The 230,686-nt window shown below is 49.0% G+C and carries 181 protein-coding genes and 2 pseudogenes (2 of these 183 only partly in view); 32 read left to right on the top strand and 151 right to left on the bottom strand.

Annotation, left to right across the window (positions count from 1 at the left end; genetic code table 11):
• The 8 genes from GRF59_RS01155 to GRF59_RS01120 all read right to left on the bottom strand — a co-directional run.
• On the bottom strand, nt 1–1,132 hold the beginning of the coding sequence (locus GRF59_RS01155; protein ID WP_160495844.1) for a penicillin-binding protein 1A. Its footprint begins 1,544 nt before the window's first position; only the first 1,132 of its 2,676 coding nucleotides appear in the window; its start codon is at nt 1,130–1,132; its stop codon lies off the left edge, out of view.
• A 183-nt stretch (nt 1,133–1,315) separates the two neighbouring features.
• Nucleotides 1,316–1,555 carry an RNA chaperone Hfq gene (hfq, locus tag GRF59_RS01150; protein ID WP_160495843.1) on the bottom strand — a complete coding sequence of 80 codons (240 nt, stop codon included), beginning with the start codon at nt 1,553–1,555 and terminating at the stop codon, nt 1,316–1,318.
• 20 nt (nt 1,556–1,575) lie between these two features.
• Nucleotides 1,576–2,559, bottom strand: coding sequence for a tRNA (adenosine(37)-N6)-dimethylallyltransferase MiaA (miaA, locus tag GRF59_RS01145; protein ID WP_160498062.1), 984 nt, complete (start codon nt 2,557–2,559; stop codon nt 1,576–1,578).
• Nucleotides 2,546–3,337, bottom strand: coding sequence for a class I SAM-dependent methyltransferase (locus GRF59_RS01140; protein ID WP_160495842.1), 792 nt, complete (start codon nt 3,335–3,337; stop codon nt 2,546–2,548). Before GRF59_RS01140 ends, miaA begins: the two co-directional genes overlap by 14 nt.
• A 51-nt stretch (nt 3,338–3,388) precedes the next feature.
• Nucleotides 3,389–5,389, bottom strand: a complete 2,001-nt coding sequence (gene mutL, locus GRF59_RS01135) for a DNA mismatch repair endonuclease MutL (protein ID WP_160495841.1) — start codon at nt 5,387–5,389, stop codon at nt 3,389–3,391.
• 49 nt (nt 5,390–5,438) lie between these two features.
• A complete protein-coding gene (gene mutS / locus GRF59_RS01130) occupies nt 5,439–8,153 on the bottom strand; it encodes a DNA mismatch repair protein MutS (protein ID WP_160495840.1) in 2,715 nt (904 codons plus the stop codon).
• 64 nt (nt 8,154–8,217) lie between these two features.
• Nucleotides 8,218–9,477: a putative amidoligase domain-containing protein gene (locus GRF59_RS01125; protein WP_160495839.1), complete on the bottom strand. Its 1,260-nt coding sequence runs from the start codon at nt 9,475–9,477 to the stop codon at nt 8,218–8,220.
• A 141-nt stretch (nt 9,478–9,618) separates the two neighbouring features.
• Complete coding sequence (locus GRF59_RS01120; protein ID WP_160495838.1) at nt 9,619–10,176, bottom strand: outer spore coat protein CotE; 558 nt, start codon at nt 10,174–10,176, stop codon at nt 9,619–9,621.
• A gap of 208 nt (nt 10,177–10,384) precedes the next feature.
• On the opposite strand from GRF59_RS01120, the gene GRF59_RS01115 reads away from it, so the two are divergent.
• Nucleotides 10,385–10,807, top strand: a complete 423-nt coding sequence (locus tag GRF59_RS01115) for a hypothetical protein (RefSeq protein ID WP_160495837.1) — start codon at nt 10,385–10,387, stop codon at nt 10,805–10,807.
• Nucleotides 10,808–10,883: 76 nt separating this feature from the next.
• Here the strand turns inward: GRF59_RS01115 and GRF59_RS01110 are convergent, their stop codons facing one another.
• The 5 genes from GRF59_RS01110 to GRF59_RS01090 form a co-directional block, all read right to left on the bottom strand.
• On the bottom strand, nt 10,884–11,867 hold the full coding sequence (locus tag GRF59_RS01110) for an aromatic acid exporter family protein (RefSeq protein WP_160495836.1): 984 nt from the start codon (nt 11,865–11,867) through the stop codon (nt 10,884–10,886).
• A 130-nt stretch (nt 11,868–11,997) separates the two neighbouring features.
• Nucleotides 11,998–12,846, bottom strand: coding sequence for an ABC transporter permease (locus GRF59_RS01105; protein WP_423802915.1), 849 nt, complete (start codon nt 12,844–12,846; stop codon nt 11,998–12,000).
• Between the two features lie 6 nt (nt 12,847–12,852).
• Nucleotides 12,853–13,629 (bottom strand): ABC transporter ATP-binding protein, encoded by a 777-nt coding sequence (locus GRF59_RS01100; RefSeq protein ID WP_160495835.1) that lies wholly within the window; start codon nt 13,627–13,629, stop codon nt 12,853–12,855.
• Nucleotides 13,630–13,658: 29 nt separating this feature from the next.
• A complete protein-coding gene (locus GRF59_RS01095) occupies nt 13,659–14,669 on the bottom strand; it encodes an ABC transporter substrate-binding protein (RefSeq protein ID WP_160495834.1) in 1,011 nt (336 codons plus the stop codon).
• 220 nt (nt 14,670–14,889) lie between these two features.
• On the bottom strand, nt 14,890–16,407 hold the full coding sequence (locus tag GRF59_RS01090) for a carboxypeptidase M32 (protein ID WP_160495833.1): 1,518 nt from the start codon (nt 16,405–16,407) through the stop codon (nt 14,890–14,892).
• 130 nt (nt 16,408–16,537) lie between these two features.
• Between GRF59_RS01090 and GRF59_RS01085 the strand changes: the two genes are divergently transcribed.
• The 5 genes from GRF59_RS01085 (at nt 16,538) to GRF59_RS01065 (ending at nt 19,095) form a co-directional block, all read left to right on the top strand.
• Nucleotides 16,538–16,867, top strand: coding sequence for an iron-sulfur cluster biosynthesis family protein (locus GRF59_RS01085; protein WP_160495832.1), 330 nt, complete (start codon nt 16,538–16,540; stop codon nt 16,865–16,867).
• A gap of 34 nt (nt 16,868–16,901) precedes the next feature.
• Nucleotides 16,902–17,477, top strand: coding sequence for a beta-class carbonic anhydrase (locus GRF59_RS01080; protein WP_160495831.1), 576 nt, complete (start codon nt 16,902–16,904; stop codon nt 17,475–17,477).
• A gap of 130 nt (nt 17,478–17,607) precedes the next feature.
• Complete coding sequence (locus GRF59_RS01075) at nt 17,608–18,165, top strand: PadR family transcriptional regulator (protein WP_160495830.1); 558 nt, start codon at nt 17,608–17,610, stop codon at nt 18,163–18,165.
• Nucleotides 18,166–18,339: 174 nt separating this feature from the next.
• On the top strand, nt 18,340–18,792 hold the full coding sequence (locus GRF59_RS01070) for a hypothetical protein (RefSeq protein WP_423802913.1): 453 nt from the start codon (nt 18,340–18,342) through the stop codon (nt 18,790–18,792).
• Between the two features lie 6 nt (nt 18,793–18,798).
• Entirely contained in the window at nt 18,799–19,095 is a 297-nt protein-coding gene (locus tag GRF59_RS01065) for a YxcD family protein (RefSeq protein WP_160498059.1), read from the top strand.
• A 243-nt stretch (nt 19,096–19,338) separates the two neighbouring features.
• Here the strand turns inward: GRF59_RS01065 and GRF59_RS01060 are convergent, their stop codons facing one another.
• The 6 genes from GRF59_RS01060 to GRF59_RS01035 form a co-directional block, all read right to left on the bottom strand.
• Nucleotides 19,339–20,214, bottom strand: a complete 876-nt coding sequence (locus tag GRF59_RS01060; protein WP_160495829.1) for an amidohydrolase family protein — start codon at nt 20,212–20,214, stop codon at nt 19,339–19,341.
• Complete coding sequence (locus GRF59_RS01055) at nt 20,201–23,371, bottom strand: GNAT family N-acetyltransferase (RefSeq protein ID WP_160495828.1); 3,171 nt, start codon at nt 23,369–23,371, stop codon at nt 20,201–20,203. The genes GRF59_RS01060 and GRF59_RS01055 overlap by 14 nt, the downstream gene beginning before the upstream one ends.
• Before the next feature lie 600 nt (nt 23,372–23,971).
• Nucleotides 23,972–25,705, bottom strand: a complete 1,734-nt coding sequence (locus GRF59_RS01050; RefSeq protein WP_237391578.1) for a DUF2326 domain-containing protein — start codon at nt 25,703–25,705, stop codon at nt 23,972–23,974.
• Complete coding sequence (locus GRF59_RS01045; RefSeq protein ID WP_036651942.1) at nt 25,684–25,911, bottom strand: ABC-three component system middle component 6; 228 nt, start codon at nt 25,909–25,911, stop codon at nt 25,684–25,686. The genes GRF59_RS01050 and GRF59_RS01045 overlap by 22 nt, the downstream gene beginning before the upstream one ends.
• Nucleotides 25,895–26,869: an ABC-three component system protein gene (locus GRF59_RS01040; RefSeq protein ID WP_160495826.1), complete on the bottom strand. Its 975-nt coding sequence runs from the start codon at nt 26,867–26,869 to the stop codon at nt 25,895–25,897. Before GRF59_RS01040 ends, GRF59_RS01045 begins: the two co-directional genes overlap by 17 nt.
• A 501-nt stretch (nt 26,870–27,370) precedes the next feature.
• Nucleotides 27,371–28,000, bottom strand: coding sequence for a hypothetical protein (locus GRF59_RS01035; RefSeq protein WP_160495825.1), 630 nt, complete (start codon nt 27,998–28,000; stop codon nt 27,371–27,373).
• Nucleotides 28,001–28,367: 367 nt separating this feature from the next.
• Between GRF59_RS01035 and GRF59_RS01030 the strand changes: the two are divergent.
• Nucleotides 28,368–28,567: pseudogene (locus tag GRF59_RS01030) on the top strand (IS5/IS1182 family transposase); the annotation flags it as partial.
• Between the two features lie 248 nt (nt 28,568–28,815).
• Here GRF59_RS01030 and GRF59_RS01025 read toward each other — a convergent pair.
• From GRF59_RS01025 to GRF59_RS00990, 8 genes are all read right to left on the bottom strand, one after another.
• Entirely contained in the window at nt 28,816–29,715 is a 900-nt protein-coding gene (locus tag GRF59_RS01025; protein WP_160495824.1) for a recombinase family protein, read from the bottom strand.
• A gap of 38 nt (nt 29,716–29,753) precedes the next feature.
• On the bottom strand, nt 29,754–30,542 hold the full coding sequence (locus tag GRF59_RS01020) for a recombinase family protein (protein ID WP_160495823.1): 789 nt from the start codon (nt 30,540–30,542) through the stop codon (nt 29,754–29,756).
• Between the two features lie 385 nt (nt 30,543–30,927).
• Entirely contained in the window at nt 30,928–32,016 is a 1,089-nt protein-coding gene (locus tag GRF59_RS01015) for a DUF1648 domain-containing protein (RefSeq protein WP_160495822.1), read from the bottom strand.
• A 721-nt stretch (nt 32,017–32,737) separates the two neighbouring features.
• Nucleotides 32,738–33,622 (bottom strand): helix-turn-helix domain-containing protein, encoded by an 885-nt coding sequence (locus GRF59_RS01010; RefSeq protein ID WP_160495821.1) that lies wholly within the window; start codon nt 33,620–33,622, stop codon nt 32,738–32,740.
• Nucleotides 33,623–33,667: 45 nt separating this feature from the next.
• On the bottom strand, nt 33,668–34,507 hold the full coding sequence (locus tag GRF59_RS01005) for a sugar phosphate isomerase/epimerase family protein (protein WP_160495820.1): 840 nt from the start codon (nt 34,505–34,507) through the stop codon (nt 33,668–33,670).
• Between the two features lie 35 nt (nt 34,508–34,542).
• Nucleotides 34,543–35,376: a sugar phosphate isomerase/epimerase family protein gene (locus GRF59_RS01000; RefSeq protein ID WP_160495819.1), complete on the bottom strand. Its 834-nt coding sequence runs from the start codon at nt 35,374–35,376 to the stop codon at nt 34,543–34,545.
• 15 nt (nt 35,377–35,391) lie between these two features.
• Nucleotides 35,392–36,405, bottom strand: coding sequence for a zinc-dependent alcohol dehydrogenase (locus tag GRF59_RS00995; RefSeq protein WP_237391576.1), 1,014 nt, complete (start codon nt 36,403–36,405; stop codon nt 35,392–35,394).
• Between the two features lie 575 nt (nt 36,406–36,980).
• Nucleotides 36,981–37,508, bottom strand: a complete 528-nt coding sequence (locus GRF59_RS00990) for a pyrophosphohydrolase domain-containing protein (protein ID WP_160495818.1) — start codon at nt 37,506–37,508, stop codon at nt 36,981–36,983.
• A gap of 232 nt (nt 37,509–37,740) precedes the next feature.
• Between GRF59_RS00990 and GRF59_RS00985 the strand changes: the two genes are divergently transcribed.
• Together GRF59_RS00985 and GRF59_RS00980 are read left to right on the top strand one after the other, a co-directional pair.
• On the top strand, nt 37,741–38,592 hold the full coding sequence (locus tag GRF59_RS00985; RefSeq protein ID WP_160495817.1) for a hypothetical protein: 852 nt from the start codon (nt 37,741–37,743) through the stop codon (nt 38,590–38,592).
• Between the two features lie 414 nt (nt 38,593–39,006).
• A complete protein-coding gene (locus tag GRF59_RS00980) occupies nt 39,007–39,852 on the top strand; it encodes a hypothetical protein (RefSeq protein WP_160495816.1) in 846 nt (281 codons plus the stop codon).
• A 369-nt stretch (nt 39,853–40,221) separates the two neighbouring features.
• On the opposite strand, the gene GRF59_RS00975 is transcribed toward GRF59_RS00980, so the two are convergent.
• The 4 genes from GRF59_RS00975 to GRF59_RS00960 form a co-directional block, all read right to left on the bottom strand.
• Nucleotides 40,222–40,596 carry a hypothetical protein gene (locus tag GRF59_RS00975; protein WP_160495815.1) on the bottom strand — a complete coding sequence of 125 codons (375 nt, stop codon included), beginning with the start codon at nt 40,594–40,596 and terminating at the stop codon, nt 40,222–40,224.
• Between the two features lie 574 nt (nt 40,597–41,170).
• Complete coding sequence (locus GRF59_RS00970) at nt 41,171–41,572, bottom strand: CBS domain-containing protein (RefSeq protein ID WP_160495814.1); 402 nt, start codon at nt 41,570–41,572, stop codon at nt 41,171–41,173.
• Nucleotides 41,573–41,939: 367 nt separating this feature from the next.
• On the bottom strand, nt 41,940–42,959 hold the full coding sequence (locus tag GRF59_RS00965) for a Gfo/Idh/MocA family protein (protein ID WP_160495813.1): 1,020 nt from the start codon (nt 42,957–42,959) through the stop codon (nt 41,940–41,942).
• A 26-nt stretch (nt 42,960–42,985) separates the two neighbouring features.
• Nucleotides 42,986–43,762 (bottom strand): sugar phosphate isomerase/epimerase family protein, encoded by a 777-nt coding sequence (locus tag GRF59_RS00960; protein ID WP_160495812.1) that lies wholly within the window; start codon nt 43,760–43,762, stop codon nt 42,986–42,988.
• Nucleotides 43,763–43,900: 138 nt separating this feature from the next.
• Here GRF59_RS00960 and GRF59_RS00955 point away from each other — a divergent pair, with 138 nt between their 5' ends.
• Complete coding sequence (locus GRF59_RS00955; RefSeq protein WP_160495811.1) at nt 43,901–44,698, top strand: helix-turn-helix transcriptional regulator; 798 nt, start codon at nt 43,901–43,903, stop codon at nt 44,696–44,698.
• Nucleotides 44,699–44,799: 101 nt separating this feature from the next.
• Here the strand turns inward: GRF59_RS00955 and GRF59_RS00950 are convergent, their stop codons facing one another.
• The 6 genes from GRF59_RS00950 to GRF59_RS00920 all read right to left on the bottom strand — a co-directional run bounded on the left by GRF59_RS00950 (nt 44,800) and on the right by GRF59_RS00920 (nt 53,679).
• Nucleotides 44,800–45,678 (bottom strand): carbohydrate ABC transporter permease, encoded by an 879-nt coding sequence (locus tag GRF59_RS00950; protein WP_160495810.1) that lies wholly within the window; start codon nt 45,676–45,678, stop codon nt 44,800–44,802.
• Between the two features lie 14 nt (nt 45,679–45,692).
• Nucleotides 45,693–46,589, bottom strand: coding sequence for an ABC transporter permease (locus tag GRF59_RS00945; RefSeq protein ID WP_160495809.1), 897 nt, complete (start codon nt 46,587–46,589; stop codon nt 45,693–45,695).
• 69 nt (nt 46,590–46,658) lie between these two features.
• Nucleotides 46,659–48,302: a type 2 periplasmic-binding domain-containing protein gene (locus tag GRF59_RS00940; RefSeq protein WP_160495808.1), complete on the bottom strand. Its 1,644-nt coding sequence runs from the start codon at nt 48,300–48,302 to the stop codon at nt 46,659–46,661.
• 48 nt (nt 48,303–48,350) lie between these two features.
• Complete coding sequence (locus GRF59_RS00935) at nt 48,351–49,982, bottom strand: glycoside hydrolase family 13 protein (RefSeq protein ID WP_160498057.1); 1,632 nt, start codon at nt 49,980–49,982, stop codon at nt 48,351–48,353.
• A gap of 226 nt (nt 49,983–50,208) precedes the next feature.
• Entirely contained in the window at nt 50,209–51,216 is a 1,008-nt protein-coding gene (locus GRF59_RS00930) for a LacI family DNA-binding transcriptional regulator (RefSeq protein ID WP_160495807.1), read from the bottom strand.
• Between the two features lie 714 nt (nt 51,217–51,930).
• Nucleotides 51,931–53,679 (bottom strand): glycoside hydrolase family 2 protein, encoded by a 1,749-nt coding sequence (locus tag GRF59_RS00920; protein WP_160495805.1) that lies wholly within the window; start codon nt 53,677–53,679, stop codon nt 51,931–51,933.
• Between the two features lie 273 nt (nt 53,680–53,952).
• Between GRF59_RS00920 and GRF59_RS00915 the strand changes: the two genes are divergently transcribed.
• Nucleotides 53,953–54,870, top strand: coding sequence for an ArsR/SmtB family transcription factor (locus GRF59_RS00915; protein WP_160495804.1), 918 nt, complete (start codon nt 53,953–53,955; stop codon nt 54,868–54,870).
• 198 nt (nt 54,871–55,068) lie between these two features.
• Here GRF59_RS00915 and lpdA read toward each other — a convergent pair whose 3' ends face one another.
• Complete coding sequence (gene lpdA, locus GRF59_RS00910) at nt 55,069–56,469, bottom strand: dihydrolipoyl dehydrogenase (RefSeq protein ID WP_160495803.1); 1,401 nt, start codon at nt 56,467–56,469, stop codon at nt 55,069–55,071.
• A gap of 193 nt (nt 56,470–56,662) precedes the next feature.
• Here lpdA and GRF59_RS00905 point away from each other — a divergent pair, with 193 nt between their 5' ends.
• Nucleotides 56,663–57,235 carry a TetR/AcrR family transcriptional regulator gene (locus GRF59_RS00905; RefSeq protein ID WP_160495802.1) on the top strand — a complete coding sequence of 191 codons (573 nt, stop codon included), beginning with the start codon at nt 56,663–56,665 and terminating at the stop codon, nt 57,233–57,235.
• A 146-nt stretch (nt 57,236–57,381) separates the two neighbouring features.
• Here the strand turns inward: GRF59_RS00905 and GRF59_RS00900 are convergent, their stop codons facing one another.
• From GRF59_RS00900 to GRF59_RS00880, 5 genes are all read right to left on the bottom strand, one after another.
• A complete protein-coding gene (locus GRF59_RS00900) occupies nt 57,382–60,201 on the bottom strand; it encodes a glycoside hydrolase family 2 TIM barrel-domain containing protein (protein WP_160495801.1) in 2,820 nt (939 codons plus the stop codon).
• 69 nt (nt 60,202–60,270) lie between these two features.
• Nucleotides 60,271–61,617 (bottom strand): glycoside hydrolase family 5 protein, encoded by a 1,347-nt coding sequence (locus tag GRF59_RS00895; protein WP_160495800.1) that lies wholly within the window; start codon nt 61,615–61,617, stop codon nt 60,271–60,273.
• A 25-nt stretch (nt 61,618–61,642) separates the two neighbouring features.
• Nucleotides 61,643–62,488, bottom strand: coding sequence for a carbohydrate ABC transporter permease (locus GRF59_RS00890; protein WP_160495799.1), 846 nt, complete (start codon nt 62,486–62,488; stop codon nt 61,643–61,645).
• 18 nt (nt 62,489–62,506) lie between these two features.
• The gene (locus tag GRF59_RS00885) at nt 62,507–63,397 is read right to left on the bottom strand and encodes a carbohydrate ABC transporter permease (RefSeq protein WP_160495798.1); all 891 of its coding nucleotides are present in this window, start codon (nt 63,395–63,397) and stop codon (nt 62,507–62,509) included.
• 90 nt (nt 63,398–63,487) lie between these two features.
• Complete coding sequence (locus GRF59_RS00880) at nt 63,488–64,780, bottom strand: ABC transporter substrate-binding protein (RefSeq protein WP_160495797.1); 1,293 nt, start codon at nt 64,778–64,780, stop codon at nt 63,488–63,490.
• A 253-nt stretch (nt 64,781–65,033) separates the two neighbouring features.
• Here GRF59_RS00880 and GRF59_RS00875 point away from each other — a divergent pair, with 253 nt between their 5' ends.
• Both GRF59_RS00875 and GRF59_RS00870 read left to right on the top strand, forming a co-directional pair.
• Complete coding sequence (locus GRF59_RS00875) at nt 65,034–66,560, top strand: sensor histidine kinase (RefSeq protein ID WP_160495796.1); 1,527 nt, start codon at nt 65,034–65,036, stop codon at nt 66,558–66,560.
• Nucleotides 66,561–66,572: 12 nt separating this feature from the next.
• The gene (locus GRF59_RS00870; RefSeq protein WP_160495795.1) at nt 66,573–67,286 is read left to right on the top strand and encodes a response regulator transcription factor; all 714 of its coding nucleotides are present in this window, start codon (nt 66,573–66,575) and stop codon (nt 67,284–67,286) included.
• Between the two features lie 264 nt (nt 67,287–67,550).
• Here the strand turns inward: GRF59_RS00870 and GRF59_RS00865 are convergent, their stop codons facing one another.
• The 5 genes from GRF59_RS00865 to GRF59_RS00845 form a co-directional block, all read right to left on the bottom strand.
• Complete coding sequence (locus GRF59_RS00865; protein WP_237391575.1) at nt 67,551–68,048, bottom strand: PH domain-containing protein; 498 nt, start codon at nt 68,046–68,048, stop codon at nt 67,551–67,553.
• Nucleotides 68,049–68,215: 167 nt separating this feature from the next.
• Nucleotides 68,216–68,812 (bottom strand): hydrolase, encoded by a 597-nt coding sequence (locus GRF59_RS00860; RefSeq protein ID WP_160495793.1) that lies wholly within the window; start codon nt 68,810–68,812, stop codon nt 68,216–68,218.
• Nucleotides 68,813–68,833: 21 nt separating this feature from the next.
• Nucleotides 68,834–70,045: a multidrug efflux MFS transporter gene (locus GRF59_RS00855; RefSeq protein WP_160495792.1), complete on the bottom strand. Its 1,212-nt coding sequence runs from the start codon at nt 70,043–70,045 to the stop codon at nt 68,834–68,836.
• 106 nt (nt 70,046–70,151) lie between these two features.
• Entirely contained in the window at nt 70,152–70,982 is an 831-nt protein-coding gene (locus GRF59_RS00850) for an AraC family transcriptional regulator (RefSeq protein WP_160495791.1), read from the bottom strand.
• 159 nt (nt 70,983–71,141) lie between these two features.
• Nucleotides 71,142–73,124: an elongation factor G gene (locus GRF59_RS00845; RefSeq protein WP_160495790.1), complete on the bottom strand. Its 1,983-nt coding sequence runs from the start codon at nt 73,122–73,124 to the stop codon at nt 71,142–71,144.
• 341 nt (nt 73,125–73,465) lie between these two features.
• Between GRF59_RS00845 and GRF59_RS00840 the strand changes: the two genes are divergently transcribed.
• Nucleotides 73,466–74,614, top strand: a complete 1,149-nt coding sequence (locus tag GRF59_RS00840) for a lyase family protein (protein ID WP_160495789.1) — start codon at nt 73,466–73,468, stop codon at nt 74,612–74,614.
• Between the two features lie 91 nt (nt 74,615–74,705).
• Here the strand turns inward: GRF59_RS00840 and rpoN are convergent, their stop codons facing one another.
• Complete coding sequence (gene rpoN / locus GRF59_RS00835; RefSeq protein WP_160495788.1) at nt 74,706–76,013, bottom strand: RNA polymerase factor sigma-54; 1,308 nt, start codon at nt 76,011–76,013, stop codon at nt 74,706–74,708.
• A gap of 101 nt (nt 76,014–76,114) precedes the next feature.
• Entirely contained in the window at nt 76,115–77,662 is a 1,548-nt protein-coding gene (gene pruA / locus GRF59_RS00830; protein WP_160495787.1) for an L-glutamate gamma-semialdehyde dehydrogenase, read from the bottom strand.
• Nucleotides 77,663–77,841: 179 nt separating this feature from the next.
• Here pruA and GRF59_RS00825 point away from each other — a divergent pair, with 179 nt between their 5' ends.
• From GRF59_RS00825 to GRF59_RS00815, 3 genes are all read left to right on the top strand, one after another.
• Complete coding sequence (locus GRF59_RS00825; RefSeq protein ID WP_160495786.1) at nt 77,842–78,762, top strand: proline dehydrogenase family protein; 921 nt, start codon at nt 77,842–77,844, stop codon at nt 78,760–78,762.
• Between the two features lie 116 nt (nt 78,763–78,878).
• Nucleotides 78,879–80,624, top strand: coding sequence for a sigma-54 interaction domain-containing protein (locus GRF59_RS00820; protein WP_160495785.1), 1,746 nt, complete (start codon nt 78,879–78,881; stop codon nt 80,622–80,624).
• A gap of 220 nt (nt 80,625–80,844) precedes the next feature.
• On the top strand, nt 80,845–82,041 hold the full coding sequence (locus tag GRF59_RS00815) for an MFS transporter (RefSeq protein ID WP_237391574.1): 1,197 nt from the start codon (nt 80,845–80,847) through the stop codon (nt 82,039–82,041).
• 140 nt (nt 82,042–82,181) lie between these two features.
• Here GRF59_RS00815 and GRF59_RS00810 read toward each other — a convergent pair whose 3' ends face one another.
• The 4 genes from GRF59_RS00810 to GRF59_RS00795 all read right to left on the bottom strand — a co-directional run bounded on the left by GRF59_RS00810 (nt 82,182) and on the right by GRF59_RS00795 (nt 86,752).
• Complete coding sequence (locus GRF59_RS00810; RefSeq protein WP_160495784.1) at nt 82,182–83,546, bottom strand: DUF4822 domain-containing protein; 1,365 nt, start codon at nt 83,544–83,546, stop codon at nt 82,182–82,184.
• 134 nt (nt 83,547–83,680) lie between these two features.
• Nucleotides 83,681–84,376, bottom strand: coding sequence for a response regulator transcription factor (locus GRF59_RS00805; RefSeq protein WP_160495783.1), 696 nt, complete (start codon nt 84,374–84,376; stop codon nt 83,681–83,683).
• The gene (locus GRF59_RS00800) at nt 84,373–85,854 is read right to left on the bottom strand and encodes an ATP-binding protein (protein ID WP_160495782.1); all 1,482 of its coding nucleotides are present in this window, start codon (nt 85,852–85,854) and stop codon (nt 84,373–84,375) included. Before GRF59_RS00800 ends, GRF59_RS00805 begins: the two co-directional genes overlap by 4 nt.
• Before the next feature lie 10 nt (nt 85,855–85,864).
• Nucleotides 85,865–86,752 carry a LysR family transcriptional regulator gene (locus tag GRF59_RS00795; RefSeq protein WP_341479984.1) on the bottom strand — a complete coding sequence of 296 codons (888 nt, stop codon included), beginning with the start codon at nt 86,750–86,752 and terminating at the stop codon, nt 85,865–85,867.
• Between the two features lie 127 nt (nt 86,753–86,879).
• Between GRF59_RS00795 and GRF59_RS00790 the strand changes: the two genes are divergently transcribed.
• Nucleotides 86,880–88,088, top strand: a complete 1,209-nt coding sequence (locus GRF59_RS00790; RefSeq protein ID WP_160495781.1) for an MFS transporter — start codon at nt 86,880–86,882, stop codon at nt 88,086–88,088.
• Nucleotides 88,089–88,217: 129 nt separating this feature from the next.
• Here GRF59_RS00790 and GRF59_RS00785 read toward each other — a convergent pair whose 3' ends face one another.
• The 3 genes from GRF59_RS00785 to GRF59_RS00775 form a co-directional block, all read right to left on the bottom strand.
• The gene (locus GRF59_RS00785) at nt 88,218–88,925 is read right to left on the bottom strand and encodes an ankyrin repeat domain-containing protein (RefSeq protein ID WP_202128461.1); all 708 of its coding nucleotides are present in this window, start codon (nt 88,923–88,925) and stop codon (nt 88,218–88,220) included.
• 128 nt (nt 88,926–89,053) lie between these two features.
• On the bottom strand, nt 89,054–90,265 hold the full coding sequence (locus tag GRF59_RS00780; RefSeq protein WP_160495780.1) for an MFS transporter: 1,212 nt from the start codon (nt 90,263–90,265) through the stop codon (nt 89,054–89,056).
• Between the two features lie 339 nt (nt 90,266–90,604).
• On the bottom strand, nt 90,605–91,132 hold the full coding sequence (locus GRF59_RS00775; protein WP_160495779.1) for a DinB family protein: 528 nt from the start codon (nt 91,130–91,132) through the stop codon (nt 90,605–90,607).
• A 265-nt stretch (nt 91,133–91,397) separates the two neighbouring features.
• Here GRF59_RS00775 and GRF59_RS00770 point away from each other — a divergent pair, with 265 nt between their 5' ends.
• The gene (locus GRF59_RS00770; RefSeq protein ID WP_160495778.1) at nt 91,398–92,201 is read left to right on the top strand and encodes a lipase family protein; all 804 of its coding nucleotides are present in this window, start codon (nt 91,398–91,400) and stop codon (nt 92,199–92,201) included.
• A gap of 5 nt (nt 92,202–92,206) precedes the next feature.
• Here the strand turns inward: GRF59_RS00770 and GRF59_RS29585 are convergent, their stop codons facing one another.
• Both GRF59_RS29585 and GRF59_RS29580 read right to left on the bottom strand, forming a co-directional pair.
• Nucleotides 92,207–92,878: a vWA domain-containing protein gene (locus GRF59_RS29585; RefSeq protein WP_341480050.1), complete on the bottom strand. Its 672-nt coding sequence runs from the start codon at nt 92,876–92,878 to the stop codon at nt 92,207–92,209.
• 81 nt (nt 92,879–92,959) lie between these two features.
• A pseudogene (locus GRF59_RS29580) lies at nt 92,960–93,475 on the bottom strand (TerD family protein); the annotation flags it as partial.
• A gap of 263 nt (nt 93,476–93,738) precedes the next feature.
• On the opposite strand from GRF59_RS29580, the gene GRF59_RS00760 reads away from it, so the two are divergent.
• Both GRF59_RS00760 and GRF59_RS00755 read left to right on the top strand, forming a co-directional pair.
• Nucleotides 93,739–94,335: a YjgB family protein gene (locus tag GRF59_RS00760; RefSeq protein ID WP_160495776.1), complete on the top strand. Its 597-nt coding sequence runs from the start codon at nt 93,739–93,741 to the stop codon at nt 94,333–94,335.
• A gap of 202 nt (nt 94,336–94,537) precedes the next feature.
• A complete protein-coding gene (locus tag GRF59_RS00755) occupies nt 94,538–95,251 on the top strand; it encodes a DUF6199 family natural product biosynthesis protein (RefSeq protein WP_160495775.1) in 714 nt (237 codons plus the stop codon).
• Between the two features lie 87 nt (nt 95,252–95,338).
• Here GRF59_RS00755 and GRF59_RS00750 read toward each other — a convergent pair whose 3' ends face one another.
• Nucleotides 95,339–96,799, bottom strand: coding sequence for a sulfatase family protein (locus GRF59_RS00750; protein ID WP_160495774.1), 1,461 nt, complete (start codon nt 96,797–96,799; stop codon nt 95,339–95,341).
• Between the two features lie 271 nt (nt 96,800–97,070).
• On the opposite strand from GRF59_RS00750, the gene GRF59_RS00745 reads away from it, so the two are divergent.
• Complete coding sequence (locus tag GRF59_RS00745) at nt 97,071–97,859, top strand: helix-turn-helix domain-containing protein (RefSeq protein ID WP_237391573.1); 789 nt, start codon at nt 97,071–97,073, stop codon at nt 97,857–97,859.
• Between the two features lie 129 nt (nt 97,860–97,988).
• Nucleotides 97,989–98,645, top strand: a complete 657-nt coding sequence (locus tag GRF59_RS00740; RefSeq protein WP_160495772.1) for an NADPH-dependent F420 reductase — start codon at nt 97,989–97,991, stop codon at nt 98,643–98,645.
• A 204-nt stretch (nt 98,646–98,849) separates the two neighbouring features.
• Here GRF59_RS00740 and GRF59_RS00735 read toward each other — a convergent pair whose 3' ends face one another.
• From GRF59_RS00735 to GRF59_RS00670, 14 genes are all read right to left on the bottom strand, one after another.
• Nucleotides 98,850–99,218: a helix-turn-helix domain-containing protein gene (locus GRF59_RS00735; protein WP_237391572.1), complete on the bottom strand. Its 369-nt coding sequence runs from the start codon at nt 99,216–99,218 to the stop codon at nt 98,850–98,852.
• A 184-nt stretch (nt 99,219–99,402) separates the two neighbouring features.
• Nucleotides 99,403–100,479, bottom strand: coding sequence for an ankyrin repeat domain-containing protein (locus GRF59_RS00730; RefSeq protein ID WP_160495770.1), 1,077 nt, complete (start codon nt 100,477–100,479; stop codon nt 99,403–99,405).
• The gene (locus GRF59_RS00725; RefSeq protein ID WP_160495769.1) at nt 100,466–101,620 is read right to left on the bottom strand and encodes a GIY-YIG nuclease family protein; all 1,155 of its coding nucleotides are present in this window, start codon (nt 101,618–101,620) and stop codon (nt 100,466–100,468) included. Before GRF59_RS00725 ends, GRF59_RS00730 begins: the two co-directional genes overlap by 14 nt.
• Nucleotides 101,617–102,423 carry a hypothetical protein gene (locus GRF59_RS00720; protein WP_160495768.1) on the bottom strand — a complete coding sequence of 269 codons (807 nt, stop codon included), beginning with the start codon at nt 102,421–102,423 and terminating at the stop codon, nt 101,617–101,619. The genes GRF59_RS00725 and GRF59_RS00720 overlap by 4 nt, the downstream gene beginning before the upstream one ends.
• A 232-nt stretch (nt 102,424–102,655) precedes the next feature.
• Nucleotides 102,656–103,321 (bottom strand): spermine/spermidine synthase domain-containing protein, encoded by a 666-nt coding sequence (locus GRF59_RS00715; protein ID WP_160495767.1) that lies wholly within the window; start codon nt 103,319–103,321, stop codon nt 102,656–102,658.
• Between the two features lie 200 nt (nt 103,322–103,521).
• Nucleotides 103,522–104,049: an HAD-IIIA family hydrolase gene (locus GRF59_RS00710; protein ID WP_160498053.1), complete on the bottom strand. Its 528-nt coding sequence runs from the start codon at nt 104,047–104,049 to the stop codon at nt 103,522–103,524.
• A 207-nt stretch (nt 104,050–104,256) separates the two neighbouring features.
• Nucleotides 104,257–107,874 (bottom strand): discoidin domain-containing protein, encoded by a 3,618-nt coding sequence (locus tag GRF59_RS00705; protein WP_160495766.1) that lies wholly within the window; start codon nt 107,872–107,874, stop codon nt 104,257–104,259.
• Nucleotides 107,875–108,488: 614 nt separating this feature from the next.
• A complete protein-coding gene (locus GRF59_RS00700) occupies nt 108,489–109,712 on the bottom strand; it encodes a VWA domain-containing protein (RefSeq protein ID WP_160495765.1) in 1,224 nt (407 codons plus the stop codon).
• Nucleotides 109,713–109,714: 2 nt separating this feature from the next.
• Entirely contained in the window at nt 109,715–112,120 is a 2,406-nt protein-coding gene (locus tag GRF59_RS00695; RefSeq protein ID WP_160495764.1) for a DUF5682 family protein, read from the bottom strand.
• A complete protein-coding gene (locus GRF59_RS00690; protein ID WP_160495763.1) occupies nt 112,117–113,217 on the bottom strand; it encodes an ATP-binding protein in 1,101 nt (366 codons plus the stop codon). Before GRF59_RS00690 ends, GRF59_RS00695 begins: the two co-directional genes overlap by 4 nt.
• Nucleotides 113,218–113,232: 15 nt before the next feature.
• Nucleotides 113,233–115,098, bottom strand: coding sequence for a HEAT repeat domain-containing protein (locus GRF59_RS00685; RefSeq protein ID WP_160495762.1), 1,866 nt, complete (start codon nt 115,096–115,098; stop codon nt 113,233–113,235).
• Between the two features lie 27 nt (nt 115,099–115,125).
• On the bottom strand, nt 115,126–116,559 hold the full coding sequence (locus GRF59_RS00680; protein ID WP_160495761.1) for an SWIM zinc finger family protein: 1,434 nt from the start codon (nt 116,557–116,559) through the stop codon (nt 115,126–115,128).
• 289 nt (nt 116,560–116,848) lie between these two features.
• Nucleotides 116,849–117,598, bottom strand: a complete 750-nt coding sequence (locus GRF59_RS00675; RefSeq protein ID WP_160495760.1) for a sulfite exporter TauE/SafE family protein — start codon at nt 117,596–117,598, stop codon at nt 116,849–116,851.
• Between the two features lie 323 nt (nt 117,599–117,921).
• Nucleotides 117,922–118,329, bottom strand: coding sequence for a hypothetical protein (locus tag GRF59_RS00670; RefSeq protein WP_160495759.1), 408 nt, complete (start codon nt 118,327–118,329; stop codon nt 117,922–117,924).
• 88 nt (nt 118,330–118,417) lie between these two features.
• Between GRF59_RS00670 and GRF59_RS00665 the strand changes: the two genes are divergently transcribed.
• The gene (locus GRF59_RS00665) at nt 118,418–119,041 is read left to right on the top strand and encodes a DUF1796 family putative cysteine peptidase (protein WP_341479983.1); all 624 of its coding nucleotides are present in this window, start codon (nt 118,418–118,420) and stop codon (nt 119,039–119,041) included.
• 56 nt (nt 119,042–119,097) lie between these two features.
• Here GRF59_RS00665 and GRF59_RS00660 read toward each other — a convergent pair whose 3' ends face one another.
• On the bottom strand, nt 119,098–120,135 hold the full coding sequence (locus GRF59_RS00660) for a hypothetical protein (RefSeq protein WP_160495758.1): 1,038 nt from the start codon (nt 120,133–120,135) through the stop codon (nt 119,098–119,100).
• A gap of 222 nt (nt 120,136–120,357) precedes the next feature.
• On the opposite strand from GRF59_RS00660, the gene GRF59_RS00655 reads away from it, so the two are divergent.
• Nucleotides 120,358–120,858, top strand: coding sequence for a stalk domain-containing protein (locus GRF59_RS00655; RefSeq protein WP_160495757.1), 501 nt, complete (start codon nt 120,358–120,360; stop codon nt 120,856–120,858).
• Between the two features lie 103 nt (nt 120,859–120,961).
• Here the strand turns inward: GRF59_RS00655 and GRF59_RS00650 are convergent, their stop codons facing one another.
• Complete coding sequence (locus tag GRF59_RS00650) at nt 120,962–122,092, bottom strand: Gfo/Idh/MocA family protein (protein ID WP_160495756.1); 1,131 nt, start codon at nt 122,090–122,092, stop codon at nt 120,962–120,964.
• A gap of 16 nt (nt 122,093–122,108) precedes the next feature.
• Nucleotides 122,109–122,795, bottom strand: coding sequence for a sugar phosphate isomerase/epimerase family protein (locus GRF59_RS00645; protein ID WP_237391570.1), 687 nt, complete (start codon nt 122,793–122,795; stop codon nt 122,109–122,111).
• 226 nt (nt 122,796–123,021) lie between these two features.
• Between GRF59_RS00645 and GRF59_RS00640 the strand changes: the two genes are divergently transcribed.
• Nucleotides 123,022–123,852, top strand: a complete 831-nt coding sequence (locus GRF59_RS00640; protein ID WP_160495754.1) for a helix-turn-helix domain-containing protein — start codon at nt 123,022–123,024, stop codon at nt 123,850–123,852.
• Nucleotides 123,853–123,997: 145 nt separating this feature from the next.
• Nucleotides 123,998–125,113 carry a substrate-binding domain-containing protein gene (locus GRF59_RS00635; protein WP_160495753.1) on the top strand — a complete coding sequence of 372 codons (1,116 nt, stop codon included), beginning with the start codon at nt 123,998–124,000 and terminating at the stop codon, nt 125,111–125,113.
• A gap of 139 nt (nt 125,114–125,252) precedes the next feature.
• Here the strand turns inward: GRF59_RS00635 and GRF59_RS00630 are convergent, their stop codons facing one another.
• From GRF59_RS00630 to GRF59_RS00525, 22 genes are all read right to left on the bottom strand, one after another.
• Nucleotides 125,253–126,572: a family 43 glycosylhydrolase gene (locus GRF59_RS00630; RefSeq protein ID WP_202128460.1), complete on the bottom strand. Its 1,320-nt coding sequence runs from the start codon at nt 126,570–126,572 to the stop codon at nt 125,253–125,255.
• 101 nt (nt 126,573–126,673) lie between these two features.
• Entirely contained in the window at nt 126,674–129,013 is a 2,340-nt protein-coding gene (locus tag GRF59_RS00625; RefSeq protein ID WP_160495752.1) for a glycoside hydrolase family 95 protein, read from the bottom strand.
• A 56-nt stretch (nt 129,014–129,069) separates the two neighbouring features.
• A complete protein-coding gene (locus GRF59_RS00620) occupies nt 129,070–130,932 on the bottom strand; it encodes a cache domain-containing sensor histidine kinase (protein ID WP_160495751.1) in 1,863 nt (620 codons plus the stop codon).
• Nucleotides 130,925–132,562, bottom strand: coding sequence for a response regulator transcription factor (locus tag GRF59_RS00615; protein ID WP_160495750.1), 1,638 nt, complete (start codon nt 132,560–132,562; stop codon nt 130,925–130,927). Before GRF59_RS00615 ends, GRF59_RS00620 begins: the two co-directional genes overlap by 8 nt.
• Nucleotides 132,563–132,576: 14 nt before the next feature.
• Nucleotides 132,577–134,151, bottom strand: a complete 1,575-nt coding sequence (locus GRF59_RS00610; RefSeq protein ID WP_237391569.1) for an extracellular solute-binding protein — start codon at nt 134,149–134,151, stop codon at nt 132,577–132,579.
• Between the two features lie 202 nt (nt 134,152–134,353).
• On the bottom strand, nt 134,354–135,715 hold the full coding sequence (locus tag GRF59_RS00605; protein ID WP_160495748.1) for an ABC transporter substrate-binding protein: 1,362 nt from the start codon (nt 135,713–135,715) through the stop codon (nt 134,354–134,356).
• A gap of 127 nt (nt 135,716–135,842) precedes the next feature.
• A complete protein-coding gene (locus GRF59_RS00600; RefSeq protein ID WP_160495747.1) occupies nt 135,843–136,820 on the bottom strand; it encodes a carbohydrate ABC transporter permease in 978 nt (325 codons plus the stop codon).
• Complete coding sequence (locus tag GRF59_RS00595; protein ID WP_160495746.1) at nt 136,817–137,713, bottom strand: ABC transporter permease subunit; 897 nt, start codon at nt 137,711–137,713, stop codon at nt 136,817–136,819. Before GRF59_RS00595 ends, GRF59_RS00600 begins: the two co-directional genes overlap by 4 nt.
• On the bottom strand, nt 137,710–139,902 hold the full coding sequence (locus GRF59_RS00590) for a DUF5696 domain-containing protein (RefSeq protein ID WP_160495745.1): 2,193 nt from the start codon (nt 139,900–139,902) through the stop codon (nt 137,710–137,712). Before GRF59_RS00590 ends, GRF59_RS00595 begins: the two co-directional genes overlap by 4 nt.
• Before the next feature lie 25 nt (nt 139,903–139,927).
• Nucleotides 139,928–141,940, bottom strand: coding sequence for a YIP1 family protein (locus GRF59_RS00585; RefSeq protein WP_160495744.1), 2,013 nt, complete (start codon nt 141,938–141,940; stop codon nt 139,928–139,930).
• 25 nt (nt 141,941–141,965) lie between these two features.
• The gene (locus GRF59_RS00580) at nt 141,966–142,832 is read right to left on the bottom strand and encodes a carbohydrate ABC transporter permease (RefSeq protein WP_237391568.1); all 867 of its coding nucleotides are present in this window, start codon (nt 142,830–142,832) and stop codon (nt 141,966–141,968) included.
• Between the two features lie 3 nt (nt 142,833–142,835).
• On the bottom strand, nt 142,836–143,807 hold the full coding sequence (locus tag GRF59_RS00575) for a carbohydrate ABC transporter permease (protein WP_341479982.1): 972 nt from the start codon (nt 143,805–143,807) through the stop codon (nt 142,836–142,838).
• Nucleotides 143,804–146,758 carry an extracellular solute-binding protein gene (locus GRF59_RS00570; RefSeq protein ID WP_160495743.1) on the bottom strand — a complete coding sequence of 985 codons (2,955 nt, stop codon included), beginning with the start codon at nt 146,756–146,758 and terminating at the stop codon, nt 143,804–143,806. The genes GRF59_RS00575 and GRF59_RS00570 overlap by 4 nt, the downstream gene beginning before the upstream one ends.
• Nucleotides 146,755–147,873 (bottom strand): ABC transporter ATP-binding protein, encoded by a 1,119-nt coding sequence (locus GRF59_RS00565; RefSeq protein WP_341479981.1) that lies wholly within the window; start codon nt 147,871–147,873, stop codon nt 146,755–146,757. The genes GRF59_RS00570 and GRF59_RS00565 overlap by 4 nt, the downstream gene beginning before the upstream one ends.
• A 248-nt stretch (nt 147,874–148,121) precedes the next feature.
• Nucleotides 148,122–149,804, bottom strand: a complete 1,683-nt coding sequence (locus tag GRF59_RS00560) for a carbohydrate-binding protein (RefSeq protein ID WP_160495741.1) — start codon at nt 149,802–149,804, stop codon at nt 148,122–148,124.
• A 367-nt stretch (nt 149,805–150,171) separates the two neighbouring features.
• Complete coding sequence (locus GRF59_RS00555) at nt 150,172–155,748, bottom strand: glycosyl hydrolase family 28-related protein (protein ID WP_160495740.1); 5,577 nt, start codon at nt 155,746–155,748, stop codon at nt 150,172–150,174.
• Nucleotides 155,749–156,207: 459 nt separating this feature from the next.
• The gene (locus tag GRF59_RS00550) at nt 156,208–157,068 is read right to left on the bottom strand and encodes an NAD-dependent epimerase/dehydratase family protein (protein ID WP_160495739.1); all 861 of its coding nucleotides are present in this window, start codon (nt 157,066–157,068) and stop codon (nt 156,208–156,210) included.
• Between the two features lie 26 nt (nt 157,069–157,094).
• A complete protein-coding gene (locus tag GRF59_RS00545; RefSeq protein ID WP_160495738.1) occupies nt 157,095–158,306 on the bottom strand; it encodes an enolase C-terminal domain-like protein in 1,212 nt (403 codons plus the stop codon).
• A gap of 33 nt (nt 158,307–158,339) precedes the next feature.
• Nucleotides 158,340–161,093 (bottom strand): alpha-mannosidase, encoded by a 2,754-nt coding sequence (locus GRF59_RS00540; RefSeq protein ID WP_160495737.1) that lies wholly within the window; start codon nt 161,091–161,093, stop codon nt 158,340–158,342.
• A gap of 69 nt (nt 161,094–161,162) precedes the next feature.
• On the bottom strand, nt 161,163–161,981 hold the full coding sequence (locus GRF59_RS00535; protein ID WP_160495736.1) for a carbohydrate ABC transporter permease: 819 nt from the start codon (nt 161,979–161,981) through the stop codon (nt 161,163–161,165).
• A gap of 16 nt (nt 161,982–161,997) precedes the next feature.
• Nucleotides 161,998–162,891 (bottom strand): carbohydrate ABC transporter permease, encoded by an 894-nt coding sequence (locus tag GRF59_RS00530; RefSeq protein WP_160495735.1) that lies wholly within the window; start codon nt 162,889–162,891, stop codon nt 161,998–162,000.
• A gap of 88 nt (nt 162,892–162,979) precedes the next feature.
• Nucleotides 162,980–164,362, bottom strand: a complete 1,383-nt coding sequence (locus GRF59_RS00525) for an ABC transporter substrate-binding protein (RefSeq protein WP_160495734.1) — start codon at nt 164,360–164,362, stop codon at nt 162,980–162,982.
• A 427-nt stretch (nt 164,363–164,789) separates the two neighbouring features.
• Between GRF59_RS00525 and GRF59_RS00520 the strand changes: the two genes are divergently transcribed.
• Complete coding sequence (locus GRF59_RS00520) at nt 164,790–165,932, top strand: GntR family transcriptional regulator (RefSeq protein WP_160495733.1); 1,143 nt, start codon at nt 164,790–164,792, stop codon at nt 165,930–165,932.
• A 173-nt stretch (nt 165,933–166,105) separates the two neighbouring features.
• Here GRF59_RS00520 and GRF59_RS00515 read toward each other — a convergent pair whose 3' ends face one another.
• From GRF59_RS00515 to GRF59_RS00420, 20 genes are all read right to left on the bottom strand, one after another.
• Nucleotides 166,106–166,774 carry a tetratricopeptide repeat protein gene (locus GRF59_RS00515; RefSeq protein WP_160495732.1) on the bottom strand — a complete coding sequence of 223 codons (669 nt, stop codon included), beginning with the start codon at nt 166,772–166,774 and terminating at the stop codon, nt 166,106–166,108.
• Nucleotides 166,775–166,851: 77 nt separating this feature from the next.
• Nucleotides 166,852–168,003 carry a winged helix DNA-binding domain-containing protein gene (locus GRF59_RS00510; RefSeq protein ID WP_237391567.1) on the bottom strand — a complete coding sequence of 384 codons (1,152 nt, stop codon included), beginning with the start codon at nt 168,001–168,003 and terminating at the stop codon, nt 166,852–166,854.
• A 174-nt stretch (nt 168,004–168,177) separates the two neighbouring features.
• Nucleotides 168,178–169,080, bottom strand: coding sequence for a dihydrodipicolinate synthase family protein (locus GRF59_RS00505; protein WP_341479980.1), 903 nt, complete (start codon nt 169,078–169,080; stop codon nt 168,178–168,180).
• 166 nt (nt 169,081–169,246) lie between these two features.
• Nucleotides 169,247–169,732: a NanQ anomerase/TabA/YiaL family protein gene (locus tag GRF59_RS00500; RefSeq protein ID WP_341479979.1), complete on the bottom strand. Its 486-nt coding sequence runs from the start codon at nt 169,730–169,732 to the stop codon at nt 169,247–169,249.
• Nucleotides 169,707–170,822 carry a Gfo/Idh/MocA family protein gene (locus tag GRF59_RS00495; protein ID WP_160495729.1) on the bottom strand — a complete coding sequence of 372 codons (1,116 nt, stop codon included), beginning with the start codon at nt 170,820–170,822 and terminating at the stop codon, nt 169,707–169,709. The genes GRF59_RS00500 and GRF59_RS00495 overlap by 26 nt, the downstream gene beginning before the upstream one ends.
• Before the next feature lie 28 nt (nt 170,823–170,850).
• On the bottom strand, nt 170,851–171,687 hold the full coding sequence (locus tag GRF59_RS00490; protein WP_160495728.1) for a carbohydrate ABC transporter permease: 837 nt from the start codon (nt 171,685–171,687) through the stop codon (nt 170,851–170,853).
• Nucleotides 171,687–172,586, bottom strand: a complete 900-nt coding sequence (locus GRF59_RS00485) for a carbohydrate ABC transporter permease (RefSeq protein WP_160495727.1) — start codon at nt 172,584–172,586, stop codon at nt 171,687–171,689. The genes GRF59_RS00490 and GRF59_RS00485 overlap by 1 nt, the downstream gene beginning before the upstream one ends.
• 58 nt (nt 172,587–172,644) lie before the next feature.
• Nucleotides 172,645–173,979, bottom strand: coding sequence for an ABC transporter substrate-binding protein (locus GRF59_RS00480; RefSeq protein ID WP_160495726.1), 1,335 nt, complete (start codon nt 173,977–173,979; stop codon nt 172,645–172,647).
• A gap of 239 nt (nt 173,980–174,218) precedes the next feature.
• Entirely contained in the window at nt 174,219–175,055 is an 837-nt protein-coding gene (locus tag GRF59_RS00475; RefSeq protein WP_160495725.1) for an AraC family transcriptional regulator, read from the bottom strand.
• A 279-nt stretch (nt 175,056–175,334) separates the two neighbouring features.
• Entirely contained in the window at nt 175,335–176,252 is a 918-nt protein-coding gene (locus tag GRF59_RS00470) for an N-acetylglucosamine kinase (protein WP_160495724.1), read from the bottom strand.
• A 45-nt stretch (nt 176,253–176,297) separates the two neighbouring features.
• A complete protein-coding gene (locus GRF59_RS00465) occupies nt 176,298–177,851 on the bottom strand; it encodes a glycoside hydrolase family 3 protein (RefSeq protein WP_160495723.1) in 1,554 nt (517 codons plus the stop codon).
• Nucleotides 177,852–177,883: 32 nt separating this feature from the next.
• Nucleotides 177,884–179,023, bottom strand: a complete 1,140-nt coding sequence (locus GRF59_RS00460) for an exo-beta-N-acetylmuramidase NamZ family protein (protein WP_160495722.1) — start codon at nt 179,021–179,023, stop codon at nt 177,884–177,886.
• Between the two features lie 161 nt (nt 179,024–179,184).
• Nucleotides 179,185–179,892 (bottom strand): PIG-L deacetylase family protein, encoded by a 708-nt coding sequence (locus GRF59_RS00455; protein ID WP_160495721.1) that lies wholly within the window; start codon nt 179,890–179,892, stop codon nt 179,185–179,187.
• Nucleotides 179,889–180,860 carry a GNAT family N-acetyltransferase gene (locus GRF59_RS00450; protein WP_160495720.1) on the bottom strand — a complete coding sequence of 324 codons (972 nt, stop codon included), beginning with the start codon at nt 180,858–180,860 and terminating at the stop codon, nt 179,889–179,891. Before GRF59_RS00450 ends, GRF59_RS00455 begins: the two co-directional genes overlap by 4 nt.
• A gap of 30 nt (nt 180,861–180,890) precedes the next feature.
• Nucleotides 180,891–182,087, bottom strand: a complete 1,197-nt coding sequence (locus GRF59_RS00445) for an anhydro-N-acetylmuramic acid kinase (RefSeq protein ID WP_160495719.1) — start codon at nt 182,085–182,087, stop codon at nt 180,891–180,893.
• Nucleotide 182,088: 1 nt separating this feature from the next.
• A complete protein-coding gene (locus GRF59_RS00440) occupies nt 182,089–182,949 on the bottom strand; it encodes a carbohydrate ABC transporter permease (protein ID WP_160495718.1) in 861 nt (286 codons plus the stop codon).
• A gap of 20 nt (nt 182,950–182,969) precedes the next feature.
• Entirely contained in the window at nt 182,970–183,872 is a 903-nt protein-coding gene (locus tag GRF59_RS00435) for a carbohydrate ABC transporter permease (RefSeq protein WP_160495717.1), read from the bottom strand.
• Nucleotides 183,873–183,958: 86 nt separating this feature from the next.
• Complete coding sequence (locus GRF59_RS00430; protein ID WP_160495716.1) at nt 183,959–185,377, bottom strand: ABC transporter substrate-binding protein; 1,419 nt, start codon at nt 185,375–185,377, stop codon at nt 183,959–183,961.
• A 34-nt stretch (nt 185,378–185,411) separates the two neighbouring features.
• Nucleotides 185,412–186,326 carry an N-acetylmuramic acid 6-phosphate etherase gene (gene murQ / locus GRF59_RS00425; RefSeq protein ID WP_160495715.1) on the bottom strand — a complete coding sequence of 305 codons (915 nt, stop codon included), beginning with the start codon at nt 186,324–186,326 and terminating at the stop codon, nt 185,412–185,414.
• 299 nt (nt 186,327–186,625) lie between these two features.
• The gene (locus GRF59_RS00420) at nt 186,626–187,483 is read right to left on the bottom strand and encodes a MurR/RpiR family transcriptional regulator (protein ID WP_160495714.1); all 858 of its coding nucleotides are present in this window, start codon (nt 187,481–187,483) and stop codon (nt 186,626–186,628) included.
• A gap of 519 nt (nt 187,484–188,002) precedes the next feature.
• Between GRF59_RS00420 and GRF59_RS00415 the strand changes: the two genes are divergently transcribed.
• Nucleotides 188,003–188,239, top strand: a complete 237-nt coding sequence (locus GRF59_RS00415) for a hypothetical protein (RefSeq protein ID WP_160498047.1) — start codon at nt 188,003–188,005, stop codon at nt 188,237–188,239.
• A gap of 93 nt (nt 188,240–188,332) precedes the next feature.
• Here the strand turns inward: GRF59_RS00415 and GRF59_RS00410 are convergent, their stop codons facing one another.
• The 8 genes from GRF59_RS00410 to GRF59_RS00375 form a co-directional block, all read right to left on the bottom strand.
• The gene (locus tag GRF59_RS00410; protein ID WP_160495713.1) at nt 188,333–189,466 is read right to left on the bottom strand and encodes a 5-methyltetrahydropteroyltriglutamate--homocysteine S-methyltransferase; all 1,134 of its coding nucleotides are present in this window, start codon (nt 189,464–189,466) and stop codon (nt 188,333–188,335) included.
• 223 nt (nt 189,467–189,689) lie between these two features.
• The gene (locus tag GRF59_RS00405; protein WP_160495712.1) at nt 189,690–190,652 is read right to left on the bottom strand and encodes a Gfo/Idh/MocA family protein; all 963 of its coding nucleotides are present in this window, start codon (nt 190,650–190,652) and stop codon (nt 189,690–189,692) included.
• 26 nt (nt 190,653–190,678) lie between these two features.
• Nucleotides 190,679–191,509, bottom strand: coding sequence for a sugar phosphate isomerase/epimerase family protein (locus GRF59_RS00400; RefSeq protein WP_160495711.1), 831 nt, complete (start codon nt 191,507–191,509; stop codon nt 190,679–190,681).
• Nucleotides 191,510–191,590: 81 nt separating this feature from the next.
• Nucleotides 191,591–192,970: an ABC transporter substrate-binding protein gene (locus tag GRF59_RS00395; RefSeq protein ID WP_160495710.1), complete on the bottom strand. Its 1,380-nt coding sequence runs from the start codon at nt 192,968–192,970 to the stop codon at nt 191,591–191,593.
• Nucleotides 192,971–193,063: 93 nt separating this feature from the next.
• Nucleotides 193,064–193,930, bottom strand: a complete 867-nt coding sequence (locus GRF59_RS00390) for a carbohydrate ABC transporter permease (RefSeq protein WP_237391566.1) — start codon at nt 193,928–193,930, stop codon at nt 193,064–193,066.
• 56 nt (nt 193,931–193,986) lie between these two features.
• On the bottom strand, nt 193,987–194,919 hold the full coding sequence (locus tag GRF59_RS00385) for a carbohydrate ABC transporter permease (protein WP_160495708.1): 933 nt from the start codon (nt 194,917–194,919) through the stop codon (nt 193,987–193,989).
• A 390-nt stretch (nt 194,920–195,309) separates the two neighbouring features.
• Nucleotides 195,310–196,773, bottom strand: coding sequence for a 4-hydroxyphenylacetate 3-monooxygenase, oxygenase component (hpaB, locus tag GRF59_RS00380; protein ID WP_160495707.1), 1,464 nt, complete (start codon nt 196,771–196,773; stop codon nt 195,310–195,312).
• A gap of 85 nt (nt 196,774–196,858) precedes the next feature.
• Entirely contained in the window at nt 196,859–197,269 is a 411-nt protein-coding gene (locus GRF59_RS00375; RefSeq protein ID WP_160495706.1) for a hypothetical protein, read from the bottom strand.
• Between the two features lie 135 nt (nt 197,270–197,404).
• Here GRF59_RS00375 and GRF59_RS00370 point away from each other — a divergent pair, with 135 nt between their 5' ends.
• On the top strand, nt 197,405–198,268 hold the full coding sequence (locus GRF59_RS00370; RefSeq protein ID WP_160495705.1) for a class I SAM-dependent methyltransferase: 864 nt from the start codon (nt 197,405–197,407) through the stop codon (nt 198,266–198,268).
• A 7-nt stretch (nt 198,269–198,275) separates the two neighbouring features.
• The gene (locus tag GRF59_RS00365; protein WP_160495704.1) at nt 198,276–198,995 is read left to right on the top strand and encodes an RluA family pseudouridine synthase; all 720 of its coding nucleotides are present in this window, start codon (nt 198,276–198,278) and stop codon (nt 198,993–198,995) included.
• A gap of 139 nt (nt 198,996–199,134) precedes the next feature.
• Here the strand turns inward: GRF59_RS00365 and GRF59_RS00360 are convergent, their stop codons facing one another.
• From GRF59_RS00360 to nth, 24 genes are all read right to left on the bottom strand, one after another.
• Nucleotides 199,135–199,893, bottom strand: coding sequence for an SAM-dependent methyltransferase (locus tag GRF59_RS00360; protein ID WP_423802909.1), 759 nt, complete (start codon nt 199,891–199,893; stop codon nt 199,135–199,137).
• Between the two features lie 63 nt (nt 199,894–199,956).
• A complete protein-coding gene (bshB2, locus tag GRF59_RS00355) occupies nt 199,957–200,613 on the bottom strand; it encodes a bacillithiol biosynthesis deacetylase BshB2 (RefSeq protein WP_160495703.1) in 657 nt (218 codons plus the stop codon).
• A 45-nt stretch (nt 200,614–200,658) separates the two neighbouring features.
• Entirely contained in the window at nt 200,659–201,003 is a 345-nt protein-coding gene (locus tag GRF59_RS00350) for a YojF family protein (protein WP_160495702.1), read from the bottom strand.
• Between the two features lie 196 nt (nt 201,004–201,199).
• Entirely contained in the window at nt 201,200–202,420 is a 1,221-nt protein-coding gene (locus GRF59_RS00345; protein WP_160495701.1) for an MFS transporter, read from the bottom strand.
• A 43-nt stretch (nt 202,421–202,463) separates the two neighbouring features.
• A complete protein-coding gene (locus tag GRF59_RS00340) occupies nt 202,464–202,874 on the bottom strand; it encodes a MarR family transcriptional regulator (RefSeq protein ID WP_160495700.1) in 411 nt (136 codons plus the stop codon).
• A gap of 164 nt (nt 202,875–203,038) precedes the next feature.
• Nucleotides 203,039–205,483 carry a DNA gyrase subunit A gene (gene gyrA / locus GRF59_RS00335; protein ID WP_160495699.1) on the bottom strand — a complete coding sequence of 815 codons (2,445 nt, stop codon included), beginning with the start codon at nt 205,481–205,483 and terminating at the stop codon, nt 203,039–203,041.
• A gap of 11 nt (nt 205,484–205,494) precedes the next feature.
• Nucleotides 205,495–207,480 (bottom strand): DNA topoisomerase IV subunit B, encoded by a 1,986-nt coding sequence (parE, locus tag GRF59_RS00330; protein ID WP_160495698.1) that lies wholly within the window; start codon nt 207,478–207,480, stop codon nt 205,495–205,497.
• Between the two features lie 79 nt (nt 207,481–207,559).
• Nucleotides 207,560–208,549 carry an ABC transporter permease gene (locus GRF59_RS00325; protein ID WP_160495697.1) on the bottom strand — a complete coding sequence of 330 codons (990 nt, stop codon included), beginning with the start codon at nt 208,547–208,549 and terminating at the stop codon, nt 207,560–207,562.
• Entirely contained in the window at nt 208,542–209,525 is a 984-nt protein-coding gene (locus tag GRF59_RS00320; RefSeq protein WP_160495696.1) for an ABC transporter ATP-binding protein, read from the bottom strand. The genes GRF59_RS00325 and GRF59_RS00320 overlap by 8 nt, the downstream gene beginning before the upstream one ends.
• 28 nt (nt 209,526–209,553) lie before the next feature.
• Nucleotides 209,554–210,393, bottom strand: a complete 840-nt coding sequence (locus GRF59_RS00315; RefSeq protein WP_160495695.1) for a GDSL-type esterase/lipase family protein — start codon at nt 210,391–210,393, stop codon at nt 209,554–209,556.
• Between the two features lie 294 nt (nt 210,394–210,687).
• Nucleotides 210,688–211,485, bottom strand: a complete 798-nt coding sequence (locus tag GRF59_RS00310; protein WP_160495694.1) for a CAP domain-containing protein — start codon at nt 211,483–211,485, stop codon at nt 210,688–210,690.
• Nucleotides 211,486–211,684: 199 nt separating this feature from the next.
• Nucleotides 211,685–212,713, bottom strand: coding sequence for a galactose/methyl galactoside ABC transporter permease MglC (mglC, locus tag GRF59_RS00305; RefSeq protein WP_160495693.1), 1,029 nt, complete (start codon nt 212,711–212,713; stop codon nt 211,685–211,687).
• Between the two features lie 22 nt (nt 212,714–212,735).
• Complete coding sequence (locus GRF59_RS00300; protein WP_160495692.1) at nt 212,736–214,247, bottom strand: sugar ABC transporter ATP-binding protein; 1,512 nt, start codon at nt 214,245–214,247, stop codon at nt 212,736–212,738.
• A 111-nt stretch (nt 214,248–214,358) separates the two neighbouring features.
• Nucleotides 214,359–215,414 carry a galactose ABC transporter substrate-binding protein gene (locus GRF59_RS00295; protein WP_160495691.1) on the bottom strand — a complete coding sequence of 352 codons (1,056 nt, stop codon included), beginning with the start codon at nt 215,412–215,414 and terminating at the stop codon, nt 214,359–214,361.
• A gap of 152 nt (nt 215,415–215,566) precedes the next feature.
• Entirely contained in the window at nt 215,567–216,553 is a 987-nt protein-coding gene (locus tag GRF59_RS00290; protein WP_160495690.1) for a substrate-binding domain-containing protein, read from the bottom strand.
• Nucleotides 216,550–218,316 carry a histidine kinase gene (locus GRF59_RS00285; RefSeq protein ID WP_160498045.1) on the bottom strand — a complete coding sequence of 589 codons (1,767 nt, stop codon included), beginning with the start codon at nt 218,314–218,316 and terminating at the stop codon, nt 216,550–216,552. Before GRF59_RS00285 ends, GRF59_RS00290 begins: the two co-directional genes overlap by 4 nt.
• 37 nt (nt 218,317–218,353) lie before the next feature.
• Nucleotides 218,354–220,012 (bottom strand): response regulator, encoded by a 1,659-nt coding sequence (locus GRF59_RS00280; protein ID WP_160495689.1) that lies wholly within the window; start codon nt 220,010–220,012, stop codon nt 218,354–218,356.
• Nucleotides 220,013–220,245: 233 nt separating this feature from the next.
• Nucleotides 220,246–220,707 (bottom strand): GNAT family N-acetyltransferase, encoded by a 462-nt coding sequence (locus GRF59_RS00275; protein WP_237391564.1) that lies wholly within the window; start codon nt 220,705–220,707, stop codon nt 220,246–220,248.
• A complete protein-coding gene (purT, locus tag GRF59_RS00270) occupies nt 220,697–221,887 on the bottom strand; it encodes a formate-dependent phosphoribosylglycinamide formyltransferase (protein WP_160498044.1) in 1,191 nt (396 codons plus the stop codon). Before purT ends, GRF59_RS00275 begins: the two co-directional genes overlap by 11 nt.
• 212 nt (nt 221,888–222,099) lie before the next feature.
• Nucleotides 222,100–223,968 carry an ABC transporter ATP-binding protein gene (locus GRF59_RS00265; protein ID WP_160495687.1) on the bottom strand — a complete coding sequence of 623 codons (1,869 nt, stop codon included), beginning with the start codon at nt 223,966–223,968 and terminating at the stop codon, nt 222,100–222,102.
• Nucleotides 223,965–225,737, bottom strand: coding sequence for an ABC transporter ATP-binding protein (locus GRF59_RS00260; RefSeq protein ID WP_160495686.1), 1,773 nt, complete (start codon nt 225,735–225,737; stop codon nt 223,965–223,967). Before GRF59_RS00260 ends, GRF59_RS00265 begins: the two co-directional genes overlap by 4 nt.
• Nucleotides 225,738–226,174: 437 nt before the next feature.
• Nucleotides 226,175–229,822, bottom strand: coding sequence for a dynamin family protein (locus tag GRF59_RS00255; protein WP_160495685.1), 3,648 nt, complete (start codon nt 229,820–229,822; stop codon nt 226,175–226,177).
• A 321-nt stretch (nt 229,823–230,143) separates the two neighbouring features.
• Nucleotides 230,144–230,416 (bottom strand): NAD/NADP transhydrogenase alpha subunit, encoded by a 273-nt coding sequence (locus tag GRF59_RS00250; protein WP_160495684.1) that lies wholly within the window; start codon nt 230,414–230,416, stop codon nt 230,144–230,146.
• Nucleotides 230,417–230,551: 135 nt separating this feature from the next.
• Nucleotides 230,552–230,686 carry the 3' portion of an endonuclease III gene (gene nth / locus GRF59_RS00245; protein ID WP_160495683.1) on the bottom strand. It continues 528 nt past the right edge of the window, so 135 of the gene's 663 nt are visible here — the last part of the coding sequence; its start codon lies off the right edge, out of view — the gene reads right to left on this strand; the stop codon is at nt 230,552–230,554.

The raw sequence follows: 230,686 nt of genomic DNA, 5'->3' as shown, positions 1-230,686 counted from the left end.
GACTGTATCCCTTGCGTTCATAGTCACGGCCGCCCAGAAGCGCCACCAGTGAGCCATTCTCCTGGTTCATGATAACCATCGATCCTTGCACGGGCTGATCATCCGGGCTCTTCTCAAAGTTGGATGCATCAGCAAATTCTTTTTCCAGCACCTTTTGGGCGTTGGCGTCCATGGTCGTGTAGATTTTGTATCCGCCGATGTTCAGATCGTCTTCGCTGAGACCGGTCACGTCTTCGGCTTCATTCATGACGTAGTCCATAAAGTTCTGATAGTTTTGCTTCTTCTTCGGCGGCTCATAGTCGTATACGACCTTCTTAGCATCTTCCGCCTGGGCCTGAGTGATGTAACCCTGTTCGGCCATCAGGTTCAGGACGACCGAGCGGCGCTGCATCGAAAGCTCAGGATTGCGAAGCGGGTTATACTTGGACGGTCCCTTAGGCATCGCCGCAAGTGTGGCCATTTCCCACAGATCCAATTCCTTCAAGTCGCTTTTACCGAAATAATATTTGGAAGCTTCTTTAATGCCGTATATTTGACCGCCAAAGGGAATGCGGTTCAAGTACAACGTTATGATTTCATCTTTAGTCAAGTTACGGTCAAGCGCCAGCGCGATGGATACCTCCGTCGCTTTACGGAAGAATGTCTTATCCCGGGTCAGGAAGATATTTTTGGCAAGCTGCTGGGTAATCGTACTGCCGCCTTCCACCTTGGAACGGGCTATGATATCTTTTACCGCCGCCCGCCCGATCGACCATAGATCGACGCCGCTATGCTCCTTAAACCGCTTATCCTCAGTTGCGATGAATGCATTTTTGAGGAGGTCAGGAATGTCTTCGCTATTCACCGGATCGCTCTTCTGGAGAGAAAGCTCGCCCATTAGGACATTGTTGCGGTCGAAAACCTTAGAAGTTTCGTTAACCGTAATTTTATCCTTGTTGGCTTGGTACAATCGTTCTCCGTTCACCGAAATATACAAGTAACCGGCTATAGCGCAGAATACGGCAAAAGCGCAAGTAAAAAACAAAGTCCAGAATATTCGTTTTCCAGATATTTTTTTCTTTTTCTTTTTTGGCGTCTTGGAGGGCTGCTCTTTATTTCTATTTCCCGTCCTAGACAGTTTATTGTTATCCATGGTGCCTCCTGACTCCCTTTCGGATCATTCTGGTTTGGAATGAAAAGAACAACCTCGACAAGGTTGCTCCGCTCCTGTTCCTATGTCTACAGACATTAGCAAACGCAGCAATTATTTTCGGCCGGCTTCCTAAGTCTATATACTTAAACGAAAATCATCCAAAAAAGTTTCAAATTACGTCTGTTAGCTCTCATTTTGCGGTTCTTGCATCAATGAAACATTGCGTTGAGGCGTAACCGTGGAGATAGCGTGCTTGAACAGCATCTGCTGCTTGCCATCTGAATCGACAACGACAGTAAAGTTATCGAATGCTTTGATGGTGCCGCGAATCTGAAATCCGTTTACGAGAAAAATGGTCACAGGGATATTTTCCTTGCGCAGCTGGTTTAAAAATGTATCCTGGATATTAATGGATTTGTTCATTTACCCGTACCCCCAACGTTTCATTTAGATTGTTTTGAAGTATATTCAAGATTTGAGAGAAACTTTCCTGCTATTATATCACGGATTTCCGCCAATTTAGCAGAAAAATTTACGGGCTCCGTGACGTCCACCCATGAGATATCCTTCATGTGACGGAACCAGGACAACTGGCGTTTGGCGAACCGGCGTGTGTCTCTCTTCAGGATCGTGACCGCCTCATCCAAAGACTCGCGGCCTTGAAGATAGGATATGATTTGCTTATAACCCAGCCCTTGCATAGAGACCAGGTCTGTTCCGTAGCCCTTGTCCAGCAGCGAAGACACTTCTTCTACCAAACCCTGCTTCAGCATCTCGTCGATGCGGGCTTCAATACGTTTATATAGCATTTGCCTATCCATTGTCAAACCGACGAGGCACAATTGATACGGAGATTCCCGTCTTTGCCCAGCCGACTGGGCCGAAAGTGGGATACCGGTCAAATGGTAGATTTCCAAAGCCCTAATAATTCTTCTCTGGTCATTGGGATGAAGTTTGTCCGCGCTGAAAGGATCCACGGCAGATAGCTTGGCATGCAGTGCTTCTGCTCCATGCTCCTCTGCGAAAGCAGCCTGTTCGTCGCGAAACCCTTTATCTTCCCCGACCTGCGCAAATTGATAATCGTAGCACACCGATTCCACATAAAGGCCTGTCCCGCCGACAATAAAGGGCAACTTCCCGCGCGTGTGGATTTCCTGTATGAGCCGATGGCTTTGCTCCTGAAACTCCGCTACGGAATACGCCTCATCCGGTGAATGAATATCAATCAGATGATGGGGGATTCCCTGCATTTCTTCCTGGGATATTTTAGCTGTACCAATATCCATTTCCCGGTAAACTTGCATCGAATCTCCGGAAATAATCTCGCAGTTCAGCTCTTTAGCCAGCTCGATGCTAAGCTTGGTTTTACCAACGGCGGTTGGGCCGACAAGCACCAGCAGTGGTTTTTTTTTCTCAGTTGCATTCATTCCTGTCAACGGTGATCACTCCATATGAAATTTTAGAATGGGCGCGCCCATGCTCCGAAAAACCGAGACGGGCAAATTCGCCGCTGCCCCATTTTTCCTTAAGCACCACCGTTTTCCGGGCAACCCTGACGGCTTCTCTGATGCTTTCTTCGCTCAGCGGTTCGTTGTTGGCAAACCAACGGAGCGGGCGGATTGCCGAGGAATCCATCAGCGGCTCGCGGAACATCGGATCGAAATAGACGATGTCCATACTCCCGTCCGGCAAAGAACGCAGTACATCCAAATGATGCCGATTCAGAACATTGACGCGTCTCATGGCGGCATTGATCTCTTCAACGCCTGATGTATAATGCGCCAGCCCCTCTGACAGAAGCGCAGCCAATGATGGGGAACTCTCCACAGCTGTTATCTTCGCATTCAAGCCGCCCTTCACCGCAAACACGAGTGCATCCGTCCCAAGTCCAGCCGTGCAATCCAATACGCTATTACCCTCGCTCATGAGCGCCGAATCCAGCATGGGATCGCACTCGCCCTTGAGGATTCTCTTAGCTCTGACAAATCCCATGCTGGGGTGAAATTCCATCGAATCCTCACCAGCCTTGATTAGTCTGGCACCATTGTCTAACACAACGATGATGTCAGCTTGCCCATGTTGATCCGCCATCTTGGGTAGAGATGTATGCCGCCTTGGCACATATAAACTCCCTGTACGGGATGCCAGGGCTTCGGCGCGGCTTATGATCTCTGTTCCGGCCTTGTTCCCTGTTGTAATAATCATGTCTGTCTCCAATCATCTATCATAATTAGTTATTCACTAATTTCCTTCTTTTTACATGACCCGCTTAAACAGCTTTTCCAAATCATAGGTTGTAAAGGAAATCACAATCGGCCGACCATGTGGACATGTATAAGGCTGTCTGCATGCCCCAAGCCGGTCAAGCAAGGTACCTGCTTCCTGCTCCGTCAGCTTTTGATTCGCTTTTATCGACGCCTTGCAGGAGCAGAGGATGGATGATTTCTCCCTGAGCTTCGCCAGATCGATCATGCGCTCTCCAAGGACCCATTCAGCCATTTCCTCAATCAGCTCCTTTTCCTCCCCTTTAGGAAACCAATAAGGATGAGATCGGACGCGGAACGTTTGCCCTCCGAAATGCTCCAAATATACGCCTACCTGCTCAAACCACTGGAGTTTATCCTTCAGTTGTGCGGCTTCGGAAGGTGTGAATTCAAGCGTAATCGGCAGGAGAAGCTCCTGCGATGCATCCGCAGGCTGACCGAATTTTTCATAAAAAAATTCATAATTGACACGTTCATGCGCCGCATGCTGGTCAATCAGATAGAGCCCCTGATCATTCTGAGCAATCAGGTACGTGCCATGATGCTGACCAATCAGCGTGAGCTCGGGAAACGCCGGGATTTCCGCGTGACTGTCAGCAGATGTAGCCAGCAGCCTGCTGGCCAGCTCAGGATTTGAACTCTGACTGTTCCGCTGCTGCTGAGGTGCTGTATTCCCCCTGTAAGCAGCTGAACGCTCTTCTCTGACCGCGCTATTGCCAGCAAGCCATTGACCTTGACCCTGGTTCATATAACCGTTAGAGTTCCCGGAATTGAGCTGCCCCTGAGGCGTGGACGGGAAAGACTCTTTGGGGCTTAATACATGGCTCGTCTGAGTATGCTCGGAGCTCATCACAGGTAACGCTGCATCGCTTGAAGCCGCGGTCTCTCCTTTGCTTATATCCGCGCCGGCTTGGGAGCTCCGGTTCGGAAAATGAAACTGTTCCTGCACAAAGGAGCTGCTGTTCTTGCCGCCGATATTTTGCTTAACGGCCTGGGGAATCAAGACCTCTTGACGCAGGACGCGGTGAATACTCTCTTCGACGAAAGGATACAGTTCTTGTTCCTTGCTGAATCGCACTTCCAGTTTGGCAGGATGGACGTTCACATCGACAAGAGACGGATGCATCTTGATCTCAAGGACCGCAAGCGGAAATCTATTGATTGGAAGCAGCGTATGATAGGCTCGTTGTATCGCCTGGTTAAGTCCGTAATTCCGGATGTATCTTCCATTAACAATGGTGGAAATGCCATTTCGGTTCGATCTGGTCCATTCCGGCAGACTCACAAAACCTCTGAGCTCGAAGTCTAGATTCTCAGCCTGAATTGGCAGCATTGCTTTGGCCGCCTGCGTACCGTATACCGCTGCGATAACCTGGAGCAGATCACCATTCCCCAGCGTTTTAATCAGCTGATTCTCATTATGTCGGAGCGTGATGGCAATTTCCGGATGGGAAAGAGCGATTCTGTACATATAATCCGAGATGTGGCCAAGCTCCGTCTGAATCGTCTTCATATATTTCAGTCTTGCCGGCGTATTAAAAAACAGCTCTCTTACGTGTATGTCGGTTCCTCTTGGAGCGGGGGTCTCCTCCTCCACCAGCAGCTTACCGCCTTCCATCCGGATACGTCGGCCCATGCCGTCGTCCCGATGTGAAGTCACCAGTTCGACTTTCGCTACTGCCGCGATACTGGGAAGAGCCTCGCCGCGAAAACCCAAGCTGGTAATATGAAAAAGATCCCGGCTGTTTTCGATTTTACTTGTCGCGTGGCGGTAAAAAGCTGTGCCGCAGTCATCCGGCTCGATCCCGGAGCCGTTATCGGTTACACGGATACCTTCCAGTCCACCCTCTTCCACATGAACCTCGATGCGGGTCGCGCCAGCGTCAATAGAGTTTTCCACAAGCTCCTTCACAACGGAAGCCGGACGCTCCACCACTTCACCGGCAGCAATCTGGTTGGCAATATGCTCGTCCAATATATGAATTTTTGCCATATCCGACACCCCCCTATTTCTTATCCTTATATATCAAAGCCAAAGTATCTTACAAATTCCTGGCTTTCATTTTCAACTCATTCAGCAGCTGCATCGCCTGTAGCGGCGTCATGTTCATGACATCGATGCTTTTAATCGTTTCCACGATCTGGTTCAGGGATGGATCAGCCTTCTCCGCAGGAGCCGCAGCTTTGGCAGAAGGCTTCATTTCCTCTTCGCCAAAGATAGACAACTGTACAACCTCGCCTACCTTTACTACAGGCTCCTGAGCTGCTTCTATGCCTTCAGAAGCTTCCAACTCCGCGACTGCGGGTACCTCAATAGAAGGCGTCAGCGGCTGCTGAGGGATCTCCTGGCTAACCGCCACCTGCGCGGCTCCTTGTTCCACTCCCTGCAACAACGAGTAGGCACGTCCAATGATTGAGGAAGGCAACCCTGCCAAACGCGCACAGTATATCCCATAGCTGCTGCCCGCGGGTCCTGGAACGAGTTTACGCAGAAAATGGACATTCTCTCCGCTTTCCTGCACGGCCATAGAATAGTTTCGCAGCCCTTTCAAACTGTCCTCCAGATGGGCAAGCTCATGGAAATGTGTGGATACCAGTGATTTACAGCCGATCGTATCATGCACGTACTCAATGACCGCCTGGGCTATGGCCATCCCCTCACTTGTCGAGGTTCCCCGTCCCAATTCGTCAATGATGATCAAGCTTCTTGGCGTTGCCTTTTCGGTCATCACCTGAATGTCCGCCATTTCCACCATGAATGTGCTTTGTCCGCCAATGAGGTCATCCGCAGCACCGATTCGCGTAAAGATGCGGTCAATCATCGGAACCTCAGCCTTGCCTGCCGGCACGAAGCAACCGATTTGCGCCATGATGGATATCAATGCGACCTGACGCATATACGTGCTCTTGCCCGCCATGTTCGGACCTGTGATCAGCAGAATCCCTGCTTCGTTTCGGGTCAATTGCGTGGCGTTGGCAATGAAAGAGGACTCCTTCATAACCGCCTCTACGACTGGATGGCGACCGGCTTCAACGACCAAATCATAACCATCCGTGAGAATTGGCTTCACAAAGCCCTGCTCGGCGCTGACGGCAGCCAAGGATTGATACACATCCAGCTCAGCCACCTTTTCAGCCAGAAGCTGCAGCCTGGATATTTCGGAAGCCAGCCTTTCTCTTAGTTCCGTGAAAAGAACATACTCGAGGTCGACCATTTTTTCCTGGGCTTCCAGAATCAGGCCTTCCTTCTCCTTCAGCTCCGGCGTGACATAACGTTCCGCGTTGGTCAGCGTCTGTTTGCGCTCGTACCTGCCATCTGGCAGTGAGCCGACATTAGCCTTGGTTACTTCTATATAATAGCCGAACACTTTATTGAAACCGATCTTCAATGACCGGATGCCCGTAACTTCTCGTTCCTTGGCTTCAAGCTCCGCGATCCATCGTTTCCCGTTCACGCTCGCTTCCCTAAGTTCATCCAGATGTTCATGGCAACCCGGTTTAATAAGTCCACCATCCCGTACGGAAACCGGAGGGTCCTCAACGATCGTCCGTTCAATTGCTTCGCTCAGATCCTTGCATTCATCCATTTCTCCCGCAATTCGCCGCAGCGTGGAAGATGATGAGGATGCGCAGAGCTCCTTAAGAGCAGGAATCTGCTGCAGCGATACCTTTAAGGCGTTTAAATCGCGTCCGTTGGCATTACCGAATGCGATCCGTGCCACAAGACGCTCCAAGTCATAGATTTCATTCAAAGAGCCCTTCAGGTCCTCACGCAAGATAAACTGGTTATAAAGATGATCCACTGCCTCCAACCGTTCTTCAATCGGCTTGAGATTCAGCAGCGGTTTATCAATCCATCTCCGCAAGAGCCTTGCCCCCATCGATGTCTGGGATCGATCGAGCAGCCACAGGAGCGATCCTTTCTTCGAACGGTCGCGAACCGTTTCTACAAGCTCCAGATTACGCCGCGTGAACGGGTCCAAAATCATGTAATGCCCAGGCTCATAAGGCGAGAACTGCGTCAACTGGCCCAAAGAGCGCCGCTGAGTTTCACTCAGATAAGATATGAGGACCGCCACGCAGTGTTGGCGTTCAGGGTCCAATCTGGCCCAGGCTGCCTCTCCAAATTGACTCCTAACCAGCCTTTCATCTTGCTTCTCCCAAGGCGTATATACGACGGGACGGCTCCACTGGATTTGCTCCGCCTGAATCAGCTCCAGCATGCTGCTGTCCCCGATCATTTCCGACGGTTCGTAAATGCCTATCTCATCCCGCAGCCATTCGACAGAAGAAGGAACCGAAGTCACGTACAGCTCACCCGTTGAAATATCACATGCGGCAAGCGACATCATCCGGTCACTTTCGGTTACGCATACCAAATAATTATTGGATTTGTCGGCGATGGTTTTCCCTTCCATAATCGTACCCGGGGTCACCACGCGGACAATTTCTCTTCGTACCATACCTTTTGTGACGGTGGGATCTTCCATCTGTTCGCAAATCGCCACTTTATAGCCCTTCTCGATCAAACGCTGAATGTAGCCTTCGGCAGAATGGTAAGGCACACCGCACATCGGTATACGCTCTTCACCCCCGCCTTCACGGCCAGTCAGCGTGATCTCAAGCTCTCTGGATGCCTTAATGGCATCTTCAAAAAACATTTCATAAAAGTCACCTAAACGAAAAAAAAGGAAAGCATCTTGGGCTTGTTCCTTAACTGTTAAATATTGTTCAATCATTGGCGTGTATTTTGCCATGACTTACCTCCAAACCTCGACTTTGCACATGCTCTATTATAGCAGAAAACCTAGAATATCATCATCAAGGCTGAAAGGGAAGTTTCCACAGCGGCCGGATATCGCGAAATTCATTCCACATGCCCCCCTCACGGATTTCACGAAAGAGAGGATCAATATACGTTTTGACTTCCTTGTATTGTCCGAGCGCCTGAAGATCAGAAATGATGGGCTCTATACATTCGCGGAGCTGTTCCCGCTCTCCCTTGTAATAAGCCCGGTGTATTCGGTCATCATCTTCAAGGGGCCGACGCATCAATGACCGGTAATTAGTAACAATCAAATAAGCTAAATAGACAACGCCCTTAGTCAGCAGCGGCGAGACAAGGAAGCTGGGGAGCGTCCTGTACTCGAAGCCTCCGTGGGGTTGTCTGCGGAAGTCGCCAAGATGACCGTACCGCGGACGCCTTGACTGGCTGCTTGGTGCCTCCAGTACCGAAACCGGAAGGGTGAGATAATTATCCAGCGCCCTTAAGAGATCGGCATTCAACTCAATACCGCTAAAATGAAGATGTCCGCCAAGCGGCAAACCTGCCTTCGGCATGCCACCAGCCATCCAAAGCAAAGAAGGGTCGGTTATCATCTCGCCTGCCATTCGCAAGGTTCGCATCAATCCGATCAAAAGGCCGCGGGGGCTCGAACTCGGCCGCGGCCTCAGCTCCGCGATCGGATACGTTGTCTCGCCATCTGCTCCGTGGACGGCATCACATCCCACCTCACCCTCCCGGTCCAGGAATCGGGACGCCGGAACGACACCGCTTTGTACAGGATCGATGATCAGAAACTCCGGATCCATGCCAAGCAGTAGCTGAACACCCGTTTCCTCTTCGCCCTGTCGTCTCTGCTCCAATTCCGTTTCCGCCCGCTGATACAGCTTCATCAGCCTTGGGCTTTCCAGCCGCGATGAAGGCGTTACCTTTTCAACCGCATATTTCCGCTCACCGCCTCCGGAAACGATCAGGACCTCGCCAGAGCTTAATCCGAGCGTATAAAGAGTGCGCACCGCCATTTTTTCGAGCTGGCGAAACAGGGAAGAGGAAACGGCCGTCTGCTCCGTACTTAGCACCAAGGGGACTTGGAAGGGATGAGCCGATCCTTCCACGCGAGCCATCCCAATGGCCTGCATGCCGGAAATATGAACAGCGTAGCGGGTGCGGTACACTCCATCTGCATTTGGGTTGCCCGCTTGTTTCAAGTTAGAAACGATCCCGGATCGGGTCAAACGGGCGTGCCTGAGGGCGACAGACCAGTTTCCGAATCGTTCAGCTTCATCCTGACTGTTCATTCGGTCCTCTCCCTTCATTTCGCGTCGTAAAATGTGCAGATATTTTTTTGAAATTAAAAATAAAAAAGGAGGGCATCCGCCCTCTACGCCGCCGCCCTCGCGTCATATATTAAATCATACCTCTTTTCCAGCCCCGCAGACCTACAATTCATCATCCAGTGAATCAGGATCCAAATCGTCATAGTCTACGTCATCGCTGAAGTCGAATTCCTTGTCTTCGTAGTCCCCATGGCCTCTTCCGCACACCAGAACACGTACCTTGGTCTCGGCCACAAGCTCAACGCAGAACTCGCGTTCTACCCGGATGATGACATTGCCTCCCCCGGAAGAAACACTGGCTTCAACGCAGCTAGGTTCCTGCGTGGCCTCCGCAGATACCTCCACGGTTGAAGCCCGGTGTTTCGGATCCAGGTACGAGAGCGGAACCAGCTCTACATAGGATACCGTTTCTTTCGCAACGTCGGTTTGAGAGTTTTTGTCATAGGAATACCAGATGTTGATATCGTAAGTACCAATAACTTCAATTCCGTCGCCTGCGGCAACCGCTTCATACTGATGGTTTATAATCCATGCCCCCAAGATGCTGGTTGGACTATGAGGCGGAGTCACGGTATGTGTTACGGTAGAGAACTTACGACCTTTGCCGCAGATCGCTTTCGTGATGATCTCTCTACATTGATGTTTATCGCTTAATGACATCTTTCGAACCTCCTCCATACAATCATTCACTTAAGTGTATGCAGGACATAGGCATTTGTTGATTAAACGAGCATAAATGAATGAAATATTATTCTTCCTATCCGGTGAAAATGCTTGCGTGCAGCGATAATCCGCAACTTCCTGCGATCTTTCCCCGTTTAGTAACTAATCATATCAGAGCTTCATGCGGGTAAATGAGGGGGATAATATGAAGATCAAATCTTGGATGGTTGTGTTTTTGCTATCTTCCATTATGATGGGGGGTTGTGAGAACATAAGCACTCAAAAGCCTCATGAAATTTTTTCGGCCGATCAAGCCATTGCCTTGGTCGTACAGACAGAAAACAAGGATGACTTTCCAGCCAAAACAGGAACCAACGCCGGAGTCATAAAAGGAGGCGGTCCCCAGCCAGGGATTCGCGTGCCGGGAACCTTCACATCATCAGCTACCAAACAAAGCGGCGACGTATATCTTGTAACCCTGAAGGAAAGCTGGAGCGCAAAAGATTTTCGCACTGAAAACAAGCCGGAGAAAGCGATCTTAAGCTATTTCTGGACGTACGAGGTCACACCTACGACTGTCAAACCGCTAAATCAAGGGGGAGATTTCCCACCGGATCACGTCGAATAACTACCTTAATGTACAAATAATCCCCTGCTAATGAACCAGGTTCCAGAAGAAGCCTGCGGCAGAGGATTGTTTGTGTTTATTCGTTTGAATCGATAACCGCTTTCCGTGCGGCGACCGAAGTTGGCGCTTTGTTTTTCTTCGCCAGTTTAAGATAAAGCGACAGCTCCCGGATCAACTGCAAAATCGCAGAACGGATCTCAAATTCCTCCCGGGTGGTGGGAAGCTCCATGGTTTTGAATTCCTTCTCGAGCCGGTTCAATAAAATCTCGGTTCGGCCCGTATATACTTCTTCCGTCACATCGCTGCTGAGCTGTTCGAACAGTTCAGCTACATCATCCGCCTGCGGCAGCTTCTGATACACATGCGAAATGAGCTGAATCATATTCTGTATGGACTCGAGCTGTTCCTTTCTCATGTAAAAATAAATGCTCCAGACCTCGTCCGGATGCAGCATTTGATTTTCCATTGCCCGGTGCGATGCCGCTTTACCTACAGCAATCTCCTTGCCGGCCACAATGATTTCTTTTCCGTCCCACACATATTCAGGATCCCGTAGCGTCTCTGCAATCCGGTCGAAAATGATAGAAAACTGCTTATCCACCCTTTTGCGAATCGCCACCATCTGATCGGCTGCCTGCGGCATATAGGCCAAATTGACAATCAAGGCAGAACCCAAGCCAATGACCAGCAGCTCAATCTGAGTGAGAAGCGATGCCAGCGTAATACTGCCGCTTCCATATATCCGAAAGACCACTACGGAGCTCGTCACGATTCCCTCTTTGAAGTTCGCACGGGCTATTGCCGGAAATGCGACCAGAATATAAATCGCCAGCACCCAATAGTGATAGCCTAAAATCTCGAATAACACGCAGGCAAAAGCAAGACCTAACAGCGAAGCAAAAAAGCGTGCAGATATCGTTCTAATGCTTCTTTTGCGGGTGACATCCACTCCCAGTACAGCCAGCAAGCCCGCTGATAACGGCCCGGTTACACCAAGCGCGTCCGCTACCAGGATCGCCATCAGTGTTGCAATCGCTGTTTTAATGACACGAAAGCCCATGAAACCGCCTCTTTCTCACACATTTGACGTATTCCATGGTAGCGGATTTCGCCTCCGGACACAATGTCACACGGGCCTGTCAAGGATCTAAGCACAGCAATTGTCCTTTTTCCGCAACAAATGGTACCGTTTACCGCCTGTGGTTCAGCAGCTTACGCTCCACATATACGACGAGCTGATACATGCCTGTCGCGACAACGGCAATAATGAGCAAGCTGGACATGACCAGAGTAAAGTTAAAAACCTGAAAACCGTAGATAATCAAATATCCAAGGCCTGATTTTGCCACTAAAAACTCGCCTACGATTACACCCACCCACGCCATCCCGACATTCACCTTGAGCGTGGAAATAATGGTGGGAAAAGAAGCCGGAAGAATCACCTTGCGGAATACCTGCGCCCTCGTCCCCCCAAAGACGCGCACCACCTTGATCAGGTTGGTATCCACCTCGCAGAAACTGTTATAAACGACCAGCGTTGTCACAATCACCGTGATGGATAGCGTCGTAACGGTAATAGATAAAAATCCCGCACCGAACATGACGATAAAAATCGGCCCCAAGGCGACCTTAGGCATACTGTTGAAGACCACCATATAGGGATCGAGCACTTTGGATAAAAACGGCGACCACCAGATCAGCACCGCAAGCAGCGTGCCAAACAGCGTCCCGAGCACAAATCCTGCTGCCGTCTCCCCGACGGTGATGCCAAGATGTCCCCATAGTTCCCCGCTGACCGCATCCTTGCCAATTTGCGCAAAGACTTTGGATGGGTAACTGAATAACAGCACATCAATCCATTTCAGCCTGCCCGCCAGTTCCCAGAACGCAAAAAACAACAGCAATAAAGCCATTTGTACCGAGAATACCTGGATTCGCTGTTTCTTCTGGCGCTTCAGATGTGACCTGTGCAGATCCAGCAAGCCATCTTCCGGAAGAGCGGGCGTACTCGTGTTCATCCGGCCGTTAAGCACTGACATTTCCCCTCACTCCTTCTCACCGGCGTTCTCCATTTCGCGCCATATCTCGTGAAACAGTTCATTAAAGCCATCTTGCTCTCTGGCCATAAGTGGCCTGGCAAGCCGGATATGCTCCGGAACCTCGAACGTTCTCCGTATTTTGCCGGGGTGGCTTTCCAGCAGAATGACCCGGTCGCTGACCGCCACGGCTTCCGATAAATCATGCGTGACCAATATGGCCGTCTTGTTCCTCTCCCGCAGTGTCTCGGATATGAGATCCTCCAGCTGTAATTTCGTCTGGTAATCGAGGGCCGAGAAAGGCTCATCCAACAACAGCAAACCGGGATCGGTAGACAATGTACGCACAAGCGCCACGCGCTGCCGCATTCCTCCGGACAACTGCTGAGGATACAGATTTCTGGCTCCCTCAAGCCCCATTTCCTCCAGCAGGGAGGAGGTTCTTGATAGATGCTTCTCATCCAATCGTCCGGTCAGTTCCAGTCCGATCGATGCATTTTCAAAAATGGTACGCCAAGGAAACAAATAATCCTGCTGCAGCATATAACCTACCTCGGGAGTCGTTCCTTCCACTTTTCGTCCGTAGACGAAAGCTCCACCTCTGGTAGGCTGAAGCAATCCTGCTATGATCGAGAGAAGCGTCGTCTTGCCGCACCCGCTTGGTCCGACAAGACTGACAAACTCCCCCGGGTACACCTTCAAATCCAATCCGTCCAGGGCCAGCGAGGCTTCGCGGTCACTGACGTATACATGCGTGATATGCTGTAATTCGACTACCGGCTCCATGCTTCCATTCTCCTTTCGGCTCTGGAATGCTATTTCACGGAAGATTTGGCTTTTTCGGCAAAGCTGTTGTCCACGATCGCTTTTGCCTGCACTTTCTCCTTCAATTCTCCTGCTTGGCTCATGACATCCAGCAGATTATTCCATTCCGCATCGTCTACGATCGGGTCTGTCGCGTATGTCCCTTGATCCTTATAACGCTGAACGGAAGAGACAATGATGTCTTTATCCGCATCTTTAAAATACGGTAAGATGGCATCCGCGATTTCTGCTGGACTGTGCTGCTGAACCCAATTTTGCGCCTTTTGCAGCGCGTTCGTGAATTTTTGCACGGTATCGCTGTTTTTCTTGATATAGCTCTGTTTGCTCATGAATACCGTATATGGCAGATGACCGCTTTCTTCCCCGAAGGATGCCACGACATGGCCTTTACCCTCTTTTTCGAAAATGGAGGCTTGCGGTTCAAACAACTGCACATAGTCACCCGTTCCGGACAGATATGCCGATGCGATATTCGCGAAATCGATGTTTTGAATCAGCTTCAAATCCTTCTGGGGATCGATGTCGTGCTTGCGCAGCGTGAATTCGCCTGCCATCTGGGGCATTCCCCCTTTTCTTTGTCCGAGGAACGTGCTCCCTTTCACTTGGTTCCAATCCACCTTGCCTTCTCCGTTTCTTGCCATCAAGAACGTACCGTCGGTTTGCGTCACTTGGCCGAAGTTGATGACCGGATCATCCGATCCTTGCTGATAGACATAAATGGATGTCTCCGAGCCGACCAGTGCCACATCAATAGCTCCCGATAATAAAGCCGTCATCGTTTTATCGCCGCCAGGGATCGTCTGCAGCTCGACATCCAGCCCTTCTTCCTTGAAGAATCCCTTTGACAGAGCCACATACTCCGGTGCATAGAAAACGGAACGTGTGACTTCTCCTACCTTCACCTTCACTTCGGACTTGCTGCCCGAACAACCTGAAAAGATCATTCCGCACAGGACCAGGGAGAAAAGTCCAATCCATAGCCTGCGTGTGTTCTTCCGCATATGCCTTCCTCCATCCTCATTAAAGCCATATGCCATCATATGCATCCGCCTAGGAAAGGGTTAATGAAACTGTTATCGAAAAAATTGCGGGGATTAGAGGATGTCTTAGGGATGAAACAAGCTCTGAAAACAATAAAAAAGCCCCCAAGCATTCCGCAACGTAATCGTTACCGAAAATACTCAGGAGCTTTCCTATTTTGCTTATATTGATGTCAGCGGATTAAAGCTTGTAAATTTCTTTGTACTTCTCTTCGAGATAATCTGCCAGATAATCCGGATTCAATTCCTCGCCGGTCACATGCATAATGATCTCCGCAGGCGTCAAGCTCTTTCCGAAACGGTAGATTTTCTCAGTCAGCCATTCCTTAATCGGGATCAGATTGCCCTCACGGATGTATTGATCCAGCTCTGGCAGCTCTTTTCTCATGGTGTTCATGATTTGGGCTGCATACATATTCCCGAGCGAATAGGAAGCAAAGTATCCAAAGTCGCCCCCGGACCAGTGAACGTCCTGCAGCACGCCCAGACTGTCGTTTGGAGGCGTAACGCCAAGGTATTGCTGATATTTTTCATTCCAGACTTTCGGCAGGTCTTTGACTTCCAATCCTTCATTAAAGATCATCTTCTCGATTTCATAACGGATAATGATGTGAAGGTTATAGGTCAACTCGTCCGATTCAATACGAATGAGAGAGTTTTCCACCCGGTTGACGCCTCGGTAGAAATCTTCCAAAGCAACATTCTGAAGCTGCTGAGGGAAATGCTTTTGCAGATCTCCGTAATAGCGTTCCCAGAATGCGCGGCTGCGGCCGATAATGTTCTCCCACAAGCGGGACTGGGATTCATGAATACCCATTGATGTTCCCGACGCCAAAGGCGTGCCTGCCAGATCCTTGCTGATGTTCTGCTCATACAAAGCATGTCCGCCTTCATGAAGGGAACTGAACAACGCGCTGGTCACATCATCCTGGAGGTAGTGCGTCGTAATCCGGACATCGCCGGAATTCAGCCCAATCGCAAACGGATGAACGCTCTCATCCAAACGGCCGGCATCAAAGTCATACCCCATCTGCCCTAGAATGAAGAGTCCCATTTTCTCCTGTTGTTCTTTTTCGAAGATTTGGTCCAGGAAGGTGGTATCCGGTTTGTTCGGGGATTCCTGAATCGCTGCGACCAATGGCACCAAGCGATCACGCAATCGCCCGAATACCTCATCAAGCTTACCTACCGTCAAATCCGGTTCGAATTTATCCAGGAGCGTGTCATACGAAGTACCTTTCACACCCCAATATTGAATCAGTTCTTTCAGCAATGCTACGATTTTAGTCAAATTCGGTTCGAAGGAAGCAAAATCATTATTCGCTTTCGCTTCTTCCCAAATGGTCTGTGTATGCGCGGAAAGTACCGAGAACTCCTCGATTTTTTTCGCAGGAATCAATTTATTTTCGTCATAATTCTTTTTGCATTCCTTCACCACGCGGCGGGTTGTTTCATCGAGCTGGCTGTCGACCTCAGGGTTTGTAAAAAAGGATATGTACTCGCCCATTTCGTCCGACACTTGCAGCTTGAACTGTTCCGAAGACAGCGTACCGATCACGCCGGAACGAAGCTCCACACCCTTGCGCGGTGCCCCGGTACGCAGATCCCAATGCATCAGGGAAATGGCTTCGTTATATGCTCCAATTTTGCGAACGAGTTCCATAAATGATTCCAATTTTGCTTTCACTTCATTATTCATTCCAAGATTCACCTCGCCACGTATTTTCGTCCTACCTCTTGATGATACTTTTTGATGAAAGTATAATCAATATTTAATACGAATCGTTCGTCTTCAAACCACATTTTTGAGCAAAGGAGCCGAAATCAGCATGAATATTCAAATAACCGACCGGGCAGAGCGCTTTTTGCAGCAAAAAATGGGTGAAAAGTCTTCGCCTGTCAGGCTTGTCTTTGATTCCGAGGGCTGTGGCTGCGGAGTCAATGGCATACCGGCTTTGTGGATACTGCCGGAGCTGGACGAATATGATATGAGCATACATAGCAATGGGGTTCCTTTTGTGATTAACCGGATCCATGCAGTATACTTTGAAGAGAATCTGTATTTAGATTCGGAGGAAGGTTATCCTTCCTTCCGTCTCTCGGGTGACAGTCAGCTGTACGGTAAGAATATAAGACTGCTGGACAAGCGCGAAGACTAATTTTACTTAATTAAAGAAAGGTTGTGGATGCATTATGAGCCATCTATCAGAAATTATGGAGTACAACAGACAATTCGTTGATGAAAAACAATACGAACAATACTTGACCGGAAAATTTCCGGACAAAAAGCTGGTGATCATCACCTGCATGGATACGCGTCTGGTCGAATTGCTGCCCAAAGCCATGAACCTCAAGAACGGTGACGTCAAAATCATTAAAATCGCCGGCGCCATCGTATCGCACCCTTTCGGAAGCGTGATGCGCAGCATCCTTGTCGCTTTGTACGAGCTTAGCGCCGATGAAGTCATCGTCGTAGGGCACCTTGACTGCGGGATGGCCGCGCTGAACGCAGACCATATGATTCAGGAAATCAGAAACCGCGGTGTGTCCGAGGAAGTGCTGTCGACTCTGGACAACTCAGGTATTAAGCTGGACTCTTGGCTGCAAGGATTCAGCAACATCAAGGAAGGCGTAACAGGAACCGTTAATCTCATTAAAAAGCATCCGCTGCTGCCTGCAGATGTTCCTGTACACGGCATGATCATCGATCCGAACAGCGGCCAACTCGAAATTGTGGTCGACGGATACGAAAAAATTTCACAAAAATAACTCTTTACAAATACAAGCAAAAACACGGATACCTGTATCCGTGTTTTTTTGCTGCTCAGGTTGCAAAACCATACAGTTTAAGTGTACACTTTTTGATGAAAGAACATATCACGTATGGGAGACATTGCAAATGAATACGTTATCCTACGGATTGTTGGCTTTTTTGGCCAGAGAACCTGGTTCCGGCTATGATGTGATGCTGAAAATCCAGCCGTTCTGGCAGGCCAAACACAGCCAAATTTATCCTCTCCTAGCTCAAATGGAGGAGAATGAACTACTTACTTCTTTATGGATCAAGCAGTCGGAAAAGCCCGACAAGAAAATTTACTCCATTACGGACAGCGGTATTCGAAAATTGAAGGAATGGATGTACATGCCCCTTCCGGACCCCGTGACGCGGGACGAGCTGTCGATGAAAACGTTTTGCATGTGGATGACCGATCGAGATAATGCGATTGAAATCGTTGAATCGAGAAAGGCCTATTTTTCGCGCAGACTCGAATCCTTCCACAAAATGCTGCAAAACATTCCCGAGGAAAAGCGCGGTTTCGGCAATCGCGAGTTCTATGATTACATTCTCATCCAAAAGGGAATATTTAATGCAACTGCCGGACAGGATTGGTGTAAATGGGTACTTGGCATGTTGAGAGAACAGCAGGCCAAAGAGTCTCCCGTACAGTCGGTGTAACCAGATTAATGAGTACTTAAAAAATTCATATGGGCAACTATATGCGGCGCAGCAAAAAATATTTAAACTATTTTATATTTTTTTATTAAAAAATGAAACTTTAAGATACTAAGCACGTAAAGCATAGTAGGCACTTCAATATGCCAGCAAAATACTCGGGAGGTATTCTACTTCATGATGAACAAATCGTTGAAGAAATGGATCATGATTATCATGGCATTTACGTTCTTCTTCGCCATCTCCGTACCGGCGGATAATGCAGACGCCAGACGCGGCGGAGGCAGCAGCTTCAGATCCGGTACCAAAGGCTTCACCAATACGCCGAAAAAATCGACGACAACCGATAACGTCAAAAAGTCGACGAACACTAACACGAACAAATCTACAGCCGGCACAACAGCCAAACGTGGATTTTTCAGCGGCGGAAGCTTTATGAAAGGTTTGATGATCGGCGGATTGGCAGGCATGCTGTTCGGCGGTATGTTTGGAGGCATGGGAGCATTCGGCAACATTTTGGGCTTGATTATCAACCTTCTTGCCGTGTATGTCGTGATATCCCTCGTTATCGCAGCCATCAGGGCGTATAAGAACCGTCGCAAACCGGATCCGCGGGACGGACGGTACTAAGCGATGTTGATACTCAGCATGGATGAAATTATCAATGCGATTTGTCTCCATATGGCGGAACGCAAACGGATTCGTCCTCAGGATGTTCAAGTCGAACTTTTTTGGGACGAAGATACAGGCTACTCCGCAGAAGTCGTAGCCGAAGGCCGAAACCAATATCTGGTCGAATCCAATATGATTGAAGCCATCATGCGCTATCTGCAGAGCGAATATGACATCCGCGCATACCGCGAGCAGATTACCCTCGATCTGGATGAAGAAATAACAGCCCAGATCGATGTGGAAGTACAGCAGACGTATTAAAAATAAAAGGTAGACATCGATGAGATGTCTACCTTTTTTGCGTTATGAAGCTTAGTTACGTAGCTGATGCGAAAGCTTCATGTAACACTACAAATACGGTCACCGGTTCCTTGCAGTTAAAGTGCTCGCAGATGTATGCCGCGGGTCTGTCATTAACCGGTTTCATATCGGAGACATGAGCAAACCCACCTTACTTTCTTATTGTCATGCGCATCGCGCACTGGCTGTGCTCTCCCCGCTCTCTCAGAGCGCCGCAATCCGCTGCTGGATGCGCGGAAAGAGTCCAAAGGCATTCTCGTAAAATACTTTCTCATGATGCTGTTCAGGCACAAGTCTGCGGACGAATTCCGCATACAGGTCAATTGGCGCGAGCGGCCAATCCGTTCCGAACAACATTTTCTCGTAATGATCGGAATACACCAGCGCCCGGCGAAAATGGTCCATGAATAGGGGTTCGTTCATGAACCTCTCAAAATGGGGCCGATCGCCGACGACGAGACCGGACAAATCGGCATAGACGTTCGGATTCTTGGCCACCACTTCGGCAGCATCCATCACCCAAGGATCGCCCAGATGACAGATCATAAAGTTTACACCGCGCTGCTGGTAGGCTAATTCATCCACGGTGAGAGGATGCGCATACTTGAGCAATCCATTCATCGAATACGTATCGCCGGTATGAATGACCACGGGAACATTGTACTTGGCAGCCAACTCATAGATCGGTGTATAGATTTTGTCATAGACGTAATGATGATAGTAACCGGCATATAACTTAATTCCCGCTACCTCGGGTGCTTGCAGCCTCGCTTCGATTCGGTCTAATTCCTCCAAGGCGTGCTTCCCGTCGAGCCTGTTCGGATTGATGCCTACGCATTCCATTAAGAACGGCGGAACACGGTCTTCCAAGTTCAGTCCCATCGGATTGGGAGAGGTAGAGTCGGGAAAGGCTCCCTTCGTCTGCTCTGTGACCCCCATTCCAATGCCGAGAACAACATCGTTCTTGTCAAACTCCGCTTGAAGGCCAGCGGCCGTGTAATCGACTTTGGACAGATCCACCGCTGTTTGATGAAAGCTGTCGATATCCGACAGATGAATGTGAATATCAATGATCGGCATTTGTGCTCTCCTTTTCGTCTGTAGAACTATCAAAAGTCAGCTTCAGAAGGCCACGGACATCCTCTGGATCCAGAGCGATTTCTCCCAATATGAGAAAGGTCGGCTGTGTCCAAGCGGTTTCTCCATTCAGAAGTGGAAGATGGTGATTCACGCCGTAAGAGAACACCTTATTGTTCACATAAGCCGAAGCCTTCTGATTGGGATAACGATTCACGATATGCAGCATGTCCTTACGCGAAGCCGCACCGATTCGTATAAGCCCTTTGGAATCAAGATGAGCTTCGACCTTACCCATAGGGAACTTGCCTTCCTCGGGGAACTCCATCCACCCTTCGGAAAAGACTGGTGATGGCTTGAAGTAACTATTCTCCGATAGCGAATACTGCGGCAGAACCATTCCACTTTCGTTGGTCACCGAATGCAGCACACTGAGCACAGGGACGCCAGGCAGCATAAGGTAGTGCTGGTTAATGGTGAGCCCCCGGTTTGCTTCCTGCTTCTCGATGGAAGTGGTTATTCGCAGTCCCTTCCAGACGTTGCCGTGAATATCAATCCGCTCCGCCCAAGTCACTGCTCTCGGCTCCTGCTGCCGACTAAATCCACCCAGGCCGGTAATTCCCACGCCAAGTCCACCGTGCCAGGGATTCCACCAGGAACGGGGAACCGCTTCCGGATAGGAGCTGTCCAGCCATTCCTCTCCTTGGTGCTTCAGCGAATGCACGAAGCTCCCGAACTCAGGGGCAGCCGCTATCGAGAGTACTCCGTTACTCACCGTGTATATTGAACCAACGGGTCCTTCTTCCATTCCGCAAACGACGGTTGTTTCATTCTGAGGGAACCAGAGCCCCGATCGCTCCTGAACGCGATCCTCCCCGTGATAAACGACCCGGATCTTCTTACCGGATTCGCTGTGTCCCTCCGATCCCATTTCCTCAGGAGAGAGCTCAAATCCCGCGGATCTCAAATCCTGCTCCCTCTGCAGCTCGATATCTGCCGCTGCACGCTCCGCTCCTCCATCGTTTTGCACATACAGTTCAAGTCTCCCAGCAAGCGGAATCATCTTTCTTTCGATTAATTCTGCATGAAGTGCCCCCGCCACGAACGGATTTCCGCCGCCGAGCGTTAATTCAAGATGATCATCCAGCAACGGTACGACCGGATTCCTCTCCTTTCGGGCGAAGGAATGGAAATCCGACCACTTGGCGAAGGTGTTCAAAGCAAACACAGTCGCCTTTGTCCGCACGACATCTCCGGCGGGTATTCGGCCAAGATTATGCTCCAGCCCGAGCGGGTATTCCGGCCGAATCAGCTTCAGAGAAGGGTCCCAACATATTCCGCATGTGACGTTCTCTTCTTTGCAGAACAGCCAGTTCTCCGTGATCTGGGCGCTGTCCCAGCGACTCGGATCGCCGGAGTATGCGTCGCCCATGTCCACATAATGGCCTTGATATGGCAGGATGAGCCGCTTACCGAAGAAACCGAAATTCGTCAGCACATACACGTTCTCATCCAGTGCTTTGCTGCTGGTATTACAGATCTCATGATGAAACTCAGTGATTCCGTTTGCGAATAGCTTAGCCACCGTTTTGATCTCCAAGCCCGGGAAGTCTTCCGACTCGTAGAGGGCTTCGAGAACCTGGCTCTCCTCTTCCGAATAGATCTTGATTTCTTTCGCTTGTTTCTTGGAGAATTCTTCTGCGAACGGCTTGCCTAACTTGGGATAAGTCCACCAGAAGTTGTGGCTGGAGCCGGGATAATCAATCCATATTGAATTGTCGAGCTTGCCCAAATGGAGGGAGAATGCGCCGTTCACGATGACCCACTGCTCCCCGGCTTCCCCGCCAAAACGGCCCTGTGTTCCTTTCATTAGGGCAGAAAGCTTGCTTGTAAAGGAGACCGCCTTCTTTCCAGCCGGAACGGCCGTCACTTCAACTTCCCGCGAGTAGAGTCCATAAGACCGTAAGGTGAAGGGTACCCGAACTGAGGCTTTGCTCTTAGCCGGAACCGTGAAGCGTACCGCATGATCCGCCCATTCCATGAATTCATCCTCAGGCAAGTCAAAAGAGAACTCCGCTTCCGAGGCAAAATTATTCTCCACGTTCAGATACAGTTCGGCCGGAAGTCCCGGATACAGCTCCCGGGTTGGCAGCACTGCCTTCATCTTGAGCGGAAATTTAGGGGCGACGCCAATGCGGAACTCAGCCCGCTTGCCACCGATGATCCATTGGCTCATGACAACCGGATGGGTCTTCTTATCGTTCTGCTCCTCCTGAACAGGATCAAGCTCGAAATCGCCCTCCACGATGATCGTTTCTCCCGGAGCAAGCGTTAGTGCAGCAGCCAAGCCAAAACGGATATTCTTGTCGTTCTGGCCTTTGATCTCAATCGTCAAGTCGGTCGCAGAGCGATTCTTGATATGATAACGGATCTTGTAGGTGAAACCGAACACAAGATCGTGGTCGTCCATTTCAGTGGAAATTTCATAGTCAGGTGTGTCAAGAGCAGTCAGACCGCGCCCGGTTTTCTCGAATTCCGCCCGCAAGGAGAGATCTCCCTTTTGCCAAGTGTAATCCAAGAAATCAAAGCCGCGCTCCCTGCGACCATCCGGCTGGATGGGAAGTTCGCGGGTGCTGTCTGCGTACCAATCCAGCTCCTCGAAATAAGGAGCAAGCGCTTCCGTTTGCAGAACGGTTGGAATAAAGTTCATCAGATGGACGTAATCTTCATTTTTTTCCCAGAAGAAACCACATTTCTTATACATCGGCACAGCCTTGGTGTTGCCTGCCCAGGTAAACAGATCGAGACGTGGCCAGCCTGCTTCTACTGTTTTGCGGACGGCGTTCAAAATCAGATTGCGGCCTACCTTGTATCCGTGATAATCCGGTCGCACATTCAAAAGTGGTACGTATAAAGCTCCTTCGTCATGACGGTAGTGGGCGAAACTACAGAACCCAACCACCTCCTTGCCATCAACAGCGAGAAACACATGAAGATTGGACGAAATCTCCATCTCCCGGCGGACGCCGTCCTCTGTTCTTTGGTTGGTGCCGCCGCCCCAGCTTTCATTGCTGCGATTCCACATCTCTGCGACCGCTCCAGCGTAGGAAGGATCGTATTCAATAATGCGGATCTGCTCCGCGGTGCTATTTGCTGGCATGAACTCATCTCCTTGTTTTTCAAATATGAGTATGTAATCGTAATAAAGTTATTCTGGATGGCGTCTCTTTAGATACGTAGAGATGATATAGGAGTTTCGTGAAATGATAGATTATGATCTAAAATGGCACACAACAAAATATATTGAAATCCCCTATAAGTTCTTATTATACTATTCATTGGAAGATGATGACGATAACTAAAACTCTTTCTCTCCAACAAAAAAACTCCCGCCAGCACTAGCTGCGGAAGTTTGTATTAAAATGATTTACGCGAACATCTCATCAATGACAGGTATGTGTGGGTCAATAATTAGCTATATTTAATAGATATGACCAGGTTGTGGGATTGTTTTCAAGAGTTGCTTCTGACCAAGGGATCAGTTCACCGGTTTATGTGCCTTTTGCACAGATACATTAACTTCTCCTTTTTACAATGGAGCAAGGGCGACTACCTTTTTCATTCGTTTTCCTCCCTTCAACGAAAAAAAGCCGATTTCGCTATAATTCAGGCAATCGGCTCTTGCAGGATATCTATATAAAAAAAGAGCGGCCAATATTTCAGCGCTCTCTTGGTTCTATCAAATTGAATTTCAGATTAATTATTCTTCTATTTTAAATAATTTATTTTCTTGAGATAATTCAACAACAATATGGGCTTTATCAAGTAGGCTTACAGGCAACTTATCCTTCAGAATAGAAACCACCAATTGAATATTTTCTTTACCTGCATAATCTGCAACTTTAATCAATTGATTATCATGCATTAATTCTTTTTTGTCATTTAGAAGGAAGTGCAAACTCGGTATTTTTTCCTCATCAGCAAATAATATAGCTGCAAGATCAAAACATAAAATTTCACCTTGTTTTTTGCCTGAGCTTAAATTAGCATTGAATGCGCTGAATTTATATATTTGCTGCTGGCTCTTTTTATGAATAACTTTATCGTACTTCAATGCATACTTCTCACCATACAATTCAAAAGAAATTTCAGAAAAATGTTTATTAAACTTATGAATTTGGCCTTTTAACTTTTCTTCAAAACTTCCTGAAAATAAAACATCATCAATTACTTTAATTTGAGCATCAATTTCACTAATATTTTTCTCTACTTCATCTAATTGCGAGATAATACTTTCATATTCACCCTTAATTCTATACTTATCATTCAACTCAGTTATAATCTTTTCTAACTCCTCAAAGGAGTCACCTTTAGATATAGTCATTGCCAGCTCTTTCTCCTGAGATAACAATGTATTTAAGTTCTTTTCTTCAGTCTCAATTTTTACAGTTAAAGAAGGTAAATCAGCAGCTATAAACTTGATTTTTTCTACAACCATATTGTTGTGGTACGCTACTAACTCTTCAAAGGTTTTTTGTAAGTTAGAGATATTTGCATTAGCCTCAGCATACAGTACTTCCAATTGCTTCAAGTCAATATTAGCTTTGCTATTTTCAATCTCTTTTTTGGCCTCTTCTATGAGATTCTTTCTAATTTTCATTTTACTTATGTTTGAACTACTTTTATTTATTTGAAATTTTACGAAGTTAAGTTGATCTAACTGATTTTCAAAATTTTCGTTTAAATTGAAATTTGATTTTTTCTCATTTAATTGAGCTATTTCAGCTTCAATCATTTCTAAAGCAATTTCATAAGCTGTTTTTGTTTGCTTTTTTTCCAGTCTTTCCTTGAAGGCTTCTTCTTGTTTTATTTTTGCCACTAATGCTTGCTTCTTTGCCCCTTCATCAAAGTCACAACCTAATAAGAACAAATATAAAGTCTCATATTCCACATCAGAAGTATACTTGTCCAAAGTCTTAAGTGTATTACTTATATTCTCATCCTTGTATCTAATATTGTGAGAGATGATTTGTCTGAAAGTGGGTTTCTCAGCCTTATGGTCGGGAAAAAGAAGCCTCTGTAACTCGTCTTCAAAATCCTTATCAAGTATTGACTCCCCATTAATTTTCCTAATGTTCTTTTTTCTTGGCAGAAAATTGCGTTCAATTATTACTTCATCTGATGCCTCATCTGATAAATCCTCAACAAGAATAAGAGTAATCAAGACTTCTTCGGTTATAAGAAAATCTTTAACCAACTCATAGACTTCCTTTTTATTCTCTGTATCAGAATATATTATTGAAGCGTTAGACCCTAAACAAAAGTCAATTAGCTTTAATACTGTTGTTTTCCCCACATTATTCCCAGTAGATTTATCATCATTGGATGGTGTTTCGTCAATGATTAGGTTCAAACCGGATTGAAAAGTCAGCTCCCTTATTGTCCCTGTGCGACTCGTTATTTTCAGTGTTTTTATGAACATAATTCCACCCATCCATCATCATCTATCTTTGCAGAATCAATTAGATAAAGCCAATCTAAACAAAGCATGAAAGTGGGAAAAGACATGTTATATTGGCTTTTAATCCTTTGATACAGATCAAATACTTGTTGTTTGGCATGTTGTTTAAGTTCTTTCAAAACTAAAGATCCATTATAGTAAATGCTAAGCTGTGGATGTATATTATCCGGCAATAACATGGCTATATCCCTCCGGATTCTTAAAAATTTTGCATCGTATAAAAGCATCAACGACTAAAATACAGACGCAGAGCTCCAATTCTTCATACGGGATTTCAATATAATTTTTGCTCTCGATAATTATCTTGGTTATGTTATCAATTATACTGTAGAAAAGTTCTTTAGAGTTAGCTTTTTCATGTTGATGCATTGTATACTGCTTTTTGATAATTTGAAAAACGGAAAAACTTTTATTCGAGCCTTCCCTATCAAACTCAGCATATTTTTCATCTAACTTTTGGTAAAATATCTTGTAATCATCAATTGTGTCTTTGACATCCGATAAATCATTGAAAGTTATTTTCTTATCAATCTCAAAGGAATTAATCTCTGGCGATTCAATACAGTTAGCAAGATTCTCATTTGCAAGTATGTTTATGATGTTCGCAAGATTCGTATCTACTTTAAGTAGATCAACATCATTTCCAAGTTCCTTTTTCACAAACTCAAATACCTCACGTTGTTTGTCGATTTCCATACTCAGTATAACATTTAATAATGTGTTTATATCCACAATGTCATCCGTGGGAGAAAAAGCAGCATTATGTGGATTAATAAAACTCATATCCCGAAGTTTGGTTGCATCCTTAGCAATTGAAACAAAAATGAAACGATAACCTGAATACCTACGGAATATATCCTTATTTAACGAGCCTTCAATTTTTTGTTTTGTACAGGTTGAAGATACTTGAGCAACAACTTTGTGGTTTACATCCACCAAATCAATACCTTCAACATTCTGTTTAAGTATATTCATATTAACCAACGTAAGTCCAAACAATAAATTCATTAATTCGGCAAAAAACGTCTCTGAATATATATTCAAATCCAATAAATTGATCTTTCCTCGTTTTTCAATTCGTCTTGCCAAAACTTCCAGCTTTTCTTCTATATAATTGAAATATTTACTTCGATTCATTAGCCATACATACCCCTATTCAAAATTGATTTAAACCACGATCATTAGACTATTCGACAAATCATTGGAAATTCCTCTCCCATTGAAGTCCATTAAAAAAAGCGTCTAATTAAAGACGCTCCATACACTTTACTACATGTCTACACACTCGACGTCAAACCAAGGTTCAGCACGACCGAAACATTAATCATTTCCTCAAGAACCTTATTTTTGAATTATTGTAATACTTCGTAAAAGTCGTAAACGACGCAAAGTGTTGAAAACAAAGGATTTCTAGGTATCTATTCGTTGCATTCCTATTACGACCTCCACATGTGTGGAAACAAGATATACGATTCCTCGTTACCTTAGTTTACAACAGCATGAAGCTCATCGTAGATCGTGTTAGCAAATAACAAGACATGCAAACAGCATAAAAATAAAAATGCAATACGATGACATTGGCGTCGTCTGTAATTTTTCAAGTCAATGCATTTTGAAATTGATTCACTTAACGAAAAACTATAATAACATATCTTCGGCAGGGTCAACTCTATAACAATGCTCTGAATTTCGCTTACACTCTAATGCAGGAACCCTTTTTGTAGTTTCACGCTTTCTTCTGCCATCACTGTACTGTACCTCTCTCCATTCCACTGGTTTATTATAATATTTCATCTTTCCCCCACATTGAGGACATTTATCAATATGTATTTTCTCTAATGTCAATCTTTTGCCATAACCACTGATTGCAAAATTAAAAAATAGAGGGTACCTCGTTTGACTTTTGGCAATTCTCCTAAGACTAAGAAAAACCACAAATAAGATAATCAGTATTACATATATTAGATAAATCTGGCTTTCAAAACCTACTGATGCCTTCAGAGTTCCATTAAAAACATTCAGACCACTTTTTACTATTTTAATGCTAATAGGGAGCAACCCTCCAATTGCAATGGCAAAACTAATCCACGTTAAAACAGCCATAGTAAATGGGCTTCGCCATGTTGGTTCAGGCGTGTATTTTGCCTCTTGATGATTAGTGTTTAGTATGTTGTTAATGATATCTCCTGCAGCAATTTGTGTTGGTCCATTAAAATTTGTCTTTTCATTGAAATTATTTTGATTAATATATTTTTGGATTTTCGCCATACTTCCCTCACTTAGTTTTATTTATTTATTCTTTGAACTGTATTTCTTTGTTTTATATTTTATAACCTACTAATTTTGGAAAAACCATCAGCCCTCCCAAGAGACTTATGCAGGTCTTTGGTTAATCTGTTCAATAATCCTAGGATGGATGTAGGAGTAACCTGTAGCCCCATCTTCACTCTATTCGATGAGATAGCTGTTCACCAAGCGTCCCGGCCGTCCTTCTGTTTATTCAATTATTTATTTAGAATGATAAAACACCCATGACACTAGAATTACTTCTATAGACCCAGTACAAAGTCCTGCAAAATATTACAAATTAATTTTTCAATTGCAAACGACAACAGGTTCAAATTCGACCAACCACGAGCAAATGACTTTTCAAGAAACGGAGTATTTCAAGGAGAAGGTACGGAACGTTACAAAATCGAAGCGAAGAACTGCGAACTCAGGCATCGGCACCGGTACGACGTAGCGTCGTCCTCGGGTCTAATAGGGATGCAAATACAAGGGATAATGACGATATTCGCGGTGAACTTGAAACGAATAATGAAACTGGCAGACTAAGAATAAGGAAAAAACGCCTTGAAAAAAGCGGCACCTTCCGGAAAATCTGGATCAGGTGCCGCTTTTGCTTTTTAATTCGCTTGATTCTTGGCCTCACCGAAAAATTGCTAGTTCTTCAGCGGCCTCTCACAAAGGATAGGGCTTTTAATATAGGTAAATGTGGCTCAGAGATATTACTTTTTAATAAGCAACACACAGCACTCCACATGTGCAGAGACAGTGGAAATGACCTTCAAAAGTACTTGATCTTATTTATAACAAACCGTCAACTCCACCCGATTTCCTTCCCGATCATACACAATCCGCTCCACTAGCTTCTTCAACGCCCGATTCTTCTCTTCACTCGTCACTGCAATGCTCCACAACTCCCTAAACTCACCTATCCGCTCATATATCTGCTCCACAGTCGGATAATTCCCTTCATCTACTACAACCTTCCGCAAATCCTTTAACTCTTCCTCTAGCTTCTGTATCTGCCTCGACCGAACAGCTTTTCGCTCTAAAAACACTTGTTTCGTTATCATGTCCTCTTCATACGATTCATGCAGCTTGTCCAATGCCCGCTTCTGCTTCTTCAACTCCTGCTCTTTGACCTCGATAATAACCTGTGTATCATTGTACCTACTTCCATGCAATTCTATCTCCCGTAAAATGTTCGGGTCTACATGAATAATCCGATCATACAGAGCATTAAAAAAATCAGCATCCATTACCTTCCCGCGCTGATCGCATTTGCTGCCATCTTTGTACTGGTGATAGCACAATGCACTCCAGTGCTGTCCCTGCTTCTTGTTCTCACCTACTCTAAATCTCATCCGAGAACCGCATTTCTCACAATACAGCAAACCTGACAAAGGAAAAATGTTACGCCTTGAATTGGGGTTTAGCATGCGATTCTTAAGCAGCCGCTCCATAATTGCTTCATGTTCTTCTGGCGTTTTCAGCTTTTCATGTGTTCCCATGATTTTAATCCGCTCTTCTTCGGGGACAAGCTCCACCTGACCACGCTTGGAACGGGTTTTACCATAAGTGATATAACCCAAATGGATCTCACTTGCCAGCAATCTTTGAACCGTAATATTTGACCATCCCTTGTTCTTTCCATCAGGCATAATGTTGTATGGCGTGGTTATCTTATTATCCGTCAACCAAATGGCACAATATGACCAAGGTTTGTTCCATTAAGTTATTTCTCTACAATCGCTCGGTAAATCGGACGCTTCGTCTCATCCAGTGCCGACCTAGTGTACTTATCGTAGTAGTAAGGAAACGGTTGCTTTCCATTTGTCCACATGCCTTTCTTCGCCCCGGCCTCTTTGCCTTGCTTCATTCTTCGTTTAATCGTTTTGTATTCTATTCTGGCAAAAATAGACATGAAGTCAAAGGATACATCGTCATTGTCTATTTCCAAATCGTATATCTTGTTTGGTGTGATAATGACCGTTTCTGAATTTAAGAATGTATCTTTAATGAGTGCCCAATCCTTGTTTTCTCCACGCCCTAAACGGTCAATATCCATGACCACTACCCCATCATAGAGCAGGTCTTCAACATGCCGAAGTAACTTCTGAATTTCCTTACGGGACTCGATCTTTTCCCCAGAGGCCACTTCTTCATATAGCCTATAGGTCCAATTTCGATTCTCGACCAAAGTCAGAAGGGTATCTCTATGCTTCGAGAGAACGTCTTCAAATTCACCATCGTCCCTTGATTTTCTTAAATAAACGGCTACGTGCTTAATTGTTTTGCTTTCCATAAATTCCTCTACTCCAAACGTGTTAATATTTTGCCGCCTTCCAAATAGAATGTTGAGCATTTTTGATGACACATCATCGAATATGAAAACTGTTAAATTTTGGAGGCATAGTTCATGAAGAAATGTGAATATGTAATCAAAGAAGTTAATCAGCCATCTGGCAAAGCGTAGCGGCAATTTCATGAGCATGTGATCGAGATATTGAGCCAAACTGTCCAAGCCGAGGCCGAGATAGACATTCCTCTCTCCAAAGTGCATCATTCTACGCAAGACAGTCAGAAAAATTAACAAAATAAAAACAAGCCGGAGCACATGACCAATCCATGCTCCGGCTTGTTCTATTTCAGGTTATTTTGAATGAATTCTCGCTCCGACTTTTTCAGATACCTTAGTGAGTTCTCGAAGGAATAGAAATGCTTGGAGCGCAGCATCCTCAGCTTTTCTACTGAGCCATCCGCAATCACTTGCTTAATGGACGGGATCATTTTGCTGTTCGTTACTCCGAATTTTCCCGGCTTTACAATATATATACAAAAAGAATTCAACGAGCTAAGAAGAAAATGAAAGGCTATATACAGAATCTGCTTGTCTTATGTGGATGGCGTTACCGCACCACAACTAACAGTACAATAATTCCGAGCCCAATCAGCCAGCTTACTGGGTGACCGAAATTTAATCCCCAGCCGACTCCGAACCTTTTCTCGACGATTAGGTTTGGATCTTTGCGATTGAAATAAATCATACCTAATCGCCATTTATCATCATCATGGACAGGTCTGATATTGGAGCGATCCGCAGATCGCTCCAAGCGGCTTCCGCCCTGACCAGCCCAGAACGATAAGGCGAAGGCGTATAGAATGATAAGGGCTATTATGATTAGGATAATAGGGATAGCGAAATTCATGTTAAGCAGAGATATCATGTTTAGTTGCACGACGGAAAACAGGATAACTATTAAGAAGCTTGCTGTAAGCATAAAATATGACCAAGCACGGCGGAAAGTTACGTCTTGTCTGATGGAACGGTTCGGATCAGTGGGTCGAACCTGCTGCTTCACTCTGCGAATACTCCAATTCTCAAATATGAACAAAAGTGTTATGAACACTTGGATTATCGTAGGCATAAACACAGAACTATAAGATTTAGCTGCATAGCGGTCTGCGTTCAAACTGCTGTTGTAATGGATCGGAATCTGATCAGGAATCTGATCGTAGTTGCGTAGCACAGTTACAATACTAACAACAGTAATTAAACCATGAATGAGGAACCAATTACTAGACAAGCCAATGTTTCTTTTCCGAAATCCAGTGTCCACTGCCATGATCGATGGTTCCGGAGCAATAGGCAGCATAGGTAGTAAACTTTTCATTTTGAAATGATAGCTAATGTTTATGACTAGGGAGATCACGACCATGGCGAGTGAATAAGTGACAATGATCCAATTTTGTTGCTTGGAATGTTCATCACCGTATATTAGGCAGATGATACAGACAATGAATAGGATGGTATGCAAGGTAGCACTAATCCTAGCATATGACTTCCGCATCTGGCGCAGAGGCTCACTGTGGAATTGTACAGCGCTGACGGTGACCCCAAAACTAATCGTCTCTCTGGTTAAATAAGGCATGCTTACCATGAGTACAATGGTAGGGACAAATACAAAGATCATTACTATAACAGGCATTATCGTCATATCATTCGCCTCCTCTTATACATAAGTGTGTATTCGAAAACTCTATAACCCTTATAGCATAGGCGATTCATCGCTCTGCCTTTTTGCATATGATTATCCTATTAACTTAGGATAGGTAATCGACTTGAACATAAATTTAATTATAATCGATTTTAGTAACTATAAGGGTGAAAATAACAATTTATCCAGACTTTTTCGCTACGCGAGCTACTCATCTGACAACCGAATTATGGCAAGTACATCTGTTTGAAATTCTGTGTAGGCAGCTCTTAACCATTTTCTGGATTAGTGAACTGCGCATAGAGCATTTCCCATCTTAGATGAGAACTCGCATGAAATGAAAAAATGTGAATATGTAATCAAGGAAAGTAATCAGCCATCCGGCAAAGCGTTACGGCAATTTCATGAGCATGTGGCCCGGATATTGAGCCCAACTGTCCAAGCCGAGGCCGAGATCGACATACCTCTCCCCAAAGTGCATTATTCTACGCAAGACAGTCAGAAAACTTAACAAAATAAAAACAAGCCGGAGCATATGATCATGCTCTAGCTTGTTCTATTTCAGGTTATTTTGAAGGAAATCCCTTTCCGACTTCTTCAGATACCTTAGTGAATTTTCAAAGAAATACAGGTACATAGAACGAAGCATCCTCAGTTTTCGACTGAACCATCCGCAATCCACTGGCTTCTCCTATAGAACAAATGGTCGATTCCTGAATCGCTACTTGTTGATTAACGCAGATTGCATCGCGGCGAACTTACTAGGCATGATACCAACATTCCTTTTGAACGTCCGGCTGAACAAATGAATGCTAGAGAACCCCACATCTTCGGCAATCTCCGTCAAATTTTTCTTTCCCTGAATGATTTTCAATTTGGCCTGCTCGATACGAACATGTTTCAAATAATTATGAATGGTAACCCCCAGCTGGGTCTTGAACACATATGACAAATGATTAGCAGTCACACCAACATGCCTACTGATGGATTCATTGCTTAACTCCGGATCTGTATAATATTGATGCATGTAATGAATAGCGCCTTCAATTAAAGGCCATCCTTTGGTTCTCTTACCTTCCGTAGCTTTGGACAGGTTCTGATTCCTAAAGAACAAAAACAACATTTCCAAGCATATAGACTTGTTAACTAATGTCCCACCGAACGTTGGATCTAACAGTTCTTTATGCATTTGCATGAATCTTCTCTTCAATTCGATTCTGTCCGGGAGCTGCAGATGAGATAGTGGATGTATATCGGCAAGCACCATTTCTCTGGGGACGATATCCTGTATCCCATGTCTAAGTCCACTCCCTTGATTCGGTGACATTCTGTTCTCGTCATCATACAAGTCAAAGTGAAAGATATACTGCACTAAAGGTAAATCCGAGGTGGAACGAATGATATGCGGCATACATGGATGCATAAGCAGCACATCCCCTTCTCGAACCAGGAACTTCACACCATTCAAGAAAAACTCCGCTTCTCCCTGATCTATATAGGTATACACATGATCTTGATCCAGCCATTCACCTGCTAGTAAGGAGGATTCCATGACTCTTGCTGCTCGAACATAGGGGGAAATGCCTTTCATCCATGACTCATTCACCTCGAATCTTCTCCTTTTTCCGTCATTTAAAAATGGGTCCTATTTTTATATCCTAACTGGAATCTTTAATTGTTCTTCTACAAAATCTCGACAGATTTCCATGGTATGATATGGGGTAATCGCCGACTCGTCCACTTCGAGTGTTACCCAACCAGAATAATCAATTTCATTCAGCACTTCAATGGTTCCATGCAGATCAACAGAACCTTTACCCAGCTCGCAAAAATAAGGAAGATGTATATCACCTGTAATCTCAGGCTTGACTGTAAGGTCCTTCAAATGAACATAAGCCACCCTGTCCTGATATGTTCGGATCATGGATGCCGGGTCCATACCTGCTCCGAGCAAATGTGCTGAATCCGGTGCAAGATATACAACCTTCGGATCTGTCAGACTCATCAATATCTCCAACTCGTTTTCGTCTTGCAATTCCGTCCACAAATGCGGATGAACACAAGCCTTCACCCCTAATGCATCGGTTCTTTTAGCCACTTCATTCATTGTTGCTGCGGCAACCTTCAATTCTTCCAACGTTGATGGCTGATCCCGAATGCCGCCTGGCCCTAGTACAAGGATATCTGCTCCACATTTCGCTATCATTTTAGCTAGACGAACATTGTATTCAATGATACTCGAACGGTTCGCGGAATTGCCGAATCTTTGATGCTGTCCCCCAGCAGTGCCACCATACAATGCAGTCATCTCCAGCCCATACCCGGCCAAGATCTCTTGTAATTGTTCCGGCTTATCTTCATATTGAAGTGCAAAAGACGCCCACGGCTCAATCCCTTTGTAACCCAGCATGGAGACTTCCTCCAACGCCTTGATATGATTTTGACCCCAAGTGATGGTATGCGCGGCGATTCTACCTTTGAACGCACTCATCCTTAACTCTCCTTCCAGTGTGAGATTCGATGTGATTAAATTTCCAGCGATGAGAAGACTTTATCGAAACCTGCTTTGGAACGAGAAAATAATTCATATGAACTTAGTGCGGAAGCTGGCGCTAGAACTTCTTGAGCGATAACGCCGGTATAGCCGATCTTTTTCAGGCTTCCCAGGAATCCTGTGAGATCAATAGATCCTTCCCCTGGATACAATCGATCGGAATCTAGCAATTCCTCTATCGGCAGAGGTTTAGCATCATTAATATGGACATATGCGATTTGATGGGGTTGTAATTTCAGCAGATCCTCACTCGTTAATCCATTCGTATGCCAATGGTAGGAGTCCAGTAACAAACCGATATTTCTCACTTGAATCGTTTCCATCCAGTCCAAGGTATCTTGCATCGTCCAGATCATCGGATTTGCCCATTGCGTACGTAAATGATGAGGACCAACAAACTCTAAGGCTAACGAAATTCCATAAGCACCTAGTATTTCTGCACATAGTCTTAAACGTCTAGTGGCTGCAATCATGAAAGGTCCGACCGGAAGATCTGTCGAAGGTAAAATATATGTACAGCATGTGGTGCAATTTAATGCAGCTGCTGCCTCAGCCATCTGGCCAAGTGATTTCAGACCCTCCTTGAAGTTTTCCTCTGTCGTGCGCCAATCTACTTCTAAACCAAAAGATCCTAGAATAACCCCATTTTCTTCCAGCAATTGAACAGCTCCATCCTTGCCATACTGCTGCACTAACTCCAATGGATTCGCGTCTACGGACTGGAAGCCGAATTGGCTCGCTAGTCTGATATATTCTTCATTAGAACTAATCTCACCCAAGCCTGCTGTTGTTAATCCTCTTATCATCGTCATTCTCCCCTTTTATGACCAGTCAAATAGTACGCCATTGTACTGGTCTTTGTTGGTTCTTAATCCCTCATACGCTTCACTAGCCTGCTCCGGCTTGATGACATGGCTAATCAATGGTTCGATGTGCAACTTCTGTTGCTGCATAAGCTCGAATACAATGCCAGAATTACGTACCAAGGAATGCTTAACGAACGAATTAGGCTCAGTTGGATAACGCCATTCGTGGGCTCCTTTAAATGTAATACATCCCCGGTTATAGAGATGACAGTAATTAAGCACATCCGTAATATCTGTATTGTATTCCCCACGCGGACTGCCCAAGAAGATGATCTCCCCCTGTGAGCCAATATATTGAAGACTTTCAACCCCAACCTTGGAGACACCTGTTGCTTCAATATGAGTGGAGACGCCTTTACCATTTGTTAACGTCATAATCTGCTCTTTTACCGATCCTTCGCTGCTATCCAAGGTATAATCCACACCGCATTGACGCGCAGTCCGCAGCCGTTCTTTGGACAAATCCATACCTATCACCGAAGCCCCCTGTAAACGCGCCAATTGAGCAGCAAGATTACCCACCAATCCAAGACCTGTCACACTTACTTTGTCTCCCAGTTCAATATCCGACACACGTATCGATGTAAAAGCTACCGTAGCCATCCGGGTAAATGGTACCCATTTCAAATCTAGCGCATCCGGCACGTGAATAAAAACATCCCTAGCCTCTACAACTTGATATTCGCAATGATTGCCGTAATGGAAAATTACATCGCCAGCTTGAAAATCCTTTACGCCTTTACCACATTCTATGATCCGACTGACGCTTGCATAGCCTGGACACAGCGGGAGCTTCGCCCAATCCTCTTTGCCGGATAACATTGCCATCTCCGTACCCGGACTAATCAGCGAATAAATCAATTTTACGAGTACCTCATGGTCACCTAAAGTCTTCGGCACATACTCCTCTTCAACCGTTTCCACATGGTATGGGCTCATAAACATAATCTTTCGATTTTTCATCTTCATTACACTCCCCCTTGATCATACTACATTCTATTTAAATGTATGCGTTTTTACACATCATGTCTTTGACTGGGAAATTGTTTTTTTGTCTAAAAGTAAGATAGGAGTTGTATGCTTATGTGGGGAGACGACAAAGAAACCAACGAGAAATTCCAGGTTGGTTTTGGGGTCTATTTTATATTTCGCAAGACTTAAAACAATAAACAAAAGCTAATGCATTCATCTTTACATAAAAATCTCATCAGGTTATACGCCATTCCTCCGTTCACCCCGTCCCGCTGCACGGAGATCAACATACAACAGGGAAAAGAAGAGCTACTGCTCATCCTTTCCCTGTTTCTATTCCGTCTTGCCCTACTTGTGATACGATCCAGCATAACGGATCTAACGCCGAACAATACGAAAGGATCATGTTGTCGTGAGCGAATTCTCCTGTGCAAGGATGATTTCGAGTGGCCCTCGTCGCTCGCTTGAATGACGAGAACATTTCTACCGCCGTTTAGCAGAACGTGTGATCCATAGTCCGTATAAATGAACGCCTCTTTAGAGATCAGAACATGATCCAAACATCTGAGCCCTTATGAAATATTGGGATGTACATTAGCCCCAGATTCAATCTGCCGATTGATTTCAGCGGTTATTTTAGGCTCCGGAGCATGATCTTTCTCCCAGTTATCCGGCTTAATCACCTTCCCTACTTCGTTATAATGCGGTTTACCATCCGGGAAAATCTTTCCCATATTTGCTTCGTGAACGATGGAAAAGATGCGATCCGGCTCGATTCCCATTTCCACAAAACCGCCATTGGCAAAATATAAAATGTCGGTAAAGGAATCCACTTGTCCAGTAAGTTGATCTTTGGGATATGGTTTTTGACCTTGTTTGATATAAGTCTCTTTTGCGCGATCCATCAATTCATTGAAAAATAACTCAAACCTTTCATCATTTCCTGCGGTAGCATGGAGGAGTTCGATGACTTCTTCTAGCATAAAAGCCGCGCGATTATTAGCCAACTTATCAGACAATGGTGTTGGCACCTCGGGTGCAGCACAATTGAATGCCTGATGAAACTCTCTAACCTGTTCGAATTTCGTCTTATTTGCCATGATGTAATAGGATTCTCCTTTTAAAGTTAGTCTTTTCAATTCATCTAATTAGGACGTTCGTACCGCGATGCTATTCTATTTTAGCCATTCAGAATTCGTTCAGAATACACTTCATTCCTTACGTTGTCAAAAACCAACTGCACATTTTTTGTCTTTTTAATATTGACCGTATGTTAAATCTCCTCCTATAATATAATTTGTTAATATTTGTTACAAAAAGGAGGTTCTTCCTTTGAATGATAGACTAACAGCATTATCTCAAATAAAGATTGACACTCTGGTTAATATGATTAAAATGGCCTACGCTTTTGAGAACTGGGAAGAGGTAATATCTTTGTCCGAGAGCTTACTCGAAATCGCCAATCTGACCAAGTATAGTGAAAGACAGATGCAATGTAGTGATTCGATGGAAAAGCCTGTCGTTTACTATTTCGGTTATAGTTATCTGATGAAGGGTTTAGCCCTGCAAAAACTAAGAGCTTACACTGAATCAATAGATTGTGTGATCCGGTATTCAGATTTAAGTTGGGTAGAAGATACGAACCAAGAAAACAAATATTACACCGACAGCTTCAAAGTTTTTGCCAAAGCAAATCTATTAACACTTGAGATCTTATTGGGCAACAAAGATAAGCTTCCCGATTATATTGAGGTGTTGCACGAGAACGAAGATGAAATATTGCCTGGATTAATTACTGTTGTCGAATCAGCATTAGTTCATGACTTTAATGCAGATCTACAAATCACCCAACTGGTTCCCTATATTTCAAACTATCATCATTATAATAGGCCTGTACGCATAGCCTACTATTTAACAGTTCATTATCTCCTAGCATTATATCATTATAAAAATAAAAAATATTCAGATGCTATTAATTTTACTTTACATAATCTGACAATATCTGATAGACTTGGTAATGATAAGTACTTCAAAAAATCTGTCGCATTATTTGAACTACTTAAAACTCACGCTACAGTCCCTCAAATAACTGAGTATTCTAGTATCCTCAATTCTATTTTAAAGGGAGAGATTGAAAATGAAGAAAGCTTTGATCTCAATAGTATTATTGGGAGCGCTGAGTAGTTTTTCGTTCGCGTTAGTAGTTCCAGATCATCCGCCTGTCATCTCACAATACAATCACGGTGCAGACTTTTAGTTATGTTAAAGCGAATTATCTCTTTTGAGATAATTCGCTTTTCTCATGCATTAAGCATTTTTATACTACTATTCTCTGACCCATCCAATGACTCGGATATCCCAGCCAGACACACTTCCATATGATACCAGATTACTCTTCTTCCCATCTCCTCCAGAAAAGAGAGATTTCTCACTTACCGGCTTCTGCGAGTATTTTATGTTGACTGGTTTCATTGTGCATGAAGCTCATTAAACGTGCTGTTATCTTTGTTTTGATATCTTTCACATTTTTAATTGACCCCCCCTCAATTTCAATATAGACTCAACGTAAAGAAAACTTGCTTAGGGGAGGAGAAAAGCTTGGAAACAGAGTTAGCACATATTAAAAATAACGTAGATTCTTTAGTAACCATGCTTCGTATGGCTCATTCTCTAGAAAGTTGGGATAACTTAATTGTTCTGGCAGATGAATTGCTAGATAAGGTTTATGCCCCATTTCAGGACAATACGGAAGTACAAATGCCTCTTATGAAAAAACCATTGGTTTATTATTTAGGCTATGGGAATTTGATGAAGGGCATTGCTCATCAGAAAAAAAAACAATTTAATGAAGCAAAAATATGTATTGAGAATTACAAACATCTTCATTTATTCTCAGACGGAAGCGAAAGCAATCAAAAATTAGTAGATGACTTCAAATTTTTCGCCAAAGCGAATAGTTATACTGTCGATATCCTCTCCGGAAACACAAAAATATTAGAGGAATATGCTACATTTATTCAACAATATCCTTCTGAAACACTGCCTGGGCTGGTCGCTATTCTGGAATGTGCGAATTCTAGCAATATTGATGTGGATACGATCATTAAACCTCTGGCAGATGTGACTAGCATCAAATATGAAGATTTGAGTCCCACTGAAAGAACCTATTATTTGACGATTCTTCATTTGCTTTCAATTTATTATTATAAAAGAAATCAAATAGAGCATGCTTTAAATTCTACTATACAGGCTTTGATTTTTTCTGATAAAATTGGTGATGATAAGCAGTTCAAAAAATCAACTGCTCTCTTTGAAATCTGTAGACCGCGCGCTTTGCCGGAACAGTTATCAAAGTATTACAATGTTCTACAAGACTATCTTTTGGGGGTGATGGAAAATGAAGAAAGCATTTCTCTCGACATTGTTGGTGCTAGGGATCATTAGCTCGGGACTAGCTACTCTGCCTACGACTTCTCCTGGTATTCAGCCATTCAATCATGGCGTTGATTATGACGGCTAGTATCATTGAACCGAATTAAGTTCTCTTATGGTCTGATTCGTTACTACTGAACATCTAGACATACCTTACATAACAATTACGAATCAGATCATGAGTGAGCATCCCCATCCCACCCTTCCATTACGTTACATAACTTCTCATTTTCAAAGGATTCGGATACGAAGAGACGAAACGAATCGTGGCCCGGGCGACAAGAAACTTGAAAAGATCAAAGGAGCACCTGCGTTATGCTGAAGAAGAAAAAACCTCCATCACCACTATAAGGAGCAAAGTGGCTGTGGAGGTTTTAATGTTTAATTGTAGCCCAGATAGGCAACGACGGTGAAATCACCCGGCGAGTCTAAGACAAGTCTATACTGACCATCGGGTTGATTCGAAGCCAAAGGAATCTTGAGACGTGCAGATTGACCGGCTACAATGGTATTCGTCCAATTACTCCCTACCAGCACATCTCCGGTCGAGGTAACCCGGTACAGCTTAAAATTAACCCCGAGACTGATCTGTCCGTCATTTATGAAGTTGCCTTCGATATAAATATTGCCATGGGCTTGGACCGGCGCCCAAGTATTGTTGCCTGTACCCGGCCCACTAGCGGCCGCGAAAGCAGAGGAAGCAAGACTGAACATCAGGACAAGCACGAAAACGATAGACGCGATTTTTCTTTTCATACCATCTCAAGCTCCTTTTTTCATAGAGTGAACTCGACAAGCACTTTCTTTGTACCAGGCTGATGGTCTTTTACGTTTAGAATTCGCGTTCAGTTTGAATTTCGTCGGTTTGCCGAACACCTCCCAATAGCAGAGTCATTGGGAAATTCTGGGCTGTTAGTTATAAATATACATTAAATTTAATACTGATGTCTATAAAAATGCATCTTAATTCTATATGAGCTTTTCATGAATACTTTTGCTAATGGGCTATTCCTGAAAGGAGATGATCATATGGTAAAGTACATTCTTTTTTTCGTAATCAACCTTATAGCAGCCTATTTTATTTTTGATCAATCCAGCTTTGTTAAGCCTTTACTTCAATCTTTTGTTTTATTGATCCTGCTCTTAGGTTTAGATTGGCTCATGATCAAAAGGAAAGGTTGATATCATGATTCACTCTCCAAAGCTGAAAAAACACTAAAAAAACTAGCGCGACTCCATACCTTTGGAGGCTGCTAGTTTTTTTGTTATCTTTCGGTTGCGGTTTACTTCGGCTGGAAGAGCAGAACAACTGGCTAAAATTCCAACCCTTTTAATCGCTGATGCTACTCGTATAGTATTCTATAATGTCTTTTCGACGAATAATGCCAACGAATATTTGGTCGTCCACCACCGGAACAAAGTTCTGGTCGGCAGCGAGTTCGAGCATATCCTCCAGATTCGCTTGAATCGGAACGCATTCGTTTTTGATGCGGCGTTTTATTTCATGGACTTTGACGATGTCCAAGTTCTGAAAACTTAATCCGGAGGTATTCTTCATCTTCCACAATAAATCTCCTTCAGAGAGCGTACCGACATATTTCCCCTGCTCATCTATTACAGGAATAGCTGCGTACTGGCTTCGCTCTAACTTTTCCATAGCCTCCTGCATATTGGCATATGAGTGAATATAGGCCACTTTGTCTTTTGGGAACAGAAAATCGGATATTTCCATCGATCAGAACTCCCTTCCTCCGAATGATGCCTTTCGCTGTTTATCATCGACTCAGGAATCGATTCCCCGCTTATGATTAGGCGTTATGTTCAGCAGGTTCTCAATTGTCTATGTTATGTATTAATTTTATCATACTCAGAATAAAGAGAAAACCTACTGTAGGATCTGGAAATCCGAACATGGAATACCCTCAAACCACGTTCAATAAACGGGAAAAGCAAAAAGTTAACCAAACCATGATCAAAGGGGTTTGATTAACTTTTATGCCAATCTTATTGGCTGTGTACCCCTAACTCATCGCAGTCAGGGCTGTATTCCAACCACAAATATCCTCACATGAACTATCTGCTCACTTTTACAAAAGCCGTTATAGCTTCACAATTTGACCTGTCTTTTCGGATTCGAATGCGGCCAAAATGACCTGCAGGGAACTCAGCCCTTCTTCACCAGAGATCGCTGGAGGTGTGTTCGTTACAAGGGATTCGACAAAGGCATCAATAACGCCACTTGGCACTTGCTTTTCATTCGTTGCCATAGCACCCACTTTATAGGTTTCGACTGTGCCGTTGGTAAGCTCCACGATCACTTCGTCCCCATCTACTGTACCGATTTTCATGACCCCGTTCTCACACCATAGCACGGTACTGTTGTCACCGCCTCTGTATTGGGTCCAGCTTGCCACCAGTGTTCCAATCGCGCCGCTTTTCATGCGGAGGATGCAAGTCGCATTATCGTCAACTTTTGTGCCTTCTTTGTGCAAAGTACCGATAAAAGCGGCTACTTCAGAGACTTCATCGTTCAGCAAATAACGGATAAAGTCTGATTTATGTACGCCTAGATCGCCCATAGCACCCATGATGGCTTCTTCTTTGCGGAAAAACCAGCTGCCCGCACCGTCTACGCTCCAGCCTTCCGGTCCTGGATGACCAAAGGAAGTACGGAAATTCAGCACTTTACCAAGCTTGCCGGAATCCAGAATTTCTTTTGCCTTCACATGCGGAGGCATCAGACGCTGATTGTGCCCAACCATCAGGTACACGCCGTTTTTGCGCGCAGCCGCAATCATTTGCTCGCCTTCTTCGGTTGTGCAAGCCATAGGTTTTTCCACCAGGACATGTTTACCCGCATTAGCTGCTGCAATCGTCATAGGGGCATGCAGGTAGTTCGGCGTACATACGCTGACGGCATCCACTTCTTCATGTTTCAGTAGTTCTTCGTAGCTGGCATAGGCTTTACCGCCATACGTTTCGGCCATTTGTTCCGCACGCTCCAGTTTCGGATCGGCAAAAGCCACCAGTTCTACGTGTTCATTCGCTGCATACTCCGGAATATGTCTGCGCTGGGCAATGGCACCACAGCCAAATACAGCAATTTTAATTTTACTCATGTCATTAGTCTCCTCTGATCGTTGGATTAAAATTGGTTTAAATAATTCTCTTTTAGCCAGTTATAGCTGTTCGAAATACTCTCTAGCGGCGGATTCTGGCATACGTCTTGTTCCACGATCAGCCACTCCACGCCCGCTTCCGCAGAAGCTTCGATAACCGCAGGTATATCCACTGAGCCTTGTCCCAATTCAAGCGTCTTCATCTGGCCCTGTTCGTCTTTGCTGAAATCCTTGAGATGGAGAAGCGGTAAACGGCCTGCATAGCGGTGAATATATTCGATTGGATTTTTTCCGGCGAATTGTACCCAACATACATCCATTTCTACCTGAACTGCTTCCGGCGTTGTTTCGGCAAACATGCCGTCAAATGCGTTCTGATCCCCGGCTTGGCCATGAAATTCAAAATCATGGTTGTGATAACCAAAAATCAATCCTTGTTTCCGTACTTCATTCCCTATTTCCTCCAGTTCGGAGAATAAACGGTTCCATCCCTCACTAGTCTGAGGACGATCCTCCGGCATGAGATAAGGGCATATCATATACTTGGCACCGATGGTTTTCAGGTAATCGATTTCTTTTTGAAGATTATCTCTCATGGCTTGAAGAGAAACATGGCTGCTGAATCCCTTCAGACCCAACTCATTCAAGAGCGTTTTCATTTCATCTGCAGGAATATTGCCGTAGCCGGCAAATTCAACGCCTTCATAACCAAGTTCAGCCACTTTCCGGAGCGTTCCTTCGAAATCGGATGATGTTTCATCGCGGAGGGTGAACAGCTGTAATCCAATATTAATCTTTTTCATGATCATATGCACCTCTGAACTCATGATATATTGTGCTGCCATATTTCATTCTACGGTAATACAGGCTAAAATGAACATATACAATATCATCAGAACATGAATTATTTGCTCAAAATTTAGTAAGGGGGCTATAGCTCTTTGGATACTTCTCTGTTAATCTGTGATCACTCATATCATGATAAAGCGTTTACCCACAATCTGAAGAGCGGATTACAGCACTATCTCTTTAGACTGCAAACAGAGGGCTCCTGCAAGGTCTACTCATCTGGCAAGGAGTTCATCCTGACGGGTGGTGATTTACTCCTGCTTCAGCCTGGTGACGATTACCATCTTGTCGTGGACGAACCCCATACAAAGGAACGTTTTTCTAGCGGAGATTATTATCTGTTCTGCCAAGGTTCCTGGATTGATGACTGGTGGAAGCGGAGGACTCGTCCGGTTGTGAACCGGATTGGAATCGACGATAAGCTGATTGGATTATGGCGTAACCTACTGCTGGAGAAACGGCGCGGCTCTTTGGAGGAAGATGCGGAGCTGAAGGACGTGCTGTTACGCAGCCTTTGTCTGTATATGGATAGAGCCATAACCGATAATATACAGACTGACCGGAGAGGGGCCGCTACGCAAAAGCTCAAGCGATTCATTGAAGAGCATGCCACCCTCACCTTCAAACTCGAAGAAGCCGCAAGCTACGCGGGTCTTAGCTTATCGCGTGCAGTGCGGCTGTTCAAGGAACATTACGACAAAACGATGATCCAATATGCGATTGAGATCCGTCTTCGAGCTGCAGAGGAGCAGATCAGATACAGTGAAATGACATTAGAACATATTGCCGAAACTTGCGGCTTCGCCAGCTATTCCTATTTTCACCGGGTGTTCCGGGCGCACTTTGGTGTCTCTCCTATGGAGTATCGGACCCTGAAGTACCTATCGTAGATCCTAGCAAGAACTGCTACCGTAAGCTCCTTAAACAAAGGCAGGGTTAGTTCTTGTTGTTGAGAATCAACCACTGCTTGAGCCTGCATATATCGCTTCGTCTACTCTTTCACGGACCCGATGACTAATCCGGATACAAAATATCTTTGCAAAAACGGATACACCAATAGCACCGGGATAATGGACACCACGATTTTGGCCGCGTTCAGTGTTTTATTAGAAACCGAGGCCAAAGACTTTAATTGTGAAGGGTCCGTGATTTTCGTAATATCGACAGATAATTGTTGAATATACGTCTGCAACGGATAATTGGAAGAACTGTTCATATACAGCAAGCCGCTAAAGTAATCATTCCAATGCCCAACCATAGAGAAAAGGCCGATAGTGGCCAAAGCCGGAAGAGATATCGGCAAGAAAATTCCGAATAAAACTCTCATTTTTGACGCGCCATCTATAATCGCAGCTTCTTCTAGCGCTTCTGGAACGCTTTTAAAAAAGTTCATCAACAAAATGACATTAAAGATGGGTACTGCTCCTGGTAATACAAGTGCCCAAATGGAATCAATCAAGCCCAAATTTTTCACAACCATAAATATGGGAATCATTCCACCGGAGAAGAGCATCGCAAAAATCATCAAATTCATATAAATATTACGCGCACGAAAGTCATTTTTATTTTTAGACAATGGGAACGCCATCAAGACTGTTATCATTAGATTAATAGCCGTTCCAATCGCAACTCTTTCTATAGAAATTAAAAATGAACGCCAAAACTGCGTGTCTTTCAATAACAATTGATACGCATTCGTATTAAAATGAACGGGCAGCAAGCCAACCAGATTCGCTTGGGCTGCCGATTTATCACTAAATGAGATTGATACCATATTAAGTAATGGTAAAAAACAGAGCGCGGTAAGAAGCAATAACACCATCCAAATACATATATCCGCAAACCGGCTTCCAAACGTTTTTGATTTCATCCTTTACTCCCCTTTTAAAAGATCCGCATTTTCACAAGTTTGATGGACAACTGATTAGCCGATAAAAGCAATGTAAGGGATACCACCGATTTTAATAAGCCAACTGCTGTAGCAAAGCTATACTGTTGTCCGAGCAGACCCACGCGGTATACATAGGTATCAATAACATCCCCAGTCTCATACACAATCGGATTGTATAGGGCAAAGATCTGGTCAAAACCGGCATTGAGAATGTTACCCAGATTAAGTGCTGAAATCAGCATGATGGTTGGTAAAATACCTGGAAGCGTGATATGTATTAACTGTTTAAACCGACTGGCGCCGTCAATCGAAGAGGCTTCATACAGACCGGGATCAATTCCTGTTAAGGCTGCTAAATACACAATCGCACCATATCCGAAACCTTTCCATACATCTGTTCCGATAATAATTTGTCTAAACCAGTTATTACTCGCCAAGAACAAGGTAGGATCTTTCCCCATGAACTGCAAGAACTGATTCACAGGCCCATGGTAATCAAATATGTTAATCACAACGGCTGCGACAACGGCCCAAGATAAGAAATTAGGCAAATAAACAATTGTTTGGATGGATTTCTTGGCCCATTTCAATCTGATTTCATTTAACAAAAGGGCAAATATAATAGGCACAATCGTTCCAAAAATAATCTTACCGAGAGCGATGACGACCGTATTCCTTAAAATCTTCATACTGTCGGGAATTTCCAACATATACTTAAAGTTGTCTAACCCAACCCATGCCGAACCAAAAATACCTTTGGCCGGAACATAATCCTGGAACGCCATCAGGATCCCGAACATAGGCACGAAACTGAAGACTATCAAAAAGATGATCCCTGGTGACATCATGAGATGGTATTCCAGCTGCCCCGCCTTATTTTTCCTTTTCATATTTATGCTCTTCCCCTCTTAAAAAGCAAAATCTGAAATGGGTACTATTGATTTGTACCCATTTCGGTATTATTTTTGTTTAATAGCCTCCGCTACTTCTTTCGTAATATCATTGCCTCCTGTTTTATTCCATGTGCTTACGAATGTATCGAAATAATCCAGTGATTCTTGACCTGTTACAATCTTCAGGAAAGTTTCGTCCTCCAACTTGACAAGATTAGCCCATTTTAGTTTCATGCTTTTGGTTTGGCCGAAAAATACAGGGTTTACTTCATTCACCTTCGTCTCAGCCATTAATTTTGCCCCAATCATTCTGGATGTATAGCCGCTCCATTGATTGGCATCTGCTTTCTCAGGATCTTTTAAATATTCCATTATTTTATTGTAAGAAGTCCGGTCATCAAGCGTTAAAGTATCCACTTTTTTCTCACCGTCAACGGCTGCTTTCAAATCCTTATACATTTGTCCTGTTGCATCATTAAAATTGATCCCTATGCCAAGCGGTTTTCCGCCATCAAATCCTCCAGTGATAAAATCAACAACCGGCTGATAGTTGAGATCCTCACGAACGAGCTTGTCGTTTAGCGCGCTGGCGATTTTCGGCAGAAGTTCCGGATGCTCAAATCCCTTCCTGACAACGTAGAATTCGGCGGCAGGATTTTGAGTATAAGCCGTAATTTCACCGCTGCCATCTTCCGAAATTATGTAGGGCTTCCAATCGGCACTGTTATTCTGACGTCTTGCATCATTCAGAGGATAATCTGCGGACCACCACGGTCCAAAAAAGGCGCCTGCTTCGCCACTTATAATCAAAGATTCAATGCTGTCTCGAACAGCCATTTGTGGATCAATTAGACCTTTTTTATACCAATCTGCCAGCAAACCTAACCCTTGCTTGGTTTCATCGGTAAGCGATCCATAAACCACCTGTCCATCCTGCTCAATCCATTGACGTGGGAAGGAATGATAGGTTGCGAAGATATTATCTGCTTGGAATAAAGATCCATATAAACCGCCAATCGATTTAGATAGTGCCAAGCCAACCGTTTTGCCCTTACCGTTTCCGCCAGGATCTTTTTGAATAAATGCTGTTAAAATCTGCTCCAGATCAGCAACAGTCTTTGGTTCAGCTAAGCCGAGCTTATCAAGCCAATCTTTACGCACCCACAGCATGGTAGGTATATTTGCATTCGAAGTCGAAGGCATAGCCATTAATTTGCCATCAAAAGTAGCTGCTTCCAGCGCTCGCCCATTGTAAGAGTCGTATTTTTCTTTCACAAGATCTGACGCGCTTGATTTATAGACTTCAGTCAAGTCAGCGATCATATCATTGTCTACCAATTGACGTAAAGTATCCGCACCGACAGACATCATGTCCGGTAAATCTCCAGAAGCAACCGCCATAGAAACCTTCTGATCATAGTTATCACCTGACTTGGCTTCAAACAAATCCTTACTTTGAACATTCAGCGTTTCTTTTAAGTACTGTGTATATGCATTATTCTCATAAGATTGACCTTCAGGTAATTTTGGAATACCTGGCGTGGACTTCCCTATGGTGTATGTAACGGTTTCAGCATATTTTCCGTAAGGAGTTAGTTCATCGCTTGTTGCCGTTGTCTTGGGTTCCGAGGAGCCTGCGCTTTTGGTGCACCCTGTAAAAACACTTACGGACATCATTAATACGAGAGCTGTTAACAAAAACTTTTTCATAAAAGTTATCTCCCATTCTTTATTTTTTGATAATGAGTACTCCAATCGTTACCGCCTGGGACAGATTTTCACAGCAAAAGCTTCATAGGGATGCAACATGAGTCGGTCAAAGTCAGCCGATGCTCTTTCATAATTGCTGATAATGACATCATCGCTGCTTCCAAGGTCAGACAACTGTAGAGATGCCTTCTCTTCCCCGAAGTTCGCTACAACCGCCCAAGTTTGGCCTTCATAATGCCTTAAATACATGAAAACTTGCTCCGGAACATCAGTTATTAATTCAAATTCTCCCCATACCACTATCGGATGATCTTTTCGCAACTGGATTAATTTCCGATAACAGGAAAGGATAGAATCCGGATTATCCAAGTTCGCTGCCACATTAATATCACTGAAGTTAGGATTTATGTGCAGCCATGGGGTCCCCGTTGTAAAACCCGCATTGGGCGTGTCGTTCCATTGCATCGGAGTTCTGGCGTTGTCACGTCCTTTGGAGTTGATGGAAGCCATTATTTCTTCTTTCTTATAACCGTTCGCTAGACGCTCATGGTACATGTTCACGCTTTCAATATCATTAATTTCACTAATGTCGCTGACGGGGTAATTGGTCATTCCAATTTCTTCGCCTTGATAGATGTAGGGAGTACCTTTCATGAAGTGAAGTATGATGGCAAACATTTTTGCGCTTTCTGTATGATAGGTTGTATCATTCCCCCACCGGGATACAATTCTTGGAAGATCATGATTATTCCAGAACAAACTATTCCAGCCCTCATCACCCAATGTGGTTTGCCACTTATTCAGGATCTGTTTCAATTCACTGACCCGTAGTGGCTTTAGATCCCATTTTTCTTTACCCTCCTGCTGATCCAAACCAATATGCTCGAATTGGAATACCATGGACAACTCTTTGCGTTTAGGATCCGAATACAATTTTGCAATTTCCGGCGTAGCCCCCCAGGTCTCTCCCACGGTCAAAACATCATGCTTTCCAAACGTCTCCTGGTTCATTTCTTGTAAATAATCATGCAGTTTCGGACCATTGCCCGTTATTTCCTGATCCGGAATTTTCCCAACCAAGTCAATCACGTCCATACGGAATCCACCCACGCCTTTGTCGAGCCAAAAGTTCATCATGTTCCATATTTCCTGTCTGACCTTTTCGTTCTCCCAGTTCAGGTCAGGCTGTTTTTTACTGAAGAGGTGCAAGAAATATTGACCGCTTGCTTCGTCAAATTCCCACGCAGAACCGCTAAACGTTGACCTTAGTGAATTAGGGACTTCACCATTTACCGGGTCTCGCCAAACATAATAATCGCGATATGGGTTATCCTTGCTTTTGCGGGATTCGATGAACCACTTGTGCTCATCCGATGTATGATTTACAACCAGATCCATAATGATTTTGATATTTCGTTCCTCTGCCTGCCTGATCAGTTCATCCATATCATCCATTGTGCCGAACTCTGTCATAATCGCTTGATAATCGCTAATATCATAGCCATTGTCATCGTTAGGTGATTGATATACCGGGCTAAGCCAGATCGCCGTAATGCCCAAATGCTCCAAATAATCCAACCGTTGAATAATACCTTTCAAGTCGCCTATGCCATCGCCATCGCTGTCTTGAAAACTGCGCGGATAAATCTGATAAATCACCGCAGTTTGCCACCACTTCATCTTCACTAGCTCCACTCCTGATTTTTTATTTAGGTAAACGTTTACGTAAAACTTAAAACAAATTGACTCTCTTTTCATATTCATCAACTCTTACCAAAATGGTAATCGATGACTTCATATCGAGATGATGAAACAGAACCACCACCTTTCCAAAGTTTGCTAGTTAATGAAATTTAACAACGAACGTAAACGTTTACTTAATAGTGAAAAAGAGAGGTTTATCTCTTTAACCCTTCGATCGAACCGTCTGTCTTTCCACGATATGATGGCTCACGATACTGCTGGAAACATTCTGTGAATCCTCAATTAATGCGATCAATTTATCTGAAGCAAGACATCCTATCTGAGCAAGAGGCTGATGTATCGTCGTTAACGGAGGAAAGACTGATTTGGACAAGGTTAAATCATCATAACCTATGATGGATAGATCATCAGGAATCCTCATCCCCTTCTCAAAAACAGCCCCCATGGCTCCAATAGCCATCTCGTCGCTAGCTGCAAACAAAGCCGTGAAGGATGGTGCTTCCGCCAGCAACGACTCCATCGCTCTGCGACCGCTTTCCCAATGGAAATCTCCGTAAGCTACCCTGGATTCCAAGAACTCGATTCCATGATCCTCCAAGGCCTGACGATACCCTTCCATGCGCGGAGCCCCTGCAATCGGGTCCCACAAGTGCCCGCTAATCATAGCAATTTCGCGATGACCCTTCTCAATTAAATAAGCGGTTGCTTGATAAGCTGCTTGCCGATCATCTACCTTAACGTAGGGAATCATATGTTTGTGGGATTGAGTATTGACCAGGACCACTGGTATGCTCATTTCTTTTAGTGCCTGATAATACTCATCCTTAAGAACTTCACTTGTAAATACGATTCCGTCCACCTGTTTTTCACGAAGGACTTGCAAATATTTCATCGTTCTTTTGCCATCTTCGGCTGTGTTGCAAACAATAACACTGAATCCTTTCTCGTGGGCGACTTCCTCAATACCGTGCAGAATTTCCGATGAGAAACCGCTAGAGACATTGGGAAACAGAACACCTATCGTTTGCGTTCGTTTGTTGATGAGTCCTCGAGCGATTGCATTAGGATGATATCCGAGCTCTTCAATGGCTTGAAGTACCTTTTGTTTGGTTTTATCGGAGTAACCTGAAAGATTATGAAGGACCCGGGAAACGGTAGCCACCGATACATTCGCTGCTTTTGCTACATCTTTGATTGTTGGAACATACATAAATTATCCTCATCATTCTATTTTGAATTCAATTCAGTAAACGTTTAACTGAAGTATAATAACTCCATTTTATTTTGTCAACGTTTTCAATAAATACGGTAAGAAAGTCGTAAAAATACAATACACTCTAAAAAACACAAGAAATAGCGGTATCCGCATCTTGCGTTTTTTTATCTCTACTGTTACATCCTAATCGTCTAGGTAAATGAAGTATTAACTTTCGGGATTGAATTCTTATTAAATGAAACAATGCAATCGCGTCCTTTCTATCACATGATAATCATCAAGGACGAGAATGAATGGGTCCGGCATGGCGGTCATTTCATCGAGCAATGTTGCCTTAACCGTGTCCATCGGCAGGGAATGCGTAGCTTGGAGCATATTCAGCATGCCGTCTCCAACATTCATCCCGATGCCTTGTAATGCAGCGATAAGATATGTTACAAATCGAGCGGGATCCTGATCCGCCTCGTCCAATGACAGCCAAGCTGCAGCGGGATATATAATTTAGTGGGCAAGATATGCTCTGGCATGACAACCACCATTCCGTGCCGTTCCATGCGGCGAATTGATATGTATGTGTATGTTCGACGATCGTACGGATTTTCCTTTAACAGCAAAAAGCTGTCCTACATCTGACCGGTCATCAGAATGCTGGACAGCTTGATTATGCAGAGCCTTCTTACCTCAGCAGCAAAATTCGGGCAAGCCGCTCTAGTCTTCGATCGCAGCCTTACGCGAATTGATCCGGCGAATCATTTCGGGATCGAATTTTGCTCGTCTGTCATACGTATACAGCCCGTTCACTTCCTGCTCCACGTCGTATAACTGGGTATAGCAAAATCCGAACATCATCGGATGATCCAGCAGGGCACTCGTCAACCCCTCATAACGTTCGATAAACGCTTCCTCGGATAGCGGTCTGTCGCCGTAACCCCAAGCTTTATCGTCCTTCTGATCCGGATTCCACCAAATTCCGCCGTACTCGCTGATGAAATAAGGCTGTCCTTCATACTTCTGTCGGTCCGGAAACGTATTGTAGACTTCTCCGCCGTCTTTCATCGCTTCGTATCTAGCCCGGAACGTTTGCGGATTCTGATCATAATCATGGAGATCGAAAATATCCGTCACGACATGAAAATTGCCGCTGGTGTCGATCACAGGACGCGTAGGATCCATTCGTTTGGTTACCTCGTACACGATGCGCAGTACATCGTTATGCTGTTTGGCACCGTCCATATCCCATGTCTCGTTAAAAGGGCACCAGCCGATGAGCGCAGGATGATTGAAATCGCGTTCGATTCCTTCCAGCCATTCCGGCAAAAACGAAGCCAGGCTTTCCGCCCCGGTAATGTCCAGCCCCCAATTCGCATGCTCTCCCCAAACCAGATATCCGAGGCGATCCGCCCAGTACAAAAAGCGTGGCTCAAACATCTTTTCGTGAAGTCTGGCGCCGTTAAAGCCCAGCCCCATCGATATCTCGATATCTTTACGGAGATCCTCATCGCTTGGTGCGGTATAGACGCCATCAGGGTAAAATCCTTGATCCAGCACCAAACGCTGAAATACCGATTTTCCATTGATTCGAAAAGCCATTCCATCTAGCCTTACGGTTCTTAGGCCAAAATACGATTGTACGTCATCCCCCACTTGCCCCTGATGCTGCAGGGATAATTCCAGATCATATAATTGGGCGTTGCCGACCTCCCAGAGGTGAATGTCTGACAACGGGATCGTCAGTTTAACGGAAGGTCCGGATACGATCGCGCCGGCATTCCCGACAAGCTTCCCATTAAAATTGGCGGAAGCGGTAAGCTGTTCTCCTGCAGCGTTTCCGTTGATCTTCACGTCCAGATGCACGCAGCCGTTGTCCGGATCAGGCACCACTTGCATATCAGATAAGTAGGCCTCCGGCACTTGCTCCAGCCATACGGTTTGCCAAATTCCCGTCGTGCGCGTGTAGTCGCAGCCATGCGAGTAGAATCTTCCGCTTTGTTTCCCGCGGGGCTGACGTCCGGAGCGGGCATCATCTTCCGCATACACCGTAATGACATTCGTGCCCGACGATACGGCTGAAGTAATATCAAAGGAAAAGGAGCTATATCCTCCCCGGTGTTTACCGACGGATATCCCGTTCACCCATACTTCGGACTCGTAATCGACTGCACCAAAGTGAAGCAAGATTCTGCCGTTCAGCCAATTTTCCGGTACCGAAACTTCCCTTTTATACCAGACTGCCGCCATAAAATCTTTATGTTCCACGCCGGACAGCTTGCTTTCCGGACAGAACGGAACCGTAATCTTTCCGGACAAATCATGCCCGGATTCCTGATATCCGCGTTCTTTCCCGCTTTTGCCGTGATCGATTTCAAATTGCCAAGAACCATTCAAATTGATCCATTCTTGTCTCACCCATTGTGGACGGGGATATTCTGGACGCGGAAGTGTTGACGTATCAGACATTTCAGACAACTCCTTTTGCGGATGTATTGTAATTAGCGAACCAAATCCAAAGTTACAACGATCAATAAAAGCTTATATGATGATGCCACGCACTGCTGGGGTATCCCATTATCTCCTTTCTTTTAGTTAACTAATACATTAATTATTAATCTATAAATATTCAAATAGATATTAAAATATAGGTTATAATTAGTCAATGGTAATCTTGTTTGGTTAATTGATTAGTTATACAATGGTTGATATTCGCTGCAATGATAAAGGTGGAAAACACAAATGGAAATCAAGGTAGCTCAAGAAAATCTTAATTTATTCGTCGCATTGGCATCGGAAACCCGGATCCGAATGATCGAAATGCTCCGAAAGGAAAACCTCAACATTAGAGAGATGGCCCAGCGGTTGAACATGTCTTCCGCTATCGTGACCAAGCATGTCCAGCAGCTGGAAGAGGCCGGGATCATACATACAGAGATCATCGCGGGTAAACGCGGCATGCAAAAGCTGTGCTCCCTTCGGATGGATCAGGCGACATTAATTTTTAAACCGGAGGGCACGTTTGAAGAACAAACAGCGGATCGGGATTCGTATTCCGTGAACGTTCCCGTCGGACAATACAGCGATTATCAAGTCAAACCCACATGCGGTCTCGTATCGGAAACAAAACTGATCGGGATGGTCGATGACCCGCGGTATTTTGCCGAGCCAGAGCATGTAAAGGCCCAGCACATTTGGTTCGCCAGCGGCTATGTCGAGTACCGCATACCGAATTACGTGTCCGGCAGAAACAGCATCACCAGTCTTCGCGTCTCGCTGGAAATTTGTTCGGAAGCGCCAGGATATGCGGAGGATTGGGCATCGGACATCACGTTTTCGGTCAACGAAGTTCCCGTCTGCGTATGGACGTCTCCGGGCGACTTCGGCAAAATGAGGGGCAAACTAACTCCGTCGTGGTGGGAGGAGGGCAGCACCCAGCATGGTCTGCTGAAGACACTGCTCGTAACATCTTCTGGTACCTATATGGATGGAGTCCTAATGTCCGATGTGTCCGTACAGAATCTGCCGATCCAGCCCGGAGAGGAAATCAGATTACGCATCAGTTCCCTGGAGGATGCCAGAAATCCGGGCGGAGTCAGCCTGTTCGGCAGGTATTTCGGCAATTACGAGCAGGATATTCAAGTGAAAATCAGTTATTAATCGCTATAACATCAAGCATCAAAAACACAAAAAAAACGGATGCTGTTCAGCAATCGTTTTTTTGTGTGTGAGGCCATATTCAATTTCAGACGCTGCTCCGTTTCGAGGTCGATCCCATGCCACTGAATTTTCAGAGATCAACAGGAAGGCCTGGTCTTCTATGCTTCACAGACCTCTCTCCTCTACGCCCATATGATTCTAGACTTTTTGCTCTTTTTTACGGTGAACCGTGATGGTTCTAACGGCGTTCTCGGCTGCCTCCATAATGATCTCTCCCAATGTAGGATGCGGGTGTATGGTCAAAGCCAAATCCTCCACAGTGGCTCCCATCTCAATCGCCAATGCAAGCTCTGAAATGAGCGTTGAGGCTTCTGCGCCAACGATTTGAGCCCCCTTTACGATGCCCGAGGCCTGATCCGCAATAATTTTGACGAACCCTTCGGTCTCTTTCAGTGCCAATGCTCTGCCGTTAATGGAAAATGAGGATTTGCCTGTAATGACCGGAATCCCCGCGGCCTTACTCTCTGTTTCCGTTAAACCGACACTGGCCAGCTCCGGTTCGGAGAATACGACAAGAGGCATCGCTTTGTAATCCACCACAGCGGGTTTACCCGCTATAGCTTCTGCCGCAACCTTGGCTTCATAGGAAGCTTTATGGGCAAGTGCTGGCCCTCCCGTAATATCGCCGATAGCGAAAATATGCGGAATGGCCGTTTGGCACTGTTGATCCGTTTCGATGAGTCCTCTTGCCGTTACCTGCAATCCGATTTGCTCCAAGCCTAAACTTCCGTCCGTATTCGGTTTTCTTCCAACGGTCACTAGCGCAAACTCCGCTCTTATCAAATGCGGCTCTTCGTTTTTTAAATAATGGATTGTGAGTCCGTCCGCATCCTGTTCCGCTTTAACGGCTATCGCCTCCGTAACGATCGTTATACCGTCAGCGTTCAGTTGGCGGATAACAGGAGCCGCAAGGTCTGCCTCAAACCCGGGCAGCACTTGTTCTCCTCCCTCCAGAATCGTTACCTTCGTGCCGAATTTGGCATACATCTGTCCCAGTTCAACGCCGATATAACCGCCACCGATCACGACAAGGCTGGTTGGAACTTGAGAAAGAGACAAAGCTTCCGTGGAAGATAAGATCCGTTCGCCGAACGGCAGTGCCTTCAGTTCAATCGGACGAGACCCTGTCGCCAATATCGCGTTTACAAAAGAAACCTTTTGTTCCGTTCCCGATTGCGTCACCGCAGCCGTATGGTCATCGAGAAAACGGGCCTCTCCTTCGAGAATCGTCACTCCAGCGTTCTTAAGCAGATAGCGGACTCCTCCGGCTTGCTTGTTCACGACGGCTTGTTTGAAAGCCTGGGCATCTTCAAAGAAAACTGAAGCAACCTCGCAATTCCGTTGCTCGCGCCATTTATAGCGATGCGCTTCCCCGATCAATGCTTTCGAAGGAATGCAGCCCACATGAGTGCAAACTCCACCAATCTGTTCTCTTTCGACAATTGCCGTTTTCATTCCAAGCTGCGCCGACCGCAGCGCCGCAACGTAACCTCCGGGACCCGACCCAATCACTAAAGTGTCAATCGTTAGATGGCTCATATTCTTATGCCTCCCAAGTTAAAATATGATGAACATAATATATTATAGTCATCATATTTTGGAACGGTCAATAGTTCTTCTTCTTTTGCACTTTTGCAGCTAAAGGTTATGAAGAAGCAAATTGACATGCTTTATTATGATATCTATAATATTTTGAAGCTGGATTGATGAATTAAGGGAGTGAATGATACCCATGCCTTATCCCGAAGGCCACAAAATGAAAGTTCGAAGCCGTATCATCGAAAGTGCTGCCAAAGCTTTTCGCACGAACGGAATCAAGGACATCAGCGTACCCTACATCATGAAAGGAGCCGGCCTGACTCACGGAGGATTCTATGCTCACTTCGACAACAAAGAACAGCTGGTTTCCGAAACCTGCCGATTCGCCATAAGCGACACGATTACACTTTTGCAGAAAGCGGCTGACCAGGAGAAGCAGGAACCCAAGATCCATGCGGTCATTAACCTATATCTAAGCCCGTCTCATCGCGATCAAAAGGAGATAGGCTGCATTTTGCCTGCTCTTTCCGGTGAAGTATCCCGCGCATCCGAAGAAGTGCGTCAGGTCTTCACTCACGAATTGCAACGAATGATCGATTTTATCTCCGATTTGGCAGAAATCGATCAATCCATTGGCAGTGCTGTACTCAGCACCATGGTCGGAACCATTGTACTGGCGAGATCCGTGAATGATTCGGAGCTGAGTGACAGCCTCCTATCGTCAGGAAGGCAGCATGCCAAAGAAATCATAAAGCTTAGCCGATGACTCTTCGCTGCCAAGATGAAACGGGGGTTATATTGCGTCCTTGTTAGAGAACGCCATACAAATACAAACCCACGCCAATTGGCGTGGGTTTGATAATTCCATTTTCCAAAACTAACTTATATTCAGACCTGTAACGCAAGTAAATCTTACGTATTGTAATGCAGCATTCCCTGCAGGACATCCAGCGGAATGCTGACTTCGGGATGAAACGCATCCGATTTCATATAGTTGACCATGCTATACAGGAGCTGTCGCCCTTCCGGTACGGCTATCATTTTGTCGTAATCGAGTGCGCTAAACATGACGCGCCCGTTCAGCACCCGGAACTCGAATATGAGGCCCAGCTTGTGATTGCGTTCAAAGTTATCTATTGTTTGAACGATAGGCTGCAGTTGCCCGGGCAGGTCGTCCATAATTATCGAGCCGGAATGCATCACGATGTTCCACCAAGGATAGGTAGAGTATTCCTCGCTGGGAAAATCCTTGAGCATGGGATGTTCCTTGTCGATGAGCAGGCCCATCGTACCGACAGGTACCGGTTTGTTCATGCTCTCCGAAATGGACCTGAACATGGGGTAACACCAGAAATCGGTGGAGTATAACCCTTCGATAGCATTCGATAATCCTCCCGGAGGTGGCATCAGCACTACATCCTCCCCGTTCTCCAATAGTGTGATAACGTCCTGGGATAGCTCCTTAACCAGTTGAATTCCGGTGAAATCAACGACTTGGCACTCCGGATAAATCCAGAGATCATACGTTTTATGAATATCCGTGCCTAAGATCATAAGCGACAGCTTCGCTTTCGTCATCTTCGCAACCCGAGGCATCATGAAATCGATTCGGCATAAAGAAAGATAATTCCCTTCTTCGCTTCCTGCCGGTACCTCTGCTTCCCCAGTTGAAAACGATGCCTGTTCCCCGCGCAGCTCCCACCGCAGCTTCCGCCCGGCAAGGGACTCCTCGCGGTAATAGCTGAGCTCAACCTCCGCCGCAAAAGCTTCCCCGGAACCATAATTGAACTTCTCGAACCGCGCCAGCAGCACGGCATCCGAGCAGAAGCTCCGCCATTCTTCCGGAGTTATCATTCCTTTGCTGTCCATGAAGGCATCCAGGATGCCGACCAATGCAGTCCCTTGACCGCTGAAATCCTGAAGGTCCAGCAGTTGAAAACCCGCCAGACGCTTGGAACGGAATGCGGCCTCCAGCTCTTCTTTGTAGCAGGCCACTGCCAGCTGTCCGGAGCACTCGAAGTACTTATCCGCCAGGTGTCCCAGACCTTTGGCTTCCAGCCGCTCGCGGAATACTTCGAAGTTTTTGGCTTTTAAGGGGCCCGCGTACTTCTCGATCTCCCCGAAATTCGGGAAGGTCGCGTACTGCCCGATCTCATGGGAGATCACCGGCACATGGGGAACCAGTTCCTTCGCCCCGGCGGATGCTTTCACGGTCTTTGTTCCAGTCCCGTATTGGATTTGAATTGATCCTTCGTCTTGAGTATCCTCCCGCTCGCCGGACGATGCTTCAGGGAAAATCTGCTCATCGTAGTCCTTCAGCGTATTCGGCTTGTCCGTCTGCACATGCCCTAGCGGTGCGTCGCACATGGCATACGAGCCTCTGAACAAGCGCTCCCTGGAAAAGCGGACCCCGCAAAAGAAATCATCCTCTTCCAGAATGACAGGCACGAACTGAAAATTGTTGGAGCCTTGCGTGTACAAATGGCGTTTATCATATGCCTTATACGCTTTGAGAATTCCGTTCAGTCTCTCCTTACTCCCCCACAGCTCGTTTCCGAGCGACATCATGACGAAAGACGGATGATTGCCGAAAGCTTTCAGCATGGCAAAGCCTTCGCTGACCAAATAATCCTGCTCCGCCTGGTTATGCTGCTCGTCGGACTCGTCCGTGATCGTTCCCCAGAACGGCAGCTCGGGCTCCATATAGATGCCGAGCATGTCCGCGGCGATAAAAGCCGCTTCAGGCGGGCAGCAGGTATGAAAGCGGTAATGATTGATGCCGTAGGATTGCGATATGCGTAAAATCCGAATCCATTCCTGTACATCCGTCGGGGCGTAACCGGTCAGCGGGAAGATGAGCCCGTCATGCTTGCCGCGCAAAAACGTCCGACGGCCGTTAATCGTGAACTTGTCTCCCTCGGCCTTGAAATCGCGCAATCCGATGACCAGCTCGTTGGAATCCAGCATTTCGCCGTCTTTTGCCAACAGTTGGATTCGGAGCTTATACAGATAGGGATGAGACTCGCTCCACAGCAGCGCATCCGCTCCCATAACGTATGCGATTTCAACCTTCTTCGATTGCAGTGTATATGCCTGCTGTTCTACGACATGGATACAATCGCCGTTAAAGCTCTCCGCCGAGACCGCGACGGATGTTCCTTCGTAAGCTCCGATCACATCTGCAACGAGCGTCACTGCCCGATTTTTCACATCCGTAAATGCCTGGATGTCTTCGAGATAAGCATCGCCGAAAAACTGCAGCTCCATCCGGCCGGTAATGCCGTTCCAGTTCGTCTGCGTATCAGCGGAGGTCAAATGTCCGCCTTTGGTCGGGTAATCGGTGTTGTCCACCCGTATGGTCAGAATATGCTTACCGGCGCTTAATCCGCTGATAAGATCGTAGCAATGCGGCGTGCTCAGGCTATTTTGCGTTCCGATCATGATGTCATCGATCCAGACCGTCGTCACGCGGGTCCGTTCCAGAAACAGTTTGCAAGGTCGTCCAGACCAACGAGCCGGAACTTCGATTTCCTTGGCGAACCAGGCAAAGCCTTCAAATGCGTATTCGTCCGTCAAGGCGCCGATCTGAACTTCTTCGTTCTGCTCCCCCTTACGAGCATGCGATGTCGTGTCCGGCAGATGCATGGAATCCTTATAGGGCTGCTTGAGGCCATGCTTTTGCGCGTCCAGCTGCAGGTTCCAGAGGCCTGCCAGGTTGATGCTGTCCAGCATATCTTATCTTCTCCTCCTCTCCGTTCATACAAATCTATTCAGGCTATTCCTCGTGATTACTCTATGATTCTATGCTTTTGTGTACTTCCGGATCAAGGTTGCCAGTTCGTCCCATTGCTCGCATTGATCCCAGTGGAATGATGCCGGCAGTTCATAGATCTCTTCCCAAGAGCGCTCCTGTAGGTACGGCTTCAAGTTCTGTTCGACGCAGATCACCTGCATGATGGTTCTCATGCGGAACTGCAGCGGATAACGCTCTTCCTTGGAAATCGGCTTGAAGTAAGTTTCAGCCATGAAATCCACCAGCGCTTCGCCCTTCTCCTGCTCCTGATGCTGATTCCATACCTGCTTGATCTGCTCGGTCAGCTGCCGCCACGGCGTATCCGCGCGCGGATAGACGATTCCCATCGTCGCGGCATCCTTGTAAGTCCACAGCGCCCAGGAAACATCGTTTTCCTCGCAGAGATCCAGCATGTCTTCGATGATGGCGACCTGAAAATCGATGTCTTCTTTCTCGAACACGAGCCCAAGCTCGCCGCACCAGATCGGACGCTTGTATTTTTCGCGAATCGTAATCAGCCGGTGGAACGCATCCGCGAATATTTCCTTCCGGCGCGCCCGTTCCATGTCATGCGTCAGCACGGCCGGCTCATCGACGAACGGATAGAAATGAAACTCGTAAGCCACCTGCGGATCATCGATCGGATCGATCATCGTAAAGTCGGTCGTAAAGGCATTGCCTTCGATGAAAATGATATGCCGGCTGTCCACTTTGCGGATTTCTGCGATGATTTTACGGTAAAACTCATTGAACACTTCTGCATTCGTTACCATGGAAGGCTCGTTTACGATATCATACGCGGCGACCCATGGCTGATCCTTGTAATGCTCCGCGATATGACCCCATAATCCGATGACGGTATCGCGTAGCGCTCCGTACTCCCAGAACAGCGGAAGACCGGAATAAGTGTCGCAGTGCCAATCCGGGTTTTGCCCGCCGGGCACCGAATGGAGGTCCAGAATCGCATAAATCTCGTACTTCTCGCACAGGGAAACGACATGGTCAAGATAGGTGAAGCCCTCGTTTTTATACGTTCCGGGATGCTGGTCATCGATAAAATATTTATAGTTGAACGGAAGCCGGATATGGTTCACGCCGATTTTTTTCAAAAATTCAAAATCTCTTTCATCGACGAACTCGAGCAAGAAACGGTCAAAAAACTTCTCGCTGCGCTCCTTTCCATACACATCGGCAAACGCCTTTTTAATCATCGTATCGGTACCCGGGAGTCCAATCATAAAATGCTCCAGGTTCATCCATGAGCCGAGACCGAAGCCCCGGAACACGATTTTTTCGCCGTTCACCGTGAAATCTTGCCCTGTTACCTGTACAAAATGGTTCGATAGAGTCGTCATGTAATAGCACCTCGAAATGAATTTGTTAGTTTTTCATGCCTGTCGTTGCCACGCTTTGAATAAAGAATCGTTCGCCGATCAGGAACACGATCACCATCGGAATGGTTGCGAACACGGTACCAGCCATCAGCAGGCCGTAATCTGTCGTATGCTCGGTTTGGAATGCTTTAAGCCCGAGCTGCAGCGTTTTGAGCGCATCGTCATTCAAATAAATCAACGGAGCAAGATAATCGTTCCACATGAAGGTGAACGTAAAAATACCCAGCGTAGAAAGACCCGGCGCGGATAATGGCATCATGATCTTCCAGAAAATTTTCCATTCGCTATAGCCGTCCACCCGTGCAGCTTCATTCAGCTCATTTGGCAGGCCCATAAAAAATTGACGCATCATGAAAATGCCAAATCCGCTAAACAACTGGATCAAAATGTAGCCGGTATGCGTGTTATACAAGCCCAGGCTGCTGACGACCGAAAATTGCGGTACCATAATCGAATGCCACGGCATCATCAGGTTGGTCATGAACAAAATGAAAATTACATTTTTAAACGGAATTTTCAGCTTCGCGAAAGCGTACGCGGACATGGAGCATATAATCACCTGCAATACGGTAATGATGACGGAAAGCTTGAAGGTGTTGAAGAAATATTTCGCGAACGGAATGGCGGTCCACACTTCCTTGTAGTTATCCAAATACAGCGTGTGCGGAATCCAGTTCATCGGGTTTTTGAACAGATCGACGTCCGTTCGCAGCGATGACGAAATCATCCATAAAAACGGAAAAAGAGTTACGATCGAAAAGATCACCAGTACGATTAGGAGTAATCCATAGAAAAGTTTGGACCTTTTTGATTTATTGATAACGTCCAGCATAGGTGCCTCTCCCTCCTCCTAGTAAGTAACCCATTTTTTCTCAAGCTTAAATTGAATCAAGGATATGATCATTATGATCAGGAAGAGAACGGTGGACATGGCTGCCGCGTATCCCATCCGGTAATTCATGAAGGCTTCCTGATAGATTCTGAATACCAGCACGTTGGTCGAGCGTCCCGGACCGCCGTTGGTCATGACGGAAACCAGATCGAACACCTGGAAAGAGTTGATAATGGTCAGGATCAGCACCATGAACAAGGTCGGCGACAAGCTCGGCAGCGTAATGTAGAGAAACTGCTGGAACTTGCTTGCACCGTCAAGCTTGGCCGATTCGTATAAATGTGTCGGAATGCCCTGAATGCCGGCCAGCAGGATGATCATGTAATAGCCGAAGCTTTTCCATACAGCGACCAAAACAATAGCCAGCAGTGCCCATGAAGAGGACATCAGCCATTCCGGAGGATTGGAAATCCCGATCGCCTTCAACATTTGATTGATCGGTCCGGAAATAGGGTTCAGCAGCAGACCCCAAACGATCGCAATCGATACCATCGACGTAATTTGCGGAAAGTAAAACGCCATACGCAAATATTTGCGAAGATGCAGCACATTGTTTAATGCAATCGCCGCTAGCAGAGCGAGCAGCATCGTCAACGGAACGAACAGCAACGTATAAATGAAGTTGTTTTTGAGCGAAATCAGAAAATAATCATCATGAAAGAGCTTCGAATAATTGTCGAAGCCGATGAAATTGGACTTCATGTTAAAGCCGCCGTAATCAGTAAAGCTCATAACAAAGCCGTAAATGAGTGGTATGAAAATAAAGACCGCGAACAAGACAAAGGCCGGAAGGATGAACATCGTCCCCGGAACGTATGACTTGAAGTTGTGCAGACGTTTACTTGCCATCGGAGTAACCTCCCTAAGATGTATTGCCTGATAAAACAACTTCGGCCTCCGTCATGTATAGAAGCGGAAGGCCGAAATGTTGATCTATCCCTACGGTTTAATGACGGATTCGCGCTGCTTCAGAAAATTTTGAATCGAGGCTTTGGAGTCCTGCTCCTGGAACAAGAACAAATCCCGCTGCTCGTTGAATACGCGGCCCACCTCATCGATGTGTTCCACAGGCTGATTCTCGACAACGGTGTTGGCTTCGAAGAAGTAACCGCTCCCCTCGATACCTGTCGCCTGAATAAAGGCTTCCTTCGTTTTATCGCTGGAGTATGCCGGAAGCACGCTGGATTCGGCGATGATCGACTCTCCTTCTTCACCGCTTACGAATTGCGCGAATTTATATGCCGCTTCGGCCTGTTTACTTTTCGGATTCACACCAATGAAGGTGCTCACGCCGCCGACCGTAATTGGATCTTTGGTACCTTCCGGCAATGGAAGGGGTGCCATATCGAACTTCATATCCGTTTTGCCAGCCGCGATATCCGCCTTCAGCATATTCAGCGTCCACTCACCGTTCACCAGCATGGCCACGTTGCCGCTCTCAAACTGCTTGATCCAATCGGTGCTTTCCGCTTTCATTTGCTTGTAGCTCATATGGGAAGCATCCTTATAGTACAAGCGGTCCAAGTAATCGAGCCACTCGGCTACGGGATCCAGGCTGTCATCCAGAATGGTTGCCCCTTTTTGAAGAGCTCCGAGCGGCGCTGTCAGCCAGTCGGCAAAATATCCGCCCCACTGCTTGTCCGCACCGTCACCTTTCGTCAAGCTTTTTGCCAGCTCGGCGTATTCCTCCCAAGTCATTTGCGAAGGATATGGAATACCTGCTTGATCGAAAAGGTCTTTGTTGTAGAACAATGCATATTCCGATGTGCGGTACGGAAGTGCGTAGTATTTGCCTTTGGTCAGCACGCCGGTAATATCCTGGAAGCTGGGGCCGTACGCCCCGACGTCCAGATTCCCCTCTTTGATCCGGTCCGTCAGGTCGAGCAGCTGACCTTTGGAGGAATACAAGCCCAAGCTGGAGGTTCCGTTGATGCTGTAAACATCCATTTTCGAGCCGCCGGACAGATTGTTCATGATTTTCGTGTTGTACTCGTCGGCATCGTTGCTGATCGTGGTCATATGCACTTCAACGTCGCTGTTCTTCGCGTTAAACGCATCAACGACCTTTTTCATATAGTCCTCTTCATCCGTCCAAGTGTAATATTCCAAGACCGCTTTATTGCTTCCGCCCTGATCGCTGGCGCCGTCGCTGCTGCCGGAGCCGCATCCGGTCAAGGCTGCGGTAAGGGCAGCTACCAATAGCAAGCTGATTGAACTTTTCTTTTTATTCATCTGAGCCCTCCTGTTTCTGTGTTATGCTTCTAGTTTAGACCTGTCGGTTGGAGGCTGTAAGGTTGAATTTTTATCCCCTTGAAAACGGAAGAAAACGGACATTGGGGGGCATATTTGGGGGTTATCGGGCCTACTTCACGGTGTACAGGGTTGATAAAACATCAACCTTTACATGAGAGGACAGGTTTTTATAAAATGACTGTATTTATGTATTTGATTCATATTTAGATCATTTTGGGAGAGGGTTGCTTCCATGTTTATTTTCTTGGTGTTTATCCTGTTCATATCTATATCCGTATTTTTCTTGATGCAGAAGAAGTATACGATCGCCACGCTGTTCATGCTGCTGATGGGCTTTTCCTATCTGATCGTGGTGTCATGCATTATTATTTACATGTCCAAAGACGGGTATTATTACAACCGACTGGGACAGTATTTCGGTATTAAGCAAGGTTTACAAAATCAACTGCTGTTTCTGCCGATTTCCCGGATGAACTTGATTCGCATTTTGAACCTGTTCACAATGTTGTTTCTGTACGCCGGGCTGTGTTCATCCATTTATTTCGCCTTTCACGTACAGCTTAAACGTAAACTGGCCCTTCTGGCCGCGCTGGCGGTTCCATGCGTCATGCAGGTGATCGTGTATGATCCGGCTTTTTATACACATATGTATTACTGGTTGTATCCTGACTATATGAGCTCGAAGGCTTTTACCTCAGCTTACGAGACGCTGCATCAGGTTACTTTTGTCGTGAATACCGTGTACATTGCGGCTGGAACGCTGCTCTTGATTTATGCCCTGTACGATGCGCCGAAAGTTCGCCAGATCCGGAGCAATATTTTTATCATACTGATCTCGTATGTGTCCGTGCAGGTAACGTATTACTACATGAATTATTGGGCGCCTGACGTGCTGATCAAGGTCTCTAAAGCCGCACATTTCGTGCGTTATAAGCCTTTGAATCTCGTAGGAAACCCTTCTATTTACACGCTGCTGCCTTATATCGCAGGACTTTGCTTATTGGTCAGCCTGTACAGCATCTATAACTACACGCGCATCCAAAACAGCATAAAAAATCAGGAATCGGTCATTTCCAAAAATATCGACTCCGCCCTCTTGACCTCCCGGGTGTTCAGCCATTATTTGAAGAACGAGCTGCTGGGTATCATGGCGCAGACGGAGATTCTCGAAATGATGTGCGAAAAGTCTCCGGAGGTGCTGGAGGAGATCCGTGTCATAGACCAGCGATGCCATAAGGTGTATGATCGTTTAGATGCGGTGCATCAAAAAACTCTAAAGTCTAAAATCGAGCTGGAACCCGTGATTGTAAACCAGCTGCTGGATAAACTATTGGAGGATATGCAGTCCGAACTGAAGCAAATCGAAGTTCAATACGCGCCGCCAAGCCGGCAGCTTGTGATTATGGCTGACCCTTATTATTTCTCACAAGCCGCCCAGAACATTCTGTCAAATAGCGTGGACGCGCTGGAATTCGTGCCTGACAAGTCCCGAAAGCTATCGATCGAGATCAACGTCAAAAACAAATGGGTCGAGCTGATTATTTCGGACAACGGGGCCGGGATCGCGGAGGAAAACCTGAAGAACATCTTCCAGCCCTTCTATTCCTCCAAGCCTACAGCCACAAATTGGGGCATGGGATTATCCATCTGCCATACCATTATTTCGGCGCATGGTGGTAAAATAAATGCAGAGAGTACACTCGGCGAGGGCAGCTCGTTTCATATCATTATGCCATTGCTGTCGATTGTGAAGAGTTAAAGGAGGTTCAGCATGAGTGCAGATCGGATCAAAGTACTTATCGTGGAGGACGATCCTTTAATTGGTAAGCGCTATCAAATGATACTGTCGAAAGATGAGGATATTGAATGCGTAGGCGTTGCCGCCAGCGGCTATGAAGGAACGATGCTCGCCGCGCTGAACAAGCCGGATATTATCCTGATGGACGTGGAGCTCGAGGATAAGCAGGCCGGGCTCCGGGCGACCGCCGAAATTTTGAATTATATGCCCGAGGTGAAGGTTGTCATGCTGACGGTATGCGAAACCGACGACACCGTCTTTCGCGCATTTGAACTGGGGGCGACGAATTATTTATTAAAAAACATGCCCGCAGGCGCCGTACTGGATGCCGTGAAGGATGCATATTATGATCGGTCCTCCTTACATGCCAACATCGCAGGCAAAATCACGCGCGAATTCAAGAGGATCAAAACGACGGAGGACAGCCTGCTGCATAACTTTACGATCCTCACACAACTGACGCCGACGGAGCTTGAGGTGTTGGAACTGCTGATGAAGGATTACACCCGCCAGGAAATTTGTAAAATGAGACATGTGGAGCAATCCACGCTCAAGACGCAGATCAACAGCATTTTGAGAAAATTCAATAAAAGCAGCGTCCAGGAAATCGTTCCTGTCCTGCGTGAGCTGCATATTCCGCAGATTCTCGCGCAAAGGAAAGGAACGTTACCCGTAGGCTCGAAATAATTCATATTAGGTTCAAATGTTTTTTAAGATCCTGTTTGTATTCTTCGTTCAGTCGCTCGATCAGGTGTGGGAAAAGAAAACTTTGACTCATGGCAGGGAAATATATATCCCTTTTACCTCCACTTTCAGTTTGCTGCTGAGAAAATGTGATCATCAAGAGAAGCCCACGTCCTAAGGACGTGGGCTCAAGCCGTAAATCAGGAAAAAACTGACTTCTCTCTCTTGGAAGCAACTTATCAAATAACATAACGAAGTATACGATTTCTAATTCAAAAACTCCCCTTGGTTAACGGAACCCAAAATACTAGCCGCTGTACGCAAAGAATTAGTCCCTGCCAGACTTGTAACGATGTTATCAATCTGGTCGTACACCTCTCGCGGATTTTTGATCGACTCCAGTATTTTAATCGGTGTATCGACATCGGCAACATTCAAATGGATCGAACCACAACCAAATACACGCTGCCAAAATGGCAGTGCCATGCTCTTATCAAGCACTTTATAAAAATCCAACTCGTCTTCAACCAAATTGAAGAATCCTCGTCTGGTTACCAGTCGTTTTTCGTATACAAAATACTTCGTGAATGAAATGGGCAAGCCGAAAATGGTACATTTTCTTCCTGACCAGATTAAAGCTCCCCGCGTTGCAGATCCTTGATTCGACACTAATCCTGCCTCCCATGTGGTACAAAAGAATATTTTAATTTCTATTACGCAAAAGATTCGATTATGTTTCAGATCACCGGCTCCATGATTCTCCATTCAGAGGAAATCACGGGTTTCCAGTATAAATATTACGTTATTTATGCTTATTGTCAAAGGGGAATGATGCAGGCTCTAAAAACAGAATAAGCCGGCGCCTGTTGAATCTTGGCGACAGCTTATTCCCTGGAACTTTTTCAAATGCAGATGTATCTTATACAGTTTTTTTACTTTAACATCTCTGCCACTTCTTCACTCTTGCGAACCTTGCCAAGCCGAGGAAAGATCGTTTTGCACACATAATCATGCTCTTCCTGCGTGGACGCGGTCATGGCATCTTCCGCAAAAATTTGATGATACCCATGATGGAATGCTTCTCTGGCTGTCGTGTCCACGCCGATGGAAGTCGAGATACCGCATAGCACAATCGTATCGATGCCGCGGCGGCGCAGCTGCAGATCCAGGTCCGTGCCGAAGAATGCTCCCCATTGACGTTTGGTAACGATATGGGCATTGGGAGTGTCGGCTAATTCAGGCACGAGTTGATCCCAACCTTCCGGCAATTGCATCTGACCCATTTTTAAATCCGTATGGGGTTGAAGCGCATCCTTTCCGTCAAGGAATGATACTTTCACCAATACGACGAAAGCGCCCTTCTCCGTAAATGCATCCGCTAATTTGCTTGCATTCCGTACGACCTCATCACTCGTATAAGGAGCGCTCTGACGACCACCTGCTGCGATTCCCTGCTGTAAGTCGATGACCACCAGCGCCGTCTTTTCCGGGTTTAACCGTTCCATTTCATGCGACTTTACCTGTTCCATGTTCATTTCTCCTTCTCATTCCTATTTTTGGCCCAAAGCCTGTTGTTGGTTGTTCAGCTTTTTATACACTTTAAAATAGACCCAAACGGCATTTAACAGCAGCAAAGCACTTGTAATAAAAAACACATCCCGGATGCTGAACCATGCTGCCACCTGTCCGCCCAAGACTGCCCCTCCAAATACGCCTAAATACCCCGCCGACATGTTAAAACCGAACACCCTGCCTGTTAGAGCATTGGGCGTGATCTTTTTGATCAGGATATTGACGGAGGGAACCAGACCAGCTGCAGTTAAACCGAACAAAAATCGCAAGACCATCAGCTGCCACGGATTCTGTACAAAGGCTTGGGGGATGAAAAGGATTCCCGCGGCGATCAAAGCTGCAAAAATCACTTTATGTGCTCCTATCCTATCCGAAAGCTTGCCGAGCCTTGGAGCAGCAATAATGTTCGCCAAGCCTGAAGCCGAGAAGGCCAATCCGGCCAACAAAGCAATATGTCCGCTATGACTGGACAGCTTCGTAATATAGACGGTGATGATCGGCTCTACCGAATATAAGGCGACCGTTAACACAAAAAAAGTCACGAATAGCGTGATCGTCAAGCTTTTTTCGGGTACGGTATGCCATATTTCCTTGATGCTCAGCGTTTTTTTGTTCTCGCGAACGAAGTTTTCCTTTACAAACAACAAGGTCGTGACAAAGGCGATCATCATGAGCAGACCGGTGATAAAAAATGAATTTTGCAAGCCGAAATTTTCCGCTATGAAACCGCCGATCGTCGGTCCAAGCAGCGAACCGGCAATATTCGCCGTTGACAGCGTGCCTAAAGCATAACCCGCATGCTCCTGATCCGTCTGGGTCGCGATCAAAGTCGTACAAGCCGTGCTGTAACCCGTAATCGCGCCTTGCAGCAACCGGAGTCCGATCAACACATATACATTGTGCGCAAAACCCATGCAGCCTACCACAACCGCCATGCCCAGGCTAGCCCTTAACAGCATCGGCTTACGCCCGAACTTATCGGCTGCCTTCCCCCAAATGGGAGAAAATATGGCGGATATGATAAAGGTAATGCCAAAGGCAATACCGGAGAATTGCGCCACGGATTCGGCATTGTTCACACCTAACTGCTGGACATACAGCGGCAAAATCGGAGCAATCTGACTCATGCCCACGCCAGTGACGAACATGCCAAACCAGCACACAATTAAATTTCTTTTCCACATCGGCATTAAAAAAAGACCTCCCTTCTGCTGTATGCAAGAGTCGTTGTACAATAATCATGAACAATAACATCCTCATATTAGCTTGAAGATTGGCCTTATTCCATGCACGATCTTAAATTCCATGGACATTTTTGCTGTAATATTCCGATGGACTGATGCCTTCGTATTTTTTGAAGATCCTGCTGAAATAAAATTCATCCGTAAAACCCAAAGCTTGTGCCACTTCCTTTACTTTCTTATCCCCTTCGATCAGCAGCTCTTTCGATTTATCGATTTTGATCTTATTAAAAAACTCGATGACCGAGTAACCCGTCGTCTCTTTAAACGTTCTGGATAAATACGTCGGAGCCAACTGGACCAAGTCCGATAACTCCGTCAAAGTGATTTTGCCGCTGATATGCAGGTGCATATACTCAATGATTTTCTCTACCTTCAAAGATGTCGCGTCGCTCTGATGCTGCTTTTTTACATACTGAAATATCGCGATCAACAATTGCTGCAGCAAGGTCTTGGACATGAATTCATATGCCGGAAGTTTGACATTCCAGCAATCCACCAGTTTATGAAACAGGTCCAACGCAGGATAAGCATCCTTTAAGGATTGGGCCGGTTGCAAGCCGAGCGAAGGCACTTCGTCTAATACCCCCCATTCCCCTTCCTGCAAGATCACGCGCGCATAACTGAAGTGAACGGTCAAGAAGCTGGCAGGTTGTGCGGGATTCGGTTCGAATGAATGAAACACGCCCGGTCCGATGTAATACAGCATTCCTTCTTGCACCGGATACTTTTTGGAGCCCAGCGTAATGCTGCCGGCCCCGCCGGTCACCAAAATCAGTTCATGATGCGAAAGGGTTCTGGAGAATTTACGCGGGTGCCTTACCGGTTCTTTCATATTCCTGCCGTTGCAATAATGAATGTAGAAAAAAAGTTGGTTGCTGTTCATAAATCCTCCAGGGTTAAGACCAATTTGTTCGAACGAAAAGTACTATCCAAATTATACCCAAATGGCTGTGGAAGCACTGCTATATCACGCAAAACCCGATTGGAGACTCACGCTCCAACCGGGCTGTTTTCAATCTTTTATGGCGATCACGGAAACCTCTTAAAAAGCCCGCGATACATGCAGCAAGTATTCATTCCGGTTGAGCGGATTATCATCGGTTCGCTCTCTTACCGGTACCTTGCCAACGATAGAAGTATAACCGTCCGGTTCAACGACCATGAACCCTTCGCCTTGGGTAAATGCATGCAGGCTTCGTTTGAACCGATCCGTTTCAGCCACGGGAAGGGTACCTGAAATCAAAAATATGTCGTTTTTCAACACGGTATCATGCACCACTGCAGCAATCGCGGACAATTTGAACATCGCAGTACTTATCCATGCTGCCGGAACGGAAAGCTCAAACTGATATATCGGCTCATAAACTGCCGTGCCCGCCAGTGAAAGTGCCTTCATGAGAACAAGCGGAACCAGTTTTCGAAAATCGCCTGCTGTCGTTACTGGACTGCTATAACCTGAATGCGTCAGGGTCACGATGAGATCCGTCACTTCCCATCCGTTCATGCCCTGCTTCAAGGTGTGATATACCGTCTCCTCAATCGCTTTATGAAAGGCAAGCGGCAGCGACCCCAGTTCGACCTCCATGCAGTATGAGACTCCACTCCCGGTCGGGCCGGGCTCGATTCTGAAGCCTACTGTCGCATAAAAAGGATTCTCGGATTCCCAAATGAACTCCACTCCATGACCCGTACCGACCGGCTTTTCCAAACATACCGTTCGGGTCTCCGAGAAACGGACATTCACTCCATACTTCTCGTTCAAGGACGTTTCAATCACTTCTTTTTGAACCTCTCCGAAAATACGGATGTATAGATCCTGATGAAAATCATCTTTCACCACTTGAATTAATGGGTCCTCCTCCGAGAGGCTGATGAGCGATTGGTACAGTAGATGTCCTTTGCCTGTTTCTACGGCTTCAATTCGCGTCTCCATTTGCGGAACCGCAAAATGGAAGTCCTTGATCAAGGGAGATTGTTCTCCCACCACATCTCCGATTCGGGCATCTTCCAGCCCCCATACTTTACACAAATCCCCAGAGATGATTTTCGCAGCAGAAACAGACTTCCCATCCCATAAGGCATGGAGTTTTTTAATTTTGCAAACGCGGGTTTCGAACTCACCCTGGTTGTTTTTCCGCTGCAGCTTCACTTGCTCCCGCATGTTTAAGCTTCCCGAGAACAATCGGACATAAGCGGTCTTTTCGCCTGGCGATTCTTTTTCGATTTTGAATACGACTCCCGATAACCCTTCAGCCTCTGGATGATCATTCACCGGGAGCCATTCAGCCAAGCCTTCGAGCAGACTCGAAACGCCGACTCCCGTTACAGCCGATCCGAAATACATCGGGTACACGTTCCCTTGCTTCACTTGATGCCGGAGGGAAGATTTTACTTGTTCTACCGTTATACGATCTCCGTTGACGTAAGATTCAAGCAATGGATCGTCATGTTCCGCTACGATTTCGATGCATCGTTCCAGAAAGGCGGGATGTGTATTCCAATCAAAGCGATTTTCGGCTACCCTTGCTTGCTTCGTACCTGCATCTGCGACTGAATTCATGGAAAACACGTTTGATGTTAGCTTTTCATGGATTCGCTGCTCCATGACTTGATCGGAAGGCGCGCCGCTGCGATCCATTTTATTCACGAACAAAATCGTCGGAATCCCCATTTTTTTCAGGACGAAAAATAGTATTTTGGTCTGAGCCTGAACACCTTCCACAGCAGACACGACCAGTATGACCCCATCCAATACGCTCAAGGACCGCTGCACTTCTGCGATAAAATCCGCATGGCCCGGCGTATCGATCAGATTCACCTTCAATCCATGGACATGAAAAGATACCACCGAAGCTTTAATCGTGATGCCTCTTTTCCGCTCCAACTCCATCGCATCCATTTGCGTGTTTCCTTGATCCACTCTTCCAAGCTCATCTATGACATTCGTGTCAAACAAGATCCGTTCAGCCAGACTTGTCTTTCCAGCGTCTACATGCGCCAAAATCCCGATATTTATCATTTGCATTCGTTAAAATCCTCTTTTCTCCGTTCATGTTTTTCTCCTTTTGAATGTGTTTGAATTGCCGCATTCCCATCACGCTCCTCATTTTTATTACTCACAGTATATATGGCATTGAAGCTCGGTTTCAATGATCCAGGCAATATAACTTTAAGGATGTTACGTAGAAGGAAGTCTTTTGAATATGAGATTTCTGATTGAAATTCACACAAACAAATCTTTTTTTGAAAATGACCTTCCATGGGAACAGAAATTGCTAGTTAACTATTAGATGGCGCCGAAAACATTACACGGCAAAACTTAAATCCGTTTACAAAGAAAAATACACTTTTATGGAGGGAAAATAGATGACCAGAATCGAACAAGATCGTTTAGGGACACGGAGAGTCCCCTCCCATGCTTACTATGGTATTCAGACGCTGCGAGCCGCAGAGAGATTTCCGATGGCAGCCATGCCTGTTCATGAAGAATGGATTATGGCGATGGCGTGCATCAAAAGAGCTGTTATTCAAGCCCATCTTGATCTGGGCACTCTGCCCCGGACGATCGGAAGATGCATGATCAAAGCGGCGGATGAAATTAAGGATGGAAAGCACTTAGAGGATTTCATTCTGGACTCTATTCAGGCAGGTATCCATGATGCATTAAATACGAATATGAATGAGGTCATAGCCAATCGGGCACTGGAGTTAATGCTGGAGGATAAAGGGAATTACGCATGCATCAATCCGGATCATCATGTAAATTCAGATCAAGACTCGAATGGACTACTAGGGGTATCGTTCCGAATCGCAGCACACCAACTGTCTCATGTCCTGATCAAATCCACCGATCAAATGATAACCAGCCTGCTGGTCAAAGAAAAAGCAATCGATGAATTGCATACATCAGAAAGCGTGTCTTTAAGGCCAGGAACACTCGCTTGGCTCGGGCGCCAATTCGGAAATTCCGCGCGTAATCTGCTGCGGGATATGAAGCATCTCGTCTTGGCAGCCTCTCAGCTGCAAACGGTCTATCTGGGTCTCGCGCTTACCGGCTCTCAGTCAAACGGAAATATTGAATTCGTCGAAAGAACCGCAGACTATTTAAGGGAAACCACCCGCCTTGATATTCTGGTGACTGAAGAAGGTTCCGATATCCCCGGAAGCTTCGAAACCTTAATGGCCCTCTCTTCAGCGATTCTGCAATGCACGAGGGATATCTCGAAATTATGCGGCGATATTCGCCTTGCAGCTGCCGACATCAATGACGAGCTGAATATGCACAGCGGAAGATTGAATGAATGGGGCGAAGTTCTTGCTCAAATCGCTTTTCAGGTCGCCGGTTTGAATCATAGCATACGTCTTGCCGCAGAATCCGGAATACAGGATCATAGAGCAGTGCCGCCCATAATGGCCTATAATGTCATGGAATCCATGCAACTCCTATCCAAGGGTATGGATTCATTTACTCTCATCTTGATAGAAGATAATGAACAACGGATCGTAAACCGTTAAAAAGCGGCTGGGGTACAGATGACTAAATATCGAGAACAAAAGCAAAAGGGACTGCCTTCAGACATCTACGATCTGAAAGCAGTCCCTTGTTTTATATGGTCCGTCTTCGGCTCGAAGAGGATAAAATCTTTAATTCTTCGCGATATTTGGTGACCGTTCGGCGCGAAAGCCGAACTCCTTCCGTAAATAACAGATTCACGATCTTCTGGTCGGAGTATGGACTGGTCTTGTTTTCCGAATCGATCAGTTCTTTAATTCTCGCTTTCACTTTCCGGGAGGATGCGCTGCCTCCATCCGAAGTCGATAGTCCTGCCGAAAAGAAATACTTAAGCGGAAATACGCCGTGTGGGGTCAGGAGAAACTTGTCGTGAACCGCCCGGCTGACAGTCGATTCATGCATATCCAGCCTGGAGGAAATTGTACTCAGCGTCATAGGTATGAGACCTTTAACTCCACCCGTTAGAAACCCCCGCTGCTCCTCCATCATGGCATATATCACCTTCAACAAGGTCATCTTACGCATTTCAATGCTTCGGGAAATCCATAAAGCTGATTTGAGGCAATGATCCACATATGAAACCGCTTCTGCAGATTGTTCCAGCTTAACCCATTCCCGATATTCGTTATTAATCGAAATCCGGGGCGCGCTTGATGGGTGTAAGGAAACCATGAAGTGATCTCCCTGCCCTTCAATGACGGCATCCGGGACAATATATTGCTCTTCGAAAGCACCAATAGCCAATCCGGGGCGTGGATTCAGGCTTCGGATATAACGGGTTGCCGTCATCGCCTGATCCTTGGAGATCTTGAGGTCCGCAACGATTCGTCCCACATTATCATTCCCCAATTCGGACAGATATCTGTTGACAATCTCGTAGGCGAAAGGATCAGCCTCCGGATCTCGCGTGATCTGCAGCAGCAGGCATTCTCGCAAATTCCTGCCACCTATGCCTGCCGGTTCCAGTGATTGCAGTTGATCAAGCGCTTTCAATACAACGGCGTCGGAGACATTCAGTTGAGATCCGATGTCCGCTAAAACGATGTCCAGATAACCGTCATCGCTTAAATTCCCAGCCATGAATGAAGCCGTTTGGTACACCTCCGAAGGGAGCGATAGAAGGCGGAGCTGGCTTTCCAGCTTCGCCTCCATCGTATCCTGCGCCTGCTTCACGTTCCAAAACGGATCTTGAACGACAAGGTTCCCCCGAGCTTTTCTTCTGCGGGAGACTTCAAACTCCATGGTGCTCGCCAGTTCAAGCACAGGATTCTCCAGTGCCTGTTCCTGCAAATACTGCATCAGCTCATAGCCGGATAAAGATAATATATGGATAGACTGCTTCAGTTCAGGAGTGATATTCAGTTTCAAGCGTTGGTCTTGCACCAATTGATAGCCTATCAACGGAAACTCCCCCTTAACATGGGTGTATCAGCCACTATATCGATTACTCTCACTATACTCAATAATCCCCGGAATGAACATCGATCCGACTGTCTAAAAACTTAGAATCGATCGGAAACCAGCTTCGCCTGGGTGAACAGCAGCAGATAATCCCGGCCTCCTGCTTTCGAATCCGTACCCGACATATTGAATCCGCCGAACGGATGCGTACCGACCAAAGCGCCTGTACATTTACGGTTAAAGTACAGGTTGCCTACGAAGAATTCCCTTCTGGCTTTCTCCAAGTTGGCTCCATTACGCGAGATCACCGCGCCGGTTAAGCCGTAATCGGTATTATTGGCGAACTCCAATGCTTCATCGAAAGATCGAGCTTTCGTGAACGCAACGACCGGACCGAATATTTCCTCTTGAGAGATCCGTGCCGTGGAAGGCACATCTGCAAAAATCGTTGGTTCGATGAAAAATCCGTTCGGGTCTCCTGTTCCACCCCCGAGCACCAGGCGACCTTCTTGTTTGCCGATTTCGATGTATTCCTGAATCTTCGCATAGGCTTTCTCGTCAATCACGGGCCCTAAGTTTGCAGACACCTCTGCCGGATTGGTCATGAGCAATCGGCTTGAACGCTCCACAACCTTCTCCAGAACGATGTCGTAAACTTCCTCATGAACAATAACGCGGGAACAAGCCGAGCACTTTTGTCCGGAGAAGCCGAACGCAGATAGCGTAATCGTGTCTGCAGCCATATCCAGATCAGCTTCATTATCAACTACGATCGCATCTTTGCCGCCCATTTCCGCGATGACGCGTTTAATCCACTTTTGACCCGGATTCGTTTTTGCCGCCCGCTCGTTAATCCGCAAACCCACATCGCGCGAGCCCGTAAAGCTGATGAAACGCGTTAGCGGATGATCCACAAGATAATCGCCGACTTGACCCCCTGGACCGGGCAGGTAGTTAACCACACCTGGCGGAAGTCCTACCTCTTCCAGTAAAGCCATGAATTTGGCAGCAATAACAGGAGTTGTACTCGCCGGTTTCAGAACGACCGTATTCCCGGTTACGAGAGCCGCCGTGGTCATGCCGGCCATGATCGCAAGCGGGAAGTTCCACGGCGGAATAACCACTCCTACGCCAAGTGGAATATAATACAGTTCATTCTCTTCCTCCTGACTTACCGTCAAAGGGTGAGGCTGACTGAGCCGCTGCATCTCACGTCCGTAGAATTCGAGGAAATCGATGGCTTCGGCCGTTTCGACGTCTGCTTCTATGCGGGTCTTTCCAGCCTCAAAGGTCATCAATGCAGAGAATTCATGTTTGCGGCGGCGCAGAATCGCTGCGGCTCGGAACAAATATCGTGCGCGTTCGCTCGGATCGGTCCGTTTCCAGGTTTCGAATGTCGCTGCCGCCGTTTGAATCGCCTTTTCAGCAAGCTTCGTGTCAGCTTGCGACACGATCCCGATCGTCTGGGATTGATTCGCCGGATTGATGGAAGCGATCTTCTGGTCCGTCACGATTCTTTCGCCGCCGATGATAAGCGGGTACTCCTTACCGAGTTCAGCCTCTATCTTCTGAAGTGCCGCATCGTACTCCGCATTGTTACGCTCTACCTTAAAGTCAACAAAAACCTCGTTCTTGAATTCTGATCTCATAAATCGAAAACCATCCTCTCTCTCATGATTTGCGTCATTCCACCTGCTTTGTAGTGCTCTTTAGGTAATAAAGCAAAAACCATGCCAACTCCATCGAAGCAAGCGTTGGTACAGATTTTGCTTGAGTAAACAGGGAGCGCGATTTACGACACATTTAACATCTGAAAGGGGAACGACCCATGGACAGTACCGAATTATACCGGAAGGTGCTGCTCTCGATTTCCGGCAATAGGCTGGTCGAGAAGCTGTCGCTTAAATACGGAAAGAAACTGGCAGGCAAATTCATAGCAGGCGATACGCTCGCCGAAGCATTGGCCGAAATCGAAGTTCTGAACGGTAAAGGCATCTTGGTTACCTTGGATCATTTGGGGGAAGGGATCAAACAATTATCGGAAGCCACTGGCTACAAGGAAGAATATATTCGTCTGATGGATGGTATCGCTGAACGAAATGTACGATCGAATGTCTCTTTGAAGCCTACGCAAATGGGTCTTGCGCTCGATCCTGCAGCTTGCTACAGCAACATTCGAGCTGTGGTCAGTCAAGCCAAAAAGCATGGCAACTTCGTACGGATCGATATGGAAGATACTCCTTTCACCCAAGCGACGATCGAAATCGTCCTAAAACTTCATGAGGAAGGGCTCACCAATGTCGGCACGGTCATTCAAGCCTATTTGTTCCGTACGGAAGAAGACGTGAAGCGATTAATGGAAGCAAAAGTAAATCTCCGTTTGGTCAAGGGTGCATACAAAGAGTCAGGAACGGTCGCTTACCAGCAAGTGAGCGAGGTGATCGATAACTACAAAAAAATCATCCGCATGCATTTGGATAGCGGTGTATACACCGCTATCGCTTCCCATGATGACCGCGTGATTCATTGGGTTAAGGATTACGCTGCCAAGAACGGCATCGGCAAAGACGCTTTTGAATTCCAAATGCTGTATGGTTTGCGGATGACCGATCAAGAGAAGTTAGCCAAGGAAGGTTACAACATCCGCTGCTATATGCCCTACGGAACCATGTGGTATCCCTACTATACGCGGCGACTGGCCGAAAAACCCGCGAATTTATGGATGGTCGTCAAAAATATGTTCAAATAGTAGCCATCGGCGGCCGAGAATTATGTCTAAAAAGATTTACACTGAAAATCTGGCTGGTTATAATGACCCTATTAATACATTGTAATCATACTTTGGCATATATAGGGGGCAGCCGAATGAAACATGTATTGCCCAGACTGGAAAATCTGATTCGAACGGATTACAGGATCATCGATCGGGCGGACCTGGAAGCACTCCAAGACAGGCGTTCTCCCGCTGAGGACTTCCCCATATTTTTCGAAAAAGATGCCTGTCGATATGGACTTCTGCTGCGGTCTTCAGACGTTACCAAACCCTTAGATTCTTCACACATGCCGGATGTTCAAACCGTCCAAGCAGAAGATCCGTTGACCGGTATCGCATCGGCCTTTCCCTCCTGTTCATTGGCACTTGTCTTCCGAAACGGCAAGCCGCTTGGATACGTCACGGCGCAGGATATAATAGCGGCAACCGTACAGGCTCACATGTATCTGGAAGCTTATTTCTCAACTGCTTTGGAAGCGCTTAATCCTGATGTCGCAATTACGCTTATTAATGAGGAAGGTCATGTCGCCTTCTGGACGTCCGGTGCTGAGCATATTTTTTCGATTCAAAAAGACGAGATTATCGGGAAACCCGCTTCGGATTTTTTCGCCGTTGACCGGCTGCAATCGCTTAAAACGCTTGAAACCGGCGAGTCCGTTCACAGAATGCAGCACCGGCCGCGTCAGGACATGTTCGTGCTCATTAACTCAAGTCCCGTCATATTAGACGACCGGATCATCGGAGCCGTCGCTGCGGAATCGGATTTAAGCACCCAGATGAGATTGCATCAGGAATTGCTGCAAATGACAAACAAGGTGCATCATCTGCAAAAGGAAGTTGCGATGCTCAGTCCTTCAATCGATCCATTTCAACATATTAAAGGAACAAGTAAGGCAATCAAAAAGAGCATCGACACCATCAAAAAAATCAGCACGACGAAAGCCACGGTTCTCATTCAAGGGGAGAGCGGTACCGGAAAAGAGCTTTTTGCCCAGGCGATTCACAATTCACGCGAACAGAGCAGCTCCCCGTTTCTCGCGATCAATTGCGGTGCAATCCCTGCTGCACTCTTCGAGAGTGAATTGTTCGGCTACGAAAGAGGCGCCTTCTCAGGAGCCGATCCGAAAGGTAAAAAGGGGAAAATCGAACTCGCCAACGGGGGCACGCTTTTTTTGGATGAAATCGGGGAAATGCCTCTGGACATGCAGGTGAAAATGCTGAGGGTTCTTCAAGAGAAAACTTTTTTCTCGGTCGGCGGTACGCAGCTGAAAAAAGCCGATTGCCGAATCATAGCTGCCACCAACCGCGATCTGAAGAAAATGATCGCCGAAGGCATGTTTCGCGAGGATCTTTATTATCGGTTGAACGTCGTATCCATGGATATTCCGCCCTTACGGGAACGCAAAGAAGATATATACGAGCTTACGCAAACCTTTCTGCATGAATTTTCGCTTATTTACGGCCGCCATATCCAGTCCTTCACTCCTGATGTATTCGAGGATCTGCTCCGGTATGATTGGCCCGGCAACATCCGGGAGCTTAGAAATATCATGGAGAGGCTCGTTATCTTCTCCACTGACGGGGAGATTAAGCGCGAATATTTGCCCGCAAACATCTATACAGGGGATCAGACGCCACCAGCTGCCGACAAGGCAGTCCATGATCTGGACATGACAGAAATGGACGGTATGTCATTTCAAACCAAACTCGACGAATTCGAACGAAAGCTTCTGCTGCAAGCATTGGATTCGGCAAAAGGAAATAAGCTCGCGATTGCAAAACAGCTCGGCATTTCCAGGGCAACGTTATATAATAAACTGAAGAGGTTAAATTTGTAAAACCGGACCGAGTGTCTGCTTTATTAGACACTATAAATTAAGAGTCTAAAATTTTATACATTTCTGGCAGAACCCGATGAAGCATATGGTCTTCTGCTTATCCATACACTCGTATATATGTCAGATAGCAAATAAAAAGCTTGGTTGCTTGTTGTAACCATTCTTGAGTCTAAATTGGTTTGGTTTTAAAATTGAAAGTCCATTAGGAGATGGAGCAGGGATGAAGATGCGGTTTACTACGGATATGAAACGTTTCTTGCAAGTTGAAGGTGCAGCCAGAATGCTGTTCACGTTAATTTGCTATGGAATCGGCATGGGAATTTTAGCTCCGATGAACGCCCTTTATATGAGTGAAAGCATTGGACTGTCGAAGGGCGAAGTCGTATCCATCTTCGTTGTCTCCCTGCTGCTCAATATGGGTACGACGATTACGGTCGGGTTGTTAAGCGACAAGCTTCGCAGCAGGAAGAAGCTTGCAATTGCAGCAGCGTCGCTATGCCTGATCGGTTTATTGATTTATATGCGTGCGGAAGGCTATACCCAAGCTCTGATCGGAATGTGTATCGTGAGTGCCCCGTCCGGACTGATTATGGGACAGTTATTCGCATTATCGCGGAATCATTTTTCCAGACTGGCCGGTGATATTGTTGAGATGGCGCAAATTTGGCTGCGGGCAGGATACAGCGTTGGATTTTTTTGCGGTTTGCTGGCTGGAGCTAATTTATACTTGATCGCTACGTTTCAAGGCGTGTTATGGGGCAATTTTGCCGGATATGCCATGCTTGTTATCCTGCTTCTTTTCTATAAGGAACGTTCGGAAGAAAAAAATCAGGCCAGTACCGGAGCAGGTGAGCCCTTCTCCCTTATTATGCTGATTGCGCTGCTGCTGCTTGCATGCGCCGATGCTATACGCGGATTGTACCTGCCTCTTGTCGTCAAGTCGTTATTCGGGAAAGCGGAATACATGTCTTATATTTGGAGTGCCCAGGCCGTATTCGAACTGTTGTTCATGACGATTGCCGGCTATTGGGCGGCCAAATACGGCAGCAGAAAAATCATTCTGCTCGGCGGAGTCGGCGCGTTGATTACCTATTCGGTTTATGCCTTGCATTCGCCTCTGCTCATTTTCTTTCTCATTCAACCGGTCTATTCGTTCTTCGTTTCCATATTGTACGGCGTGGCTATGGGGTACGTTCAACGCATGTTCGTAGGCCGTACCGGATTCGGGTCGAGTTTATATGTATTCATTTCGCTGACGGCATCATTGATCGGATACTTGTTGCCGCTATTCATTGAAGGGTATACACCATCCATCTTTATCATTCCAATGACGCTGGTGCTCATTTCCGTTATGATTATTTCTACGGTCCTGATCCGGGAACGCCGTTCCTCGAAGTCGCTTCAACCCTTGCAATAATCTCCGTTATCCACCGGATCGAGATCTGTTTTCCAGGTTTACTCAAAAATGTTACATACAATGAAAAGGCGACACCGGGATCACACCCTAGTGCCGCCTTTTTTCAATTTCACGCATTGACTTGGACAAGCGGACCTGTCCTAAAAAGTGAATTTGGGATCAAAATCACCTTGGTAAGGCTCATGTTCAACGAATACGGTTATGTCTTTGCCGTCTTTGTCTTTCCCTGTTCTCTTGTACGTAAATTTATGATTATTGAGCTCTGTAATTTCCACGGCGATGCCATACTTGTTCTTTCCAATGGAAGCATGAGCTCTTATTTTATTTTCATGCGTTACATCAAAGTACCCGTAATCACCACGACTTTCGCCCGTTTCAACATTGAAAAACTCATATTTATTCGTCTCGTCATCGAATTTGGCCAGGCTAATAAAGTTGGAATTGTACTCTGTTACATCTTTTCCGTTTTCATCCAATACTTTGGTACCGTGCCAACGGGTGCTGCCTAAGATTTGATCACCATCAACGTCTTTAACGATAGATCCTGTAGTAGACTCCAGTTTCTTGTCCGGATCGGTAAAAGAAAGCTCTTTTTCTTTATATGGAACATGCTCAACGAATACCTCTACATCATTGCCCTTAGCATCTTTTCCCATTCTTTGATACGTAAAAACATCTTTATTTATTTCCGTCATGTCAACTACAGCTTGATAATTCATGGATTCTGAAATCAATATTCTCTTTTTCCCGTCATTCGTAATAAAGAATGTTCCTTTGTCGCCACGGCTTTGACCTGTCTTCGCATCAAAGAATTCATATCTTCCTGATTTCGCATCATATTTAGCTAGACCAATGAAGTTTGAATTCTCTTTTGTTAAGTCGTTATGGTCTTTGTCGTATACTCTTGTACCTTGCCAATCTGTGCTGCTAAGAATATTAGCCATTTCCTGACCCGTCGTGATCTTGGCATTTGGCGAAATAATCGCTTCATATACCGTGTTCAGCAAATAAGCCACTTGACCGCGCGTTACTTTGCCTCCTTCGGCAAAGAACCCTTCCACCCAGGAGCTCACGTCGCGATTCAACGCTTTGGATACGATTTGCACAAGCTCGGCGTCCGATACGGTTCCGCGCGGATCAAACCGCCCGTCTTTGGCTTGCATGATGTCTTGTCCCACTAGTTCGGCAGCGTATTGATAATACCATGCCTGCGGGTTCGCATCCGTCAAGCTTACAGGCACATTCGCTTTGCCCTGAAGATTGAAGGTCTCGACAACCATTTTCGCCAATTCCGCGCGGGTAATTTGATTTTGAATTTCCATAGAACCATCTTCGTAACCTTGCAACACATGTAAATTGACAAGTCCGTTCACTGCCTGTTGGATGTCTTCCGCAGAGAGTTTCGATGCTGCCGCGTCAGCGTGAAGAACATTAAATGGAAGAGCTGCTGCTCCCAGAGATGCGGCCAACATGAGGGCGGCGAGTTTATTAGAGTATTTGTTCATTGTTAGGTCCTCCTTCGATCATTTGCGCATGACCGTGATTTTGTCATACCTTCATGATAAAGGAGACTCCTAAACTCCCAAGAAACCGGGCATTAACAGTTTCGAAACATTTTATTAAAATTTTCTAAATTTCATTATACGGAGAAACGATACCCGGCACCCCAAACCGTTTCAATATACTGAGGATTGGAAGGATCGACTTCCATTTTCTCCCGCAGTTTGCGTACATGCACGGTTACGGTGGCGATATCGCCGCTGGAATCCATGCCCCAGATTCGTTCAAACAGCTCGCTTTTGCTGAACACCCGGTTCGGATGGCTTGCCAAAAACTCCAACAGGCTGAATTCCCGGGTCGTGAAGACTACTTCCTGATTGCGTACATAGACTCTGCGTGCCGCCAAATCGATGACCAAGCCGCGAATATGAATTTCGGACTTTGGCGCAGGCTCATGCTTGCCCAGAAGCCTTTCGTATCTCGTCAAATGTGCTTTGGCTCTGGCGACCAACTCGCTGGGGCTGAAAGGCTTGGTAATGTAATCATCGGCACCCAGGTTAAAGGCGCGGATTTTATCAATTTCCTCATTTTTAGCGGAGACGATCAGAATCGGTACCTCCTTCGCCTGCCTGATCTGGCTGCACAACTCAAATCCGCTCATTCCGGGCAGCTGCAGATCGACAATAATAAGGCCGTAGTCCACATGAAGGGCGAGCTCGAGTCCTTCATTCCCCGTATGGCATAAATCTACGTGAAAACCGTTCAGCTCAAAATAATCCCGCTCCAGCTGGGCAATCGTCGTTTCGTCTTCGATGATGAGAATTCTCGTTGTCATGGATTTGTCGTACCTCCTTGATTCGTTGTCCGTTTCAGGGTGAAGAACATCCTGGTACCCGCACCAAGTTCGCTTTCCACCCAAATGGTTCCACCATGTCCTTCGATGATCTGGCTCGCGATGGCAAGTCCGAGTCCGCTGCCGCCCGTTGAAGAGTTACGCGACTCTTCGGCACGGTAAAACCGTTCGAAAATATGCGGAATTGCATCCGGAGGGATGCCTCGCCCGTTATCCTTGATTTCGATCGTAGCCCATTCCGGCGAAGCCTGAACGGAAACTCGAATGATTTGTTCGTGTTTGTCCATAAAATTCTGGGCGTTTCCGATGATGTTGAGTACGTTGCGCTTTATTTTTTCCCGGTCGGCGATGACCTCGATTCCACGATCCGGACGCTCCCCCCACTCGAGCGAAATGCCCTTCTCCTCCAGAACATCATGCAGTTCGTCAATGCAGTCGTCTAGAAAGCCAATGATATCCACTGGCTCGAACATGAACGGCACTTCCTTCAAATCGAGCTTGGAGTAAAGGAACAGCTCCTCCACAAGTTTCTCCAGATCTACGGCCTTTGAATAAATAATGTTCACGTACTTATCCATTTTCTCCGGCGTATCGGCCACACCGTCACGAATCCCTTCAATGTAGCCTTTGATATTCGTAATGGGCGTGCGCAAATCGTGGGAGATATTCGAGATGAGTTCCTTACGGTTCTCTTCATCCTGCAACCGAAGCTGGACCGATTCATGCAGCCGCATCCGCATGTTTTCGAACGCCTCGTTCAGCTGCCCGATCTCGTCCTTGGAATTCAGATCCAGCGAGAACTGGAGATTCCCCTGCTGGATGTATTCGGCCGAATTTCTCAGCTTGTCCAGCGGTTTGACGACGCTTCGCGTAATCCATCGGAACAGGAGCACGTTCGCAATCACGATAACGCCGATGAGACTAACCACCAGCACAGGCATCAGCCTTCTTGTCACCTCACCAAAAGGACTCCGTTCTCGGATAACGAAGACGCTGCCTTTTTTGCCGTCTGAATAGCGGAAATCGAATTTGGCGTAGGCGTAAAAGCGCTCACCGATGTTGAAGGTGCTGCGGATCTGATTATTATTCAGGTCATAAGAAGGTAAATTCTGTTCCAGCTTGGGCTGGTTAAACGTATGCGACTCAAAAATTTGGCTGTCTTCCCTGCGGACGTAGAGTCCGGCCCGTACGGTTTTCAGCTTGAAATCATAATCCTGCAAAAGCTCGATGTCCTGAAGCTTGTCAGGTTCCTTTTTCGCCAGATACTTCAATTCGAGAAAGATGGATTCCTCTTGTTCGGTCAAAGGGTTGAGCTGATAGTGGACTTTATAAAAATCCCGAAAGCTGTGAATGTCACCCGTTGCCGCGATCGTGAACAAGCTGGCAGTCAAGACAAAAACCAACAGGCTGACGACAAGCATTCCGGTATAGGATAGCAACAGTTTAATCCGGATAGACACATGCTCACTCCTAGTCTTGGAAATAGGCTCTGACCCGGTCAATAAAAGCCTTTGCCGCTTGGCTCAGGTAACGGTCAGAGCGGTAAATGATCGCCATGCTTCGGCTTGGCGCATGATCTTGGATGCGGATGATTCGCAAATCCGGATCATTGATTTGTTGCATCAACAGGCTGGGCTGCACCGTAGCTCCGATGTTGGCCTTCACCAGATTGATAATCGAAGTGGCCGTACTGGTCTCAAGAATCGAATGGAGCTGGAATCCGTGCTTCCGCACAACCTCTTCCACTAAATCGCGGCCGAGATATCCCTCGGGATACATAATGACGGGCAGATCCTTTAATTCCTTCAGCTCAATGCTCTTTCGACTCGCTAACGGATGCTCCGTGGAAACCGTCAATACATAATCCTCACGGCATAAAGGGATGGTAATCAAGCGGTCATTTGGCTCTACATTCACGCCAATGCCGATATCAACTTCGCTGTCCAGCACCTGCTGGAGAATATCGATGGATGAGATCACCATCAATTTCACTTTTGGAAACGCATGATGGAAGTCAATGACAAGCTGCGTAATCCGATAGTCCAAATCGGAGGGCATAATACCCACCCTGATTTTCCCGCCATGAAGATGGCGGAGATCCGCGATCGAATCCTTGACGTTCTGCAGTGTGTCCATAATCGTGGTCGCATTGGTTAACAGCAGCATCCCCGCTTCGGTGAGCGCTATTTTTTTGCCAATCCGGTCAAATAAAGGCATATGAAGCTCATCCTCCAGCGCGCGAATCTGTTGGCTTAGCGTTGGCTGAGATACGCCGATTTTTTCAGCTGCTTTCGTAAAGTGCATCTCTTCGCATACTGCCATAAAATAATGAAGCTGACGGATTTCCAATCGACTCACCAACTTTTCATTAGTAATACTAATGATAATAATAGAAATAATAGGATTGATCAATCGATGGTCTTTCCTTTACACTGGATTTGACCCTCAGACAACGATGATTATGAAAGATGGAGTTGATAATTTAATGCGTTTTATATTTCTTATTATGGCCCTATTTCTTGCTTCACTGAATCTGCGTCCCGTTATCACGTCCGTTTCGCCCTTGCTTGGGACGATTCAAGAGACATTAGGGATGAACGGCTCCACAGCCAGTTTGTTGACCTCCCTGCCTGTACTGTGCATGGGCTTCTTTGCACCGGCGGCGGTTAAATTAAGCAAACGCTGGACCCTTGAACGTACCATTGCCTATTGCTTGATCCTGATTGGCGCTGCTACTGCCGCAAGATATGTCGTGAACACGGCATGGCTGATGCTGGCAACCGCTTTTCTTGCCGGAATGGGAATCGCCATCATCGGTCCGCTGCTATCCGGATTTATCAAGAAGAATTTTTCCAACCCTTCGTCCGTCGTGGGAGTGTATTCCATGGCGATGGTCATAGGCGCTGCCTTGGGATCTGCGCTTTCTGTACCTTTGCAAAATAAACTAAATCATTCCTGGCAGGCCTCCGTCGCCACTTGGTCGGTTTTGGCTGTCATCGCCCTCTTCTTTTGGTGGAGACCCATACAGAAGACAGCGAACACGCCAAGTCCTGGCGCTGCCGGCATTTCATCCGCAGCCGTGAACAACGGATTAAAGCTGCCGTTACGCAATAAACGTGCATGGCTGTTGACCTGTTTTTTCGGCATGATGGCTTTCATGTTTTACTCGATTACTGCATGGCTCCCGCCGATCGTTCAGGAAATGGGCTATGACAAGCGTACGGCAGGCATGATTTTAACTTTATTCACGCTCGTGCAAATACCGGTCAGCTTTCTGCTCCCTATCCTGGTCAGCCGTTTTCAGCACCGGGTAGTCTGGCTGATCGGCTGCTCCGTGATGGAGCTGGTCGGCCTGGTGCTGCTACAAACGTCCGTGACGCCTTGGCTCACCTGCATCTTCCTCGGAATCGGGGCAGGCGGATTGTTCCCCATGGCTTTGATGCTGCCGATCGACGAGGCGACGAATATGGAAGAAGTTAATGCGTTATCCGCAATGACGCAATCCGGCGGTTATATTTTCGCTTCCTTAGGTCCGCTTAGCGTCGGTATGATCCACGATTATACCGGAAACTTTCCTCCTGCGATTCTGGGGTTGACGGTCGTCGTGTTGATCATGATTGTCGTTCAATTCAGAATCGGAAATCGGAAAATGAAGCCTGTTCCCATCCGCGAAAACGAAAAAATCTCCGGCTGATCCAGTGGCTGCGAAATAATATCTGCCATCTCGAAAGAAAAGAGCGAACGGACTTTCCGTTCGCTCTTGTTCATTTCGGGTATCCTCCGTGAAACGATCATGAAGGAACCTCCATTTTATGCACCCGATTTATGCACCCGAATTTTTAAGAATTCGTTCAATTGCTTCGTATCCGCGATTTTGGGCATGCTGCAAAGGCGTAATTCCATCCCGATCAGCGATATGAACGTCGGCACCGTGATCGACCAGCAGCTTCACGATTTTCTGATGTTTCTCTCCGCCGCTTCCCAGAATGACCGCTTCCAACAAAGCCGTCCAATGCAATTGATTGATATGATTGACGTCAATATCGGAGCGGGTAAGCAGTTCTTCGACAACATCGACATGGCCCCGTTCCGAGGCAGGGATCAGCGCCGTTCCCCCGAACCGGTTCGTCAGCTTGGTATTTGCTCCCGCATCAATCGCAAGCTTTACGATATCCAGCATTCCTTCCGCACCGGCATACAAGAGTACGTTATTAAGGTTATGGTCGCGGATATTAATATCCGCACCCTTTTCGATGAGGAGCTTGACCATCTCCGGTTTATGATTGTAAGTCGCAGCCATGGTGGCTGTTCTGCCGCGATCATCCACTGCATCGATATCCGCTCCGTTCTGAAGCAGTTTTAAGACGCTGTCCAAGTCGCCTTTTTCAGCTGACAAAATCAATGGTTGATTCACCGCTTTCACCCTCTTATCCTTGGATTGCGTTGCATTCGTTGAACTCTGCTGGGATTCTTGAACCATTTGGCAGGAAGTAAGCAAAACAATGCACAGAATGATGATGAGACGAAACATACACATGACTCCTTTTCTTTCTTAAAAACATGCTATCATGTGCGGAGCTATATGAAAAATATTAAAATCATTCGTATTTCTTACGTTTTCCATATAGTAATACGGGACCCTGCTGCAACGATATGTTCTTAAATTCCGGTTGATTGATCCATATTCGCGGAAACGCCGCTTCCCTTCCTTCCGATCCATCTAACCGCCACAATGCTGCTTGCGAGCAGCACGACAGCGCCAAAGAGATATGGTAGATCGATATGGATGTCGAATAGTATCCCGGCGAGCGCCGGACCGAAGATATTGCCAAGACTCATATACGCGTTGCTCATACCGGCCACGAAGCCCTGTTCCTCGCCAGCCTCCTTGGACAGCATCGTATTCAGCGTAGGACGAAGAATGTTGTTGAAGGTAAAGAAGAGCATTGTGACCAGCATGACATACAAGAAATGCCCCGAAAACAATAAAAACACGAGGGATACGGCGGACAGCAGAAGCATGGCGCTGATGACCCGCTTTTCTCCAAAACGGCGCGTGATCCAGTTCGTCAATACGACCTGGTTAAACGTACCCACGAGTGAACACACGGTAATCAGAATCGCGATGTCGCGTGTCGTGAACCCGTAGCCCCGAACGACGAACAGCGGGAAAATCGCCTCGAAGTGCGTGAGGCCGAAGGTCGTGGCGAACACGATCAGCAGCAGAATGAAGTAGCGTGATTTCACCGAAAGCGCCAGCTCCCGAAATACGCTCTTCCGCTCTACCTTCGTTTGCTGGCGTATCCGGCGAATTTGCGGCGACAGCGATTCCGGCAGCATTTTCAAGCTGCACAACATCGCCAGCACACCAATACAAGCAGATGCGTAAAACGGAGCCTTGAGCCCAAGCTCGGCCAGGAATCCGCCGACGCCCGGACCGATAATGAAGCCCGATGACATGGATGCACCGAGCCATGACATCGCCTTGCTGCGCTCTTCATCCGTCGTAATGTCGGCAACGTAAGCCATAATGGCCGGTACCAAGGCAGCAGAACCTACTCCACCAATTAAGCGCGAAACGAATAATAAGGGGAGTCCATTCGCTGCAGCCGCCAGCAGGTTGGAGACTGCAAACAATGCAAGCCCCGTGACGATGATGGGTCTACGCCCGTATTTGTCCGACAAATTGCCAGCCAGGGGCGAAAATAAAAATTGGGTCAGGCCGAAGCACGACACCAAATACCCCGCAGCTTGGCCGCCAGCGCCAAACTCTTTCAACAAATCCGGCAGGATCGGAATGACCAGGCCCGTGCCCAGCATCGCCAGAAACATGTTTAATAACAATAACGGAAACGATGATTTGGATAACATCTGTACTCTCCCTCTGCAGTCAAACCCATAGATAAATCCGTTCATCTACTTCTTACATGCTGCATCTAGTATGCTATCATGGCACTTTTCATATGGAAAATATTTAAAAAGTTATAGAAAAGAATCTATTTCATATACCTCCCAACATTGATTTTTTAGCAACGCAAATAACCCCGCGCCTTTTCTCTCCCTGAATCGAGAGCCGTAGAGAACAGGCGTGGGGTTGATCGCTGGAATATGTATATCCCTTTGGATGGGCGTGGCATATGCCAAAAGCTCTACCCATCCGTAACTATCTTCCAAGGGGCTGACTTAGCCTCTTTTTGCGCGGGTCTGTCATTATTTCTTTTTCAAAATGCCCAGGTATTCGATCCAGGGTCCCACATCCGAGCGGTATCTCTCCGCCATCACCCGCACGATTTGCGACATATGCGTCAAATCATGGACTACCCAAGTGGAGATCAGTTCCCTTATTTTAACGACACCAAAAGCAGGATGCGAACCAGACGCTTCCAAGTCCGAATCGGATTGAACGAATTCCTTTAGCCTGATCAGATTTTGTGCCCGGATGGTTTTGAATTCAAGCAGCTTATCCTCGAAGGTTCTTGCGTTCTTTTGATTCAAATGGGAGTAGCGGTCGAAGGAAGGAAACGGCTTACTTTCGCCTTCCTGAAGAATGAATTCCAGCCTCGGCAGCCAGTTGTTCTTCTCGCCTTCAATGAGGTGTTCGATGACTTCCGAAACATTCCACGTCCCTTCGCCTTCATGGCATGCCAGCCATTCATCGGACAACCCGGAGAGAAAAAATTCCAGGCTTCGCGGCGTGCGCTCCAAAACCTCAATCGCTTCATTCAGATCAAAATTCATATGCCTTCTCCTTTCAGCATCCATTTTCTAAAATATCAAACTATGCGATCTCTCAGCCTACCTATCTATCAACTATCCAATAAGATTATACCGCTTCGTTAAAATATTGGTAAAATCGAACTCTTTACCCGTGCAAGTAGCTCTGCCGCTCTTATTTCCTCAAAAAAAGCAAATCAAAATGTTCAAAAATAATTGCAAAAGGCCTCTCTTTTAAGCACCTTCCGACGCATTTCTTAATATAGTGTACTAGAAAGGCGGGATGTGCATGACTACGATAGACGATCTGGAGAAACGGGCAATTTTTCTGGCAGCAATCTGCGGACAGACCTATGCCCAGTTCGCGAATACGGACGGTTCTTTTGTCATTCCATTGAATTATTCGTTCTGCGACATCATTGATGCGAAATCCATCACCAACGAATGGGAACGATTCGGCTTCATACTGGAGTCTCCGGAAGAGATCATCATCGCATTCCGCGGGACCAGCTCGACGATGGACTGGATTTCCGATGCGATCGCTTCACAAAAAAATTTCAAATATATTAAGGAAGACTGCCTTACGCACCGCGGCTTTACGGACATCTATTCTTCCGCCCGAAATCAACTGATGGCCGCGCTTGCCAAGTTATCTCCCGATAAAACCTTATATGTTACGGGCCATAGTCTCGGCGCTGCGCTTGCGACATTATGCGCCGTTGATATTGCGGCCAATACGGCTTTTCGTTCTCCGATTCTGTTTACGTATGGTTCTCCTAGAGTCGGTGATCCGGCTTTTGTAAATGCTTTTTCAAAATATGTACAAAACAGCTATCGGACCGCTAACTTATTCGACATCGTGACGCATGCCCCACCATCCATTTACAAGCTGCCTAAACGGGATAAAAGGTACTATTACAGCCATGTTCAGAGCTTATCCTCCCAACCTTTCCAGAATGGATCCGTAGGTGGCAATCATGTCATCTCCAGCTATTTCGCCAAGCTCTCCAAGCTTCAGCCGGAATTTACCAAGCAGATGTGTTCGGCGAATCCCGGATTCTGTCCGGGTGATGAGAAGGATATTGCGGAGTAAACAAATCACATCCTAATGATTCTTTTCAAGGCTGCCTCTTTGAGCCACGATGGAAATTCGTTCAGCAGCCGATCGTACAGCTCTTCATCAGAGATCGATTTAAAATCGTTCAAATGCATGAAGTTAGCATTATCCACCACTCTCCCTTCCATCGTATCCAATCTCTTCAGCACTTCGAAGTCTGACTCACCAATACCAACAAACTGCCAGAAGATCGGTTGTACTGCTGCAGCAGTAATGATTTTTCGAATGGCTTTTACCACACCTCCATCGTTGATGAAAATAATAAATGCAGGCAATTCCGAATCCTCTTCGACTGTGTATTTGCGGATGACATCCTCCATGACCGGTACTTCATTATTTCTGCCAAATTTATGGATGGAAGCATTATTCAGAATGTGATCGGTCACATAATGATGAAAATCTTTTTCCGTGACGGAAGGCAGGCGTCTAAACTCGTTATCATAAATCCATACATCCAATGACCCGTTATCGTCAAATTTGCAGGCAACCGCCAAAATTCGCTCCAACACATCCTGCACGGTTCCATTGCGGTATAATCGCTGCATGGAGCCGGAGATGTCAAGCACGATCCCGACCCTCGCCGCAACATCGGTCATTCTTTTCTTCTCCAATGTTATTTGTACAAGCTTTTTCCGCAAATCGATGGGTGAAATCGTAGGAGCTTCCATAGCCATGGAGACAGCTACCTCCGGCTCTTGCGTCGAACCCTCCAGCTCAAGTCCGTAATTGATGCATAGAGCAGCCATTCCTCCTTCAAAACCGCTGCCAATTGCATTCCATTTCCATTCTCCATGATGTCTGTACAATTCTCCGACGACAACGGCAGTCTCAAGCGACAGATCGCTTCCATATTCGAAACGGTAGAGCTCTTCCCCAAGATCCGTATTCACAATCCGAAGATACATGCCAGTAATATCTTTCATTCGATGATCCAGCGCTTCTCCATCATAAATCGTTACGGTAAAAGCAATTTTTGCGATATCATCCGATAACTTTGCGAGAGAAACATGAATAACTTCCTGATCTTCTTTCTTCAATACTACATGCTCTACCGATCCGTTTGGTGCCTGTGGATGCCCATAGAAAATAAAGTCTTCATCCTGTTCACAGCGGTTCCTTGACGATAAAAGGAAAGCTGCCGCATCAATACTCATTGCCTGACTTCCCTGATTCCATCCGAAAAAAAAGCTAATACGGTTCGGCAAGTTTTCTTTGGTTACCATAATTCTCTGCCCTTTCTTCAACTGCATATCAACATCTCCTTATCCGTGCTAATGAGAACTAAACCCATCATGGAGCTATTTTTGTAATATATAACCATTAAATAACGAAGAGTTAGCAAGTACAAGCCTCTTCCCGCAAATAAACCTCCGGTTTCAAAACTGAAATATCCTCTTCATGGATTCGTAACCCAATCACTTGCGGGTTCTACTATGATTTAGAAGAATCACCCCCGTTATGATTGGATAAAGAAAACATGTGGTAAATACATGTTACAAGGAGAGGATACAACATGAACATAAAACAACCGGCCAAAAAAGCCATGATCGCCGTTACGATGGCAGGAGTCGTTGGATTAAGCGCAATTGGAGTGAATCAACTCTTATTTCCTATACATCAGGTGAATGCGGCCGCAGCAGCAAGTGCTAACAACTATGCAGCCGAGCATGCTAAACAAACCTTGAACAGCTTTTACAAGCCAGCCTTGAAAGGACAGTTCCCTGGTGACGTGAGCGGCCTGACCATTGGAAAAAGCACCAAGCAAAATGTCATCAAAGCCATCGGCGAGCCTACCCTGCCTGGCAAAAACGCAAATGCCTTTGACATGTATGGCGCCGAGATGGGCCATCCCGGCTATGCATTCTCTTACAATCAAAACAAGATTCAAGAGATGCGTTATTTCGGAACCAACGTGGAGCGTCAGACCAATATCGGCGGCATAACAATGAAAATGTTAAAGCAGAACTGGTTTGCTCCGAATTCGACGACGACGTTCAAAAACGGCAAATCTACGCAAACCAAACTGACGTACATCCGCGGAGACTACAAATTGGAGTTCATCTTTAACAGCAGCACAAACCTGGATCACATTAATCTATTGGCAAAATAACGCCGTTGAACAAAGGCAGCGATCAGATGATCGCTGCCTTTGTAAGTTGTGAACCCCATTGCATGTCCTCGTCCACGCAAGCATTGTTCATATATAGACCATCCGGCAACTAAAGTATATTTTTGGAAACAAAACCTTCCCCTTCCCGGCAGCGTTATTATACAATAACTCAAAGGGGAGATCTGTTATTCTGAGAACAAATTTGGCCAAAAAGCTCACGCTCTCCACCATTCTGATCATCATCGGTCTGATGCTTGCCGCAGTTGCAATCATCATATTTGCGAAATCCTATTTTTCCGTACATGTATTTCATGTCAACAATCATACGTATAGACAGTCTGCTGAACAAAGTAACATCATCACATATCGCGCAAATTCGGGGCCTTCCATTGCCGTGCACGCTGTGGGTCAAGACCGAAAAGTCATCATTAACAATGAAGAATTCACCATTCATCGCACTTCGGATTCCATCAGCAGCAAATATCAGGTCGTGTACCCTAACGGCAAAAAATATGAGGTTGATGATCAAGACCGCTTCTTGCTGAGTCGTGATGAAAACGGTGAATTCATTCCGGATATATCGATGTACGTCAACAATCAAAGAGTCCTTCAAGATGGAGAGGAACTGTACTTTCCCGGCGAGCTTGTGACTGCTGCATATCCAGAGTATCATTCCAAACGAGGCAGTCTGTTTCTCTTTATCGTATCCATTCTGTTATTGATATACGGCTGGTGCGGATACCGTTTTGAGAAATTTCAAAGATTCCTGTTCTTCATGTCGCTTCGATGGGTCTGGGTGAACGATCCCGAACCAAGCGATTTTTATTATTTTATGAGTAAGGTTGGAGGAGTACTTACCATGATTGGCGCTTTTATTCTTGCCATCTATTCCTTACAGCTTGAACTATTGCAATAATATGAGATGAAAATCCGATAGCTGGACTTTCAAAATATAAAGGGGCTGCCGCTTCAAGCGGTAGCCCCTTTTGAGATCCATTTCATTCTATGCAAATTCTCGGGGATGACGTCTCATGAGCTCTTCCACCGCATCTCCCCGCCCTGTTTGTTTCAATCGTTCGATATACATTGGCAAATGTCCTTTGGCGTGGTACGGACCGCCTTCCTTCATCACGGTCCATAACGGATCTACGTCATGCTTCATCGTCATCATCATATGATCATGCCAATCATTCATCAAATAGACGGCTTCTTTACACAGGTCTGGGCGTTCCTTTGCCAGATTATTCTGCTCATATACATCCTCAGACAGATTAAATAGCATTTCCTTATCGAACAAGTGATACCCGTCATGATAGGTCCGGATATACAGCCAGTCCCCAAACCGAACGCTCCGCTGGCATACATGCGCACATTGCGATACGACCAGGTACTCCCTGCCATTCTCATCGCCGCTGCTTACCGTACTCGCATAACTGATTCCATCCCAGCTTGATGCCGGTTTAACATTCAGAAGATCCGCCATGGTTGGAAGCAGGTCTAAATGGTAATGAAGCTGAGAGTCGCTGATTCCGCGTTGTTTTCCAGGCCATCTGATGATCATCGGAATGCGGCATGTCCCCTGATCTGCCGTCGCATGCTCGCCATAAATACCGAGTTCTCCCATGTTCTCTCCATGATCCGCTGTGATAACAACCACAAGATCATCCATGAGTCCTTTTCGCTCCAGAAGCTGGAAGATGGAGCCGATATGATCATCCATATGGCGGATACCGCAATCATAACCGTCGACCATCGTCCGCAAATCTTCCATTGAACGGATTTCGCCAGGATGACGCGGAAAGTTTGGCGAAGTGTCGCTGTTATACATATTGATTTCGCTTGCGCCATGCGGACCCACTTTTTTCTTGTGAGCTTCAAGTACCTCTTCGGTAATCCATTCGGGAAGAGGTTCATCCTGAAACGGGTTGCCTAACGCATCCGGCGCACGATATGGCGTATGCGGATCCCAATAGTTCACGTACAGCATCCAGTCATCCTGATCAGCGTTACGCTCAATCCAGTCCATAACTACAGGGGTGACCTCTTCAGCCGATTCCAGTCCGGACTTGCCTGTGTTGTAGATTTCATTGAATCCGGCATAAAAGGTCCAAGCAGAATGCCGTTCCCCAAACGGGCTCACCAGCGCCGTTCTCATGCCCGCCCGGCGAAATATCGCCGGAAAGCTCTCCGATGTCAGCTTGTCATGAAAATCCCTGTCGATTCCCTCGTATCTAACATCGGCCGCCGTTCCACCGTGACCGACAACACCGTTATGTATTCCGAACCTGCCTGTCATTAAAGCCGAGCGTGACGGAAAACATGGAGCATCAGAGGTGTAGTAATTGTCAAACCGGATGCCCTCTGCAGCTATTTTATCAATGTTAGGCGAAGTATTCCGATGATAACCATAACACCCCAAATGATCAGGTCTCAAAGAATCCAAATCCAGCATTAAAATCTTCATATCGCTTCAACTTCCCTTCCCACATATTCGGTCCACGTCGGGTCATCTGCTAAATCAAACACGAAGAATGCACACCAGCACTTCATGCAAGAAGAATTATAGGTCACTTTTTCAGAATCATCCATGTACAATTCACTAAAATGATGTACAATTCAACAATGATTTTTTTCGAACGCAGATATAACCTTGAATCGATTTATTGTAAACTTACTTGTGTGATAGGGTTTTATCAAGCAATCTAAGGGCGGGGTGCGGAGAATTGATTCAAATTATGAGTGTAAATTTCGATAAAAACATACCCAGTTGGCGGACAAACTTAGAAGCCATAAATTACAATGTCTTAGTTTTAGTGAGAGAGGGGAAAGTCCGGTATAAGATCAATGGCAAGGAGATCATCGCGGAAAACGGGGATGTTCTCTTCATTCCGAGGTCTACCCGCAGATCCGGTGAAAATTGGTTGGGCGCTCCTCATCAGAAATATACGATTTTGTTCAGCTACGATGCCGGTATCGAAACGGGTATTCCATTCCTGGATCAGAAGCAATTCATACAGTTCAAGACATCCCAGGATCAATATGCTTTTCACCGCTGCGAGAGGTTGTACGAAGAAATCCGGGGCGGAAAAAGCTTTCGCAACATCATTTGCCTTGGCATTTTCCAGGAGCTGCTCGGCATGCTCGCTCGCGAATTGGATAAACCGGATCTGACCCCGAGCAAGCTGAAATATGCGCAAATCATCAAAAACTACTTGCTGGAGCATTATCGGGAGCCTATTGATATCGATCAACTGTCCAAGCTCATATACCGTTCCCCTAATTATGTGACAGCCTTGTTCAGGGAGGTATACGGACATCCCCCTATCCGGTATATGCATCAGCTTCGGATGCTGGAAGCCTGTAACCTGCTGCTGAGTACGGATATGACCATCGCCGGCATAGCGCAGTATTTAGGTTACTATGATACCTCTTATTTTCACCGTGTTTTTAAAAAGCACATTGGGATGGCTCCATCTAATTATTTGCAGCAAGGAGCACAATCCGATATGTCCAAGCTGTTTTAACGTCAGAAGCAGCTTAGGTACGTGAAAGCGGAACATATTCATTCTCCCCAAGATGGGTTTACAACAATAACTAATTATGTTACAGTTTAAATCAAATCCACACTATTCCAAGAAAGGAAGTAGGATTAAATGAAAATCGCGATTATTGGTGCCGGTAATATCGGTGGCAATCTTGCCCGTCGTTTAACGAAACTCGGACACGATGTATCCATCGCCAATTCCAGAGGCCCGCAAACCTTGCAGGAGCTTGCAGCCGAAACGGGTGCGAAACCGAAAGAAGTAACCGACGTAGCCCGGAATGCGGAGCTTGTTATCGTTACGATCCCGCAAAAAAATATTCCAGACCTGCCAGCCGGAGTTCTCGACCACACGGCACCGAATGCAGTCATTATCGATACAGGCAACTATTATCCACAGCAGCGCGACGGGCTTATTGCAGAGATCGAAGCCGGTCTGCCGGAAAGCCGCTGGGTGGAACAGCATTTGAACCGTACGATCATTAAAGCCTTTAACGGGATAGCCGCACAAAGTCTGTTGGAACGCGGATTGCCTTCCGGCAGTCCCGGGCGTCTGGCTCTGCCCGTTGCCGGGGATGATCCGTCAGCCAAACAGATCGTTCTTGCCCTCATCGAAGAGCTCGGATTCGATGCACTGGATGCCGGCGGACTGGAAGAATCCTGGAGGCAGCAGCCAGGAACACCAAGCTATCGCGAACATAACCTGGAGAGCCTGCGCCAAGCCTTATCCGAAGCCAGCCCTGAGCGTAGTGAGGCTTTCAAAGCGTAACGAACGAGGCCATATTTCTTACGGAAATGCATGTTAAAGATCACCATCCGAGTGGATGGTGATCTTTTTTTGTGATACATATGTAATGACATGATCTATAACTGATTCAGCAATTCCGTTGGATCACTGACATCGGTTCGCGTAGAATTGGAAAACTCCGTTGTTCCATTCTCCCCGTTCGTTACTAAGCGATGTATTGCATAATCAACTGCCCAAACATTTGGCAGATATCGAGTCATTGGCCCCGCCATTGATGACCTGCTGAATGGTCTTTAGCATGTGAGCCTGTTCATCGATAATTTTCTGCAAGCGTCTCACTTCCTTTTCGGCCGTAAACAACCTGCTTCCGGAGTGGAATTCAAATCCGGTGATCAGCCAATCAAGGGATACTCGATAAGTATCCGCAAGTTTGGATAACGTGACCAAATCAGGCTCAGTCTGAGCTGTTTCATATAAAAGAAGCGTATCCGTCGGGATTTGTGTCAGCCTGTATACTTCCATTTGCGTCAATTTCCGGTTGATTCGTGCCGACTTTAATCGTTCTCCCATTTCTTCTAGCAGAGTCCTCGCCATGTCAATCACCGCTTTTCTTATTGAAGTTGTTATATGAATATATTCGCCCTTATGCTATATTTTTCCTGTAAAATCTCCAGATTTCTAACATTTTCGCCGAATCATTTCCACATAAAAACCCCGGGCTAATGCCCGAGGAATATTCAGCCTTCCCAGCATGATTTCTTCGCCTATCTACCTCTCTTTATTCCGCTTCACCGAACATAACGCCCACAAACCGCTTGGGATCGGCTAAAAAATCTGCGAATTTTCCTAGATTCGTATACTCTAGATGTTCGCCATCATAGCAGCCTATGCTTTTCTTGGACGGGCTCCACACGATGTACAGTTCGGAATACTGATCCACTTCGGCAGAAAGTCGCAGCAGTTTTTGCCGGCCGACTTTCATCTCTATCGTATCCACCAGTCCCAAAAAATCTACGTACCGCATTTCGTACTCATTTTCCGGTATCTCCACGCGTCTGTGGTCCCCCGAGAGAAAGGTTATCAAGTCAGGCGGAAGCTTATAGCTTTTGAGCGCAAGCATTTTATTGCTGAGATTGTGAAATTCCGGCGGCTCCAATGCCTTCAAGTAAGCTGTCATCGCTTCATTACGGTTGATCGCCGCTATGGAATAAGCGCGCTCTCCGTCTTTTTCGGCAATAGTCACGTCCGCGCCGTGTTCGACCAGATACTTCACCATCGAAAAGTCATTGTTTCTGGCTGCCACGGTAAGCGGCGTAGCCCGGTACGGATATACCATATCCGGTTCATTGTAATTGATATCCACTCCATGCTTCAAAAGATATTCCACCGTCTTCAGATCACGGTCAGAGACCGCCCTACGAAGCGTTTTTCCGCCATACTTGCGAATATCGAGCCCCAATTCATGCACAAGGGCGATGTTCTGTTTATTGCCGTAATACGCCTCATCATAAGCACTGGATTTCACCCGATTCAGACCGTCTAGTTTCGCGCCCTTTTCCACCAAGTATCTGACCGTCGCTTCGTCGCAGTAACGAACCGCCACGAGAAACGCTTGACAGCCTTGATCATTCAGCGGAACGCCGTGCTCGACCAGCAGTTTGACGATCTCCAATTGTCCCGTAACCAAAGCCATATGAAGCGGAGTAAGCTCCGTATATTGGCTAAGCTTGATCGGCTGGCGTATTTTCCAGCCCCCTGCAATGGCCGCTTGAACCGCCTCGCTATTTCCGTCCACGATGTGCTGAGCCATCTCGGGCAGAACCTCAAAATGACCGATACCCTTAAGCTTCACCATCCGTTACTTCCTCCTTCGCATGCAGCATGGATTCCATACCAGCCTCCACCTCTTCTTGATGACTAAGCCATTTTTCCAAATTCTGATCCAGCGTCCCTTGATCATCCATCCCAAGCCATTGATCCGGAATGACCAAATACCGGCCGGCGCTGTTCTGCAGATAACTGAATACGATTTGCGCTTCATCCATTTCATCCCGGCCCACTTCGGCGGAAAAGGCGGACTCGTCCTGCTTGAAATACGCCCACACGAGATTTTTTATTTCCGTCTGCAGCACCTTCAGTTCCTTGCCTGTCACCTGAAATTTCTCGCTGAACAATACCGTGCTCCGTTTGATTAAAAACAGCTTGATGGTTTTGTCCTCCACTCGCTCATAGATCACGATATTGCGGTTTTGTTCGGCAAACCCGATCACTTTTTCCTTCTGCCGGAGATATTGAACCGATTTTAGGCAATCTCTCCATTTGGCCGCTGATTCAAAATCACATCGCTCGGCCGCTTCCGTCATCCGTTTCTCCATTTCTTCCTGCAGCCCCAGATCCGAACCCTCTAACAGTCCGATGAACCGTTCCATGAGCTGATTGTACTCCCGGAGACTGTCTCCCCCAAGGCACATCCCGAGGCATAATCCCAGCGAATAGTTCAAGCACGGCTTGCTGGCACTAGCTGCTGTATGTCCGCAGGCGATTTTGAGGCAATCCTGAATTTCCTGCACCGCTTTTTCAATCGTATGTCGGCTTGCGGTATAGGGGCCGAACATGGCCCGATTGCCTGCTGCCTCCGGAACGTTTGTAGCCTCGATGCGGCGCAGACCCTCCCCCGTTGGAATCATGATATACGTGTAAGCCAGCGGATTTTTCATTTTCCGGTTATACATTGGTTTGTATCGATGAATAAGGCTGCATTCCAGCATGAACGCCTCGAATTCGGTATCCGTTTGAATGATTTCCAAATCCTTCACATGCCTGACGAGCTTTTTGATCTTAGGAGCATGGGATTTATTGTTATAAAAATAAGACTGCACGCGTTTTCTCAGGCTTTTGGACTTGCCGACGTAAATGATTCCTCCTTGGGCATCTTTCATCAGATAAACCCCAGGCGTGAGCGGCAGGTTTTGTACTTTCTCCTGTACCGGCGTCATGAGAGCATCCCGGCGATCCGGTTAATTTGATCGGGGTATTTTTTGGCGATACGCGCCTTGCCAAGATTGGATTTTACGATTCGCCGAATCCTTTGATCCTCTCGGGCAGCATATTTCTCCAGCATCGCAAATCCTTCTACCGGAAGCTTCTCGACAAACAGACTGATTGCATACTCCAGCCCTTTCGACAGTACCCTGTAATCCTCTTGGGTTCCCGGCACCCGCTCTGCGCTTAAATCCTCCATGATGCGGTCCGACGTTACCAGCGCAAAACGTGCCGATTTCTCATCGCCTAACAAAGGCGGATGGGCTAATGCCGCCAAGAAAGCCCGTCTTTCCATCATCGTCGCCTGTTCGAAGGTTTCTTCTATATAAGAGCGCAGGACATTAAAATCTCTCTCCCCGATGTGCTGCATGGCCATGGCTGCTCCTTCTCTCATACGCCAGCGGCGATCATTCATGGCTTCACGAATGCACGTGATTATGTTTTTTTGACGAGATAAATCTACGGCCGAATAACATGCCCCAAGAGCCTGAATCGCGCAAAATGGCAAAAACATCTTCGGGTCGTTATCCCCGGCCTCCACCTCGTCGATAGCCAACCAACGGTTCAGCAGATTCCACGCTTCTTCCGGCATTGGCAAAGACTTGAACTGATCCGCGAAAGCCTCCGCCAGTCCAAGATTGGCCCTCGGACCCGGAAGGTTCGATTCCTGCATAAGCACCTTCTCCAGCAGTTCGTGATTCTTCGTTTCTCCCAACCATTCCCGCATATTCCGCACGGACTCGTCCGCTCTGCTCATGACTCTCGCCTCCTTGCTATGAATAGCCGATTATCTCCAGTGCTCGAAGATATATATTTCACTCAAACATAGATTTAGTTTACTCATTACTAGAAGAGCTTACAAGAAATCCAAGTGCACATCTCACCAAACCCCAAAAAAAGAGGCGGATGATCCCCGCCCCTTTGAACTCATCTTATCTATTTTAACGTTATCATAGATGGTCATCAAAAATCACCATTGAAACAGCATCTTAATGATGAACTTTCGGTGAAGAAGCGAAATAAATGTAGTCCGGCTCTCCCCGCTCCTGAGGAATGGATTCCACGGTCACCTCATCAAAAAACAACTTTAAATATTCCACAAACCGAGGCGAGGCGGTAGCGCTCCAAAAGGATACGATTCCTCCAGGGTTCATAAGCCGGATTACGGCGTAAATTCCTTTTTCCGAGTAGAGTCCGGTATTCGACTCCGAAACCGTCCAATCCGGCCCGTTATCGATATCCAGGCAAACAGCGTCATAAGTATCTTCGGTTTCGTCCATCCATTGTACCAGGTCCGTATGAATGACATGCGTGCGAGGATCGTCAAGTGCATAACCCGAGAGCGGCGCCAAATGCTTGCGGTTCCATTGAATAATCACTTCCTCAATCTCGACGACATCGACCTTCACAACCCTTGGATCAGATAGCGCTTCTTCCAGCGAAAAACCGACCCCCAGGCCTCCGATCAGCACCCTGTGCGGACACCTGCATCGTTCCAAAGCACTGCTCACAAGCAGTCGCTCCGACTCCCCGTTATATGTAGCCATTAAAAACGTGCCATTATAGATGATTTCATAATGGTCTTCTCTTTTTTGCAGTTGAATGTCGCCCCGGTCCGTGTGCGTCCGTTCAATGATTTCCGGTGTGTAGTTCATGGTTCCTACCTCCTGTTCTGGTCATAGACTTTACACTATATCATCTGAATCACTCTCTATTATAACCCTTCACGGCGGTGATAGCCCTCTTAGCTGCATAAAGTCATCCAAAAACCGGAAATCTGCTTCAATGATGCACTTCGTATTGTCTGTTATGAATGAATTTTGTATGGAGATTCTTCAAGGACTCGCCTTATTCGCTATATTTGTTCTTTAATCCATATAGCTGCGTCCCATACATTGTTTGCTATATAATCTGGCGCAGTCTCCGACCATGAATCCCTGAATTTACCCAAAGCTCCTTCCCCCCACCCCGTTCTTACAAGTATCTTCGTTGCCCCGACAGCCGCTCCGGCCAACATATCCGTTGAACCTACATCACCAATCACGATGCATTTAGTTAAATCTAGTTCATGCTCTCTTGCCGCTCTTAGTAGCATACCTGGTGCTGGCTTATGACAATCACAGTGATGATCGGGTTCATGAGGACATATATATGCATCATCAAAACCCAATTGGGCAAATTCCTGAATGAAATCATCTGCCTGCGCTTCGCCACGCGAAATTCTATGTTGGTTTGTGAATGCGAATAGCCTAAGGCCGATGGATTTCAATAAACTTATTGCTTCTAACGAAAAAGGATACGGGGTAAAATCCTTCGGATGAATAAAGTGACCCGTTCCTCCGATCGTACCGTCCCGATCCATAAAAACGGCTTGATACTTCATAACCCAACCTCCATGAGTAGTGTTTAAAAGATCTCTAAATCCAATTTCTCTATAACTCATACAGCCCCCTCTATTTGCCTATTATTCCTAATCGGTAAAAAGCACTCCTGATCGCTGCCGATTTTTATTATGTCGCTTGCAATGTCGGCATACTTACTCGCATCTTCATACAAAAGGAACGCTCGTGATGAGCGTTCCTCTACATGTTTACTTGGACGGGACTACATTATATCCCACCGTCTCCGCAGCATTTCCTGCCAAATCAGTTGCCGTGACTTCAATCCGGTTCATACCCGGATGTAAGTCGATATCTGTGCTGAACGTTAGGTCAGCCTCTACGTCAGCTTGTATTCCATTCACGAAAACAACTCCTGGCTCGCTGATCTTACCCGTCACATGCAGCTTTTCTTTTCCAACATTATAGTGGTTGCCTGTGAATTTCCCCGGTACGTCCAGCACGATGATCGGCGGTGTCGTATCGGACACAGTAATTTGGACGGAAGCTGTGAAAGAACCATCGAATGTCGTAGCCGTAATCACCGTGGTGCCTGGACTCTTTGGTGTTATCTCGCCGCTGTCGCTTACCTCCGCTACGCCCTTGTCACTGGATTTCCAGTATATAGATTTATCTTCTGCCTCCTCCGGCGTGACCACCGCCGTTAGTTGCGCTAATTCGCCTTCCGCCAATGTCATTTTTTCCGGCGATATACTTATGCCGGTTACATGCGGCTTATCCGTCTTGGCGGATGCCACATCCGAAGGGACGGATTCACCGGCCGAATTGATTGCCTTAACGAAGTAAAAGTATTCCGTTGAGGCAGGGAGACCGGTATCGGTATACGTCGTATGAGACGAAGGCACCTCAGAATTCAATTTTACATATTCGCCATCTGCTGTATTCGACCGATAGATATTGTACCCGTCCGCCTTCCCCACGGCATTCCAGTTCAATTCGATACCGTTGTCTCCTGTCGCCTTCGCCCGCAGGTTCCCCGGAGATGCAGGAGCAGTACCTGTCTGAACGGGTTCCCCATACACCTTGAATTCATAGCTGGATGCGCTTCCTCCGCTGTAGTTGGAACCCGTTATTGTCACTCGTACATAGCGATACGTTGCATCAAAGGTATCCGTCGTCAAGCCCTGCGTCGTGTTGTTCGTCCTGTCCAGGATGGTCGTATACGTCACGTCGTCGTTGCTGCCTTCTATTTTGTATTGATAGTATCTTGGATAGCTCGCGCTGTTGTACCAGTAACTCTCGAGTTTGGTCATATTCATGGTGCTGCCCAGATCAACCTTCCACCACTGCGGGTAGGAATTCGTGACGGCCGCCCAACGCGTGCCGGCGTTCCCGTCGTTCGCATTACCTATATCGTTGCCTGTTTGGAATGAGCTGGCGGTCGCTGTCTTGCCATCCGATATGACGCCCGACAACGTCGTCGCACTAATCGGCAAGCTCCATTGACTCGAATGCGAGTTGTTATTGGCTCTTACTTGATACGTATGAGTCGAGCTCGCCGCGAGTCCGGTATGCGCGTAAGGACTGATTGCTCCGCTGGTCAGCACCCCGTCCACGATCAGATCATAGCTTGTTGCTCCATCAGCGTCGTTCCAAGTGACATCGATATGGGATTGGCCCTCTGCTGTTGCGGTCAATCCGGTCGGCGCGGCCGGCAATCCCGGATTTGCTGCGGACGGCGTAATCATCATTACCTGAGATTCTCCGGCTCCGAAATCGATCCCATGGATGGACGCATGACCCGATGCGAATTCAACGGCACGGTCGCTCGCCCGGTTAACCAGCCTGTACTTCGTGATCCCGGTTAAGCTCGTATTCGTGGCGGCGGCTATATCCGATGCCGAAGAATCGGAGGTTACATAAGCCGGGGTCGCGTTGCCAACCGGAAGAAGATACCATTGATCGCTCCCAACTGCGGCCCCGTTCCCTCCGTTGCCGTTCGGATCTGCATTCGGGTCCGCGGAACCGGTAGAGACGGATGCGCCCATTGCGCGCGTCTCCGCTGGCGTCGATCCGGATACCTTCAGATATTTCCCCGTCTCCATGTTCTGCAAACGATAGAAGCCGCTGTTCTTCGAAGGATCGAAATCGTCCGGTACGGGAACGAATTGCCACTGATCGGCCGCGCCGTCCTCAAGCGCATTGCCTCCAATCGAGATCTTATAAGAGGAAAGAGGGGATATGTCCGCTCCATCCTTGTCTTTCGGAGGACTGTAAGAAGAATAGTAGGTGTGGCTTGCATCAGGTTCCGATAAGGAATAGTTGATTTGCTTGCCGGACAAATCGGAGATCGTCCGGAATGAATAGCCGCTGACTTGTTGGTTGGTCAAGCTTCCCGTATCGATCTGGGACAAATAACTCCCGACTGCAGCCGGCAGTTTGCCGACGATTCGGAAGGTGTCAGGCGCACCCAAATCATCAGTTTCGTACACGTAGCCGTCATAACCGACAGAACGGTACTTCCCGCTGTACACGTTATAAGAGAACGCATTCTCATACTGCGTATTGACTGGGACGAAAAGCCTTTCGGTCGTTGCATTTTTGAAAATCGGGTTACCTGCACTGACTTTGACCGAAGTCGCATAACCGGTCGAATTGTTCTCTTGTTTGATCCATACTGCGCCGCTCTCAATATATACCGTTATTGCTGCATCCAGAGCGGGATCGGAGTACGTAACGGAAGGAATACTCCCGCTAGGTCCGACGATCGTTCCGTTTACCGTATTCGCCGTATACGTGCTCCCTGCCGTATCCTTGAAGGTGAAATCTCCTCCGCTTGGAATTTTCGTATAGCCGATATTCAGAGGAGAGTTGTCCATCCCTATGCCTGTCAGCTTCAGGTTATCCGTTTCGGGGGTATAGTTGACGGTGAGGTTATGATCGCTGCCGGCACCCATTGGACTTCCGATCCAACCGGCGTAGCCCTTTAGCGCAGAACGGGTCCATGTCCCGTTATACCATACGTCCCACGAGCCCTCGGCCATCTTCGCGCTGATTGGGGACCGGGCGAGGCTGAAGAAAGTGAGGACATTGCTGTAGCCCGTTTTCCAATTGATATGGTTGTTGTATAAAACGTAGAAGTAGCCGTTGACGTTATCCACGAATAATCGGGTTCCGGCCACGCCGTACGACCATGTCGTGCCGGGGAAGTTGCTGGCGGTAACTGCTTCTTCGCTGTCGTTCCAAGGGGAGGTCGCCACTTGACCGATCAGGTTCCATGTTGCCCCCTTATCTGTCGAATACATGGATAGAATGCGGTTGTTATGAATGCCCGTTGCGATTCTCTGGTTGTTCGTCGGGTTGCCGGAAGCAAACGGATTGAACTGATACTCGTCATTGGTGAGGGAGTACCAGTAACCGGTATCCGGATCGATCCAGATGCCGATTCCGTCGTTATGATCGTCTTGATAGGGAGTCGGAATGCCGTATGCTTCATCGATTTTGTAATTGATGGTCCCCGGTCGATTCCAGTATGAATTATATGTCACTGGGGTACCCCAATTCGTGTTCAGCTTGCCCAGGTCCGTATTGGTGTTATATTTGATCCACGATCCTCCATTATCCGCCTGCTCATAGTTAGAAACGGAGTACATCCAATGAAACTCCCCGTCCTGATCAACGAACGCGGTTCCGGCGATATCGGCCGTGCCGGAGGAAAGGCTGGGGACGGCGTGCTGGACAAATGTCGGGAACTTTTCCGCGGCTGCGCTGGCCGAGTGAACGCCGAATGGGACCGTACCTGCAGACAAGACGAGTGCAAGGATGATCCCTGATACCGCAAGCTTTGTTGTTTTCCTTCTTTCACGCATAAGATAACCTCCTATACTAGGAATCATGAACATAGCCTCCCGTTCCCGGGAGACTCCCTCCCTCACCTCCCTTTGCACCTCCCTCTCGTTGTCATTCAGCCCCTGAAATGCGACAAATGAATGGGCAAGAACTGATAACAGAACCATCGAGGAAGCTTTTTCTTTCCGAATCCTTTCTTGTTCCTCTTGATAAGGTTGACAGTTCGAAGATCCCATACACTCTCCTGGAAAGAGCCTGATTTTATGTACCAACCTATCGGTTCCAGTCTAGAGCGAAGCAAGCGGCTACGTATACTTTCTCTTTTTCACATGCGTAGTACATTTATAAGAAAAGCTGCCGCGATTAAAAATCGTCGATCAGATCTTAAAAACCGTCGACGGTTTACGAAATCAAAAAGAGGGCAGTTTTCACCGCCCTCTTTTGGTTTCGAACATCACCTTCGGATTCTTTCTCCTTCTGCACCACCAGTTTGACAATAATTGCGTCCCTCCGGTCAGCTGAACAGAAAATCAGGAGCCGGGAATGAATGGACGCAAAACGATGGCTTTCTATGCCATTCTAAATGGTATAGTCAGTACTTCCTTGCATAGTTCGCGACAGAACCTTCACGATGCTATGTCTCATTCATCTTGGTATTCAGCCTCTTGGCTAACTCCGCCAAATCCTGTCCTTTAAGAGCCCCCTCCACCAACTGTGGTAGAAGCGCGGGCGTACAAGCGAAACTTGGAGTACCGTCCTTGGAAAAGGCCTTGGCCAACTGCTCATCGTAGAAGGGTTTTCCTTCATCGGATAAAGCCAGCAGGCAAAGCGTCTTAACGCCCGATTCCTTCATTTCTCGCATGCGGCGGATCAATCGTGACTGGTTACCGCCTTCATACAGGTCGGAGATGAGAATGAACAGCGTTTTTTTCGGCTCCTGAATAAACTGCTCGCAATAGGCTACGGATTTATCGATGTTCGTACCGCCGCCGAGTTGAATGCCGAACAGCATATCCACAGGATCATTCGCGCATTGTTCCGTCAAATCAACCACTTCGGTATCAAACACAACCACACGGGTGTCCAGCGCAGGAATGCTGGCGAAAATAGATCCGATGACGGAAGCCCAGATAACCGATTCCGCCATGGAGCCGCTTTGATCGATATCCACGATCACGGTCCATTCCTTATTCCGTTTGGCTCGGTCAAAGAAGTAGAACTTTTCGGGAATCATCCTCTGCAGAGAGGCATCGTAATGCTTAAGGTTCTTTTGAATCGTTCGCTTCCAGTCTATGCCGCTTAAGGAGGACAGCGGCGTATGTTGTCTTCGGTTCAGAGCGCCGGTAACCGCCCTTTGGATATCCTGCTCCATCCGTTGGATTAATTCATCCACGACGGCCTGCACAAGCAAACGTGCGGTATCTTTTGTCTTCTCAGGTATTTTCCCTTTCAGCGACAGCAGCGTTCCCACCAGCTGAATATCCGGTTTAACGCTTGCGAGAACCTCCGGCTCAAACAAGAGCTGCTTCCAGCCTTTTCGCTCCATCGCATCATTCTGAATCACGGATACAACATCCTCAGGGAAAAAGGCACGTACATCCCCGAGCCATTGGGCAAGCCGGGGGGTGGATTTACCTTGCCCTGCGCTGCGGGGTTTCGCGCCTGGAGCGGACCCGCCGCTTTCATCCGTGCCGTCCGTCTGATCATAAATCGCTGCCAGCGCGCGGTCCATTATGATCTCATCGCTGGTCAGCTCCACATGTTCGCCGCCGCTGTATCGGTTCAGTTCCTCTTCGGCAGCTGTCCCCAGAATGAGACGCCAACGGGATAATGCCTGATGATCTGCCATTTTCCCCATATCTAAAAGTCCTCAAAATCAAAATCATTCAATTCATTTAACATCTGTGCCTCTTCCTCCCTCAAGTCATCCATGAGTATTTCAGCGACCTGCTCCGTGTCAGCACCCCACAACTCGCCGAGCAGCTCGGCAACCATCGTTTTCTCTTTCGGGCTAAAAACGCTAAATGCACGCCGCAAAAACACAAGCGCACGCAAAAACTCTTCGTCCTCGAGTGTACAAATATATTCGTTCAGCTGTTCCCACAAGCTCATTCGCGATATAAGGGCATAACGGTTACGCATCGCCAGTCCCTCAAACCAGCCTGCACCAAGATCTGCCGATATGCCTGGGGATAACCGGCGGGATACCTCGGCAGCACATTGTTCTGCCGAGATGTCGCCCCGCTCCAGCAAAATCGCACAGGCAAGTCCCGATAGGCGTGGATGGGCATCATCCCGGTCGGATAAACGGCCCAGTTCTTGAATCCACAGCGGCTCATCAACCTCTTCGCTATGTTCCGATGCAATATGGTTCAATTCATTGATCGCCGCCGCCATGGCCTGTGCCACTTCATCATTGCATTGACTGGCATCAAATAAAAACAAACAAGCACGCATAAACAGTTGCTGGAGCAGGGGAAGAAGAGGCTGCGTATTCATGCTGCGGATACCGCCGAACCGGATGAGCTCGGACAGTTTTCTCGCTGCTGCCGCGATCTGCACGACATCCTGACTCTCGACCGCAAGCCTCTGCAAGGTCTTCCGTCCAGCTTCCATTTGATGGATCATTCCGCATTCATACGCGATGGTAATAAGCGCAGAAGCCTCTTTGATGGTTACGCAATTCTCGAGTCGCTGCTGCAGGACAAACCCTGCTGCGGTTTCCACGGTCTCGCCGAGGAGCGTGGATTCAACGACCTCAATCTCCACTTCCGGAGTCCACTGGATAACCCAGTGCTCCGCCCAGGCAGCCTGATCCTGTGATTTGCCGTTCTCTTTGACAAAATGAATCCCCAGCAGCTTCAAGCGGTGGAACCAGGTTGATCGGTTTAGGTCCAGATAAGCTGCTTCTTCCGAAGACACCCTGCGGTTCTCGCGCAGATCCAGGACCAGGTCGCTTGCAACAGCCGTTTTGTATTTTTCAAGCTTCAGCCGCTTCATTTGGCGATTCATATCCTCCTGAATCGGCGTCTGGCTGACACCCTCCGCCAATGCTCCGATCGCCGTCCCGACCTCTATTCTTGCCAATGATTCGGCAATGACGGAGAGATCTCCCCGGCCAAGGAGCGTTTTGGCTGCATCCCTTAGATCCCTGAGCGTTGGAGCCATACCCTCATGAAGTGCTGCCAGGGATTCAGCCAGGCGTACAGCTTCTATGACCTCAGCCGTCGAGCGGTGCGTACCGCCTTTTCTTAAATCGCCTGCCACCGAAGACAGATAATGATGCGGCAATTCCCCGAGCGTTCCTTGAAGCATATGTCCCCACATCAATTCAAAATAATACGGAGCTATATTGCCGGCTCCATATCCGGAAAGCGAAGAGAGTTTCAAGTAGGAATAAGGCATGAGTGTCCGTTTCGTCTTGCGGGAAGGCAGCTGTTTCAATTCATCATCGGACATGGGAGCTGAAAGATCGGTTAGAGCAGAAGCATGATATGCCCCGCAAACCACCACAATTTTCTCCGGCTGATGGCCTGCCGCGATGGTTTCAGCAATTTGTCGGCACATATATGCTTCGCGTACCGCGTTATAAGCATATTGCAGCTTTTGACTCTTTCGCTCTTGCTCCTCTGTTAGCTCCCGCATTTGACTCGAATACGCCAATATCGTCTGACGATAAGCATCCGGACTCAGGTTATGCTCAAAGCCTCGTTCCCAAAATGTATCGTAATCAGCCTCTCCTGATATTTCTGCGATCCTGTTGTATATTGAACCGCCGTCTCTGCCGAATTCATCCGGGATGCTTTGCTCCTCATTCCCATCGTCTTCATCATTCTTGCCATCACTCTTTTCCGATGTTTCATGTTCGATATCTTCATCAGTTTCTAAATCACCGTAACCGTCTCCCGCATCAATGCCGCGGATATCTTGTAAACAAACCGCTGATGATGAAGGTAAATCGATAAAGGCACAGTAAGCTCCATGCTGACGGGCCCAATGCATTGCCTGATATTCCGGAGAATACACGGCAAATGGCCAGAGAACGGTGCGGACCGGCAGTTCCTCTGTAAATGCGAGAATCGCAACCGGAGGTTTCGTTGAGCTATTCGTTAAATGCATGATTTCTGACGTTGCGTCCGAGGGTCCTTCGATCAAGACGGCCGTAGGCTGCACCTGTTCCAAATATTCCGCGATATGATAAGCTCCTGCCGGTGACAGGTGCCGGACGCCAAATACATGCACACCAGCGCCTCGCGCCGCTTTCATTGATTCATCTCCTTGCAGGCCGTATACAGACCGCGCCAGCCGGCTCCTCGTTTCTTCATGACGTTATCCAAGTATTCCTTCCATACGAGACGATCTTTGTCGTCATCCTTTACGATGGCCCCCTGCAAACCCGCTGCCAGATCTTCATCCGTCATCTCCCCATTGCCAAAACTTGCCGCCAGCGCCATGCTATTCGTAAGCAGCGAAATGGCTTCCGCCGTGGAGATCACGCCTGCCGGAGATTTGACCTTTTCCTTCTTATCGAGGGTCATGCCGCTGCGCAGTTCCCTGAATATGGTCACGACCTTTTGTAGAGCTTCGTCTGCAGGTACCGCAGCCTGCAAATCGTAAGAGGCCGCGATCTCGGCAACCCGCTTTTTCACAATTTCCACTTCGGTCTCAAGGTCCGCAGGTGCGGGCAGCACAATAATATTAAATCGGCGCTTCAGTGCCGTCGACATTTCATTCACACCGCGGTCGCGGGTATTGGCCGTGGCAATAATGCTGAAACCTTTGCGGGCGTTCATCTCCTTACCGAGCTCCGGTACGGATATCGTCTTTTCCGATAATATGGATATCAAGGCATCCTGCACCTCGGAAGCGCAGCGGGATATTTCCTCAAACCGCGCAATTCCTCCGGCTTCCATGGCGCGCATCACCGGACTTTTCACGAGTGCCTCTGGCGTAGGTCCTTGCGCCAACAGCATGGCGTAGTTCCAAGAGTAGCGCACCTGCTCTTCCGTCGTTCCTGCCGTTCCCTGCACAACCAGTCCGGAATTGCCATATATGGCCGCAGCCAGATTTTCGGACAGCCAGGATTTAGCCGTTCCCGGTTCACCAATGAGCAATAGCGCCCGATCCGTCACAAGCGTAGCGATGGCCATTTCAACAATGCGCGGATTGCCGATATATTTCGGGGTAATGACCTGTTTGCCCGCCATGCCACCGACGATAAATTTCAATACCGATTTGGGGGACATTTGCCACCCGGCTGGAATTTTGCCCTCATCCTCACGAATTAACGCACTTATCTCCTCTTCGTATAACAGCTCGGACGGTCTCCGCATGATATCCTGCATGGTTTGTTCCGTACTCATCGGGGTAACACTCCTTTATGATTGAATGGATGACTCCATGTTCTTTAAAATGTATTCCAGTTGTTCCTCTGCACTCGATTTGAATTTAGGCAGTACAGCCCGAATACGCTCAGCATAACTTGCCGGGAGGCAACATAACTGCTCAAATAAAAACGGTTCGATTTCATGGCATTCAGTATTTCGTTCATCTTCCAGTGCACGAACGAGCGCCTCATGCAGCTGATTCCCAGCAACGCCAGCACGAACCAGTCCCATCACTGCCAAATTGGCAAAACGGTTGCGGAATTCCGGAGAGTTTCGCAGCTTGCCCAGCAAATAAGATACGGCCTCCGCATGTCCCGGACGCGCAAATGCGCCGACCAGCGCCAAGTGATCCAGCTCGAGAACATGGTCGAGCCACCGATGATCCCAGTTTGCGATGATCTCATGCTGCGGCAGCATCTCTACATGGTAGGTATAGCCTGTTTTTTCTTCATAGGTCCAGACCTGCTTGTATGCTTGATATCTTCGGAGTACGACCATCTCCTCCATCGTATCCAGAAGCTGTTTGCAGTAATTGGCGCTTCGGCTGACCGCCGAAGCATGTTTGCGATCCGACAGAATTTTGGCATATTCCTCGTATAATCTCTCGGGAGACAAAAGGGGCTGTGCTTTAATAAATATCTCGCGCGCGTAGGAGCTGGTTCCGGCATACTTCTTCAAATCCATTTCCACAGCCCCCACCATGAGACTCCAACCCTCTTCGGATTCGGTTTTTTTCATGTACTGCATCGCTTCATTGGCCAAAAATGTCCAGCCTAGTTTAAACATATACAATTTGTAATTCCGCAGAACATTCAGATATAGTTTCTCGAGTTCCGGATTCTCTTTCTGATTTAACGCCCATAGGTAACGCTTGACCTGCGTCCAGATCTCTTCTGTCTTGGGCTTGTTTTCGATGACCTCGGGAAGCGAATGCAATAGTTCCGCGAAATCCCCGGTAAGCCATCCCGTAAGCAGCGGGGATGCACAGCGGGATAGCGAAGAATTCACGATTTCACCGTCTTTGCCTTTGAACGCTTCGTATAATCGTTCCGCCGCGCTTTCCCATCCGCTGTCCGCAAGCGCATGGTAAGCAGCTTCACGAATCCCCTTCTTTTTATCCCGGCTAAAGTCCAGCAGGGCTTGCTCATACTCCGGATGCCCTGCGAGCAGCCGAATCGCGGTGATGCGTACCTCATCCGATCCCGATAGGGCAGCCTCGAATACCACGCCGAAGACCCCTTGTCCTCCGCTCTTCGCGATGACGTTCAGCTTGCGTGATTCGAGCTTCCCCCCTGCGGGCTGAAAGCTCTCCAGCAGATGGGGGACAATTGCCGGTCCGTATGAAGGCAAAATATCCGTCATCGCGAACTCCGCAATGTCCACATATGGGTCGTTCAAGGCTTCCACGGCGAGCGGAAACAGTCTCAAATCACGGAATATTCCTTCCCGGAAAGCTTCCAGAATTACTTCATGACGTCCGCTTCCACGTGTCGTTAGCGCAGTTCGGACCGCAGATAGCTTGCGATAAGACAAACGGGTTGGAAGTGGCAGTGGAGTACTCTTAAGGGGGACTGTCTCTCCCTCAGCAGAACCCTTTCCTAGCGTGTGTAATACCGAATGCAGCAGCAGGTTCACATCCTGCAGTTTCCTTGCAGAATCGGTAGCACTCCCTTGATCGGTTTCGATTAAGGCTTGCACTCCTTCACCAAGCTTCTTGAATACAGGGGCGCGTTCACCCAGCTGCTGAAAAGAAGGCAGCAGCCGTTTCAGCCTGTAATCTCCGGCAGCGAGATCGCTACCGGCAATATATAGACGTCTGACTTCCTCATTCAGCTCCATCAGCAACGTTTGACTCATATTCCGTATCTCCTCCATTTCTGCTAGTTAATAAAGCAAGCGGACAATCTCTTGCCCATTGACGATACTCAGCGGCTGCACACGCAGCTGCCCGCTTTGAGTCTGATGTTCAAACACGACCAACATGGCAACATTCTTCAAACTGTACTCAGGCAAGTAATTCAACAAATGAACGGTTGAGTCTTCGAGCAGATCCTGAAGTCCAAGCGTTTCTCCATAAGCATCAACGATGAATATACGGCCATTATCATCTGTAACAACCTTTTCCACATGCAGCATCATAACTGGATTCGGGTCACCCAGTGGATTTTTCAGCTGATTCTTGACTCTTTTGACAGCCTCCACGTAAGAAGAAGCAGCATATTCCCGTATCCGGGCGATGTCCTGTTGGTCCACAGTTCTTGAGGTAAAAGATTCAAAACGTACGCGTCGGTTCATATCCCCGGGGTAACGGTAGAGCATCGGGACATGAGCCACTTCAAAAAAACTGTCTTCCTCACGCATGAGTTTCGCAGCTTTATAGGGCCTGTACTGCACGGTACAGTGAATTTCACCGCTGTCCATTTGCATCCAATAACCGTTGTCAACAAACTCCATTCGCGAAGCGTCGTCGTAACTAAGGAAGGATAGCTGGATTAACTCCGTCTCCGGTCCGACCAGACCAGCTTCTTTCAGTTCCGACAGCTGCCACGCATGGCCCAGCCATTCCTCAATGCTAGATTCACGGTCTAATGCCAGTTCAGGATCCTCCAGCTTCGCATTGAGATGTGCACGGCCTTTTTTGATGAATGCATGGATGACGGCAAACTGTTCCGCGGCCAAGTTATATGTACGCTCCGGATTTCCGCCGGAAGTCAAAATTATATGAAGTTTGCGCAACTGAACCTGAGCGCCGTTTAAATAGAAGCTTCCCATTTGCTTAACATGTTCCTGGATGACTTTGAGCTCTTTGGCATCCAACGTTCCAAGCCCCCGGCGTATCAATGAAAATATGAGCTTCTCCAGCACATCCAATCCTTCCAGTTGAGCGATGACTTTTTTCTTCAGTGCCGATTTATTCACTTTTTTAGGCTTGGCTGCATTCCCTTCGGCTGTTTCCTTCGCCTTCTTCTCTTCCCGCTTCTCGGCTTTCTCGCGTTTGGCAGCCAGTTCGTCGGGAACCGCGGCCCTGGAAAAGGATTTGCCTTCAGCATAGGCATACAGCAAACCAAGCACATGCTTACAAGGAATTTGCCGGCTCGGACAGCTGCAGCGCATCACCGGCTTATCCGGAATGACGAAATCCGCGGATGGCGAATAAGGCGTCTTTCCGCTCCCTGCGCATGAACCGAACAGCACCTGCTGGTCCTCTGACTGATGAAGCACGGTAAACTTCCCTTTTTTTATTAGATCATGCCCGTTTTTGATTGCGGCACTATTAGGCGCCAGTGAATCAATCCAAGTCTCTGTAATTTCAATCAAACGAATTCCCTCCTGCTTCGGTATGTAATGCGTGACAACCAAGATTATGATATTAAACCCAATAGTTAAATCATACCTAATAATCAAATATACCCCTACCCTCCTAAGTCCTATTTAAGAACATGCATTCTTATTTTTAGATGTGACCGTGGAAATAAAAAAACAGATCCATTCTGGTGTTTTGCACCAAAATCAATCTGTTTTGATTAATCCCATAAAATAAACAGGGCACTTCCTACCATTTGTTTCCTAAACCATGTGAACTGTTCTGCGCATTTATGCAAATACATCATCCTCGCGGCAACAATAACAATATACCTAAAGCTATAATGATGATAAATAGGATACGTTCAAATTTTTTCGCAGGAATTCGTTTATTCAGCAGTACGCCCAGGCCCGTCGCCAAAAGAATGACAGGAAGCGAATAAGCATACAAAATAAATGCGTCAGCAGTCCATAGTCCCCCAAGCGCATGGCCAATGACAACCAGAACACCGGAGATCAGGAAATGCGCCTGCAAGGTGCCACGTAAACGCTCGGGACTCCACCGCCGCAAAGTACCATAGATCATCACCGGTACGCCATTAATATTATACGCGCTGCCTAATACGCCGGAAGCGAACCCGAACGGCCAAACCCAGCCGCGGCTGTTCAGACGAGGTTGTTCCATCGCTTTGGAGAGCCTCTTCTTCAATAGACAATACATTCCATAGCCAACGAGAAAAATGCCTAAACCGGATGTGATGATATAGGAAGGTATGGAATTCAACACATAAAGCCCGACCGGGATCCCGATCACAGTCGAAATAGCGAGCCGGAGAAGAACGGGCCGTTCAATATGGCGCCAACCACTCACGACTGTCAAGATGGCAACGGTTAATCCGGCTAATCCGATTAAGGAAACCGAAGTTTGCAGCGGAATCGGAAGTAGGGTAAGAAGCGGCATGCTTACAATCGCCTCACCGAACCCAAAGATGGATCTCATTAAAGCACCGACAAACACCGCAGCTACGGCAAGCATAATTAGCGACATCGACATTAAAGAACCACCCCGTTCATCCCAAACTTTTTTTCGCGCTTCGTAAAATCATATTCAATAGATAGACTTTGCAAATGCATTACCTCCTCATGTCGTTTCGAAATCATAACATACCGAATATGCTATGAAAATAGCTATTTTAACGCGCTCTACTGCCTATAATTCACGAGAAAACAACCACATCAATACAGGGATTTGAATTATAGGACAAAACGTCTACAAGGGCAAATCTAGCGCGTCTAATACCCGTTATCCATTTCCGAAAAAAAGAAAAAAGACTATCTGTTAGACAGACAGTCTTTTTCGAGCGCTATCATGTTCATTTATTGCCGGTTCTTCTGCTCCGCCCTCTCTTTAACCGTATTAATCATCTTGTAATAACCTCCGTTTACCTCCACAGCAATCGCATCATCCGAATCTATGCCTGGAATCGAGTATAGTTTTGTACCCTCGCTAAACCTATTCGAATAAACGCCTTGCCCAACAATGTACTCTTCTGTAATGAGAGACTCTACCCTTCCTACTTCCCGCTCCATTTGCGGCACTTGGATATCGGTAACCCGGTATGAGATACCATTCCAATGCACAAACTCATATGCCCATGAATGCGAAACACCCGAGGTAACGGTCTTCGCTTGATTTTCTGCCGCTTGACCCCTTGGTTCGCATCCGAACAGCAGCAACGGGATCATCAAAACCAACATGAACTTATGTATACTTCCCCATCTCATCTCAAGTTCAGCTCCTTCACAGAATCGCCCTCATCCAATCCATTTCCGACTCTATCGAATATGATAAACCGATCTAAGAGTGAAGGAGGTGGGCCTACTGATCAATCGAACATTCGATATCATCTTTAGTCTCGGCCACAGTTGTCAGGTGGCTTCCCAATTAAGACGGAATCATTTGCGAAATGTTGCAGGTCCGCTGGATTGGTTCAACTTTGCGTCGACAAACGCCGTATGCAAGGTTGTAACCAGTCGTTTTCATGGGTTTATGGAACTTGAACATCTGGAGGTTTACGGCAAATCGAAGAACTGCTACTATGTGCGCGACAGGCAGACCACCTGCTTATCCTTCCATGATTTCAAAAACAACCCGAATCTGCCGCCGCTCCATGATTATCATGTTTTCAGGGAAAAGCTTGAACGGAGAATACACCGTTTTGAAACGGCCTTGTCCTCCGAAGATAAGGTGTTCCTCATTCGGACCCTAACGGATCCGGCTGACGCGTTAAAAATTCATCATGCCGTTACCGAAGCGTATCAGAACCCGAATCTGCATTTTCTTTTTGTCCTCAATGGCAGCGAATCAGGGATTAAACCTCTGCCATCGGACAGTGATCGTATTTCCATTGTTCAAATCCCTCACGGGAACACCTGGGAAGGCGACTACGAGGCATGGAAATCTCTCCTGGGTTGTATTTCGTTACGCAAAACGTAGATTGATTCACTTTCTGATTTCTTAAACAGGAACTAGCCCTTAAGAATTCCCCTATACTATGTCACTAACGGATGGGCAAGCATGATCTTCTCTGCAATCTCCCACAATTCCGGAATTAATCGAATGGCCTCTTCGCTGCGGTGGACAAGATCCTGAGGAGTATGTACCCCCAAATCAACCAGCAACGAGTCAAAAGCGGGCTCAAACGAGCGCCTAACTGCGTCCGAAGCATCCGCGGCTAATATGTGGTGGCATCTTGCAAACGTAGCCGTAATCCAGAAGACCGCTTCGCGGTGATTGCCTGTCCGGATGAGCTCCCTGCTCCCGTCAATGGCGATGGAACGCGCTTCGGATGTAATGTCAGAGCTGAAAAAAAATGCCGTTTGGGCGACAGATGCCGCCGTATCAAAGGTCTGTTCGAGTCCGTCTACATGCCGCTGTACTTTGGAGGGCGTCCAATCTTCGCATCCCAACACATGAAGCAGCTTCGGATAAAACTCTTCGTACCCATATTCCGAAAGAACTTCCCGCGCGGCCAAATACCGCAGCCTTACCGTCGGATTGCGCAGAGCCGCCACTAAAAGAACATGCGTCATTACTCCCGTCGGAAACAACCATGACATGACCTGCTCATATAAAGGGCTGGATGAATTCAAGGAGCAAAGGCCGGCTTGGACCCGGTTCCTCGCCTCCTCGCAGCGAAGCTGCACCCACTTCTTCTCCGCAAACTGTTTGGAAACTTGCGCTTGAAGCAGGCTGAGTTTTCCCGTGGGATCATCAATCAGCGTATTCATACGGAAGCTTCCCGCGAGGTGGTAGCTCCGTAAAACCCGTTCCGCCGATTCCAGCTGCTCCGATGATATATAAGTCACCTCGATCAACGTATTCCGGAACATGAATTTTCCTAGCTTCTGCGGAGGCAGTTCTCCCTCTTTGACGACGACAATATCCACATCGGAACCCACGGGCAACATATCCTCATCGGACCGCCCAACCGTCGACCCGCTGAAGTAGGCACCTAGATATCCTTCATCTTTTCGCGCATAATCATATACCCAAACCGATGCATTTTCTCTTGCTAATCCGATTCGCATCAAAGTGAACATCTCCTGCCATCTAGGATATGAAATATACTTATGATCATCCTATCCGCAAACGTCGCTCCCATATGCCTTACCTTTTTATTTCTCGGGCAATCGCAGAATATCTATCATTTCGACGTTTTTTCCCATACTTATACATCGATAATCCTTCCAAGAAATGTTATTCGCCACTATAATAAGAATATCATTTTTTACAGAAAAGAGGTTAATGGCATGAAAGACAAGCTGAAAGGGCTCCTGCTCGGACTCCTAATGGGCTCCATGGCAACGGGCGTGACCGCTTTTGCAGCCTCCGGCACAAGCATTCAGGTCGTTTGGAAAAACATCAGCTTATATATGGACGGAACCAAAACCAAATCAGCCGAAGCCTTCATCTATAAAGGAACCACTTACGTGCCGATTCGGCCTGTATCCGAGTCCATAGGCAAAGATGTCGCTTTGCAAGGCAGCGATTTGTACATCGGCAAACAGCCTGTCACAACGGCCATCAGCGAAGACAAAGCCATGGAGCTGGTCTACCAGAAAATAAAAAAAGACGCTGACAAGTATCATCTGAAAATGATGATCGACAGCGCCGATGACAAAGAATATTCCATACATGTTTTCGAGGATTATCCTGATCATATTGCCACATATGGCTGGTACAGCGTCACAAAGACGACTGCGAAAGTCTATCATGAGGATATGATCACCGGGGAAAGAAAGGAATTGTAATTCGCAGTCTATCGCGTAATCGTGACCGACAGTTTAGAAGTATATGATTATTTATAGAAGAATTTTGCGGTTAGAAATACGTTAATGCCGAAACTTTATCCCTTTAATTGTGCTGTGCTTTCGATAATGAGGATTCTTCGATCCGCTTATTCAGTTCCTGCCAATAAAGCTCCTCGTCTATGGGGAGCTGGACGGTTTCGGCCGTCCAGCTCGACAAATGCATCGCATTGGATAACATCAAGCTCCGGATGCCTTCTTCCCCTTGGGCAATCAAAGGCGCTCCAGTGAGCACGGCCTTTGCAAACGAAGCGATGATGCCCATATGCTGGCTGTTGTCCCCTTCAGCTGGCACCACGGACACATCAACGGAAGGTTGCGCGAATCCCTCTTTCGACTCGAAACAGTACACCCGTTCGTTTTGGCTGAGCTTATGCAGCGTCAGCGTATTGTTTTCGCATACGAGCTTTCCCATCTCCAAGGTAATCTCAAGGCGGTTCGTACCCGGCAAGTCGGCGGTTGTCGTGATGAATACCCCTGTCGCCCCGTTCGGAAACTCCAGATAAGCGGTCACGTCGTCTTCCACCTCAATGTCATGCCACTTGCCTTGATGGCAGAAGGCTCGGACCTTGGACGGCATGCCGCATATCCACTGCAGCAGATCCAGATTATGCGGGCATTGATTGATCAGCACTCCGCCGCCTTCGCCGGTCCAAGTGGCCCGCCAGCTCCCCGAATCGTAATAAGCCTGCGTCCGGTACCAATCGGTAATGATCCAATTCACCCGCTTGATGGCGCCGAGCTGACCGCCGTGGACGAGCTCATGCATTTTCCGGTATAACGGATTCGTCCGCTGGTTGAACATCATGGCGAACACCAACCCGCTTTCCTGCGCCCGCTCGTTCATTTCCCTGACCTGCTTCGTGTACACGCCCGCAGGCTTTTCGCATAAGACATGCATTCCTCGGTCAAAGGCTTGGATTGCGAGTCTTGGATGGTCGTAATGCGGGGTCGCGATAATTAACGCGTCGCATAGACCGCTGTCCATCAAGTCTTCCGGACGGCCAAAGAACCCGACTGTCTCTGGCAAGTAAGCTCTGGTCACCTCAAGCCGGTTGGGATCGATATCCGAAACGGCCGTTAGCTCTACTTCGGGCACCGTGCCGCGAATCAATTTTTTCGCATGATCCGAGCCCATGTTTCCGAGCCCGATGATGCCAATGCGTAATGTGATCATCCTGTCCCCTTTCTCCTCAGCGGTAGCCGAGGGCAGCCAAATTATCATAACTTGCCTTTAGGCAGTCAAACGGACTCGTCTGGCAGACGTCCTGCTCGATGAGCAGATGCTTTGTATTAGCTTTTTCGAGCGCTTTCAAAATACCTCTAAAATTCATGTTTCCTTCCATGACCGGAGCCATGACCTGCTGCGTGCCCTGAACGGACATATCCTTTAAATGCACGCAGTGAAGCCGATCCTTCAAAATATCGATCCATTCGCACACATCCGCGCCGGCGGCTTGAACCCAATACGTATCAAGCGTTATGCCCATTTCTTCAGGCGAGAAATCTTCGATCAGACGCTCGATAAGCCGCTTGCCGTCGATTTTCTCGAATTCGAAATGATGGTTGTGATACATCAGCAGCTTGCCCGCCTCGGCAATCCGACCTGCGGCTTCCCCGAAATCTTCGGCGAAATAGCTGTACCAATCTAACCCCCGGTATTTATCCGGCATCGCGCCGATCCCGATGTAATTGCATTCCAATATGTCATGCTCTTCGATGACCCGGTCGGTTTCGTTCAGGATCCGGTCCGGATTGGTATGCGTCAGAACGATTTGAAGCGACAGTTCATCGCATATCTCTTTTAAAGTTCGGAGCTCGATAGGCCCCAAGGCGGAGACTTGAACCGTGGTATAGCCTATTTCCGCAATTTTTTGCAATGTTCGCCGAATATCTTTTTCCGTTTGTAAAAAGGATCGTACCGTATACAACTGTGCGCCTAAATTCAAAAAAATCGGCTCCTTTCCAATCATTATTTCCTATGCCCATATCCTTCATTATACGTTTCCCATAGGGATTCACCATTGCAAAACCGTTCTTCTACCTTGCAAAAATAGCGGTCGTTCATTAGACTAAAACCACGATTGATATCAGAGGAGGAGACGGATGCTCCCCATAAATATCCATACCGACGCAATCATTCTTCATCATGCCGTGGATGTGCAGCGAACCGACGCATACGCTCTACACTGCCATAATTATTATGAGGTGTTCTATTTCATTGCAGGGGATGTCAGTTACCTGGTGGAGGGGACGCGATACGTTCCGGAGCCGCACAGCCTGCTGTTGATCGCTCCCCATGTTTTTCATGGGGTGAAAATCGAAAGCGAGTCTCCCTATGAAAGGATTTCTCTTCATTTCGTCCCTGCTCTTCTGCCGCCGGAGAATCAATCCACGCTGCTGCGCCCGTTTCATGCCGAACAAGGCATGGCGAGAATCTATTATAAGGACCTTGACGGAGAGCTTTTTTATCCTTTTTTCAAGCAATTGATGGATGCACGCCTCGCCGACGAGACCATTCGTAATCTCGTACTGCGCGTGCGTCTCGAAGCCCTTTTGTCGCAAATCCTGATGTTCGGCTATTCGCTACAGCCGCGAGCCGATGCATCATCTTCCGCCCGAACCGTATCGGACATTATCGCTTACTTGAACGACCACATTTCCGATTCGTTTACGCTGGACGATCTATCCGCCGCATTCTATATCAGCAAGCATCATTTGAACAAGGTTTTTCGAAAAGCAACCGGAACGACCGTAGGCAACTACGTGGTCCATAAACGGGTGGTCATGGCGCAAAACCTGATGCTGCAGGGCCAAACGGCCAGCGAGGCTGCCGCTTCCGTAGGCTTTGGCGATTATTCTACGTTTTTCCGTGCCTATAAAAAGGTGCTGGGGTACTCCCCTTCCGTCAAGCAGAACCCGATGCTTTTGAAGTAAAGCCTGCAATAAATTGAAAAATCGAATTACTTTGATATACTAAATGAAAGAGATACGTTCGTTTACCCATGCGCAGAAAAAGATTGAGTATATGGCGCTGATAAGGTGAGGAAACGCTCAAATTGGATGAGAATCGGAGAAAATTATGCCTAAGGGTCAAACCAAATCATTATATCAAATGATCAAAGACGATATACTTTTGCAGATCGAAAACCACCAGTTCCGCTACGACAAGCCGATCTGTACGGAAAAGAGCTTGTCCGAGCAATACGGCGTAAGCCGCATTACGGCCAAGCGGGCGATCGAGGATCTGGAAACGGCGGGAATCCTTTACCGCAAGCGCGGCGTCGGAAGCTTCGTGCGCCTCGCCCCTCCTGCCGCAGACGCGTCAGGCCTGGATACCGCCTCTTCCGAGGGGATGTTGCGCAGCGCAAGAACCATCCCCGTGATATTGCCGTTTGCCGCGAACCAAGGCGGATTTTTTCGCATCGTCGAAGCCGCGACCCGGCGGCTGGAAGGGGCAAACATCCATCTGGCCCTGCATGTTTGCGAGCCCTCCCCTATGAAAATGCGAAGCCTCCTCCTTCGCCTGTTCGCCCAAGATGCGGATAGCCTCGTTCTTTATCCGTCCGGCAGCGAGCTGTATTTGGATATTATGAAAATGTTCGCGGATCACGGCAAACAGGTGATTATTCTGGACAAACCGCATGACATTGAATATTTGAGCAGCGTCGTGTGCGATAATTTCGGAGGCGGGTACATGCTGACCCGTCATCTCATCGATTACGGTCACCGCCGGATCGCCTACGTATCCCGCTTCTCTCCGTCTGAAGCGTCCAGCGTGGCCGACCGCTATAACGGATTCGTTCAATGCATGAAGGACCATGGGCTGGAGGTTCCTGACGAACATGTCAAACTGAACGTGAACCCGGATTACCATATGCTGAAGCATATCATTAATGGGCTGCATAAATCGGGCGTAACCGCCATCGAATGCGAAAACGACGAGGTCGCCTTCAACGTGTATATGTGCTGTCTCGGGCTTTCAATCCAGGTGCCCGGGCAGATGAATATTACCGGCTTTGACAATATCGAATGGGCGGTAACCGGCAGCGCGCAAATCACGTCCGTCGATCAAAATTTTGCCGTCATCGGCGATACGATGGCTGAGCTTCTGATGAGCGGCGAGGCCCATCCGGTAAGCAAAGTCGTCCCTGTCGACCTCGTTCCCCGCGCGTCCACCGCACCTGCGGAGGATTGAGGTGTCGCGCCGAGACCGGGCAACCCTACCATTTTCATAAGCTTTCGTTCATGAACATACGACGGCCCCTCGTGTCCGGATCAAGCCTTTTCGCAGGATCCTGGACCGAGGGGCCGTTTTGTATCATTCCGATGTTCTTTTATTCGTTAAAAAGACTTAACGTCAATCCGCTCACAGCAATATCGCCATGTCCGCCCGTCAGCTTGACCGTATTATCGCTGCCCGGCTTCAATCGGACGGTGAAATACGCAATGCCCTGGCAAAGCTCGGCGCTTCCCGTGGAAGGTGCGTTAATCAGGGAATAATCGTGGCCGTTGACGTCAAGACTGACTTTCGCCAAAGCTTCGGTCGTGCCGTAGTGAATATAAATCGTGGCGCGACCGCCGCTGCCGCCGTCGATCTGACGAAATTCACAATAGGCGCCCTTGGCTTCCAAACCGCGGACAACCGGTTCTGCCGCCGTCGTCTGCACGATCGCTGCGCCTCCGCCCGTGAACCCATCTGCCGCCGGATAGGAAACGGACGCTTCCGACACCGGCGTTTCGCCTACAGGCTTGAAGCCCTCCTTGGTTTGGACGACGGTTTGAATGGTTCCGTCTTCGTTAAAATTCAATTTATCGATGCATACGCTTCGTAAGTTGCCGTGTCCCGAAATGTCCTGGTTATGGTAGAACAAATACCACTGCCCTTTGTATTCGGCAACCGATCCGTGCGTCGTTGAGCATCCGGTCGGCTCAAGGAAAATACCGCGGTACGTCCACGGACCCAGCGGATGATCGCTTGTTGCATAACGCATCCGATTGTTACCCTCCAAATTGTCGGCATACGTCAAATAGTAGAGCCCGTTACGCTTGAACGCCCATGCGGCTTCATGAAAATCCTCCAGACCAGTCATGTCCAGCATCGTTCCTTTGATGGATACCATGTCTTCGTTCAATTCTCCGCCTTGGCATTTGCTGCCTCCCCCGTAATACATGTAGGCTCTGTCGTCTTCGTCGACGAACACGCACGGATCGATCATCGCGAAGCCTCCCAAGCCCTCGATGTAGCCCTGATCGGTAAAGCCGCTGGCCGGCTTGTCGCTTGTCGCAACCCCAATTTTCCATGTATCATTCCAGTCGGATCCGCTGGGATGAGGATAATAGAAATAATACATGCCGTTTTTATATGCGCAGTCGGGAGCCCACATAAACCCGCCTTCCGGCCGTCCCCACTTCACATCGCGCGAATGAAGGATTTCGCCTTCGTCCACCCAGTTCACCAGATCGTCCGAGGAAAAAACATGATAAGCGTCCATGAGATCACAGCCTCGCGGGGGATCGACGTCATGGGAAGCATAGATGTATATTCTTCCGTCATCCCACACATGCGCCGACGGATCGGCCGTGTAAATGCTGGTAATGGCCGGATTTTGACCGGCATGTTTCACAAAAGCTTTTGGAATACCCTGAGTGCTCAATATTAGTTTCCCCTCTCTTATGATATATCATATTAGTTAGTTTGATATATAATTCTAATCATCATTTTACACGGTGACACCGTTTGCTGCAACTTTGGTTTTTAATGCGATGGATGAAGATCATAGCGGTCACCTTTGGAAGCGTCCCAGCTCCAGACCCCGTTCCCATGACTTTGGATCTCCGCCTTGATTCCGTTCCGAAGCAGCTCGATGTCCTCGCATGCGGTTCGGATTCGGCACGGTCCGTCATGACCGGCACGAATGAGCGCATGCTTCAGATGGCCTTTTGCCCATCGCAAATCGACCTCGAATCCTCCTCTTGCCCGCAAGCCTTTGATCTCCCCGTCCCCCCAGGAGGCAGGAAGTGCCGGCAGCAGGTGCAGCTCGTCCATATGGCTTTGCAGCAGCATTTCGGCAATGCCGGCCGCTCCGCCAAAATTGCCGTCAATTTGAAACGGCGGATGGTTATCGAGCAGGTTCGGCAGCGTGGAATGGGCAAGAAGCGCCAGCACATTCTCGCCAGCCTTTTCCCCGTCCTCCAATCTCGCCCAGAGATTGATGATCCATGCCCGGCTCCAACCGGTATGGCCGCCGCCGTGCGCGAGCCGGCGCTCCAGCGTGACGCGTGCCGCCTTAGCCCAGTCCGGCGTGGCATGTTTCGAAATGCGCGTGCCGGGATGAAGGCCGAATAAATGGGAAATATGCCGGTGGCCGGGCTCTGCTTCCTCATAATCTTCGAGCCATTCCAGCAGTTGACCATGCTTGCCGATCTGCGGCTGCGGCAGCCGATTGCGAAGGTCGGCTAATGTGCCTGCTAAGTCCTGATCGATGCCAAGAATCCGGGCTGCTTCGATGCAGGCGCCAAACAACTCGTGCAGAATCTGGCTGTCCATCGATGGGCCGGCGCACAGCTTTCCATGGCGGCCGTCAGGCATCACATAGGTGTTCTCCGGGGAAACCGAAGGCACGGTCACAAGTCGGCCATCGGGCAGCTCGACCAGAAAATCCACGAAAAACTCCGCTGCTTCCTTCAGGATCGGATAAGCCCGGCTTAAAAAATCGAGGTCCCGGCCAAACGAATAATGTTCCCACAGATGGAGGCATAGCCAAGCAGTCCCCATCGGCCAATAGGAAGCCGGTATATATAAATCCTGCGGAGCCGTATCTCCCCAAACATCCGTATTGTGATGCGCGACAAACCCGCGGCATCCGTACATTTCCCGCGCCGTTCGCCTTCCGGGCTCACGCATGCGTTCGATGTGCTCGAAGAGCGGCTCGTGGCACTCGCTCAGATTAGCAGCTTCTGCATGCCAGTAATTCATTTGCGTGTTGATGTTGATCGTGTATTTGCTGTCCCATGGGGGAAGAAACTGATCGTTCCATATTCCCTGCAGCGTGGCCGGCAACGAGTCCGGACGGCTGGAAGCTGCCAGCAGGTATCGCCCAAACTGATAATAAGTCGCGATCAGCCCCAGGTCCGTCTCTCCCTCCCGGATGCGCTGCAAGCGTATATTCGTCGGCAGGACTTCCGGCCGTTCGTCGTCGTTCCCCGCGCCCCGGCTTCCTAAACGAATGGACACGCGTTCCATGATCGAGCGCATATCGTCCATATGACGCTGCTTTACCAGCTCGTAAGGGCATCGGGATACGGCATCTGCCGTCTTCAGCACTTGCAAATCCGGATCCGCGAATCGAAATCCCGTGGCTGCCGTGACGATCAAGACGACCGAATCGGCCTGCTCCACTCTTACATGCTCGCCAATGATCGTACAGCACCCGCCGTCCGCGCTTAACTGGAAGGCCGTGCTGAAAGCCGAGCCGTCTGCTCCCCCTCCGCTGCCTTTCATCATCAGCGTGCGTTCATTGACTTTGACCAATGCATCGTATTCGCGGTTGGTCGTTCCCCGCTTCATGCGGGCGCTAAAACTTACGGCGCGTGGAACATCGGCGCGGATTCGAATGACGAGGGCCTGATCCGGCGCGCTTACGAAAAGCTCCTGCACGTATTGAACCCCCGCAGCCAGATAACGAATGGTTGCCACGCCGGTCATCAAATCCAGTTCCCGCGCATACGCGGCGACTTCTCCGGAATGCCTTACAGATAGCTCCACTTCGCCTAACGGAACGTAGTGCCGCTGGCTTTCCGGAACGCCCGACAAAGCCATGACGGCCAGTTCCTCCGCTTCCTGGACACGTCCTTCCAATAGATCCTTCCGAATCTTTGGCATATGTTTAAGCGCATCCGGATTGTTCCGGTTTCGCGCTCCTCCATACCATAAGCTATCTTCGTTCAGCGCGATGCGAACCTGGTCAGACGTTCCATAAATCATGGCTCCAAGCCTGCCGTTGCCGACCGGAATTCCGTCCTCCCAACGTTGGGCCGGCTCGTCGAACCATAGGACTGGGCGATCGAAATCCGTTTGAAGTGATGTCTCAGACATGGGTAAAACCTCTCTTTCATATCTAATGTCGGACTTCAGTTATTTCGGTTCATCCTTCAACCAGCCGACCTGGACGAACCTGGACCGCCGCTCCTTCTCCCTTCCATTTTAGAAAGATCAAGGTCTCCGGACGTTTCAGCCTGATTCTCGTCGCCGGTCGGCAGGATCGGATGCCGAATCGTAATTTTGGTTCCTTTGCCTTCTTTAGTTTCTATCTGAAGCTTGTATGCTTGGCCAAAATAGATTTTCAGTCTCTCGTTGACGTTGCGCAAGCCGACGCCGGAACGGCCTGCCGGTTGTCGATGGGCGCCCGTTTCGTTCAATCCCTTAATCACCTCTTCCGGAATTCCCTTGCCGTTGTCGGTAATATCGATGACCAAATCCCGCTCTTCCACGCGACCGGAGAGAATGACCTTGCCTTTCTCGAAGTTGCCCCGGATGCTGTGCTGGATCGCATTCTCGACCAAAGGCTGCAGCAGCAGCCGCATAAACGTCATATCCAACAGCTCTTCATCGAAAAAATACAGCACGCGCAGCGGCATGCCGATCCGGGCTTGCTCAATCTGCACGTAAGCCTTTACCTGTTCAATCTCGCGTCCTACGGTCGTAATGTCCTTGCCTTGGTTCAAACTGAGCCTCAGCAAGTTTCCCAGCGCGGATACCATTTCGCCGATATCGTTGCGTCCGTGGTTCTCTGCTTTCCAGCGGATCGACTCCAGCGTGTTGTATAGAAAATGCGGATTGATCTGATGGCTCAGCACCTGGAATTCCAGCTCCCGTTTCGTCCGCTCCGCAAGCGTCGATTGGGCGATGAGGTCCTCGATCTTCCGCACGATACTGTCAAAGCCACGGAAGAGCCATCCAATCTCGTCTTTGCGGTTCTGATGGGGAATCCACATGCGCATGTCCCCATCCTCCAGCTTGCGCATCAACTTGACCAACTGGAACACAGGCTGGGTAAAGTTCCGCGTAAGATAGATGACAACCCCAACGGTGCAAATCATGTAAGCGATCAGGAAAAAAATCAACAGATGCTGCATCGCTGCGAGCGGTTCGGACAAGGCTTGCATCGGCGTCAGGCTCAAGATGGTCCACGGCAGGCTGTCCATGCGGACAAAGGCGATTAAATTCTTCTCATTATAAATGGACAGTGTCTCCACGCCCTCCTTGGCGACATTCCGCATCTCGAGCAATTTCGCGGAAGGCAACAGCTCCCCAGTCCACTGGTTCCCTGCCGAGTCGTACACAATGCTGCCCGTCTCGTCCACGATCAGGAATTTTTGCCCCTGAAGGCGTTTGGTCGGCGAGAAAAACCGGCTGAAGTGGTTATCCGCCAGATCGGCCACCACCAGCCCGCGCGGCGTCCGGTTATGCAGGCTGGTGAACGTCTTGACATAGGACACCAGCGGACCGTTATTGGGTCCTCCATGTACGGACAAATGCCAGAATGGAAGCGTGCTGTTGGCCGCATCCCGGAACCAGTCCTCCTTACGCGTGGAAGACGTCACTTCCAGCGCCCTTAAGTAGGTGGGATATGCGTCGGCATTCAGCGGATAGACGCGCAGCTGCAGGGCGTCCATCTGTTTTTTCTTCTGATATACGATATTCAGGAGGTCCACCGAAGCGGATACCTCGTCTTGGCTGCTGGCCGGAGGTTGCTCCAGCAGGCTTTGCAGCTGCTTGTCGCCGATCAGCTCGTTCATCTGTTCGTTCAGCTTGTCCACGTACGCCTCGAGGTTGATCTTGGACTGCACCAGATAACTCATGGTAAACGTGGCGTTGGCCTGCTGGATCCCCTCCACCGACTTGGTATGGGCATAGGCAGAGAACAAGATGAACGGAACGATCGTGATGGCGAAAAAAATCAGGATGATCCGATTCCGTAAGGATGAGGAGAGCCGCAGTAAGGACTTAATCATCCAGAATTCCTCGCAGGCGGCGGAATTCCTTGGGCGTGACGCCTACTTGCTTTTTGAACAGCTTGGTAAAGTGGACCGGATCCTTGTAACCCACTTGATGGGAGACCTGATAAATTTTGAATTTCATGTCGCCCAGCATATCCTTGGCCTCAGCAATGCGCACATTCGTCAGTTCCTCGATGAATGTCCGGCCCTTTTCTTTCTTATAAAGCTTGCTGAGCCAGATCGGCGTCACGTGAACGGCATCGGCGACCAACTGGAGCGACAGGTTCTCGGCATAACGGGAGCGGATCATTTTTTCGGCTTCCTGCACGATCTGGCTGGACGAGCTCGCCATCTTGCGGAAATCCCCGGCCAGCGACAGAAGCAGGTTTTCCATCTGATCCTGAAGCGATTGCAGCGTGTCGTACTGCTCCAGCTGTTCCCACAGGCCAATCGGGTCTTGCTCCCATGTCCGGACGGGCCATCCTGCCGAAGCAGCCGCGCGGTAGATGCCCATGAGCCACTTGAAGAGCTGCTGCTGGATATCCTTGAGATTCGGAAGCTCCCATGATTTCACCATGTCCTCGAAGTCGTTCATGGACTCCCTCACGTCTTCGTCGGTGCCGTACTTCACCAGATCCAAAACCGTCGCGGGCTCACGGATCGTCAGCTTTCCGACCTCCGCCGCGCCATCGTCCACGCTGCCGACGAAGATCCGGTTACCACCGCAGACGACCTTTTGCTCGAGGGAATCGGCACACTCCGTGTAAAGCAGATGCAGCTTGCTCAGCTCTTTGGGAGCCGGGCTGATCCCGATGCTGGCCTTCACCTTCACGAATTGGTTGATTCGCTCCAGACAAGTTTCGGCGATCGCGTGATATCTTTCCGCCGCATCCGGATCGGGAGATCCAATCACGGCGATCCACCGCTCATGCGTATCCCGGAACAGGACCGAGGGCACGGAAATTTGTTCGGCCAAGGTATGGCTGACAACGTTGCCGATGCCGAACAGCACCAGCTCCTTTTCGTCCAGCAAGCCCGGCCGGGCTGGCAGCGCCTTGAGATCATCACCCTCGATCGCCATCATGAGCAGCGGCATCGCCTTCATCCAATCCAGCCTCAAAGACTGCAAACGGTAGAAGACACGGGTTTCACGGTAAGGATCATATTCGTTCTCCGCCAGCTCCCGCAGCAGTTCCTCCTGCAGCTTCGGTTCGGCAAACTGAACCTGGTAAGCCAGATGCTCATGGTTTTGCTGCTGCAGCCTTTCCCGCTCGATCATTTCAACCGCTTTACGCACAATGCGCTCCAGCTCTTCCATTTTGATCGGTTTGAGGATATAGTCCATCGCGCCGAGCTGGATAGCCTGTTTGACCAGGCTGAAATCGTCGTATCCGCTGATAAGCACCGCTTTCCAAAGGTAATTCGGTAAAGTATGCAGTTCCGACAGAAATTCGAGCCCCGACATCCGGTTCATTTTGATGTCCGTGACGATCAGATCGGGCTGATGCCGCCTGGCCGTTTGCAGGGCTTCATCGCCGTCCGCCGCCGCCAACACATCTGAGATTCCGTATTCATGCCAGGGAACGCGCCTTCGTAGTCCCTCGCGAATTTCATATTCGTCGTCAACGATTAATACACTGATCATGATGCAGCCTCCTCTTAGGATGGATCTCGATGCTGCGACGCCAAGAATTGATCGACCTGGCGCTGCACCTCCGATATGATGGTGTCCAGACTGTTCTTTCTTTGCTTCTCCCGGTAAGCCGACAGCGCTTGCGCGACATCCGGCTCCATGCCGAATTCGATCGACTTGCCGAAATCCTCATAGATTTGGTCCCTTTCTTCAAGTAGATCGCTGATCGGCTGATCGTTCAGGAGCAGCCCTTCCACCGGGGAATCCACGTTCACCGGCAGCTCCGCAAACCGGGCCTCCTCCTTCCAGAAATCTTCGGGATACGTCTCGGTAGGACGTAAAAATTGCGGCTTCCAAAAGACCCATTGCCCTCCCCAATCCATATAATTGCTCGTGGAAAATTTCAAATTATCCGGATACACGACCTTCCCTCCGTCCAGCTCATACGTTTTACCCTGGATTCCGTAAATGACTAGATCGAACAGCCTTTCGTCCGTCTCCAGCAGATCAAGAAACTGCAGCACCAGTTCAGGATGCTCGGAATTGCGGTTGATGGCGGCCACATTAGAGATCGAGCTTCGGTTGACGGTTTTTTTATCAGGATACAGGAGCGACATTTGCTGCCTGAAGCTTGTATCCGCAAAGCCCGGATCGGCCGCATACGCCCATTCATGCGAGGTAAGCGTGAAGAGCATTTTACCGTTTCGCCACTGATCGGCACCATCTTCGTAATCAATTTTCGAGTCAGGATTCAATATGCCATCCTTGTACCACGTTCGGCTCATGAAGGCAGCATCCGCGTAAAATGGCTGGTCTTCGATGGCCCGTACCTCATACTTGGGATCGTTCAGATAAAAGCCGAGCCCATAAAAGCCCAAATCCACCCACTCATCCCGGACCAAATAGAGCGAAAGCGACGGGATACGGCTCAGCTTATGGTTCGGATAAGCCTTTTTCAAGTCGTGTAGAAGCCGGTCGACATCTTCAACGGTCTGTACCGATTCGGGAGATCGGTATATGCCTGCCTTTTCGGCCAGGTCCGCCCTCCAACCGGCATACGGCCGCTGATTCATCTTGATCGTCCAAGGCAAACCGACGACATCCCCGCCGATGGTGGCGGAGAGCAGGCTGTGCTGTTGACGGTAACGCTCGTACAGATGAGGAGCGTATATCGGAAGCAGATCATTCAATCGCAAATAGGATCCCCGGGAAGCCATTTGCCTGAACGAGGATTCCGTATCGAAATTCAAGTCCCACCGGTCGCCGGCGGCTGCCATGACCAGAAGCTTCCCCGAATATTCCGGCCAAGGGATGAATTGAACAGAAAATTTGACGTCTAACCCTTTGGTTTTGACGTAATCGCTCACGGCCGTCCATACCTCGTCGGTCGCAGCCTTCTTCTCGCCGCCAAAATAAAATTTCAGCGTCGCCTCGGGTTCGGCGGACATGGCGGACTTTTCGGCGGGAAGCGTGTGACTCCCCATCCGGATTTCGCTGCCCGTCGTGCAGCCGGCCAGTCCGAATGCCAGCGTCAAGCTTAACAGGCGAATCGCGGCAAATCGCGGAAAACGGCAAAAGGACATGGCTGATCTTCCTTTCATGAAAATAAATGTAAACGTTTTCAAAAAAAGTGGCTTTGAATGAATATCACAGCTCTCTTCTCCGTTCTATAAAACATAATATAACCGAACCTCTGAGAATCGACAATGGGACGAAATTAAACGAACCCGTCATATTTTAGCCTTTTTCGCAAACGCCAAAAAGCTGCCCGGACTTTTGAATCCGTCCGGCAGCTTCCGGGCCCTATTGCTTCAGGGTCGCTCTGATCTCTATCGTTTTCTTGTTCCAAGCCTCTGTTTCCGGAATAATGTCATTGATATCCCGGTCTCCAAAGATAATGTCATTCAAAATATTATTGTAGTTATAGTCGTTCCAGCCCGGCACCGTTAAGCCGGATTGGATTCTGGCGTTCTTCTGGGCGATCTTGACGGCTTCGATGTTCTTTCCCTGCCAGATCGGCGCCTGATCGTAATAACTTGTCAGCTCCGGATCGACAACGGAAGCGTTGGCTCCCTGATCGATTTTCCACTTCTGGGCCTCCGGCGTGAACTGGAAGCTCAGCCACAGGAAAGCCTCCTCTTTATGCTTGGAACCTGACAAAAGCCCTAGCGGTCCGTAAATCGAGTAACCCGGCTGGCTGACTTTTCCTTTCGGGAACGGCAGGACATCCCAATCGAAAGTGGCCTTTTCCTTCAAGGTCGGCAGAACCCAGTCGCCGCCAATGGCGAAAGCCGTTTTCCCGTTGATGAAGTCTTTCGTCACGTTGCCGCCAGCTTCCGCAGCCGCGTAGCTCTGCATCGATCCGTCTTTCGTGACCAGCTCCTGGAACCACTTCACGTCATTCATGATGTCCGGCGTGCTGAGCAGGCTTTGGGTCAAGTCTTCATTCATGTATTGATGGTTCGCCGCATGGCCGTCTGCAATGGCTTTGGAGGACAGGAGGCGCATTTGGATTTCGGGCTGCGTCGTGATGCCGTATTCGCCGGCTCCCGGATCGCTCACCTGCTTGGCGACGCTGCGGAAATCGTCGTACGTCCAGTCGTTCGCCGGCATGTCCACGCCGTGTTTGGCGAGCAGATCCTTGTTCACCAGTACCCACATCGGCACATCGACCATCGGAACAGCCAGCTTCTTGTTGTTAAACGTCATGGTCTCGAAAAAGCCGTCGGGGAACTTGGCGTTCTTAAGAATGTCGCTTTTCTCGATGTAAGGCGTCAGGTCCTCGATCAAATTGTTCTGCTCGTACGTGATCAGATCGCTGTCGATCTCCGTCACGTCGGCAGGCGTGCCCGCCGCTTCCAGCGACGCGATGATTTCCATGATCGGCTGGGAATTGTTCACCGGTACCTGCTCAATGGTGATCCATGGATAACGCTTATGGAACAGTTCGTACAGCTCGTCATAGGTTCCATTCTTCCAGGAAATGAATTTCAGCGTCACCGGATCATGCTTTTCCTCTGCCGTCTGTTCACTCGGAGCAGGCGCAGGTTCATTGCCTGTTCCTGATGGTGAAGCGTCGTTATTTTTGCTGCTGCAACCCGCAAGGACAAAGGTCATGAGCATAACCATCGATAAAATGGATGAAGCGATTCGTTTTCTTTTCAAATTTCGTTCCTCCCCAATATGAATTCATCGAACGATTTCGATACCCCTTTATAGCGCTTCTTCGCGAGCCCTGCTTACTGGGCATCCCCCCTTTCACGTAGTCCTCACGCAACCGGGATCCCCCGGATTATTCCACGATCCCCGTGCGCTCGATGCCCGTAATGAACCAGCGCTGCAGGAACATGAAAATAACGAGCGGCGGAAGGATGATCAGGAACGCGGCAGCCATTTTGGTGCCCTCGGTCACCGGATTTGCGACCAGGCTTTTGCTTCCGAGCAACGATGGATTCAGGACGTCTTCCAGACGGTCGAGCCGGATGGAGAGCGGCGTAAAGCCTTTGGCAAGGAACATTGAAGGTTCGTAGTACATGTTCCAGTACCAGATGAACGAGAACAGAAAGACGACCAGACAGGCCGATTGTGCGAGTGGAAGCATAATCCGGAAGTAGAGCCGGACGGCAGATGCCCCATCCAGTTTAGCGGCCTCCTCCAGGCTTGGTGGCTGTGCTTTGAAGAATTGGCGGAAGATCAGAATGAACAGCGCCCCCTTCAGCCCTTGCCCGAATATCGCCGGCACGAGAAAAACGAAAAGCGTGTTGAGCAGTCCCATTTTGCTGAAGATCACGTACAGCGGAATAATGATCACCTGCGGCGGGATCAAAAACGTCAGCAGTACCAGTGCCGTGATCAGTCCCTTGAACGGGACAGCCAATCGCGCGAGCGCATAGCCGGTCATCGAGCATACCAGCACTTGAACGAGCGAGCAGCTCAAAGCAATGAGCGTCGTGTTCCGCAGCGCTTCCGGATACTGCAGCCCTTTGTACGCCTTGGTCAAATTCTCCCAGCTCACGACCCGGGGAATCCATTTCACGCTCGGATCGAGCAGATCGCTGACCGTTTTCAGCATCGTGCTGATCATGTACAGCAGCGGCTGCAGGTACAGATAAGCCACGATGGAAAGCAGCGCATAAATGACCATTTTCGCCAACAGACCATCCGACAGATTCCTGCCAAGCACGACCATCTTGTACTTTTGCGCCTTGCGGCTCCACAAAAGACCTGCAGCATAATTCCTCGCTCTGTGAACCCAAAGCTCAGGCTTCATGATTTCCCCCCCTTTAGCCGCATGCTGCGGCTGAATAATCCCAACACCAGGGCAAGCAGGACGAAAATGAAGCCGAAATAAATCCATGCGAGCGCACTGGCGTAGCCGTATCCGGTATCGACCTTGAACATGTTGTCCTTAATGTGCTTCAGGACCGGATTGAGCGGAAAAGTAAACAGATCGATAATGGTGTAGAGCACGTTCAGGCTGATAAACGGCACGCTGGCTGGTAACGTGATTTTCCAAAAACTCTCCCATGGGGAAGCGCCGTCGATCCGGACCGCTTCGTATACCGATGGGGATATGGTCTGAAAGCCCGCGATGAATATCAGGATCTGCACGCCAGAATACCAGAGAATGAGAACGACGCGGCCGAGCACTTCCATGACCGTTTTGGCCAGTTCGCCTCCGACGTACTGCCGGACAATCGGTTCCAGGTTGTACTGTTCCAGGAAGGGAACGTCGCCGGCGCCTTGCGTGAACAGCTCCGACAGCACCTGCCCCGTCGCGAAAATCACCGGCAGGAAGAACAGCGCCCGGTAAATGAACCGGCCGGGGAATCGCTGGTTCAGCAGCAAGGAGATCAGCAGGGCGAAAATAACGATCACCGGCACCATCAGGATCATTTCCTGGAAGTAGGTGATCAGCTCGATCGGAAACACATTGTCCTTGAGAAAAGCGTCGCGGTAATTTTGCAGCCCGAGCCAGGTATACTTGAATCCGCCGGGAACTACCGCGACTTTATGCAGGGACATGAACATCGACCATCCAATCGGAATCGCCACGAACACGCAGAATCCGATGATCCAGGGGAGCATGAACAACAGTCCTACGCCGTATCGCTTGAAATGGTAATGAACCGCTTTGTGTCTATGATCCGGCATGCTTCTCATTGCTCCGCCCCCTTCTCAATCGTAAAGTCTTTGGTTCCATAGTCCACGATGACCCTCGTGCCATCCTCATAGGTCGTCGCATACCTTTGATCGGACAATTTCTCATGGCCGGTAATCTTCTGCGCATACAGTTTGCTCAGCGAATCGAACTTGCCGTATTCTTCCGTGATCCGCCGCTCCCATTTATCAAAACGGCTGCTGTACAAAAAGTTGGACGGCGTATCCTTCAGCTTGCGCGAGTCGTCGTGCGTGACGAAGAATGACGGCAGCGCGCCGTATTCAATGGCCCGCAAAAATTCGGCATCCTCATCATCCCGCAGATTGCCGTCCCCGAACGTGTACGGCACGAAGCCGTGCAGCACCATCGGGTAAAAAGGAACCGTTTCGTCGATCATGAAATCGTAGCTCGATTCGGACGGCAGCCCGTCGATATAATCCGTTTGGCCAAGCACATAAGCATCCCCCTGATTGACGGAGGCGCTCCCCAATCCTTCCCGGGTATATTTCAGCAGCCCGTCATAGACGGTTTTTGCGTATTCCCGGGTCTGGATGCCCGTAGGTTCGTAATCGTTCAGCAGCATCTCGCCGATTCCGCTAAAATGGATGCCGGCCACACCGAGCTTCTTCAGCTTATCGACCGTTTCTGCTGCCGCTGCCGCTGTATAGGCGGGCTTGGCGATATACCAGCCTTCGTCGACATAAGCTGTGCCGTCGATCCCCCGAATCGCATCCGTTTTGCCGGAGAACGAAGAGTGGCTGTCGACCCAGAGAAAGTCTTCACTGAAGCTGACCGGGACGCCACGCTCTTTCATTTGATCCATAAACGTCTTCACGGCAGACTCGCCGCCAAGCGCAGGCTCGATGGGGAAACGCTTTTCCATGTTGTAGTCGCCTTCGTTTTCCCATCCGTAAAAAAGGGCTTTAATCGAAGCGATGCCTTTGCCTTGCAGGGCGCCGACGATTTCTCCCGCCTGCTCAAAAGTCGTGGCGGCCACGTATCGGATCCGGCCGTAGGCCTTTTCATAATTGCCGCCCATGATTTTCAAGTACAGCGGTACATGCTCCACCGGTTTTAACGCCTCCTGGAGACGTCCGGTCTCCTGCAAATAGCTCCGATAGGCGCCAGCCATCCCAACATAGTTTGCATCGGAACCGCTCAGGAACCGGTACTCTAACTCCCGGTCCAGATTCAGCCGTTCCTTCTGAACGGCTTTGCTCGGCGAGGCCAGTTTACTCATCCGGTAGAGATATTCTTCGCGATAGATTTGGCTGGAAAAGACGTTGTAGAAAGAGGATTTGAGTCCCGGCGCCATGGCAGACACATTGGCCGAATCTTCGCCCTTGGTCATGACGGCCAGAAAGGCATGATCGCCTTTCTTCAGTCCAAACACGGGGTAAGCGATATCTTCTCTTCTCTCTCCGGTTCGTGTCCAATTCTCCTCGTTCGTCACCTCTTGGCCGTATACCTGATGCGAATAACCTCTCGAGAGGCTGGCATGCTCTTGATCGAAACGAATCAGTCCTCCCGGTCCGTCGGGCACGAATACATATCCGTCCCCCTTGGCCGGCGCAGCCCCGAAATAAGGCAATACATCCAGCGTGAACATGGCGAATGGGCCCTCCTCCCGGATGCCGGCCGCAGGCACCTTGACCTTGAGACCCTTCTCCGTCAGCTCATACTGCATCACGAACTTCAGTTGCTTGGCCGGGAAAGCATATTCGATTTGCAAGCCGTCCGGATGGCGGATCATGGCCGTTTGCATGCCGGCCGTCTGATTGTTAAGCGTTTCCCGTACCGTTTGATCGGCACCCTGCGTCCGGACATGGGTCAGAATGAAAGGCGACTGCAGGTTGGCCATCAGCTGCCCTTTGACCGTTTCGGCGGCAAGCTCCTCTTTGGCGGGATTGCTGGTCCAGCGGTAGCCGGATGCCTTATCCAGCACGGCGAATTGAGTCGTATCAGGCCGGATATAAAGCGCGTAACGGTCGTTCTCCAGTGCGAGCGCATAACCGTCGGCACCCGCTGTGGGCTTCCAGGCATTGCCTTCGTAAAGTGCGTCCGGAGCGGGAAGGGTCGCGACGATGCCCGTTTGGGAAAATCGTTCGCTTGTCGTACGCTCCCAGGGCTTCGTCACCAACAGCAGAAGTAAGATCGCAACGGCCAGCACGACGGCGGCTGTCCATATCATTTGGCGGAATCTTCGTTTGGCAGCGTTAATGGATGTTCACCTCTTTGTAAAGCTCGTAGAAAAAGTCGTACAGGTTATAAGACAATCCGAACACGATAAACCCGAACAACCAGATCGTCAAAATCGTAAATACCGAAATAGCCGAGTTTTTAAGTGTCTCCAGAAATTCGAAATTGTGAATCACCTGCGTCATGACGATAAACATCGCGAGCAGCCATACCGTCATGACAACGTTTAAGGCATGAATGATCACCGCTTCGTCCAGAGATGCGATGTTGGATAACAGGATCGTCGGCACGGAGAAGAACACGTAGGGCGACAGCGCGTATACGCTGCCCTGTATGACTTCCCGGAATCGGCCCTCCCCGTCTTTAATGCTGCAGACGAGATAGTTGGCGATGATCCAGGTCACCCATGGCAGGGCAAACAAGGCAAGTTCCTTAACCAGGTTCACTTCCGAAAGATCAACCGGATGGAACAAAAATCCCGTGAGATACACCCGGCACAGCTTGATCCCGATCACGAGGCACAGCAGGAATAATGTAATCCAGGCCGGAATCCTGGCTTCTTTGATTTTGTAGAACCCTTCATAAGGGTGGATCAGTACGTATCCCAAATTTCGGATGTACGCCAGCGGATCTTTCCAGGAGACCGGAAACGGGTGCCTGACCAAGTAAGCGCGGACCGCGCGGCGGCCAAAATAGACGGCGAGCAGCAACGCGATCAAGCTGGTTACCAAGGCGACGAAATGGCGCTGAAGCCAATCCATCCGGATCTGCCAAAAAGCCTTGGAATAGCCATCGGTATCGAACGCGGCTTTCATATAGCTCAAAGCTTCGTCATTGCGGTCCTCGTGCAAGTACACCTTGCCCAAGCCTTGAAAGGTCCCGTTGTACATGTCGTTGCGGGCATAGACCGCCTCCCAGTAGGGCTTACTCTCCTCGTATTTCCCGTCGGCGTACAGCCCAAGCGCTTGCAGGACGCTGCTGCCGAATGCGGTGCGGACATATTTGTGAACCGTATTGGTAGCGCTGTCGGATATCCAGATCGCGTGCTGCGAATCGATGCCGATGCCCGTCGGAAAACCGAGCACGCCGTACTGCTGCGTTTCCTTATCCACGTCGCCGAATTCGAACATGGCCTGCCCGCTGCGGTCATAGATGTTGATCCGCATGGAGTCCAGATCGACGTTGTACAGGAAGCCTTCCGGGTCGATGGCCACGTCGACGATGCCGTGTCCGTTTTCCAGCGTTTTGTTCTTGAAGCCGTCCACACCGCCGGCGTTCAGCTTGCGGATGGCCCCCTTCCCTTCCCCGCCGGCCGTTGCGGTATACAAAAATCCGTCCCGGTCGAGGGCTACGTTGGTGATCGGTTTCGGCAGTGCGCCCTTTTCCTTGGACATCTGCTCTTTGTTCAGCACCAGCTTCTTGAGCCAGTTCAGCATGGACTGATCCGCCTTGTTGGCGCCGAAATATCCCATGAATTCACCTTTCGGATTCAAGCGGAGCAGCCCCTGATAGGAAGAATTCAGCTCGATGTACATCACGCCGCGCCGATCGACGACGAGCTTGACGGGAACGAAATGCTCAGAGCCGAGCAGCGGGGTGTCCGGTTTTTGGTATTCCCTCCGGAAACGCCCGTTTTCGTCGAACACCGCGATCCGCTGATTGCCTGAATCCGCGACATACACCTCGTTGCCCGGGGTGACGAATACCCCTTCCGGTCCGGAGAGCTTGCCGGAGCCTTCCGCGTCGCCAATGATTCGAAGCAGCTTCCCGTAGCGGCTGAGCACCGCAATGCGATCCTTTTTCTTGTCGGCGACGTAGACGCGGTCATCGTCAGCGACATGGAGATCGGCCGGTTCCCCGAAATCGGCCGAGAAGGCCCCGGCAGGACTATAAATCGGCTGGATGCGGAACCAGGACAATTGGTTCGGGTCGTAGTAAGCGGTCATATAGGGAAGTTTGGCCATGGCCGTACCCGGCAAGGCCGTCAAAACGGCCATAAAGACTAATAGTAACGAAAACCATTTTTTCATCGTTCCGACTTCCTTTGCTGTGGCATTACTTGATACCGGAATGGACCATCGTCTCTAGTACCCTGCGCTGAAAGAGCAGGAAGATGATCAGATTCGGAATAAAAATAAGCAGCCCGGCCGCCGCCGCCATGTTCTGGCCCGCCACGTTGTTCTGTAGTCCGCTGAGCAGGCTGTTGACGTAAAAAGCGAGCGTCCGCATCGTCTCCTTTTGCATGAATAAAGTCGATGTCTCCACATCCCCCCACACGCCCTGGAACGTCAGGATCGAGATCGTCGCGATCGCCGGCACGGACAACGGCAGGATCATCCGGACGAATATGCCGAAATGGCCCGCGCCGTCGATCCGTGCAGCTTCCATCAGATCCCTGGGAATTTGCGAGATGAAGCCGACAAGCATGAACACTGCGACGGGCGATGCCAGCGATGGCAGAATATGCCCGAGGTATGTATTGTTCAGCCCGATCCCGTTGATGACCAAATATCTAGGAATCGACACCGTCTCCGGCGCGAACATCAAGGAGAGGGTAATCAGCGACATGATGAGCTGCTTGAAATGGAATTCGTATTTGGCCAGAACATAGGCCGCCATCGTACTAACCACCACGACGCTGATCAGAGTCAAGGACACCACGATCAGACTGTTGAATAAATACCGCGTGAACGGCACGGTCGCATTGGACGCATGCAGAAAGAGCGTTTCGAAGTTGTGCAAGGTCGGATGCCGGACGAAAAATCGCGGCGGAAACAGAAACAGCTCATTTTGCGGCTTGAACGCATGGTTGAAGATAAAAACGATCGGCAGCGACATGAACAGAGCCAATCCGGTAAAGAGCGTGATCAAAACGACCTGAAACGGCGAGACTGCGCGGAGTCTGCGCAACATGAGCATCATCGGCTACAGTTCCTCCTTCGAATTGAACATCCGGTATGCAAAGCGCATGACGAAATAGCTGAGAAGCAGCAGGATGACCGAGACGGCGGAAGCATAGCCAAGCTCGAACCGGATGAACGCGTAATCGTCGACATGGTTGATGATGAGGTGTCCCGCATAACGCGGCGTGATTGCCTGGCCGGTCAGCTGCGTCGAAATGCTTCCCGCCTTCAGCGTGGATACGATCGTCATGACCGCACTGAACAGCATTTGCGGTTTCATCGACGGCACGGTGATGTAAAACACCTCCTGCAGGCGGTTCGAAATGCCGTCGATCCGTCCCGCCTCGTAAAGCTCCCGGTTGACGGTCTGCAGACCGGCCAGCATCGCCAGAAATCCCACGCTGAAACTCATCCATAAAGATACAAGAATCATGATTTTCAGCAGATACTTCGGATCCTGCAGCCACGTCACCTGAGAGTCGATCCATCCCATATTCAGCAAGAAATGATTCAAATAGCCGACCCGGTCGCCGCTGAAGGCGGCAATCCATACGACCGACAGCGCCACGCCGCCCGCCATGGACGGAGCATAGAACACCAGCGTGTAATAATCACGCACCTTCATCGGAAGCTGATGGATCAGCCAAGCGAAGAGAAAAGACAGCAGATAACCGCCGGGACCGACGATCAGTGCAAACACGAACGTGTTTGGGAGCGCTTTGGTCAAGAAGACGATGTCCTGCGTAAACAGTGAGATAAAATTATCGAAACCGATGAAATGCAGCTTGCTGAATCCGTCGTAAGACGTAAAGCTGAGCGTTGCGGCCATCACGACCGGAATGACGATAAAGACAAGAAAGCAGATCAGAAACGGCGCAAGAAATGCGTAACAAAAAGCGTCTTTCTTCAAATCCAGCAAAAAGCGTTTGAGCTTGATGGTCGCCGGAGACGGCGTTTTGACAGTGCGTGCAGCGTGCGTAACCTCTGTTTTCACGGCTTGGCTTCCTCCCAGTTATAAGGTTCGGTTATCTGCGGCACGTACAGATTCGTTCCTGCGATGCCGAAATTCCGCTGCCTCCGATCCATCTCCCGCTGTAGCGACAGATTAGCCTCCTCCAGCGACTCGCTTCCCGGCACCCCGTCAAATACCGTCTTGTTCCAGGCAAAATCCATTTCCCGTGCTAAGAAGTAATATCCGGGGACGTTGGGCAGATTCGCCGTCCAGCGCGCCTGTTCCCGGATCGCTTTCAGGTCGCCCGGCGACCAGCTCAGCGATTTCATCGCCTCGACATTGGCCGTGTTCCAGCGGTATTCGATACCGTAGTACGATTCCATGTCTTCGGCGTATCGGGATTGGACATCCGCGGAAGTCCACCACTTCAGAAATTCCCAGGCCGCATCTTTTTTGTCGCTCTTCTTCATGATCATGGCCGTCGACAGCCCCTGCGGCGACCAGCGGGCCACGGTACCGTCCGGCTGCTTGATCCCCGGGAGAGGTGCGACTTTCCAGTGGCCGGTAATCTCGGGAGCGGCAACCTGCAGCTGCACGTACGTATTAAAGTCGGCAATCCCGATCGGAATGTCCCCGTCGCGGAAATGCTGGAAGAAGGCCGGGATGTCGATCGGCAGATTGTATTTGGTGAACAGCTCCGTCCACTCCTTGAATGCCGTTTGTCCCGAATCGCTAAAAAGGCTCGCTTTCATCCCGTCGGGCGTATACGGCGATGCGCCGTTCTCCTGAAAGAGCGTGGCGAAATCGGCTTTTGGAACATTCATCGTCATGCCGTTTTCCTGCAGCGTCGGCAAGATGTCAAACACGTCGTCCCAGGTGTCGGGCGCCTTGAGGCCCAGATTCTCGAGAATATCCGAACGGTAAAAGAGCAGCTGGAAGTTCTGTACCTCCGGCAAGCCGTACGTGCCGCCATTGTAGGACAACGCTCTCGCCGCGCCAGGGATAAACCGCTTCATAACGTCGTCATATCCCGGATATGCGGACAAGTCTTGGACAGCGCCCCTCATCGCGTAATCGGCCGGTGTCGCCTCCGCCAATCCGAGTGCGACGTCGGGCACGTCGCCGGCAGCGTTGCCCAGAATCAGCATATTGGGATTCGGCATCAGATTAATGTTGACTTCGATTCCCGTCTTAGGCGTAAAATCCTGGCTCACCAGTTCCCGCAGTTGATCGACGTAATCACGGCCGCGGCCGACCCATATATCCAGCGCTCCGTCCTTTTTCTGTCCGTCCAGATCGTAGTCCATCGTAAAAGAACGGGCAAAATCGGCGATCGAATACGGGATGCGGGACAGCGCCGTCGGCTCTTTGAGTCCCGTCTGGGTCTCCGGCGTACGCACCACGAAATAATCGAGCATCATCGGCTGCTGGGTTAACGTGGACATCCATGTCCCGATGTTCGCCTGGATCGTGGAGAAGTCATTCACTTTGTTCGGTATGTTGTTGACGTCTTCCAGCATGTTTTCCAGCATGCTTACCGCTGAAGCAATCGCCTGCGAGAGGTCGGAGTTCCCCTCATTCACGCGGTTAATGTAGTCGCGGATCAGCTTCAAGCGATCGATCATGGATTGAAGCGTCTTGCCCGCATTGGGATCGTATTTGCTCATATCCCAGGTCCGGCTGGCATCCATGTTGGCATCCGAGGCATTTTTGCTGTAATTGCCGGTAATAAGCCGGATGTGGCGGTCGAAGTCCGAGATTTGCGCGAGTGTGTCTTTTAGCGAAATCAGGATGGGCTGCATCACAGAAGCATCGGCGGTCATTCGCATCGTATGGGACCCTTTGCGCAGATAAAATTCATAAGGCTTGCCTTCCGCGTCCGAGATCGCCGTGATCTCGAATTCCTTGTGATATGCGAGGCCGTAATGCAGCATTTCCTTGAACGGAACGTTTCCATCGATTTCGATCGTTCGATAGGCTTTGAATCCCGATCTGTAGTTTTGGAAATTTTTCAGGTCGATGGCGTACCAGCCGTCGGCCGGCACCTCAAAACTCCACTCCACCCATTCGCCCGGCTGCTTCCAGCGGTTGCCTCCGAGCACGTTATAGGTGATGCGGCCTTTGGGGTCCGGTGATATGTACGGCTCGGACCAGCGGTCTGTCTGGATGGACAGGCTCGATTTGCGATCAAACTGCTCGGCCTCCCTCTGTTCAAACCAGCTCTCCTGGGCTTTCTTGGCGGGCTGCTGCTTCGCGTATTCCTGGTAGGTCGAAATCGGCTGTTGGGTCCGAAAGTACATTTGCCGAATTGCGACCGATCCTCTCTCTCCGTTCAGCCTGAGCGTGTGCTGTCCTTGTTCAAGCCGGTACAGAAGCGGGCGGGATGAAGCGGAATAGTCGCTTGCCGCCTTATCCGTCCATTCGGACAGCTCCGTCTGCTGCGGACGTACCTGCATGCCGATTTCGTTGCGTTCATAAGGATACTTCGCATCCTTCCACATCCGTTCCAGCTCGATGCGCTCGGATTCCGCGAAGGGATACATTCCGTCGATCATGACTCCGCGTATGACGGAGCTGCTGCTGCCGGGCAGCGCTTTATAATCCAGGTGGAGCTCATACCAGCCGGACTGCGGGACGGCAAAGGTCCATTCCACCCAGCCGGATTCGTTGCCCCAACTCAGCATGCCGCGACCGCTGTCAGCATCCTTTGCGAGATCTGCATCGGTGGATGCCGCATCGTATTTCACCGGATCGATCGGAATGCTCGTTTCCTTTGCGGCGTCCAGGTTTCCTTCCTGTCCCTTGGTAGACTTGGCGTATGGAGGAACCTTTTCCGGGTTTGCCATGTTAAGCAGTTGGTCTGCGGTAACGCTGCTCGAGTAGACGATGGGATCCTCGGCCGTCAGCCAACGAAACGCCCCGAAGAGCAAAGCCGCGACGATCAGCAGGCGGAGGGAAATGCGCATAAAGCGGGGAAGATGCTTTTTATTCATGCTTCATCGCTCCCTATCAATTCCTCCGTGCTCTCATCGAAAAAATGGATTTTGTTCATCATGAAAGCCACGGAAACCACGTCTCCCGTCGCATAGATCTGTTCCGGATTCGTACGCGCAATGAGCAAGTAGGAACCAAGTTGCACGTAGACGTAGGAGTCGGCACCGGTTGCTTCCGTCATGTGAACAAGTCCGGTAACGGTATTGACCTCATCCGAGCTCCCTGGCTTCAGGATCACATGTTCAGGCCGCACCCCCAGAATGACGCTGCGGACCGTTTTCCGGGCCTGCTCGAATCTGCGGCCGAAAGCCTCAGGCAGGAGCAGTTTCATGCGTTTGTTGGAAAAATAATATTCCTCTTCGTTTTTCTCGATCGTACCGTTCAAAAAGTTCATTTGCGGAGAACCGATGAATCCGGCGACGAAAACATTGGCAGGCTCGTCATACAGTTTTCGCGGCTCGGCCACCTGCTGAATGACTCCGTCCTTCATCACCACAATGCGGGTACCCATCGTCATCGCTTCCACCTGATCATGGGTGACGTATACCGTCGTCCGCTTCAAATCGCTCTGCATCTTGATCAGCTCGGCCCGGGTCTGGGCACGCAGCTTGGCATCCAGATTGGATAACGGTTCGTCCATCAGGAACACCTGGGGCTCGCGGGCAATCGCTCTGCCGAGAGCAACCCGCTGCTTCTGGCCCCCGGACAATTGGCTGGGCTTGCGCTCCAGCAAATGCGAGATTTCGAGAATCGAGGCTACCCGCTTCACGCGCGATTCGATTTCATGCTTGGCCGTCTTGCGGAGCTTGAGGCCGAGCGCGATATTTTCGAAAACGGAGAGATTGGGATAAAGAGCATAATTCTGAAAAACCATGGCGATGTCCCGATCCTTCGGGGAGACGTAGTTAATGAATCGCCCGTCCAGATACAGCTCGCCGCTGCTAATCTCCTCCAGCCCCGCGAGCATGCGCAGCGTCGTCGATTTGCCGCATCCGGAAGGACCGACCAGGACAAGAAACTCCCCTTCTTCTATGGTTAAATGAAAATCGTTGACCGCCGGGCGAGATTCGCCTTTGTACCGTTTAAACACATGATTAAAAGAGATGCTTCCCACCTGTTTTTCACCTCGCGCTATGCTAACTGTTCTTTCACATCTATAATGGTAGCGCATTCACGACAAGGCCAAAATGAGGCTGTATTAATCTTTGCAGTTCATTTTTAGCGTGTCACGATCCCGCATGCCTGCCTCATGACTCCGGAAAGCGACGGGCAGTGTTGAGCAGCATGTAACGACGCAAAAAAAGCCTGTGCAGCGGATCGCTTCAGCGATTTTGCACAGGCTTTTTGGATGCGTTCTAATGATTAACGATGGCTTGTCGGATGTTCGGCCGTGAGTGGGATTTGGCCTTTAAACAACCGGTTGATGTCGCCGGCAAGCCGCAGGTAAAAGTCCGACGAGACCGAGACTCCGTCCGCGTCCAGTGTGAGGAAATACTGATTCGTCGGAATCATGGAGCTGTTCTCTGCCATTTTGGCGATGGCTGTGCCTTCATCATACTCGTCGAACATCGCGATGTATCCCGTCTGAATCCCGGTGCTCTTGATGTTATAAGCCTGCCTCCACATGAAATCGCCGTGCAGGCGGGGGTTTTCGTTCCGCGGTCCGCCGGTCATGTTCGACCAGGCCGATCCGGGCCAAATGACCGGCTGATACGCGATGCCGTTTTGCTGGGTAAAGGCGAAATCCGGCTCCAGCGTATTTTTCTTGAAATTGTCTGCGCTCTGAAGCGTGCCGAACCGTGCGACCGACCAAGGGGAGATCATGTCGAGCGATTTGTAGACATTCATGAAATCCGGTTTAGAATCATTGTTTCCGGTTCTCCAATAAGTTGGGACGCCTCCGATCACGTACACGCCCTGATTTTTGAACCATTGGATCAGCTCGGCGGATTCCGCAGCTGTACCCGGACGGTCCGTAAAACCGATCCCCCAAATGCAGACCGCTATTTTTCCATTCTGTTTGGCATAGGCCGGGGAAGAGGTCAGGTGCATGGCGTTGACCACATTCGACGACCAGTCATGTTTGACGGCGTTGACCCAGTTTCCCGCATTCATCCCCGTGATGTCATACATCACGTAAAACTTGCGATTGTATGCCTCGGCTGCGTTTTTGGCTTTGACGGCGACGCTGTCCCGGTTGGTCTTCCAGCCGTTCGGCGCATCGCTTTCGTCAGCCCCGAACCGCTGCAATGCCGCGCCGTCGATGTTATAGGTTTTCATCCATTCAAAATGCTTGTTCACCGTTTCCTGATCGTACGAGGAAAACAGCTTGGCCGGGCTGCCGTTGCCTAAGTTGGCCAGATCCGTCTGATAAAGCTTCGAATATTCGCGCGTATCCGGATAAAGCTCGAAATTCACGTTTCCGCTCGCGGACGGAGCGTTGCTGTTCTTGGACCAATGCACCCACCCCCCGTTCGGGGAACCGTCTCCCGCAGCATTGAACCAGCCTTGGTAGCCGGCAAAGAGATGGCCCACGACGTCTCCGTCACCGGATGAACCCGCATTGAACTTAAACCACAGCACGTTAAACAGGTTGCCCGTTCCGCCGGTAAATTTCAAATACAGCGTGTGCACCCCGCTCGCTGAGCTTACAGATGCCGACCGGGTCACCCAGGACTGCCAGCCGCCCGTGCCCGGTACCGTAACCGTGCTGATCAGCGTTCCGGTCAGGCTGTCCAGGCGCGCCTCGATCTGCCCTCCGTTGTTATTGCTGGCCACTCTCACATCGATGGAGGAAGCGCCGCTTCCGAAATCCACGTTCGAAAATGCGATATAATCGCCGTTATCGATGAAGGCGACATTCTGTCCGCCTTCAGTGGAGTTCTCCAATTGAATGCCGGATTGCGAGCTGAAGCTTGAAGCCGGCGTTTGACCGAAAGCCGAAGCCGCATGGACCGCGCCGGGGAATAACGACAGCAGCATGATCAGCAGTATCACCGCGGACAGAGCCTGGGCGAGATGTTTTCGGACTGGCGAAATGGACATGTTATTTTCCTCCTTATACTGTTAAGCCGTTGGATGCGCGCCTCTTGCGCGTGTTCGTTTTCATGCTGACTTGGCGGCCCCGGTTTCCACATCTGGATTTGGACTGCCGGAGCGATTCAAGAATGCGTCCCTCCCTTCATTTGAATTTATCTCTTGTCTCTCTCCACTCTCCTAGCATACGTTTGGCGGGCGTTCGCCTACCATGAGGCGATGTTAAACTATGCAGGCCTTTTGAAAAGAAAATGCACGTCTTGCTGCTTCATCGCCATCCTGGGGTCATTGCCGAAAGCTGGGCGCAAAAAAAGCCTGTGCACGATCGCTCGAAAACGATGCTTTGCACAGGCATGTGATGCAAGCTTGCCTTGCCCTAAGGCAGCAGAGTGTACAAACGGTAGATCAGTACCGCCGTCTCCGCCCTAGTGATCGGATCTTTGGGATTGAACTTGCCGCCGTCACCTTGCAGCAACTTCGCATCCGCCAAAGCTTGAACAGCTTCGCGGGCATAGACTTCGATGGCATCGGCGTCGGCAAATCCGTCAGCAGAAGCCGCACCGTTTGCCGCAGCCGGCTGAATCCCTGCCGCATTCATCGCGCGGTAGATCATCGCGGCAGCATCTTCCCTCTTGATCGGGGCATCAGGCAAAAAGAGGTTTCCTTCCCCCTGAACGATCCCGAGTTCTCTAGCCATACCGACAGCCTGACCATAATAAGCATCCTGCGGCACATCCGCAAACTGCCCCGTACTTTGGGCGCGATTCCGGTTGAATTCGAAAGCTTGGACCAGCAAAAGGGCAAAATCCCCTCGACGGATCTGCGCTTGAGGTTGATACGCGGATTCCGATACGCCGTGGACGATCCCTTTCACCGCCAAAGCTTCGATGGACTGACGGGCCCATGCAAGGTTCCCGATATCCTGGAACGTACGTTCATCGTACCCAACGGCGTACACTCCAGACTGCCAGGCCTTGAATACGATCTGCCCCGAAGTTTGGACGTATTTACCGCTTGGAACCGGCGAATATGTTCCTTGTTCTCCCGCCAGTCGAACGACAAGCTTCTCCGGATTCTTCATTTCGGCGGAACTCGGCTGATATGGCAGCATGACCATGATCGGCGATTCCGCATTCATCCATTGCACAGCTGCTCCCTTGGCGGTTCCAAGCTGCAGCGAGATCGCCGGTCTTTTGCCGAATAGGGTCAAGGCATCCTTACCCGATGCCGCCAGGTTTGCCTTGATGACTTTCAAGACAATGGATTCGCCAAGCTGCTCCTTGGACGCTGCCAGCAGGTCGCCCGGAATCCACAGGTTTCCCCATTCCGTGCGAATTTCCAGCGATTGCGTTGCTGGCTTTTCCGCAACCAGCTCCGAAGGCAGCTCTAGGGCATACCCTTCGGCCCCGGCGACAGCATTCAATTGAACGATTAATTTTTTCTTTCCGTCCTTGCCTGTTTGGATTCCGCTAAATGCCTGTTCCGCTTCCTTGCTGCTCAGCCGGACGGACGCCAGTTTCGACGCTGGATCCAAAACCGGCGATAACGTCAAGGCATCTTTTCCGGATGGATTCTGGCCAGGATTGGGGCTTCCGCCCGCTGTTCCGCTCCCTGCCGAACCGGAGCCGGAACCGTAACTCCCTCCGGCATTCGATCCCGATCCTCCCGAATGGTCCCCGCCGCCTTGATCCGTCCCAGGTACCGAACCGATGGCAGCGAGCCGGGCTTGCAAGGATGTTTTCAGCGCGCCATCCGGCAGCAGGAGCACGAAATTGGCAGCCGCATCGAAGGTGCTGACGTCTTTCTTTTGCTCCGCCGACTGCACGCTGGCTTGGGCGGATTTTTCCAGCAGCGTCAAGAAATCGTCCTTAAGCAGGTACAAATTACCGAATAATCCGGCATCCTTGCTCGTTCCGATGCCTCCGTTATACTCCATAAATCCCGACCGGCCTTCCCCGTCATTTTCATTGACAAGCAGCGCAAGTCCGATTGGTTGGTCGGGGTGGACATCGTATCCGGCGCCATGAAGCGCTTGAAACGGCAGGGTCAGCTTATAATGCGTCACCTTGGCCGCTTCGTCGCGGGTGATGACGGCTTGGGCGGATTCCATCGGGCCTGCCGTGATTCCATCCGGAGCTCGCCATCTCCACTTTGTCACGCTGCCGTCCTGGTTCAAGGCAAAGCCTAGCTCATTCACTTGTCGGCTGGCCCCGCCGTCTTGCTTCGCCAAATCGATGCCGACCTGCAGGCTGTCGCCTTGCCATATGTCGCCGTTGGTATACGTCTGGCTATGGACGTTGTCCTTGACGTCCACGTTGACGTATAAGTTGTTATCATCCCATGTGATCTTGGAAGCGAGGCTGAGATCATCGGCGCCTCCCCAGCTTCCGCCAACACTGTAGTAGTGCTCCGGACCGGAAACTTCAATTGAAGGCGTATGATCCGGGGTCTCACTCCGCGATGCAAAGGCCTGGGACAGCTTGACCGAGGCTTCGTAACGATCTCCGCCGTCCAGCGCAACTCTGAACTTCAGCGCATCGGCCGATAAGTAAGGAATGGCGATGCTCCGCGTTTCACCGACTTTCAGATTCTCGAAACGAATCGGCTTCAGCGATTCCTTATACATGCCGGGACTGACCCATTCGATCTGTCCCTTCAGTGTTCGATCTCCCGCCGCATTGGTAATCGCCAGCACCGTACCGGTATCTTCCGGCCGCGAAGGATCGAGAGACGCCTTCTCCAGCTTCAGCGCGATCGGATAGAGATTGCTCCCCGACACTTTGCCCGGTGCATCGTTCTGTATTTGGAGTCCCCCGCTAGCCAGGTTGTTAGAAACAACCAGCTTGTCGATTCCCTGTCCGGCATACACATGGGTCGTTTGGGACTGCTGGAAGTACGAGTCGTATAGTCCGACATTACCGCCGACGGCGTTAATGCCGATGTCGCCGACTTTGGTGAAATTGGCCTGCTGAATCCGCACGTTGCCTCCGTAGATGTCGAAGGAACGGTTCGTATCGCCCCACATCGAAGAATTGAAAAACACCGCTTTGGATTTGAAGTCTTTGCCAACCTCGACATATACTTTGTCGGTGGTGCTGATCGAGACCAGCTCCGTGTTGATGAACTGGAGTCCCGCGTTATCCGCGCCCTCCAGCACGGCTCCTTTTTTGCTTCCGTCCGTGCCATGGCCGATCACGACGGCTTCAGGGCCTTGCCCGTCTTGTCCTTCGAAATGAATGCCGAACTTCGAACCGAAGACGAACGTGTTAAAGACGGTCTCCTGTTTCACGTTGCCGATGCGGAAAGCATCCAGATTGTCCTTCTGGTAATTCCAGACCCTGTCGGAATCTGCGCTGGTGGCAGGATGGTTCGGGTAATTGCTGCGCCCGTAATAATGAGGATTGAATTGGACGTTCCGCATATATCCGCCCCGCGCTCCCCCGCCCAGGTAGATTCCTTCCTTCAGCGGAGAACCTGCCACGTAATCGATGTAATGTCCGCTCGTATCATATGTTCCAAAATCGACGGCCTGATAAGGATTGACCAGCGTGGTATCGATCAGGTAGACGTCCTTTCCCTGGCCTTGGACAGTCCATGGGTACGGCTTGACCGGATTGGCCTCGGTCCACGACTGATGATCGTAATAAACGGATATTCCGCGAAGTCCTGCCGCCGTTTTCAATTGAATAAAAGCCTCGGCATCGGGTTCGTTTTCCCCATATTTCGTAAAAATAACCGTACCTCCGCCGATCGTATGATGCGGAACGTCGAAATTGCCGCGCAATTCCACGCCGGTCGGCACAACGAGCGGTTGCTCGACCCGGTAGGTCCCAGCCGGCATATACACCGTGCCTCCGCCTTTGTCACCGGCATCGTTCAAAGCCTGCTGGATCGCCTGGGAGGCATCCTCGTTTCCGGACGGATCGGCGGAGTAAGGAGCATTCACCACATTGAACAATCCTCGTCCCGCAGGTTTGGGTTGCTGTGCAATATCCACGGAAGGCACGTCCGGAAGGCTTTCCAGCACGAATTTATCATCTTGCCGGATATTCAGGTCCGTCGATTTGCTGTGGTTGGTCACGGACAATTTGCCTTCATATCCCGAGTTGATCGAGTTTATCGTTCCGACATTTCCTTCAAGTAAGAGATGCCGTTCGGATTTGGCGAAGCTGGATGCGCCCAGAATCAACGATCCGCCACGTGTGACGATCGCATAGTCTTCGCTGCCGTCCCCCCAGTTTTCGAACGTGCTGTTTTCGAAAGATAAGGTTCCGCTGCCTTCGTTCAGAACCGCCTGATCGGGATGTCCGCCTACCGTAACGCCGTTGAACTGAACGATGGAGTTAAAACCTTGCGTCGCATAAACGGCAACCGGATGCGGTCCGGCGTCGGCATCGAACCGGCTGTCCGTTATCAGCAAGCCGTAATTATTAACGCCTTCGATCTTGAGGGCGATATGACAGTCCTCGATCTGAATCTTATACAATTGGGCGTTTGCCGATTCAAGGCTTCCGGTTCTTGTCGTCATCCGTAAACCCGTTTCATATCCGGAAATATGGATGTCCGACATGTATTCCCAGTCGGAGCGGCCCATCACGATGCCTTCGGCGTGACTCGTCATGTATTCATGCAGTTCGCCGCGTTCCGGCGATCCTGCGAGGCCCGATCCGGACCATAGATCCGGGGAAAGGTGAATCCCCTCCAGCCTGCCGATATCCGTCGTGAAATCGAGAAAGATGCCCGTCTTCAGCGTAGTACCGTAGAGGTTCTTGACGTAATGCAGCTCGTTCCAGTCCGGTCCAATTTTAATGCCCTGATAGGCGTTGACCAGCGTGACGTTCTTGACGGTTGCGCTGTCGCCGGGAAGCTGCTCGATCGTCCACGGATAAGGAATCGGACTTGAAGCATTCTGTTCCGGGTACCAGATTGACAGGTTCGTCACGCCGCTGGAAGGCTGCAACTTGATGAAGCTCGCTCCCGTTTCCCGGCCCTCGCCCGTACGAACGGCAAGAACGGTTCCCAGAACCTTGCCGCCCTGCGATTCCGGATTCGTCCAGTCGCCGCGGAGCGTAACCCCCGTCGGCACGATGAGCTCGCTTGTGAGCTTGTACGTGCCTTCCGGCACGAATACGACACCTCCGCCCTGGCTTCCGGCCTCTGCCAGCGCCTCTTGGAATGCCCGGGTGTCATCCGTGCTTCCATCCCCTTTGGCCCCATAATCCTTCACGCTGCGGTCGGCGATAACAATATCGGCCGTCGGGTATGCCGTATCGTAGGCCTTGGTCTCGATCCCCGACGGTTCGCGAGGCTGCTTCGTCACGGTCACCTTCGCCAAGTACAGCTCGGGATTCGGTGACTTCGCTCCGCCGCCGGTGACGCCGATCCGGAAATCCGCATCGTTCGAGCGGTTCGCGAAGCGAGGGTCGCTCAGCTTGAAGGTATGCGTCTTCCATGTCCCCGAATCTTCATACGAGAACAGCGGAGCTTCCTTAAAAGCGGATTGCTTGGAATCATACTGAAGGACCATGTCCCCATTGCCGCGGTCATAATATTCGGCCGTCACCCAAACGTCCTGGTTGCTAAGATCGCTTACGAATTCGTCATTCACATCGAAATAAAAATAGAGGATGTTCTCTCCCGGTTGATTCGGGTTGACCGTTTGGTTGGTCTTCCAGTACGTTTTGCCGTCCACGTCGCCCACCTGCAGGCCAACTTTAGGCCCGTCCCCCGGACGCGCGGTCATGCCTTGTCCTTCTGGCGTTTCGCCGAGCGTAATGTATACGGAATCCGTTACCGTTACCGGCTCGGATGGCAGGAGCTGTTCTCCTCTCACAGCGCTTTCGCCTTCCTCGGCTGCCTTTGCCGGTACAGGGGCAATCCAGAATAAAGAAACGGCCATCGCCATGACGATCATTTGCGCCATATAACGCTTAATCCTCAATCGATTGTTCACAATCATACCTCCCATGCTTGATTCGATGATCAAGCTGCACGAAAGCACGCTGCCTCGATGTGGAATCCTGTTTGTATTCGCTTTCATTTTGCAGCATAATAAATCAGACGTACGTAAAGCACTGACCATTTCCTGACCATTCGCTTAAACATTGCCTCATTTAAAGCTCATACACCTAAAGCTTGTTTCAGTCACAGATTGTGTACCTATAGTATTGCTCCATTACATATCCTGTACCTATGGTCTTGCTTCACCCAAAGAACGATGACTTAGGCTTACTCTACTTACCAGTTCGTGTACTTTGGCTAGCGATACGAGCAGATTGTTTTCTTAATGCTTGCTCTCGCATCGTAAAGCCCCTAGGCTTGCTTCGCTTCTAATTCGGCGGCACCTCCCCCTTTCCCGCAGGCGGTTTGCTTCCTTTTTGCTTACAAAAAGGACCTGAGGGGAAAACCGGCCTTATCGGCCGGCGTCCCTCCAGGAATGGGCAGGCTCCCAGTTCAGGACCGACTTCGCTTTTGCGTTCGATACGAACGCCGTAAGTTCTTCGGGTCCCAGCCCGGGAAATGGCACCTGCGGATAATACTTGACTGCCAGCTCGCTGACGCTTGCATCGCTCAGGATATCACTCGATGTGATGTTCAAGCGACATGCCTCCGGCTCCCCATGCCCGTTTACTTCCAGCGCAAGCCGGCATGCGGCGGCAGCGTCGCGCGCGTCGACGTAGCTCCATAAAATGCGGTGATGTCTTCCAGTTTGGTCGAAGGCGGCAATCTCTCTGGCGTATTCTTCCGGCCCCAGAATCAAGGAGAACCGAAGCGCGTAGATTTCCATGCCCATGCGGCGGGCAAACATATCACCGGTCTGTTCGTTAACCTGCTTGGACAGGCCGTAGCTTTCCTGCGGCAGCAGGACATGGTCCTCGTCGACGGGGAGCATATGCGGTGGGAAGGGATGTTTTGCCCAACAGAAACCATAGGCCGATTCGCTGGATCCAAACACAACGCGCTTGATACCGAGTTTGGAAGCAGCTTCCAGGATGTTATACGTTGCCATGACGTTATTGGCGAAAATCCGTTCCGGCGAAAAGTTGATGGGATTGGGCACCGCGGCCAAATGAACCACCGCATCGGATTCGGCCAAAATGCCGTACACTTCACCAAGCTGGGTCAAATCCCCCTGTACATATCGGGCATAACGGTTTCTTCCGCTAGGCGGGCGCGAATCCGTTCCGATGACTCTGTACCCTCCTGCGTTGAGCTCTTGGACCACATAATGCCCAAGCTTTCCTTCCGAGCCGGTCACGACGATTTGCTTCACAATCATGTCCTCCTTCCAGCCGGACCTTATGGCCGAATTAATGTTCCATCCGGCTTGCGGTCCAGCTTGTATGGGTTATGGTATGTTTTCAATGAAACTTGATTCCCGAGCAGGGCTGCGGCCTGAAGTTCATCGATATCGATGCCGAGGCCTGGCTTGTCGCTTAGATGCAAATGCCCGTTTTCCAAAACCGCATGGCCCGGGAATGCTTCCTTCTCCCCGGACCGGAAATGGTTGATCTCCTGGACGCCGAAGCTCATGATCGCCATATCCAGATGAGCGGCCGCGACTTGGTTGACAGGGTCGTTCTCCCCGCCTTCCTGCCAAGCTGTGCGGACGCCGAAAGCTTCGCAGACGGCGGCGATCTTGCGGCATGGGGTAATTCCGCCTGCCTTGGATACGCGCATCCGTACAAAGTCGATCAAGCGCTCCTGCACCAGGGGCAGCCACTCCTGCGGATGCACAAACAATTCGCCGACGGCCTGCGGCGTGGTGCTCGTTTCTTTCACCCGCCGGTACCAAGAGGTATGCTCCGATTGCAGCAAATCCTCCACGAAGAATAACCGGTAAGGCTCAAGTGCTTTGGATAAGCTCACGGCGCCGGAAGGTGTCAGGTGCTCGTGAACATCATGTGTAAAGCCCAAATTCATGCCAAAACGCACGCGCAGCTTCTCGAACATGTCGGGGATCGCCGTGATGTAGCTGGCTTCATCGAACAGGTTGGCCGGCGGGAATATCGACGAGCCTTGGGGCGAGACGAACCCGCCCCCGCCGTAGCCGCCAAGCTGGCAGCGGATTACGCCGAACCCCTGTTCTTGGAAGGCATGCACCTCTTCCTCCAGCTGCTCGTAGGTCGCTCCGTTGGCGTGTGCATAGCAAGGAACGGCCGAACGAACCGCGCCTCCGAGAAGCTGATACACGGGCATGCCGGCTTCCTTGCCCTTAATGTCCCACAGCGCCATATCGATGCCTCCCATAGCGGTATGGAGTGTCGATCCGTTGCGCCAATAACCGCTTGTGTACATCGTCTGCCATACATCCTCGATCTGGCTTGCGTCTCGGCCGATAAGAACCGGTGCCAATAGCTCCTCAATGATGCTGACCACGGCTCCAGGTTGGTAAACATCGCTGGCCGAGCCAATCCCGTACAGACCGTCCTGATCGGTCATGACTTTCACGATGACCCAGCTTCCGTCATGTCTTGTGCGAATGCAGCGTACTGCCGTTATTTTGGCCATGCCATTTTCCCTCCCTCCAAATTTCCATCGCGTTTAGCGAGATGTCAGCCGCAGGCCGAGCGTTTGAATCTTCGCCGGGCCTGGTTTCAGTTCATACCCCGCTCCATCCTTCCACTCCAACGTCTCGCCGCGTTCTTCCATGATCGTGCTTTCATATCCGTCATTCACCGCGAACGCAGGCTTAACCGCCATCGTAGCAGGCTCAAGCGATACGTTGAATGCTCGCAGCATCAAGTCATCGCTTTCCTCGCCCAGCTTCAAGGCGCTGAAGGCCATGCGCTTGCCTTCCCATTCCAGGAAAGCATGATTTGCGGGCAGCGTGCCATGGTGGACGCCCGTCTGTCGTACCGTCCACGGAACCGGGAACTGATAAGCATCTACATAAGCGCCTGACGCTACGATATCGGCATCGTGAGATATGAGCTCCATGTCCATGACATGGCTTCCGAGACACTGGGCTTCCGGCGTTGAGAATACGCCCCAGTCCCCAAGTTCCCTGACGCCGCGAAGAAGTGTGACCGCCATAGTGTTATGCTCCGGAAGGACTTCGTATTCGTTCAATCCTTGATTCGCGACCGTAAGGCCCGCCGTGTCGTCACATAAGCTGACGAACGCGTTCTGATGCTGGGCATTGCTCGGATTGATCCAAGCAACTTCGGGCTGAATCGGACGGCGCGCCAGCTCATAAATAGAGTCCGCGACGACATGCTCCGTTTGAAGCCCGGTCTTGAACAGCATGCGGATGCGATGATCCTTCACCGTGTTGTCGATGCGGCTGCGGATGCTGACGGAGCGGCTGTCCTTGCCTAGGGTGAGCTCTGTGACGATCCTCAACTCGCCGGTCTCGCCGACCCGTCGGGATGTCCGATACCGGAACGGAACCATGGAACGGATTTCTTCCTCCAAACGTTCATCTGCACCGAGTGGCAGATGCCACACATGCTCGATCCGGTAGACGGCCGAAAAAGGCGTATGCTTCACCAGCTGTACGTCGGCGGCCAGCCCTTCCGTCGTCAGCGGTGTTTCTCCGTCCGGCTGCCGGTACATGTATTCATTTCCGATATCGCCCGTATCTTCATAGATGCCAAGCCCTTCGTATTTTCTTCCATTCACTTTATCCGACAGCGTGAAGGAACCGTCCTGCGCGATTTCAATCCGGACATAACGGTTCTCCATCGCATTTTCGCCGGCGGTAACGCTGTTACCAGTGGCTGGATCGGACTCCGTCTTCGGCAGCAGTGAATCTTTGCGGACAAGGGCATAGGTTTGATAACCGATCTGCGGCACATCCCGGACATATAGCTCCACGTCCACCTGATACACCCAGTAAGGCTGTCGGAACCGATCATCCGGGAGATCATAGCCGAATATGGGACCCGACGCGGCGATAACGGCTTCGACTTGATTGCCGTCAGCGTCCACGACCGCCCATTCATCCGGAGCAAAATCTGCATATTCCGCTTTGAACGCCTCATATTTTTCATGCGGAGGCTGATGGTCGAAGTACCGGCGCTCCACGTCCACTGTCACGCGAACCACACCGGAGCGCAGATGACCGGACGTGTTGAAGACGACGAACGGCCGCGCCTGCGAACCAAAACCTGATGTATCAACTTCATCTGCCACCGCCGTGGCGCTTTGGGCAGCGATTGATTCGGCCACCTGCTGTGATTTAGCGAAGCGCGTCATCATCTCCCGGTGCACTTCATCGACGCTGCAGCCGCAGATGCTGTCGTGAGGATGGTTTTGCAGCAGCGTCTTCCACGCATACAGCAGCTCGTGGCGCGGATACTCGCCCCCGCCAAGATACGCCATGACCGCGAGCGGCTCCGCCACTTTTTCCAGCAGCGTCTGGCTCTTCACGTTCTCCTGCTTGATGTACACCCTGGCCGATGCGGTGTTGACCAGCGTGATCCAGCCGTCGGTCCACTGGCTGCGCAGCTCACCTCGGATGACGTCGAGTGCATCCGGTTTCGCTTGCCTGAGGGCTTCGATGTATTCCGGAAAGCTGGAGTGGCGGAAGGTCACGTCCGGCATGATCTCTCCCGCCGCGAGCAGCGCTGCCGACAGGTCCTTCTGCAGCGGCTGATGGTCGCAGCCGTTCATGAACAGCAGTTCCGGCGTGGACGCAAACGCTTCGGCGGCCGCCAGCTTTTCCTTCCAATATGTTTTGGCCGCCTCGCGGTCCACGGGAATTTCCATTCCGTTGTTGTACCAGTTGGCGAACAAGATGGCCAGGACCCTGGTTCCATCCGGAGATTCCCAATACATCTCCGAATATTGGGAGGTATGGGCATTGCCCGACTGGATCTCGTTGTTGAAGCCCACCGGCTTGACCCCGCGTCCGTACACGGCCACGTCGATGCCCGCTTGGCTGATGAGCTGCGGCGCCTGCCCCATATTCCCGAACGAGTCGGGAAAGTATCCGATTTTCGCATATCCACCCATGTTTTTCGATGCCAGAATGCCGATCAGCAAATTCCTTGCATTCGCTTCGCTGCTGACCAGAAACTCATCCTGCAGAATATACCACGGGCCGAGAATCAGCTTGCCCTGTTCCACCAGCGACCGGATTTTCCCCGCCCGATGCGGCATCATTTCGAGATAGTCTTCGAGTACAATGTATTGACCGTCCAGATGAAAGCTTGCGAAATCGGGGTCGCGCTCGAACGTTTCAATTAAATCTTCCATTAACCGGACCAGTTTCAACCGGTGCGTTTCATATGGTAAATACCACTCTCTATCCCAGTGGGAATGCGCTATGATGTGTGCCGTTTTTGAAGTCATCTCTATCTCATCCCAATCTTGTATGTTGTCGTATGCGCACTTTCAGGTTCATGCGCTTGTTCGCATGTTCTACATTTTGACCGAACCGACGGTCATCCCCTTCACGTACATCTTCTGCATGAACGGGAACGACAGCAGCACCGGAATGACAGTAATCAGCGCGCCCGCCATCAGTTCGTTCCATTTTTTGAACGAAGAGGAATCCAGGTACATGAGCCCCATCGGCAGCGTAAACATTTCCTGTTTATCGATGATGATCATCGGCCATAAGATGTTGTTCCAGCTTCCGATGAAATTCAGGATGGCGATGGTCCCGATCGCCGGCAGGGCCAGCGGCAGGTAGATGCGCCAATAAATTTTGAAATTGCCGCAGCCGTCCAGGACGGCGCATTCGTACAGTTCATGCGAGATCGTCCCGAAGTAGCTGGTAAAGAGGAAGATGGCGAACGGCGCCGCCCCGTTGATCATCGGCAAAATTATGCCGACGTAGCTATTCTGCAGCCCGAGATTCGTCATATTGATATAAAGCGGAATCAGCGTGGTTACGCCTGGAACGAGCAGCAGCGCAATGAAGGTGTAATAGATCAGCTTTTTGCCCTTGAATCTGAATTTCGCGAACGCGAATGCCATCATCGTGTATATGACAACGACACCGACGATGACAATCACGCTGACGACCACGCTATTGACGAAGAAACGGGAAAAGTTCAGCTTGCTCCATACCTCGGAAAAGGTTGACCACATGAGCGGTCCTTTCGGGAAAGGAGACTGCGGATTGGCCAGCGCGTCCTGCGATGTTTTCAAGGAGGTTCCGATCATCCATACGAAGGGATACACGCAGGTCAGTCCGTATATGAAAAGAATGATGTGCTTGATCGTTTTGACCATTTCGAATCGCCTCCTTTTAAATGTCGACCTTGAATGAGCGGATGCTGAACATGGCGATGGCGCCTGTGATCAGGAACGATACCCACCCGATCGCGCTTGCCAGTCCGTAATTGTTGTTCAGGAAGGCCGTTCTGTACACGAGGGTACCGATAACCTCCGAACTGCCTGCCGGTCCCCCGCCCGTCATGATAAACACATTCTCGAAGGCCTGGAAAGCACCGTTGACCATTTGAATAACCGCGATGAGCGTGATCGGCTTCAGGAGCGGCCACGTGATTTTCATGATCATAGTCAGCTTGCTGGCTCCGTCGACACTCGCCGCCTCGTACAGCGTTGGATCAATCGAAGTCAGTCCCGCGTAATACAGGATCAGCGTACCGGGAAGCCCTCCCCAGATCGATGTCAAAATAATGCCTGTCAGCGAGGTCGAGGAACTGCCCAGCATGCCGCCAGGCACGGCCAGGAAATCGAGGCCGATCGCTTGGAAAAGGGCGTTGAAGGCGCCAGTAGGCTCGAACAAGCCCTTCCATACGTAAAAAATCGCCACGCCCGACGCGATCATCGGCAAAAAGTAAACCGTACGGTACAGCGTCGCCATCTTCGTATTCTGTAGCACGAAAGCCAGGACGATCGCGATCGGGATGACCACGACGACCTGAGAGACGGCGATCAGCACGTTGTGCAGCAGCGAATGGTAGAAATTCTGGGTCACAATCGGGTTATCGCCCAGCAGAAACTGCCGGAAATTGGAGAGCCCTTCGAAACGGGCCGTCGAGAAGTCGATCCCCGACCAGTTGTAAAAACTGAGCATGATCGAGAAGCCGACCGAATAGACGCCGACGGCGAGAAACAGAAGAATACCCGGCAGCAAAAACAGATAGGGCACCCATTTACTTCTGGTTGTTATCATCTTCCATCACCTTTGGATTTGGGATTGAACAGCCGGCGGACGGAGGTTAACCCTCCAGCCGGCTGCGACTGGTGCGGCGAGCAGCAAATCAGTTGCCGCTGGCCTGCAGGCTCTTCATCGTATCGTCGAATTTTTGCGCAGCCTGTTCGGCCGTCATTTTTTTCTCAATGATGGATTGCAGGGATTGAGCGTACACTTCCCATTCCTTGTTCTTGCCGCGGAAGGCGTTGATAGCCGGCTGGGCTTCCGAATAAGGTCCGGGCTCAGCGGCGAACGAGTCGACAATCGCCTTCAAGTTCGGATCGAGATCTTTGGCTTTGTCTCCCAAATTCAGTGCCGGAACTGTATAAGCCGCATTTGCGAATGCAACCGCCGCATCCGGGTCTGTTGTCATGTATTTGATAAAATCAAGCGCCGTATCCTTGTTTTTGGAATCCTTGTTCACCGCAAGCATCGTCAAGGTAAACGGATCCGTCGTCCATGAAGTGATTTTCGAGCCTTCGATCGGTGGAACAGGGAACGTGACGATATCTTCCGGCTTCATGCCCATTGCGAGCAGCGTGGACATCGTAAACGAACCGCCCAGGTCAAACGCGGCCTTGCCTGCGGCAAACGCTTGGTCAGCGCCGTCAATGTCGGTCGAGAGAATACCCGGCATCAGCAGATCCTTGTCGGCAAGTGTCTGGACGGCCTTGACGACAGGGAGATGCCCAGGATCGCTCATCTTCGACTTTCTCTCCAGAAGCTCCACGTAAGACTGCGGCCCTCCGTACATGATGGCTAATGCCGAACCAGCCCAGTTCTCCCACAAATCCGACGTTTTCGCGCCGAACACAAGGCCTGGCGTACCGGTCTTGCTCTTGATGGTTTCCATCATCGAGACGAACTCTTCCCAGGTCTTTGGAGCCTCGGTTTTCAGCCCCGCCTTTTCCATCAGCAGCTTATTACCGTAAAAGGTAAAGAATCCGCCGATGTCGAGCGGCAGTCCATAAAACTGTCCTGCTTTGAGCGATTTTTGCACTGTCGTGGCGTTCTTATCGTTCTGCCAGGAGTCAACCTGGCTCTGCGTCACCCGGATCGGGTCCATTGCGGTGCCGTAGTACTTGCCGAGCACGTCGTCGCCGATTTCGCCCGACAGCTCGACCACGGAGTTTTCAATCGAATCCCCCGCCGAGGCCCACCAGTTGATGACGTCAGGCAGGTTTTTGGAATTGCCCGCAGCTTGGATTTTTTGTCTGTACGTATCGTCCGGCGTAAACGTCTCCAATTTCACTTTCACGCCCGTTTTCTGTTCGTACAGCTTGGCCGCAGCCTCGATTCCCGGCGTGTACGCTACTTTCCAGGTCCACATGGTCAACTCCTTGCCGGATGAAGCATCCCCGCCTTCCTGCTTCTGCCCGCCAGAGCAAGCGCTTACAACCAAACAAAGAACGGATAACATTGTGACCATCAAGGTTGATTTCTTTTTCATCGTCTAACCACCTTTTCATTAATCATGGATCGGATCATTGTTTTAACTCGATGTATGAAGACTTGCAGGAATAACTTGGATACCACCTCCCTGAAGAAGTACAACAAGCGGCCATACGGCAGCAGTGTTATGTTTCCTGCCCTGCTCGTAAGCGTTTTACCAAATGGGCGAATGCAACTTATAGCTAACAATATAAACATTATATTTTTACGTGTAAATGTTTATTTTTTTAATACAACTTATGATTACTCAACTCTAAATTCGCCCAAAACGGTTGTTAAATCAAAGAATTTTTAATGTCAGTTGCGTATCTCATTCCTCAAAAAAAGATTCAATCAACACAAATAAATATTCAAATTCACTTGTATAGGTTGAATACTTGTAATATATTTATATCAGACTTATTCATCGAATGGAGATCCGAAATATGCCAAATAAATTCGTCCCGATGTATAAAAAAATAGAACATTATATCGTGGAGCAAATCCGGAGCGAGAACTGGAAGCCGATGAGCCGCATCCCTTCCGAAAACGAGCTTGCGGATCAATTCGGCGTCAGCCGGATCACCGTGAAGAACGCCCTGGCCGATCTGGTCGAACGAGGCGTCATTTATCGGATGCAGGGCAAAGGCACCTTCGTATCGGAGAGAAAAGACGAGGACCTGTTCTCTTTGGGGACTTCGGGTGCAGAAACATTGCTGAAAAATACCGTGGGCTTCCTGCTGCCCCGTCTGGATAACCGTTTTACGGCCAACTTGCTGAGCGGGATCGAAGATGCCCTTTCCGACAAGGGTTATCACCTGCTATTTTCAAAAACCAACGACTCCCAGGAGCATGAGATTCGGAAAATACGCGAAATGAAGCATGCCGGCGTTGCCGGGCTGATCATTTATCCGGTGGAGGGCGAAAATTACAACCATGAAATTTTGTCCCTCACGCTGAACAAATTCCCTTTGGTTCTATTAGACAGACAGTTTAAGGGAGTCGAGACCAACTCGGTCAGCTCCGATCACTATAAGGCGGGCATGGATGCGGTTACTCACCTCATTGAGCTGGGGCACCGGAATATCGGGTTTATTTCGACCAAATCGGAAGGAACATCAAGCATCGAGGAGCGTCTTGCGGGATATGAGCAGGCGCTGGAGGATCGGCATATCCTCATCGACCGCAGCTTTCAAATGACGCGCCTTTCCATGTCCAACAGCGACGAAGAGGTCATGGAGATGATTCAGCAGTTTTTGCGGTCGAATCCGCATATGACGGGCGTGATTTCTTCGAACTTCAGTCCACACGTGATCCAAGCCGCCCTGGCCATGGGACTGCGGGTTCCCGAGGATCTCTCTGTCGTCTTTTTCGACGATGTCGTGTACCCGGATTTTAGCGTCGTCCCGCCTACCGCCATCATCCAGCAGGAACGCGAGATGGGCCGAGAGGCAGGTTATCTTATTGTCCATCAGATCGAAAACGGCGTGTCCGATTATCGGCAAATCAAGCTTCCGACGAAGCTTGTCCCCCGCCGTTCCACCGGCATTCATGCCGCCGAAGCGACAACAGCGGCCAAAGACAGGTAACGGCCGGATTCGGATGCTGCATTCGTCTATCGATTCAAGATGACCGAAGTTATTCGTTTGGCAAAAAAAAGGCAGGGCAACCGATTGAATTTCTCGGTCGCCCTGCCTTTTTCGCTTTTCAAATCCATTTCCACTTTGCAACTATTATCAAAAAAAAGGAATACCTCCGCCCGCTAAACAGCCAGTTCTTTCAAACGTGCAACCCGCTCCTGTTCATGTTCGACCAGCCAGGAATCGCGGGAGAGAAGTTCATAGGCTTTCGCGAAGTATGGCTTGGCTTCTTCGTTCCGCGCAAGGGCGAGCAGGCATTCCCCCAATTCTTCGTAAAGATAGCCGTCTGGTTCAAAGCCTTGCTCTGTCTCCTTGAGAAGCTCCTCCTGAATATTCAGCGCCTGTTCTACCCTATTCAAGAGCCGCATCACTTTGGCGATGCTCCATTTGGCAATGAAAATGGTTACCGGATTTCCTTGGCCTTTTCTGAACTCATAGGCACGTTCGAACAAATCGAGCGCTTCTTCCAGCTCCCCCGCTTCCACCTTAGCCCATCCGATATTGTTGTAGAGCGAACCGAGCCAGCGGCCTGCTTGAGGATGGGCCTCTGCATGCGCAAGAGCCTTCAAATTCCACTCCATCCGTTTCTCCGGCGTAGACTCGGCGATGCCCAGCATATGCGCCGCATCCACCGCGTAATCATCTTCACCGCATTGAAGCCCCAGCTCCCAGGCCTCATGAAATACCGGATTAGCCTGTTCTTGCTGTGATGAAGAATTGAACACCCTGCCTCGTTCCAGCAAATAACGAACTCTGGCGGTCGGCCAATCCTCGATCAGCCTTGATTCCACCTGGTCCAAAGTCTCATGTGCTTCCGCGAATTTCCCCTGCAGTCCCTGCGTGCGGGCAATCTGCGTCCAAAGCTCGGTTATGTATTCCCTTCAGGCATAAAAACAACTTCGGTCTTGATGTCCTTGGGCGCAGCGAATTGCAGAAGCTTATATCCTTCTTCCCGAAGGCTATCCATCTCTTTTGCGGTTAGAGAAATGAAGGGTTCAATCGTCAACGTTGCTTTTTCCTTGGTCTTGTCAATCCTCCATATTCCTCTGACAAAACCATCTACTAGGATGACCGACCGTATAATGCCGTTCACCGTGAAGACACGCTTACGATCTGATTCAGACATGATCCGTGACCGGTCGGCATGTGACAGCAATATATTATCGAATTCGCCCAAGAAACGCGGCGGACAAGGTGTGTCAGCAGACGGCCTCGGCGCTTCAGGCAGGTCAAACAACTCATCACCCGCTTCGTTCATGAATGTCTCGAGCTGGGACCGCAATTCTTCCACAACTTCTCTCAGCTTGGTGAGCCCAGACCACACCTGTATATCCTTTACGGTAGCGGGCCCGAAGGCTCCCAAATAACGGAGTACAATATCCTTCGGCTTTGCTATCTGAAGTCGTGTTTCTCCTAGCCATGCTTCTGCAGTGGTGTACGTAGCCTGTCCTCCTCTCCCCCACAATCCCCGTGGCGGAACTTGGACAAGAGGGACCCTATTACGAATAACCATGGACAGCGCTTCCGGATCATGCGTATCCCAACGTTCATGCAGTCTCTTACCGAGCTCGCTTAAAGTGAATGGCGCCGATTCTACCAAGGCCCGCCCGGCTTCGGCGATTTCCTCCAGATCCAGTCCTGTCAGTCTTTTGCTGTAGTTTCCTTTTAACCCCCGCTCCAGAACGGATTGAAATGCATGTCTCATTTCTAGGCAGTCCTTCGCGGATACCAAATGGATTGTCGAGCGCATCAGTGCGATGCGAACAGCCTGTCGACTTTCAATTAACCCCGTTAATTCCTCATGGCAAAAATCTTTGATTCTTGTCCATAAACCGAAGTAGGGTGGATTCGGAGCTTGAGCTTGCAAACCTACCAGCTTCTCGATCGCTTCAATGGCCGGCATCCGTACACGCTCCAGGAGCATCTGTCTTGCCAGCAACGCCCGGTTCAATTCCTGATTCGTCATTACCGTTTGCATGAAATCGTGGGGAGCAGCATTCGATTTGCTTGGCTTGACCAATGTTCTGCCTCCTATTGCCTGATATTAGATGAACCCGTTCCCTTTAATATACGTTGATTGGGTGTATGAGGCAATCCGGGAACTTCGTGACCATCAATTCACTTAAAAAGACAAATGAAGATCCCCCTAGAAGCGGGGGATCTCAGACGAAACAACGATATGGCTCCTTTGTAACTATGATAAGTAATTCAACGATGCCGCCCTTATGTCCTCATTCAATTGAACCAACGACTCATGATGCTCCGGCAGCACAGGCAGCAGCGGCAGACGCGGTTCCCCGGTTTCGATGCCTCTTAAGTTCAGGATATATTTGCAAGCACCATAGAGTGATGGATAACCAAGCAGTTTCTTGATAAATCGGTTGACTGTATGCTGAAGCTGCAGGGCTTCCTCAAAGCGCCCCTCCCGGAAATAAGCATCCAGTTTACAAAACAACTCTGGCATCACGCCGTACGTGCCACCGATCCCGCCATCGGCACCCATGATTCTTCCTGCTAGGAATTGTTCATCCGGACCGTTAAATACGAGGAAATCATCCCCTCCTGCCTCTTTGAACTGTTCCAGTTCAAACGTGCTCTCACCGGACATTTTCACGCCAATGACTTTTTCCTGCTGAGCCAACCTTTTGCATAGATCGAACGAGAGATTAAATCCGGTCGTCTGTGGAATGTTGTATATGATAAACGGCAGATTTGTGCTGTCGATCATGTGCTGCCAATGATTCTCTACCGCCTTTTCCGAAAGCCTGTAATAAACGGAAGGCACCGAGGAGACGGCATCCGCGCCCACCTGCTGCGCATGTATGCACAGGTCCATGCTTTCGCGAGTCGAACTAGCCCCGACGTGAACGATGACCGCCAGCTCTCCCCTCACTTCCTCCAACACGGCTTCCAGAACCTGTTTCCGTTCCTCTGCGCTTTGCAGCATGCCTTCACCAGAGCTGCCGCCCACATACAATCCTTTAACCCCTGACGATGCGTAATATCTTGCAAGTCGTTTGACCCGCTCCTTGTCCACAATCCCTTTCGCATCATATGCGGAATACATGGCGACATAAATGCCCGCAAACTTTGACACGTTGTCTGCTGTCAATGATCCCACTCCCTTTCCCTGGTTATTTCCGATATGCTGTTGCTTGTCATACGTGTGGTTAACTCAATTCTGACTCACCGTATCCGCAAAGTATGATTTATTGACATGCGAGCCCGTTATTTTCTTGATACCTCGGACCGGGGCGGATGCATTACACCGGAATCTTATAGACGAACTTCTCCACGATCGCAGGCGTTTGCTCGTGTGCCCCAACCAAATGCGCATCGTCCGGAAAACAGACGAGAAAACTTCCCGGCTCCAAATACCCTGCAAACCTGCCCCCTTCCTGCATATCTCCGAAAAGGATATCCTGCTCCGGGTCATATTCCGTCCGGTTCGTCAAAGAGCCCTCGCTGCCGACTTCCACATATTCACGCCCTTTCAGGACGATATGGATGTCTATATATTTCCGGTGTGCCTCAAAGCGTTTTTCGCTTTTTGGGGCGGTTGTAAACTGAATCCGATTCTTTTTATAAACCTTAGAGCTCATTTCATCCGGATACCATTCCGCATGCAAATCGGTTGCAATATCCTTTAAGCATTGCGACAAATGGTTATTATCCGAAGCGTGTAAATGAATATTTTCGAGCTTGTCATAGATCATGAGAATTTTAGGCTCCTTTATTCGTGATTTCACTGACACTGACCTTCCGGTCTTCCTTCAGGGATAACGTCAGCGCGTCCGCCGTGGCGATCGAGGCCCGTGCCGCCGTCCCGTCCAGCAGCGGACGGAATTCATCCTCGACTGACGCTCCCTGCATGATGTGATGAAAATAAGCCATTTCTTCCTTCATAATACCCTGAAGCCATAATGGAGGCATCGCGCTTGGTTTGCCATACATAATGGCTCCATCCATCTCCAGGCCCTTATAGATCCGCGTCCGGTCATCGTCTACTTCCTTGGATTCATGCAGCAGGAATCGCTCTTCGCCCTCCGGTGTTTTGAGGACGACCTTTACATCCTGCATATCGATCAGAATGGCTCCCTTGCTCCCCTGAATTTTCACGAAATGATCCGGCCAGCGGAAAGCGGACCCATATTGCAAAGTGGCATACCTCTCGCCGGGAAACTCTAGCGTCAAGAACAGCATGTCATCTTCGTCCCCATACTGCTCCCCTTTATGTGCCACATTGCCGCCCACCATGGTCACCCGTTCAGCGGGACCCATAAGAAACTGGATGAAATCCAGCTCATGGATATGATGATACAAGTGCCCGCCCGAGATTTCTCTCATCTTCTTCCAGCTAACCTGGGGCTGGGCTTCCTCCCAGCCATTGCGCTCGGCGTGACAGAACAGGATCTCCCCGATCTTCCCGCTGTTAATCAGCTGCTTGGCCGTACGCACGCCATTCATGAAATTCATGACATGTCCAGCCATGAACACCCGTCCGTTCTCCTTCGTTTTTCGGATCATCTCGTTGCAATCGGCATAGGACAGCGCGATCGGCTTCTCGCAAAAAACATGTTTTCCATGTTCAGCAGCGCAGAGTACGGGGTTCTTGTGATAGCCGTTTGGTGAGGCCACGATTACCGCGTCCACGTCGGATCTTGAGCAGAGCGATTCCACGCTCTCCTCCATGTCGCAATTCAGCTCCTTCGCCACGGGTTCCGCATGGCTCGGGTCGTATACCGCAACCACCCGGGCACCCTCAATTTCATTCAGGATACGCGCAAGCCCCGCTCCAAAGTATCCTGTTCCCACAATGCCATAATTGACTGTTTTCATCTCTATTAGCTCCTCTCGAAGTCCGTTTTTATTTGACTGATCCATCCGACAATCCTCCGGCAATCTTTTTCTGGATCAGCATGAAAAATATAATGGATGGCACGATGACAATAACGGAAGCAGCCATCATTTCTCCCCAATCCAGAATCTCGGAGCCCGTCAGGGAATATAGCGCAACGGATATCGGCATTTTCTCCGAAGTGTTGATAAGCAGCAGCGCAAACAGAAATTCATTCCATGTATTGATAAAGGTGTAGATCGCCGTCGCCACCACACCCGGAGAAACGGTAGGCAGTACGATTTGCAGAAACACCCTGATCTTTCCGGCTCCATCCACATGGGCCGCCTCTTCAATCTCAAGCGGAACCGTCTGGAAGAAACCGATAAGCATCCAGATCGCATACGGAATGGAGAAGGACAAGTAGGTGATCACAAGCCCCGTCCAAGTATTGACCAGCCCGATTTTGATGATGATGATCGAATACGGAACCGCCAGCAAAATCGGCGGGAACATATAGGTCGTAATCAGCAGCTTGGTCATTTTTTTCCCGGCCTTCGGAAAGAACCGGACGATGCCGTAGGCAGCAAGTGCGGACACCACGATGGTGACCAGCGTTGCCGAAAGCGACACGATCAAGCTGTTTTTGATGTTCGTCGTGAAATGCAGGTTGTGGAGTACCCGGCTGTAATACTCAAAAGTAAACTGCTTCGGGAGCATGGCTAACGGATGATTGGCCATCTCCCCCGAGGTTTTGAAAGAGGATAAAATGATCCAAATCAAGGGAAAGACCGCGATCAGAGATAACAATGACAGAAACACATACATAACGGCGATATTCAGCTTGCTTTGTCCCACGTTGTTCATTAGCGGTCCTCTCTTTCCCATTTATTGAGAAGCCTGAAGTAGAGCAGGCATATACCCAGCAGGAACAGCAGCAAGATGACGGTGATGGCAGACGCAATCCCCAACTGCTTCATGCCCCATCCGGTTTTGTATGCGAAGATCGGCAGCGTTGTCGTCAAATCCGATGGTCCTCCGCCCGTCAGGAGGTACAGAAGATCGAAATTGTTGAAGATCCAAATCGTTCTCAATACCAGCAGCAACCCGATGACGCCACGGATATGGCGTACTGTGATGAACCAGAAGGATTGCAGAGAGGTTGCTCCATCCATCACGGCTGCTTCATACTGGTCCGAGGGGATCGTTTTCAGGGCAGACAAAATGTTGACCATGAACAGCGGCGCACCGAACCACACATTGATGAACACCGCCGTACCGAACACGAATGCCGGATCAGCTAAAAAGTTGATGTTCAGGTGCGTCAGCCCGAGCTGCGTCAGCGAATTGGGCAAAAATCCGTATACATCATTCAAAATCCATTTCCATGAAAACGCGATGACGATCGCGGGAAAAGCCCACGGAATGATCAGCAGCGTTCTGAAAAAGCCGGAGTATTTCGGAATTCTATTCAAGGCCAGAGCGGCCAGGAAGCCGGTGACAAGCTGGCCGGCGATGGAATAGATCGTCCACTTGATCGAATTCAAGAACGCAATGTAAAAGTCGGCGTTCGTGAGCACGAATTTGAAGTTGTCGAACCAAACCCAGCTGTAGCGAGGCCGGATCAAATGCTTCGAGGTGAAGCTGACATACATGCTTGACAGGATCGGATAAATTAACAAGAGAATGACAATCAACACGGCAGGCAGAATGAATAGTATGCCTGTCGTATTGAGCGTTTTAGATTTACTGCTGATCGTCCTCATCTGCTTCACTCCAGTTCTGCTTGCATGGGCGAAAGGAATCTCACCCCCTGCCGGTATTTTATTGTCCCATCGAAAATAGTTTGTTTAGCTCCTTTTCTGCCTTGTGCGCCGCATCTTCCACAGGTTCGTTTTTCAGAACGATGTCCTGGAACATTTTTTCGATAACGCCTTGGCTCGTTAGAATGCCCGACTGCAGCACAGGACTGTATTCCATACCGATGGCTGTCCCTTTATCGACGGCGCTGCTGATGACGTTCACCGCGTTGCTGAATTTCTGGATCGTCGGATTATTCAGGTATTCGGGATCTTCTGCGATGTCTCTCAGTGCGGGCAGCATTCCCGCGGGTACCGAATGAAGGAATTTAATGTACCGTTCCTTCTCGAAGAGGCTCTCGACGAATGCTTTCGCAATGTCCGGATGCTTGCTCTTCTTCCATACAACGACAGGCACGTTTGAGGTTTCGATTCCGCGGTCCGGATCACTCGCATGAATTTTGGGAATCGGAGCCGCATCAATCTGGTCTAACAGAGCCGGCGAGTTGGTTTCTACGCCTCCGATCTGAAAACCACTGTTGAAATCAAACGCCGTTTTTCCTTGGTAAAAGAGGGTTGCCTGGTCGAGCACTTTGAAGTTCACCGAGCCCGACGGAGAAGCAGCCTTGTACATATTGACCCAGTAATTGATGCCATCGATGGCGGCTTTGCTTGTCAGATTCGCCTTGCCGTCCTTCGTAATGAGGGTTTCACCTGCGGAACGCACATAGAAGTTAAGGAAGCGCGTGGCCATCATGTCGCCAAGTCCCATCGGTACGGACAGACCGTATACATTCGGTGGTTGATTTAACGTTTGGGCGGCCTTGAACAGCTCGTCCCATGTTTTCGGCACTTCAAGATTGGCCTTTTTCAAAAGATCCTTCCGGTACCACATGACCTGCGCATGGGAGTAGAGAGGAATGGAGTAATTTTGTCCATCCACCGTAGCTTCCGCAAGCGGCGCTTCATAAAAGCGGTCCCTTCCGATGTTGTCGATCACGTCGTTAAGCGGAACGATAGCCTCCGCATCGAGCATTTCCACCACATGGTTCGGCAGAGCCGTGCTGACGTCGGGTACCTGACCGGACTGGACCCCCGTCGTCCATTTCGTATAAAATTCGGACCACGCAAAGGTTTCGATCTTGATTTTCACGCCCGGATGCTTCGCCATGAAATCAGCTGCGGCTTCCTTCATAAAGTCATTGCGAGCCCCTTGGGTAAAGGAATGCCATAACACAATTTCGCCCTTCATCTCTCCATTTCCGGCGGATGAATTCTCCGAATCCCCGTTGTCGTTCCCGCAAGCCGCAGCGAGCAGCATGAACAGCGACAGCAGCAGCAGCGGCAGCTTTCTTTTCATATTACATTTGCCCCTTCCCGGATCTATAAGATGATTTCAGCCTTCCGTGCTTCATTCGTGCTATACTTGCGTTTTTGAAAAAGACACATCACTCCCATGTCAGAATGCGCTTACATCCCCTCTGTGGATTGGTTTATATCGTTTGTCTATCCTTAACAATACCGGGATTTCCGGTGACAATGAACATAGTAAACCACTCAAAACTAGTACAAATCGCTCAAAAGTTCCCGGAGCGTCAATTAATCCCTCGCCAGCTGCCGGTACGCCTGAGGGGTGACTTTATAATGCCTTTTGAATAATCTGGAAAAATAATTCGGATCCTCGATGCCCACAAAATAGGCGATGTCCGAAATGCGTTCGTCGCTTTCGATAATTTTTTTGGCTGCAACGACCATCTTCAAATCGATCAAAAATTCGCGGGGAGACTTTCCCGTATGCTGCTTGAACAGCCGCCGCAGGGAAGATACGCTGAGATTGACCATTTGTCCCATTTCCTCGACTGTGAGATTCGCGGAGATATGGTTCATCATAAAATCCAAAATGATTTCGACGCGGTTGTCGTTCTTGTTGTCCTTCGGCACCCGCTTTTGCCTGCCGGTACGCTCTGCTCCAGGTTCGACCGAATTGATCAAATACCCCACGATGAGCTCCAGGTAGCCCCGAAGCATGAAATTCTTCCCTTTGCCCGCTGCGTCCCGCTCATGGACGATACTATGAAAATAGTGACGGATGTAGGGGTCCTTACATTGGAATTTGGTGTCAAAGCCCATGATCCCCGACCACACTTCGTTGTCGCTGAGAGGGAAGGCCGCCGTAAAACGGATGCTGATAAAGATCAGGTCATCCGACATCGCTTCACAAGCCAGACTGCTTCCCTGTGGGATGTAGACGATGTCATTCTCTTCGGCCAAATACTCGGTGTCGTCGACAGTGAACTTGGCGCAGCCCTGCTCAATAAACCGGATCATGGAATAGGGGATGGCGGATTCGCTGTAGGTCCACTTACGCGGAAAGGAATACCGCTCTGCAAAAAGATAGTTCAGCCGCAATGCCTGCAGCAAATGATTGACGCTCATGCTTACACTCCGTTTCTTAAAATAAGGGTAGGATGGAATTCAGTGAATGAGTCAAGGGGGAAGCGTTGATTATTGCCGAAGCTCCTAAGCTTTTTTTCATTCTATCGGAAAGCTGCGTGTCATTTTACTGTTAAAATATTCCTAATGGAACCGCTTCGCTGCATTAAAAAAGGAATCGGCATGAAGGACTGCGCAATTCCTTGACAGATTATTTATGAATGATCACGTCGAAACAAAAAACCAAGACTGAAACGATCCTCAGCCTTGGCACAAAGAAATCTATTGAGATTGCAATTGACTCCAAGCTAACAGCACAGCCCCCATGGATGCATCGCTTTTTGGCGTAATGCACTCCATCGCCGGATAATGCTCATGCAGCTTCTCCCGGAACATGGACTGAACAAACGTATTTTTGAGCAATACGCTGCCCGTGATCGCAAGGCAATCTTCCTGAAGCGAAAGAGCTTCCGCCACAGGAATGACGAGATGTACCAGCGAAGCAGCACTTTTTTCGGCTATATACATCGCCGCCTCATCATCTGCTGCGCAGGCATCCGAAAGCATCGGGGCAATCGCCGCAATGTCTTTCTTATTGGTCCGCTTATCATATACGAATCCGATGATGTCCTGAACGGAGTTGGTTTGCAGCCGTTCATACACCAGATCCGTGATCATAGTCTTCGGAATTCGGCCGTCATGCGCCTGCACCACCGCTGACAGCAGATCGCGGCCGATCGCATAACCGCTTCCTTCATCATCGATCAAATGACCGTAGCCGCCTGCACGATGAGTCATTCCGGCCTTGTTTTTACCGAGTCCAATCGAACCGGTCCCGGCAATCAGGATCATTCCGTAGGCTCTTTCATGCGCTCCATACAAAGCCGTCTCGTGATCCCCTGTAATATGGAGGCCGCCCTGATACCCGCTGTTTCTGATCTGTGTCGTCAATCGGTTCACCACGGTCGGATTGCTGACACCGGCAGCTCCGATGCACATCTGAGCGCAGTTATCAATTCCGCCGCAGGCTTGACCGATTTGCTCTACGATCTCTTTCAGGCTCGCGGCGATACTGGACTCATCTTGACCGTTGTAATTGATGGCCCCGGAAACGAAGGTTTTCACCACCAAACCTTGTTCATTGGCGACCGTAACGGCGGTTTTGGTACCTCCGCCATCCAAACCGGCTACAAATTTCATTGCTTGCTGTCACTTCCCCGCTTCATATAATCAGCCATTCAAGAATTATTGACGAAGGCTCAGTTTACCTGTAGGTACCGATTCTCCACCAAGAATACGGATGACGGATTGAATGGCCATTCTCGTATATTCGAATGCAGCCAGACCGCAAACGTCGCCTTCCAGCATTTCGAGGTCATACGGCTTGCCAAGAGCAACCGCCGTAACCTGCTTTCCATCGCGGTATAACCGGTTAACAAGCTCCAGTTGACCGGTATGATCGCAACCATTATACAAGCCTACGACGATTTTGGAGTAGCCCTGAACGCTTTCAACGATGCGCTCCAGTTCCTGCTTATCGGGATTTAGGTCCGTCAGCAAATGTTCCGTTCCAAGCGCTGCTGCTGCAAGTGCCGGGAATGACAGCTCGGTGCTCGCATGACTGGATGCCTGATCCGGACGGTTCGGCAGACTGCCAATGATCATCGTATCGGATGCACCATGACCGATGGATTCAAGCTTGCCGCTCACATGACAGATGCTTTCCAGACTGATAGCTTCCGCAGCACGTTGGTTCACTGCGTGTTCATCTTTAGAACATTCTTCATGGGTAACCTGACCATATTTCGCTTTGTAGTACAGCACCTTTTCGACGGCCTCATCCACGATGGCAATCGGCAATTCCCCCGTTTCCACCGCTTGCTCGATCCGTTCGACGGCATCCATGACAAGCTGACCCGAATGGCTGATGAACAGCAGATGCACACCCGCTTTAAGAGCTCCAACGGCTCCTTCCGCAGTTCCGTAATATTTCTGGATGGCGTTCATTTCCAGGCAATCCGAAATGACAAGTCCTTGATAACCCATTTTGTCCTTGAGCAGGTCGGTGATAATCGTACGCGACATCGTGGCAGGCACGCCGGTTTTCTCGATCGACGGGAACAGGATGTGTGCGCTGGTCAAGGCTTCCGCACCGCTGTCGATGGCAGCCTGGAACGGTTTTAATTCAAGTTCAGCAAGCGCTTCAAGCGATTTATCGATTGAAGGCAATCCCAAATGGGAGTCAACCGCCGTATCGCCATGGCCTGGAAAATGCTTGATCGCAGCGAGTACGCCGCCCTCTTCCAGCCCGCGCATCATTTGCAGCCCATACTCGGTAACAACCTCCGCCGTATCCCCGTAAGAACGTACATTGATGACCGGATTTTTCTTATTATTATTGATATCCAGCACCGGAGCAAGATTGAAGTTCATGCCAAGGGCACGCATTTCGCGGGCAGTAATCCGTCCAGCCGCATAGGCATTCTCCGGACGTCCCGTCGAGGCGATCGCCATGGCTCCGGACACGTTGACCGCATCCTTCGGAAGACGCGTTACACGCCCGCCCTCCTGGTCAATGGAGATCAGTGCGGGATGTCCCGTCTGCTCCGTGATTTGCACCTGCAGCTCGGTGCACAGGTCCTTCACTTGCTTCTTATCCTTCACGTTATGCGCGAATAAAATGATATTTCCGATTTTATAGTCTGCAATCAGGCGCTGAGTCGCTTCATCGAGATCATGACCAGGAAAACCCGCAACGATGAGCTGGCCGACTTTTTCTCTTAATGTTAATTCTTTCATCAGGATCGGCTCCTTAAGTTTAGTTCATTTCGTTAGTACAGATGATATTCCGCTTTCAGTTTCGCAAATTCGCCGCTTTCCGCGCGGAATTGTTCCAGCAAGGCATCCACGTCAAGTTTGTCTTGAAGATACACGTTGTCTCCGCCCAGCAATTCAATAAACGACCGTGAATTTTCCTTCAGCGGCGGCAGAAACGAAAAGTCCTCGTACCGGTTCTTAATCGTTGACAGCAGCCTAACACCCGTCTCAAGCGGCTGAACTACGCGGTAATCCGTCATATGAATCTGCACGCCCCCGCACTGCTCTCCCTGGAATTTCGAGAAGGAAGGCTTGAAATATACTGGGCGGAAAATAACCCCCGGCAGCTTCATCCCATTCATCTCTGCGGCAAGCTTCTCCGCATCGATGAAAGGCGCACCGATCATCTCGAACGGAGCGGTTGTCCCGCGTCCTTCCGACATATTCGTGCCTTCGAACAAACAGGTCCCCGGATAAATCAATGCTGTTTCGAACCGCGGGATTCCCAAGGACGGCATAATCCATTGACGGCCGGTTTCCGGGAACAGCATTTGACGTTCCCAACCTTGGCAGCGGATAACATGCAGTTTGGCATTCCAGCCCATCTGCTCGTTGGCCATCGTCGCCACCTCTCCGGCAGTCAGTCCGTAGCGCACGGCAAGCGGGTAACCTCCTACAAATGATTCATAGCCCGGCTTCAATATATTTCCTTCCACCGTGATGCCATCCAGCGGATTGATTCGATCAAGAATAACGATCTCCTTGCCTGCCTTGGCGCAGTCTTCCAGAGCGTACAGCATGGTATAAATAAAGGTATAATATCGGGTGCCGACATCCTGAATGTCGTACACGACCATATCCACTTCATCCAGCATTTCTTGGCTCAAACGCTTGGAATCCTTGCGGTACAAACTGTACACCGGTACGCCGGTAATCGGATCGGTATAGGTCTCGACCATGGCACCCGCAGCCTGATCCCCGCGAACGCCATGCTCCGGCGAGAAGAGCGCAGCCAGATGAAAGTTCTCATGCAATATTTGGATCGTAGACACAAAGTCTTTATTTAAACCGGTCGGTGAAGTAATCAGTCCGAGTTTCTTTCCCTTGAACAAATGCGCCGCTTCCATGATCGTATCGATTCCGTTTAGAATCATCGCTGCTTCCCCCTCGAAAAAGATGATTTTGAAAAAAATGACTGCCGCTCGGCTAAATCCATCCCATATCGGATGAATTCAACCCTGCAGAATTCAACCTAAGAGTCATTAAGACGAGTTGAATTCTGCCCTGCTGGCAGTCATTTTTAATTATCCTTAAACTACAACAGGTCGCTCTTCAATACGCGCTTGGTTTCTTCAGGAACCATAAAGGTAGCCGCATATTCCTTGCGTGCCTCAATACCGCGTACTCTTGCAAGATGCTTGTAGTACTCCAGATAAGGGAAGGATTTGCTGTTGGTTACGAACCAATGCTGTTCCGTTGCCTTGACCCACAGATCAAAGGCTTCTTTAGAATAGTCGACGTATACATACGGCTTATAATCAACGGCATCTTCCCAATTCTCAGCATAATACAATCTGGCTGCGAAATGCGCAGGCAATTCTCTTTCAAACGATGCCAGTCCAGCGAAGAAACGAGCATCATTAACAATGTTGTGGGTTGTCGCATGATCCTTGTGCATGCTGTTCTTCCAGTGCGTGATAATGACGTTCGGTTTAACCTGGCGGATGACGTCGCATACGCGAAGACGCATTTCCTCGGTATCCTTGAGCTCGCCGTCCGGAATATCGAATACGATGGACTCGCCGCCCAGCATATCGGCAAAGGCTTTTGCTTCATTCACCTTTTGCTGACGGTATTCCGCCATGTCCTGCCATGCAGGTACGCCGCGTTCACCTGCTGTTAATGCAAGCGTAACGATTTTGTCCCCCTTCAGGGAATGGCTGGCCAATACGCCACCTGCTGTCAGTTCAGCATCCCCTACATGTCCACCAATTGCCAAGATCGTCAATTTTTTCTCGCTCATTTTGAAAACTCCCTTCTCATGACTGCAAATTGTTTTACGGTTTGGAAGCCTGCTTTTTCGTAAATCCGGATCGCCGGATTGGAAATGCCCGTGTATAACGACATATAGCCGGTTCCAATGGCTTGGAATGCTTCACAAAGCTTGAAGAACAGAACCGTTCCAAGCCCATGACCTTCGTGTTCCGGGTGCACTCCGATACCTGCAAAATATCCGCGCCCATTCTCCTCGCGGATCACGGGACCTGCAAAACCGACAACTTGATTCTTATGGGCCGCGATCACAACCGGAACCCCTTCAGACGTACACTTGCCGATTTCTTTTTCCCACAGCGGATTGTTCAGACCTTGAAGCATGTCGTTAACTCCATGATGCTTGGCTGAATCAAACAGCTCGACCATATAGCCGCTTTCCGCTGCCTTTTCTTCCTTGTTACGGATATCCTGCGGCGTGCTAAATTTCGCAAGATTGAGGTACATGGCGCACTCCTTGGCGCGCTCTACGTATCCCTCGCTCAGCAAAAATGAATATAATCTGCTGTCCACCGGCACGCCCGGCGCGTTATTGTGCTCATGCTTCGCCGTATCCGGTATGTACCACGGCAGCATCATCGGATTGAAAAACAACACTTCAGACTGCTTTTTTCCGAGTGCCTGAAATCGCTTTTCCAATGACTCCAACAGCCGCTTATAGTTCTCATCGGTTTGGCTTTTCTCATCGAGGACGATGCAGGTAATGTAGCCGGCTACCTGTCCGAGCGGAAGATCATCTCCTGTGCAACCGCAAGCAAAGCCTTTTACTTGACCGTCTTCCAGCAGAACAAACGTGTTTTCCTTGTCAAAATAGGGGCTCGAAGCAAAGATTTGTACAAAGCTTTGCTCCGTAAGCTCCTTGTATCCATCCTTCACGGCTTCCTTGTTCCATAAATCGATTACCGCCTGCGTATACTGCTCTTCCCAGGTGTGAATCATGATTAGCGGTACCTCCGTCCATTGTCAGGATTAGTAGCTTATCTTCCCCATGATGATGGGCCTTGCCGCTCCCGTTACGTTCGGGAGATTGTTCGGCTGCTGTTTCATGGTGTAATCGGCAAGCAGGGCAAAGGCAACTGCTTCCTTGGCGTCGCTGCTTTGGCCGATTTCCTCCTGCGTCATGACTTGGACGCCAAGCGGCTCCAGTTCCTGGCGCAGAAATTCAACCAAAACCGGATTATAGCTTCCGCCTCCGCCTACTAGCAATGCATCGGCCGGATTTTGAGCGCGGACGTAGCGGCAGTATGCATCGCCAATCGACCAAGCCGTCAATTTCGTAACGGTAGCCACCACGTCTTCGGCTTTCATGTCCTCGCGCTTGGCGTAATCCAGCAGCCAATCTATATAAGATGAGCCGAATTGCTCTCTGCCGGTCGATTTCGGAAGAGACTGCGAATAATAAGGCTCCTGCATTAGCAGGTTCAACAGTCCTTCGTGAATTTCACCTTGACGAGCAATGGCTCCTCCAGTATCCATCGTTAGTTGACCCGGATACAGACGCTCAACAACCCCGTCGATAATCATGTTTCCAGGACCGGTATCAAATGCGTATACCTGCTCTTGGGTACACCCTGCAGGTATCACCGTCATATTGCCGATGCCTCCGATATTTTGCAGAAGAAGAGTCCGGTGTGCCTCTCTGTACAGCAAGTATTCCGTAAAGGGAACGAGCGGCGCACCCTGCCCTCCAACCGCCATATCTGCCGGCCGGAAATCGGACACACACGGAACCCCAGTGCGTGCTGCGATCACCGATCCTTCGCCAATCTGCACGGTGTAGTGAATATCATAACCATGCAGCTGCTCGGATTCCGGCGCATGATAAATCGTTTGTCCATGCGAACCGATGACGGCGACATCCACGGGACGAAGTCCCGCTGCTGTGATCACGGACAAGGCAGCTTCCGCATACAGCTCGCCGAGTAATACATTCATGCTTCCGATTTTATTGACAGTTGCTTTGAGCGGATCAAACAGGTCGAATATATCCTGCCTGACGGCAGCCGGGTACGGCGAATTCTCGAATGCGATTAATCGGACCGACATTCCGCCGTCTAGGCTATCCGTAATTTGTACCACTGCTGCGTCTATCCCATCCACTGAGGTGCCCGACATCAGTCCAACGGCGTAGCGGCTTGAATGATTATCATAGGTTGCGCTATTCATATTAGCCCTTCACCGCGCCTACGGTTACGCCTTCAAGGAAGTATTTTTGCAAGCTAAAGAACAGAATGAACATCGGAAGCGCCGAGATTGTTGCACCCGCCATCATTGGCGCAAAGTACGTCGTATTCGCAAAACGGAAGTTCTTGAGTCCGACTTGAATCGTCTGCATGTCCATGGAGTTCGTTACCAGGAATGGCCAGAAGAACGTATTCCAGTTGTCCATAAAGGTAAGGATCGCCATAACCGCAAGAACGGTCTTGGACAGCGGCATGATAATGCGGAAATAAATTTGGAACTGGTTACAGCCTTCGATTTTTGCACATTCCAGAATCTCGTTCGGGATGCTGCCCATGAATTGCTTGGCAAGAAAGATGTTATAAACCGTAACAAGACCCGGTAGAATCAAAGCGGTATACGTATTCTGAATATGGAAAATGTTCACAATCAGGATGTACAAAGGAACTTGCGTGACCTGATAAGGGATCATCATGGCGACGAGCAATACCGTAAAAATCAAGGCTCTGCCTTTAAATTTAATTTTGGAGAATGCATAACCTGCCATGCTGGCAAACAGCACGTTCGTAACCATGACGGTTGTCGCCACGATAAGCGAGTTCAGCAGCCAGCGGTACGTGTATTCGCTAAATTGGAAGAAAAATTTGTACGATTCAAGCGAAAAACTGCTCGGGAAAAGCTTGTAGTCCATGGCCCCGGCTTCGACGGGTTCACCAAAGGAAGAAATAATCATAAAGTAGATCGGAAACAGGGTTGCCAGTGCAAACGCAAGAAGAACGAGAATAATGACCGTGTTTCTGGCTATTTTGACCGGAGGTCTCCCTGTATGGGTGTGATAAAGCGCCATAATTGCTGCATCTCCTTCCTTTAATATTCCACGTCTTTGCCTAGGAATTTAAATTGAACTAACGAAATACCCGCGATGATTGCGGCCAAAACCAAGGACTGCGCCGCGGCCTTACCGAATTCGAAGTATTTAAATGCATTGTTGAAAATGAGCAAACCTACCATGGTCGTTGCATTGTCAGGACCACCGCCGGTCATCAGGTATGCATTCTGGAACACCTGGAACGAGCCGATGATGCCTGTCACGAGCAGGAACAAGGTGGTTGGTTTCAGACACGGAACCACGATATACCACAGCTTTTGAAAGAAGTTGGCTCCATCAAGCTCAGCAGCTTCATAGTAGCTTCCATCAATACCAAGCAGGGCAGCAAGATAAATAATGATGCTCGTGCCATGACTGGACAGCCAAGCCATCAAAACGAGCGAAAACATTGCATAAGCGCTGGATCCCAGCCAGTTATGGGTGCCAAGACCGAAAAACGAAGTGACTTTATTAAAAATACCTACTGGCATCGGATCGAAGATCCACAGCCATACAACGGACAACGCCACACCGGAAGCGACTGCCGGAAGATAATAGACCGCTTTAAATGTCGTCTGCAGTTTTTTCTTCAGCGGCAAGATCAGGATGGATACTGCAAAAGATAAGAAAAGCGATACCGGAACAGTCAACAAGGTATAAATAATGGTGTTTACAACAGCCTTCCAGAACAAAGAATCCTTGAAGGTTTCTGTGTAGTTTTCAAGCCCGATGAACGTTGAACCCAGCGGCTTATATTCTTGAAAGCTGATAATCAAGGCACTGACTACCGGGTATGCGGTAAACATCGCAAAAACCAGGACGGCTACGGCAACAAAAGCATAACCCCAGGCCGCATCACCTTTGATTTTCCGCCGTTTGATCGGTTTAGCATATTCAGTCATATTGCGAAACCCCTTTCATACTTACGTTTCACATATATTGGGGGAAAGCCGTATGGAAATCCATACGGCTTTCCGTTGTATTTTCTCTAGTCTTTTACAACGCCGTCTTCACCGAAGGCAGATACCGCAGCGGATTTCACAGCATCGTACATCTTCTCAGGCGTAATTTCACCTGCGATAAGTGCTTGAAGCTTAGGAACAATCACTTCGTCCTCAAGCTTGATGGCTTTAGCGCCGAGGTCAGTAGGGATGTCCGGACGGGCAGGAACGGCTGTCTTAAGCATTGCTTCAACAGCTGCTTTGTTGTCCGCATCACGCTCAACCGTCATGCTTTCTGCTGCTTTTCTGCTGCTTTCCGTGATTTGAGCAACGAACAGCTCATTGTTGGTCGTAGCTGCGTTTGCACCACTGGACAAGAAGTTAGCCGCTTTAACGACGTTAGCCTTGTGAGCAGCCGTAGGCTCTTTCGTGCCGCGGAATGTTACGTAACCGTCAACCGCAACGCTTGCTTGCGCTTGTGCACCAGCGAATGAAGGAACAGGAAGCACAACATAATCGACAGGGATAGAGCCTTTAACAGCGCTTGCATCTTTGTTTTGCAGCTTCTCGTTGTTCAACTTCGCAGATCTTTCGAAGCCTGCAAGACCTTTACCTGTGATCATCGTTTGACCTGTCAGGAACATGTTCCAACGTTTACCTGCATCGATGGAGCTGAGCTCTTTTGGCATGGAACCGTCATCGATCATCACGCGGATGTCTTTCAGCACTTCAAGGAAGTTCTTACTTGTGTAAGCGTATTTCAGATCTTTATCGAACGCTGCCGGCATGCCGGCGCTTTTCACCAGAATTCCGAGATAGTCTTTGGATGTTACGCCCGCCGTGGCGAATACGAAACCGTAACGGGAGGTTTTACCGCCTTCGGATACAACGCCTTTTTTGATGGCTTCGCGGAACTCATCGAATGTCCATCCTTCTTTTTGTACCTTTTTGTAGTCGATACCGGCTTTTTCCATGAACTCTTTGTTACCGCCAATGGCATGTGCTTCCATATATGCCGGGAACCCGTAAAGTCCCTTGCCGTTCTTCATATATTCAAGCGGAGCTGCGTCATAATCTTTAATCATTTCTTCCGTAGCCGTATCCGAAATATCCATCAGCATGCCTTGCTGCACATATTTCGAAATGCCGTCGGACCCCATAAATGCGATATCCGGAGGGCTGCCCGCGTTAACCTGTGTATCGAGCTTTGAAGTCATGTCCTCCCAGCTTGCAGGTTCGATTTTGAGCGTCAGGTTCGGATATTTCGCGTTGAAATCCTTCGTCATCTGATCAAAATTGCTTTGGAAGTTCGCTGATACTGGTGGAAGCAGCGCTGTGATGGTGTCTTTTGCATTCGGGTCATCCGCATTGGACTTGGCGTCGTCTTTGCTTCCGCATGCGGACAAGGTCGTCAGAGCCATACTAAGCGCAAACACTGTTGCCAATACACGCATTTTCTTTTTCATGAAAAATGGCCTCCTTGAAAATATAAATGTGATTTTAGACTACATGATTAAATCCTTTGATTGCTTTCTTCAAACTTCCATCGGCTTGATTGAGCGCTTGCTCAGCAGCTCCAGCCTCCAAACCGGTCTTAATCATCATGATAGCTAGCTTGCAATTCATGGAAGCGCTTTCTAAATGGGCAGCAGCCGTAGCATCATCGACCCCTGTCGCTGACTTAATGATACGAATGGAACGATCGCGGAGCTTCATGTTGCTCGCTTTCAAATCAACCATTAGATTGTCATAAGTCTTACCTAGCCTAACCATAGTACAAGTGCTAAGCATATTCAAAACCAATTTCTGGGCAGAACCAGCCTTCAGCCTCGTTGAACCCATAATAACCTCTGGCCCGACTACCGGTGCAATACAGATATCACAGACTTTCTCTAATTTAGATGGCTTGTTGTTCACTACGCCGATCGTAGCAGCTCCGATTTCCCGGGCTCTCTGAAGTCCCGCAATCACGAATGTCGCGCTACCGCTCGCCGTAATGCCGATCACAGCATCTTTGTCTGTAACCCCGCATTGCTCGATTAATGCGACCCCCTCCTCTGCACTATCCTCGCAACCTTCCACAGCCAGTCTCAGCGCTCCATCGCCTCCGGCAATATGACCTTGCACTCTTGAAGGATCAATGCCAAATGTCGGCGGACATTCAGATGCGTCCAGAACTCCCAATCTACCCGAGGTTCCTGCCCCTATATAAAACATTCTGCCGCCATTCTTAAGCACATGGTGCAGTACATCAACCGCTTTCGAAATCTGCGGAATCTCCGCTGCAACAGCGGCCGGGACCTTGGCATCTTGTTCGTTCATGAGACGAAGCATTTCTTCTGTGGTGCATTCATCAATCATCCGAGTCTGCTCATTGATCTCTTCCGTTGTCAGCCCCGCCAGATACTCATCCATTGCGATCCTCCTATCCATTTTTATAATTTATGGGAAGTCGCAAATTCCAAGAAACGGGATCAAGGCACAATATGTAGTTTTATTCATATATAGTTTAACTACATGATGTGTATCAAAACCGCACTTTTGATATTTGCCAAATCCTCTTCTTGATTTCAATATTAACGATAAATTTCATTTTGGTCAACAGTTTTTGAAATATTATTTTATTATAAAATAAATTATTGTTTTTTAATTTTATCTTTTGCAACAAAAAAAGACACCGTACGCCATGGGCGCCGATGTCTCCTCCCTTTGTATTAACGGTGTTTGCTGGCAATGATATTATGCGTTTTGGTCAGATATTTCTTCACATTCTTATACTCCGCGCTTGCCACTCCGGCAAACAAGATATCAATGATGGTCAGCATCGCAATACGCGAACCCATGGCTCCGCTGCGAATCGTCACTTCCGGAGTGGAGATATTAAGTACAATATTGGCCTTATCCGCCAGTTCGCTCTTATTGTATTTGGTGATTGCTATAATCGTAGCACCCGTCTTCTTGGTAATCTCAAGCGTCTCCAAAATTTCGGACGTCGTGCCCGAATTGGATATGAAGACGGCAACATCGCCTTTATCGAGAAGTGTAGCCGCTGTAAGCTGGCTGTGCCCGTCCGAATATGTGTGGCACATTTTATTGATACGCGAAAATTTCTGTTCCGCATCAATACCAACCAGACCGGAAGCGCCGATGCCGAAAAAGACAATGCGATTGCTCTGGCGAAGCACCTGAACCGCGCGGTCTACTTCATTCTTATCGATGACGCTCATGGTGTCCTCAATCGATTTGATATTGTTTCTCGATGTGTTGGAAATAATGACCGACAGATCATCTCCCGGCTGGATATCGGTATACGGATCCTTCTGTTCCTCCATCGAACCCAGCGACGCCGAAATGCTGACGATAAAGCTGCGGTATCCCGAATAACCCATGGTTTTGCAAAAACGCAATACGGACGCGTCACTGGTCTTGGTCAGCTGCGCCAGATTTTTAATGGAAAGGTGGGGAATCTCCTCCAGATTCTGCAGGACATATTCCGCCACCATTTTCTCGACCGGCGTCAAGCTGTCTTTCATTTCCCGAATTTTGATTAGAATATTATCATGAATTGACATATGTATTCCCTACTCACACTGTTTTATAGAAATCCATTTCATCATATACGCTAATTTCCCGAAAAACAAGAATATCTGCAATATGATAGTAAAATTAACAAAATCATGCAAATGAAATTAAATTTCAAAGCAAAATTATCAATATAAAATTTTAATTCTATTTTATATTACAACCGATGAAATTGCAATAAACCTGACATGCTGCGTATGGTCAATTTATTGATCTTGTCTAAAATGTTACGGGTAACTGCAAACAGACGCGTTATCTTAAACGAAGCTATTGGGGAGAGAAAAATGGTAAAGCGCATTCAAAATGTTGATAGACAAAAGCTGCGGTAACTTATGACTCCCTCCCTTCATATATGTCTGTGATGACGGTCTCCTTCCTTGTATAATACCGAAAAACATGCCCGGAATCTATCTTTAGTCTCTCAAACAATTGTTTCTATGGGTATAACTGCCGTTTCCATTTGTCCATCGGAATCATATGATGCTGTGTTACAGGAAGGAGCTGATGAGGTGGAAGCTTATTACAACTGCATGCACTGCATGAACCGCAGAGTCCGCATTTTAACAAGAGACGGTAAAATACATGAAGGAAAAATTGTGAGAGTAGATCAGAATAACGTGTACTTGGACACTGGAGGCAGAGACGGATCAGTAAGGACCTCCGCATTTCGGCCGTACGGTTTTGGCTATGGTAACTCCGTTTTAACGTTGAGCCTGTTCACCCTGCTCGCGATCGCATTAATCTGAAAATCTTTTGTCTCCTCACATGAGGAGATTTTTTTTGTAAAGAAAAAACACGAAGCACAGATATTCTGCGCCCCGCGTTGTTCATTCCATGATTTAATTCCAGATTTCTTGCGAGGTTTCAACAACCAGAGCTAATTTATTCCACTGATCCTGATCCGTTACGGTATTCCCTTCTTCCGTAGAAGAGAAACCGCACTGCGGACTCAGACATAGCTGATCCAGGTTGACATACTCGGAAGCTTCCTGCACGCGACGTTTCAAATCCTCTTTGTCCTCAAGCTCCCCGGTTTTGGTTGTCACCAGTCCGAGCACGACGCGTTGATCCTTAATATGGCGGAGAGGCTTGAAATCGCCTGCGCGGTCGCTATCATATTCAAGGAAGAAGCCGTCTACGTTTACGCGCGAGAACAATTCTTTGGCAATCGGCTCGTATCCGCCTTCGTACAGCCATGACGATTTGAAGTTACCGCGGCAAATATGGATCGTAATGGCCATGTCCTCAGGCTTGTTTGCCACCGCATCGATCGTAATATCGGCGAACTGTTTCACCAGCTCGTCCGGATCAAAGCCTTTTGCCTTGATTTTATCCCTGAAGTCATCGCTGAAGAGTGCTCCCCAGCTGGTATCATCGAGCTGAAGATAACGGCAGCCGGCATCATAGAAAGCCTGGATCGCATCACGGTAGACTTGTACAATATCCTTGGCTACATCCTCAAGCGAAGCATATGAAGGGTTATCAGCGTATTTCTGGCTGTTGATCACGCCGGAATAGAAAATCATGTTCGGGCCGGGAATGGTAAATTTCGCTACCAGGTCCCCTGCGGCTTGTTTCAAGAATTTGAAATCTTCCAGAAACGGGTGATCCGCAGGAAAACCAAGCTTGGAAGCTACGGTATACCCTTTTGCTTTGCTCATCGCCCCATGAAATAACCCGGAAGCATTCAGATCATAGACCTCGATGCCTTGTAGAGCTTCGATGAAATCAAGATGCCACCAGGTACGTCTGAATTCGCCATCCGTCACTGCAGTCAGACCGACTGCCTTCTGCTTGTCCACCAGCTTCATAATCTCCGCATCCTCGATCGAACGCAGTTCTTCCTTCGTAATGCGACCTTCATTATATTTGGCTTTAGCTTCTTTCAACGTTTGCGGACGCAAGAAGCTGCCCACCTGATCTGCCCGGAATGGGGGCGCAATTTTTTTGGAAGTATTCGTATTTGAGTTCATTGGCCTTCTCTCCTTTTCATCTTTGCAGCAAAAAAAATGATTTCTTTTGATTATCCTACTTATCCGCGCTGTTAACAAGCAAAATGTTCAATTTCGTATTATTTTCGGCCTGATTCCGGAATGCATTATCCTGACAGGATAATATCAAACCGTTATTGGATCGATATCCCTGCTTACATATAAGAAGGCAGCCCAGCGGGCTGCCTTCTTCACATGTATTGGATTAGAAAAAGGATACCGGCTGGCCTGATTGAGCAGATTCATTCGCAGCAAGCGACACTTCCAGCGTCCTGAGCGCCTCGCTGTACGGAGCCAGGATCAAACTGCGGTCTCCCGTTTCGACCGCACGAATGAAGGCATCGTCCTGAGCCTGATAGAAATCGCCCTTACCGCGTATGATCGTCGTCTGCTCGTTCTCCAAAATAGTCAGGTCCTTCCCTTCCAGGGTCAGCCTGAAATTTCGTCCCATCACTTCCAGCGAGGCACGACCATCCGGTTGCGGGAAGAATCCGGTGTCAATATGACCGAGTGCGCCGGAATCAAACACCATATTCACCGATGCCGCATCCGGCGTCGTGATGCCTGGTACATCACGCATTAACTTGAGCGCCATGTCGGCAGATATTCTACGGACATCTCCTGCCAGGTACATCATTAAATCCAGATTATGCGTCGTCTGCTCAACCAGCTGACCACCGGATTTCGCATGGTCTACCCACCAGATGTTAGGTGGAAGCCCTCCGAAACGGTACGCTCTGACCATAGCGATTTCTTTGCCTTCCAAATAGCGCTTCGCCCGCTGCACCGATTCCATGTACCGCAAGCAATAGCCCGATCCCGTCAGGATCCCGGACTTCTCCAATATTTCCGCTTTCCTGCGGACCTCATCCATGCTTAGTCCAAGCGGTTTCTCGACAAGAAGATGAATTCCTCGTTCTGCGGCTTTCTCTTCCATGTCTCCATGGGCAAAAGGCGGTACGCAAATGAATAATGCGTCCAGCTTCTCCCGGTCAAGCATTTCATCAAAATGGGTATAGGCATTCCCTCCATACTGCTTAACGGCCAGCTCTGCTGCGCCTGGCGCAACATCGCAAACCGCTGTCAATTCAGCGCGATCGTTCTGATGAATATGCTTCATATGTTCTGCAGCAATAATTCCGGCTCCTACAACTCCGATTTTAATCAAGATACATTTCCCCTCTCGTTTCTCTATTAATGCGGATTTTTCCCCATGATAACATCCAGATGACGTGATGTGTCAAAAACCAGCTGATCCGGAAAACTTCCATACGGGTCAAGCTCTGCCGTCAGGCTATCACGATATTGAATATCGCTTAATGCCAAGCGGACATTCAGCCAATCTACGTCCCCCGACAACAGCGGCACAAAACCGTGATGCGTGCCGACCTGCGTTCGGAAATCCTTCACGTGAACCTTGCGGATACGGTCTCCAAGCGTACGAATCCAGTGCTCAGGTTTCCCGAAGGCCAACGTGTTGCCTACGTCGAAATACGCGCCGACATGTCTGGATTCGAATTGATCGATATATCTTGCCATTTCGAGTGGACTCCACAGAAATTTGTTCCATACATTTTCAATGGCAATGCTTACGCCCGACCCGTCAATATCATCAATCAGCGGCTGCAGAGCCATTCGTGAACGCTCCCACACCTCTTCATAGGTCACGTCCGCTTCAATCCTTCCCGGAACGACAAGGATAGCGTCTACCTCAAGCTCAATGGCCAGCTCGATTTGCTTGCGGATGGAATTCACGCCGAGGCTTCTGATCTCCTTATCCGGCGAGCTCAAAGGGTATCTGCCAAGCATCTCCGTGGACAGGCCGCTGATGCTTAGCCCATAGCTGCGCACAAGCCGGCCGAGTGCCTTGGCTTCATCCGGGGTGGTGTCCATCGTCAGTCCGATACCGCCCGGTGCATATAAATTCAGCTCTATGGTCTCAAAACCAGCCGCCGCGCTGGTACGAAGCAGCTTGCTCATCGGGGTTCCCGCAGGAAAGCACCATTGATTTATTCCCTTTTTCATCTTCATCCTCCTCTATTCGGCGTAAAATTTTATATAAAAGGATAAGTGCAAAGCCATGGTGTGGCTTTGCACTTTCGCGTATTACTTTAAGTTTGCTGACCATTTTTCAGCGCGCTGCTGCAAATCATCCAGAAATTTCTGGATATCTGGCGCATTTCCTGTTGCCGCTTTACTGATAAAGCCGTTCACGGCAGGCACGATATCGCTCATGTAGAACGGATTGGCTTCATCCATCAGCTCCGAGTGACCCACTTCTGCGATTTCAAGCGCCTTTTTGACATATATGTCTTCAGGAGACACGAAATCTGCATTTTTCAGCGTTGGGGTTTGCGCAAAGTTATCATACATGTATTTTTGTGTCATCGGACTCGTCAAGAACTTTAGCACTTCCCAGGATGCTTTGACATCCTTCGCATTCTTGGCCATGATGAACGGGTCGACCGCTACCCAACCTTCACCTTTGGGTCCCATATTCAGAACCGGCACGAATCGGTCCAGAAGAGCCTTATCTTTCTTGCTTTGATATTCGTTCATCGTTGCACCGCCTGTTGAATCAAGTGCGATAGCGATATTGTTCTTATCAAGACCAAAGTTCTCGCCGCCCTGTGCATTCACGAAACCCGCAGGCGGCAGTTTGGATGCTTCCTTCAGCCACTCCATGACCTTGACCATTTCCAGAGTATTCAGCTGCCATTTGATGCTTTTCACATCCTTCAGGCTTCCTTCCGCACCTTTCGCCCCAAACGCCAGTGTCAACGCGACGAAGGTAGATCCGTTCAATGAGTTGCCGCTCCAGTACAATCCGTAATTGTCCTCGCCTGTTTTCGGATTTTTACCTGTCATTTTCTTGCCCTTTTCGAGCAGTTCCGCCGGTGTTGCCTTGGCGGTCAACGGTTCGACTCCCCAATCTTCAAAAAGCTTCTTGTCATAAATGGTCATTCTTCGTCCAAGCGCTACAGGAATGCCGAACTGCTTGGTGCCGTCCGGAGACTTGGTGCTGTAGGAATTGTCCATGATTCCGGCCAGGTAGATGCTTGGATCGAAGCTGGTATCTTCCTTGATCAAATCATCCAAATCGCGCAGCAGTCCCTCCTGATACCACTGGGAAGCAAAGGCTCCTCCTGTGTACATGACGTCAGCATCTCCAGAGAGCAGCATCGCGGACTGTTTGGCCTTCACATTCTCCCAAGGGATTTGATACAGTTCTAATTTGATGTTCGGATACATAATATTAAATGTTTTTTCCAAGTATTCGTTCAGCCCGATCGTCGGATTACCCGTCTGCGCGTTTAGCCCGTTTTCCAGCTGCCAGCCCGCAAGCGCCACCCGGACCGTTCCTTTCATATCAGATACCTTCTTAATTTCCGCTCCTCCCGTTACATCCGTGTCCGAACCTCCTGAGCAAGCGGCCAGCGACAAGACGAGCACGCAGGACATTACCAGCAATAATAGTTTTTTCATAAACCATTCAGTCCCCCTTTTTCATCAAACATGGAATACAGTACATTCGAAGTCTGTCATCCGGCTGATTCCAGGCGATAGGCGATTTGCTGCTCACTGCTTGATTCCCGATAAAGCAATGCTTTCGATAATGTAGCGCTGCAGAAACATATATACGACAACGACCGGAATCAGGCTCACAGTCGTAGCAGCCATAATGATGGAAGGCTGTTTGTCGATGCCGTTGTTGTAGGTGAACATGGCCAAACCGATTTGGATCGTATACTTGGTCGCCTTCTTGAGAATGAGCAGCGGCCAGAGCATATCGTTCCATACGCCGAGAAAGAGCAAAATAACCATCGTGGCGATAATCGGCGTGCAAAGCGGTAGATACACCCTGCTGAATACGGATATTTCCTTAGCTCCATCGAGTATGGCAGCCTCCCGCAGCGTTGTAGGAAGCTGATCGAAAAATGCTTTTGCCAGAAATGTTCCGAAAGCATAATTGAGAGCAGGAAGATAGAACGCCAAGTAGTTATCGACGAGACCGAGCTTGCTAAACAGCAGATACTGGGGAATCATCGTCATTTCAAATGGGATCATCATGGTGCTCAAGGCCAGCAGAAGCACGATGTTTGCACCTTTGAACCGCAGCTTCGAGAGAGCATAGCCAGAAAGAAGTGCCGACAGCGCACTGATGATAATGACTCCTGCGCTTACGATGATGGAATTGGTGATATAACGGAACATTTTAATACTGGTAAACGCCGCTTCGAATGTTCGGATAGACGGTTCTTCGGGCCACAGTCTTGGCGGAAAGTTGATATGAAGCCGGGCCGCCCAGTCGAAACTCGTAATAAGCATCCATAGAAACGGAACGATCATGACGAATGACCCCAGAAAAAGAACGACGGTCAGAATCCATTGATTCAATGATATTTTCTTGCGACGGTGCGATAATTTAGCGTCCACCGTATTCATCATTTCGACCTCCTAACTAAAGGTTGGACCTATTCATGTCGTTAGATGCCGCTGCCTCAATCAAAGCTGTCCTTGCGCCGGTTGAGCAGCATCAGGAATGCGGTAAGTACAAAGATAATGATGAACAACAGGTAAGAGGCCGCCGTCGCCATCCCCATTTGTGAGGCCAGAAAAGCGTTACGGTAAATATAGAGCACAACCGTCATTAAGCTGCCGCCCGGATTCCCCGCCGTTCCACCGATGAGCCACACGTCCGTAAATCGCTTCATGCCGCCGATCGTGCCCATTATGAGCATAAATACGAATATGGGACGCAAATATGGAATCGTAATATACAGCCATTTGCGGTATGTCCCTGCTCCGTCTACCTCAGCCGCTTCATAGAGATCGCGCGGAACGCTTTGGAGCCCTGCGAGGAAAATAATCGTATTGTATCCAAGCGCCCCCCATAAACTCATGAGGACGATGCTGTACCTTGAAACTTCCGGATTGGTGAACCAACCGACCGGATGGATACCTAGAAGTCCAATGACGAAATTCAGCAAACCCTCTTTGGAGGGAAAGAACAAAAACGAGAACAACAGCGTGGTGGCAACACCCGATACGACATTGGGCAGAAAAAATACGGCTTTGAAAAAGTTTTTCCCCATGCTCCAATTCAGATTGTTGATTAAGCTCGCCAGCACAAAAGATAAAATGATACCCAGCAGCACCGACCATATACCAATAAAAAACGTATTTGTAAGCGCTTGCCAAAATAAAGAATCCTGAAGCACATAATTGTAGTTATTGAACTCCACCCATTTTCCGCCGACAGAGAGTCCAGAGGTTTGATGAAAGCTCATGATCAGGGCAGCAATCATCGGATAAATGGCAAATGCCAGTACCCCGATGATCAAAGGCGCGCTGAACAGGTACCCCATCCAGTCGTTTCGGGTAAATTGGTTTCTCCGCTTGATCTGTGTTTCCGGATTTGTATCCGTTTTCATTATTGGGTTGAATGACAAGCAGTTTTCCTCCTTCCGATGGCAGCGTCTTATTCAGAAGATACTTCAGGATATCTTGGTGAAGCATTTTTAAATATGTATGTGCGCAGGATTCGAATATGTACTCTTTTTTATCTGCTTCAAGAACTTGTCCATATAAAAAAAGAGAGCCTCGCGGCTCCCTTTCCGTATGCTACTGCTTCGGTTTGTCATGGTTTACTGCAAGCGTGATGATCATGACGATAAGCGTTAACAGTGCGATCAGCTGGTCAATTGTCAACCCGTCCGCCTCCCCTATACTCCTAGGATGGCTCTTACGGACGGCTTCATGCTCCCATGATGAAGTCCCGACTTTCGTTTCCCCATTACATATCTATTCGGGCGGATTGCAGCTTATTCGTCTTTTTGACCCAGAAATGCTTTGACTTTGCCAATGTAAATCTCTTTGTCTGTATAGGACTGGTACAGCCTGCTCACAACAACTGACGAATCGCCGAAAAAGAAACGCTCGTATAAGGTTTGACGGCCGCCAAAGCTGCTTGAGCTGAGGTCCCAGGCCAAGCGGAACAATGCCGTTTTCGAGAATGCATCCACTCCGCTGCCGCGAAGGTATTTATCCATATCCAGTTTTGCTTCACCGTTAAAATCCAGCTCCGATGGAATCATAATAATTCCGCTTGCGCCAAGAATTTGGATCATCTCCATCATTCGAGGATATATCTTAGGAAAAATCACGTTGGCTGTCCACAGGGGTTTACGGTCCGGCAGCATGCTGCCGAAACGATCCGGAGCAGCGCCAGCCTCCGAGGCCAGCAGAAGCGACTTCAAGGTTTCTAAATGGACGATTACCTCGGACACCTTCTCTACCGTTGCCGGCAAGGATCCGCGATCCAGCGATTCCGCCATATAAAGAATGATCCCCAGCGTGAATTCCATTTTGGATATATATCGGCACAACACTTGATGAGCGCAATGTGTATGAAAGCCGCTTTCCGAGAACAAACGCATGGATAATCGGTCACTTCCCAAGACAAACACGCGCTCCCAAGGCACCAGAACATGATCAAACAGGACAAGCGTATCCATTTCATCGAACCGGGAGCTTAGCGGATAGTCATAGGCAGATTCCCCGGCGGACAAGCTCTCGCGGCATATCCAGCGGATACCCGGGAGATTGTTCGGAACCGCAAACGCAAAAGTTCTCGGATTATCCTCCTCAAGCATATAGGAAGATGCGGGAGGGTACACCAGAATTTCATCGGTTGTAACACCCTGCGTTGCAAGTAAAAACGCTCCGCTGACGACGATCCCATCCTTGTTCTCTTCGACTATCTGTGCTGCACAGCTTTCAATACTTCCATCTTCCAGCAGCTCATCATACCGGCTTGCATGCGGCTGAACAAAGGCATGAGACAAAGATATATCGTTTTCCCGGCAATACTCATAGTATTTTCGCAAATGGTCTGCGAACCTCGGCTCCTTCTCGCCCAGCAGCTCCGCCGCTGTGTAAAAAGCCATCAGACCCGTATTCATATAATCCGGCGATCTTCCAAGCAAACCGTGGTGTTTCTCTCCCCAGAGCATCATCATTTGTCTACGCTTCTCCAGGTCTTCTTTGGTCTTGGGCTGCATAAACGACAGACCGACAGGATCCCCGGTCGTTGGCGATACGTAGGTCAACCGATCTTGGTAATCGGGTTGCACCTGCATATCGTACAACTCTGCCTGCGTAGACATCAGTCCACGAAAAGCAGAATGATCCGAGATCCTCCCATCGATTTGTTCTCCACGAAACCAAACGCTGGGTTTGGCAAGATTAATTCGGTCCACAAACTGCTTTCCGTTTTTTGCCGGCACAGATGAGGCCCCCTTTGAATGAATAGTTATCTCCATCCTATTCAGGCGAATGAGGATAAGAAAGGGTCAGATGCCTAAAACGGTCCTAGATTCTCTCCGCGCTTAGCTTTTCTTCCGTCGACAAATACGATTGGAACTCGTACACAAACGCCCCGTTATCTGCTACCTTTAGCCCGAGAAAACCTTTTCTTCTCAAATCCTCAAGCGCATTACCGGATTCCTCGATATTTAAAGACGTATATAAAGCAACGTCTGCTGCGGTTAGAAGATTGTGCTGTTTTGCGGCCAGTCTGAGAATTTGCTTTTCCATGTGCACGTGAGCTGTTTTCCGGTAACGTTTGCCGAGAATCACCCCATACCCAACGGGCAATACCGCGAAGAGCAGCAAGCCGAAGAAGTCCCGCATACCGTACATGATGGCTCCGTAACCGTACAGTAGGATGCTGAGCGCTCCGAAGCCGATTAGAATTCTGGAAATCAACAGTTTACTGTTCACTTCACCTCACCCTTTCACGAGTCGTTCTTTCACACCTTATATTTACCCAATATTAGGCCGAGAAAGTGCATTATTGTAGCTAAATGTTGTACAATATAAGCTAATCGAAAAATAGCACAGAAGGATGGAATGTAAATGTATGTAGCTCGTGATTGGCATGATTACGAATTGATCGATACCGGATCAGGCGAGAAACTGGAGCGCTGGGGCGACGTAATTCTTCGCAGACCTGATCCGCAAATTATATGGCCTCTGGAAAAAGAAAGTGGAATGTGGCGGGAAGTACACGGACATTATCACAGAAGCTCATCCGGCGGCGGACAATGGGATATGAAAAAACAACTGCCGGAACGCTGGACGGTCTCATATGACCAGTTGAAATTCCATATCCGGCCAACCAACTTCAAGCATACGGGCCTGTTCCCGGAGCAAGCAGCCAACTGGCGCTGGATGATGGACAAGATTGCTGCGGCCAAACGCCCGATCAAGGTTCTGAATTTGTTTGCATATACGGGAGGTGCTACCGTAGCTGCTGCCTATGCAGGTGCTGAAGTCGTACACGTTGATGCCGCCAAAGGAATGGTCCAGTGGGCCAAAGAGAATCTGCAGCTGTCGGGCATTGGCGACCGTCCTGTCCGCTTCATCACAGATGACGTGTTCAAATTCGTACAGCGCGAAGAGCGCCGTGGGAATAAATATGACGCTATTATCATGGATCCACCATCCTACGGGCGCGGTCCAGGCGGAGAAATGTGGAAGCTTGAGTCCAGTTTGTATCCGTTCGTTGAAAGCTGCATGAGCATTATGTCGGAACAACCGCTGTTCATGCTCATCAATTCCTATACAACAGGCATCTCGCCAACTGTTCTTCATAACATTCTGTCCATGACCGCCGGACGCCGATTTGGAGGAAGCATTTCCTGCGGAGAGCTCGGACTTCCGATTACGGCATCCGGACTTCACCTGCCATGCGGAATTTTGGGCCGTTGGGAGTCGTAGACGCGATATGAGTCATGAACATCTTTCCCAAATTCCGATTTTATATGAAGACAATCATCTGTTAGGGATCGTGAAGCCGGTTAATATACCCACTCAGGCAGATATTTCCGGAGATCCGGACTTATTGTCTTTGCTAAAGGATGACATTAAAGAGCGTTTTAACAAACCCGGCAATGTATATTTGGGTCTGGTACATCGGTTGGATCGACCGGTCGGAGGAGCGATGATCTTCGCCAAGACCTCCAAAGCAGCCTCGCGTTTGTCCGAAACGGTACGAAGCCGCAGCTTCCGCAAGATATATGCTGCTGTCGTCCATGGACAACTTCCGGCTGCGCGAGGGACATTGAAGGACATGCTTCTGAAGGATCCCAAGACCAATATGGTCTCAGTCGTCAAAAAAGGTACGCCCGGCGCGAAGGAAGCCATACTCGACTATGAAGTCCTCGGTACGTCAGGTGGCTTCAGTCTCGTCCGGGTTGAGCTCCATACAGGAAGATCACACCAAATTCGTGTTCAGATGAATCAGGCTGGCTGTCCACTGTTCGGGGACCAGAAATACGGCAGCCGCGTGAACAAACCGGGACAACAGATTGCATTATGGTCCGTTGTCGTGGGCTTCCCTCACCCGGTCACCAAAGAAGATGTTAAGCTAACATGCTTGCCACCTTCTGAGCATCCTTGGAACCTTTGGAGCGAATCTGTCTTGAACCGTTTGGTGACAGAATGAACGGAGTATAGTTTCGGCAACAAAAACGTTTGTCGACGAGGACGTTTTTTCTAGTCAAATCAAAATGCGCCTCCTGGTGCTTATACTTTCCGGTATTAAAAAAGCCTGAGCAGCTGAAGCTGCTCAGGCTTTTCATATATTATTGCTTGTTCCGGAAAATAAGCATATGATCGGCATTCTTTTGAAAATGATAGGGAACCTCCCGGATCTCTGCTTCCCATCCATCTCCGCGGGCGTATTCGACGAGCTCTTCCACAAGCCCAGGGATGTTGCCGCTCTGATCAACCAGTGGAAAGATTCGCAATTCGACCCGTGTGACACGAAGCAGTTCCCGCAAGGTTTGAATGTGAAATTGAGCATCCAGCCTATCCGCATAAGTAAACAGAAAATGTGCCGATAAGGTCATGTCAAACCGTCCATGTTCAAACGGGAGCGATGGCAGCGTAACCGGTACATACCGATCCGGATGGAGACGCATATCGATCGAGCAGGCCTCCAGCGCCTTGTTCCGCTCCGTCCGCAGATCCTCTATGGACTGAAACTCGGACCAGATATACCTTTCCTTTTCGGTATCCACATGGTCCATGGCATGGACGATATCCATTAATCCTTTTTCATAGAGCTTTTCTTGATCATGATAATAAGCAATATCCGCAGCAACCGCTTCGCATCCGAGCTGATTGGCAGCAGATGTAAATGAACACGCGCCGCCCGGGCAATCCAGGATGCTTTGTCCTGCGATATCTTTCACCTTCAAGTCAAACATTCGCATGTATTCATCGAAGGTCCTTCCGATAAACACAATCCGATCCAACCTGCTCTCCGCATCATCTGCTGTCTTGCTCTCTTGCTCTTCAAAGTCTTTTTCAAACGCTCCGCTATTCTCTGCTCTGCTCATCTTTCTCAGCTCACCTTCCAATGATTTTCCACTAACAGGAAGTTTGTATACCGAGATATTAACTTATTCGAAATGATAAGTCCAGAATCTTTCCGTATTGAATCGGCTCTTAACCATTTCGTCATTTTCAGAGTAATTTCCAAGCATGTCCTTCCAGCGGAACTGTGAGCTGTGCGCACGGATAGAGCCGAATTTATTCGTCAGGAAATCCTTCACGTCAACCAGCACATCCGGTTTGCCCAATATTTTCTCGCAGCCTTTGGAAAAAGCAACGCAGTTAACGACAGGACGCTGCCCTTTTGGCATGGATGCGACCGTGCGAATGACTGCGGCACCCGTAGCATCATGGTCAGGATGAACGCTATACCCCGGATAAAAGGTAATGATCAAAGACGGTTTCAATTCCTCGATCAGATCGCGGATCATGCCATCCAGCATATCCTGGTCCTCGAATTCGATCGTCTTGTCATGCAGTCCCATCATACGCACATCCTGAATGCCGATGGAACGCGCGGATTCCGCAAGCTCCTTTTTGCGGAGTTCAGGAAGCGTAACCCGGTTAGCCATCAGCGGCTTCCCCATATTACGGGCCATTTCGCCCAGCGTCAGGCAGGCATAAGTAACCTGTGCCCCTTCATGTATTCGTTTTGCCAGCGTTCCGGACGTACCGAAAGATTCGTCATCCGGATGCGGGAATACGACCAGTATATGATTCTCCATATCTCTTTCACCCTTTCTCTATTTATGACCGATAGTTCGAGCCGATCAGAATGGTTCTTTGCTGAGCTGAAGCGCCACTACCAGCTTACCATCACTATCATGACCAGCCATAATGAGGCGCTCTGTCTCCGTCTCGTCCACATGCGTCAGTCCTTGGGCATAGATCCAGCCCTGCTCCATTTTAAGTCCGACACGGTAAGGTCCAAAGCCGGCAATCGAACCATGATCGTAACGAACGACACCGTTTTTGATAAAGGTCGATGCCGTGAACTTGGATTCATCTTCATGCGAGGCATAAGCGCCGGTCGTCATTTCCAGATGTATATATAAATCCTGATCCTGTAATTTGTCGAGAAGCTCCTGAACCATTTGCGGGTTAATCAGCTGCATCATAAATCCCTCCGTTCAATGACGTCTATATTATGAAATCCATTCCTTATAACTGAAACTTATTTAATTATAATTCAAATCACTGCGATTCCACAAACCCGGTTTTCGGAAATGCGTTATCAAACTTGTTAATAAGGAGACAATGGTAAGAAAAAAAGCGCCCAAGGGCGCCTTTATTTGCAGGAGTTATCCTTCTTCAATCCGTCAATTCCTTGCCTTTCGTCTCCGTTCCCAGCGTCAAAACCCCAATAGCTCCGATCAGAATAATGACGAAAAACATAATGAAAATAGTGCTGATTTGTATTTCATGCTGCACCATGTAACCAACAAGGAATGGCGCAATGACGCCCCCAATCCTTCCGACGGAAGTCGCCAGTCCCACCCCCGTTGATCGAACCGAAGTGGGGTAAAGTTCCGGTGTATAAGCATACAACCCGCCCCAAGCTCCCAGATTGAAGAAAGATAGGCAGATCCCCGCTGCGATCAACATGCCTGCGGAATCGGCGGTACCAAACCAGGCCGCACTTGCAGCCGTTAATACCAGGTACGTGATCATCACGAATTTTCGGCCGAACTTCTCAATGAAGTATGCTGCCGTAAAATAACCCGGTAGCTGCGCGAGCGTCATAATCAACACGTATTCGAAGCTTTTGATCAAACTGAAGCCCTTCATGGTCATCACGGACGGAAGCCAGAGGAACATGCCGTAATACGAGAAAACGACGGTAAACCATAAAATCCAAAGCATCAAAGTGGTACGTCTGTGCCTGCTCGTCCAGATGGAACCCAGTTTCTCCGTAAAGGATACGGAGGCGACTTTGCTCTGATTGCTCTTGTACACAGGGGAGTCATCTATCGCACGCCGTAAATACAGGGCATACAGCGCCGGAACCGCCCCGATCACAAAAGCAATCTGCCAACCATAGGTCGGGATCAGGAAATACGAAATCAGCGCAGCAGCCAGCCAGCCTCCTGCCCAGAAGCTTTCCAGAAGGACCACAGCCCGTCCGCGCTGACTTGCAGGCATGCTTTCGGATACAAGTGTGGATGCGACAGGGAGTTCTCCTCCAAGTCCGATGCCTGTAATGAAGCGGAGCAGGCAGAGAACCCAGAAGCTCGAAGCCAGTGCCGACAATCCGCTGGCCACGGAAAATATCAGCAAGGTCCACAGCAGTACCTTCTTACGTCCGAAACGGTCAGCCAGATATCCCGCCGCTGCGGCACCAAACACCATTCCCACCGAGTTCATGCCGGTCAATATGCCGACTTCTTGCGGTGTCAGCTTCCACTCCAGTGTCAAAGCAGTAACGATAAAAGAAATAATACCGACATCCATGGCATCAAATAGCCAGCTGAAGCCGGCGCTAAACAGTAATTTTCTTGATCTCGCGTTTTTTAAAAGCGATGTATCATTCATCTAGATGACTTCCTCTACATTTATTCTCCTAGGGCGCTAAGGATTAAGACACTACCGTAAGTTTGCCCAATAAATAGATCAACAACTGCTGATTGTGTGCGGAGATGCGAGAAAGAATGGTAGCAAGGAATGCATCTCTGATCTGCAGACCTCGCACGACCTCCTCACGGCCCTTGTCCGAAATAGACACCCAGACGATTCGTCGGTCGCTTCCATCGCGTTCACGCGTGATCAGACCATTCTTCTCCATGCGGTCAAGCAGCATCGTGACAGCAGCCGGGCTTGTCGCGAGCAGCGGCGTCAGCTCGGAAGGCTTCATCCGCACTTGCTCTCCAAGCACTTCCAGCACGGCGAGTTGTGCTTCGGTAAGCGCAGGAGCGAGTTCATTCTCCATATGTAATTTGTAATCTTTGCTGAGTTTAGACCATATTTTCGCAAATTCGGAAGTCTGCACGGGATTACCTTCCTTTCACAAGCAATCTTTTACAGGATTAACTTTCGCGCAAATTCGTTCCAATTCCTTCCTCATGCCGAAATAATTTTGAGAAAAAGGCATCCCCGCCCCAAGTGGGCAAGGACACCTTTTCATCGGTTGTGATCTAAGCTGAACAGGGTTTTTCAAGAAGATTCAGGATGTATCAACAATACCGAAATTTCGTCTTTTTTCTCCAGATGAACAAGCCATTTTCCTGTCGATTTACGCTCCGTGATCGGAGCCTGCTCAGAACTGAACGTAAAGCTTTGTCCTTCTTTGCTGATGGCTGTAATTTGCAGCGGTTCCCGGCAATAGAATGCTCCGACGATCCGGTTGCCGTTCGGCTTCACGCGTTTGCCTTCCTTGAACTCGAAATTGGCGAGTCCTTTGCCTCCGCGGCTTTGCGGCTGGTAATCCGCCAGCAAGGACCTCTTGCCATATCCCAGGTCCGTCAGCGTCAGAATTTCGCCTTCATCTTCCTCTACCCATAATGCAGAGACAATCTCGTCTCCTTCACGGAGCTGAATGCCCCTCACGCCTGCGGACACGCGGCCCATCGCGTTCACATCATTCTCCCGGAACCGAATGCTCATACCCTCTTTGCTGACCAGCAATATATCTTTGGTACCGTCACTGAGAGTAACCGAGATAATCTCGTCATCGGCACCAACCTTGCAGGCAGCCACCGCTCCGGAACGGTTGGTCATGTATTCTTTGAGCTCCGTCCGTTTAACCTGCCCCTTCTTCGTGACAAAGACCAGCGATTGGTTCGGTTCATCGAAATTGCTCACCGGAATAACACCGGCGATTACATCTTCCTTGGAAAGATGAATGACATTGACGATGGCCGTACCGGGATCCTTCCACTTGAATTCCGGTACTTGATGGACCGGCAGCAGGAAGAATTGGCCCTTTTGCGTGAATATAAGCAAATTATCCAGCGTATTGATCTCCAGTATTTTGGAGATGTAGTCGCCTTCCTTGATGCCGGAGCCGGCTCGTTCTCCACCGGATCTTGTGAAGGACAGCATGCTTGTCCGCTTGATATAGCCTTCATTGGACAGCGTCACCAGTACGTCCTCGGAGCTGACCATGACTTCAAGGTTCACCTTGATCTCTTCCACTTCGCCTTGGATCGAGCATCTGCGTTCAATGCCATATTTATCGCGGATTTCAAGCAGCTCTTTACGGATCAACGCAACGAGCTTCTTATCGCTCTCCAGAATGGAACGGAAGGTATCTATTTTTTTCAAAAGCTCTTCGAGCTCTTTTTGCAGCGTTGTAATCTCCAGATTCGTTAACCGGTACAGCTGGAGTGTCAGAATCGAGTCTGCCTGACGCTCGGTAAATCCGAACATCCACTGCAGGTTGTTCTGCGCATCCTGGCGGTTTTTCGATGCTTTGATGGCCGCAATGACTTCATCCAGGATATTCAGCGCTTTGACCAAGCCTTCCAGCACGTGGGCACGGTCTTCCGCCTTCTCCAGGTCATAACGGGTTCGGTTGCTAACCACTTCGCGCTGGTGCGCAATGTACGCCTCCAACATGGCTTTGAGACCGAGCTGTTGTGGTGCCTTGTTCACGATGGAGACCATGTTGAAGTTATATGTCACCTGAAGATCGGTCTTCTTAAGCAGATACGCCAAGATGCCTTGCGCATCCGCCTCTTTTTTGATTTCCACGACGATACGCAAGCCTTCACGTCCGCTTTCATCCCGGACTTCTGCGATACCTTCGATTTTTTTCTCCAGGCGGATATTTTCCATTTGGGTCACCAAACGGGATTTAACCACTTGATAAGGAATTTCTGTCACGACGATTTGTTGTTTCCCGCCGCGCAAAAACTCGATCTCAGCTTTTGAACGCAGATAAATTCGTCCTTTGCCAGTCCGGTAGGCTTCCTTGATCCCTTCTTCACCCATGATCAGTCCGCCTGTCGGGAAGTCAGGCCCCTTGATAAAGGTCATGATCTCGTCCAAATCGATTTCCGGCTTCTGCATGACCGCAACGCAAGCGTCGATAACCTCGCGCAGATTATGCGGCGGAATTTCGGTCGCAAATCCGGCGGAAATCCCGCTGACGCCATTGACCAGCAGGTTCGGATAACGGGAAGGAAGAACCACAGGCTCCTTCGCGGTATTATCAAAGTTATCTTTAAACTGAACGGTCCGTTTATCAATGTCCCGCAACATTTCCAGCGCGATCGGTGACAGTCTTGCCTCGGTATAACGCATTGCTGCTGGCGGGTCATCATCAATCGAACCCCAGTTGCCATGGCCTTGGACAAGGACATGTCCCATTTTCCACGGCTGAGCCATTCTGACCATACCGTCATAAATGGAGCTATCGCCGTGCGGGTGGTAGTTACCCATCACATCCCCTACGGTTTTGGCGGATTTGCGATAACCTTTGTCCGGCGTGTTGCCCGATTCATACATCGCGTACAGAATACGGCGTTGTACCGGCTTCAATCCGTCCCGGACGTCCGGGATGGCGCGGTCCTGAATAATGTATTTGGAATACCGGCCAAAGCGATCGCCAACGACCTCTTCCAGAAATGCCGGCATAAACTGTTCTGATAAACTCATCCAATCACCTTCTATTCCTCGAACTCTCTAAAGTCGACGTTCTCCACGATCCAGCGCTTGCGCGGGTCAATCTTATCGCCCATCAGCGTGGATACCCGCCGTTCTGCCTTAGCCGCATCCTCAATCTGAACCTGCAGCAGCGTACGCGTTTCCGGATTCATGGTTGTCTCCCACAGCTGATCAGGATTCATTTCGCCGAGACCTTTATAACGCTGCAACTCGTAATTTTTGCCGAATTCTTTGAGATAGTTTTGCAACTGCTCGTCATTGTAAGCATAGCGAATCGTCTCAAGCTTGCCCGATTTGCGCGTAATTTTGTATAAAGGCGGTTGGGCGATATAGACCCGGCCTTGATCGATCAACGGTTTCATATAGCGGTAAAAGAATGTAAGCAGCAGCACCTGAATATGTGCGCCGTCCGTATCGGCATCCGTCATAATAATAATTTTGGAGTAATTGCTGTCTTCAATTTCAAACTCAGTTCCGATTCCCGCACCAATGGCGTTAATGATGATGCGGTATTCTTCATTTTTCATAATATCGGCGAGCTTGGCTTTCTCCGGATTCAACGGCTTTCCTTTCAAAGGGAGGATCGCCTGAATTTTGGAGTCACGGCCCTGTTTGGCCGAACCGCCGGCAGAGTTTCCTTCGACAACAAACAGCTCAGTACGGGTAAAATCCTTGGACTGCGCTGGACTCAATTTGCCTCCTAGACTGGCGCTTTCACTGCGTTTTTTGCCTGTACGCATATCGTCGCGGGCTTTACGGGCCGCTTCGCGGGCTTTGGAAGCCTGAATCGCTTTCTTAATCAGCGTCTGGGCTACCTGCGGGTTCTCTTCCAGGAAGATCTGCATCTTCTCGGATACGATCGCATCCACTGTACTACGTGCCGATGCGCTTCCCAGCTGGTCCTTGGTCTGGCCGACAAATTCCACTTCAGACATTTTGACGCTGATCACGGCCATCATGCCTTCGCGGAGATCATTGCCCTCCAGGTTCTTATCCTTTTCTTTGAGCATGTGGTTCTTACGGGCATAATCATTCATGATGCGTGTATATGCCGTCTTAAAACCAGTCTCATGCGTACCTCCGCCCCGTGTCGGAATCGAGTTGACGAAAGAAGCAAGCGTCTCCGTGTACCCTGCATTGTACTGCAGCGCCACCTCCACCTCCACGTCTTCCTTCTCTCCGTAAAAGTGAATGACATCATGGAGTACATCCTTGCCTTCATTCAGAAACTCGACGAATTGGCTGGCTCCGCCCTCATAGTAAAATTCATCAGAATTTCCCGAACGGTCATCTTTCAGTACAATCCGGAGCCCGGAGTTCAAGAATGCGATCTCCTGCAAGCGCTCTGCCAGCGTATCGTAATTAAACTGAATGCCTGCATGGAATACACGGATGTCTGGCTTGAATGTAACCTTGGTGCCGGTTTTATTGGTATTGCCTAGAACCTCAAGTCCCGTCACCGGCTCTCCGACGTGTTCCTTACCTTTCTTATCCTGCCAGTATTCGAACCGTTGGCGGTGAATTTTACCATCACGATAAATTTCGACCTCAAGCCATTCTGAAAGCGCGTTCGTTACCGAAGCGCCCACACCATGCAGACCGCCCGATTTCTTGTACCCGCCGCCGCCAAACTTGCCTCCGGCATGCAGAATCGTGTATACCACCTGTGGTGTCGGAATTCCAGTCTTATGCATTCCTGTCGGAATGCCTCGTCCATTATCAACGACGGTAATCGAACCGTCTTTGTGTAAAGTAATATCAATTCTCGTGCAGTATTTGGCCAAATGCTCATCGACGGCATTATCCACGATTTCCCATACAAGGTGATGAAGCCCTGATGAACTGGTGCTGCCAATATACATGCCTGGCCGTTTGCGAACCGCAACCAGGCCTTCGAGCACTTGAATGTCGTCAGCATCGTATCCAGTCTGGCCGTTATTACCGCCGCCCTGTGATGACTCTGCAAACATATCGACCTGCTCGACCATTCATGCTCCCCCTTTGTGCTTCTTTATGTAGGATCGTTATCCTAAAATGCAAACAGATGTTTTGTTATCCTTGTCCATTTTAATTCAAGATATCCCTTTTCGTAAAGACAAGGAATGAGATTATCAGCCCAGCCAGCGCCCAAATGGACAAAACGGCCAGCGAAAATGTCAAATTCATTCCCTCGATCGGAGCCGGCGTTCCGGACAAGTAATCCGTCAGCTCCAGATTAACCATAAACAAATATTTGGCGCTGTTCCAGGCGGAAGCCATATTAGTCAAAATCGTTCCCGCAATAAGCGCGGCCATCATGACAACGATGCTTGCAGCCGTACTCCTTACCAAAACCGACACCATAAATGCCAAAGAAGCGACCGTAAGACTCACGAACCAGACTAATCCGCCCTGCATAAGCAAGTACTTCCACTGGGGTACACCATGAACTGCAGCCAGATCCACATCCGAGCCCGTAATTTGAAAACCCGTAAATACTGGCAGATTAAATCCTTTATAGCCGAAAACGGCACCGGATATCACATAGGTTATCACAAAAGCGGATACGACGATCAGCGAGGTGAACATAAACAGCGTCACCAATTTGCTCAGCAGCACCTTCCATCTTTTCACCGGCCTGGTCAGCAGCATCTTGATCGTTCCGGTCGTTCTCTCCCCGGATACTATATCGGAAGCAATCGCCATGATTAAGAGAGGAATGAACAAAGTAATGGAGTTCGACATGAACTCTCGCGTAAACGTGACCCCATTCGGCTCATTCGGATTGACATCGTGATCCAGGTAATACTGGAGCTGCTGCACGAAGATCTTCCTGAATTTCTTCCATTCATCAGGCACCCTGTCGCTCCCTAGGGAATTTTCATTGTCGGTGATCTGCTGCTGCACTTCAAGGCGCCAGTCCCCGTGAAATTTCTCCCGGGTCCGCTCGGCAGAACGCATCTGGGCATAGGTGAAGATGGGGACTAACACCAGCAGAATTAACAGAATAACATAGAATCGTTTCTTTTTGATAATTTTGATGGTTTCATTCTTGATCAGAGGCAACAGGCTAATCAATGCTTTCACCCTCCGTCATCTTCAGGAACAGCTGTTCCAAGGTCGGATTAATTTTGTGCACGCCTTGGACTGAAATCCCCGAATTCACCAGATGCGATACCGTACTTGCAATCTCTTCTTCCTCCATGCGGGCAACAACGGCATTCAAACCCATCCCAGCGATAATCGTGTCATCCAGTACCGCATCTGCCTGCTCTATTACTTCTATCCCGTTTCGTCTGGACAATTCTTGCTTACCCGCTTCATGAGGCTCCAAATCCCAGATCACATATTTCGCGTTCGCAGCCACAAGTTCTTCGACTTCTCCCACAGCCAGTACCCGACCCCGACTAATGATTGCCACCCTGTCACATAGTAGCTGGATTTCACTCAGCAAGTGGCTGGAGACAAATACAGCCAATCCGCCTTCCGCGAGTTCCCTGATAAACTGGCGAAGTTCCTTGATGCCTTTGGGGTCCAGCCCGTTAGTCGGCTCATCGAGAATCAGCAGCTTGGGTCTGCCCAAAAGCGCCTGTGCTATGCCAAGACGCTGGCGCATGCCAAGCGAGTAAGTCCGGACCTTGTCATGAATCCGTTGATCAAGGCGGACGATATCCACGACCTCCTGGATCCGCTTCTTGTCTGTCCCCGGCTGCATGCGGGCAAAATGCTCCAGGTTCTCCCAACCCGTAAGATAGGTATATACTTCGGGATTCTCCACGATCGAGCCCACATAACGTAGCGCTTTCTCCTGCTGTTTGTTCACATCATAACCGCATACTTTAATCTTGCCGCTGCTAGGTTTGATCAGATCGACAAGCATACGGATCGTCGTCGTCTTGCCCGCACCATTCGGCCCCAGGAAACCGAAAATCTCGCCTTCCCTGACGTCAAAAGTTACGTCTTCGATAATCCATTTCCTTCCGATCTTCTTCTTGACATGCTCAACCGATAATACAATGTCTTCGCTTCGTTTCAGGTTCTCCGTCAAAGCCATTCACTTCACTCCCTTCTTCGTTGTTGAACTAACGGATTCCCTGGGCGATGCGTTCAGCAATTTGCTGATAACCGTCGCCATTGGGATGAAAATGATCTGTTGACAAGTATTTGTCCAAATTATGCTGAAAAAGATCAAAGGTCGGAACAAGCGTCATGCTGCTGTATTTGTTAATGGTTTCGAGCGCAGTTTGATTCCAGCTCGATACCGCTTGATTACCCGGTATCTTGAGGTCTTCGATATCCCCAAAGGGATTATATAATCCGACATAAACAATCCAAGCGTCAGGATTAAGGGCGCGAAGGCGTTCCAATATGGCCTTTAACTGTGTTGAAGCCTTGGGGAGCCCCTTCAAAAGGTCTTTCGGATCCATCTCCTGGCCCGTTGCTGTCGAAGATGTACCGCTGATGCCTTTTGCAGCGAGATCCGCGCCTTGAAACAAATCATTGCCCCCGATGGATAAAAGAATGATATCCGCTTGTCCAAGGACATATTGTGTCCCCCGCTCCTCCAGCTTCGGCAGGAGTCCGGTCGTTGTAAGGCCATTGATACCCAGATTATTGAGCAACGTAACCTTCTTGCCGGTATCCTTCGACAACTCCGCCACGGTTCGGCGTGCGAATCCCATACCGGAATTATCTCCGGTCCCTTTGGCCAGCGAATCGCCAATTACCGCAATCTTGATTTCCTTCTGGGCATCCGGGCTTTTCGCTCCCGTGTTCTCTTGAGGCTTTGCCGTTGATGCCGTTTGTTCGGCCTGCGGATGCTGTATATCCTTAATCGCATAGACAAAACCGACAAGCAGGAGGACCGTAGCCACAATCGATACCATGCTTACAATGCGCCAAATCCATTTCGATGAATTCAAACAGATCCCTCCATGTCCATCCGTGATGGCATTAACAATTTTATTCCGCCAATTACATATGTACATAAACATAAAACTTCTATGTAAAATTTGCAAATTCGACGGCATATCTCTTTTGTATGCTCAGCATTTTCCTCTAATATGTGAATTATAAGGACCTAATAAACGTTTCTCCTTCACTTCTGGAAGCCCGCATGCGAATTTTCTGTGAACAAGGCAGATGAGCGAAAGGCACTGGGATATATCAAAAAGAAGCCCGTTTCTTAGAAGAAACGGGCTTCATGATCCAATGTATTAGTTCGCGATAAACTCTTGAACCCAATATCCGTTATAGTAAGCTACACCGATTGTTGTGTAGTTGCTGTTCAGAATGTTGGCACGATGACCTTCACTGTTCATCCATGCTGTCATTACGTCAGATGGAGTCTTCTGGCCTTTGGCAATATTCTCACCGGCATAGCTGTAAGAAATTCCATATTTCTTCATCATGTCAAACGGGGATCCGTAAGTCGGAGAGTTATGGTCGAAATAGTTGTTGTTATTCATGTCTTTAGCCTTGTCCAGCGCCATGCCCGACAATTTAGTGTTTTCAGTCAGGGCTTTGAGTCCTGCTTTGGCACGTTCCTGGTTCACTAACTTGATCACTTCAGCAGCATAGCTCGATTGGTTCGAAGTATCGGTAGATGGCTTCGAAGTTTCCGGTTTAGATGTTTCTGGCTTGGATGTCTCTGGTTTGGACGTTTCTGGCTTCGAAGTTTCCGGTTTAGACGTCTCTGGTTTGGATGGTTTGGATGTCTCAGGCTTGGATGTCTCCGGTTTGGAAGTTTCCGGCTTCGAAGTTTCTGGCTTGGTCACATGACCTGTGCTTGGAAATTGGAACTGATATTTAAAAATATAAGCACTGCCGTTGTTTTGCAGCCATTTTTGCAGATAGGATTGCAGATTCTGAATACTTTGCAGATTGCTTTCCGTTGGCGCATTGTTTTGCTGGGCGGATGCTGCCGATGCAGGACCTGCTCCCATTAGGCCTACTGCTAATACTGCAGCACATGCTGTGCTGATCAATGTCTTCATCATTTTTTTGTTCTTCATGGATACATCTCCTTCTTGTTGTGTTCAACCAGAATGGGTGATAAGCTCCGGTTACAAAGTTGTCATCTCTTACTCAAACATTGTAACATGATTGTTTTTTTTGTGGAGTCCTCAAATAATGGAAATTGTTTTCCAAATTCACCTAACGAGAATAAACCGCAACCCTAAGGCTGCGGTGAGTGATCCGGACGGTTCAACTTTATTTTTTTGCCGCGTATTTACGCATATCGAAAGCGACGGCAGCCACAATAATCAAACCTTTGACAATCAACTGCCAGTACGGGCTTATGCCGATAAACGTCAAGCCGTAGTTGATAATCGTAAAGATCAAGACGCCTACCATGACTCCCGGAACCGTACCGATGCCGCCAGTTGTGGACACGCCGCCGACAACGCACGCAGCAATCGCATCCAGTTCGTACATATTGCCATAGTTATTCGTCGCTCCGCCGGTGCGGGAAGCTTCAAGCACGCCAGCCAATCCGTATAGAGCGCCAGCAATCATGTAAATATAAATCAGATACTTGGCGACGTTAATACCGGATACCTTGGCAGCCTGCACGTTGCCGCCGATGGCGTACATGTTTTTGCCAAGCTTGGTTTTATTGAAGATGACCCACACAATGAAGGCTACGAAGATGGCGATCAGGACGATGTAAGGAATCGAATACTGTCCAGTACCGATGGATCCCGAGCCTATCTTTGTAAAATCCTTACGAAGACCTCCGATCGGCTGCGAATTGTTTGGATCCATATCAAAATACATTGAGTTCAGGCCATATACCGCGACCATCGTGCCGAGCGTTGCAATAAACGGTGGCACGTGCAGCTTCGCCACTACGATTCCGTTGATCAAACCGCAAATTAAACCGACTAGAATAGCCAAAAGGATCGGCAACACAAGCCATACCTGAGGTAAATCCGGAAAAAATCGATTGGCGTACGTTGCCGTTTGCAGCATCGATGCGGAAACCACCGCCGTCAAACCTACGATGCGTCCTGCGGACAAGTCCGTGCCCGCAGTAATGAGAATAAAAGCTACTCCCAAAGCAATGATGGCCCTTGTGGAAGACTGAATCAGAATATTGCGCAGAGAGTCTATAGATAAAAATGAAGGGTTATAAATCGTGATCCCGATCACAAGCAGTACCAGAACGATATAAATGGCGTATTGGGATGTGAAGCTCTGCAAGCTTTTGCTTCCGCCCAATTTTTTCGTATTCAGCATCGGATCTCCTCCTTTGATGTCTTTAATGCTGTGCAGCCAGCCGCATAATCTCTTCTTCCGAGGCGGCATCTCCTTCCAGAATTCCGGTAAGGCGTCCTTCGGACATGACTATGATTCTGTCAGACATTCCAATCAGCTCAGGCATCTCAGAAGAGATCATGATGATGCTTTTGCCCTGCTTGGCAAGATCCTTGATGATCGTATAAATCTCGAATTTGGCCCCCACATCGATTCCACGGGTCGGTTCGTCGAGCAAAAGGATTTCCGGCTCGGTGAGCAGCCATCTTGCCAAAAGCACTTTTTGCTGGTTGCCCCCTGAAAGGTTCATAATCAGGGTGTTAGACGTAGGCGTCTTAGTGCGGAGCTTGTCGACCATAATATCCGCTTCTTTCCTCTTCTTGCGTCCATCAAGGAAAAACAGCAGTTTGCGGTACCGGCTGAGATTCGCGATCGATGCATTCTCGTGGACCGGCAGCACTGGAAATATCCCTGTTACCCGCCGTTCCTCGGTCAAAAGCGCCATCCCCTGCTTAATGGCATCCTCGGGCGTTCTGATCTTCACCTCTTTGCCACGTACCTTGATATGTCCGGACGAGAAGCCGCGCAAGCCGAACAGCGCCTCAATCAGCTCGGTACGCTGTGCGCCGACTAGACCGCCTATGCCCAGAATCTCGCCTTTTCGAAGCTCAAAGGAAATATCCTTGAAGGATTTGGGTAGCAGCGAGGTAATTCCATTGACCTCAAGAAGAACGTCCCCTGGGACGTTTTCACGGTCAGGGAACCGCTGGGTCAGATCGCGTCCGACCATTTTGGAAATGATCAGATCCGTGGTCAGTTCAGCGGCAAGCCAAGTGCCGATTTTTTGGCCGTCTCGCATAATCGTAACCTCGTCGCATATTTGCAAAATCTCTTCCATTTTGTGCGAAATGTAGATGATGGCAACGCCGCGCTTCTTGAGATCCCGTATGATTCGGAATAGATGCTCCACCTCTACGCTCGTTAAGGAAGAAGTAGGTTCGTCCATAATGATGACTTTGGATTCGAAGGAAACCGCTTTGGCGATCTCGATCGACTGAATCTTGGAAACCGACAGCTTCCCTACGATGGTGTCTGGGTGCAAGTCGATGTCAAGTTCTTTGAAAAGCTTTTCCGTATCTCTATACATTTTCTTATGATCAATGAACTGGACCGGGCCCCAGCCGAAGGAAGGGAAACGTCCCAGCCAGATATTTTCCATGACATTGCGGAACGGCACGGGATGCAGCTCCTGATGAATCATGGATATGCCGTGATTCAGCGCATCCTTGGAATTTTGAATTTGGACCTTCTGTCCGTCCAGCAGAATCTCTCCCGCATCCGGCGAGTAGATCCCGTACAAGCATTTCATCAGCGTCGATTTGCCGGCGCCGTTCTCCCCCATCAGGGCATGAACCGTGCCGGGCCTAACCTTTAGCGTGACATCATCCAGTGCCTTAACGCCCGGGAATTCCTTGGAAATTCCGTTCATTTCCAAAAAGTACTCGCTTTGAGCCATCGTTTCCGCTCCCTGCTCCTCATCCCTACCATGTGGAAGGACGGCCGTGACAGCCGCCGCTTCCGGCAGGATGGTTATTTATATTGACGCTCGTTCTATGCATTCGCTTGGTTATTTGGCATCATTGATATTGTCTTTGGTGATTTTTTTGTATGGAATCCATACATACTGGTTATCTGTGATATCGAATCCGATATTGTCTTTGGAAGGTGTTTCGCCTTTCGCCAGTACGGTTGCGAGCGACACGGCCGCTTTACCTTGGTTATTGGCATCATTCAGAACGGTACCGAGAAGCGTTCCTTCCTGCAATGCTTCAAGGGCCGGAGCTGTTGCGTCAACGCCTACAACCGGCATCATTTTGTCACCTTTAAAATAGCCTGCAGCTTTCAGCGCTTCGATCGCGCCAAGAGCCATGTCGTCATTGTTGGCAAGCACCGCTTCGATTTTGTCGCCATGCGCTCCGAGGAAGGCTGCCATTTTTTCCTGGCCCTTGACCCGATCCCACATCGCGGTGTCTTCTTCCAGTTTCTCTACTTTGATGCCGGCTTTCTCAATCGCTTCGATGGAGTATTTGGTACGCAGCTCGGCATCTTGGTGACCCGGTTCGCCTTTCAGCATGATGTACTGCAGTACGCCGTCCTTGTTTTTGTCCGCTTCGGGATGGGCTTTCCAGTAATCGGCGATCAGTTCGCCGGACATCGTGCCGGATTCCTCGGCTTTGGCGCCGACGTAGTATACTTTATCCCATTTCTTCATGTCTTCGGGAAGTGGTTCGCGGTTCAGGAATACCACCGGAATGTTGGCGGTTTGCGCCTTGTCGATAATCACGCCTGCTGCCGTGCGGTCAACCGGGTTAATAACGAGCGCATTGGATTTTTTAGAAATGAACAAGTCAACTTTATCGTTTTGCGTCGGCTGGGAGTTTTGGCTGTCTACGATGTCTACTTTCGCTTTGCCTTCAGCGTTCGTTTTGATGGAATTGCGGACGCCTGTCATGAAGGTGTCGTCAAACTTATAAATCGCTACGCCGACGGATGGTTCCTTGCCGCTGTCCGCGCTTTTGGTCCCACCGTCACCTGTGGCGGTTTTGTCGTTCCCGCTTGAGCATCCTGCCATAACAGAGCCGAGCAGAGCGCCTGCGAGCAATACGGAAGTGATCTTTTTCATCGTAATTATGACCTCCTGATTATCTACTGATTTGTCGCATCCCCTTGGATACGTTTTCATTATGCTGGATCGAAGCCTGGATTCGAATATAAAATTCTCCTGTGTTCTATGAAAATTCTCATGCCTTGGCAATACGCATATGCGCTTTGCGTTCACTTTACAAAAGGAAACAGCAGCTTCTGATTATCGGACTGCAGCATATTGCCGAGGTCGATGAGCCTGGATTCCGTATCAATCCTCTCATCATCGAGTTCGATGCCTTCCATCACCTGAACGGCATACTGAACCGCAAGATACCCATTGTTGAAGGGATTCTGGACGACGGTCGCCTGCACGATACCTTCCTGCAGCATTTCCATAACCTTGGCGGTACTGTCGAAGGTAATGATCTTGACCTTTCCGCCGTACCCAGACGCCTGGATTTCCTCGGCTGTGCCGATGGAAGCCACCTCGTTCAAGGCCACGATACCATTGATGTCGGGATGCTTCGTCATCATGTTCCGGGTCAACTGCCTCGCGAGCTGTTCGTCGGATTCGCAGTATTCAATGTCCACGACCTCCACACCGGGATATCTCGCCACGTAATCCATGAAGCCTTCCTCGCGCTCATCCGCGTTCTTGGCTCCCTTGACGAAATTCATGACGCCGATGCGGCTTTCAGGTCCGATCAGATCGATCAGCCGCTTCGCCGCCTTTTGCCCCGCTTCGTAATTGTTCGTGCCCACGAACAACTTAATTCGCGCCGAAGCCACTTCCGAATCCATGGAGATAACAGGAATTTTGTAATAGGCCGCCCGGTCCGTCACCTGTGCCAGCCCCATATAATCACTGGCGGACAGGATGATGGCATCGGCGTTGCTCTGAATGGACTCCTCCATCAGCCGGACCTGTTCATCGATATCGCTTTCGTTCTGGGGCGCCTTGAAAGTCAGATTGACGTTGTATTCCTTCGCTGCGACTTCGGCTCCCATTTTCACCGTTTTCCAAAAATCGCCGTGATTCATTTTGACGATCATATCCACGTTTTTGGGCTTCTCAAGCACATACAGGCTTGGCGCCCCCCCGCCGCAGGATGCCAGCATGACCGTCAAAGCAAGCATCAGATATACCCTCAGTCGGACTGCACGAATTCTCGTCATGACATCCCTCTTTCCTGCAGCTCGGCTTCATTTCTTTCCGCCGGCATCGTTATCGTCACGGTTGTGCCTTCTTCCAGTTCGCTCTCGAAGCTAAGACCGAAGTTTTTGCCGTAATACAGGCGTATCCGCTCGTTCACGTTTTTGACCCCGACCCCGGAACCTCCGCTGCGTACGCTTCCGGTGAGCAACTGATCCATGATCTGCCGAGTCATGCCGAGCCCGTTGTCCGCGATCTTAATCACCAACCGCTTCTCTTGAAGGGATGCCGTGATGCGGATGAAGCCTTCGTCGGACATCTTCTCAATGCCGTGATGGATGGCGTTTTCCACGATCGGCTGAAGAATCAGCTTCAGCGTCAGGCAAGCAAGGGCCTCCTCCTCGCATTCGATGGCATAGTGGAATTTATTTTTAAAGCGGATTTGTTGAATGATCAAATAATGACGGACATGCTCAAGCTCTTCTTCCAGAGTTATGATATTTTTACCTTTGCTCAGGCTGATCCTGAAAAATTTTGACAGCGACGTAATCGTGGCGACAATTTCTTCCTTCTTTCCCTTCTCCGCCAAGCGCACGACCGAATTGAGCGTATTGTAGAGGAAGTGCGGATTGATCTGAGACTGCAATACGTCGAGCTCGCTTTTACGCTTGGCTTCCTGTTCATGAATGATCTGATCCATCAGCTGCCGGATCCGATGAAGCATGAAGTTAAAGCGCTTGGATAATTGGACCACTTCATGCGCTCCGCTGACATGGATCGGCGTGCTGAAATCGCCTTGGCCGACGCTTTGGACCGACTTTTCCAACCTTCGCAGCGGCTGTGAAATTTTCGCGGAAACGAATATCGCCAGCACGACGACGGCAGCGCATACGACCAGAAGAAACCAGAAGATAAACTGATTGAGGTCTTTTTTCGTCGTGACGATTTCATCGGGGTAGGCTACGCCAACGACTTTCCACTTGATGGGCTCAACCGTGCGGATCGTGATGTACCTCGGCTCGCCCGTCGGTTTGTCGGTATAGCTCCCGTAGGCGTACTTTAATACGGGTTCCATGTTTTCATATTTCAAGCCTGCATAGATCAGCTGCTGCTGCGGATGATACACAAGATTGCCGAGATCGTCGATGATATAAGCATATCCGCGTTTGCCCAGGCTGACCTTGCGGCTGAGCTCATCAATCGTCCGAAAGTTGGCGTCAACGAGCAAAATGCCTTCTTTGATCGTTCCATGATCCTTGTACTGGATCATCCGGCTCAGCGAGACGACCCATTTATATTGACCTTTATATAGATTCTGGATATGTGGGGCTGAAAAAGAGAGTTTCTGTGGCTGCGAACGGGCGGATTCGAACCAGCTCTGCTCCTCAAGCATCGTATTCTTGCGCATTTCCAGATCGGGAATATCCAGGACGAGCTTACCCGCCGGGGTAAAAAGTCCGACAGATACCAAGTCCTCCCGGGTATGAAGCAGCGTCGTCAGCTGTTCCCGCAGCAGAGGGCTCGAGATGTCGGGCGTGTCATTGATTTGTCCTTCCACCACTTCATATATATCCTGCATTCCCTTTACGTAGAGCTCCAAATGGTAGTTGACCTGTTCGATAATCTGCTGAATATTCAGATGGGCGTTTTCCTCTGCCGTTTTGCTAAATTTGTTATAGAGCATGAGGCTCACGACGATCACGACCAGAATCGTCATGAGCGTGAAGGACACGGTAATGATCGTCTGAATGCTCTGCAGCCGGAAGGACTCCCGGACCCGGGGCATCTTCGGCATATTCCGTTTAGGCTGGATATTCAATCGTTTATGCACCTCCGGCGCCGTTCCGATATTCCTTCGGCGAAATGCCGAATTTCTTGCGGAAGCAGAAGCTGAAATAGTTCGGGTCGGAAAAACCGATGGCTTCAGCGATCTCAAACGTTTTCAAATCGGTCGATCTGAGCGATTCCTTTGCGGCTTCCATGCGAATATGCATGAGGTAGTTAACGAAGGTCATCTTCACTTCCTTCTTGAAAATGCTGCTGAAATATCCCGTGCTGATATGCAGATGCTTGCACACCTTATTGATCGAGATGTCGCTGTCCTGATAATTGAGGCGGATATACTCCTTGGCATTTTCGACAAGCTGGTTATATCCAGTCTGCCTTCCCTGGGCTATGGAACTCATCAGTTTCACGCATGCGCTGCCCATCCACTGCCTGACTTCTTGCATATTGTTGTATTTGTAAATTTCTGCGAACGGATAAGCGCCTGCGCCGAACAAATCTTCCAGCTCCACGGAGAATTCTTTGGCCACCTTCATAATGCAGGCAAGGATCTCCATCAAATAAACCTGGCAATCCTGCACGGACAGCTGCGCGACATGCATGCCGCTAAGCAAAGTCCCGAGTATGACATCCAATTCCTCCGGTGTGCCGACTTTCATGCAGCGGATCAACGACTGTTCCTTGAGGTCATCAAAGCTCAGCGATTCATAAGGCTGCGATTCGACATCTTCGATCCAGATGACACGGTCATTGCCGAGAATAAGCCGATAGTCCAGCGCCTGCATCGCTTTCTGGTAGGACAAGTGGATCTCTCCGGGGTGAATGCATACCGTGCCTGCGCCGCAGGTGAGGGTCAGCTTCAAATATTTGAATACGTTCAACCGGATCTCTTCCAAAACGGTTAACGTTTTCTGCGCTGCCGCTCCCGCATCCCTCTCCGGCAAAGTCGACAGCAGCACGCAATCCTCCAAATGGATAAATACCTTGAAGTCTCCCAGCCTTTCGCAAATTTCGTCAGCAATATTCAACACTGCGAACAGCTGAAGATAGCGGTCTTCCGAATATTTTAGTGATCCGGCAGGCGTCTGCGGCCCTTTTATTCCTTGCGTTTCGAGATGATTGTGAACATAGTCAATTCGCATCACGGATGCCATAAAGCTTTGGCCTTCCAAATCCACGCCGTAGCTGCTGCCTTTCTCATAAATTTCTTCATTCATCATCCGGCGCGATACCAGTTGAGACAAAAAAAGCTCCCTGAGCACAGGAATGCTTTTGCGATAGTGTTCCATCAGGACATGAACATTTTCTTTTTCGGATGCTTCGGCATCCATCTGCCGCTTAACCTTGAGCGCGACCTCGATAAGCTCATGCGAAGAGAAAGGTTTAAGCACATATTCGTCAATCTGCAGCTTGATCGCTTTTTGTGCATATTCAAATTCGTCGAATCCCGTCAAAATAATGATTTTAGTCGTCGGATAATGCTCCCGGATCCACCCGGCCAACTCCAATCCGTTCATAAAAGGCATTTGAATATCCGTGACCACTACGTCCGGTATGTACTTTTCGAACAGCTCGGCTGCTTCCCTGCCGTTCTCGGCTGTATCCACCACCTGAAAGCCGTGGCTTTTCCAATCGATCTCCTCTATGAGCCCGTCCCTTACGTCTTCTTCATCTTCCACCAATAAGAGCTTGTACATTGTTCTCATCCATCCTTCTGGTATCTGCTTTCTATAGGTTTCGTCTGTCCGAAGGCATGCTGTGCGAAGCATGCTATGTGCGAAATAACTGTAAACGCTTACTCTTTTTTACAACGTATTCTATCTTAAGCAGCGGGAGATTGTAAATAAAAATCCACGCCTGTCATATTTTCCAGGAAACACAAAAAGCCCGCCCCTGTTTCAGGGACGGGCGTATCATCATGTACAGTGTACTATTTCAGTTTTCTCACAAATTGATATCCAATTTTCTCAAAACCGATATGTTCGTAAAAAGCATGCGCCGGAGCGCGCTCAACGCGGTTGCCGCTAGTAAGGAACAGGATTTGGCTTCCCTGGTTTTTACTCCATTCTTCAGCATTGCGAATGAGTCTTTTGCCGATGCCTTGTCCACGATGTTCCTGGGATACGATCAAAGCTGAAACTTGTGTAGCCGTCTCGCTTCTCGCATAGGATTTCACCTGATTAAGCGCAATCATGCCTATGACCTTACCATCGAGTTCAGCAACCATTGTACAAAGCTTGGGATTGTTCTCTGAGGCCTGAATACGCTCACGCATTACGTTAATCGTAGTCGGATAATTCAATTCCCTCATCAATGCCGTCACCGCTTCAATATCACAGTTACAATCGGAGTTACGAATTTGCAGAGCAGGAGCCAAGATGTTACTGTTCATGATCATATTCCTCCACTTTTAAAAGACTGGCGGCTTGTTTAGCCGTATTCCGTGCTTTCTGAAGATCCGTATCCGCGCTTAAGGCGACAGCCATTCTTCGGCCGGCCCTCGTTTCAGGCTTGCCGAATACGCGAACCTGAGTCCGTGGCAGACTGAGCGCTTCCTCCACACCACCAACAGCAAAATTCGCACTTGCATTTTTGGCTTTCAATGTTGCCGAAGCACCCGGTGTCAACAATTCCACCGATAATATTGGAAGTCCCAGAATGGCTCTGACATGCAGAGCAAATTCCGATAAATCCTGGGTGATCATGGTGACCATCCCGGTGTCATGCGGACGGGGCGATACTTCACTGAATATGATTCCTTCTTGTGTAACAAACAGTTCTACTCCGAAAATGCCAAATCCCCCGAGTTCATCCGTAATGGCTTTGGCAATGGACTCTGCTTCCTCCAGCTGTTCAGCGCTCATCACATGAGGCTGCCAAGATTCGACATAGTCGCCATCCTTTTGAATATGGCCTATCGGTTTACAAAAAATGGTTCCGCTTACAGACCGTACCGTAAGTAGCGTTATTTCACTTTCGAATGTAACAAAGGATTCCACGATGACACGTGTGTTTTTGGCACGTCCGCCTTCCATCGCGGTGTTCCAGCAGGCTTCCGCTTCATCCTCCGTATGGCATACGCTTTGTCCTTTGCCGGAAGAGCTCATGATCGGCTTGATCACACATGGCGTTCCAAGAATGGAAACAGCCTCTTTCAGCTCCTCCAGAGTATCAGCAAACCGGTACCCTGCGGTTGGAAGACCCAGCTTTTCTGCTGCCAGACGACGTATGCCTTCGCGGTCCATCGTAAGTCTCGCAGCTCTCGCAGTCGGAACGACATGAAAGCCTTCTTCTTCAAGTTCAAGCAAAGCATGTGTAGCTATAGCCTCAATTTCCGGCACAATCACATCCGGTTTTTCCTGATGAATGATTCTTTTCAGGGAATCGGCATCGAGCATATCAATCACATGGGACCTGTGCGCAACCTGCATCGCAGGCGCATTTGCATAACGATCCACGGCAATGGTCTCTATGCCCAGTCGCTGGGCTTCGAGCACCACTTCTTTTCCCAATTCGCCGCTGCCGAGCAGCAGCATTTTCTTGGCATGTGCAGAAAAAGGAGCACCCCACACCACTTCCCAATTCCCCCCTACTAATGTATACCACATCTGTATACCACACTAACTATTTTCAGGGTTTAAAAGAAAGAATGCAAGAGTGCTCCGACATTTTCCTGTAAAGTTCACAAACTCGCCTCATTTTTAGGCCTTTATGCCGTCGAATTCCGGCGAAAGTTTATTGAATTTACAGAAGTTTGTTGTGATATCTTCCAAAACGGTGAAGACTAGATAAATCTGAACTGGGCTTCGATGAGACCGAAGTAGGTACCCTGCTGCTGCATGAGCTCCGCATGGTTACCTTCTTCCTTGATTTCACCGTGATCCAATACGATGATTTTATCCGCATGGCGAATTGTCGACAAACGGTGAGCCACGATGAAGGACGTACGTCCTTTCAAGAGCACCTTGAGGGCCTCCTGGATTTTAAGCTCGGTTTCCGTGTCGATGCTTGCCGTTGCCTCATCCAGGATCAGGATTCTTGGATCCGCAAGAAGGGCCCGCGCAAAGGACAGCAGCTGTCGCTGACCCATCGATAGCATATTGCCGCGCTCCTCGACTTCGGTGTCATACCCGCCTGGAAGCTTCTCGATAAACTCATGCGCATTAACCGCCCTCGATACGGCTTCGATTTCCTCATCCGTTGCATCCAGACGTCCAAAGCGGATATTGTCGCGGATGGTACCGGAGAAAATAAAGGTATCCTGCAGCACGATCCCAATCTGGCTGCGCAGCGTTTCCAACTGGACATCCCGGATATCGTGCCCGTCGATCGTGATCTTACCGCTCGAGATATCATAGAACCGGCTGAGCAGATTGATGATGGTACTTTTCCCGGATCCGGTATGCCCGACGAGAGCAATGGTCTGTCCTGCCTGCACATCCATGTTGATGCCCTTCAGAGCCTGACGTCCCTTCTCGTATTCGAACACGACGTCCTGGAGCTTAATATCCCCTTTGATCTTCGGCAAAGGCATCGCATTCGGCTTATCGTCAATGCTCGGCTTCTCATCGATAAATTCAAAGATCCGTTCAGAGGAAGCCATGGCCACGAGCAACTGGTTATACATTTGTCCCAGTCGGTTGATCGGCTCCCAGAAGTTGCCGACATAACTGGAGAATGCCACCAGAAGACCAATACTGAGTTGACCCTGCTGAATCAGATAAGCACCGAACCAGAACAGGATAAGCGTACCGAAACCTCCCGTAATTTCAATCAGAGGTCCAAAGCCCTGGTTAAGCATCGAAGCACGGTCCCAGGATTTTTTGCTTTCCATGTTCATCTTGTCAAAGAATTGGATGTTTTCCTGCTCTTGCGTGTAAGCTTGAGTGACACGGATACCCTGAATGGACTCATTCAAATGGGAATTGATCCGTGAGTTTTTCATCCGGACATCCTGCCATGCACGGCGGATGCGAACACGCAGTTTAGTGGAAATAATGAACATGACGGGTACTGTCAGGACGACCGCGAGTCCAAGTTTCCAGTTGATCGTCAGCAGAATCACGACGATGCCTACCAGCTGAACGCAGTCGATCATAAGATTCACGACGCCGCTCGTAAACAGCTCCTGCAGCGAGTTGACATCATTCGTGACACGGACCAGGACAGAACCTGCCGGTCTTTTGTCAAAGAAGTTAAAGGACAGCCTCTGAATATGCTTAAACAAATCACTCCGCAAATCATATATGACCCGCTGTCCGATAATATTCGTGAATTTGATCCGGTATGTACTCGCCAGCCATTGAATGATGTACAAAACAAGTACAATCGCCGTGATCGTGTACAACATGGTGATGCTGGAAGCGCCGTCTTTGGGAGCAATCGCCTTATCGATCGCCATACTGGTGAGGTATGGTACGGTCAACTTCGTGATGGTGCCAAGTACCATCATCAGAATCACGAGCGGCAGCAGCTGCTTCGCATAAGGCTTCATGTAAGCAAACAGCCTGGTCAGCTGTGCCCAGTTAAACGGTTTCTCGATGATTTCATCATCTTGATAGACAAAGCGTTCCCCCGTCTTGCCAGGCGCTTTTCCTTTCAATTTCCCCCCATCGTTTTGAGGGCGTTTCTCGGTATTCGTGACCGTGCTCATGAGCTCACCTGCTCTCCTGCATTACCATTCATCCGGGCAATGTGGTCTGCATATTGTATATGGTATACATCCTGATAAGGACCAGGCTCATGTATCAACTGATCATGCTTCCCGCGCTGTACAACCTTACCTTCATTCAAAACGAGAATCTCGTCAGCATGCCGTAAAGACGAGATGCGGTGCGCAATGATAAACGTGGTACGCCCCCGCATAACCTCCTGGAATCCGGATTGGATTTCATGCTCGGTCTCCATATCAACCGCGCTTGTTGCATCATCCAGGATAAGGATCTTCGGATTCTTCAGCAGAGCGCGTGCGATGGCAATCCGTTGTTTCTGGCCACCGGACAAGCCCATTCCCCTTTCGCCGACAACCGTATCGTATCCGTCAGCCATTTCCATGATAAAATCATGCGCCTTAGCCAGCTTCGCGGCACGTATAATTTCCTCCATCGAAACGTCCTTGAGGCCGTAAGCGATATTGTTGCGGATACTGGAGGAGAACAGGAAAGTCTCCTGAAATACGGATGAAATCTGGCTCCGAAGGCTCTGAACCTGAATATCATTGATATTCACGCCGTCCAGCTTGATGCTTCCGCCGTTCACATTGTAAGCATGCATCAGAAGTTGAATAATGGTGGACTTACCGGAACCGGTACCGCCAAGTAAGCCGATGACCGTTCCTGGAGGCGCATCCAAATGAATGTCCTGGATTGCAGCCAGCTTGTTCCCGTAAGCAAAGGTTACATGATTGAATGTCACATGTCCCTTGACGTCCTCTGCACGAAGCTGGATTGCATTATCCTTATCTTTTACGTCGATCGGCTGATTCAAGAGTTCCATGACACGTTCGCCCGAAGCTTCCGATTGTGTATAGTTGTTGATCAGATATCCGATGTTCCACATCGGACCGATAATGTACCAGATTAAGCTGAAGAAAGCGACAAGCTCACCCAGTGACAATGATTTATGAATGACGAGAGTTCCCCCGACGCCGAGCAGAATGACGACACAGATAGACGCCAACAGCTCCATCAGAGGAAAGTAACGGCTCCACAATCCCGAAGCAAAAATTTGATTGCTCTTGTAACGCTCGTTGCGCAGTGAGAATTTATCGACCTCATGAGGCTCACGCGCAAAGGATTTGACTGTTCTTACTCCCGTAATATTCTCCTGAACCGATGTGGTCAATGCGCTGAGTGCCAGCCGCATTTCCTGAAAAGCAGGATGGATGCGATTCTCGAACTTCAATGCGACAATGACGAGAAACGGAATGCTGATCATTGTGAGGAGCGTAAGCTGCCAACTGATCGACAGCATCACGATGGCTCCAAAAACCACCATCAGAATCGTATTGAGTATTTGTGGAATGCCGAAAGCGATAAATTGGCGGATCGCTTCGAGATCCCCGGTCAGTCGGGACATCAAATCCCCGGTTCTGGCCGTGTCGTAATACCGGAAAGACAAGACTTGCAGTTTCTCGTAGCAACCGTTGCGTAAACGGTATGCCAGATAGTTCCCCATTCTTCCGCCTAGAAGACCGCTTAAAAACTGCATTAGCGCTTTCACGATGACAACACCGATAACGGTGAGTGCCAGCATGGGAACTTTGTCAAATTGCCGCGGCAAGATTGCATCATCAATCAGCTTGCGCAGCAGGTTTGGGGTCACTAGCCCCAAGGCAGTAGCTATGGCGAGGCAGAGTATAGATAGATAAAGAAAACTCCGTTTCTCCCAAAAAAAGCTCTGCATTTGCCTGAGAACATTCATGGTTCTCCTCCTTCGAGTCATCTCAAAACTTTATCACTTCAAACGGAAAGTGATGTTGAATATTTATGAAGTTTAACATCGTCTTTCAAAGGCGGCAAAGAGGATAACCGGGCATATTTTCGCGGCTTTGGCAATCAATGGTCATTACGTTTGCATAATCATAAATTACTTATCAAATCATAGGAAATCCTCGATATCTCTGCCCAACCCGACAAAAAAAACATTCCATCTGTCAAACTCCTTCCAATTCATGTTTCAAAGACCCCGATGAGACGCACGGCTTACCGAAAACGATTAAAATTATGTCAACTCAATCAGGAATATAATGGTTATTCACTCGAATCAGTTCAATCTCATATCGACCTGAATGTCCGTTTAGCCAAAATAAAAAGGAGCGTCATCCAGACGCTCCTCATTCATACCCTAACCAACCCCAATTAAGCCAGTGACTGCTCCGTTTGCAGAAGCTGTTCCGCCAACTGATCCCAAATTTCCGGCTGCTCCCCGGAATCCAGAGACGAAGCCGCTGCTTCCATGGCTTCTATCAGCTGTTCCTTCAGCTCATCTTGTTGTCTCAATTGAGCCGCTGCAACAAGATCATGGTAGTAGGAAACGAGTACCTCCTGCTTGCTTGAAGCTTCCGCGCTCAACGCTTCCCGAATGACCGGCTCCACTGCGCTTCTAAGCTTCTCCCTTCCGCCATCCTCGAAGAAATGCTTAGGTGTCTTGAAATTGGACCAATAAGAGGACCAATCCACAAAGCTGGTGAGACCGGCATCATTCCATTTCGGCGAAGCCCACTCCTTCTCTTCCGGCGGAGTAAGCATAATTACCGCATCGTAGCCCTGGATCGCTTGAGCAGCTTCTTCCGCTGCCGTACGCAGAACCATCTTGCCCTTGTTCTCCAGGCGGAGCGTCGTCGCCCACAACTCCTGATCCAGCTCATGCACAATGGTTCGTTCCAGCTCTCTTCCACAATCTGTGAAGATGCGTTTGAGCTGTCCCGCATCCTCACGCAGAACCGATGGATGGAAGGCCTCGGCAAAAAACTCGCCGAGACTGAACCCAATCCGCTGCTTTACATGGAAGAGTAGCTCAAGGATTTCCTGCTCCACTTCGCGCGAAAGTTCCTGACTTGCGAAGGCATCGATCCGGGACAATGCCATCTCGTTGACCTTCTGCAGATGCTCTCGGCGCTGCTCCCTGGAGCCCGCGTCCTGCCTTGCCATTCTTCCCCATTCTGTCACTCGCTGCCGAACAGACGTGATTTCCTGAATGGCGCTATTCAAGGACAATTTCGGAAGCTCTTCGCCGGCGAAGGCTCCAAGCGCTCTTTCAAAGGATTCAAAAGCGGACTCGGTGTACAGATTCGCATCGTCGTCCAGCTTGCCTTCCAGCGCCTTCATACTGGAAACCGGATAAATATGCGGTAAACGGATACCTCTTGCTTTCAAATTGGTCTCTACATGCTTTACGACCTGCTCCAATTCTTCCTCCGAGGAGGCGAGATCCGCAGCATTGACAATAAAAAACATTTTATCCAAAGCGAAGCTGTCCTTCACTCTGCCAAGCTGGGTCAAGAACTGACGATCCCCCTTGGAGAATGCGTGGTTATAATAAGTCACAAATACGATTGCATCCGCATGCTTCATATACTGGAAGGTGACTCCCGTATGACGGGCATGGAGCGAGTCGGCTCCTGGCGTATCCACCAGGACGATGCCCTGCTCCGTCAGCGGACAGCTGTAATATAAATCAATTCGTTCGACAAAGCAGGAGCGGGTCTCGTCGGCTACAAAGGACTTATAACCGTTCATGTCGACCGTCTGAATCGTACCAAGCAGCGACTGCGCTTCCTTCCAGCCGGCAGCCGCCGCTTTCAGGAAACCGTAATGAGGGAGGCCTGCGGGATGTATCCCTTCCGGCTTCATGCGTTCGATCACCTGAAGCCAGCTGCTTTCATCGGGTTTGCCCAGCTGCAGCACCGAGAACGAATATTCCAGATCTTCCTTGAACGTATCCGGTGATTTCATCATCACCTGAGCCGTGCCATGCACAAAGCCATCCTGCGGCGCCAAAATGCGGTTGATCGCCGCGGTGGTCGGATGCGGCGATACGGGCAGTACGCGCTCGCCAAGCAATGCGTTGGCGAACGATGATTTGCCGGCGCTGAACGCTCCGAACAGTGCCAGCGTGAACGAGCCGCCGGCCAGGGCGTCTGCCCGGCTGCGCAGCCCCCGCGCTGCGGAAGCAAGCGCGGGATAGTTGCCCAGCAGCGCCGCCGTATCCTGCAGGCACGCTGCTGCGGCGTCCAGCCGCTGGCGGCGGCCAAATGCCGCGCCGCCTAGCGGCTCCGCCCCGCTGCGCGGGGCTTTGGCGGGCGCGTTCGTCCGCGCGCCCGTATCCTCTCCTGGCGGCTGCATGGCCGCCGGGGCGGGGGCGCTCACCGCCGGCAGGAAGCCGGGGGTGAGCGTGACGCGCGCAGGCAGCAGCTGCTTGGCTGCTGCGGCGCGCTCCGCGATGTCCCGCTCCAATTGCATGTAGCGGGACATCGCGGCGGACTGCTCCAGCAGCGCGTTCAAGGCTGCGATGACGCGCTGCTGCTGTTCTTTGGCGGATGCAGCCACATCCGCCAGCACATCCTCTGCCGCGTTCATGGCTACGCGGCGGTAAAGCCCTCTAATATCTGCCGACAGCATGCGGCAATAATTCAAAACATATTCGCCGGACAATACCGCATCCGGCTTCACCGAGTTTTCCAGCATGCCCTCTCCCAAATCGGGCATGGAAGCTTTGAACCGTTGCTGCCGCTCCTCCGTCCACAAGTTCTTGCCCCACCGCTTCATAAGCTCCAGCAAGTGCCACTCGATTTGCGAAGCAGACTGCTCCCGCAGCTCATCTGTCAGCTTACGCAGACGATCCTGTTTTTCCTGTTCCGTTTTGGCGCCAGCAAATAGAAGCCCTTTTTTAAACCCGCTCTTCCGGCTTTCCAGAAACAGCCTGGCCGTCTCCCGGAGCTCGGCAGGCGTCAAATTCGCATTGTCGAGCAGTGTATCCACCTGCTTGCGAATGCTTTCACGTTCGGTCTGAGGAAGCTCCTTTAGCCTTTCAAGCTCTTTTCGATAGCTTCCGATCTCGGCTTCCAGCTTAGCAGCCTGTTCTTCCCCACCCATCTCATCCAAAAGCTGCTGTTTGGTATCCTCCAGGGAATCGGCGAACTCCTTGACATGCTGCTCGGCAATATGGCGTGCGGAACAGTCCAGGCTGTAGTTCAGAATGGGCTCCCGCTTTTCAATGAGCTCTGCAATGAGCTCTTTGATCTGCTGCCATTGATTATAGGGGTGCTCCGGCTCCTTAAGCGTTGTGAACAGCAGACTTACATAGTTGACCTGCCAGCGCTTGAAGGCAGCCTCCACTTCTGCTCTGTAGCTCTCGAAGGACAATTCCCGTTCCCGGTGCTTGTCGATCTGATTAACGACCAGATACAGCGGCTTGCCCCAGTCAGACAGGCTTTTGGCAAAGGCGAGATTATTCTCCGATTGCACATGATTGTAATCCATCACATACAGCACAGTATCTGCCAGATGCAGCGCTGAATGCGTCGCCTTCTGGTGGCTGTCGTCCGTGGAATCGACTCCCGGCGTATCCATCAGCACACCGCGCTCGCCCAGAAGGGATATGTGATCCCATACCTCTACCGACGAGTAGGAGCCCCCATTCGTGCAATATGTATACAGTTCATCCAGCGAAACTTCCTGCGGCTTCAATGGCTGGGTCGCGAGATCTGAAGCTTGTGCCGGATAAATGAACGCATGCGGCTCCCCGTTCCGAATGGAAACCACGTTAGCGCTCGTCGGTACCGGACTGGATGGGAGTACCTTTTTTCCGCATAAAGAATTGATCAGACTGGATTTCCCTGCCGAGAAATGGCCGCAAAAAGCTATCGTCATTTCTCCGGCCGTCGCCTTGTTCAGCAAATCTCCCATTAACTTGGAGGATTTGTCATCCCCCCATCCGTGCAAGCTCTCCTGCAAACGTTGCAGTGACCCGCTCTCTAATTGAATTACAGGACTCGATGTCGACATGCTGCCTTCTCTCCCCTAATCTCTGATCTATATTTCACGGTATGGTTCTTCACTAACCTAAAATATGCTGTTTCCTAAGAAAAACGTCAATCGGCGTATGTACTCGGAAGACAGACCGCGTTTAGCGGAAGTTTCTCTTGTGATATCAGAATAAGCCTCACCATGCTTTTTTTCTCTGATATCTTTCAAATAGTTACATTTTAACATCCAACAGGGGGAATGAGAAACATTTTAAACCGGAAAGCCTTCAACTTTGATAAGGGCAAAAAAAATAAAACCGAAAAAAGCTTCGGTTTTATGCTTGGTTGATTCATTCGGTTGTTATACGCTTGCGTTTTCCAGTTCAGGCACGAGAATTTCGAAAACCTTGCCATGCTGCAAAATGGTCGTTCCGCGGGACTTGTCCTTCATAACGACAACTTCAGGCTTAACCGACATGCGGTCCAGGTAATGCTCGGGTACGTCGCCGGAATGGCTGACCGTGATGCCTTCAAACTCTCTTTCTTCGTTTTCGGCAAGCTCGGTTTCCATCACTTGATCCATAATATCGGAAAATACTTCGAAATTGTCAGTATATACTGAGATGCATTTCATGTTTATCCCATCCTTCTCCATCTTTGTAGTTCCTATCCTGCTACATAAAATGAACTAAAGTTTAACAATGCTTCTCCTTGAATCCATCTGGAATACAGGCGAAGTGCTATCCTTTCTTTAGTTCAGTTTATATACTTACTTATCTTTTCTGATTTGGGATGTCTTCATACGTTTTTTTCCTTCGCGGCATACATCCAGCAGCGGGCACACTTGGCATCTCGGGTTTTGGGCCTTGCAGTGGTAGCGTCCGAAAAAAATCAACCGGTGATG

This window comes from Paenibacillus dendrobii (assembly GCF_009807035.1).
Taxonomy (GTDB): domain Bacteria; phylum Bacillota; class Bacilli; order Paenibacillales; family Paenibacillaceae; genus Paenibacillus_AQ; species Paenibacillus_AQ dendrobii.
The sequence above is the reverse complement of the archived record's forward strand: the minus strand, read 5'-3'. Positions and strand labels throughout refer to the sequence as shown.

Excerpts from the sequence above, each read along its gene's own strand:
- GRF59_RS00970 (WP_160495814.1), bottom strand. The coding sequence starts at position 41,572 with ATGGAAATATCCGATTTTCTGTTCCCAAAAGACAAAGTGGCCTATATT.
- GRF59_RS00485 (WP_160495727.1), bottom strand. The coding sequence starts at position 172,586 with ATGAGGACGATCAGCAGTAAATCTAAAACGCTCAATACGACAGGCATA.
- GRF59_RS00465 (WP_160495723.1), bottom strand. The coding sequence starts at position 177,851 with ATGAAAGAATTAACATTAAGAGAAAAAGTCGGCCAGCTCATCGTTGCG.
- GRF59_RS00585 (WP_160495744.1), bottom strand. The coding sequence starts at position 141,940 with ATGAAAAAATGGTTTTCGTTACTATTAGTCTTTATGGCCGTTTTGACG.
- pruA (WP_160495787.1), bottom strand. The coding sequence starts at position 77,662 with ATGAGATCAGAATTCAAGAACGAGGTTTTTGTTGACTTTAAGGTAGAG.
- GRF59_RS00610 (WP_237391569.1), bottom strand. The coding sequence starts at position 134,151 with ATGAAAGGAAGATCAGCCATGTCCTTTTGCCGTTTTCCGCGATTTGCC.
- GRF59_RS00625 (WP_160495752.1), bottom strand. The coding sequence starts at position 129,013 with ATGTCTGAGACATCACTTCAAACGGATTTCGATCGCCCAGTCCTATGG.
- GRF59_RS00725 (WP_160495769.1), bottom strand. The coding sequence starts at position 101,620 with ATGACGCCGGTACAGGAGAAAGTACAAAACCTGCCGCTCACGCCTGGG.
- GRF59_RS00275 (WP_237391564.1), bottom strand. The coding sequence starts at position 220,707 with ATGAACAGTAACATCTTGGCTCCTGCTCTGCAAATTCGTAACTCCGAT.
- GRF59_RS00570 (WP_160495743.1), bottom strand. The coding sequence starts at position 146,758 with ATGAATAAAAAGCATCTTCCCCGCTTTATGCGCATTTCCCTCCGCCTG.
- GRF59_RS00395 (WP_160495710.1), bottom strand. The coding sequence starts at position 192,970 with ATGAAAAAACTATTATTGCTGGTAATGTCCTGCGTGCTCGTCTTGTCG.
- GRF59_RS00260 (WP_160495686.1), bottom strand. The coding sequence starts at position 225,737 with ATGAATGTTCTCAGGCAAATGCAGAGCTTTTTTTGGGAGAAACGGAGT.
- GRF59_RS00590 (WP_160495745.1), bottom strand. The coding sequence starts at position 139,902 with ATGATATGGACAGCCGCCGTCGTGCTGGCCGTTGCGATCTTACTTCTG.
- GRF59_RS01045 (WP_036651942.1), bottom strand. The coding sequence starts at position 25,911 with ATGTTATTGCCGGATAATATACATCCACAGCTTAGCATTTACTATAAT.
- GRF59_RS00965 (WP_160495813.1), bottom strand. The coding sequence starts at position 42,959 with ATGAGTAAAATTAAAATTGCTGTATTTGGCTGTGGTGCCATTGCCCAG.
- GRF59_RS00285 (WP_160498045.1), bottom strand. The coding sequence starts at position 218,316 with ATGCCCCGGGTCCGGGAGTCCTTCCGGCTGCAGAGCATTCAGACGATC.
- GRF59_RS01125 (WP_160495839.1), bottom strand. The coding sequence starts at position 9,477 with ATGAACAGTCAGGATGAAGCTGAACGATTCGGAAACTGGTCTGTCGCC.
- GRF59_RS00670 (WP_160495759.1), bottom strand. The coding sequence starts at position 118,329 with ATGAGATGGGGAAGTATACATAAGTTCATGTTGGTTTTGATGATCCCG.
- hfq (WP_160495843.1), bottom strand. The coding sequence starts at position 1,555 with ATGAACAAATCCATTAATATCCAGGATACATTTTTAAACCAGCTGCGC.
- GRF59_RS00915 (WP_160495804.1), top strand. The coding sequence starts at position 53,953 with ATGGAAATCAAGGTAGCTCAAGAAAATCTTAATTTATTCGTCGCATTG.
- GRF59_RS00810 (WP_160495784.1), bottom strand. The coding sequence starts at position 83,546 with ATGAACAAATACTCTAATAAACTCGCCGCCCTCATGTTGGCCGCATCT.
- GRF59_RS01090 (WP_160495833.1), bottom strand. The coding sequence starts at position 16,407 with ATGAATAATGAAGTGAAAGCAAAATTGGAATCATTTATGGAACTCGTT.
- GRF59_RS00400 (WP_160495711.1), bottom strand. The coding sequence starts at position 191,509 with ATGAAAAAGGGAATAAATCAATGGTGCTTTCCTGCGGGAACCCCGATG.
- GRF59_RS00635 (WP_160495753.1), top strand. The coding sequence starts at position 123,998 with ATGCCTAAGGGTCAAACCAAATCATTATATCAAATGATCAAAGACGAT.
- GRF59_RS00895 (WP_160495800.1), bottom strand. The coding sequence starts at position 61,617 with ATGACGACTCTATCGAACCATTTTGTACAGGTAACAGGGCAAGATTTC.
- GRF59_RS00920 (WP_160495805.1), bottom strand. The coding sequence starts at position 53,679 with ATGTCTGATACGTCAACACTTCCGCGTCCAGAATATCCCCGTCCACAA.
- GRF59_RS00705 (WP_160495766.1), bottom strand. The coding sequence starts at position 107,874 with ATGCGTGAAAGAAGGAAAACAACAAAGCTTGCGGTATCAGGGATCATC.
- GRF59_RS00350 (WP_160495702.1), bottom strand. The coding sequence starts at position 201,003 with ATGCAGCTGATTAACCCGCAAATGGTTCAGGAGCTTCTCGACAAATTA.
- mutS (WP_160495840.1), bottom strand. The coding sequence starts at position 8,153 with ATGGCAAAATACACGCCAATGATTGAACAATATTTAACAGTTAAGGAA.
- GRF59_RS00650 (WP_160495756.1), bottom strand. The coding sequence starts at position 122,092 with ATGATCACATTACGCATTGGCATCATCGGGCTCGGAAACATGGGCTCG.
- GRF59_RS00295 (WP_160495691.1), bottom strand. The coding sequence starts at position 215,414 with ATGAAAAAGATCACTTCCGTATTGCTCGCAGGCGCTCTGCTCGGCTCT.
- GRF59_RS01055 (WP_160495828.1), bottom strand. The coding sequence starts at position 23,371 with ATGCCAGCAAATAGCACCGCGGAGCAGATCCGCATTATTGAATACGAT.
- GRF59_RS00740 (WP_160495772.1), top strand. The coding sequence starts at position 97,989 with ATGAAAATCGCGATTATTGGTGCCGGTAATATCGGTGGCAATCTTGCC.
- GRF59_RS00880 (WP_160495797.1), bottom strand. The coding sequence starts at position 64,780 with ATGAATAAAAAGAAAAGTTCAATCAGCTTGCTATTGGTAGCTGCCCTT.
- GRF59_RS01000 (WP_160495819.1), bottom strand. The coding sequence starts at position 35,376 with ATGATAAGAGGATTAACAACAGCAGGCTTGGGTGAGATTAGTTCTAAT.
- GRF59_RS00760 (WP_160495776.1), top strand. The coding sequence starts at position 93,739 with ATGAACATAAAACAACCGGCCAAAAAAGCCATGATCGCCGTTACGATG.
- GRF59_RS01140 (WP_160495842.1), bottom strand. The coding sequence starts at position 3,337 with ATGATTATTACAACAGGGAACAAGGCCGGAACAGAGATCATAAGCCGC.
- GRF59_RS00695 (WP_160495764.1), bottom strand. The coding sequence starts at position 112,120 with ATGAAAGCGGCGCGAGGCGCTGGTGTGCATGTATTTGGCGTCCGGCAC.
- GRF59_RS00930 (WP_160495807.1), bottom strand. The coding sequence starts at position 51,216 with ATGTATGTTCCAACAATCAAAGATGTAGCAAAAGCAGCGAATGTATCG.
- GRF59_RS00520 (WP_160495733.1), top strand. The coding sequence starts at position 164,790 with ATGCCAAATAAATTCGTCCCGATGTATAAAAAAATAGAACATTATATC.
- GRF59_RS00300 (WP_160495692.1), bottom strand. The coding sequence starts at position 214,247 with ATGGCTCAAAGCGAGTACTTTTTGGAAATGAACGGAATTTCCAAGGAA.
- mglC (WP_160495693.1), bottom strand. The coding sequence starts at position 212,713 with ATGCTGAATACGAAAAAATTGGGCGGAAGCAAAAGCTTGCAGAGCTTC.
- GRF59_RS00310 (WP_160495694.1), bottom strand. The coding sequence starts at position 211,485 with ATGAAGAACAAAAAAATGATGAAGACATTGATCAGCACAGCATGTGCT.
- GRF59_RS00940 (WP_160495808.1), bottom strand. The coding sequence starts at position 48,302 with ATGAAAAAGTTTTTGTTAACAGCTCTCGTATTAATGATGTCCGTAAGT.
- GRF59_RS00640 (WP_160495754.1), top strand. The coding sequence starts at position 123,022 with ATGCTCCCCATAAATATCCATACCGACGCAATCATTCTTCATCATGCC.
- GRF59_RS00860 (WP_160495793.1), bottom strand. The coding sequence starts at position 68,812 with ATGGAACAGGTAAAGTCGCATGAAATGGAACGGTTAAACCCGGAAAAG.
- GRF59_RS00445 (WP_160495719.1), bottom strand. The coding sequence starts at position 182,087 with ATGAATAGCGCAACCTATGATAATCATTCAAGCCGCTACGCCGTTGGA.
- GRF59_RS00825 (WP_160495786.1), top strand. The coding sequence starts at position 77,842 with ATGGACAGTACCGAATTATACCGGAAGGTGCTGCTCTCGATTTCCGGC.
- mutL (WP_160495841.1), bottom strand. The coding sequence starts at position 5,389 with ATGGCAAAAATTCATATATTGGACGAGCATATTGCCAACCAGATTGCT.
- GRF59_RS00345 (WP_160495701.1), bottom strand. The coding sequence starts at position 202,420 with ATGAATGATACATCGCTTTTAAAAAACGCGAGATCAAGAAAATTACTG.
- GRF59_RS00615 (WP_160495750.1), bottom strand. The coding sequence starts at position 132,562 with ATGATCAGTGTATTAATCGTTGACGACGAATATGAAATTCGCGAGGGA.
- GRF59_RS00845 (WP_160495790.1), bottom strand. The coding sequence starts at position 73,124 with ATGCAAATGATAAATATCGGGATTTTGGCGCATGTAGACGCTGGAAAG.
- GRF59_RS00820 (WP_160495785.1), top strand. The coding sequence starts at position 78,879 with ATGAAACATGTATTGCCCAGACTGGAAAATCTGATTCGAACGGATTAC.
- GRF59_RS01115 (WP_160495837.1), top strand. The coding sequence starts at position 10,385 with ATGAAGATCAAATCTTGGATGGTTGTGTTTTTGCTATCTTCCATTATG.
- GRF59_RS00535 (WP_160495736.1), bottom strand. The coding sequence starts at position 161,981 with ATGGTCAAAACGATCAAGCACATCATTCTTTTCATATACGGACTGACC.
- GRF59_RS00280 (WP_160495689.1), bottom strand. The coding sequence starts at position 220,012 with ATGTACAAGCTCTTATTGGTGGAAGATGAAGAAGACGTAAGGGACGGG.
- GRF59_RS00480 (WP_160495726.1), bottom strand. The coding sequence starts at position 173,979 with ATGAAAAGAAAGCTGCCGCTGCTGCTGCTGTCGCTGTTCATGCTGCTC.
- GRF59_RS00995 (WP_237391576.1), bottom strand. The coding sequence starts at position 36,405 with ATGAAGATGAAAAATCGAAAGATTATGTTTATGAGCCCATACCATGTG.
- GRF59_RS01075 (WP_160495830.1), top strand. The coding sequence starts at position 17,608 with ATGAATACGTTATCCTACGGATTGTTGGCTTTTTTGGCCAGAGAACCT.
- GRF59_RS00865 (WP_237391575.1), bottom strand. The coding sequence starts at position 68,048 with ATGGAGAATCATGGAGCCGGTGATCTGAAACATAATCGAATCTTTTGC.
- GRF59_RS00620 (WP_160495751.1), bottom strand. The coding sequence starts at position 130,932 with ATGATTAAGTCCTTACTGCGGCTCTCCTCATCCTTACGGAATCGGATC.
- GRF59_RS00790 (WP_160495781.1), top strand. The coding sequence starts at position 86,880 with ATGCGTTTTATATTTCTTATTATGGCCCTATTTCTTGCTTCACTGAAT.
- GRF59_RS00700 (WP_160495765.1), bottom strand. The coding sequence starts at position 109,712 with ATGGGGAAAATGGCAGATCATCAGGCATTATCCCGTTGGCGTCTCATT.
- GRF59_RS00410 (WP_160495713.1), bottom strand. The coding sequence starts at position 189,466 with ATGAACTCAAATACGAATACTTCCAAAAAAATTGCGCCCCCATTCCGG.
- GRF59_RS00385 (WP_160495708.1), bottom strand. The coding sequence starts at position 194,919 with ATGAAAACGGATACAAATCCGGAAACACAGATCAAGCGGAGAAACCAA.
- GRF59_RS00990 (WP_160495818.1), bottom strand. The coding sequence starts at position 37,508 with ATGGCAAATAAGACGAAATTCGAACAGGTTAGAGAGTTTCATCAGGCA.
- GRF59_RS00290 (WP_160495690.1), bottom strand. The coding sequence starts at position 216,553 with ATGACGAGAATTCGTGCAGTCCGACTGAGGGTATATCTGATGCTTGCT.
- GRF59_RS00660 (WP_160495758.1), bottom strand. The coding sequence starts at position 120,135 with ATGCGAATCGGATTAGCAAGAGAAAATGCATCGGTTTGGGTATATGAT.
- GRF59_RS00975 (WP_160495815.1), bottom strand. The coding sequence starts at position 40,596 with ATGAAAAGAAAAATCGCGTCTATCGTTTTCGTGCTTGTCCTGATGTTC.
- GRF59_RS00945 (WP_160495809.1), bottom strand. The coding sequence starts at position 46,589 with ATGAAAAGGAAAAATAAGGCGGGGCAGCTGGAATACCATCTCATGATG.
- GRF59_RS00595 (WP_160495746.1), bottom strand. The coding sequence starts at position 137,713 with ATGAGAAGCATGCCGGATCATAGACACAAAGCGGTTCATTACCATTTC.
- GRF59_RS00885 (WP_160495798.1), bottom strand. The coding sequence starts at position 63,397 with ATGGCAAGTAAACGTCTGCACAACTTCAAGTCATACGTTCCGGGGACG.
- GRF59_RS00365 (WP_160495704.1), top strand. The coding sequence starts at position 198,276 with ATGAGTCATGAACATCTTTCCCAAATTCCGATTTTATATGAAGACAAT.
- GRF59_RS01060 (WP_160495829.1), bottom strand. The coding sequence starts at position 20,214 with ATGCCGATCATTGATATTCACATTCATCTGTCGGATATCGACAGCTTT.
- GRF59_RS00420 (WP_160495714.1), bottom strand. The coding sequence starts at position 187,483 with ATGTCAATTCATGATAATATTCTAATCAAAATTCGGGAAATGAAAGAC.
- GRF59_RS00805 (WP_160495783.1), bottom strand. The coding sequence starts at position 84,376 with ATGACAACGAGAATTCTCATCATCGAAGACGAAACGACGATTGCCCAG.
- GRF59_RS00960 (WP_160495812.1), bottom strand. The coding sequence starts at position 43,762 with ATGAAAAAGATTAATATTGGATTACAGCTGTTCACCCTCCGCGATGAA.
- GRF59_RS00770 (WP_160495778.1), top strand. The coding sequence starts at position 91,398 with ATGACTACGATAGACGATCTGGAGAAACGGGCAATTTTTCTGGCAGCA.
- GRF59_RS00745 (WP_237391573.1), top strand. The coding sequence starts at position 97,071 with ATGAGTGTAAATTTCGATAAAAACATACCCAGTTGGCGGACAAACTTA.
- GRF59_RS01050 (WP_237391578.1), bottom strand. The coding sequence starts at position 25,705 with ATGGGTGGAATTATGTTCATAAAAACACTGAAAATAACGAGTCGCACA.
- GRF59_RS00450 (WP_160495720.1), bottom strand. The coding sequence starts at position 180,860 with ATGATTCACACCTGGGAAGAGCAGTATACGCAGGCGGTAATCGATTTA.
- GRF59_RS00265 (WP_160495687.1), bottom strand. The coding sequence starts at position 223,968 with ATGAGCACGGTCACGAATACCGAGAAACGCCCTCAAAACGATGGGGGG.
- GRF59_RS00530 (WP_160495735.1), bottom strand. The coding sequence starts at position 162,891 with ATGATAACAACCAGAAGTAAATGGGTGCCCTATCTGTTTTTGCTGCCG.
- GRF59_RS00440 (WP_160495718.1), bottom strand. The coding sequence starts at position 182,949 with ATGGCGCTTTATCACACCCATACAGGGAGACCTCCGGTCAAAATAGCC.
- GRF59_RS01100 (WP_160495835.1), bottom strand. The coding sequence starts at position 13,629 with ATGGAGCCGGTAGTCGAATTACAGCATATCACGCATGTATACGTCAGT.
- GRF59_RS00815 (WP_237391574.1), top strand. The coding sequence starts at position 80,845 with ATGAAGATGCGGTTTACTACGGATATGAAACGTTTCTTGCAAGTTGAA.
- lpdA (WP_160495803.1), bottom strand. The coding sequence starts at position 56,469 with ATGAGCCATCTAACGATTGACACTTTAGTGATTGGGTCGGGTCCCGGA.
- GRF59_RS00580 (WP_237391568.1), bottom strand. The coding sequence starts at position 142,832 with ATGATGCTCATGTTGCGCAGACTCCGCGCAGTCTCGCCGTTTCAGGTC.
- GRF59_RS01095 (WP_160495834.1), bottom strand. The coding sequence starts at position 14,669 with ATGCGGAAGAACACACGCAGGCTATGGATTGGACTTTTCTCCCTGGTC.
- GRF59_RS00685 (WP_160495762.1), bottom strand. The coding sequence starts at position 115,098 with ATGAGTCAAACGTTGCTGATGGAGCTGAATGAGGAAGTCAGACGTCTA.
- GRF59_RS00735 (WP_237391572.1), bottom strand. The coding sequence starts at position 99,218 with ATGGCGAGGACTCTGCTAGAAGAAATGGGAGAACGATTAAAGTCGGCA.
- GRF59_RS00560 (WP_160495741.1), bottom strand. The coding sequence starts at position 149,804 with ATGTCCATTTCGCCAGTCCGAAAACATCTCGCCCAGGCTCTGTCCGCG.
- GRF59_RS00870 (WP_160495795.1), top strand. The coding sequence starts at position 66,573 with ATGAGTGCAGATCGGATCAAAGTACTTATCGTGGAGGACGATCCTTTA.
- GRF59_RS01110 (WP_160495836.1), bottom strand. The coding sequence starts at position 11,867 with ATGGGCTTTCGTGTCATTAAAACAGCGATTGCAACACTGATGGCGATC.
- gyrA (WP_160495699.1), bottom strand. The coding sequence starts at position 205,483 with ATGAGTTTATCAGAACAGTTTATGCCGGCATTTCTGGAAGAGGTCGTT.
- parE (WP_160495698.1), bottom strand. The coding sequence starts at position 207,480 with ATGGTCGAGCAGGTCGATATGTTTGCAGAGTCATCACAGGGCGGCGGT.
- GRF59_RS01105 (WP_423802915.1), bottom strand. The coding sequence starts at position 12,846 with ATGTCAGTGCTTAACGGCCGGATGAACACGAGTACGCCCGCTCTTCCG.
- GRF59_RS00435 (WP_160495717.1), bottom strand. The coding sequence starts at position 183,872 with ATGACTGAATATGCTAAACCGATCAAACGGCGGAAAATCAAAGGTGAT.
- GRF59_RS00900 (WP_160495801.1), bottom strand. The coding sequence starts at position 60,201 with ATGCTGGACAGCATCAACCTGGCAGGCCTCTGGAACCTGCAGCTGGAC.
- GRF59_RS00370 (WP_160495705.1), top strand. The coding sequence starts at position 197,405 with ATGTATGTAGCTCGTGATTGGCATGATTACGAATTGATCGATACCGGA.
- GRF59_RS00875 (WP_160495796.1), top strand. The coding sequence starts at position 65,034 with ATGTTTATTTTCTTGGTGTTTATCCTGTTCATATCTATATCCGTATTT.
- GRF59_RS00780 (WP_160495780.1), bottom strand. The coding sequence starts at position 90,265 with ATGTTATCCAAATCATCGTTTCCGTTATTGTTATTAAACATGTTTCTG.
- GRF59_RS00495 (WP_160495729.1), bottom strand. The coding sequence starts at position 170,822 with ATGAAAACAGTCAATTATGGCATTGTGGGAACAGGATACTTTGGAGCG.
- GRF59_RS00935 (WP_160498057.1), bottom strand. The coding sequence starts at position 49,982 with ATGAAGTGGTGGCAAACTGCGGTGATTTATCAGATTTATCCGCGCAGT.
- GRF59_RS00490 (WP_160495728.1), bottom strand. The coding sequence starts at position 171,687 with ATGAACAACGTGGGACAAAGCAAGCTGAATATCGCCGTTATGTATGTG.
- GRF59_RS00715 (WP_160495767.1), bottom strand. The coding sequence starts at position 103,321 with ATGAACTACACACCGGAAATCATTGAACGGACGCACACGGACCGGGGC.
- GRF59_RS00475 (WP_160495725.1), bottom strand. The coding sequence starts at position 175,055 with ATGAGCGTCAATCATTTGCTGCAGGCATTGCGGCTGAACTATCTTTTT.
- GRF59_RS00430 (WP_160495716.1), bottom strand. The coding sequence starts at position 185,377 with ATGAAAAAGAAAATGCGTGTATTGGCAACAGTGTTTGCGCTTAGTATG.
- GRF59_RS00460 (WP_160495722.1), bottom strand. The coding sequence starts at position 179,023 with ATGATTCTAAACGGAATCGATACGATCATGGAAGCGGCGCATTTGTTC.
- GRF59_RS00775 (WP_160495779.1), bottom strand. The coding sequence starts at position 91,132 with ATGAATTTTGATCTGAATGAAGCGATTGAGGTTTTGGAGCGCACGCCG.
- GRF59_RS00250 (WP_160495684.1), bottom strand. The coding sequence starts at position 230,416 with ATGAAATGCATCTCAGTATATACTGACAATTTCGAAGTATTTTCCGAT.
- GRF59_RS01085 (WP_160495832.1), top strand. The coding sequence starts at position 16,538 with ATGAATATTCAAATAACCGACCGGGCAGAGCGCTTTTTGCAGCAAAAA.
- GRF59_RS00655 (WP_160495757.1), top strand. The coding sequence starts at position 120,358 with ATGAAAGACAAGCTGAAAGGGCTCCTGCTCGGACTCCTAATGGGCTCC.
- GRF59_RS00525 (WP_160495734.1), bottom strand. The coding sequence starts at position 164,362 with ATGAAAAAGAAATCAACCTTGATGGTCACAATGTTATCCGTTCTTTGT.
- GRF59_RS00840 (WP_160495789.1), top strand. The coding sequence starts at position 73,466 with ATGACCAGAATCGAACAAGATCGTTTAGGGACACGGAGAGTCCCCTCC.
- GRF59_RS00255 (WP_160495685.1), bottom strand. The coding sequence starts at position 229,822 with ATGTCGACATCGAGTCCTGTAATTCAATTAGAGAGCGGGTCACTGCAA.
- GRF59_RS01005 (WP_160495820.1), bottom strand. The coding sequence starts at position 34,507 with ATGAGTGCGTTCAAAGGTAGAATCGCCGCGCATACCATCACTTGGGGT.
- GRF59_RS00600 (WP_160495747.1), bottom strand. The coding sequence starts at position 136,820 with ATGAAGCCTGAGCTTTGGGTTCACAGAGCGAGGAATTATGCTGCAGGT.
- GRF59_RS00750 (WP_160495774.1), bottom strand. The coding sequence starts at position 96,799 with ATGAAGATTTTAATGCTGGATTTGGATTCTTTGAGACCTGATCATTTG.
- GRF59_RS00720 (WP_160495768.1), bottom strand. The coding sequence starts at position 102,423 with ATGAGCAGAGCGGACGAGTCCGTGCGGAATATGCGGGAATGGTTGGGA.
- GRF59_RS00540 (WP_160495737.1), bottom strand. The coding sequence starts at position 161,093 with ATGACTTCAAAAACGGCACACATCATAGCGCATTCCCACTGGGATAGA.
- GRF59_RS00390 (WP_237391566.1), bottom strand. The coding sequence starts at position 193,930 with ATGAATACGGTGGACGCTAAATTATCGCACCGTCGCAAGAAAATATCA.
- GRF59_RS00455 (WP_160495721.1), bottom strand. The coding sequence starts at position 179,892 with ATGAGCGAGAAAAAATTGACGATCTTGGCAATTGGTGGACATGTAGGG.
- GRF59_RS01120 (WP_160495838.1), bottom strand. The coding sequence starts at position 10,176 with ATGTCATTAAGCGATAAACATCAATGTAGAGAGATCATCACGAAAGCG.
- bshB2 (WP_160495703.1), bottom strand. The coding sequence starts at position 200,613 with ATGGAGAATCATATACTGGTCGTATTCCCGCATCCGGATGACGAATCT.
- GRF59_RS00730 (WP_160495770.1), bottom strand. The coding sequence starts at position 100,479 with ATGGTGAAGCTTAAGGGTATCGGTCATTTTGAGGTTCTGCCCGAGATG.
- GRF59_RS00950 (WP_160495810.1), bottom strand. The coding sequence starts at position 45,678 with ATGAAATCAAAAACGTTTGGAAGCCGGTTTGCGGATATATGTATTTGG.
- GRF59_RS01015 (WP_160495822.1), bottom strand. The coding sequence starts at position 32,016 with ATGACGATAATGCCTGTTATAGTAATGATCTTTGTATTTGTCCCTACC.
- GRF59_RS00675 (WP_160495760.1), bottom strand. The coding sequence starts at position 117,598 with ATGTCGATGTCGCTAATTATGCTTGCCGTAGCTGCGGTGTTTGTCGGT.
- GRF59_RS00710 (WP_160498053.1), bottom strand. The coding sequence starts at position 104,049 with ATGAAGTATCAAGCCGTTTTTATGGATCGGGACGGTACGATCGGAGGA.
- GRF59_RS01040 (WP_160495826.1), bottom strand. The coding sequence starts at position 26,869 with ATGAATCGAAGTAAATATTTCAATTATATAGAAGAAAAGCTGGAAGTT.
- GRF59_RS00905 (WP_160495802.1), top strand. The coding sequence starts at position 56,663 with ATGCCTTATCCCGAAGGCCACAAAATGAAAGTTCGAAGCCGTATCATC.
- GRF59_RS01070 (WP_423802913.1), top strand. The coding sequence starts at position 18,340 with ATGATGAACAAATCGTTGAAGAAATGGATCATGATTATCATGGCATTT.
- GRF59_RS01080 (WP_160495831.1), top strand. The coding sequence starts at position 16,902 with ATGAGCCATCTATCAGAAATTATGGAGTACAACAGACAATTCGTTGAT.
- GRF59_RS00360 (WP_423802909.1), bottom strand. The coding sequence starts at position 199,893 with ATGAGCAGAGCAGAGAATAGCGGAGCGTTTGAAAAAGACTTTGAAGAG.
- miaA (WP_160498062.1), bottom strand. The coding sequence starts at position 2,559 with ATGAATGCAACTGAGAAAAAAAAACCACTGCTGGTGCTTGTCGGCCCA.
- GRF59_RS00545 (WP_160495738.1), bottom strand. The coding sequence starts at position 158,306 with ATGGCCAAAATAACGGCAGTACGCTGCATTCGCACAAGACATGACGGA.
- GRF59_RS00320 (WP_160495696.1), bottom strand. The coding sequence starts at position 209,525 with ATGGCTTTGACGGAGAACCTGAAACGAAGCGAAGACATTGTATTATCG.
- GRF59_RS01035 (WP_160495825.1), bottom strand. The coding sequence starts at position 28,000 with ATGGCGAAAATCCAAAAATATATTAATCAAAATAATTTCAATGAAAAG.
- GRF59_RS00785 (WP_202128461.1), bottom strand. The coding sequence starts at position 88,925 with ATGTTTCGTCTCATCATCATTCTGTGCATTGTTTTGCTTACTTCCTGC.
- GRF59_RS00690 (WP_160495763.1), bottom strand. The coding sequence starts at position 113,217 with ATGAGTACGGAACAAACCATGCAGGATATCATGCGGAGACCGTCCGAG.
- GRF59_RS00890 (WP_160495799.1), bottom strand. The coding sequence starts at position 62,488 with ATGCTGGACGTTATCAATAAATCAAAAAGGTCCAAACTTTTCTATGGA.
- murQ (WP_160495715.1), bottom strand. The coding sequence starts at position 186,326 with ATGGATGAGTATCTGGCGGGGCTGACAACGGAAGAGATCAATGAGCAG.
- GRF59_RS00850 (WP_160495791.1), bottom strand. The coding sequence starts at position 70,982 with ATGAACAGCAACCAACTTTTTTTCTACATTCATTATTGCAACGGCAGG.
- GRF59_RS00470 (WP_160495724.1), bottom strand. The coding sequence starts at position 176,252 with ATGAAATTTGTAGCCGGTTTGGATGGCGGAGGTACCAAAACCGCCGTT.
- GRF59_RS00855 (WP_160495792.1), bottom strand. The coding sequence starts at position 70,045 with ATGCCGATGTGGAAAAGAAATTTAATTGTGTGCTGGTTTGGCATGTTC.